The following is a 228667-nucleotide window of genomic DNA, read 5'->3' on the forward strand; positions in this document are numbered from 1 at the left end:
CAGGCCGGGGAGCCGGAAGGGCGGGCCGCAGCCGAGGTGCCTGGGACGGACCGCGACCCCCGCACGGGGCATGGCATCGGAAACCAGGGCGGCAGACAGTCGCGTGGTTCAGCCGCCGGGGTCGGGGCGGACCGGGCGCGCTCGATCAGGTCTTCCCCGCGTGTCGGAAGTTGTGGCCCCAACTTGCGGGTGGCGCAACTCCCGTGCCCATGGTGATCTGCGGGTGATCTTGTCTGCTTCGGCGTGACCATACCACCGGATGGCCGGATTCAAAGAGCTCGCCGGTGCCGGTTTCTGATGCCCACTCGGATTCAACTCGCAGCTGCCACGGGTGAATACGTGTCCCGACCTCTGCATACGTCCCAGCCAGGAGATGTCCGCGGCGGCAAGGGGCAGTTCGGCCTGCCCGTCCGGACAGAACGGCCTGCCCTTGTGCACGCCCCGACCGGGAGATGCCCGCAGAGGCAGATCGTTCTGCCCGGACGGGCAGAACGTCCTTCCCCCGAGCGCAATGAATGACGCACCGTCAATCATTCTCCTGAGATCAGGCGTTACTGTGCTGTCTTCTCCCAGGACCGCGGTTGCTCCATCGGCATGCCCGATCTCGTTGGCGTGGCGCCGCATTCGCATCGACGACGGGAATGTCCGCTGTGATTCTTCTGACCGGTGTCACCGGGACGGTGGGCCGTGAGGTGGCTCGGCTGCTGGCGTCGACCCGACCGGTGCGGGTGCTCGCCAGGGACCCCACCCGACTGACCCTGTCGGGTCGCGACATCGAGGTCGCCACGGCCGCGTACGCGGACCATGACGCGCTGCTCCGGGCTCTCGAAGGCGTCCGGACGGCGTTCCTGGTGACCAACGACCCCACCCAGCCCGACGACCTCCGGTTCATCGCGGCGGCGATCGCCGCCGGCGTGCGCCATGTGGTGAAGCTGTCCGCCTACGCCGTCAGCGAGGAGGACGCGGAGGACCTGATCACCCGTTGGCAGCGGGCCAACGAGGAGCTGATCCGCCGGTCCGGCCTGGACTGGACCTTCCTTCGCCCACGCGCCTTCATGTCCAACACCCTCGCCTGGGCGACCTCCATCCGCGCCGAGGGCGTCGTCCGGTCCCTGAACCCCTACTCGGGCAACGCGTGCGTGGATCCGCGCGACATCGCCGAGATCGCGGCGCTGACCTTGACCGAGCCCGGCCACGCCGGCCGGATCTACCCCCTGACCGGGCCGGAGGCCGTTACCCCGGCCGAGCAGACGGCCCGACTCTCCGCCGTCCTCCGACGCCCGCTCCAGATCGAGGAACTGACACTCGATCAGGCCGCCTCCCAGTGGTCACGGCGCTACCCGGCCCCGGTCGTGGAGGCACTGCTGCAGAGTGCCGGCCGCCAGGCCCGGGACCTCAAGGCGACGGTCGACCCGACCTTCGAGCAGGCAACAGGTCTGCGACCGCGGCCGTTTCGGACCTGGGCGGCCGACCACGCCTCGGTCTTCGGCTTGTGAGCGGAACGGCGGGCAGCGCAGCGGGGGCCGCGTGACGGTGGTCGACGCCGGCTCGGACGTCGCGGCGGTCGAGCGGACTCTCCTGGACACCCGGTGGGCTCCGGCCGACAACGCGGACTTCGCCACCTACCGCCCCAGCCCACCGGAGATCGCTGCGGCAACCGCCGATCTCGACTGCAAGAGGTCAGCCAACCAGGTTGAGCGCGCCGCGCCTCCTCGTCCGGCTCCGCAAGAACCCTCGGCAAGCCGCTGCAGGACGATGGCCGCCCACCCAACCCGCCCGCCTGTTAGTGCCGTGTGGCGGCCGTCTCCCGGGACCGAGCGGATGGTACGACGCCGCAGTCACTTCTCGGTCGGGCAGTCCTTGGCGGGCGGCGAGCCTCCGGCCCAGGTCAGGACGTCGAATTTGATCGCCTTGGCCTCAGGATCGAGTTCGACCACCGCCAGGGCCTTGTGGTCGGGGTTGCCCAGGTTGTCCCGGCAGATCCAGCCGCTGGTGCCCCGGACGCGGTCGGTGTTGTGCAGCCGGAGCAGGCTGTTGCTCGTGTCCTGCAGGCTGGGCACCGGGGCGCTCTGCGCGGCCAGGTGGATCGCGGCAACCGCCGTCCGGACCGAGTCGTGGGCGATCATCGTCCGTGATCCTCGAAAGTCGACCGGACCGAAGTCTTTGAGGGGGCCTTTGAGGTACTCGGTCAGGGCGGTGAGTTCGGCCTTCGAGCCACCGTCCGCGCCGGCTTCGTAGGTGTCCCACATGGCCGAGTTGGCCACAGCGACGTACTGGAGGATGATGCGGCCGTTCTCGGTGTTCTTCTTCAGGATGTCCCAGTTGAATCCGGGATCCGACGCCAGGGTGTCGGCGGCGTCGCCGGTGACCACGGTGAACGTCGTGCCCCCACAGCCCCTGCTGCCGAGCTCGTTGAGGAACTGCCGGAGCTGGGTGTAGCGCCCGGCGAAGTAGATCGTCTTGACGTTCGAGACGCAGAGGCCGGACACGATCTGCTGGAAATCGTTGGACAGGTTGCCTGTCGCGTGAATGTCGTCCGGTGAGCGGTACTGCTCCGGTGGCAGGGACGAGTACTTGTCGAAGGCCGCTCTCAGGGTCTTGATGTAGTTGTCGTCCTCGCGGAGGTCCTCCACGACGAAAAATCTCAGCCGCCTGCTTGCCGATGTACGCGGCCAGCGCATCGGCCACCTGCGTATTGGTCGGCACGACCCGGGCGAAGCCGGGGAAGGTGGTGTGCTCTTTGGTGTTGGCGATGTCGTCGGCGGTGATCAGCCCACCGATCACCGGGATGTGCAGGGTGTTGGTGAGGTAGGTGATGGCTTCCTTGGTGGTGTTCACGCTGGAGTCGAAGCCGGTGACCGCCCGCAGGTTGTCGGTTGCCGAGTGCACCATTCCGCCCAGTTGGTCGGCGACCGGCCGCCACTGGGCACCGCCCGAGCCAGGGTTGGCGAGGACCAACCGGACCGCCGGGGACTTGTCGTTGGTCCGGTTCGCCTGGTACTGGGCGAGGTAGGCACCCTGGACCTCCCGGAGGATCTGCTGCTGGTCGACGTCGCTGGCGGCGATCATCGACACCATGAACGCGACGGTGACGTGCGGCTGGCCCGCGATCCGGTCGTTCTCGGTCTTGATCCGGCTGGAGACCTGGTCGAGGGCCGGTGCGAAGCTGAACCCGCCGTCACTGACCCCGGTGCACTCCTGGTGGGGGCCGCGCTTCTGCACACCGGGTGCGCAGGCCAGAGTGGGCTGGAGGAGTGAGTAGCCCGTCCAACCCCCTGCCACCAGCAGCAGTACGGCCGTTGCGCCGGCCACCCATCTGGTCAGGGTGCCCCAGGTGCGCGGGTTGAGGATGCTCATGAGCCGGGCCCTTCCGAAATCGGCAGATCAGGGGCTTGAACACCCTCTCGCAGGCGCTTGGGCCACTCCCGATGGGCCCGTTGGAGGGTGGAGTTCTCAACGACGTGCTCGTACAGCGTGCTCAGTGCCGACTCGACGCGCTCGACGCACTCGTCCTGAGGGACGGTCAGCGGATCGGACTGCCGCCAGAGCGCGCGGACCAGCCGGTTGATCGCCAGGTGGACGTGCTCGGCGGTGGGGTCGGTGCAGCTGGGACAGCGGGCGAGCTCCAAGGGTTGCACCACGGTGGTCGGCACCTGCGGGACGGAAGCCTCGGGTGCGAGCGGGGCGGCGCAGACGTGGTTCACCGTCGCCAGCCACTCGTGTAGTCCGTCCTGGCCGAACCGCTGGTGCAGGAACCGGACGACCAGGTTCGCCTCACCGAGGGCGAGGCTGTGGTGCAGGTAGTCGGCCTGCTGACGGCTCGGTGGCAGGGCGGGGTCGGGTGGCTCGTAGCTGGACCGCAGGCGTCGTTGGGCCTGACTCCAGTCCTCCGGGGCGAGAGCGGCGCGAAGCCGGAGCAGCAGGAGCGCTCGCAACGCCCGGTCGGCCACGAAGGGGGTCGGATGGCCTGCGGTCGGCCAGGGCCGGAGATCCCACCGGGTCGTGTCCAGATGCTCGGCTGCTTCGCGTACACACCTGAACGCGTCGTCGTCGGGACGCCTCAAGCTCCAGAGGCGGCGGGCCGCCGTGCTGTCCAGGGCCGCCGACAGGAGGGTCAGTCGCTCCCGCATGTGCGGAACTGGCAGCAACTGCCGCAGCAGCCGGGCGGTGAGGTCACCGCTTGCCGTCCCGTCGAGGAGCGCGACGAAGTCCGCCATCTGCAGGCCGCCCCCGGCCGCCGGTGCCAGCTGGGCTGCGGCATCCGCCAGTAGGCGGGCCGTGGACGGGCGGCCGCCGCTGAGCCGCTCGACGAGCAACGGCAGGTGGCGCGGGCAGTCCAGCGGGCTCAGCATCCCCAGGATCTCCTCGTGCCGAACGGGCGGCAGGCCCAGTCTCAGTACCTGCGGTCCGCCCGCGTGGCCGCCGGGCGGGCGGACGGTAGCGGCCGTGGCGTCGGGCAGCGCGGTGACGGAGTCGGCTCCGATGTCACCCAGCGAACTCGCCACGATCACCGGCCTGGTGACGTGACGGGTGGTCCGGGGCAGCTGCTGGTACGCGAGCAGCAGCACCGTCAGAAGCCGCGCGCCCTGCGGGGTGTGCAGGTTGTCCAGCAGGACCAGTGGGTAGGGGGCGTCGTTGTGGCGCCTGCGCCAGCCGTAGTTCTCGTCGATGTCCGCGAGGAAGGCGGCGACGAGCAGAGCCTCGGCCTTCTGCCGCCAGTCGGCCATTCCGCGGAAGCCGCGGACGAAGGGGAGCAGCCGCTGGAGGCCATCGCCGGTGAACATCGGCAGCTGGTCGCGCCACCACCGCAGCGCTCCGGAGTCCGGGCGGGCCGCGAGCAGCAGCTCGCGGGCCGTCCTGGCGACGGCCTGGAACATCGGGTCCAGACCGATGGGTACACCGACGGCGCCGCTGACGGCAGGCAGCAGCGCGTCCAGCCACTGTTCCACGACCTCCTTGCGCCGTTGCTGGTCAATGCTGTCGGCCCGGAGGATCTCGAACAGCCGCCGCTCGGCCGCCCGGAGGCCTTCGGGACGGCCCGGGGCTTCCTCGGTGATCCCGACAGGTTGCCAGGCGCTGACCACCAGCAAGCCGACCGAAAGCCGACGGAACTGCAGGCCGTGGCCGAACCTGTCCACCTTCAGGCCGAGTTGGTCGGAGAGGAGATAGAGCAGACTGGTGACAGGCGAGGAGTTCGGGGTTTCGTTCTCCGAGAGACCGGCCAGTGAGTCGTGGCCGAAGCCTGGTGCGGCCAGATCGGCATGGGCGAGCGGCAGCCGGTTGTGATAGGCCTCGTACAGCGCGTTCAGCAGGGCGCTCTTCCCCGCGCCCCTTCCGCCGATCACCTGCACAACGGGCCCGCTGTCGCGGCCCTTGGACCGGATCAGGCCCTGCCCGTTCCGCTCCAGGCCAACCCAGTGCGGGACCAGTCCGTCCAGAAGCACGCTCTGACCATGGAGGTTCTCACTCATGGTTCTCCTGACCACCGAGCAGTCTCGTCGGGCGGACTGTGGTGGGGCCGATACGGATGTGTACGGCTCGCGAGTGGAACTTCCGCCGAGCCGCAGGAGCCGAGGACGCGGCAGGCTGATGCATCGCCAAGTGAGTTCTCCTGCTGACTTGTTGGTCAATTTCGAGACAACTGGGGCGGGATCTTCCGGTACGTCAGCGGTGCGCCCCGGTGAGTGAACGCCGACTTCGGTGGAGCGACGGCGATCACCCGAAACGGCTCAGCCGATCTTGGCCCCAGCACCTACGACGCCCCGCCCGGGGGCTGCTCCCGCCCGAGGGCGAGTGACGCCAACCTGCTTTCCCGAAGCGGACGATAAGGGGCTGAGGGGTCACGCTGTCGGTGCTGGTGACGGATCCTCCGCAGCTGTCAAGGCGATGAGCTCCGGGTCGAAGAACGGATAAGTTTCTCGGTTCAAGGTCGAGCGTGCGCCTTTCGGCGATGACGGGAGGGCGTGTCGACGAGTCGGCCGGCGGTACTGAACGTGGCATTTCCTCTGTTCAGCGAACAGGACATGGCACCGGCCATCAATGACCGGTGCCACGTAGGGGCCTGCACAGCGCCCGCCGGCCAGACCGGGCCGAGCCACCCAGCCCGGCTCCGAGGAGTCGGTCAGCCCGACGGGTCCAAGGTGTCGGTGTGCAGACCCGACCCTGTCGCCGGCCGACGACGTTCCGGCGACGCTGCGAGATCGGCGCCTGGGGTGGCAGCAAGATCCCGATCGTCCTCCAGCCGGCCTGGGGAGCGGGGGTCAGGGACGGTTGCGGTGGCTGCGCCGAGCCCGCGTGAGGCCCTCGGTGATGAGGCGCGGTGCCAGACCGATCGCCGGCGCGAGGAGCAGGGTGCACCAGGTGCGGGCGCGCGGGCGTCTCACGTCTCAGAAGTCGTCGAAGTCGCTGTCCTCGTTCTGGCGGCGCTCCTCCGCCGCGTCGTGCGGGGCGTGGTACTCCCGTTCGCTGTCGCTGAGTTCCGTCTCCCGCGAGGCGAAGAACTCGCCGGCCGCCACGTCGTCACCACCGTGGCGACGCCAGTCGGCGAGGATCCGCTGCGGGCTGGCCGTCACCGTCGGGTTCCCGGCGCCGGGCAGGACGGTCAGCTGGTACGCCTCGCTGGTGGTGGCGGGCGAACGGTAGGTGAAGGTGTGGTACTTGAGGTTCCCGGCCGTCACGTTGTTGCCGACCAGCCGCTGGTAGGCGTGCACCAGCCCGGGGTTGGCGAAGTTGCAGAGCAGCACGGTGACGCCCTCCTCGACCAGCTCCCGCGCCACGTCGACGATGACCTTCTGGAACTCCGCGCCGTCGTCGCCTGTGCCGTAGGTGTTCGCGGTCGCCGAACCGACCGTCTCGGGGGCCAGGTGGTTGCCCGCCACCAGACCGTTGTTGAACACCGGGAACGGGCAGTCCATGAAGACGATGTCCGTCCGGTCGGCCAACTCACAGGTGCGGCGGAAGTCACGGCACTCGAAGTCGATCGCGACCTCCTGCACCTTGTCCCGGACCGCCGCCAGTCGGGTCTGCTCCTGGGTGCGCAGCGCGGTGAGCTCGTCGGCCGTGCGGTCCTTGCAGGTCGCGACCACGGCGCCGGTACTGTTCAACTTGGTGCCGTGCACACAGCGGTTGACCAGCCAGATGTACTTCAGGCAGGTCAGCATCGCCGTGGCCGGGTCGTTCCCGGCATTGAGCAGCGCCTGCCGCCCGGTCTGCAGGTCGGCCAGCAACTGGGCGAAGTTGCCGAGCAGTTGGGTGTCCCAGACCTTCGCCAGCTTCAGGTACTCGGTGACGAATCGATCGCCCATCCGGCGCATGGTCCAGTACGAACCGATGACGTAGTGGTTCAGGTCGCCCGCGACCACCGAGCCGAACAGCGGCACGCCGTCGGTGAAGGCGGTCCCCCAGCAGGCCGAGTTCAGGAAGATCTGCCCCGAGCCCAGGAACGGCTCGATCAGCCGCGGTAGTCTGCCCCGGTTGTCGGCGAACTTGGCCTGGGCGACCCGGGCGAGCGCCAGCTGGGTGAAATGCGTCCGGTTGTGCTTGTTCCCGGTGTACGGGGTCAGCCAGGCGAACTGCTCCGAGGACGGCACCAGGATGTTGGTGAACTTACCGACATAGGAGGTGTGTTGCTGGACGAACTGCTGATACGCACCTCCCACGACGTTCGCGAAGTAGTTGAACCCGCTCGGCGTCCCCATCGAGCCGACCCGGGTCGGCTGGTACGCCGGCACCAGCAGGTTGCGCGGCACCGCCCGGAAGTCGGCGCCGACCGTGAAGCCGCGCGGCGGACGGCCGTTGCGCATGTGACCGATCCCGCAGACGGCACAGAGCACGCCGTTCTGGTCCATCGCACCGCTGTAGTCACGTTCGAAGCCACAACGATCACAGTAGATGTGCACGGTTCCCCTCGGAGTCGTCCGCCACTTGCCGCCGCTCACGACTGTAGGGCGCGCGGACCGGGCACGGGGGCGGAACGACGGATGGGTGCACGGGGACTCCGCGCGGTCCGGGGCTTGGCCGACCGGCCGGGCCGGGCCCTCGGCGGCCTCCTGACCGACACCGCCGACAGCAACCTGTACATGCGACAGATCGACGACAGCCTCGGCTACACGCCGACGCACACGACACACCAGTACCAACTCGACCTGGACCGGCGGACGGACGGGCCGGACCTGGACGTCACCTGGTCCGGCCCGGCAGACGACCCGGGTCGAAAGGGGGCTTCACCAGTCCGAGTTGGTCGCCCCCAGACTCAGCAGGACCTGGTCGAAGGTGTTGCCGTCGCTGTCATCGGTGTACGACATCGCGAGAGTGCCGAACGGGGAGGAAGCCACCGCGACCTGCTCCTGCCGACCGGCCGTGACCTGGCTGACGGACTGGGCCGGCAGTAGGCCGGCGAAGGTGCCGTCGGGGTTGAGGCCCCGGGCCCAGACTGCCGGATCGGTGCCCGCGACGCTCCAGCCGACCACGGCGTCGCGCTGGTCGTCGATGCCGACGGTGGGGTTGCCTGCTCCGGTGGCGCCGGAGATCTCGACCTCGGCCGACCCGGCGGTGCCGGTCGCGGTGAACGACCGGGCCCAGACGCCACGGGTGCCGGTGTGGTCGGACTCCCAGGCCACCGCGAAGTCGCCGTTGAAGTCGGCGGCCACGGCTGGGCGTTGCTGCTGGCCGCCGCCGAGGCTGTTGGCGCTGCGGCGGGTGAGGGCGACGGCCCCGTTCGACTTGGCCAGCTTCACCAGGCCGATCTGGTAGTAGCCGTTGCCGTCGGTGTCCTCGTCCCAGACGACGACGGCGTCGCCCGAGGCGGAGGTCGCGACGTCTGGGTTGTGGTGCGCGCCGCCGGCCGCGTTGACCGTCACCTCGTAGGCCTTCGTCGTGGTCCCGGTGAACCCGGCTGCCTTCACCGTCGCCGCCGCGGTGCCCTGGATGTCCTCCCACACCACGGAGAACGCGACCGCGGTGGTGCTGCCCGGCGCGCCGTCCGGATCGACCGCGACGCGCGGATGGATCTGCTGGCCGTCGGCGCTCGCGTTGGCCTGACCGGAGCCGAGCACCGCACCGGCCGGCGAGAGCACCCGGTAGGTGATGTTGTAGAGCCCGTTGCCGTCCGGGTCCTCCGCCCACACGACGACGGCGTTGCCCCGGTCGTCGAGTCCCACGTCGGGCTGGAGGTGCCGCCAGGCCGCGCCCGCGGTCCCACCGGCCGAGAGCTTCGTCTCGTAGGCCGAGACACCGTTGTGGTACGTCCGCACCCACACGTCGCTGTGCGTGGTGTCGCCCGGGTTGGTCGAGTCGCGGTCGTCCTCCCAGACCACCGCGACGTCGCCGAGGCGGTTGGCCGCGACCGAGGCGGAGTCCTGGTCACCGGTGGAGTCGCTGTTCGCGGTCGCCCAGGACGAGGGCCCCGCGGCCGAGGCCGGGGCGACCATGACGAGGGCCGCGGTGAGGGCGGCGACGGCTGCGCCGAGTACGGAGAGCTTACGCATCGGCCAACCCCGGCTGTCCGTCGTGGATGACAAAGGTCCGGGCGGTGGTCGCCGCCGCGCCGTGCTCGGTCACCGTCGCCACCGACCGGAAGTCGGCGGTGAGTTGGGACGGCGTGATGCGCGTGCGGACGTAGCCGCGCTGGTTGGAGTAGAAGCGCAGGTGCGGGTTGAGCGATCCGTTCGGGATCGTCGTGCCGGTGCTTCCGTTGCCGCCGCTGGTGATCGAGGTGCAGACCAGCTCGGAGCCGATCGTCGCCGACGACGGATTTGCGTAGTCGGCCTTGAGGTCGTTGCCCCAGGACGCGTGCACGTCACCGGTGAGGACGACCGGGTTGCGTACGGACCGGTCGGTGATGCCCTGCTGGATCCGCGCCCGGCTGGCCCGGTAGCCGTCCCAGGCGTCCATGTTCATCGCGCCGGACGCGTTCACGTTGCGGGCGAAGAAGACCTGCTGGCCGATCAGGTCCCAGGTGCTCAGGTGCCGGCCGAGTCCGTCGAGCAGCCAGGCCTCCTGGGCCGCGCCGGTGAGCGAACGGTTCGTCAGATCGGCGTCGGCGCAGACCTTCGTCCCGTCGCCGCAGGCCTGGTCGTCGCGGAACTGGCGGGTGTCGAGCATGTGGAACGTGGCGAGGGTGCCCCAGCGGACCCGGCGGTAGAGCTGGATGCTGTTGCCGGCGGGCGTCGCGGCCGCTCGCAGCGGCATGTTCTCGAAGTACGCCTGGTACGCAGCGGTGCGTCGCGCGGTCCACTGGGCCGCCGTCAGCGAAGGGCTGCTGTCGGCGCGGACCATGTCGGCGTAGTTGTTCTCCACCTCGTGGTCGTCCGGCACCACCAGCCACGGCGCGATCGCGTGCGCGGCCTGCAGGTCCGGGTCGGTGCGGTAGAGCGCGTAGCGGCGGCGGTAGTCGGCCAGCGACACGATCTCGCTGCCGAGGTGCTGGCGCACGCCGCCGGAGCCGGCGCCGCCCTCGTAGATGTAGTCGCCCAGGTGCAGGATCAGGTCGGGGCGGTCGTCGGCCATCCGCCGGTAGGCGGTGTAGTAGCCGCTCTCGTAATGGGCGCACGAGGCGAAGGCCATCGTGAAGTCGCGCCCGACCGTGGCCGGCGCGGGTGCGGTACGGGTCCGGCCCACCGGGGAGATGAATCCCTGGGCCCGGAAGCGGTAGTAGTACTCGGCGTCCGGGGCGAGTCCGCCGGCCAGCACGTGCACCGAGTGGGCCTGGGCGTAGCGGGCGGTGACCGTCCCCGAGCTGACCAGGGTGGTGAAGTTCTGGCTGGTCGACACCTGCCAGTCGACGGCGACGTCGGCGTTGGGCATGCCGCCCTGGCCGTCCGCGTTGGTCGGCGTGGGAGCCAGCCGGGTCCAGAGCACCACGCTGCTGTCGTCCGGTTCCCCGGAGGCGACGCCGAGCGTGAAGGGGAAGGGGGTGGAGGCGGCGGCCGACGGCTGGGCCATCGCCCCGAGTTGGAGCGTGGCGGCGCCCGCGGTGGTGAGCCCGCCTAGGATGAATATGCGGCGACTGAGGTTGCTCATAGCCGCCGATGCTCGCGGACGCGAGTGAACTTCCGCCCCTGCGCGGGGGGCGGTCAAGTGACCTGGCAGCGAAGCGAGTTGGCGGGTGTCCCCACGGCCACCGGGAGACTCCCCTCGTCCCACGGAAACCGCGACCGGGAAGGGTGTCGTCCCGGCGCGGCTCACGGACGCCCTCGGGTACGCCACCGAGGGCACCGTCCGCCGGCTGCACCGGGACTGGGCCCGCTCACCCGCTGACCTGGTGTCACGGCGCGTTGTCAGTGGTCGGCGTCGGCGGCGTGGAGGACTTCGCGGAGCAGCAGGTCGAGGTCGGCGGTGGTGGTGCGGTAGTTGCACAGGCAGGCGCGCAGCGCGGTGCTGCCCCGGACGGCGACGGTGGCGAGGTAGGCGCGTCCGTTCTCCTGGACGCGGCGGGCGACGCGGGTCTGGAGGGCGTCGGGGTCGCTGCTCCGGGTGTCGGTGACGCGGAAGCACGCGACCGGCCACGGGCCGCCTGCCAGGAGCTCCAGTCGTGGTTCGGCGGTGATCCGGTCGCGCAGTTCTTCGGCGAGGCGCAGGTAGTGCTCGATCAGGTCGGTGACGCCGTCCCGGCCCAGGTGCTGCAGGGTGGCCCAGAGGGCGAGGGCCCGGGTGCCGGGGCGGGTCAGCTCGATGGTGGAGTGGGAGAGCCACGGCAGCGCGTCGGGTTCGGCGGCGGCGAGGTAGGAGGCCTGGTGCGCGAAGGCGGTGTGCAGGTGCTCGGGGTCCGGGACCAGCAGCGCCCCGCAGCCCACCGGCACGCTGAGGGTCTTGTGTGGGTCCACGGTCATCGAGTCGAGGTCGCCGACGCCCTGGTAGCGGGGGGCCAGCGCCGGAACGGCGGCTCCCAGCCCTCCCCAGGCTCCGTCGGCGTGGTGCCACATGCCGACGCTCCGGCACAGCCGCGTGACCGGTTCGAGCGGGTCGACGGCGCCGGTCGCGGTGGTGCCCAGCGTGCTGACGGTGCAGAACGGCAGCAGGCCCGCGTCCAGGTCGGCGGCGACTGCGGCGTGCAGTGCGGCGGGGTCCAGGCGGTCGTGCGCATCCGTGGTGACCGGGCGCAGCCGGTGGGCGGGCAGACCGATGCAGGAGGCGGCCTTGGCGACGGACATGTGCGCCTGGGCGCTGTAGTAGACGGTGAGTCGGGCGTGGTCGCGGTCGTAGGCGGGGCCGTCCGCGGAGCCTCGGCGGGTGAGGTACCAGGTGCGGGCGGTGGCCAGGGCCAGCAGGTTGGCCATGCTGCCACCGCTGGTCAGGACCCCGCCCGTGCGGTCCGGAAGCCCGGCCAGGCCGGCCAGCATCCGCACGGTGCCGCGCTCCAGGTCCATCAGGGCGTTCTCGCCCATGCCGCAGGTCGCGTTGACGGCGGACGCCAGCAGTTCCGCGACGACTCCGGCCGGTGCGGGCGGTGAGTTGATCCAGGCGAAGAACGCGGGATGCCCGTTGCCGGTCGGATAGGGGGCGATCTGGTCCCGCACGAAGTCCAGCACCCGACCCAGATCCCCGGGCTCTCGGCCGAGCCGCCCCTCCCGCAGCCGCGCCCGTTGCCGCGCGGGCATCGGCCGGCCCACCGGATTGGCCGGCAGCTCGTTCAGGTACCGGGCGGCCCATTCGGCCGCTGCGACGAATTCGTCCTGCAGCACCTTCGGGTGCACCCGGGGTGGCTGCTGGTCCGGCAGGAAGGTTTCGCCGAACCGGGCCGGGTCGGGCTCACTGAGGCGGTGGGTCATGGCGCGGGTGGGCCTTTCGTCGTCACAGGCCCGCTGGTCAGCTCAGTTGGGGCCATGATCGTAACGAGCGACCGTGGCCGACCGACACGCGAACCGGCCGGGTCGAATTTCTCGGTCCGCCACCTGCACGAGTCCGGGGACGCCACCGACGCCCTCTCGCACCGAGCAGGCCTCGCCCGGTGCCACGCCTCGTCGTGCAGGACCAGTCCCCGGGACGGCTCGTCGGGCTGCCTCGCCCGGTCCTCTGAGGACCGGAACGCGGCCGCGCCGGGTCCCGGCGGGCGGCCGGTTCCTTGGCATAGTGGGTCCATGACAGAGCCAGGCTCCATGGGCCGCGAGCGTGTGCGTGCCGGGCGGCGCAGACTGTGGGTCGCCTCGTTGATCTCCCTGGGTGCCGTAGGCCTCGCAGCCGTGCACCTGGCCCGTCCGAACCTGAAGATCGACACGGCCACGCTGGTCCTGGCAGTGGTGGCCGTGATCCCGTGGCTGGGCGACCTCTTCGACAGCATCGAACTTCCCGGCGGCACCAAACTCCAGTACCGGCAACTGCAGGAACGCGTCGAGGCCGTTGAACAGCGGACGGTCGAGGCCCGGCTTGCGGTCGACGACGCGAGCCGCCAAGCCCGTGTCGCCAGCAGTGGCCAACCGCGAGAGCGCCCTGAGCGGCGACGCCGACCAGGACGTCGCCCGCCTGGTCGGCGAGTTCACCGACCTGCGGCGCGGACAGCCTTCCGGCGCCGCACGGACCTACCGTCAGGAGCTGATCTTCGCCGAACTGGCCAGACTGACACCGAGGTTGCCCGACTTCGACGTCACCGCCTCCCTCGCCTCCACCGAAGGCGGCGTCCGGCTGGCCGCCTACTCCCGCCTGTACGCCCTCCCGGAGGAAGGGTTCCTCCCTGCACTTGTCGACGCGGCGACCGCCGAAACCCTGCACTTCAACCAGTACTGGGCCCTGCAGGCGATCAGTGCCGTGATCGACGCCACCGGTCCGGGAAACGTGCGGCTCGAGACCGTGCGGCGGCTGCGCACCTACCTCCCGCAGCTTCCCCATGACAGTGACCGAAGCGCAGTCCTACGAGCGATCCTGGGGCGACTGGAGACCCGGACCTGACCGTTGCGGCCGCCGCGCAAGACACCGGGCTCCGGCGACGGCTGTACGGACCCGTACTTGTGCCGTGGGCTACTCGGTGCGCAGGCCGTCGGGACGCATCATGCGCCACAGCGGCGGCAGGCTGAGCAGGGTGACCAGCAGGACGACACCGCCGCCGATGCCGGTCATCCACGCGATGCCCGCCCAGTCCAGGGCCAGGGGCAGCACCGCCATTTTCAGCAGGATCACGCCGAGGCCCAGGCCGCCGACGACAGCCAGCGCCAGGCCGAGCGTCACCGGCAGCGCGGTCTGCCACAGCACCGACAGCCCGAGCGTCGAGCGCCGGGTGCCGAAGGCGACCAGCACCGACAGCAGCTTCTTCCGCTCGCGGAGCTGCTCCAGCATGGTGACGAGCATGCTCGCGCCGATCAGCAGCAGTGTGACTGTCGTGCCGATGAACAGGCCGCGCTTGATGTTCGTGAACTTCGGGGCCGTGACGGTCTCCGTGCCGTGCTGGACCGACAGCAACGGGTCCATCCGCGCCGCCGTGTTACGGACCCGCTCGGCCGCGTCGCGGTCGGCGGGGTCCAGCTTCGCCAGCAGTTCGGTGCGGGCCTCGCCCAGGTCACCGACATTGATCGCCTCGGGGGTGGCGAAGATCCCGGTGCCGAAGGACCCTGCCGGGTGCGGCACCAACGGGGCGAGGCGGGCGGTGACCGGAACGGTCCACAGCTTGGGCGCGCCCGGCTGCCCCGACTCCTTGTCCTCCGTCGAGAGGTCGACCTGCGCGCCGGGTGCGGGGAGGTACACGCCGCCGGTCAGCGGGTTCTGATTCGCCGGGTCCTTCGGCCAGGTAGACGCTGCCGGGCGGCAGTCGGAGGCCTCGACGACCTGGCCCAGGGCCGCGCAGTCCCCAACGATCACGAAGGCGCCGGGGTCAGTGGGCGGGCCGGTCCTGTGCGCGTGGCCGAGTATGTAGGTCAGGGTCGATGCCACGCCCGGGGTGGCGCCGAGCGCGGCCGTGTCCTCCTTCTGCTGGGCCGCACCGGTGTAGTCCCTGCTGATCCGCATCTCCCCGCGGAGCGGACTGAAGCCGGTGTGCTGGGTGTACCTGCTCTCCAGCCCCGAGAACAGCATCTGCACGGCGATCGCGCCGGCCACCGCGACCGTGATGCCGTTGACCATCCGGGCCGACGCGCCACTGTCCAACTGGATGCGGCGGGTGGCGAGCTGGAGCGGCAGCGGGCCACCGCGGATCCGGCCGACGACGGTCTCCATCGCCCAGGGCAGCAGCGCCGTCACCCCCACGAGCAGCAGCACGGCGCCCGCCGCGATCTTCGGCTCGTTGACCGGGCTGTCCGGCGAGAGGCCCCCGATCATCGGGGACAGCAGGGCCACCCCGACGAGCGGAAGCGTCAGCCGCCACCACAGACGCCGCCGGGCCGTCCCGGTGTGCCGTACGACGCCGAGCGGTTCGATGGCGACCGTACGCAGCGCGAACAGGGTGACGGCGACGGCCGTGACCGGCACGCCGACCACGATCAGCGCCACCAGCAGCGGACTCGGGGACACGTCGGACGCGAAGACGCTGATCCGCCACAGCTCGACCGTGTCGACGAGCTGCCGTCCACCGGCGAAGAGGCCCAGCCCCACGGCGAGCCCGACCAGCGCGCCGAACAGGGCCTCCCCGGCCGCGATCCGCCGCGTCATGTGCGCGTCCGCGCCGACCAGCCGGCGCGGCCAGCCGTCGGTCGCGGCGTTCGCCGCCGAAGCGGACGGCGGTGGCGATGAGGATCGCCACCGGCACCAGCAGCACCACGAAGGTGATGATGACCAACAGTGTCAGGAACGGGCCGAGGGCCTCGGAGAGATTCGGGCTGCCGATCTCGTCGGTCCTGGTCGGGTTCATGCCGTCGGGGACGAGGTTGTCGGCCCCCGCGTAGTAGGCGAGCTCGTGTGGGCCGAGGAGTCCCGCCTCCCCGATGGTGCCGCTGACCTTGTGGCCGAGGCGCTCCTTGAGCAGGGCCCCTTCGGGCGACGCGAGCAGCTTCCCGAGTTCGGGGGAGACGAACATCTCGCCGGGGGCGGGCAGTTCGTCCAGGCCGGGCGGGAGCAGCGGACGGTCGCCGTCCGGCTGCACCAGCCGCCCGTAGACCTCCTGGCCCCGGTACGTGGTGTCGGTCCGGCCGGTGACGATCGTCTCGGCGGTGGGCTGTACGGCCACGCTGTAGGAGGAGGGGGAGACGTCGCGGGCCGCGCCGCGGTCGCCGCGGGCGTTGAGGATGGCCGGGACGGCGGCGGCGACGAGCAGCAGGGCCACGCCGAGGCCGACTCCGACGGCGGTCAGGAGCGTACGGGTCCAGCCCTCGCGTCCGCCGCCCACCGCGAACCGGACGCCGAAGGCGAGGTCCCGTGCCCAGTCGGCCGGGGTGACCGGGGTCTCCCCGCGCGCCGCCGCACGGCGGTTGTCGAGTTGGCGGTGCTGGGTGCGGATGCGTCGCAGAATGCTGTTCTTCACGCGGCGTGCCCCATGTCTCGCGACTTTCCGTCGCGTACGACGATCTCGCGGTCGGAGTACGCGGCGACGCGTGCTTCGTGGGTGACCAGGACGACGGCCGTGCCGGTGTCGCGGGCGGCCTCGGTCAGCAGTCGCATGACGCGTTCGCCGTTGAGGGAGTCCAGGGCGCCGGTCGGTTCGTCGGCGAAGAGCACGCGCGGGCTCCCGATCAGGGCCCGGGCGACGGCGACCCGCTGGCCCTGGCCGCCGGAGACCTGGCCGGGACGTTTACGGGCGAGGTCGGCGACCTCCAGGCGTTCCATCCAGTCGACGGCCCGGCGCTCGGCCTCCTTGCGCCGGACGCGGTTCAGCCGCAGCGGCAGTGCCACGTTCTCCAGGCAGGTCAGCTCGGGCACCAGCTGGCCGAACTGGAACACGAAGCCGAACTCACCCCGGCGCAGCCGGCTGCGCCCGGCGTCCGAGAGTGTCGACATGGCCCGGCCGTTGTACGTCACCTGGCCGGCGTCGGGCGTGACGATGCCGGCCAGGCAGTGCAGGAGGGTGGACTTGCCGGAGCCCGAGGGGCCCATCACGGCGACGACCTCGCCGGAGCGGATGCCGAAGTCGGCGCCGTCCAGCGCGGGGGTCGGGCCGTAGGACTTCCGCAGGCGGGTCGCGGACAGTATGGGGTCGGTCATGTGCGGATCTCCGTGGCGAGCTGGTCGAGCCGGGCGGCGGTGAGCTCCAGCCACCGCAGGTCCGCCTCCAGGTGGAACAGGGCATGGTCGCATATCAGCTGGTCGGCGAGGTCGCCGCCGGCCTTGCGGCGGGTCAGCTCGCGCATCAGGCGCAGGTGCTCGGCCCGCTGGGTGTCGAGCAGCCCCTCGGCACTGCGGCCGGTCAGCAGGGCCAGTACGACCTTGGTGTACAGGGTGGTCTGGAGGTACGGCTCGGGCTTCTCGGGCTGGGCGAGCCAGCTCTCGACGTCGGTCACCCCGGCGTCGGTGATGGCGTACCGCTTACGCTCCGGGCCTCCGCCCGCCTCCAGGCCGTCGACCTCCACCAGGCCGTGCTTCAGCAGCCGCGCCATGGTCGAGTAGACCTGACCGTAGTGCAGGGGGCGGTCCTGGCCGAACCGGTCGTCGAAGGCGCGCTTGAGGTCGTACCCGTGGCGGGGCCCCGACTCCAGGAGCCCGAGCAGGGTGTGACTGATTGACATGCGGCGCACTCTACACCGCGTGTATACCTCGTGTGTATAGCTCTCCGTGGCGCCGGCCCGGCCGGCCACCGCCGGGGTGTGGCCGGGATCTCGGCCTGGGCGGGCCGCGGTTCATTTCTCCGGGCGGGACTGGTCGGGTGCGCGGTCTCCCGCTGCTTCCGGCACCGGGTCGGTGATCGTCCTCAGCTGCTCGGCGGAGAACTCGACCGTGCGGGATCTTCTGGCCCTGCGCCAGGACCCAGGCGAGTGCCGACTGCGCCGCTGTGCAGTCGGCCTCGTTCGCGAGCGCCCGCAGGCGTTCGACGAGGGCGAGGTTGCCGAGACAGGGGTGTCCTCCCGGCGCAACGCGTGCTGCGCCACGCCTACAGGTAGGCCAGCGGCGGGACGCCGGCCACCTCCCGGATGCGCTGGGCGAAGCTGGTCCGGGACATGGCGGCGCGGACGAGTTGGGCCCGGGTCCAGGGGTGGGCCGGGCTCTGGTGCGTCAGACGCAGGGCGGGGACGATGCGTTCGTCCGCAAGCACGCAGCCAGCCGTCCGGGTAGTCCTCGCCGGAGGGTTCTACGAACGCATGGGACTACGGACCTTCCTGACCTGGACCACCCACGTCCTGCCACTGACGCCGCCACCTTCCCCGGACGGCGACCGGGGAGCGCGGGGCTCCCTGTTGTGACCGTGCCGACGGGCCGGACCAGGTGATGCCCAGGTCCGGCCCGTCCGCTCGCCTCTACAGGTCGAGCTGGTACTGCACTGTCGTGTGCGTGGGCACGTAGCCGAGGCTGTCGCTGATGTGTCTCATGTGCGTGTTGCTGTCGGCGGTGTCGGTCAGGAGGCCGCCGAGGTCCGGATAGCGCCCGTGGGCCTGTCGGATCGACTCGGCCTTCATCCATCGGCCGAGACCGTGTCCGCGGTGCTCGGGCAGCACGCCGGTGCCGTAGTGCTGGCCGTCGCCCGTGCCGCTGCCCGGGACGACGAGTTCGGTGAACCCGGCGATCGAGTCGTCGGCAGTGTCGATGGCGACGACCGTGTGCAACTGGTCGCCGCGCTGTTCGACGGCCTTCGCCGCAGCCCGGACCCGGTCCACGTCCCAGGCCACGATGCCGAAGTCGGTGTCTTCCATGGGCATGTCGTCCATGGCCCGGCGTGAGTCGGCGAACGTCTGGGCGAGGTCGTCGGGGACGGTTCCCTGCCATGACGTCAGCCGGTAGCCGGGATGCGGACGCTCGACAATCTCGGTGAGGGCGCTGGCGTCCACGTCGGCCAGCGGCAAACGGGCGTACCTCAAGGTGAGGACCTTGCGGAAGCCGTGGGCCGGCAGGAAGTGACTGCCGGGCGATCCGGCCTCGGCCTGCGCGCTGACGCAGCGGCGGGCGTTGTCCCGGGCGGCGGCCACGGCCGCGTCGAGAAGCCGGGAGCCGACGCCCTTGCTGCGCTCCACGGGATGGACGTGGAGGGTCAGTTCGGCCAGGTGCTCCTGTCCGCCGTCGAACAGGCGCAGAAAGGCCGTCCCGACGGGGATGGAATCAGCGTCGGACGCCAGCCACACGAGGCGGCGGCTCTGTGCGCCGCGGGCAGGGTCGGTCAGTGGAGTGATACGAAACGACAAGGTGTCTCCGTCGTGAGCAGGTGGCAAAGGGCAGTACGCGGGCTCACCTGCTGGGCACTCGTGCGCATGTGCTCCACACCTCCTCGTCGACGGTGCCGGTCCGGATGAACATATGGACGGCGGGGAGAACGTAGCTGACCTATCGATTCCGCGGCAAAGGATTAACTGAAGACTGGTACGACGGTGGGGTCATGGCCCCTCTTTGATCGCCACGATCCGTACGGTTGCCTCACAGCCGTACCTCGTGGCCACCGCCCGGTGGCGCTTGAGGGGATCGATCCCGCACCCGAGCCGCACACCTTGTCGGCACGCACGCTGTCCGACTGTCAGAGCACCCGCGAGCGGATCATCGCGGTCAGCCGGGGCGAGTCGGGCGTGGGCGGTTGGGCGTTGAACGCCTGGTAGCCCCAGGTCTCGTAGAGCTGCCGAACTCTGCCGTCGCCGGCGAGCGGGTTGACCATCAGGGTGACGCGATCCTCGGTCCGGTCGGCGAGCAGGTCGTCGTGGATGCGGCGGGCCGTTCCGGTGCCGCGCCACGGGGTGCGGACGCCGATCTCCTTGACGGCCAGCGCCGGGGTGTCCGTGAAGCCGTCGGGCAGGGGCTCGGCCATGCGGTTCCAGTACCGGTCGCGAGCGTCGACGGTGTTGCCGTAGGCGTACCCGACCGGCACCAAGCCGTCGTAGCCGAGGACGAGTTCGAAGCCGGGTTCGGTGGCGTGCCGGTCGAGGCGTTCGGCGAACGCCTCGACGCGGTAGTTCGCCAGGTGCAGCAGCGGTGCCCGCACGTCCGCGTACACCTCCATCAGGTCCTGCCGGGCCTCGGGGGTCAGGTCGCGGTGGTGGCGGAGCTCGATGGTCACGCGGTGGTCCTCCAGGTGTCGTGCGCGTACTCGGCCCAGGTCAGGTCCGGGCCCCTGCCGGCGGCCAGACCGTGGAGCCCGGTGCCGGATGCGGTCAGCATGCCACTGACCCGGGGGTGGGCGGAGACGGGGCTCCCGTTATATGAGGACACGTCATATGTGTTTTCGGTGAGTGCAGTTGATCTCGTGGTGGGGGCGCCGCGCTGCGTTCAGGCGGTCGTGGCCGTCACGATGACGGGCCCGCGGTCGTACGCGCCGCGGTACGGCGTGCACAGGTCCGTCTCGGTGAGTTCGACCGACGTGAAGCCTGCGAGTCGGAGCAGGGCAAGGACCTCGTGCGCGTGGTACCAGTGCAGTGTCGCCGGGCGGACTTGCGGGCCTGCCAGCACGGTCTCGCCACGCAGCAGCGTGTACCGGCGCTCCTCCGTCCAGCTCTGTTCCACCGCGTCCTCGGCGAGCACCCGCCGCTCGACGCGCAGCGTTCGGCCGGCCTCCAGATCGAGTCGAACGTGCGGTTGCCAGTCCTCGGCCATGGCAGCAGTGCTCTTGTAGTCGTGGTCGACCGGTTCGAGGTTGAACGCCAGTACACCACCGGGCTCCAGATGCTCCCGGCAGCGCCGGAACGCCTCGGTCAGGGCCTGCCGGTCCGGCAGGCAGGCGATGCTGCCGCAGGGGATGTAGATGGTCCGGTAGCGGTTCGGCAGGTCCAACTCCTGGACGTGCTGGGCGTGCAGAACCGGCGCGAGTCCCTGTTCCGCCGCCCGCTCGCGGCAGACCGCCAGCATCTCCTCCGACGCGTCCAGCCCCTCCACCGGCAGTCCGGCGGCCAGATAGCGGCGTTGCAGCCGACCGGCTCCCACCCCGATCTCCAGCGCCGGCGTTCCCGAGGTGCGGATGATCCGCTCGAAGACCGGGTGGTCCCAACCGGGTTCGTCGTACGCCGCCCAGTGGATGACCGCCAACCCCCGGTACTGAGCGGTCTGGTCCGGGGCGCTTCTGTCGTCGGTGACGTTCATTCCGCGCATGCTTGCCCGGTCCGGCAGCGCGCCGCAAGCGAATTCCGACCTACCCCGGCAGGGGCCTGACTGTGCTGCCCGCCCCGGCTCCGCGCGAGCTGCGGGGCCGCCCGGGTCTCTCAGTTCCGCTTCGATCGCCGTACCCGCGTCAGCCGAGCTGCCCGGTCGGCCGCATGGTGATCTGGTTGATGTCCACGCCCGCAGGCTGGTTGAGCACGAAGGCGATCGTGGCCGCGATCTGTTCGGGGGTCATCGCCTCCTCGGGGGTGCCGCCGCGCTCGGCCCAGAACGCGGTGTCCACCACTCCGGGGGCGACGACGGTCACGCCGACCCGGTCCTTGCCGACCAGCAGCCGGGTGTTCTCGGCCAGCGCGTGCACAGCCCACTTGGTGACCGAGTACAGGTTGCCGGGCGTGTTGCGCACTCCGGCGACGGAACCGATGAACACGATCCTGCCCTTGGACGCCCTCAACTGCGGCAGCGTCTCGCGTACCAGCAGGGCCGGGCCCAGCACGTTGGTGAGGACCATGGCGCGCATGTCCTCGGGGGCGTGGTCCTCCAGGTTGCCGGGCAGCGAGAAACCGGCGTTGGCGATGACGTTGTCCAGTCGGCCCCACACCTCGACCACGCGGCGCACGGCGGCGGCGACGTCCGCCGCCTCGGCGGCGTCACCGGTGATCGTCAGCAGCCGCTCACCCGCTCCGGCCGAAGCGGCGAAGGCGGCCAGCTTGCCCGCGTCACGTCCGGTGACCGCCACCCGGTGGCCCTGGTCGAGGAGGGTACGGGCGGTGGCGGCACCGATCCCGGTCGATCCACCAGTGATCAGCGTGACGGGCTCCATGCAACAGCCTCCTCGGCGACGGGTCATCAGTTCCCCAAAACGCCTGCACTATACGTGGGGTGAGCTGCTGCCAGGGTTGGCACGCCGTACCGGCTCCGCCCCAGGCCCGCTTACGAAACCGGCGCCGCTTCGACGAGTAGGCGTACCGCCGGGGCCCGGAGGCCGCCACCCCGGTCGGGTGGCGGCCTCCGGGCCCGGTCCTGCTGCGGTGCCTCCGGCCGGACCACAGGCTCGGCCCCGCAAGGCTCAGCGTTCGCGGGGCGACGGTCAGACGGCGTCGTAGATCAGGCTGGAGCAACGGTCTTGGGCGAAGGAGATGTCCACGCACACCTTCCACTGGAGCGAGTGGCCCTCGCCGGTGGTGACGACGAAGTCGCGCCACGTGCCGTTCCCGTTGTAGTTGACGATGCGGCTCTGCTTGACGCCGTCGATCCAGTACTCGATGAAGACGCCGTTGCCGTCGGCCTTGTTGTCCTGCAGCCCGAAGTTGTTGCGGCTCGGGTCGTAGTAGGCATAGGCGCCGGTGACGGAGGTGGCCGACGCGGCGGCGGGGCCGACGGCGGCGAACAGTGCCGCTCCCGTCAGTACGGTGGCGAGGACGAGCTTCCCGGTCGTGCGCATGGTGGGTCTCCTTCTGGTGGTGGAGGATCTCGTTGGCAGGCGGCGGGACAGGGCTGGTGGCCTCCCCTGCGGGCCACGGACGTGCTCGGCCGCCTGCGAACGACCTTCGCTCGGCGGTGGCACGGGAGTCTTGTAGGAATGCGCACCACCGCTTACCTCAACTCGGCTGCCGGAGAACGGCACTGGTCACGAGGTCGGGTACCCGGTCGGCCGGCTCGGCGGTGGGTTCGGCGGCTGTGCGGTGGCCGATGAACTCGGCGGGCGAGCAGCCCGTCGTCGCCCGGAAGGTGTTGCTCAGGTGTGCCTGGTCGTAGAAGCCGCTGACGGCCGCAGCCTCCGCCCAACTGCCGGTGGCGCGCTGGTGGTAGGACAGGGCCCGTTGGAGCCGGAGGACCTGACCGGTCTGCTTGGGTGCGAGCCCGACGGCTTCGCGGAACCTGGTCTCGAGCCGGCGCCGGCTCCAACCGGTCCCGTGGACGAGGTCGCGGACCGGGGCGGTGCCGCCGCTGCGGCGCAGTTCGGCGAAGGCCCAGGAGACCTCGGCCGGCCATCGGGGCCCCTGGGCGATGCGGGCGGTCAGGAAATTGTCGAGCAGGCGGAACCGTTGGGCCCAGTCCGGCTGTTCGGCAATCTGCTCGGCCAACTGCCGTGCGGGGCGGCCGAGGAGGTCGGGCAGGTCTGCCCAGTTGTGTTCCGCTTCGCTCAGGACCGGGCCGAAGAGCCGGTGCGCCTCGGCCGGGTGCAGCGAGACGGACACCCCTTCCATTCGGCCTTGGTGTTCCGCGACGGTGGCCGTGCGCCGCAGCCCGCCGACGGGAGAGGCAGCGTGGAGCACCGCCCGGTCGTCGATCGCATCGGTGAGCCGTAACGGCTCGGAGAGGCCGATCACCAGGGTGACCACGTCGGTCGGCACCTCCAACCGTCGCCGTCCTTGACGCAGGTCGAGCCGGTACCCGCGGTACCGGAGGACGTGTGCCGTCTGCCACGATCCTCCGTCGGGCAGGACTCCCCGCGTAATTGTCAGGCTTCCGTCAAATATGGTCATGGTGCCCATCGCACCCCGAATCCGAAATCTCCGCAAGCTCCACCCAACTGACCGATCCGGTGGGCAGTACCCGGTCGTTCGAGCACGTCCTCGGGTTGGAGCCGTCAGCGTTGCGTTAGGGTGAGCCACCCGCGCGCCCCGGGGAGCGGCGTCGGTCAGGTGGTCCGGTCCGCAGCGGCCGGGCCGATGAGCTGGGGGTGGGCATGCCGGGTGCGTCCGGGTACACGGTCAAGCACGAGGGTGTGGAAGCGCAGGCCAAGCGCCTGGACGACGCCGCCGACGAGGTCGGGCGGATCCGGTCGGCGGTCGCAGACGGGAGCTGCCAGGCCACCGACGTCTTCGGCGGCGACGACTCCGGCGCGGCGTACACCAACTTCGCCGCCGCATGGCAGGCCGAGACCCAGAACCTCCAGAGCGCCCTGCACGAACTCGCGGGCCGGATCCGCGTGTCGAACGCGAGCTACCGCGTGGGCGAGCACGGGGTGGTCACCGACCTGTCCACCGTGGGCAGCGGCGACTACCGGCCCTTCGGCTGAACCGAACCACCCCGGCAACAGGAGCACAGTCATGGCAGGCGGTTCCACCACCCAGCGGCGCGTGGCCCTTCACGAGCGCTTGCGCGACATCGACGGCGCGGGCGACAAGAACGGGCTGATATCCGCGATCAGGAGCACCCTCGCGGTGCCCGCCCCGGCCGGCGACCCGGGCACCATCGAGGCGACGGGGAACCGCTACCGGCGGGCCACGGCCGACTCCGAGGAGGTGCACACCAACGTCGAGCGGGTCGCCAGGGACGGGCTGCCCGACGTCTGGACCGGCACCACCGGTGCCAAGGCGGGCGAGGTGGTCGGCGCGGCCGCCCGTGCCGCCGACCAGATGACCACCGCCTTCCACCAGGGCGGCCTGATACTGCTGACGCTCGCCGACGAGCTGCACCGCGCGCAGCACCTCGACCGGCAGGGCCGCCCGGAGCTGGAGCAGGTGCTGAACCTCCTCGGGGACGAGGACGGCTGGTTCGACAACCTGATCGAGAAGGACGCCGAGGAGGCCGAGCGCAAGCGGGCCCAGGAGATGGCCCGGAACGCGACGCGCGTCATGATCCAGGGCGCCGAGATCGCCGACGACGCCGCCCGCGCCGCGGCCCGGGATCTCAACAAGCTGGCGTCCGAGGCACGGGCCGGGCGGATGGACACGGACGAGGTCTCGGCCGCCGACAAGCTGGTGCTCGCCGACGCCTCCGGGGCCGACGGCCCGGCGGAGTTCAACGAGCTGCTGTCGGCCAACGACCTCAAGCGCTCGGGCGAGTTCCTGGAGAAGCTGAGCGACAAGGACCAGGCGGACTTCCAGAAACTGCTCGCCGAGTCCAAGTCCCCGCAGGAGCGTGCCTACCTGATGAAGGCTCTGGCGTCAGGTCACGACATGGGCCAGATCCGGGACTTCCAGGCGAAGATCCACGGCAAGGACCCGCACTGGCTGCGGGAGCACCTCACGCCCGTCCGCACCGAGGACGAGGACACCGGCAGCGGCGGCAGCAACGACAACGGCTCCAACAAGAACACCGACGACGTCCGGTACGGGAAGCGGCCGTGGGCCCAGGCCGGCGGTGAGGGCACCTGCGTGGCCTCGTCCACCATCACCGCCCGGGCCATGGTCGACCCGGTCTACGCCCTGGAGCTCACCGGCGGCCCGACCGGCACCGACGACGACCCCGACGCGTTCCGCCGGCGCCTGCTGGACGAGCAGCACCGGGTGCACACCGAGGGCGACGGCGGAGCCAACTGGGGTGGGATGGGCGAGGACGGGCAGAAGAAGATCGCCGGGGCGGAGATCAGCCCGCACACCGGTGCGCAGTACGAGTACAAGCACCTGGAGAACCCGGACGACCGACGGGCGATCCTGCCCGGCATCGAGAAGGCCGTCGCCGAGGGCAAGCCGGTGCCCATCGTCGTCAACGGGAAGGACGCCGCCCACCAGATGATGATCATCGGTCAGGAGGGCGGCATGCTGCAGATCTACAATCCCTGGGGCACCACCACGTGGGTCAGCGAGGACGACTTCGTCAACAGCCACATGGGCGCGGCCTCCGACAACCGTCTGCCCAACGCCTACGGCGTCCAACTCCCGAACTGAGGCCCCGTCATGGCACCCCGCCCCCTGCACGCCGTCCCGGCCCTGACGGCGGTGCTCCTGCTCGCCAGCGGCTGCGGGGACGCCGAGCCCGCCGAGCCCGACCGGGGCAAGGTCTTCGCCGCCGACCGGCCGGCGATCGAGGTCGCCGCCGGGGCAGAGTTCTCCATCCGGGTCGAGGACAACCCCTCAACCGGGATGACCTGGATCGTGGAGGACCCGCAGCCCGACCCGGCCGTCGCCCGCTTCCAGGACAGTCGCTATCAGCCCTCGGCCAGCGGCGAGGGCAAGGCCGGCGCCGGCGGCACCCGCGATCTCACCTTCCGCGCCGAGGCCGCCGGGCAGACCAGGATCGCGCTCCGCCGCTGCCTTCCGACCAGCTGCACGAACGGCGAGATCCGCCCCGGGCAGGAGCAGGACGTCCAGCACCTCAGCTACACCCTCACCGTCCGGTGAGCTCCGCCACCACCCTCCTGAGAGCGAGGTGCTCATGAACACGCACCGGCAACGGACCGACGACGACCTGGCCGAGCTCGACATCCCCGCGCTGCTCCGCTACGGCCTCTCGGCGGGCGGCGCACGACGGGCCGCCCTGTTCGGCGAAGGAGCCGTCGCGGCCGCCGTCGCCGCCGACCGGCTCCAGGTCGTGCCGCGCTCCCTCGGCTACCTCGCCGAGGTGGTCCGGGCCGGCGGCACCCGCTACGCCGCCGACCTCCCCGAGCCCCTCCCCGGCCCCGAGCCCACCCGCCTGGTCCAGGAGTGGCTCGACACCGCCGCGACCGTCACCGGTGGCGTCGACGACGACGAGGTGCTCGCCCGCTGGCTGGACGCCGTCGCCGAACTCCTCGCCATGCGCCGGCGAACCGCCTGACCCCGGACAGGCGACCTGGTCAAGGGGCACCGGCAACGTCCGGTGACACCTGGTAGCAGGCCGGTGGTCGAGGGGAATCCAGTTGTGGCCGGTACCAGGGCAGATGCGAAAATCGGCAGATGAAGCACACCATCAGGTCCGTACGGCAGGAAGACTGGGCCCTGGTCCGGGCGTTGCGTCTGGACGCCCTGCGGGATCCGGTCGCGCATCTCGCGTTCCTCGACACCTACGAGCAGGCCGCCGCCCTTCCCGACGAGTTCTGGCAGGGCCGTGCCGCCGGCGCCGCCGAAGGGAAGACCGCCCGGCAGTTCGTCGCGGAGGCCGCGGACGGACACTGGCTCGGCACCGTCACCGTGCTCGTCGAACGGCCCGGCGTCGAGACCTTCTTCGGCGATGTCCCCGGGGTCCCGCAGACCCACGTTGTGGGCGTCTTCGTCCGACCCGAGGCGCGCGGCACCGGGCTGGCGGAAGAACTCTTCCAGGCCGCCTTGGGCTGGTCCTGGTCACTGACCGAGCCGCCGGTCGAGCGCGTCCGGCTCTTCGTGCACGAGGACAACACCCGAGCGGAAGCGCTGTACGGCAAGGTCGGATTCAAGCGCACCGGCCACTCGGTCCCCGTCGCCGGGCAGCCCACGCGCAACGACAACGAGCTTGCCCTCCTCCGCGGCTGAAGGCGCGGCGGTGTCCAGGCCGACTCATGAACGAGCGCGTTGACGGCCTGGGCGAAGGCAGGCGAAGCCAGGACGGTACGCGGTGACAGGATCGGACTGCTCCTCCCCCGCACCACTGCCCGCGACGACGCGCGCCCAGGGCCGAGCCGCGGGCATACCGCTCCGCCAAGCCGGTCACACCGGCCTGCCGGCGTCCTCCGCCGGCAGGCCCGGGGAGCGTGGCGGGGGCCCGGTCCGCGGGCGCGGCCGGCGGGCAGGTCCCCAGCGAGGCGAGCATGTAGCGGCCCACCACCCGGCCGCGCAGCGCGGGGGCGACGGCGAGCTGCAGCCGGGCCTCGGCCGCCGTCATGAAGAGCAGCAGCGCCGCTCCGGTCGGTACCGGCAGCAGGGCGAATACCCCTTGGGGCTTCGCCCTGCTGGGTGGACACGCTGATACTGGATCTGCTTGATCGGAGGAAGCGAGAACCTCGGTGCCCGACTACCGGGGCACCGGCGAACGGTCCTTCCTCTGAGCGGGTTAGGCTGCCACCGTGAGCAAGAACATCAACAACCCCGTGGGCATGGGCGGTGGCCAGCGGAAGCGGCTGTCCCGCACCGAACGGCAGAACAACGGTCCGCACCGCAACCTCGACCGCCAGGGTGCGGCCGACCAGAAGGCGGAGCTGGTACGCAAGATGCGCGAGAAGGAAGGCGCAGCTGAGGGCGCCGGGCAGGCGGGCGACGACACCGCACAGACCTGACGCGCTGCCGCTCGCAGGGCGCGGGCACCGCACGGGGACGGGCTTTGCTGCCGTCCCCGGTGCGGTCGGCCCCGTTCGGCCCTTGGCGTGTGCACTCTTCGGTCTGTACGTGCAGACCCGGCACCCGAAGGCGCTGGTGCCCGCGCCGGGCGCGCCTTGCCCGGTGTGGCCCCGGCCCTGGTCGCCCACCCGACTCCAAGAACCGCCGCCCCGCGACCCGCTACGACGTGGGCCTGCTCCTGAGCCCTACCGTCCGCCGACCCGTCACCAGGCCGGCGCCGAACCACGCCGTACCGGATTGAACACAAGCTGAGCGGGTGGCGGGCAGGCGGCCCGCCTCGGAGCGGGACTGTCCGGGGACAGGACTCCGAAGCGGGGCCGCGGTGCGCACGCCAGGGGCGGTGGTGCGCTCGTGTGGAGAGATGTGCGGGGTCGGGCTCAGGTCAGGGCGTTGGCCAGCCAGTGGGTGAGCAGGGCGGTCTCGCCGGTGACCGTGATGGCCGGGTCGGTGGCGGGGAGGCGGCGCTTGAGGAGCAGGACCAGGTCCGCGCAGCCGCCGGTGACGACGACGTCGGCGGATCCGGCGGTGGCGACCGGGTCGGTCTCGGCCCGCGGCCCGTCCGGGGTGCGGGTGACGAGCCAGGCCGACGGCGCATCCGGCGGCGCGTCGGTGACGCGGAAGAGCAGCGTCTCGCCTGTGCCGCGCAGGTTGGTCACCTTGGGGTCGTAGAACGGGACGGTTGCCGGGTCGCTCAACGCCGCGAGCCAGAAGTCGACGGAGTCGTAGGAGAGGTCGGCGGACAGCCGGAACTCCCGTCCGGCGAGCAGCTCGACGTCCGCCCGGTGGACGGCGACCTCCATCGCGCCCCACCGGGCCCAGAAGGCGGTCTCGTGCGGGCCGAACGTGGTCCAGACCGGCGCGTGCGGGCCGCTGTCGCGCAGCGCGGCGACGAACCGTTCGGCCCCGTCTACCAGCCAGGCGGTGAGCTTGTCCCGGCCGTCCTCGTCGCCGAACTGCGCGGGCGAGCCCAGGGCCAGGTCGTTGACGGCGTCCGTCCAGTCCGTCTCGCCCTGACCGGCGCCCTCCGCCGCGCCGGTCGGCGGGATGAACTGCGGTGCACGGACCTCCACCAGCATGGCGCCCCAGGCCAACGCCTGGTGGAGGTGCTCGGCGAGGTGGCCCGCGGTCCACCCGGGACAGGTCGGGGACGGACGGTCCAGCTCGACGGTCTCCAGGGCCCGCACGAGGAGGTTGGCCTCCTCGGCGATCCCGTCGGACAGCCGTCGGTAATCGGGTCGTGATGCTGGCACGGGGGGGTTCCCTTCGGAAGGGGGTGGGGGCAATCGCTTCGTGCGGCTGCTTCGTTAGTCTGCGATGCGTCGTTGACACGGCGTTGATACCGCGCTGACACGGGCGCACGCCCCCGCTGATGGTGCTCTCTGCATCTACCGAACTGGAGGTGCCCGGCGGCAGGGCCGAACTGGAGAAGGGGACCACCCAGCTCGCTCGGCGCACCGTCACCGGCTCCGGGTTGTGGGTCATGTATCACAGAGGGCTCGGACCGGGCCCCCAACCCCGGGACGACCGTCGCGCGGGTACCAGCCCGCGAAGTCCTTGTCGCACCACAGCCCGTCCAGCCGGTCTCTGGCCCACATCGCCGTCGCACCACCTGGGTTGGTCGCCGCGCGATCTGCGCGGTCAGAGACGGGACTTGCTCACTGAGTGGACGTCAACGTCCACTCAGTAGTCCTTCATCGCCATCGGCGGTGTCTCGCCTCCCTCGGATCAAGCGCGATCCGGTATCAGCGTGTCCACCAGGCAGGGGGAGGCCCAGCCCGTCGCCTCACCCACAAGACCGGCAATGCCGTGAACCGGGAGCAGTGCTTCTCGAGCGGACCTGGAGCCGGGCGCCTGGCAAGGCACGTGCCGAAGCGGCCTTCGGCTTCGGGCCCGAGGGCCGCACATCACTGCTCACCGACCGGGCGACTGCTCTCGGCACGGGTTTCGGCCGGCAACCGGCCGCCATCCTCCCGGGGTACCCGGATAGGACATCTGGCCCTGCCACGGCCAACCAGGCTCCAATCCTCTGTGAAATTGGGGACATGGACGATCAATCGACAGTCGACGAAACGGCGCCGGTCACCCGCAAGCGGACCGCAGAGGGCCGACCGTGGTGATCGTGCTGGTGCTGACGGCGGCCGCCTTCGGGACGGGCGCCAGTTGGCTGGGCCACCGGCTGGTCCACCAGGGCAAGGCGCCGGACCCCGGTCCGGCAGTCGGCACGGCGGTCGGCGCGGTGGCCTCCTTCTTCATCTTCACCGTCGCTTTCCTCACCGTCACCGCCACCAACAGCATCAACGCAGCCCGCCATGACGCCTACGTCGAGGCCGGCGCGCTCACCGACCTCTACCTCGCCGCCGGCACCCTCCCCGACCCCGCCCGCACCGACCTGCAGCGGATGACCCGGGACTACACCGAGGGCGTGATCGTGCGGGAGTGGCCGAACCTGCGTGAGGGCCACACGGAGCCCCGCACCCGGGAGGCGGCATACGCCCTCGGCGCCAGGGTCGACCAGGAGCTCGCCGGGGCACCCGCCCACACGGCGACGGACCTGCACGACGCGATGCGCGCGGTTCTCGCCGGGCGCCGCGCCCGGAATGCCGCCGCCAGCGAGGGCGTGCCCCGCATTCTCATCCTGACCCTGGTCGGCACCGCCTTCCTCACCGTCCTCTTCCTGGTCCTGATGGGCTGGCCGAAGGGGCGCCGGGGGTCGGTCGGGATCGGCGTGGTCTCGGGACTGTTCGCCTTCGGGATCTGGCTGGTGATGCAGCTGAACCACCCCTTCGGCTCCGGCGTCCACGTAGATCCCACTCCCATTCGGGAGGCGCTCGCCCACATGAACGGCGCCGCCCCACTGCGCTGACACGGCGTCGGCGCGGCCATCACCCGCCCGCTGCCCGGCGCGACAGCACCGCACGACGGTCCGAGACCGACTTCGGCACCCCCGCAATCGCCCGCCGTCCGGCGGCAACCGCTCTCCCACGTACTCCGCACGAAGGAGACTGATGTCCCGTCAGCGATTCCCGTACCTGCTGGCCGCCTGCCTGCTGGCCCCCGCTCTTGCCTTCCCGGTCCCGGCCCTCGCCGTCGCCTTGCACGACCACCAAGGTGGCCCGTCCGGAGAAGAGCCGCAGCGCGCCCTCGACCTGCCCGCCGTCACCCCCGAGCAGGTCCGGGCCGAGGTCAGCCCCGAGGAGGTGAAGGCTCTCGGGCAGGAACACGCCGATGAGCACGCCCGGACCCGACTCGGCCTGCGCGCGGCCGGGGAGTACCCGCAGTCCACCCGCACCGCCCGGCTCAAGGCACTCACCGACTCCCAGACGCAGCTCAACTCCGCCCTGGACCCGGCGACCGTCGGCGTGTTCAAGGAGTACTTCCCCTCCCCGGACTTCGCCGCCCACATCGCCATGCTGCCCACCGGCAAGGTACTGCTCTTCTCCTTCGAACGGATCGAGACCAACCCGCAGAAGGAGCCCGCCCCGACCGACGTGATCGGCGCCGAGAACGCCGGCCGCGCCTTCCTCTGGGACCCGAACAAGGGCACCGGCCCGGAGGCGTTCAAGAAGGTCACCCCGCCCACCGTCGTGATGCCCGACGGGCTCAACCAGCCCCGGCCCGCACCCTTCTTCTGCTCCGGCCACTCCTTCCTGCCCAACGGCATGCTCGGCATCTACGGCGGCAACCTGGGCGGCAACGGCGGCAGCGGCGCCAAGCTTGCCCTGCTCTTCGACCCCTGGTCGGAAACCTGGACGCAGAACCAGGACATGGCCACCGGCCGCTGGTACCCCTCGGTGGTCACCGGGCCGGACGGACGGCAGCTCATCATGTCCGGGCAGTCCGAACTCGGCTGGGGCACCCCGACCCCGATCGTCGAGCGGTTCCCGGCACTGAACCGGCCGGTACCGTTCGCCAAGACCGACCGCCCCGCCAACCAGCCGCTGGACCGCTTCAAGGCCGACGCCCCCTTCACCCGGGACTACCCGCAGCTCTTCGCCCTGCGCGACGGCCAGATCTACGCCTTCGGACGCCAGCCTGCCGAGCAGTGGGTCTTCGACCCCGTCGCCGAGACCCGCAGCGACCTGCCGCCCCGCCCGGACGGCACCACCCGCAACTACGGCTCGGCGGTTCCCCTGCCCGGCGGCTGGGAGGGCCCGGACTCGGCGCTGATCCTCGGCGGCGACCGGGACAACCCCCGCACCTACAAGTTCGCCGGCGGCAAGTGGACCACGGAGCAGCCGCGCGCCATCGGCCGCACCCAGGACAACACCCTGGTCCTGCCCGACGGCACCCTGTTCACCGTCAACGGCGCCTACGACATTCGCGACTACGGCAACGGCCCGTACAACCCCAACGCCGACCTCAAGTACCGCCGCACCGAGCTGCGTGACGCCCAGGGCAGCTGGCAGCCCGGGCCGGTCCAGCGGCTGCCCCGCGGCTACCACTCCAACGCCGTGGTACTGCCGGACGGCCGCGTCCTGGTTACCGGCGACGAACTCCAGCAACTCGCCAACAACCCCGACATCACCAGCGACATGAACGGCACCATCGAGATCTACGAGCCCGCCTACCTGCACCAGGGGCCCAGGCCGGCCCTCGATCAGGTTCCGCAGCGACCGCTGCCGTACGACTCCAGGTTCACCGTCACCACCTCCACCTCCGACCAGGTCCGGCGGGCCGTGCTGCTCTCCCCCACCACCGCCACCCACTCCGTCAACACCAGCCAGCGCCACCTCGAACTGCGGATCAAGGCCAGGGAGGGGAACACCCTCACCCTGCAGGCCCCGCCCAGCGCGGCGGCCGCGATCCCGGGCTGGTACATGCTCTTCCTCCTCGACGCCAACGGGGTCCCCAGCACCGCCCAGTGGGTCCAACTCGGCCCAGCCGCCCCCAACGACGGGACCGTCCTGCACTGACAGGGCACCGGGTGCGCCACCGGCTCTCTCTTCCCCCCGCCCCGCCCACGCCTGGAGGTTCGGCCACCTCGTGAACCCGCCCACTCCCGCGTTGCGCCGCCGCACCCTACTGGCCGGAGCGGCGGCTGCCGTCGCCGCTCCGGCCCTCGGTGCCCCGGCAGCGGCCCTCGCTCCACAGGCGCTCCCACTGCGCACGGACGACCGCATCCAGGGCGACATCCTCGCCGACTTCGACTGCCGGCAGCGCCACCTGCTCCTGCTGACCTTCGGCCGGCGCGACGCCGCCCTCGCCTGGCTCGACCGCCTTCTCCCCCAGCTGGCGACCACCCGCCAGGTCACGTCCAGTTCCCCGGGCGACTCCCCGAACGCGATGAGCCTGCTGTGGACCGGACTCTCCCTCACCCACCCCGGCCTCGCCCTACTGGCCGACCGCGACCCGCTGCCCGCCGCCCCCGCCGACAGCTGCGCCACCGCCTTCCGCCAGGGCGCGGCGGCCCGCGCCGCGCTGCTCGGCGACACCGGCCCGGCCGCACCCGAGAGCTGGCGGTTCGGCGGCCCGGCCGAACCGCCCGTGCATGCCGTGCTCACCCTCGCCGCCAACCACCCCGGCCGGCTCGCCGCAGCCGTGGACGAGCAGCGGGCAACCGCCACCCGCGCGGGCATCACGGTCAGCGGCGAACAGGCGGCGGCCGCCCTCCCCGGCGCACACGCCGGCACCGAGCACTTCGGCTTCCGCGACGGGATCAGCCAGCCCGCCGTGGCCGGCTTCGACCCGCCCGACCCGAAGCACCCCGACCGGCGGCCACTGCCGGCCGGCGAGTTCGTCGTCGGCCACGGGAGGGCACGCGACCGACCGACCGGGCTGCCCGCCTGGGCCCGGGACGGTGCCTTCCTGGTGGTCCGCCGCCTTGCCCAGGACGTGCCGGGCTGGCAAGCCCAGCTCGACGCCCAACTCGCCGCGCTGCACAAGGCCGGCGCGGTCCCGCCCGGCGCAGACCGCAACTGGCTCGGCGCCCGACTGATCGGCCGCTGGCCCTCCGGTGCCCCGCTCACCGCCTCACCCGACGCCGACCCGGGCCCTGGCGCACCGTCGACCGAACCGATCAGCTTCGCCGACGACCCCGACGGGATCATCACTCCGCTCTGGTCCCACCTGCGCAAAACCAATCCGCGCGACGGCCTGGTCCTGTGCCCGGGCACCCGCCCGCTGCCGGCCGACCAGCTCGACGGTCACCGCATGCTGCGCCGCGGCCTGCCCTACGGGCCCCGGTACGAGCCGGCGTCCGCCGCAGCCGAGCGCGGCATGCTCTTCCTCAGCTACCAGGCCGACCTGGTCGACCAGTTCGAGTTCGTCCAGCGCGCCTGGACCGGGACCCCCGACTTCCCACCCGGCCGCACCCCACGCCCCGGCACCGACCCACTGCTCGGACCGGCCGCCGACATCGCCTTCGAGACCCCTCCCCCGACCCCCGGCGGCACACCCCGCCCGCACCGCCTCTACTTCACCCCCTTCGTCCGCACCGAGGGCGCCCTCTACGCCTTCACCCCGTCCCTCCCCACCCTGCGCGCTCTCGCCACCGGCACCCTGGACCGCACCCCGATCGAACCGTGAGGGCCACGATCGCCCCACCCCCTGGACCAGGGCGGTATCCGCCCGCGAAACGCAACAAGCAGCCCGGCCCGCCCCCACCCCCACCGCCGGGCCGCATGGAGAAACCCTCCGTGCGGCCCGGCGCCGCCTGCCTGGGCTTGGTCACCCGGGCATCTACGAGCAATCCGGACAGCCCACAGCCGGTGACGTTCGTAGTCGGTTTTCCACAGGCCGAACCGTTCGTGCTGGTCACGACAGCAGGGGTGCCCTACTCCAGCGGCTTGACATCGCGGAAGCGCCGCAGCACGTTGCCGACTGGTGAAGAGGCGGTGTTTACACGGGGCGGTGGACGGCTTTGCCGGCACTGCCGTCGAAAGTATTGACACTCTAATTGTGAGCGTTAACACTCTTGCAACGAGCGGGCGTCGCACCGAGACCTCGGGGGCGACGCTCGGCCACGCGAAGGACTACGGCTCCACCGTCAGCAGGACCGACCGGCACCTGGAGATCCCCCGACCACGTCGAACTCGGCAAGCTGTAGCGCCACTCCTGCGGTAGCCGGTTCGAGCCGAACAGCCTTTGTGCGCGGATCCCTTGGCCGCTGTGCTCCCCGTTTTCTTCTCTTACGCACCATGGAGTTCGCCATGTCGGCTCACCCGTTCAACCGCCGTGCCATGTTCAAGGCGACCGGCGTCGTGGCCGTGGCTGCGGCTGCCGGCCCCGTCCTCAGCACCGTCTCCGCCGCGGCGGAGACGCCCCCGGTCAGGTCCGACGTCGGCGTGACGACGGTTCCGTTCGAGCTGGGTCAGGTCCGGCTCACCAGCAGCCGGTGGCTCGACAACCAGAACCGCACCCTGGCGTACCTCCGCTTCGTCGACGTCGACCGCCTGCTGTACAACTTCCGCGCCAATCACCGGCTCTCCACCAACGCCGCTGCTGTGAACGGGGGTTGGGACGACCCGGGGTTCCCCTTCCGCACCCACGTGCAGGGTCACTTCCTCTCGGCGTGGGCCCAGGCCGCCGTCGCGCTCGGGGACACCACCTGCCGCGACAAGGCCAACCAGATGGTGGCCGAACTCGCCAAGTGCCAGGCCAACAACGCCGCTGCGGGCTTCTCCGCCGGCTACCTCTCGGGTTTTCCCGAGGCCGACTTCGCCAACCTCGAAGCGGGCAGGCTGAGCAACGGCAACGTCCCGTACTACTGCGTCCACAAGACCATGGCCGGCCTGCTCGACGTGTGGCGCCTGCTGGGCAACACCCAGGCCCGCGACGTGCTCCTCGCGCTCGCCGGCTGGGTCGACCGGCGTACCGCCGCGCTCAGCTACGGCACGATGCAGTCGATGCTGGGCACCGAGTTCGGCGGCATGAACGAGGTGCTGGCCGACCTCTACCAGCAGACCGGTGACGCCCGCTGGCTGACCACCGCCCAGCGGTTCGACCACGCCGCGGTCCTCGACCCGCTCGCCGCGAACCTGGACCAGCTCAACGGCAGCCACGCCAACACGCAGGTGCCCAAGTGGATCGGCGCCGTCCGCGAGTACAAGGCCACCGGGACGACCCGATACCGCGACATCGCTGCCAACGCCTGGGCGATCACCACCGGCTCGCACACCTACGCCATCGGCGGCAACAGCCAGGCCGAGCACTTCCGGGCCGCGAACGCCATCTCCGGCTACCTCACCGACGACACCTGCGAGCTCTGCAACTCCTACAACATGCTCAAACTGACCCGGGAGCTGTGGCAGCTGAGCCCCGACCGGGCCTCGTACTTCGACTTCTACGAGAAGGCGCTGCTCAACCACGTCATCGGCGCCCAGAACCCGGCCGACCCGCACGGCCACATCACGTACTTCAGCTCGCTCAACCCGGGCGGCCGCCGGGGCAAGGGGCCGGCCTGGGGCGGTGGCACCTGGAGCACCGACTACGGCACGTTCTGGTGCTGCCAGGGAACGGGCGTCGAGTCCAACACCAAGCTGATGGACTCCATCTACTTCCACGACGGCACCACCCTCACGGTGAACCTGTTCCTCCCGTCCGTCCTGGACTGGACCCAGCGGGGCATCACGGTCACCCAGACCACCGCGTTCCCGGCCGAGGACACCACGACGCTCAAGGTCACCGGGAGCGCGAGCGGGACGTGGTCCCTGCGTGTCCGCATCCCCGGCTGGACCTCGGGCGCCACGATCAGCGTCAACGGCGTCGCGCAGAGCGTCGCGGTCACCCCGGGCACGTACGCGACCGTGACTCGGTCATGGTCCACCGGTGACACCGTCACCGTGAAGCTCCCGATGCGGGTGGCCCTCCAGGCCGCCAACGACAGCCCCGGTGTCGCGGCGATCACCTACGGCCCCGCCGTGCTGGCCGGCAACTACGGCAGCACCGCGCTGTCCGCCCTGCCGGCCCTGGACGCCGCCACGATCACCCGGACCAGCAGCACCGCCCTCGCCTTCACGGCCACCGCCGACGGGGCGACGGTCAACCTCGGCCCGTTCTACGACGCTCAGGGCTTCAACTACACCGCCTACTGGCGGACCGACAGTTCGAGCGTCCGGCTGGTCAACGCGGGCAGCGGTCTCGTCCTCGGCATCCAGAACATGTCCACCGCCGACGGCGGCCTGGCCCTGCAGTGGCCCGACACCGGCACCGCCGACCACAACTGGGTCCTCGTCGTCGACGGCACCGCACTGCGGCTGCGCAACGTCAACAGCGGCAAGGTCCTCGGCGTGAAGGACATGTCCACCGCCGACAACGCCGCGATCCTCCAGTGGAGTGACACCGGCACCGCGGACCACCGGTGGACCGTCGTCGACGCGGGCAACGGTTACCACAAGTTCCAGAACGTCCACACCGGCAAGCTGCTCGGCATCGAAGGCGGCTCCACCGCCCAGGGAGCCGCAGCCGTACAGCTACCCGACAGCGGCACCGCCGCCGGCCAGTGGCAGTTCCTCCCCGTCGGTGCCAGGCGGATCCAGAACGTCGCCAGCGGACTCGTCCTCGGCATCCAGAACATGTCGACCGCCGACGGGGGAACCGCCCTGCAGTGGGCCGACAACGGCACCGCCGACCACCTCTGGACGGCCGCCCTCGACACCGGCGGCTACCTGCGCCTGCGCAACTCCAACAGCGGCAAGGTCCTCGCCGTGGAGAACGGCGGCAGCGCCAATGGCGCCCGGATCGTCCAGTGGGCGGACAACGGCGCGGCCGAGCACCGCTGGCGCCTGCGCCACGGCGGCGGCGACACCTTCAGGATCCAGTGCGCCAACAGCGGCCGCGTCCTCGGCATCTCCGGCGCCTCCACCGCCCAGGGAGCGCAGGCCGTGCTCTGGGACGACAACGGCACCGGCGACCACCTGTGGCGGTTCATCTGATCCGGCGTCGGGTGCCGCGGCCGCCGCAGGGCGGTCGCGGCACCACGTAGGAAGCCGCTCCATCGCGTCTGTCACTGCGTCCGAGGGGGAGGTGGGGAGGAGTCACGGCTGGTGCCCTGTTCAGGCGGTCTTGAGCTTGTCCTGGAAGGCCGAGTAGTCGATGACGGTGTCGGCCGGGGGTGCCTGGACGGTGACGGGCTTGTCGAAGTCGCTCAGGTCCATGTGGTCGGTCTGGGGGCTGTCGGTGCGCTCGACCCTGACCAGGTAGGGTTTGCCCTCGGTGGCGATGTACATGGTGCTGCGCACGCCGTCGGCGTCGGTGGCGACGAGGCTGAGGGTCTTGACGCCGTTGGTGGTTCCGGCGCTGCCCTTGGTGTAGGTGCTCGGGGTACCGTCGTCGTCCTTGGCGATGCTGTCGACCAGGTCGCACATCGAAGCCGTCTGCGTGACGGTCGCGTCGTTCTGGCCGCCGGTGAGGTAGCGGCCCTTGAACAGTTCGGCGGCCATGGCGCCGGCCCGCGGGCCGCCCTTCTGCGTGGCGAGCTGCTTCCAGAAGACGGCGTCCGGCTTGAGCCACACCTGGGCGCTGGTGCGCAGGATGTCGACCCGGCCCGTGGCGGGGACGCTGACGGTGCCCGCGCAGTTGCCCTTCCTGTCCGCGGCCAGTTGCAGCGTGGTGCTGCTGCCGTCGTTGGTGACGCTTCCGTCGATCTTGACGGAGGTCAACGCGGCCGTGGCGGCCTGCGCCTGCTTGGCGATCTCCGCGCCACTGAGGGTGTCGACGGCCAGGCCCTGCACCGCCGGGCTGCTCGCGGGAGCCGACGCGGAGCCGCTCGGCGTCGAGGGGGTCACCGTCGCCGCAGCGGTCGTCTTCGTGTCGTCGCTGCACGCGGTGGCCATCGCTGCCAGGGACAGGCAGAGGACAGCGATGGACGCAAGGCGCTTGGAGGGCATTGACTGGTCCTGGTCTCTTGGGGCGGGTCGAGCCCGCGGTGAGGTCACAGCCCGCGAGAGTGGCGGGCCGCGTGGTCGGTGCGGGTGCGGTCAGTGCTCGGGTCGGCCGAGCAGGGGGTCGAGGACGTCGGCGCGGGCGGGTACGGTGACGTCGACGGGTACGCCGAGGCGGGCGTAGCGGATCGTGGTGGTGCCGCCCTGGGCTGCGGGGTCGGGGGCGTGGGCCTGCTGGATGAGCTGGTCGCGGTCGTTGACCCAGTAGTCGACGGTCGCCTGGCCCGGGCTGGTGTCCTCGAAGTAGTAGTCGGCCCGCATCACGGCCCGGTAGTGGGTGGTGTTCTCCTCGCCGAGGCGTTCGCGGCCGACCTTGGCCACCGCTTCGAGCGAGGACTTCTCCAGCCCGCGCGTGGGGTCCAGCCGGCGGCCGAACGCCACCACCGGGGCGAGGCCGAGCCCGGCCTCCCTGCCGACCACGGGATCGGCCGGGTCCAGCCGCTTCCAGTGCCGCCCGCCCAGATAGGCCGAGTACTCCGTGTTTCCGCCGACATACACGCCCCGGTCGACCACGCGCACCTGGACGCCGTCCGTCCGGGCCGAAGTCCCGAGTTCGGCCCGGGCCTGCGGCCGCCACGACGCGAAACCCTCCCAGCCGCCGTCGAGCGTCACCTCGGCGCTTCCGGCATCGGCCATGACCGTCATCACCGCTTTGAGTACCTGCTGCGGCGAGCGCGGCACCACGTGCGGCTCAGGAACGCTGCACCCGACCGCCAGAACGGGGACGGCAAGGACAGGGGCGATGAACCGGATGGTGCGCACGATGGAGTTCGGGCTTTCTGCGAGCGGGGACGGCGCGACGGCGGCAGCGCTCCGACCATCCTCACCGAAGGATTCGCATACGGCTCTCCGGAGAGGGGGCATCGTGACGAACACCGCACCCAGCGAGCACTGTCAGCACTGATCAGAGCGCCGGCTCCCTCGGGCCGGCCGGCGAGTGCTCGCGCGGCTTCGCTCCACCCTGTTCAGCGAGCGTGATTCCGGTGGCCCTGGGCGCTGGTGGCGCCGGCAGAGTGTCACCGAAGCCCAGTACCAGGCCGAGCCGACCGAGCACGATCTCACCGAAGCGCAACGCCGGGGACACCAGGCCGAGCAGGACCTGAGCGTGCGCGCGCCGCTTCAGGCCACTGCCGAAGGCGCTCTTGCCGGCCGAAGTTGCTCGGTGAGCACCGGCCGGCCCGCCATGGACCGGTACTCCGCTCGCAGGATGCCCTCGGTCCGGCGGCGGGCGAGCGCCCACAGGAGGTGTCCGTCGCGGCAGGCAGTCCAGGCTCCCCAGCCGGGATCCCTGAAACCGCCTGCACAGAGGATGAGGAACCCCAGCCGATGTGCGGCTGGGGTTCCTCGGTGCGGTGAGTGTCGGTCAGCAGGTGGAGTTGCCCACGCCGTGGACAGCTCGTCCACGCGTCGGCGGACCGCATCACATCGCGATCACCGTGGATCAGGCGGGTCAGCGCTGCAGGGTGAGCAGACCCGGCCGGTACGGAAGGCTGGTGTAGTCGGTGCCCGCCGGTATGTTTTTGGGGAGCCCCTGGTAGAGGAACTGCAGGTTGCAGGGATCGATGGTCTTGGTCTGGTCGGGGTTGTTGCGGACCAGGTCACCGTGGCTGACGCCCTGGGCCCAGGTGGAACCGCTGTTGGCCTGGCCCGCGAAGGGGCTGCTCTCGCTGCCGGCCTGGACGGTCCACGGACCGTTCAGGCTGGAGGCCGTGAACGAGCGGAAGTAGCGGTTCGTACCCTGCGCCTCAACGATCATGAGGTACTGGTTCTGGCCCTGGACCTTGTAGACCTCCGGCGCCTCGAACAGGAGGTCCGTGGTGTCGCTCATGACCGTCGTGTACGAGGTGCCGAAGTTGCCGGGGAAGTTCCCGATCGGCATGCTCGCCCGGTAGATCTTGCCGTTGTCGGCGGCGAAGAACAGGTACATGTTCTGGTCGTCGGCGATCATGGTCGGGTCGATCGGGGCGTCCTTCTGGCCCTGGGCGTTCACGGGGAGGCTGCCGGTGAACAGCGGCTGCGAGGCGGACCAGCCGTTGGGGTTGGTGGGGTCGCTGGACGTGCGGTAGTAGAGCGGCCACTGGCTCCACTGGGACACCATCACCCAGACGTTCTTGGGTGCGAAGTAGAACACCTCGGGCGCGACTGCGGGATCGGTCATCCGGGTCTGGGTAGCCGTCGCCATGTCCGACCAGTTCGTGAAGGGACTGAAGCCCGTTGAGCCCCACGACGTTCCGTTGGAGGTGGTCCCGTAGACCAGGTGCTTGCCGTTGTACGTGGTGGTGCTGAAGTCCTTCAGCGCGACCTGCCCGTTCGCCGGCTCCGCCAGCGGGCCGCTCGAGGTCCAGCGGTAGGTCGACGGAAGAGCGCACGCGCCGGTGCCGGCGTCGGCGACGGGGACGAGCTGCCACTGCTGGTTGCCGCCGCCCCAGTCGGCGTACTGGACGATCTTGCCGCCGTCGGCGGTGGAGGCGCCCTGGACCTCAAGTGCCTTGCTGCTGTGGCGGTTCAGCAGGCGGACATAGCCGTCGGCGGAGTCGGCGAGGCGGAACTGCTGGTTGGTCGCGTTGAGGTCACTCCACTGGACGACGTCGGTGCCGTCGGCCGAAGACCAGTTGTAGTCGTCCAGGACCTTGCCGGAGTTGCGGTTCTGCAGGCGGTAGTAGCCGCTGCCGGAGTCCAGGAAGCGCCACTGCTGGGCTTCGTTGCTGCTGCGGGTCCACTGGACGACGGGCGAACCGTCGGCGGTGGCGAAGTTGTAGTCGTCGAGGGCTTTGCCGCTGTTGCGGTTGACCAGCACGTACCACTTGCCGGTGTCGACCGAAGCCGCCGAGGCCGACGACGGGTTCACCATCGCCAGGAAGCCGGCCACGAAGACCATCGACAGCAGGGCGGCCATCCGCAGCCGCCATCCGCGCCGCGTCGAGGTTCGTGGAGCTGTACCGAGAGCGTTCATCTGCACCCTCCTGGGGGCGACTTGGGCAGGGGCCGGTCCTTGTCGGTACGTGCGGATCGGGCACGGCACGTCCGAGGCGGCGGCAAGACGTGACCCCTGAGGGGGTGGGGGCACCGGGTCTCCGACAGATTGTTAGCGCTAACAACTTGAAAGTCGAACATCCGGCGTGTTGTAGGGAGAAAACCACGCGGCATGAGAGGTCGTCAAGTGCCGTGCCGCAACCTGTCCGTTACTGAGGCGTCATCAGAATCTCATCCTGTCAAAGCTGTTGACCGGACGGATGTGAGCGCTCACCCTCTTCGGTGCGGGTGTCAGTTGGCCTGACCCTGTCGGTGAGCTTGATAGTCGCGGTCAGGCGCCACGGGTTCGCCAGGACCGCGACCGGAGGATCCCTTGCTCCTCCGGGAACGGGACTGTACGGTCATCGACTCTGTCCCGTCATCGGTGGTAATGCTCTGTGGTGGTCACTGAGGATGCGGTGTCGGAGCAGAGGAATCCGGCTCGGCCGTGCAGCCGTCTCGTGATCTTCCTTGGTTCGTGTGTTGACGCCCTCGGTACGGCCGTTGTGGTGCAGGATGGTGAGTCCGGCGTCGACGGCGGCACGGTCGTGAAGGAGCGCAGGTGGGGGCAGGGCGACCGAGCGAGCTGACGCGATCCAGGCGGTGAGCTTGGCGTCATTGCCCTCCGTCGGCGTCAGTAGTTGCGCGAACTCGTTTGCCAAGCAGGCGAGTTCGGCCATCCCGGTCTGCTGCGGAATCGGCGCACTCGTCGGCTGCGGTTCGGTGGCCCCCCGTTCATGGGCCGCTGCCACGGCAGCAGCAGGCCACCGGCGGAGTCGGATCAGGCGACCTGGTCAAGGGGCACCGGCCAAAGCCCCGAGGTGGTTTGCCGGGTACTCCCCCGCCCGTATCGCCCTTGCCCCCCGGAGGCGATGGTGCTTCATCGAGGATGCCCACACGGCCATCGGCGCCGGCACCCACCCCGGACCCCGCGCCGGCGCGCCCGTCAGAGATCCCGCGCCCGGGCCGGACCCGGGCGCGCGAGTCTCCGCACCTCTGAGTGCCTTTCAGTAGTGGGTGGTGCGGCCCGAGGTGGCGTTGCCGCACCGGACCGGGGTGTGTCAGGAGGAGGAGGAGAAGAAGCTCATGGTGATGCAGGCGATCTCGTTGTTGGTCTGGTCGGTGAACGTCAGGGTCCCCGTGTATTTGCCCTTGGGCGCCTCGATGGGGATGTGGAACGTGACCTGCGGGCCATAGGGGCCCGCCGCAGCCGCGGAGAGACCCGACGCCTCGTTCACCAGGGCCACCATCCCGAACTTGATCACGGTCTGGACCGAGCCGCCGGTAATGGGACCGGTAAGGGTGCCGGTCGGCGTCACGGTCAGGCCCTGTCCTCGCGCTGGTGCCTGCGGGTCGAACGACACATGAAACCGGACGGCGCCTGGCGGCCCCGGCCGGGTCCGTGCACGGCAGGCTCAGAGCGTTACCCGTTCTCGATACCTCCTGGGAAAGCTCACAAGAGACGTCGAACTGCAACCTCGCAAGGTCCCGTTGCTCTTTCGACGCCATGAGGAACAGGTGCCCGAAACGCCAACTCTCATGTCAGCCTCAGACCCAGGGGTGTTGCAAAGTCCGATGAGCTCGTGAGTGCGCCGGTCAGGCGATGCCCAGGAGGTCAAGCGGGCGGGTGAAGGGCTCGTAGGAGGCGTGCCGGAGGCCAGCGGCGATGTTGTGGTGCCCTGCAGCGCGGAGGGCGTTGATCGTCAGGTTGCGCAGGGTCGCCATGTTCTCGGGGCCATGCCCGGTGCGGACCCTGGACGCGTCCTCGCGGAAGGTGGTGTCGCGGACCAAGTGGAGACGGTTCTCGATGGTCCACTGCGACCTGGCGAGTTGGCCGAGCCGCTGGGGCGAGGCCTGTTGTGAGGTCAGGTTCGTGATCGCGTAGACGGTCTGGCGGCTGACGGTGCCGGTCGCGAGGTCGGTGCGGTAGCGCAGAATGCGTGCGGCCTGGACCGCGTGGGGGAAGGCCATGCCCAGGTCCGTGACGGTGAGGGCCCTGGTCACCCGGGTCTCTCGGCGCCCGTGGCCGACCTGGCGGTCGTAGCGGCGCGCGGTGACGTCCTTCCACGGCAACGACCGCAGCCTGCGGTGCAGTTCGGGCTGGTTGGCCTTGACCACCAGCAGGTAGTGGGCGTTCTTCTGCTCCACCAGGAAGCGCACGTGGCCGCGCTGGGTGTGCAGAGCGTCAGCCGTGACCGTGACCCCGGTCAGGTCGTAGGGCGCCAGCAGCGCGGTGAAGCAGGTGATCTCGTTGGTCTTGTCGGGCACTCGCAGCTGGGTGACGGTCCGGCCGTCGCCGGTCATCGCGGCCAGGAGGTGGGCGGCGGGCGAGGTGCCGTGTCGGGAGCCGCGGGCGGCCTTGCCGTCCACGGCTACCGAGTCCGAGCCGACCGGATCAGCGCCGGTCAGGTCGGCCAGGCCGCCGGGGCAGGCCAGAGCGATGACCCGCCGGATCGTGGCGGCGCTCGGGGCGACGCGCACGCCCAGTGCTCCCGCGAACCGGGCGCCGAGGCGGGCCAGGGTGTGCTGCGGAGCGTTCCCGGCCCACTGGCCGATGGCCGCGTAAGAACGCGCGCTGGCGACCACCGCCGAGGCGGCGACCAGGAGCACCGCCACGAACGGGTGACGCACCCCTCGCCGTCGACGCGGATCGGGCAGCAGCCGCAACCGCTCCACCAGCGACAGTCCCGCCACGCCGTCCATAGCGGGCGACTTGATCAGGCAGACGGTGGCAGACTGGCGGCACATCGAAGCTCCGGCGGTTCAGGGCGACTTGAGAAGGTCACCCGTTCAACCGGAGGTTCGTTGCGTCCGTGACGGGCCGACTCAGACCTCTCACACCATCGTGACCTGCGGACTCAGGGGCTCACCAAAACGTTGAAACGACCCTGACCTGCATCATCTTCTGAACCGACGGGGTGCCGGGTACGTGGAGAGCCCGTGCGGCAGCGGCCCTCTCCTGTGTCCATGACGCGGCGGGGCGGTCGCGCGGAACCTCGCGCCGCTCGCTGCCATCCGGCGCCAGTCAAGAACGCATAGGCTGGCACACCCCGTCGCGCGCAGGGCACAACTGGCCGCCGAGCCGCGAGCCCTGGAAGGGGACTGCGAAGCGACTCACCGCGAAGGTGACCACCCGGCCCGGGCCGAGGGCAACAGTCCGTGAGCGTGCTGGGTGGAAGGTGTGGGGCGTATCCCCTGTCAGCACGATTTCGCTGTCGATTCCGGGGAACACGGCGAAGATGGCTGGGTCGAACTGGGGCATGCCGATCAGGCTCGTCTGGTTCGCAAGCTCGTCGATCGGCCCGAACATGATCGTCCGCCCGCGGTCTCGGGTGAGGGCAGCGACGCAGACGTTCACGTCGTCCGCCAGCCACACGACGTAGGCCCAATCGCGCCCGTACGAATCAAGCACCAGCATGTTCGATAGCTCCGGCCGGGGACAACGCTCCGGCGGGTCCTCGAGCCTGCCCAGGATCCAGTGGTCGTCCGCACTCGCATGTCCGGTCAGCACAACGGGGTGCCCGACTGGAGCTGTCGTGGGTGGTGCCGGCGCCGCAGCCTGAGTGCTCCTAGCCGAAGAGGTCGGTTGGGCTGATGACGCGCTCGCCTCGGGCCGTCCCTCCACTGGCCCGCACCCGACCACCATCAACCACAGCAACAGCGCCCCGGTCGTACGGCGCGCCGCGTTCCTCACATCCATCGCATCCCCCCGAGCGCGAATCATGGCTTTCTGGCGATCATCGCATGGGTGCGGCGCCAAACAGACCACGCTTTGACAGTTCGGCATGGTGCTCCGTCGGACCAGCCCAGGCGACGGTTACAGCCACCCGACGATCAACGCCCTCCGCGCTGCAGGGCACCACAACATCGCCGCTGGCCTCCGGCACGCCTCCTACGAGCCCTTCACCCGCCCGCTTGACCTCCTGGGCATCGCCTGACCGGCGCACTCACGAGCTCATCGGACTTTGCAACACCCCTGGCCTCAGACCGCGTTTGAGATCTGACGGAGGGCCAGGTGGACTGTGCCGATAGCCTCCTGTCCATGAACACCGTGCTAGGTTTGATGATCTCTTTCGCGGCCACCGGCGAGATCGGCGCGTTCAGACTCGGCATGTCCGGTGAGGAGGCGGATCTCTTGCTGGGTGGTGGGACCGATCTGGCCGCGCCAGCACTGTCGGGCTCCGGTGGAGCAGTCGGGTTCAAGGACGGGAGCCTGGAGGTGTGGGTTGATCCTGGCCTGACGGTGGGCCTGCTCGGATTCGACGCGGTGGACGCCGAGGGCCGCTTTGAAGCCCCCTCTCGCACCGGTGCGGCCGGCCGGGCGGCAATCGAGGCCCCGAGTCGTGAGGCAGTCATCGACGGGCTCGAGCAACTCGGCTGCGCATGGCGCCGCGACGAGGCCCTGACGTTCGACGACCAGCTCGCCATACGAACGGAAGCCGACGTCTCCGTGCTCTTCAGGCGGCCCGAGCCTCCGGCGAACGAGTGGGTACTTGCCAACCTCTACAGGTCAGCAAGCCGTCAATGACGCGGTGATGTGGGCGTGGGGCGCCAAGGACCGGGGCGGGTAGCAGGTCGGCCTCGGGTGAGGCGGCGGACCATGATGCCGATCATCGCCCAGCGGATCATGGTCTCGGACCGGGCCGGGCTGGTCTCGTAGTCCCGGGCCAGACGTCGGTGGGCGGTGAGCCACGAGAAGGTGCGTTCAACCGCCCAACGCTTTGGCTGGACCTGGAAGCCACGCTGCCCAGGGGCCTTGCGCACGATCACCAGCTCACGGCAGAGGATCGAGGCGGTCCAGTCGACCAGGCGGCCGGCGAAGCCCTGGTCCGCCCAGACCTTCTGAACGCCGGGGTGGTCGAGACGGGTCCACAGCAGCGGGCGGCGGGCGCCGTCACGGTCCTGGACGTTAGCCGCGACGACGTGTACCGCCAGCAGGAGACCGAGGGTGTCGGTGACGATGAACCGCTTGCGGCCCTTGACCTTCTTGCCCGCGTCGAAGCCCCTGGTGGTGACCGGGACCGTGTCGGCAGTGCGCACGGACTGCGAGTCGATCAGCCCCGCGCTCGGTTCGACGTCACGGCCGTCGGCGACCCGGACCTGGCCGCGCAGGGCGTCGTGGATCCGCTCGACGGTGCCGTCGTCGTGCCACCACGTGAAGTACCAGTACGTCGTCTGCCACGGCGGGAAGTCCTTCGGCAGCTGACATCAGGCACACCCGGTCCGGACCACGTAGAAGATCGCGTCCACGATCCGCCGCCGCGGGTGCTTCTCCCGTCGCCCGCCCCTCGGACCCACCCGTGCTGGAGGCAGTAACGGCTCCACCAGCGCCCACTGGTCGTCCGTCAGATCCGACGGATACCCACCCCAAGAACCACTCACACAGAGCTCAACACCCCGCCAGCCCCAGGGGACGGCAGATCTCAAACGCGGTCTCAGACCGCGTTTGAGATCTCACGGGTTGGTGCGTGAAAGCGGTCGACCAGCCAAATATTCACATAAGCGAATATCCGAACTTTTTCCGGCGGCGAGTCCTGGACCAACCTGGCGATTTCGCGCAGTAGATGTGGAATTATCGTCCGACGCTCTGCATGTGTTTAACCAAAGGGAGAAAAGTGCGCGCGATCAGGTCCAAAATGGCGGCTGTCATTTGCGGTGCCGCTACAGTCTTCTCGCTGGTCGGGGGAACCGGAACCGCCAGCGCCGAGGAAGGCACCTTCATCATGATGGGCAGCGGCCTGGCCGACTGTCCGTCCGGCTCGCTCTGCCTCTACCAGAACCTTGACTATAATGCTGGAGCCGATGCGATGATTCTGGTAACGAACCAGCATGTCCCGGACTTTCGCCAGTTCGATTTCAACGACAGAATGAGCTCGTACTACAATAATGCGGACACTGTTGGGCACCTCTATTCGGATGCCGAGTACAGTGGGTACTCATACGCGCTCAGCCCGCGTCACTCTTGTCCGGACATGTCTGAGGTCGGCAACGACGTCGGCAACGATGCCGCGTCGTCAGTGGCAATCCGTCCGGATCCGACGCTGAACTAGCCTATTTTTATGGGGCAGTGAGATTGAACTTGTGAGCCCCGCCCTCGCACGCGGAAATGAGTGCGTTGTGGCAAACCGGGCCTTGTTCAAGCGGCAGCGGGTGATCATCTGGACGGAGGTTCGGGTGCGGTCGCGGGCACGAGAGAACGGGCCCCTTGGTAGTGACGCGGTTACGACACCAGCACGACCGAGGAAGCCCGTTGCCTGATCAGTTGAGCAGTATCTCTGTGCATGCGTCCACCGCGGTCACCCCTGAGTGTCGGGTGCGACCAAGGGCACCAGCGCTTAAGGCGCCAGAGGGGTACTCGTCATGGCCGCAAAATGCCGAGCCTGGCAGCGGTGCGCATGACTACGCGTACTCATGCGCACCGCATTTCGATCGAAACGAAGCAATGAGAGCGTTGTGGCCAACCGAGTGTTCGAGCGGGCGGCTGGGCGCCGGTTCGGTCGCTCGGGCGGTGCAGGTGGTGGGCATGAAAGAACGGGCCCCTCGGTAGGGGCAGGGTTGAGTCGACCAAGCCCTCTGAGGAGACCCATTGCCGATCCAGCGGACCACCACCGTGCCCTCGGCGTCCAACCCGGTCACTCCGGAATGCGACTGCTACGTCCATGAGTTCGGGTCGATTGCTCCAGGACGGCGGGAGGCGTACTGCGACACCGACATGAGCGATGCGGAGTGGGCTGCGGTGAGGGCGTCGATGCCGATGCCAGCCTGGATGGAGTCCAAGGGCGGCCGCCCGGAGGCACATTGCCACCGCGAGATGATCGACGCGGTGCGCTACGTGGTGGACAACGGCGCGAAATGGTCTTCCGTGCCCCGGGACTTTCCCTGGTGGCGGGCGGTGTACGACTTCTTCCGCCGGTGGCGTGCGTACGGCTATGTCCGTGAGTTGTATCAGCGGCTGCGACGCGGCGACCGGGTGGCGCGGGGCCGGAATGCGGAGCCGACAGCCGGGGTCATCGACGCGCAGTCCGTGGACGGCGCGGACACCGTTGTGGAGTCACGTGGCTATGACGGGAACAAAAAGCGCGATGGCCGCAAGCGCTCGATCCTGACCGACACCTGCGGTGACCTGCTGGAGGTCATCGTGTCCCCGGCCGACGTGCACGGCTCCAAGCCCGCGCCCGCGCTCTTGGACCGCTACATGACCGAGCCCGGACGGCTGCTGAAACTCACCTGGGCCGACAGCGCCTGTCAGGGACAGCCCCTCGCCGACGCCTTCGCACGGCACGGCGTCACCGTCGAGGTCGTCCAACGTCCCGACGGAACACGCGGCTTCACCGTCCTGGCCCGCCGCTGGGTCGTGGAGCGCACTCTGGGTCAGCTCTCACTGGCCCGCCGTCTCAACCGCGACCACGAGCGCCGCCCGGACCATCACGAGCAGATGCTCTGGTGGGCCGGCCTGATCACGCTGACCCGTCCGATCGCCGGCGAGCGTCGGCACTGGCCCGATCGCCGCCCGGGCCGCCACCCGCTCCCGCAACCGCCTGAACAGGCCCTTCTCCCGCTCCAGCCAGCCTTCGCATGCAGGGCATAAGCGCGGTGACGCACCCGTTCCACGGCGAGTCTCTCCCGCCCCAGCCCCAGCGTGTCCGAGACCGTGGCCACGTCCACCAGGCCCCCGGCGGCCATGACCGTCTCGAACACCTGCCGGTACATGCCGCACAACACCTGCCGCCCCAGGCCCTCGTGCCACTGCAGCGGCCGCTCGTCAGACCTCTCCCGTCCCGTGCGCGCGGTTCCAGCGGTCTCACCGCCCGTCTCCGGCGGCCCATCAGTCGCCGCCTCGCCATCGCTGTCGACCCACGTCGCCTGCGCACCTGCCGAGGCCAGCTCATCCATCAGCTCCTGGCGCCCGATCCGGGCGAACTCCCACCGCTGACGGGCCTTGGCAGCCTGCTCCTCGGCCTCGCGCAACCGGTGCTTCCGCCCCGTCCAGCACCTCACGGGCCCTCACCTCACGCCGCTCCATCAACGCGATCACCGACGACACCGACCACCTCCGCGACGAGAAAACCAGCCGCCCCGGAGCTGCCCGAACCCACCGACGAGAACACATCGATCATGAAAGAACCGCAGCTCTTCGAGCTGCGGTTCGGTTGGCCACAACGCTCTCAGAAGACGGACCAGCCGGTGTGGGTGGTGAGGGTGTCGAGCGCGGTGATACCGGCGATCGAGTTGCCGTGGCTGTCGAGGGCCGGTCCCCAGGTGCAGAGCGTTCCGCGCCCCGGGATGACGGCCAGTATGCCGCCGCCGATGCCGCTCTTGGCGGGTAGGCCGACGCGGTGGGCGAACTCGCCCGCGGCGTCGTAGGTGCCGCCGATCAGCATGACGGCGTTGATGCGCTTGGCGTCGCTGCGGGAGAGCAGGCGGGTGCCGTCGGCCCGTAGGCCGTGCCGGGCCAGGAACCCTGCGGCGAGGGCGAGGTCGCGGCAGCTCATCGTGAGAGCACACTGCCAGAAATAGTGGTCGAGGACGTCCGGGACGGGGTTGTCGAGGCGGCCGTGGTCGGCGAGCAGGTGGGCGAGCGCGGCGTTGCGGTGTCCGTGCTGGCTCTCGCTCCAGGCGACCTGGGCGTCGAAGTCGATGCGGGGGTTGCCGCTCTCGGTGCGGAGGAACTCGCGCAGGGTGCCCCGGGAGTCCCCGGTGAGGGTGAGCAGCCGGTCGGTGGTCACCAGCGCGCCGGCGTTGACGAACGGGTTGCGCGGGATCGCGTTCTCCCGTTCCAGCTGGGCGAGGGAGTTGAAGGGCGAACCGGACGGTTCCTTCCCCACCCGGGTCCACAGCGAGTCGCCGTCGGCGGCCAGGACCAGGGCGAGGGTGAACACCTTGGAGATGGACTGGATGGAGAACGGAACCTGCCAGTCCCCGGTGCCGCGTGGCGGTCTGCGGGTGTGGGTGTCCGCGATCGCGAGGCCGAACCGGTGGGGGTCGACGGCGGCGAGGGCCGGGATGTACTGGGCGACGGTTCCCCCGACCAGGACGGGGCGGACTGCGTCGTTGATGCGTTCGAACAGGTTCTCGTAGTCCATGCCGGTCCCCCTCCGCGGGCAGGACGCCGTTGTCCGGCCCGGCATCAGCATGCGCCGGGGCGCTCGCCGGGGGAAGAGCGCCCGAAGCGGAGAGGAGGTGTCCGAATTCCGGCCATGGTGACGTTCGGGTACATCGCATGACCGGAAACTGACGGACATCGGATGGCGGATCACCTCGCCCCGACCAGCTCGGCACCGCCCTGCCCGACGGCACGCCGCGCCGCACCGCGCAGGTGCCGCACAGGCGTGAGCGCGAACCGGCGGGACACCGCGCATCCGGTTCCCCGAACCCCGCAGTGAGTTCGTCACCAGCCGACGAGCCTCACTACTTCGCGCACAGCCGGTTCAGGTCGCTGACGTCGATCTTGATGACGTCGGTGGCCGGGCTGCTCCAGGGGTGGTTGTTGAGGAAGTTCTGCGCGGCGTTGCGTACTCCCTGCCAAGTGGTGGCAGTGGTCGGGGAGCCGGCCTGTCGGAGGTCGTTCTGGGTGTTGCGGACCGCCTGGCCGCAGGTCGTCGCCCTGGAAGGCGACGGGGCGGCCACGGCGTCGGCGACCGCGACGGTGCTGAGCGCGACGGCGCTCAGCACGAGCGGGAGGACGGCCTGTCGGATCTTCACGTGCTGGACCTCATCACTGCCGAGGGGGCCTGTTCGGCCCCCGAAGGGCGCTGGGGCCAACGAGTCTGGGCCGGCAGCGAGCCGCCTGCGGTCAGGCGCGACCGTGAGTACCCGAACGAGGTACGCAGCCGAGGTTGGCTGCACGGGCGCCGGGCTCGGACCCGAGCGGCACCGCGTCAGGCGGCCGGGCGGCCCCGATCCCCCATGTCCGGCAACGGGATCTCGAAGTGCACGGTGGACACGCCCGGACCGTGCTCCCCGCTGGGGCGCGCGTCGAAGACCTCGGTGGTCGTCTCCTGCCAGAAGGGCTCGGCGCCCGGGATGGCGGCGTTGGTGTGGAGGTAGATCCGCTCGTAGCCGCCTACCCGCGCGGCGAACGCACAGGCGAGGCCGACCATCTGCCGTGCCGGCCCGTTGCGTCATGAGCCGCTTGCTCCCGAAGGCCCGCCCGCACTCCTTCGACCTGGTCATCGCCTCCGATATACTGGCCGGCGCCCCCGATCCCGACCTTGCCGCCCGCCGCCTCACCGGCCTGCTCGCTCCCGGCGGCCTGCTCCTGCTCCTGCTCCTGCTCCTGCTCCTGCTCACCGAACCGACCCGCACGCACCACGAGTTCCTGATCTCGCACGCCCTGCTGACCGAGAGCTCGCACGACGCCAGAGCCATGCCGCAGCGCAGCTCGTCCTCCCGCCGCCGCCCGCTCGACACGCTGAGCGCCGCCGGGGCCGGCACCGTCCTGACCCTGCCCGCCGACGGCCACCCGCTGGCACTGCTCGGCCGTCAACTCCTGGCGGCGAGAGTCCCGTAGTCCGTGCGGAGTACCGCACCCGAGCGAGTCGGTACGAGCAGGGGCCAGTTGAGCTCGGTGTGCGGCCACACCGCGTGCACGCGCAGCCACTTGGTGGACCTTCTCCTGCGACGGCGACGGCGTACTCGACCTGGTGGGCGAGCGCCTCGGCGTAGGTGTGGCAGTCGTCCTGCGAGGTGTGCTCGGCGAGGTCGTCGGAGACCGAGAGCTCGCCGAGCAGCCGGTCCGGGTCGACCGCGACGACCACACCGGCGAGTTCGACGATGTCCTCCATCGGACGGCCGTCCACCTCTCCGCCGGCGATCACCTCGACCGCCGGGTGCGGGTCACTGCCACCCCACAGCTCGACGATCGCCAGCCCGTACGCACCGGCACTGAAGGCGTACATCGACCGCACCCTGGCCTCGTTCGGCAACGCTCAGAGCGCCGCGGACGCGGTCGCCCCGATCATCGAGGCACCGACCGCGGCGCAGCCGCCGTTCCGACTGCAGACCTCCGCGTGGGCGCGCGACTTCGCCGGCACCAAGCTGGCCGATGCCGACGGGTCTGCGGTGCAGAACCTGATGGCGACCTGGGTGGGCCTGTCCTGACGCACCGTCAAACCTCCCGCAGCGGCGCCGACCGGTTTCAGCGGAACGCGGCGATATTGCGGGCCGCCCAGTCGGCGAACGGGCGCGGGGCGCGGCCGAGGACCCGCTGAACGTCCGGGCTGACGCGCAGTTCGGCCGGGTTCGGGGAACCGAGGATGGTCAGGGTGTCCTCGGCGAGCTCCGCCGGCATGCTCTGGGCCATGGCGGCCTTGGCCTCGTCGCGGGTGAGGTCGTGGAACCGCACCGGTGAGCCCAGTGCGGCGGCGATGGCCGCTGCCTGCCGGCGCGGCGTGATCACCCCCGGGCCGGTCAGCTCGTACACGCCGCCGGTGTGGCGGTCCTCCAGCAGGCAGGCCGCCGCGACCTCGGCGATGTCCAACGGGTCGACGATCGGTACCCCGACGTCGCCGAAGGGAGCGGCGACGACCCGCCGCGCACGGATGGACCCGGCCCACCACAGGGCGTTGGAGGCGAAGCCACCCGGCCGCAGGATGACCCACTCCAGGCCGGAGTCGCACAGCACCTCCTCCAGCGCGCGCATCGCGATCCGCGTTGCGCCGAAGGGCCTGGTCGCCACGCCTTGCGTGGAGAGCAGGACGACCCGGCGTACCCCGCCGGCCGCCGCCTGGCCGATGAGGTCGGCCGGGCCGGCCCCGGCCGCGTGCAGGTCGCCGGACAGCAGCAGGAACAGTGCTTCCGCCCCGGTCAGCGCGGGCTGAAGGCCGGCCGGATCAGCCAGGTCGGCCACCACGTGGCGAACGCCGTCCGGCACCGCCGCCGCGTGCCGTGACACCGCCGTCACCTGCTGGCCCGCCTCGGCCAACGCCCGCGTCAGCGGCCGGCCCACATTCCCGGTAGCCCCGGTTACCACGATCATTTGCAGCTCCTTGTCGGATGTCCTCGGTGACCTCACACGCTAGGGACCGGGCTAACTCCTGGTAAGGACGTACCTCTGGGTAAGCTCATGACGTGACGGAAGGCGTGCAGTCCAGAAGGGCCCAGGCGGACGAGCGGTATGAGGTGTTTCACACCGACTGCCCCGCGCGTGATGTGGTCGACCACGTGACCAGCAGGTGGGGTGTCTGGGTGTTGATCTCCTTGCAGGGCAGCGACCTCCGGTTCTACGAGCTGCGCGAGAGCATCCGGGGCATCAGCGAGAAGATGCTCGCCCAGACCCTGCGCGCACTGGTCCAGGACGGCCTGATCTGGCGGGAGGTGGAGCCGACGACCCCGCCCAAGGTCACCTACGGGCTGACCGCGTTCGGCCGGGACGTCGGCGAGCCGCTGGCGGAACTGTTCGACCGGATCACCCGGCGGCTGTCACCGCGCGACGTGGAACAGCGAGGCAGCGGATGACCACGGGGTTTCAGTGCGTCCGGGAACCGTGGGCAGTGAGCTCCTGGTCGCGCAGCGACTCCCGCTTCCGCCAGGCTCCGGGTGGTTCGCCGTGATGGCGGCGGGAGGCGGCGGCGAACGCGTAGGGCGAGCTGTAGCCGATCGTTCGGGCGAGGGTCGGCCAGCGCCCCTACCAGCGGGGAGCGGTGAGGCTCGGCCGGGTGCCGTCACCATGCCTTGCGGCGGCATCCGGCGAGGAGGGTGGCGACCATGTGCTTGGCCTCGGCCCGGTCGTAGTCGGGACCGGTGATACAGAGGTTTCCGATGGCGCGCATGAGCGTGTAGGCGGTGATGCCGGGGCTGATTTCGTCGGCGGCGGCGCAGGCGTCGAGCAGTGTTGCGCAGGCCGGGACCAGGGTGTCGAGCATGAGGGTGTGGAGGTTCTCCAGCCCCGGATCGCCGGACCCCAGGGCGGCACCGAGTCCGTGCTTGGTCACCAGGAATTCGACGAACGCGTCCGCCCAGCGGGTCAGGGCGGTGAACGGGGAGGCTGCCTCCTCCAGCAGATGGGGCGCGAGTGCGGCGCAGGTGTCGATCTGGTGCCGGTAGACGGCGGTGACGAGGTCCGCCCGGGTCGGGAAGTTTCGGTAGATCGTGCCGACGCCGACGCCGGCGCGTTCGGCGATGTCGCGGATGGGGGCCTGGACGCCCTGGTCCACGAAGACCGCCGCTGCGGCCGCCAGTACGCCGCTGCGGGTGCGCTGTGCCTGTGCTTGGCGTACTCCGACCGGTTCCGGCACGGGATCCTCCTTTGCTCGCGGAACAATGTTCCGCTAATTTGGCGGAACGCTGCTCCGCCAAAGTATGGCAGAGCCATCCCATGGAGAAAGCGCAGGTCCCCCATGCCTTCCCACCACCCCGACCAGCGGATCGTCTCGGTCAAGCCCATCACCGTTCCCGCGCCCGGCCGCAGCGCCGACCTACCGGTGAAGGTCACCGCCCCGCTCGCGGACCAGAACCTGCCCGTCATCGTGTTCTCCCACGGCAACGCCTGGTCGCTGGACGGATACCAGCCCCTCGTCGACCGGTGGGCCGCAGCCGGATTCGTCGTGGTACAGCCCACCCACCTGGACTCCCGCCGCAACGGCATCGGGTGGGACGATCCGCGTTTTGCCACCATCTGGCGCGTCCGGATCGCCGACCTCCACGCGGTCCTCGACGGCCTCGGCGACGTCCTTCTCCAGGCCGGCGGCCTGGAGACCCGCGTCGACCGTGAGCGCATCGCGATCGTCGGCCACTCCTGGGGCGCCCAGACCGCCGGCGCGCTCCTCGGCGCGCGCGTGCTCGACGCCGACGGCACTCCCGGAGAGGACTTCTCCCACCCCGCGGTCTCGGCCGGCGCGCTGATCGCCGCGACCGGGACCGGCGACACCCTCACCCCGTTCGCCGCCGAGCACCTTCCGTTCATGAGGCCGGACTACTCCACCATGACAACCCCTGCCCTGGTCATCGCGGGTGGCAGGGACCAGTCGCAGCTCTCCACCCGGGGGCCGGACTGGTTCACCGACGCCTACCACCTCAGCCCGTCCCCGAAGAGCCTGCTCGCCATCGCCGAGGGCGAGCACACCCTGGGCGGCATCGCCGGCGAGAGGGCCGCCGAGACCACCGACGAGGACCCCGCCCCGCGTCGCCCTCGTCGCCGACGCGATCTCCGCCTACCTCCTCGACGCCTTCGAGCTCGACGACGCCGCGTGGACCGCCTTCGACAACGCCGCCGCAGCCGGCGACGGCATGTGGAGCATCTCCAGCAAGTGAACCCGGCCGGGACCGCGATGTTCCGGTTGGCGTCGGCGGCGACCTCGGTGGTCAGGACCGGGTTGGGGCCAGTCTCGATGAAGTGCAGCAGGTCCCGGGAGAGGGCCGTCGTCTACGTACGCCTGCACTTCTGGGTCGTGACACCGGGACGCGCCAAAGAGGCAACGAGATGATCCTGAAGCCCTGAGCGCTCGGGCCCTTGTATTTCAGAGGGACCCGCGCACTGTTCTGCCGGCGGCAGAACACCGGCCGGACCGGGCTCGACGATCACTACAGTCCAGTCTCATGACGACGATTACCACGCGCACGGTCGAGTACCCGGCGGACGGTTTGACGATGGTCGGGCACCTCGCGCTCCCGGCCGGCATCGACCGCCGCCCTGCGGTGCTGCTCGGACCGGAGGGCATGGGGCTCAGCGACGTCGAGCGCCGCCGGGCCGATGCTCTCGCCGAGCTGGGATACGTGGCGCTGGCCTTCGACCTTCACGGCGGGCGCTACTTGGGCGACCCCGAGGAGATGCTGGCCCGTTGCCTGCCACTGCTCGCTGATCCCGACCGGATGCGAGGCATCGGCCATGCGGCGCTCGACGTGCTGCGCACCGAATCGCGGGTCGACCCCGACCGGATCGCCGTCATCGGCTACGGCACCGGAGGCGCCGTCGGGCTGGAACTCGGGCGCGACGGCGTCAACCTGCGCGCGATCGGGACAGTCAACGCGCTGACCACGGGCCGGCCGGGCGAGGCGGCGCGCATCCGCTGCCCGGTGTGGGCCGGCGTCGGGTCGGAGGACCCGATCATGCCGCCCGCACAACGGAACGCGTTCACCGCCGAGATGCAGGCCGCGGGCGTCGACTGGCGCCTCACGGTCTACGGCGGCGCCTTGCACGCCTTCCACCACCCGCCGGTCGACCACCCCACGGTCCCCGGCGTCGGCTACCACCCACAGCACGCGCAACGAGCCTGGCGCGACGTCGTCGACCTGCTCACCGAGTGCCTGCCCGTGACGGAGGACCTGGAGGTATGACCCGGGCAGACAGCCGCCTGCCCTCGTCATCATCGATCTCGCGGACCTGTACGCGTTCAGCCACCAGGCCAGCTTGACGGAGACCCGCACATCCCAGGTAGCCAACCGGACGCCGAGTCGCCAACCATGCGGTGCGGGAAGGAGATCCGTTGCGTCGGCCTACAGCTGATCGAACGTCCAGGTGAGTACCACCTGTCCCGTTTCCGGGACGCCGCCGGCGCGGCGGTACGTCGCCAGTGCCGCCGCATTCTCCTCGTCCGTGATCGTCCACACGCCGTAGCAGCCCCGTTCACGTGACAGGTCCGCAAGCGCCGACACCAGAGCCCGGCCGACGCCACGCCCACGGAACGGCTCGTCCACGCCCAGCTCGTACAGGAACATCTCGGTTCCCTTGTCCGGATGGGTCATCTCGACACCGGTGACCATCCCCGCCGGGACGTCGTCCACATAGGCGATCAGGAGGTGATGGCGCTCGTCCGTCAGGAACCGTTCACTGGCCTCCCGCCCTGGGACGGTGTCGAAGAGATGTCCGGCGGCGTCGACCGCCTCGACCTGGGTGACACGACGGATCTCCATTCGAGGAGCCTGACACGTTCCGGCATCGGGGGCGGCCATTTTGCCGCAGCGCGATCCCGACGCCGAACCCAGCTCTACGGCCTTCGGAACCCCACCCCTCTGACCTCTGTCGGTTTCTCAGCAGGGCGAACGGTGCCTGATGCAGCACCAGATGATTGATGCGAAGGATTCGCTGGCGTGCATGACAGGAAGCGAGGGAGTCCAGAGATCGCTTGTGTCGGATCCGGTGAGATCTCACGCCGGCCCGGCCCGGAATCAACCCGGGTGGGCCGATCCCCCCGCCCGGCAGTCCCCTGACCGGCCGTCAGTCACAGTGGGCGACGCTGTCGTCGGAGGGTGTGAGGTCCGTCGGCACCGACTCGGTGACCTCCATCGACCCGCGCTGCACGTGCACGGTCAGCGAGCCGGTCATGAGATCGGGGAACTCCGCCGCGTACACGGCCCGCCGGCCGCCGGCCATCGTGCCGACCCTGCGCACCGGCACCTCCGTACCCTCGCAGGTGACGGACCGGAGCTCCTCGTTGTCGGTGGCGAACACGACGTGCCAGGCCGTGACGAACTGGGCGGTCAGCCGCACGACCGCCGGCTCGTCGCCGACCGGCGGCCGGGGTGCACCTCGCACGTGGTGGTTCCGCGACTATGACCACTGCATCCGAGCGACCGCCCGGGCCCGGGCCGCCCGACACGCTGGTGGCGCATGATGCCCGCGCAGTGACGGTCTCCGCCGCTCCGGGCGGAAACGGCGGGGTCAGGCCGGGGTGGTGAGATCGGCGGCGCCGAAGCCGACCGAGAAGCGCTTGCACCAGATCACGGCGCTGCGGAAGCTGGTGAGATCGGTGCCGGCCGGAACGGCGTAGTTCTGGTTGCCCAAGTTGCCCTTCAGGCTTCCGAGTTCGACGGCGTCGGGGCCGAGACTGTCGAGCTTCGACTCGGCGGCCGGGCGGGTGGAGAGGTAGACCCGGACATCCGGGCCCTCGGAGGTAGCCAGGTTCTCCAGGCGTAGCACCGTGCTGCCGTCGGCGAGCCGGATCAGGCGGGCGTCACCGGTGGTGGCGTGCTCGCCGGAGACGAAGCCGCCGCGCCTCAGGTCAGCCGGCCCCCGGTCCGGGAGCGGCGTGGAACTCGATCCTGCGGTGGGGGGTGCTGCGGGCGCGGAGATCACGACCGTCGGCAGGGCCTCGTCGACGGCGGTGTCGGTGAAGGCCTTCCACGGCTCGAAGACGTAGAGCCCCGCCCCGGCGGTCAGCAGGAACACCAGGGCGGCAACGGCCAGAACCGGCCGGGAAATTCGGCGGCGCATCGGGATCTCCGGACAGCAGTGGATGGGTGGTCGGGCATCGACTACAACACTCCGCAGGTGGCAGGCACCACCCTTGCGGGAGTTACGAAACTCTGACGAACACCCGGACGCCAGAGGAGTCGTGCCCGGGCCGCAGTCCGGCGGCAACCAGCGGACCTGACCGCCCAGCCGAACCCGGCCCGACGAGGACGGGCCGGGTTCGACTGGACGGTCGAGTGTGGATGCGGCCCAGTAGGCGGCATCAGGTGCCGCCACCGCCCGGCGGCCCCTGGTCGGGCGGTCAGCCCCGGCCGAGCAGGGCGCCGCCGTTGATCTGGAGGATCTGGCCGGTGACGAAGCCCGCTTCGGGTGAGGCGAGGTAGCCGGTCATCGCCGCGATCTCGGCGGCCCGGCCCGCCTTGCCGACCAGGGTCTGGGACACCCGGGCGGCGTGGCCCGCGGGCGTCATCCGGTCGCCGAAGAACTCGGTGGCCTCGATGTAGCCCGGCGCGATGATGTTGGCCGTGATGCCCTCCGGGCCCAGGGCGGTGGCCTGTTCGGCGTTCCACGGGTGCAACGCCGCCTTCGCGCCGCCGTAGGTGCCGGGGCCGCGCAGGGCGGCGATCGAGGACAGCGTGACGATCCGGCCGCCCGGCCGGGTGAGCCGCGGGAGCAGCGCCTCGGTGAGCAGCACGGTCGGCAGCACGTTGCCCTCGAAGTTGGCCCGCCACTGCGCGGCGTAGCCGGCCAGCGTGTCCGGCTGGTCCAGCCCGTAGAAGCCACCCGCGTTGTTCACCAGGACGTCCACGGTGCCGCCGAGTCCACTTACGTGCTCGGCGACGCCCTCGACCTCCCGCACGTCGCTCAGGTCCGCCGCGAGGTACGTGACCCGCTTCGTGTCCAGTTCGGCGTTGACGGCGTCGGCGGCCTCGGCCAGGGTCGCGGCCCTGCGCCCCAGGATCAGTACGTCGTCACCGACGGCGGCGAAGTGCTCGGCGATCGCTCGGCCGATCCCACTGCCGCCACCGGACACCACCACGAGACGAGACATCCGAACTCCCCTTTCTAGCAAGGACCGAGCGACGGGCAGCCGGTCGCGGGCTGCGCCGCGTGGCCGGGCTTCCCGGCCGGGCCGGTCGAGCCGGGCTGCGAGGCGATGGCGAGCACGGCCACCAGCGCGGCGACGAACAGCGCGATCCTGGTCGGTTTCACTGGGTTTCCTTCCCCTTGGGTCTGCGGTCTTCACTCCGCGGTCGGTCCGCCCCTGCACGAGCCGCACTCGACCTGCCCTCAGTCTGGGCCCCGGTTACATCGGTTGTGCATCGGCGCAGGCCACGCGGTGTGGATTCACCCTTTCCGGTGCCCGCGCAGGCGAGCAGCACCAGCGCGATCATGGTCAGCCCGAAGCCGAACAGGCCCATCAGCACGATGATCCCGCCGTGCAGCAGGACGGCGCCGGGCACGGCGGCCCGCCGGAACCGGGCCGGGGCCGGCATGCAGGCGGCGAGCGCGAGTTCGAGTCCGACCACCGACCAGCCGAGCGCCCGCACCGACCAGCCGTGCTCCAGGATCGGGTCGACCCAGGGGCGGAGCCCCGCCGCGGCTCCCCAGTAGTGGCCGTGCAGCCAGTAGTACATCGCGGTCCCGTCCCGCCAGGCCGGGGCGGCCAGCTTGGAGAGGGCCGCGTGCAGGTAGACGACCGATACCTGGAGCCGGAGCAGGAGTTGGGCGGCGTGTCCGGCACCGCGCCAGAGCGGGGGCAAGGCGTCGGCCCGGCTCCGCCAGTGCCAGCGCCGGGTGTCGCCGAGCAGGATCGGCACCAGCAGCAGGGTGGCGATCCTGGCCGCCGCGTCGCCGGCGTCGGCCAGGCCGGTCGCGGTGGTGAGGGCGAAGGTCAGGTACCAGTGCAGCAGGCAGGTCCAGCGGGGCAGGAAGCCCGACGCGACCAGCACCAGGCCGGCGGCCGCGAGCAGCCGACGCGCCGTCAGGGTGCCGTCCGGCGGGCCCAGACACCACAGCCCGAGTGCCCGCAGACCGTCGCACCGGGGGGCGACCGCGCCGAGACCGCCGGCCGCGAACAGCGCCGCGTCGGGTGTGCAGAGCAGGGTGACCAGTTGGGTGAGGGCCAGCAGCGAGCGGCCGGCCGCGATCCCCCGGCCCGGGGTGTAGCCGACGGCCCCGGCGGTGAGTCGGCGGTACCCGGTCACGGGCAGGTCACCCGCAGCAGCACGGCCGCCTCGATCCGCCACTGTCCGGCCGGTTCGGTCCCCCATCGGCCCAGCGTCTCCCGGGTCAGCGCCACCTCACCGCACAGGGTCGGCAGCGCCGACGGGCTGGTCATCGGCCGTGGTTCGGGCGGTGCGGGCCAGTGGCAGTCCGCGAGGGTGGCGGCCGCGCAGTCGATCCAGGCGTCGGGCGGGACGAGGTCGGCCAGGGCCGCGATCTCCCGGATCTGGGTGCGCGCGCTCCGGTCCGCGCCCCAGAGCGTGCCCGGTCTGCCGTGCGGGGTGACCATCGCGCTGCGCCAGCCGTCGGGGCCGGCCCGGTAGCCGACCAGTTCCGGGCCGTACTGGCCGTCGTCGAACAGGTTCCAGCCCTGTGGCCAGAGCAGCTGCGCGACGTCCCGGGCGCGCGAGTCGACGGCCGATCCGCCCTGACCGGGTGGGAGTTGGACCACCAGGGCGAGCAGCAGCAGCGCTCCCAGCGGCCACGCCGTCCACCGGAACCCCCGGTGTGCTTCGGTGATGTCCTGATGTTCCGTCAACTGTCCGCCGCACCTTCCCCCGCCGCTGACCGAACCGTGGCCACGCGCGCCGACTGCCACGGATTCCAAGGTTCGCAGAGCAATTTTCTTTACTGCTGATATACATGGCTCCACTGCCCACCGCTACTCGAAAGACTGTGCGATCGTGACGGACGAGGAGTGGGGCATCGAGGTGCTCGGGCCACTGCGGGTCCATCTCGGCGGGCGCCGACTGGATCTGAACGGGCCTCGGCAGGAGCGGCTGCTCGCCGTCCTGGTGCTGGACGCCGACCGGGTCGTCCCGTTCGACACCCTGGTCGACGCCCTGTGGGACGACGACCCGCCGGACACCGCGCGACGCCAGGTGCACAACGCGATCGCGGCGCTGCGCCGCTGCCTCGGGCCGCTGCGCCGGCTGATCCGGACCGAAAGCCGGGGCTACCGGGCCGAGTTGAGCAGCGTCCCGGACGGCCACGAACGGGTGGACGCCCACCGCTTCCGCGCCCTGGTGCGGTCGGCCGAGACCGCACGCGCCACCGGCCGCCGGGCCGAGGCCGTCGCGACGCTGACCGAGGCGCTGGCCCTGTGGGAGGGCCCGGCGCTGGCCGGACTGGACGGCCGGGCGGTCCGGATCGCCGCCGACAAGCTCGACGAGAAGCGACTCACCGCCATGGAGCGGCTGTTCGACCTCCGGCTGGACGGCGACGACGCCGGTGCCCTGGTGCCCGGCCTCTCCGAACTGGTCGCCACCCACCCGCTCCGGGACCCGTTCCGCCGCCAGCTGATGCTCGCCCTGCACCGCTCCGGACGACAGGCCGACGCGCTGGAGGTCTATGCCCAGGGCCGGGACCTGCTGGCCGCCGACCTCGGCCTGGACACCAGGGCCGAACTCCGCCTGCTGCACGAGCAGATCCTGCGCTGCGACCCCGCCCTGGACCGGCCGGCCGCGGTCGAGCAGACCACTCCCGCCGAGCCCGGCCGGGTCGGCGACAGCGTCTTCCGGGCCCATCAGCGCCGCTTCCTGCCGTACGACGTCACCGACTTCACCGGACGCGGGGACGAGCTGGACCGACTGGTCCGGCTGGCCGGGCGGGACCGGAACGCGACCCTGGTGGTCACCGCCGTGGACGGCATGGCCGGGATCGGCAAGACCACCCTGGTCGTCCGGGTCGCGCACGCGCTGGCCGACCGCTACCCGGACGGCCAGCTCTTCATCGACCTGCACGGCCACACCCCCGGCCAGGAGCCGATCACCCCGGCCGCCGCGCTCGACCGCCTGCTGCGCTACCTCGGGGTCAGCCCCGAGGGCATCCCCGACGGGCTCGACCAGCGCGCCGCGGCCTGGCGCGCGGCGCTGGCCGACCAGCGGGTCCTGGTGGTGCTGGACAACGCGCTGGACGCCGGGCACGTCCGCCCACTACTCCCCGGCACCGGCCACGCGCTGGTCCTGATCACCAGTCGGCGAAGACTCGCGGCGCTGGACAGCGCCGTCAACCTGTCCCTGGAAGTCCTGGCCCCCGAGGACGCCGTCGACCTGTTCGTCCGCATCGTCGGTGCGGACCGCACGGCCGACCAGGCCGCCGCCGTGGCCGACGTGGTCGAGCTCTGCGGCTGCCTGCCCCTGGCGATCCGGATCGCCGCCTCCCGACTGCGTCACCGCTCCGCCTGGAGTGTGGCCCACCTCGCCCACCGGCTGCGCGACCGGCAGCGGCGGCTGGCCGAGCTGGTGGCCGGCGACCTCAGCGTGGCCGCCGCCTTCGAGGTCAGCTACGTCCAACTCGGCGCACCGCAGCAGCGGTTGTTCCGGCTGCTCGGGCTGCACCCGGGCCGCGACTTCGACGCGGTCAGCGCCGCCGTGCTGACCGGTTCCACGGTGGCCGAGGCCGAAGTGCTGCTGGAGGAGCTCTTCGACACCCATCTGCTCAGTCAGCACACCGTCGGCCGCTACTACTTCCACGACCTGATCCGGCAGTACGCCCTCACCAAGGCCGAGCACCAGGAGCAGCAGGCCGGCCGCGAGCAGGCGCTGCGCCGCCTGCGGCAGCACTACCTCAACCTCGCGCGCAGCGTCGCGGACCTCTCCGACCCCGGGCGCCCGCCCGACCCGGCCGACCCGGCCAGGGAGGCGCCGAGCGCGATACCGGGGCTGCGGACGGTGGCCGACGCCGCGGACATGCTGGCGGCCGAGCGGGCCAACATCGTCGCCCTGCTGGCCGGCACCCCGGCCGGCCACGACCTGGAGCAGACCTGGCGGCTGGCCGTCGCGGTGGGCCCGCTGCTGGTCCGCAACGGCTACCCCGAGGACGCCCTGACGGGCTATCAGCACGCCCTGGCCGCCGCCAGGGCCGCCGCCGACCTGCGCGGCCAGGCCGAGGTGCAGACCAACCTGGGTCTGGCCCACCGGGCGCTCGGCCACTACGAGTTGGCCGGGCGGGCGCTGCGCAGCGCACTGGAGCTGTGCCGGACCACCGCCGACCGCTACGGCGAGGCCCGGACGTTGTGGACGCTCGGCCACGTCGGTCTGCTGCGCGGGGACTACCCGGAGGTGCTGGCGCAGTACCGGGAGGCGCTGGCGATCTTCGAGCAGCTGGGCGCGGTCCGCGACCAGGCGGCGGTGCTGGGCAACATCGGGGTGGTGTACGGCTATCTGGCCGACTACCGACAGGCGTTGGAGTACCACGGGAGGGCGCTGGAGCTGAGCCGCAGTCTCGACAACCCGTTCCGCGAGGCGGTCGACCTGCTGAACGTCGGCTGGGTGCACTCCCGGCTGGACCACGTCGACCAGGCGTGGACCTGCCTGGAGCAGGCGCTCGCCCGCACCAGGGAGTTGGGCGCCCGCGAGGTGGAGGCCAGGACCCGCTGGGCGTTCGGCGACTTCCTGCACCGCACCGGCGACCAGGCCGCCGCACTCGGCTGGGCCAGGGAGGCCCTGGTGCTGGCCCGCGAGATCGGCAGCCGGGACCTGGAGAGCCAGACGCTCAACCTGATCGGCTCGATCCATCGCGGTCAGGGCTCCCCCGAGGTCGCCCGGGACTGCCACGAACGCGCCCTGCGGCTGGCCACCGAGCTGGAGCTGCGGTTCGACCAGGGTGTCGCGTACGAGGGCCTGGCCAAGCTGGCCCAGGACGTCGGCGACCTGCGGACGGCGCTGGAGCACACCGACCGGGGACTGGCGCTGTTCGCCCGGATGCACCCCGGCCGCGCGGCCGAACTACGGCTGCTGCACGCACAGTTGACCGCAGGCCAGTGGTCGTCCGGCGACGGCGTCCGGCCGGTCGGCTGCCAGTGAGGAGCACTGCCGGTCGGCACGCTAGCGGGGCCGGCCGAGCACGCCGACGGTGCGGCCGACCTCGCGGGCCAGGCCGATCAGCATGCCCTCGGTGCCCGGCCGCCCGACCAGTTGCATCGCCAGCGGCGCCTCGCCGCCGGCCGAGAGCCCGACCGGGAAGGTGAGCGCGGGCAGCCCGGCGAAGCTGGCCACCGGGGTGTAGCCGATCTCCCGGTCGTAGTCGCGGTGCCCCGGGGTGACCAGCGAGGAGGCCGCCCGGGCGGCGCCGCGCGGGCGCGGGACGTCGGGGTCCAGCGGCAGCAGCCAGACGTCCACGCCCGGAGCGGCGAAGAGTTCGGGCACCCCGGCCCTGGTCCGCGCCAGTTGGGCGGCGATCTCGCGGTGGCGGTGGGCGTCGACCGCCGCGCCGGAGTCCACCGCCCTGCGGGTGGACGGGGACAGCTCGTCGGCGATCCGCCCGTCCCAGGCCAGGCTGCCCTCCCAGGCCTCCCGGGCGCACAACTCCCAGGCGGCGCCCCGCAGATCCCACGGGCCGCCGAGCCTGGTGGTGCGCACCCGGTGCCCGGCCGCGGCCAGCAGCTCCCCCGCCGTCCTCAGCGCGTCCAGGATCTCCGGCTCCGCGCCGCCCTCGGCCACCTCCGCGACCACCCCGATCCGCAGGCCCCGGTGCCGCTCGGCGCGCGGGATCGGCAGGCCGGACAGCTCGGCGAGCAGGGCCAGGTCCTCGGCGGTCCTGGCCACCCAGCCGGGGGCGTCCATCGACGGGCTGAGCGGGAGCATCCCCCGGACGGCGGCCGGGTCGTGGGTCATCCGCAGCCCGACCACCCCGCAGCGGCCGGCCGGCCAGCGCACCGAGCCGAGCACGTCGGTGCCCAGGGCCAGGTCGCAGATCCCGGCGGCCACCGCGACCCCGCAACCGGTGCTGGAGCCGGCCGGGTCGATCGCCGGGAACCACGGGTTCCCGCAGCCGGAGCCGATCCCGACGTTCAGCTCGGTGGTGACCACCTTGGCCACCGTGGCCAGCCGGTGGCCGCCGGCCAGCACGGCCGCGCTGCGGGCCGGGTGGTGCCGGTAGTGGCGCAGGCCGAGGCGGGTGGCGAAGCCCGCCACGTCGACGGTGTCCTTCACCCCGAGCCGCAGCGGGGCCGCGTCCGGGCCGCCCGACCGGAGTTCGGCGCAGGCGCGGTAGCGGCCGTCCGCCTCCCGGCCCCAGGCGTCGGCCAGTTCGTTCCACTCGGCGAGCGCCAGCGCACCCGAGTGCAGCAGGGCCAGCCGCTCGCGCAGCGGCAGGCCGAGCAGCTCCGGCTGCTCGGGCCGGCCCGCCGGGCCGGCCTCGGTGAAGTACTCGGTGGCTGCGTGCAGCACCTCAGACATGGCTCTCCTCCGCGATCCCGCTCGGTACGAATCCCTCGAACTCGACCGCGCCGGCTCGCAACGCGCCTGCCAGTGAGGCGACTTCGACGTCCAGTCGGCGGTCGGCGGCCAGGAAGCCGACATGGCGGCGGACCAGCCGGTGCACCGCCGCCGTGCCCGGCGCGAGCAGTCCGGCGCCGCGCAGGTCGGCCGCCTGACAGAGCGCCGCGAGCTGGATCGCGGCCGCCTCGAAGACCAGCCCGGTCACCACCCGGGTGCTGCGGGCGCCGATGGTGGCCATGCTGACCTTGTCCTGGTTGTGCGCCTCGGTGGAGCGGGAGAACGCGGTGGCCGGCATGCCCAGCGAGAGCGCCTCCGCGACCAGCGCGGAGCAGGCGATCTGGGCGCCCTTGAAGCCGTGGTGCAGGCCCGCCTGCGGGTCGCCGTCGGCCGTCGGCACGGTCAGCCCAGCGGTCAGCCCGTTGCTGAACTTCTCGTCCACCACACAGGCGAGTTGACGGTCCAGCAGATCGCCGACGCTGGCCACCGCCACCCGCAGGGAGTCCATCGCGAGCCCGACGTGGCCGCCGTAGAAGTTCCCGCCGTTGTGGATCAGGCCGGTGTCGGCGTCCAGCAGCGGGTTGTCGTTGGTGGAGTTGATCTCGGTGTCGAGCCAGGGGTCCACCCAGTCCAGGGTGTCGTGCAGCACCCCGATCACGTGCGGGGCGCAGCGCACCGAGTAGCGGTCCTGGATCGGGTGCTCCAGCCGACGGTAACCGGCCTCTCCGACCTCGCCGTTGGCGCCCACCACCTGGGTCTGGTCCCGGGCCAGCATCGACCCGTCCAGCAGCTCCCGGATCCGGGCGGCGGACCTGACCTGGCCCGGGTGCGGCTTCTGCCGGTGGATCACCGGGTGGTAGTGGTCCCGGTTGCCGAGCAGTACCTCGACCGCCAGCGCGGTGCACGCCTCGGCGACGGCGGCCAGCCGGCGCGCCTCGGCGGCCGCCAGCACCGCGAAGCCGGACATGAAGGAGGTGCCGTTGATCAGGGCCAGTGCCTCCTTGGGCTGGAGCACCAGCGGACGCAGCCCGGCGGCGGCCAGCGCGTCGGCGGCCGGCAGCCGCTCGCCCCGGTGGGTGGCGGTGCCCTCGCCGATCAGCAGGGCGGCCAGGTAGCAGAGCGGCACCAGGTCGCCGCTGGCGCCGACCGAGCCGCGTTCCGGCACGATCGGCAGCACGTCGTGCCGCAGGCAGTCCAGCAGCAGCCCGATCACCTCGCGACGGGCCCCGGAGTAGCCCCGGGCCAGGCAGTTGGCCCGGATCAGCATGGTGGCCCTGACCACCTCGTCGGCGGCGGTCGGACCGCTGCCCACCAGGTGGTAGCGGACCAGGTTGTGCTGGAGCTCGGCGGCCTTGGCGGCGGAGATCTGGCCGACGTTGCGGTCACCGAAGCCGGTGGTCACCCCGTACAGCGGCTGCCCGGAGGCCACCAGCCGGTCCCGCAGCCCGACCGCGCGGTCGATCCGGTCCGCCGTCGCGGTGTCCAGGCCGACCGGCTCGCGGAGCGGTCCGGCCGACAGCCGGGCCACCGTCGCCGGGGTCAACTCCCCCGTTCCGAGGGCGATCACGCCGCCTCCTCGGCGAACGTGGCGACCGCCAGCCTGGCCTGACCGGGATTCAGCCGGGGGTCGCAGGCGGTCCAGTAGCGGGGCTGCTCGGCGGCGTCGTGGTGGTCGGAGACGCACTCGGTCACGTCGTCCGGCGTGAGCTCCAGGTGGATGCCGCCGGGGTGTTCGCCGAGACTGCGGAGCACCCGGGTGAAGGCCCGGATCTCGGCGAGCACGTTGGTCATCCGTCTGATCTTCCGTCCGGCGGGCGAGCGTTCGGTGTTGCCGTGCATCGGGTCGCAGATCCAGGCCGGCCGCAGACCGGCCTCGGCGGCCGCCCTGACCAGGCCGGGCAGCACCGACTCGACCCGGTCGGCGCCGAACCGCAGCACGAAGGAGAGCCGGCCCGGGATGCGCTCCGGGTCGAGCACGGCCGCCAGTTCGGCGAGGTCCTCGGCGGTGCTGGTGGGGCCGAGCTTGACGGCCACCGGGTTGGCGGTGTCGGCCAGCGCCGCGACGTGCCGTCCGGCCGGCTGCCTGGTCCGCTCGCCGATCCACAGCAGGTGGGCGGAGGCGTTGTGCCGCAGGGCGCCCAGGCCCCGGGTGAGCGGGAGTTCGTAGTCCAGCAGCAGCGCCTCGTGGCTGGTGAACACCCGGCGGCCGGCCGCCGCCTCGGCGTCCAGCTGACGGTTGATCTCGGCGGAGAGCCGGTGCGCGGTGAGCAGCCGCCCCGGGTCGGGCATCCGTGCCTCGGCCGTCGCCGGCGGGCTGTTGACGGCGTCGCCGCGGTAGACCGGCAGGCGCTCGCCGAGCGGCCCGGGCTCGAACGGCTCGGACCTGGGCTTGGCGAACTGCCCGGCGATCCGGCCGACCGGTACGGTCGGCCGACCGGTGCCGACCGCCACCAGGTCGGCGAGCTCGCCGAGTTGGGCGGCCTTGCGGCGGACGGTGTGGGTGGACACCTCGGCGAAGAGTTCGGCGCAGTCGCCGCCCTGCACCAGGTGCGCCCGGCCGGCCGCCACCTCGGCCAGCCGTCGGCGCAGCTCCAGGCAGTCCTCCAGGCCCACCAGCGGCGGCAGTTCGCGCAGCCGGGCGGTGACCTGCTCCACGGCCCGGGTCTCCGGCCATCCCGCTTCCGGGGCGGGTGCCGTCTCGGCGGTGAACAGTGCTGACATAGTCGGGTGCCGTCCGTTCAGTCTCTGGTCCGGAGCGCGATCGCCGCGAGGCAGCGCTCCTCGATCCGGTCGAGGGCCTGCGGGGTCGCCGCGTCCACCACGAACATCGCGGCCCGGTCGCCCGACTGCCGGATGGGGTGCAGGGTGGTACCGGCCGGTTTGAGCGCCACCACACAGCGCAGCGCCGACAGGTCGCCAGGGGCCGCGCAGTCGGCCACCTGGGCCCGGACCACCGCCGGGTCGAACCACTGCGGCTCGGTCTCCAGCCCCGGATCGACCGTCAGGTCGGCCAGCACGCCGGGCCGGTGAGGCAGGTAGACCTGGCGCGCGTACCGGCTCGGCCGCACCGGGTCCGGACGCTCGCCGACCGCCACCGCCACCACCGCGTCCTCCAACGGCCGCCCGGTGGCCAGCCAGTGCAGCGCCATGATGCTGTCGCCCGGCGGCCGGGCGGCGATCTCGATCAGCACGATCCGCCCGTCCGGGCCGATCCGGTACTCGGCGTGCGCCATCCCGGTGTCGAACCCGAGCCGGGCCAGCACCGCGCGGTGCACGGCGTACAGCCGCTCCCGGGCCGGGCCGTCCAGACCGGGGGCCGGGGTGGTGTGGCCCATCTCGACGAAGTAGTCGCCGACCGTCTCGGTGGTGCGCTTCTCGGTGGTGCCCAGGTAGTGCACCTCGCCGTGCAGGCTGAGCGACTCCACCGAGTACTCGGGGCCTTCGGCCCGCTGCTCGAACAGCAGCGTCTCGTCCGGTTCGTACCCGGCCAGGCCGGCCAGCAGCTCGGCCCGGTCCGCCACCAGGCGGACACCCGAACTGGCCAGTCTGCCCACGGGTTTGACCACCACCGGGAAGCCGTCCCAGGCCGCCGCCAGCTCGGTCCGCCCGGCCGCCGGGACCAGGGCGGAGGCCGGGCTCCAGTCGGCCAGGTAGCGCCGCTGGAGCAGCTTGTTGCGACACACCCGGGCGGCCCGCAGTCCGGGCGAGCGCACGCCGAGCAGGTCCGCGACCAGCGCGCTGCCCTCGACGTACTCCTCGCGCAGACAGCAGACCCCGCGGATGTCGTGCTCCAGCGCCCAGGCCGACGCCCGGTCGGCCAGCCCGGCCAGGTCGTCGGCCGGGACCAGGGCCGCTTCGACCACGTCGGCCAGCGGGTGGCCTGGGGTGTCCCGGCCCGCGAGCAGGGTCTCGGTGTGCGGCCCCGGTGCGTCCAGCACCAGCAGCTCCAGGCCCCTGGCCCGGGCGGCGGCCAGCCAGCGCTGGTTCCAGGCCACGGCCAGTCCGCCCACCAGCAGCAGAGCGGGGCGTCGATTCGGCATGGTCGGGTTACCTTCCGGACTCGGCCTGGGCGAGTTCGGGCTCGCTCTCCGGCGCTCTGGTTTCGACCCGCCGCACGATCGTGCTGGTGGTCATGACGATGCCGAGCACCAGCACCGTGATGCCGCAGAACAGGTAGATCAGCCGCAGGGTGAGGGTGGAGACGAAGGCGGCGAGCACGATGTACACGCCCATCCGGCAGATCCCGACGGTGGTGATCAGCAGCGCCATCACCCGGCCCTGGATGTCGACCGGCACCTGCTCCTGGACCCGGGTGCGGAAGATGTAGAACGCCTGGAAGTTGATGCCGGCCAGCGCGTAGAACACCATCGGCTCGGCCAGGCCGTCGGCCTGCCAGAGCAGGATCAGGGTCAGCCCCATGCCGATCAGCCCGTAGCAGGCCAGCCGGTCCCGGTTGAAGCGGGCGGTCAGCAGCGGCAGCGCCAGCCCGCCGAGGATCGCCCCGACCGCGAACATCGCGTCGATGAAGCCGAGGCCGCTGGCCCCGACGTCGAGCACGGTCTCGGCGTACGGCGCCACCAGGGTGTTCATCATGTAGAGCACCGCGAACAGCACCAGCAGCATGGTGTACGAGGGCAGCGTGGCCGGGTGGGTGCGCAGGTAGGTGAACCCGGCGGCGGCGTCCTTGACCTGCGCCCGCCAGCCCTCGCCGGTCGACTTGCTGATGACCCGTCGGCTCTTCACTCCGGCGACGAACAGCGCCGAGGCGCTGAACGAGACCAGGTTGATCGCCAGCACCCAGGTGACCGAGGAGGCGGCGATCAGGAAGCCGCCCACGGCGGTGCCGATCACGTTGCCGATCTGCACCGCGACACCCGTGGTGGCGTTCGCCGCCAGCAGCTTCTGCACCGGCACGATCTCGCGCACCATGGTGGTCCCGGTGGGCACCGCGGTGGACTCGGTGAGACCGAGCACGAAGACCATCACGAACACGTGCCAGGTCTCCAGGTGCCCGGTGGCCTGGAGGGTCACGGTGACCGCCAGCGTGGCGACCGAGACCAGGTCCGCGCAGACGAACACCCAGCGGCGTTCGAACCGGTCGATCGCCACCCCGATCAGCGGTCCGAAGAACACGCCGGGGATCGCCGCGGTGAGCAGCACCAGGGCCACCGCCCGGGGGCTGTCGGTCATCTGGAGCACCAGCAGGCAGTTGGCGATGAACTGCATGCCGTTGCCGACGTTGGTGACCAGCATGGCGGCGGCGATCCGCCGGTAGCCGGGCGGGCGCAGCGGATCGAGCCGCTCGCGGACCAGACTGCGCAGGGACTCAGCCACGGGGTTCGACCTCCACGGTCAGTGCCGCGTCCACCCGGGCCTGCAGGGCGTCGAGTTCGGCGGGGGTGGGGGCGTCGATGACGTACATCGCCGAGCGGTCCGAGGAGGCCCGGATCGCGGTGAGCTCGTCGCCCCGGGAGCGGCCGGCCACGATCATGTGGACGGTGGCCGGGTCGTGGGCGCCCAACGGTTTGACGGCGGGCCACATCCAGCGCTCGCCGAGCCAGCTGACCTCGGTGCCGAGGCCGGGCGCGGTCACGTCCCGCAGCACGCCGGGGGTGTGCTCGGGGTAGACCTGCCGGACGAACCGGCGCGGCTGCGGGTACTCGGTGGGCTCGCCGAGGGCGACGGTGAGCACCGCCTCCTCCAGCGGGGCGCCGGTGGCCAGGTGGTAGAGGGTCAGGATGTTGTCGCCGCCGGCCCGGGCCGCGATCTCCATCAGCCGGACGGTGCCGTCGGGCGCCACCCGGTACTCGGCGTGCGCGATGCCGTCCTGGAAGTCGAGTCGGTGCAGCACGGCGGCGTTGACGGCCAGCACGGCCGCCCGGTCCGCCTCGGTGAGCTCCGGGTCGGGGACGGTGTGGCCGAGCTCGACGAACCAGCGGGTCGCACCGTCGGCGCCCTCGTTGGTGCGCTTGCCGGTGACGGCGGCGAAGACCGGCTCGCCGTACTGCACCAGGGACTCGACCGAGACCTCGTGCCCGTGCGCGAGCTCCTCGACCAGCAGCGCCTCCGCCGGGTCCCGTTCGGCCAGCGCGGCGCTCAGTGCGGCCGCGTCGTCCACCCGCTCGACTCCCCAACTGGCCTGCCCGTCCAGCGGCTTGAGCACGGCGGGGAAGTGCGTCCAGCCCTCGGCCCGGTCGGTGTGCCCGGCGGGTGGCAGCAGCACCGAGCGCGGGCTCCAGTCGGCCAGGTAGCGGCGCTGGAGCAGCTTGTTGCGGCAGACCCGGCCGGCCCGCAGGCCGGGTGCCGGGAGGCCGAGCAGGTCGGCCACCAGCGCGGTCGCCTCGACGTAGTCCTCGCCGAACGGGACCACCGCGGCGATCCGGCGGCCCTCGGCCCACCGCAGCACCTGCTGGACGATCTCCTCGTGCCGGTCGCCGGGCAGCCAGGCGAGCTCGGCGATGCCCGCCAGCGGGTGGTCGGGCCGCTCCCGGCGGGCCTGGTCGAACCGGCGGGCCCGCGGGGTGTCGGCGTCGACGCCCAGCACGGTCAGGCCGCGGCGCAGCGCCGCCGGGACCAGCTCCGGGTAGCGGCCGCCCAGCATCGCGCCGAGCAGCACCACCGCGTCGGGCTCGGTCTGTGAAGTCGTCATGCGTTAGCCGTCCGTCTCATCGTGTGGGTGATCGACCCAGCCAGCTGCTCAAGGGTTTCGGCGGCGGCGACCAGCAGGTCGTCGGCGCCGGGTGCGGCCAGCACCTGGACGCCCAGCGGGGAGCCCTGCTCGCTCAGGGCCAGCGGGATCGCCAGCACCGGCAGCCGGGCGTAGTTGGCGATCAGGGTCAGCTCGCCGCCACCGCCCGGGGCGGGCGGGGCCGGTACGCCGACCAGATCCGGCAGGCCGGCCTCCAGCGGCAGGACCAGCACGTCGAGCTGCTCGCCCAGCAGCGCCGTGAGCAGCGCCTGTGCGCGGTCCTGACCCTCCCTCAGCTCCGCGTGCCGGGCGTCGTCGGTGCCGGCGCCGCGCCGGATCGCGGCCAGGGTGTCGGGACCGACCGTCACACCGGGCTCGTCCAGCACCGGGGCGTAGCTGTCGTGGGCCTCCCGGGCCAGCAGTTCGCCGGCCGGCGCCCGTAGTGCCCAGACCTGGTCGAGCCGGGCCGCGACCGGCCGGTGGCCGTGCTCGGCGAGCACCGTGCCGACCGCCGCCAGCAGCGCCCCGACCTGTGGGTGCAGCGGCTCCCCGGGCGGCGCGGCGACGGCGTACCGAAGCTGCCGGGGCGGCGGCGTGACCGTCCCGCCGAGGCACTCCGCCAGCCCGTGGCGCCGCCAGAGCCAGCCGAGGTCGGCGGCCGTCCTGGTGACCAGGCCGACCGACTCCATGCTCGGCGAGACGGCGTGCACCCCGGCCAGCAGCGCCGGGCGCGGGGTCAGCCGCAGCGCCGTGACCCCGCAGTAGACCGCGGGCCAGCGCAGCGAACCGCCGGAGTCGCTGCCCACCGAGAGGTCGCAGAACCCGGCCGCCACCGCCACCGCGGAACCGCAGGAGGAGCCCGCTGTCGACACGTGCGGGTACCGCGGGTTGCGGCTCGGCTTGGCGGTGCCGAGGGCGCACTCCGTGGTGGTCACCTTGCCGACGCAGTGCAGGCCCCTGCGCTCCAGCCGGGCGGCCACCTCGGCCGACTCGACGGGGTAGTCCCGGTACCCGCTGCGGATCCCCAGCCGGGTCGGCCGGCCGGCCACGTGGATGGTGTCCTTGTAGCTGACCGAGATCCGGTCGGGGACCGGCGCCAGATCGGCCGGGCGCCAGTCGGTGAAGGCCCGCACGTGGGGGTCCGCCCGGCGGATGTGGTCCAGCAGTTCGGCGCGGTGGGCGGCGGGGTCGAGCCCGCCGGTGTCGAGCTGCTGCTGCCGCTCGGCCAGCGGCAGCAGCAGCGCGGGCGGGATCGCCGGCGGCCGGTCCTGGGCGAGCATCAGGCGTCCGCCCAGAGCAGGTCCGGAGTCTTGCCGGTGCGCGGGTTGGCCGACAGGGCGTCGACCCGGGTGACCCGGAACTCCTCCTCGTCGCCCCGCAGGGCGAAACCGAGGTCGATCTGCGAGGCCAGCAGGTGCGTGCGGACGGTCTGCTCGGCCACCGCGCCGTCGGCGACCACCCGGACCTCCATCCGTTCGGCCATCCCGGCCGCGCCGGTCAGCACCACCTGGGCCGCCAGTACCCCCGGCAACTCCTTGGCGATCTGCACCAGTTGCTGCGGACTGACCAGCGTCCCGGCGAACTTGACCAGCGAGCTCTCCCGGCCCGCGATCCGCAGCGCGGCGCCGGCCCGGCCGCACGGGCACGCCACCCGCTCGGCCCGGTCGCCGATCCGGTAGCGGATCACCGGGGCCACCGCGCCCGGGTGCAGGGTGCTCACCAGCACCGCTCCGTCCACCAACTCCACGTGCTGATAGGGCAGTTGATGGAAGGTGTCGGTCGGGCAGTCCGGCCCGTTGTGCCCGATCACCCAGGTCTCGGTGGAGCCGTAATTGCCCCAGAGGCCGAAGCCGGGTGCCACCTTGTCGCGCAGTTCCGGCAGCTGCGGGTCGCAGGGCTCGCCGAACCAGATCCCGGCCCGCAGCGTCGAGGCGAACCGGTGGCCGGTCAGCTCGCAGAACCGCAGGATCCGCAGCAGTTGCGAGGGGGTGCCGGCCACCGCGGTGGTGCCGTGCCGGGTCAGGAAGTCCAGCCACTGGCCGAGTTCCTCGTCGGCCACGTAGCCGAGCCCGATCACGTCCGCACCGGCGAGCTCGGCCAACCGGTTGTAGCAGTAGTGCGCCGACCAGAGCCGGCCCGGACTGGCCAGGTTGGCCAGCACGTCGGTGGGGCCGAGCGGCTGCCAGTGGCCGGTCAGCTCGCCCAGGTGCATCTCGGTCGGGATCCAGGCCAGCTTCGGCTCGGCGGTGCTGCCGCCGCTGGTGAACAGGTAGGCCGAACCGGCCCTGGGGCGCACCGCGGCCGCCTGCTCGGCGGCGGCGGTGACGTCCCCCCTGGTCATCTCGGGGAGCGTGCCGAAGTCGAAGTCGCCGGACAGGTCGACCTCGCGGTACTTGTGCTGGAAGTGCGGGAACCTGGTGGCCTCGCGGGCCAGCGTACGCAGGACCGCGGCGGTGTCAGTCATCGGACCTTCCGGTGGGTGGGAACAGCAGGAGCGCGCGCGGCTGCTCGGCGGCGGGCAACGCACGGACGGCGGCGGCCAGTTCGGCCCGCAGCCGGGGGTCTTCGGTCTCGGCGTGCACGGTGAACCACTCGCCGCGCAGCGGGTCGGGCTCGGCCCGGCAGCTGATCGCCACCCCGGGGACGGCCTCGGCCAGCCGGGCGGCCACCCGGTCGAGCCCGACCCGGACCCCGTTGACCTTGACCAGCCGGTTGCTCCGGCCGTGCCAGCGGAAGGTCCGCTCGTCCAGCACCGTCACCAGGTCGCCGGTGGCGGCGACGGACGGCGGCGGGAGGTCCGGGCGGTGGGCCAGCCGGGGGCTCTCGACGCACAGTTCGCCCGCGCCCTGGCCGCTCGCGAAACGGGTGTCCTCGGCCAGCGTCCAGTCACCCGTACCACCGGTCCGGCTGGCGATCAGGCCGGTCTCGGTGGAGCCGAACAGCTCGATCAGAGCGGCCCGTTCGCCCAGCTCGGCGAGCAGCCGCAGCCCGGCGGGCGGCAGCACCGCGCTGCTGTGCACCAGCACGATCCGTTCGGCGGCGGCCAGTTCGGGCAGGCAGCGGCTCAGCACCGCGAACGCGGCGGGCACCACGGCGATCAGCGGCCGACGCCAGCGGGCCACCGTCCGGGCCAGCGGTGCGGTCAGCCCGGCCTGCAGGCACGGCACTTCGAGCCGTCGCGGCAGTGCGAGGCTCATCAAGTGCCCGTACAGGTGGCGGGGCGGGGCGAACGAGAGCACGCCGTCCACGCCGTCGGCCGCGCAGAGCCGGATCAGCAGCTCGGCCTCCGCCTCGACCTGGGCGGCGCCGCGCAGCCAGCGCTGCGGTTCGCCGGTCGAGCCCGAGGTGGCGAACTCCAGCTCCGCAGGGTCCTGGCGGACCGTCACGACAGCATCCCGAGGACGGCCTCGTCCCGCCGCTTGCGCTCCACCAGGGCCGCGATCGAGGCCACGCTGAAGAAGGTCGAGCGGAGGTCGTCCACGACCAGGTCGACCGAGACGCCGAAGTCCCGCTCCACCAGGCCCACCGCGTCCAGCACCCCGAGGCTGTCGTAGCGGTCGGCCACCAGGTCCGCGAGCGAGACCTCGTCGTCGGCCGGCGTCAACGGGTGGTCGAGCTGGCCGGCCAGGGCGGCCCGGAGCAGGTCGCGCAGGGTGGCGGCGTCGGTGGTGGGGGTGGTGTTCACTGGTTCTCCTCGGAGGGCTCGGCCCAGGCGGTGCCCGGCGTGAAGTGGTCGGCGGGATCGACCGGATCGAACGAGACGAAGATCCGCTCCACCGGGATGCGGGTGGCCAGCACGGCCCGTACCGCGAGCGCGTACCGGCGGCGGAAGGCCCGGTCGCGGTCGCGCGAGACCAGGCAGCTGACGATGGCGAACGGGTCGGCCCCGGGGCCGCCGAGCGGGAACGGGCCGCTGTACACCCGGTGGCCCGGCAGTTCGGCGAACCGGGTCAGCACATGGTTGGGACCCACCCCCTCCTGGCGCCACCAGAAGCTCAGCTGCTTGGCGACCTCCCGCTCGAACGCCGGATCGGTCAACGGGGTCTCGATCTTGGTGGTCGGCACGGCGGTACTCCCCTAGAGATTGAGTCGCAGCAGGCGCGCGGGGGCGGCGGCGCTGGCGGCCAGTGCGGCGAGCTGCTCACCGAGACAGCCCGCCAGCAGACCGGCCGGCAGCCGGCTCAGCGGGCTCCAGGCGAAGCCCGAGCCGACCCGCACCTTGGCCAGGAACCGGCGCAGCCCGTCCAGGTCGACGGGCAGGCCCAGCACGGACTGGGTGAGCACCACCTGGTAGGTCGTCAGCAGGTCGGGCAGGCCGCGCGAGGTCGGGCCGAAGCCGCCGAGCGGTCCGGCCTGGGCGGCGAGCGTCGCACCGAGTGCGGCCGCCTCCTCGGCGCTGCCCAGCAGGGCGAGCACCCGGGCCGCCTGGGCGGTGGCGGCCAGGGTCGGCTCGGCGCCCGGCACCGGGCGGAACCGGTCACCGGCGCGGCAGTCGGCCAGGAAGCGGAGTGCTCCGGCCGGGTCGATCCGGTCCGCCGGCACCAGCCCGGCGGCGGCCAGCGCCTCGACGGCGCTGACCGTGGAGACCAGGTCGGACCCCCGGCCGAGCCAGTAGCCGAAGCCGCCGTCGGCGTTCTGCAGCCCGCGCACCCAGCGACCGATCCGCCTGGTGTCCACCCGCTCGCCGACCGCGCCCAGGGCTTCGATCGCCCAGAGCGTGCAGCGCACCTCCGCACCCCGGCCCGGCATGTACATCACGCCGTCCTCGTACGGGAGATGGGCCTGCTGGAGCCAGCGCACCAGTGGTCCGGTGACGGCCGGGCCCGGGGCCGGGCGCAGCGCGGTGAGCACCGTGGCCGCCGCGGTGGCCAGACTGTCGCCGGCCCGGCCGGGGTCGGTGTAGGTGAAGCCGGAGTCGGGCAGCTGGCAGGACCTGACCAGCTCGGCGATCCGGGCCCGGTCGGCCGGCTCGGGCCGGTCGCCCAGGGTCTGGTAGGCGCCGACCACGCTGAAGCAGGCCCAGACGTCCGAACTCCCGTAGCCGGCCCAGCGCTCGTAGCCGCCGTCGGGCAGCCTCCGGGCGGCCAGCCAGCCGCGCAGCCGGTCGGGCTCGCGCGGCGCGGCGTCCAGCGCGTCCAGCGCCCGCACCGCCCGGAACGCCGCCCAGGCGCAGGGGTGCGAACCCGGCGCGAACCGGAAGCCGCCCTCCGGGCCCTGCTGGTCCCGGAGCCACTCGACCAGGGCCTCGGCCCGCCACGGCACCGGTGCGTCCCCGGCGGCCGCGCGCCAGGCGAGCGCGCCGTAGTAGCCGGCCCGGACGTCGGCGCCGCGACCGCCCGGGCTCCAGCTCAGCCCACCGCACGGCTGCTGGGCCGCCGCCAGCCAGCCGCCGAGCTCCTCGACCGCCGGCACCGGAAGCCGCAGCACCTCGCGGTACAGCCGGGTGGCGTAGTAGGCGGCCCAGATGTCGGCGCCCTGACCCGGCGTCATGGCGAAGCCGCCGTCCCGGGTGCGGGTCTGCGCCAGCCAGTCGGCCAACAGCCCGGCGTGCGGCACCTGGTGGCCGAGGTCGCCCAGCGACTGGGTGCAGTAGTACGTCGCCCAGACGTCCGAGGGCAGCCCGCGCTGCCAGGCGAAGCCACCGTCCGCGTTCTGCCGGGAGAGCAGGAAGTCGACCACCTGGCCCGCCCGGGCCGGCTTCTCGCCGAGCCAGTGCAGCGTGCGCACGGCGGCGTAGCTGCACCAGAGGTCGGCCTCGCCCTGTCGGACCCCGCCGTCGGCGAGCAGGGTGAACGGGTTCATCGGGCGACCACCACGTTGGTGCGCTTCCAGTTCTTCTGACTGCCACCGGCCTTGGTGACGGCGGGCAGCTGACTGACCACCAGCACGTCGTCCCACCGGATTCCGGTGCCCTCGAAGCGCTCCCGGGCGTCGGCGGCGAGCACGTCGTCGCTCTCCTCGACGTCCACGTCACGCTCCAGCACCAGCCGGGTGGCCGCCGCCTGGACCTGGATCAGGTAGCCGGTGACCCGGTGGTCCTGGTAGACGATCGAGCCGATCAGGCGCTCGTCGACCACCGTGCCGCCGATCTCCACCCGGTCCGACTGCCGGCCGTGGATGTGCACGGTCGGCAGGGCCAGGCCGCACGGGCAGGGCTCGGCGGCGACGTCGGCGATGTCGCCGGTGGCCAGCCGCAGCAGCGGGCGGGCGAAGTTGTTCAGCGGGGTGTCCACCAACTCACCGGTGGCGCCCGGCGCGGCGGGCACCAGCTTGTCGCCGTCGCGCAGTTCGAGGATGTGGCCGTGCGGCAGCAGGTGCAGGCGGTCCCGCTCGCAGGTCGCGGCGATGGTGCCGGTCTCGGTGCTGCCGTAGGAGGCGTCGAAGACGTCGGCCTGCCAGTCGGCGGCCAGCTTGGCGCGCTGGGCGGGCAGCGAGACCTCGCCGAGCAGCATCACCGTCCGCACCCGGGACCGGACGTCGTCGAGTGCACCCCGGCTCTTCAGCACCCGGGTCCACTGGGTCAGCACCCCGGGCGCGGCGAACAGCACCTCGGGGCGGTAGCCCCCGAACAGCCGCTCCAGCCGGTCGAAGTCGCACATCCCGGTGGTGAACGGGTAGCAGCGCAGCGCGGCGTGCCCGAGGTACTCGCAGACCCCGGCCACGAAGTCGGCCACCGGCACCACGTCCGAGGGCAGCAGCACCGCGACCCGGCGCGGGTCGGCGCCCAGCGCCCGGCGCCAGAGCGGGGCCACCCCGATGACGTTGTGGATCACGTCCTCGGCGAGCCGGGGCGTCGGCGTGGGGATGCCCGAGGAGCCGGAGCTCTCGTAGTACTTGACGACCCGTTCGAGACCGGCCCGGGCGAAGTCGGCCGGCCCGGCCTTCAGCCGGTCCTTCGCGGTCGGCTCCACCGCGCCCAGGTCCCGGTCCGCGACGCCGGGCGCGTCCCGGTAGAAGGGTGCCTCGGCCGCCCGGTCCCAGAGCAGGGCCAGCTTCTCCTGCTGGATCTCCCGGACCAGTTCGGGCGCGAAGCCCGCCGCTTCCAGCTGCTGGAGGCGGCGGTGCGCCTCGGCGAAGGCCGCGAGCGCGGCCGGGTCGTTGAACAGCATCATCGGCTGCGCTCCAGAAGGGAGAGGGCGGGCTCGTCGCGCCGGCTGCGCCAGTACTCCAGGCCCGATTCCGGCAGGCTGTGCATCGGGTCGTGGTACTCGTAGACCCGCTCCAGCGCCTGCGGGTCGTCGGTGTCCAGCAGGGTCAGGAAGTGCTTGGTCCAGTACGAGATCCCCAACTCCCGGTCGTAGCGCGAGACCTGGTGCACCCAGCGCTTGCCGGCGTACGGCACGTCGCAGACCAGCCGGGGCGTGGCGAAGCCGGGCAGGTAGCCCATGATGGCGTCCTGGAGCCGCTGCGCCTCGGCCAGCGGCAGCCGCCAGTGCTCGCTGTTGGGGATGATGTCGCAGAGGTAGAAGTAGTACGGCGTGATGCCGCCGCCGTCCAGCAGGGCGAAGCACAGGTCCAGCAGCGCCTTGGGGCTGTCGTTGACCCCGCGCAGCAGGACGCCCTGGTTGCGGACGTCGCGCACACCGGCCTCCAGCATCGCCCGGGCCGCCTCCTCCACCAGCGGGGTGACCTGCTGGGCCGCGTTGGCGTGGGTGTGCACCGCGATGCTGACGCCCCGGCTGAAGGCGAGCGCGGCGACCCGGGCCATGCCGGCCCTGACCTCGTCGGCCAGCCAGTGCTGCGGGAGGCCGACCAGGGCCTTGGTGGCGATCCGGATGTCACGGATGTTCTCGATGTCGAGCAGCCGCAGCAGGAACGCCTCCAGGCGCGGCCAGGGCAGGTTGGCGGTGTCCCCGCCGGAGACCACCACGTCGCGTACGGCCGGGGTGGCCCGCAGGTACTCGACGATCCGGTCCAGCCGGTCCACCGGCTTGAGCGCGAAACGGTACTTCGGGGTCGCCGGGGTGGCCGGGCCGACCAGGTCCATCCGGGTGCAGTGCCCGCAGTACTGCGGGCAGGTGGCGACCACCTCGGCCAGCACCTTGGTCGGGTAACGGTGGGTCAGCCCCTCGGCCACCCACATGTCGGCCTCGTGCAGCGAATCCCGGCTGGCCACCGGGTGGCTGGGCCACTCGGGGTCACGGTCCGAGGCGGCCGGCAGCATGTAGCGGCGCACCGGGTCGGCGTACAGCGAGTCGGCCGTCGGCGGCCGGTCCGGGGACATCGTGTTGAGGACGTGCGGGGGCAGCAGAAGCGACATGGTCGCCAACTCCGCCTGGTCCCGGGCGACATCCTCGTAGAAGGTCTCCCCCGGGCCGGGGCCCAGCGCCTCGCGCAGCTGGCGCAGGTTCTTCACACAGTGCGCGCGCTGCCACTGCGGGTCCCGCCACTCCTCGGCGGTGACCTCGCTCCACAGCGGGAAGCGCCGCCAGTCCGGCTCGATCAGCTCTGTGCGCCGGTACTCGTAGAGCACGGTTCCGGTCCCGGCGTGGGTCGTCGTCGTCACGCCCATCAGCCTCGACGGCTCGAACATCGGTGCTACATCGCTCCACCATCACCGGACCATCGGTCGTGCCCGGCCGAACCGAACCGGTCACAGGCCGGGGACGAACTGGACGACCAGGTCGATGAGTTTGATACCGAGGAAGGGCAGGACCAGCCCGCCGAGACCGTAGCGCCGCAGGTTGCGGCCCAGCAGCTCGGAGGCCGAGGCGGGCCGGTAGCGCACCCCGCGCAGCGCGAGCGGGATCAGCGCGACGATGATCAGCGCGTTGAAGATGATCGCCGAGGTGATCGCGGACTGCGGGCTGTGCAGGCCCATCACGTTGAGCCGGTCCAGGCCCGGGTAGGCGGCCGCGAACATCGCCGGGATGATCGCGAAATACTTGGCGACGTCGTTGGCGATCGAGAAGGTGGTCAACGCTCCTCGGGTGATGAGGAGTTGCTTGCCGATCGTGACGATCTCGATCAGCTTGGTGGGGTTGGAGTCGAGGTCCACCATGTTGCCGGCCTCCTTCGCGGCGGAGGTGCCGGTGTTCATCGCCACGCCGACGTCGGCCTGCGCCAGGGCGGGGGCGTCGTTGGTGCCGTCGCCGGTCATCGCGACCAGCTTCCCGCCCTCCTGCTCCGCCTTGATCAGCGCCAGCTTGTCCTCGGGGGTGGCCTCGGCGAGGAAGTCGTCCACCCCGGCCTCGTCGGCGATCGCCCGGGCGGTCAGCGGGTTGTCCCCGGTGACCATGACGGTGCGGATGCCCATCCGGCGCAGCTCCTCGAACCGCTGCCGGATGCCGTCCTTGACGATGTCCTTGAGCTGGACGACCCCCAACACCCGTGCGCCGTAACGGTCGTGGACGGCGACCAGCAGCGGTGTGCCGCCGCCGGAGGCGATCACCCGGACGGCGTCGAACGCCTGCTGCGGCACCTGGCCGCCCCGCTCGTGCACCCAGGTCGCCACCGCGGCCGCCGCGCCCTTGCGCACCAGGATGACGGTGCCGTCCGGCTGGTTCAGGTCGACGCCGCTCATCCGGGTCTGCGCACTGAACGGGACGAACTCCATCCGCCCGAGCTCACCCGGCGCCCGCTCGCGCAGCCCGTACCGCTCCTTGGCCAGCACCACCACCGAGCGGCCCTCCGGCGTCTCGTCGGCGAGGCTGGACAGCTGGGCCGCCTCCGCGAGTTGAGCGCCCGCCACGCCGGCCAGTGCCACGAAGCGCACCGCCTGGCGGTTGCCGAAGGTGATGGTGCCGGTCTTGTCCAGCAGCAGGACGTCCACGTCCCCGGCCGCCTCCACCGCCCGGCCCGACATCGCCAGCACGTTGCGCTGCACCAGCCGGTCCATGCCCGCGATGCCGATCGCCGACAGCAGCGCGCCGATCGTGGTCGGGATCAGGGCCACCAGCAGGGCCACCAGCACGGTCGTGCTCTGCTCGGCCCCGGCGAACACGGCCATCGGCTGCAGGGTGACGACACAGAGCACGAAGACGACGGTGAGCGAGGCGAGCAGCAGGTTGAGGGCGATCTCGTTCGGGGTCTTCTTCCGCTCGGCGCCCTCGACCAGGGCGATCATCCGGTCGATGAAGGTCAGCCCCGGCCTGGAGGTGATCCGCACGACGATCCGGTCGGACAGCACCTTGGTACCACCCGTGACGGCGCAGCGGTCCCCGCCCGCCTCACGGATCACCGGGGCCGACTCGCCGGTGATGGCCGACTCGTCGACCGCGGCGACGCCGTCCACCACGTCGCCGTCGCCGGGAACCGTCTCCCCCGCCTCGACCACCACGAAGTCGTGCAGCAGCAGCTGCTCGGCCGGCACCCGCTCCTCCCGGAACTCCTCCAGCCCGACCCGCCACCGCTCGATCCGGCGAGCCACCGTCCCGGTCCTGGCCTGGCGCAGCGACTCCGCCTGCGCCTTGCCCCGCCCCTCGGCGACCGCCTCCGCCAGGTTGGCGAACACCACGGTCAGCCAGAGCCAGAGACTGATCAGCCAGGCGAAGACACTGGGCGACAGCACCGCCGACAGCGTGGTCAGGGCCGAGCCGACCTCGACCACGAACATCACCGGGTTCTTCACCATCACCCGGGGATGCAGTTTGCGCAGTGCCTCCGGGAAGGCGGACACCAGCTGCTTCGGATCGAACAACCCGCTCGGGGCCCGGTGGTGACGGGCCGTCGACAGGGACTGCGACGGTACGGTGACGGGGTCCTTCTCAGGAGCCAGGGGAGGCATGCGGCGAACCTTCTGCAGGCGGACCGGCAACGGGAGACCGGCATGGGACGACCTCACCAGCCAACCGCCCCACCGAACGCCGACGCTCCCTCACTGACACCTTCTTGACGGATCACCAGGAGGGATTGACGCAACCCTGGCGCCGGAACCGGCCGGTTTGCGGCGGGATCCGCGGCCGTGGTTGGTCTTCTTCCTGCGGCGGGCCCTCTCCTTACGTGCGCGCTTGGACATGCCGGTCTCTCCTGGTGCGACGGACGGTCTCAGGTGCGGGTGACGAGCTGGTCGGCGAGCTTGCCCAGGCGGCGCAGCGACCGCTCCTCGTGCACCACCTGGGCGCTCGGGGCGATGTCGCCGCCGTCGTAGTACTCGCCGTTGGTGAGGCGGAAGTCGGGCAGGCAGAGCGCGACCACGGCCGCCGCGCCTTCGGCGGCGGGTGCGCCGACCCGGCCGTACAGCGGGAGCAGCGCGGTGTCGCACAGCCCGGGGTTGACGCTCACCGAGGTGATGCCGGAGCCCTCGGGGGCCATGTCGCGGGCCGCCATGGTGAGCGCCAGCTGCGACTGCGCGTACGCCGCGACCCGGGAGTACTTCTTCGCCCGGTGCGGGTCGTTCCAGTTCATCGACGCGGTGCGGTGCAGCGAGGAGGACACGTTGACGATCCGCGCGCTGCCGCCGGCCGCCGAGAGCGGCGCCCGCAGCAGTTTCGCGAGCAGGTGGGCGGCCAGGAAGTTGACCTGGAGCGAGACCTCGTTGCCGTCGTCGGTGAGGGTGCAGCGCTCGGGGGCCAGCACAGCCGCGTTGTTGACCAGCAGGTCCAGGGTCGGGAAGGCCGTCGCGACGGTCGCCGCCAGCACGGCCACCTCGCCGAGGCGGGTGAAGTCCGCGGCGAACATGTGGAGTTGGTCGCGGGAGGCACCTGCGGCGACCAGCCGGTCGACGGCGTGCTCACCCTCGTTCACGGTACGGGCGTGCACGATCACGGTGGCGCCGAGGGCGGCGAGCCGGCCGGCGGTCTCCCAGCCGATGCCGGAGGAGGCGCCGGTGACCAGGGCGGTACGGGAGGACAGAACTGCTGACATGACCCATCCAAGGGTGGCGGGCACCCCGGGGTGCCGGGGCGCGGCATGCGCGTACCGGGTGCCGGAGATGCGAGGGAGTGAGGCGGAATCCTGCCGGGCTGGTGCGTGTCGCTCCCGCCCGGGCGGAGGAAGAACGGTGCGGGCGGGCCGTGGCGGCCCCGCCCGCGATACGTCCGGGAACTGGTTCGGGGAGGAATCGCTACCGGACGGCGGTGACCGCGACAACAGCCGGCGCCCGCAGCTGCGGCGGGCGGTCGTGATGGCGTGTCGAGCGGTTCATGACGCTCATTCAAATACACCCGGATCACCGGGGCAACGGCTCCCCGGCGGCTCTGACGATTCCTTGATGCCGTGCCGTCCCGGGGCGCACGAAGCCCACTTCGCCGCCCTGCGGCTCAGCACCACCCAGCCCCGCCTCCGTCAACCTCGCCTCCACGGGCGGCCAGCCCGTCGCCCACCGCCTGGACTTCGGCGTCGGCCTCCGGCACCGAACTCGCCACCCGGCAGCATCAGCGGACCTCCCCGACAAATGAGCGGCGCTTGCGGCCGCCGACCAGCCGCCGGGTCCCCGGTACTGGGCCGCGCCGCACCAGACCCGGGCTGCCAGCCCTCGCCACGACATCTGGAGCCCACTCGGCCAGCCGACCACCTGCCGCTGCACCCGCCTCGGGCAGCGTCTACTGCTGGATCGCCTGAGGGCGCAGCGGTAGTTGGCGGATGTGATCCAGACGTCTGCGGTGCTCTTCGACCCAACCGTCCGGCAGGTCCACGGGTACGGCCATGGCCGTCGTGGAGCCCTGGACGTCTTCGACGGTGATCAGGGGGATCGCGAACTGGGTGTTGAACTCGATGTTGATCTCGGGGTTGCGCATGTCGGTCATCCAGCAGACGGACAGGCCGCGGGCGAGGTCGTCCAGGGCGGTGGCCCAGTCGTCAAGGTCCTTGGGCGCAAGGCTGAGGCCCAGCCGACCGTTGCAGAACGTGCTCGTGATGACCACCTCGGCCTCGACGTCGCCTCCGTCATGGTGACCGAGCACTCTGATCACGACGCTGTTCTGACGGTCGGCCAGGTGGATCAGGTCCACCGCTGTCTCGGCATCGCTCATGCCTTCAGGATCCTGCGCGTCGTGCCGACGAGTCGGGAGGTGAGCGTCCACCGGGGTGCCGGCAGGCCCGCACAGGTCGCCCACCCGCACAGCAGTTCGGTGCGGAGATCGGTCCGCAGGCCGGGCTGCCGGGCGGCGGACCGATCTCCGCACTGGTTTCGCTGCCGCGCTTGGGCCTCGCGTTCGATCGGCAGGCCTCGTGATCTGTACGAAAGGGGCTACCTATGTCCACCGGTCGGCGGACGAGGCCGGGATCCGCCTGTGGTCAGGTTCCCCGGCCAGCGGCAGCCGGTCCCCTTCCTGGACAGGTCGGGACCTGGACCGCCCCGTTCGGCTCAGCGGTACTCGCGCAGGCGCGGGCGGACGCCGAGCACGGTCAGGGCCAGGGCGGCGGCGAGCGCCAGGCCGGCGACGGCCGTGATGCCCTGGCCGAGCTCCTCGTCGGCGTCCTCGACCGCTTGGTCCATCGCTCGCTGATTGATCGCCATGACATCGGCGAGGGCGGTGCCGAGCAGCTCGAAGTCGGCGTTGGACTGGCCGGGTGCGGTGCCGGTGTTGAAGGTGACGGCGTCCTTCAGCCGTCCCTGGTCCCGCAGTTGGCGCATCGTCCGGTCGTCCCGCTGGTACGCCTCGAAGGCCGTCAGGACCCGTTCCGCCGCATCCTGCTCGCCCGCGAAGGTGACGTTGCGCAGCTCCGTACCGAGGAACCCGTCGAACGGGACGACGGAACGGTCGGCGCGGTGGGCACCGCCCGCTGCCGCCAGGCGGGTGTCGTACGTACTCAGCGAGGTGCCGTCGAGCCGGGCGAACGCCTGGGTCTTGTCGAAGAAGCTCTGTTCGTAGGCCCCGGCCCGGGCCGGATCGGTCAGGTACCGGCTCTCGTCGGCGTTCATGGCGTAGGCGACCGCGCGGGCCCGGCTCAGCGCGATCACCGAGTCGTACGCGTTGCTCTTCGCGACCACCAGATGCTGCTCGGCCCGGGCCACCAGGCTCAGACCGGTCGCCAGCGCGAGGACGGTCAGCAGGGTGACCGCCGCCAGGGGCGGGTTGACGAGGCGTCGGAAGCGCACGGCGAGGATCCGCTGCAAGGCGGCGAGCGCACACAGCGCCGACAGGCCGGTGGCCGGCAGCCACCACCGGCCGGCGGCCAGGCCGTCGCGCTGCTCGGCGTGGATCCGTTCGACCGTGGCCGCGTTCGCGGCGGTCACCTGGTCCGCGGCGGGCAGCAGCTTCTGCCGGAGCAGGTCGGTCGCCTGACGGTAGGCGTCGAGCGCCTCGGGCGCGGGCTTGCCCGCCGGGGACCCGGCTTGGTCCGCCAGCAGCTGGGACCGCGCCACCAGGGCCTCGTACCGGCCGAGCTCACCCAGCACGGTCTGCACCGCCAGTTGTCCCGCCGGGTCCCCGACGGCGGCTTCGGCGGCACGTTGGAGATCCGCGCCGGCCTGGGCGCGCCGCTGCTCGTAGGTGTCGAGGGTCTGCCTGCGCAGGGCGGTGTACCCGGGGTCGGCACCGATCAGCAGGATGTTGGCGGTCTGGGCGTCCATGTCGCTGAGCGCGAAGGAGAGGTCGGTGGCACGGATCGACTGTGGGGCGGCCCGGTGCCCGATGGTGTCGATGCCGTTCCGGCCGCCGACGAGCACCACGGCGGCCGTGGCCGCGAAGGCCAACAGACCTGCCAGGCACACTGCGGTCAGCACCCGGACCAGCCGGGGCGTGCTCAACCGGGTACCAGCCGGCACGAAGCTCCACCGCGACGCCCGCACCCGGCGACCCGGTACGACAGCGCCCGGGCCGGGTGGCCCGGGATCCACCGTTTCGGTCCGCTTCGGTACGGCCGATCTGACCGGAACCCCCACTGACATGACTGCGCGTCCTCTCCCCCGCCGACGGATCGCCGACCGTCCCCCGGTGGGATCCATGGCGCGGAAGCACCACGAACCGAGTTCGGCCGCCCGCTGACGCTAGGACCGGCGTGATCGACCGCAGCGCGTCCCTGACGCGTTCTTGACGCCTTGCGGCGAGTTCCTGACGCATCGTTGGCGCCACGCGCGGCCGGAGACGACCGAAGGCGCGGAACGGGCCTTGCTGTACTCGATGCCGCCACCCCTGGCGGCCTCGCCCCCGTACAGCCGATACAGCCCGTTACCGCGCCCCCTCATCACCTGGCCGCCGACGGTGTCTCGGTGAAGTTCTCCACCGGCGTGGAACGGATCCACCCCAAGCGAGGCGGCCCCGGTTCCCTGAGGACGACACTGGATTCCGAAAGAAGGGCCTCCGGTTTCCCTGACGCTCTCTTGGCAGCGCTCCGGCCGATCTTGACGGCCCGTTGGCACTCGCCCGTCCGGCAGCTCACGACCTCGCGGCCTGCGGGACAACCAAGCGTCCGTGCGTCACCAGCACTCAGGCCACGGCGCGGAAGACGTACGCCGTCATCGGGGCGGTGACCGGCCCCGGACCCAGACGGGCCGTCATCTCCTCGATGACGGTGGCCCGGACGGCCGGTCCGTCGCCGCGCTCCTCGACCGCCGCGCGGACCGGCGTCCCGGTGAGGTACCCGGTGGCGAGGTCGGCGGTCGACGCGGCCGTGCCCTGCAGCGTCAGCTCCTGCGCGTCCTCGACGGCGAACCCGGCGGCCGCCAGGTCGGCGGCCACCACGGCAGGGTCGGCGTACCCGTGCGGGACCGTGGGGAAGAACCTCGGCGGGTCGACCGGAAACGCCCGCTCGAGCCCCGCCTGCAGCGCGACCTCGAAGGCGTGCGTCCCGAGCGGGCCCCAGGTGTTGAACAGGAACCTGCCACCCGGGGCCAGCACCCGGCGGACCTCGGAGAACGCCTCGACGTGGTCGGGAAAGAACATCACGCCGAACTGGCAGACCACCAGGTCGAATCCTGCGTCCGGGAAGGGCAGCCGCTGGGCATCGGCCTGCCGCCACACCGCGCCCGGGGCCCGGGCCGACCCGAGAGCGACCATGGCCTCGTTCAGGTCGGTGGCCGTCACCTCGGCCGAAGGTGTCGCTGCGAGCAATCCCACCGTCAACACACCCGTCCCCGCCGCCAGTTCGAGGACCCGCCGAGGGTGGAGCGCCGCCGCCCGGCCAGCCAGATCCTCGGCGAAGGGCCGGAAGACCACCGGCACGAGGTACTGCTCGTAGGCCGCCGACATGGACTCGGACCACCGCCGGTCAGCATTGATTCCCGTCACCCTCACGACGGTAACGCCGCGTCAGGACACTTCTCCCCCGCCGCGCCGCCACCCACCCCGGGACCGGACCGGCGTGTGGGCGACTGCCACGGGGCCGTGGTCCTTCGGGCTTCGCAGGCATGGTGAGGCGCTTTCCTGGCCGAACTCCCGATAGAAGTGCGTCAGCCACTGCTCCCCTTCCTGCCACGGAGGTTGGAACATGTCCGCCGAGATCCGGCACCCCTACGATGCGGAGTTGCGGGCCAACGGGAAGGCGTCCGGTTGTTCGGCGATTTCCAGCAGGAACGGGGTGGAGGCGACCGCTGCGGGGAAGACGGCGGCCATGTGCCCGTGCAGGACGCTGGTGTTCTCCAACCGGGATACGGCGTTGGCAACCAGGACTTGACTGCGGGCAGTGGCCAGCGCCTGCAGCGGCGCAACCGGATCCGGTAGCTGCCCGTCATGCGGAACGTGCACGGTGGCCCACGACGGGACCCGAAGGGCCGGCGTAGGGATCGCGGCCCAGTCCACCGCCGCTATCCGTTCGGTCAGCATTCCCGGATCTTCGCACACCAGCGGGCCAGCCGGCCGACGGTGGGCGCGTGAGTGCCAAGCCTTCTCCTACTGCAGTCCGACTCGGCCCGCCGACCTACATGACCCGCATTCGGGAAGCGATCACTCGTCGCTCGGGGAGCGATCTTCGGCTGCCCTCCCCGGACCCTGGTCAGCCCTACTCGTGAACACCCGTGGCCGTTGCGCCCCAGGAGCTGGCACCCAGCCATACGGACAATCAGCTCACCCTCCCCTCGCCAGCTGCAAGACTCGTGCCATGGCTGAGCAGCTGACGAGGTGGTCCGTGACCGACGGAACCGTGATCAAACACATGCACTACGGGCTCAGGGTCCAGATCCCGTCCGGGGAGATCGGCGTGGTCGACACCCTCGAAATCGGCGACAACTACGTCAACCCAGCAGACTGGCCGGCGATCGGCTCAGTGATCACAGTCGTCGGGGCCGGCTATGCAGGCCCTCAACTTCGGCTGAGCACCCGCCCGAGCCACCTTGACGAGGCCAGGGCCCGCATGGCGAGCAACGGTCAGTGACAACTAGCCCGAAAAATCGGAGCAGGTGACAACTACATCGGCCAACTGGTGACAGGTGTCTCGACCAGTCACACGAGTGGCGCCTGCCGACACCCCGGCGGCGCGGAGTGGCTGGAGAGGTTATCCCCCCAGCTCGTATCGGTCAGCCCTGGACGCTGTCCCGCCGCACTGCGTCCCACCCGGAGTCCGGTACCGAGCCCCAGATGCTGTCCCGGCGTCGTCTGGACCAGGTCCTCCAGCTCCCACCCGCGCTGAACGGTACGCACCAGGCGGCGGGCGGACTGGGACTCGTCCGGCTGCTGAGCCGCCCCGGCGACGGGGCTACCCGGCGGCGGGCGGGACGACCGCGTTGGCGAGCTTGAGGACGTAGCGGATGTCGGCACCCCGGGTCGTGGTCGGGTTGAACGAGTAGACCATCCGGCGCTGGAGGTCACGGGTGGCGAAGGCGCCGCTGGTCCAGCCGGGGCGGGAGCCGGTCTTGCCCCAGAGGGTCACCCCGTTGATCTCGGTGCGGACCAGGCCCTTGCTCATGCAGGCCTGCTGCTGGCCCGGGAAGCACTGGGAGTTGTCCACGTTGGGGACCTCGGGCACGGTGAACAGCTGCTCCTCCTGGGCCGGGGGCAGCAGCCGGCCCTGGAACAGCGCGGTGAGGAAGTGGTCCAGGTCGGGGGCGCTGGAGATCAGGCCGCCCTCCGCCCACGGCCAGGGGCTCTGCTCGGTGACGTCGACCTGGCGGTCGGCGCCGTCCGGACCGGGCGCGGTCAGGTAGGCGTGCGCCGCCGGGCGGGCGAGCCGGGGGTCGCGGCGGTCCGGGACGGCGGTGTCGTGCAGGTGCAGCGGCTCGATGATCCGGCGCTGGACCTCGTGGGCGTAGGAGCGGCCGGTGATCTTCTCGATCAGCAGGCCGGCGACGAAGGTGTTGAGACCGTTGTACTGCTGGCCGGTGCCGGGCGCGAAGACCATCGGCTGGCCGGCCAGGGTGGCGACCACCTGCTCGGGGGTCCAGCTGTCGAAGCGGTGATCGACGAACCAGGTGGCGGTGCCGTCGCCCCAGGCGTCGCCGGAGCCGTGCGGCAGGCCCGAGGTGTGGTCGAGGAGTTGACCGACCTTCACCGGCGGCAGGTCGGCCGGGAGCAGGCCCGGCAGGTATCGCTGGACGGTGCCGTCGAGGTCCAGCCGGTGCTCGGCCGCGAGTTGGAGCACCACGGTGGCGGTGAAGACCTTGGAGATCGACCCGATCCGGAACCGGCCCTGCGGGTCGGGTGCCTCACCGGTGGTTCGGTCGCCGACGCCCGCCGAGGTCTCGAACCGGCCGGCGCTGCCGGTGACGCGCACCAGGACGCCGTTCACGTCCGCGGTCGGGAATCCGGCGACCGCCTGGCGGATCGCGGCCCGGTCGAGCGGCGGCAGCGGGACCGCTGCGGTCGCTTCAGCGTCCCGGGGCGCGGCCACCGCCGCCCCTCCGGCCCCCACGACCACGGCGGCCAGCATCGCTCCAGCCATCACGAGACGGGGCCAACGACGGTGGTGCACAAGGGTGTTCACGCTTCGGTACTCCAGAGTTGGTAGTCAGTTGCTTCCTGCTCGACCCAGTCTGGCCGACCGGACCCCCGCTGCCATCCGGGTCCGACCCTGACCGCACCCGAGCCCTGACCCCTGAGTCGCCGTCAGGGTGGGGACCACGCATCGGGGTTCCGGCGCTGAGATCGGCGGTCATCTCGGTGCCGGTTGGTCAGCGGCTCCGGCGAGGCTGTGCTGCGCGGACAGACGAGGCCCCGAAGGCCCGACAGCGAACGCCACGCCCGTGCCGAGGCGTCGCGAGCGAGCTCGGACGGCGCAGTGGCGCCACCATGTTCGTCAACGGCCTCGCGCACCTGAAGGCTGGGAACAACCAGCCACGCGGCGGCTACCTGAACACCGCGTCCCACCCGGAGTCCGCGACCGTGCCCCACCTGCTGTCCCGCCGTCGTGTGCCTGCCACCTGGCTGCGTCAGTGACAACTGGTAGCAGTGGTAGGTCAGTTCTGGCTCCGCTCAGGGGCGTCAGGGGCACGGGCTGAATGCGGGAAATGACTCCACCTTGGTGCGGTTTCGCCTGGCGCTCGGGGTGGGACGGTCCCGAAGGTCTACCACGGCCGCAACTGCGACAGCGTCGTGGTCCGGGCGCCGATGCGGCTTCCGCCGGTGCCGCCGCTCAAGGAAGGTACGTCAACGGACGATGTATCAGGTGGCCGTCACGTGCGGGGCTGTCCCTGCCCCGGGGACGGCCCTCTCGTGAACGGAGTACCCATGCGACTGTCCGCGCGCTGCGCGTCCGCAGCCCTCCTGCTGCTCATCCCTCTGGCCACCGCGCAGGGCGCGGCGGCCGGAGGAGCCGCCGAACAGGCCGGCGCAGCCGCTGCCCCGCTTCAGCGGGCTGTGCAGGTCGTGCCCGGCCAGTACATCGTCACGGTCCGCGAGGGCCTGGACCCGGCCGCGACCGCGGCCAAGGTCCACGGTGTGGAGCCGCTGCACACCTACCGCACCGTCCTGAACGGGTTCTCCGCCCGTCTGGACGCCGGCCAGCTGGAGCGGGTGCGGGCCCTGCCCGGTGTGGAGGCCGTCGAGGAGGACGGCTTCACCAGCATCCCGAAGGCCGTTGCGGCGTCCGCGTCCGCGATGCGGGAGGCGGCGTCGAGCTGGGGCCTGGACCGCATCGACCAGAAGGAACTGCCGCTGGACGAGTCCTTCACCGTCACGGGCGACGGTGCCGGTGTCACCGCCTACGTCATCGGCACCGGCATCGAGTACGCCCACGAGGAGTTCGAGGGCCGCGCCACTTCCGGCACCGACGTGGTCGGCGACGGGCAGGAAGGCGCCGACTGCAACGGCCACGGCACCCACATTGCCGGCACCATCGGCGGCAAGACCTACGGGGTGGCCCGCAAGGTGAACCTCGTCGGTGTCCGCGTCCTGAGCTGCGACGGCACCGGCACCACCGAGCGGCTCATCGCCGGCCTGGACTGGGTGGCCGCCAACGCCAAGAAGCCCGCCGTCGCCAACATCTCCCTGGGCGGCGACGAGAGCGAGGCGGTCAACAAGGCCGCCACTGCTCTCTCCGACACCGGGGTCCTGCCCGTCCTCGCCGCGGGCAACGACTCCAAGGACGCCTGCTACGTCTCCCCCGCCTCCGCCGAGCGGGTCCTCACCGTCGCCGCGTCCAGCAAGTTCGACGAGGAGACGTCCTTCAGCAACTACGGCACCTGCGTGGACCTCTACGCGCCGGGTGCGGACATCGTCTCCGCCAAGCTCGGCGGCGGCAGCATCGCCCAGAGCGGCACCTCCATGGCCGCCCCGCACGTCGTCGGCGTCGTCGCGCTCTACCTCGCCGCACACCCCGACGCCACCCCCGAAGGCATCGCCGAATGGATCGGCGACAACACCACCAAGGACGTCCTGACGAAGGTCTCCAAGAGCACCCCCAACGCGCTGCTGTACACCAACGGCCTCTAACCGGCCCCGCCCACCCCCGCTGCCCCGCCACACACCGGCGGGGCAGCGGCACGTCCAGACCCGGCAGGGCAGCCCCGAAACCGCCACCACCGACGTCGCTGACGACGTGACCTGCGCGGCGGCGGCTGCTGCTTGCGCGGAACGGGCAACGCCGACTCCAGCGCGGCCGCGACCGTGCGCCGGCCCACCGAGTACTTCAACGCCGGCGCGCGACAGGACAGCCCCTCGTCACGTGCGTCCCTGCGGATCGCGGCATACAACTCGACGTTGGAGCCGGGCACTTGCCCCGCGCTCTTGGTAGCACGGCCGTCCTCGCGCTACCGCCCCATCACTGGAGTCAAAACTCGGCGATACATATTCCACGCCGACCCACTGGAGTCAGAACTCACCTTCAGGGTGGAGTCACCGGTACCAGTCACTGTCAAAGCCCGCCATCGGCAGGCCTCCCCGCTCTCGCTGATCGTGTACAGCACACGGTGGATCGGCCCCACCCGCATGTCAGCGCCTCTGACCTGCCCAATCCCGGTCGCCGACGCGGGAGGCGGGCCCGTGGTGGTGTGACGGCGAGGTTATCGGGCTGATACGCGCCCTTCGTAGGTTCGTCCCGGACGTGGGCGGCCCCAGCGGGACCGCACGGGGGACCACGTCCCTCCGCTCGAACCGAAGGAAGTCTCATGGGAATCAGCCAGCTCGGCGGCTCGTGGCTGCGCAAGGCCGCCGTCCGCACGGCCCTGGTCTGCACGGCGGCGGTCACCGCGGTCACCGCGTCCGGCACCGAAGCGATGGCCCTGGCCGGCGGCAGCACGGCGGCCCGCTTCACCCTCGCACAGGCCGACTGGTACCCCGGTGCCTCCGTCAGCGCGAGCTACTACACCCGGCTGACCTTTCAGTCCGACGGCAACCTCGTGCTCTACGCCCTCAGTGACACCCAGGACTGGCCGCTGTGGGCCAGCGGGACGAACGGGATGGGTGTGACCCGGGTGGTCTGGTCGCAGTCCGGCTACGTCCGGTTGCTCAACTCCTCCGGCGGCACGGTCTGCACCCTCGGTGCGCTGAGCCCCGCCCCCGGTGGAACGGCCCGGGTGCAGAACGACGGCAACTTCGTCTTCTACGACACCGACGGCGACCCGACCTGGGCCAGCAGCACCGCCGGCTTCGCCACGGGCAACCGGAACTACTGCAACACCTGACCACCCCTCAGCACCCGCCCACCAGCCCAGCCCCGCGCCGGTCCGGCGCGGGGCTGGTCCGACAGCCGTGGCACCCGAACAGGTGGGGCTGCATGTCGGGATGCGGAGCCGCGTCTGCATTGCTCTACTGACCTGGTGGAGCGGCAGGCTCGGACCGGAATCGGCCGAGGACGGGACCGCACCAGAGGAGCAGTCCGGCCCGACGGAGGATGTGATCCAAGGTGCACGACGGTCATGCGAAGCGAGCGCTGAGCGTAGCCGAGGCGGCGGAGCTCGCTCAGGAGGCTTTCGTCTTCGGTATGCCGCTCGTCTACATCGCGCTGCAGATCCAGACGACGTCCCAGGTGACACGGCCGGACAAGGGACGCGCGCCGGTCAACCAGTTCGCGCACTTCCGCGAGCTGCCCGACGCCTCCGACCAGGTCGTGGTGGGCCTGAACGTGGACACCCTGTACTCCATCGCGGATCTGGACCTGTCCGGCGGGCCGCTGGTGCTCTCCGTCCCCCCGATGGGTGAGCGCTACTGGCTGATGCAGCTCATCGACGCCTGGAACAACGTGCCCCACGTCCCGGGTACCCGCACGATCGGCGCCGGCGGCGGACACTTCGCGATCACCGGCCCGGATTGGAGCGGAGAGCTGCCCGAAGGCGTCGAGGAACTGCGCATGCCCACGAACCTCGCCCTGCTCGGCGGCCGCACCTACGTCTCCGGGCCCCAGGACTACGCCGCCGCCCACCGACTCCAGGACCAGTACCGCCTGGTGCCGCTGGCAGCCTGGGGAAGTGACTGGACGCCGCCCGCCGAGGTACCCCTGCAACCGGGCGTCGACGCCCGCACGCCGGTCACCACCCAGGTCTTCGCCATGCCGCCCGACCGGTTCTTCTCACGGCTCAACGACCTGCTCGCCACCAACCCGGTCTACCCCGAGGACGCCCCGCAGATGGAACGCCTGGCCGCGCTGGGCATCGGACCCGGCGCGGTGTTCCCCTGGGACGACTTCACCCCCGAAGTCCAGGGGGCCATCACCCGCAGCGTCGAGGACGCCAAAGAGACCGTCCGGTCCGCGCAGGCCCACTTGGGCGAGAACGTCAACGGCTGGATGGTCACCCTCGACATGGGCCGCTACGGCACCCGCTACCCCTACCGGGCGGCCTGGACCTTCTTCGGCGTCGGCGGCAACCTCATCGAGGACGCCTGCTACCCCCTGGCCCTGACCGACGGCCAGGGCCGCCCCCTGGACGCCTCACACCACTACCGGCTGCACTTCGACAAGGAACAACTCCCGCCGGTGGACGCGTTCTGGTCACTCACCCTCTACGACCCCGACAGCTACCTCGTCGCGAACCCGGCCAACCGCTACGCCCTGGGCGACCGCACCGGCCTGGACTACGGCGACGACGGATCACTGACCCTCACCATCCAGGCACACGAACCCACCGGCGGCAGCGCGAACTGGCTGCCCACCCCGACCGAAGGGGCATTCAAGGTGGCGCTGCGCCTGTACTCCCCGAAGCCCGAGGTGGCGCAGGGAACATGGGAGCCCCCCGCGATCGAACGCCTGGACTGACCGCACCGCCCCATCGGCTCGCAGGCAGCCCGAAGATGTCGTCTATGGCAGTGCGTAGCGCGATGGCTCCTGCCAAAGCCCTTCAACACGCGGACGGTACAGGGAACATCCGCCGCTTGTAGTGCTCCTCCCCCGAGGACAGCAGTGCCTGACAGCGTGCCAGTCCCCACTTCCGGGTGGGCTGGTGACACCACAGCACCGCAGACGGCGCGGCGTCAGGCCCGGCGGTGAGCAGCCCGGCTCTTGCGGCAGTCAGTCGGGGCGACGCAACGTCAGGAAGCTGCGCACAGGTGACGGGAAGCGATGGCGACGGCTTTCTGGTGTTCGTCGCGGGTCAGGGTGGAGCGGTGGGCGATGTCGAGGTCGGTGGCGCGCTTGTACAGTTCGGCCTTGGTGAGAGCGCCCAGGTCCTCCTTCGCCCGGCCGGCCGCCGCAGTGCGGCGTTCGCCGGTGGCGCTGGTGGCCGGCTTCGACGCCGTCGCCTTCGTGGAGGTGCTCTTCTTACCCCCGACCGCCTTCGGCGCCTGACGCGATGGGGAGAAGGTGGTGCGGTCGGCGGACTTCGGCTTCTCCCCGCCGGCGCCGCCCGCGGTGGCCAAGGTGCTCTTGGGTACGGTGCCGGCGCTCTCCAGACTGCGGTTGAGGTCCGGGGATTGTCGGTGCTGGGTGCGAGGATCGCGCTGCTCTCCGGCACTCCAATGCCCGCTGGACGAGTCCGGCCTGGCCGGTCGCCGCCTGCTTGCACCAGGCCCAGCGGCCGGTCAGCCCCGGGGTATTCGGTGGGCGGAGAGGGCAGGATTCGAACCTGCGCGGACCCCGAGAGGTCCTGCTCGACCGTTACCGGCCAGGCACCCGATCAGCCACTCCGGGCACCTCTCCCAAGCCTCCGGGGCGGCGCTTGCCCCTTCGGCGTGACACCACTCTGCCCGCCCCGCCTGACCGGGGCCTGACCGGGTGCTGACGGACCTTGGTGGGCGACACCCGGCCATCCCAGGGACACGGCCGCCCTCACCCGTAAGACCGGCTGCGCCCTGCTGGCCGTCCGCCGATCCCCCGCCCCTGGGCACGGTCGTTGGTCTCCGGGTGGGCGTAGTTGTCGGGCACCCTTCTGATGGATCGTGCGGACGCCATCGGGCGGGCGGCCTCTGGGCGGGAACGGACTCGGGGAGCGGCGGAGAGACGGGTACCGCCTTCGCACTCGCCCTGTCACTGCGGGGGTCAGCCATCGCCTCCGACCCGGCCACCCGCCATTTCGACGTCACCTACAAGGACGCCAACGGCGCCAGGGCCGTTGCAAAGTCCCGCGATCTTGTGAGTGTGCTGGTCAGGTGATGCCCAGGAGGTCGAGCGGGCGGCAGAAGGGTTCGTAGGAGCATGCAGGAGGCCGGAAGCGATGTTCCGGTGCCCGTGCTGCCGCAGCGTGGTGATCGCCGGGTTGCGTAGGGTCGCCGTGTTCTCGGGGCCGTGGCCGGTGCGGATCTTTGAGGCGTCTTCGGCGAAGGTGGTGTCGCGGACGAAGTGCAGCCGGTTCTCGATGGTCCACTGCGATCTGGCGAGCCGGCCGAGCCTTTGGGGCGAGGCCTGTTGCGAGGTCAGGTCGGTGATCGCGTAGCCGGTTTGGCGGCTGACCGTGCCGGTCTTCAGGTCGGTGCGGTAGCGCAGGATGCGTGCCGGGGTCGGCGGAAGCGGCCTGTGCCTCGTTGACGGTCGCTCGCGGGACTTCGTTGCTGGGTGTCGGCGGCCCTGAGGTTGCCCGAGGGGGGCGGCTCGGCACGAGATGACGAGCCGTCGATGTCACTGAGTGTGAGTTGACGTCTGGTGGATCGGACAGGCTCGCGGCGGGTGTGGGCGGGCAGTCGGAGTCCTGCGGTTCCGGGGTTCGGTGGCCGTCGCCGGGATCAGGCGTTGGCGCGACAGGTTCTGGCATGGACTTGACGGGCCCTGCCGGGTGCCGGAAGGCTCGGTGATCAAGACACTTGATGCAGCGTCAGGTCGTCCGGCCCGCCGCGGCGGGGTCCGGCCGGGCCGCTGCCCACTTGGGGGGAAAGAATGATCATCCACCGATCGGTCCGTACGGCGATACCGGCCGTGACCGCTGCCCTGGGGATCGCCTTGACCGCGGCGACTCCGGCCGGCGCGGTCGTCGGCGGCTCGGATGCCACCGCCGGCGCCGCGCCCTTCCAGGTCAGCATCAAGACCACCTCCCACGCTTGCGGAGGGGTCATCCTGGACCGCGACACCGTGCTCACCTCGGCCGAGTGCGTGGCCGGCATGTCGGCGGCCAGTTTCAGGGTCCGCTCCGGCAGCCTGCGGCACGCCTCCGGCGGCACGCTGACCGCGGTCCGGTCCGTGCGGACCCATCCGCAGTGGAACGGCCTCTCGCTCAGCAACGACATCGCGATCCTCAAACTCGCCACCGACATCCCGCTGAACGGCGCCACCACCGCCGCGGCCCAACTGCCCACCTCGAACCAGACACCGGCCGCCGGTACCGAACTGACCGTCACCGGCTGGGGAACCACCACACAAGGCGGCTCGACACCGGCGACGCTGAAGACCGTCAAGGTCGCGGTGACCAGCCAGCAGACGTGCCAGAACGCCTACGGCGGACTCGGCCTCGGACTCCTGAACCGCTGGGACCGCGGCGCACCGAGCCTCCTGGGCTCGCTGGTCGAGACACCCGTCTACGACAGCGCGACGATGTTCTGCGCCGGGCCGCCCGCAGGCGGCAAGGACGCCTGCCAAGGCGACGGCGGCGGCCCCGCACAGGCCGACGGCGTCCTTCGCGGCCTGGTCTCCTGGGGCAGGGGCTGCGCCCAGGCGGGCTCCCCGGGCGTCTACACCGACGTTGCCCGCTACCTGGACTGGATCACCGCCAACCGGGGCTGAGACCCCGCGACCCTGTCGGCCCGAGGACCGGACGTGCGGTTCGGAGTTCGGGCCGGTCAGGTGGCCCCGGCAGCTGACCGGCTGCCGGGGCCGTGGTGCGGGCGGACAATCGTCGCCGGTTCGTCAGAAATCACGAAGAGTGATGGCTCGAGTGGTCACCTGCGGTAGAGCTCGCGCCGCCCGATGGCACGAGAGCTGGACATCATCACGACTTCGAGGAAGGCCCAGTGCAGCCGAACTGGAGTCGGCTCCCGTCCAGAAGCTGCGATCCGGAATCGCCCGCTGCAGTCAGAACCGACCTTCCGGTGGAGTCGGGACTCACCGACAGAGCCACCTTCGTCGTCTTCTGAATACCGTTGCCGTGCCGGCCCGGTGCACGGGGGTCTCTGCGGGTCTGCGCAACGACGCCGGCCGAGTTCCCCAGCGCGCCGACGGTTCCCAGGGAGGCGTGGTTCAGCCGCACAGGGCTGCGTCGATGGCATCCTCGGCCGGCTGTATGTCCGCTTGGCTGGTCGGGTCGGCGGTCATGATGACGCTGGCGGCGCGTCCGTCGTCGGTGGCGGCGCTCCAGGTTCCGTAGCCGGGGATGCTGCCGTTGTGCCACCAGACGGTCTTGTGGCACGACAGCTGTGTCCTCATGATCCCCAGTCCGTAGCCGTAGCCGGGCATGCCCGTGAAAACAGTGGTGCGCATCTGCTTGAGCTCGGGGCCGCTGAGGAGGTGGCCTTCCTTCACGAGCTCGGAGAAGAACCGGGTGAGGTCGGAGCTGGTGGAGACCATCGCGCCCGCCGCCCCGGCCGAGGAGGGGTCGATCTCGGTGACGTCGCGCAGCGATCCGTCCGGGCTGTCCTTGTGGTAGCCGTGGGGGTGGGGCCCCCGGAGGGTGGTCTCGGCGCGGGCTGGGAGGTAGGTGTGGCGCAGCCCGATCCTCTTGATGATGCGCTTGTCGAACTCCTTCGCAAGGGGCTGTCCGGTGACCTTTTCCACGATCATTCCGGCTACCACGTAGTTCGTGTTGCTGTATCCCCAACTCGTTCCCGGGGCGAAGACGGCGTTGTGCCGCAGCGCGATGTCCAGGGTGTCGCGGGGGGAGAGGTAGCGGCGCTGGATGATGTCGTCGGTGACGTCGTCCTCGTAGTCGGGAAGTCCGCTGGTGTGCTGCAGGAGCTGACGGACCGTGATGTGGTGCCCGTCGATCCCTTGGCCGCGCAGGAGGCCGGGCAGGTAGGTCTCGACCGGGGCGTCGAGGTGGATCTTGCCCTCGCCGACCAGTTGCAGCACGACCACCGAGGTGAACGTCTTGGTGACGCTGCCGATCCGTACCTCGCCGTTCCGGGGCACCTTCGTACCGGTGGCCAGGTCCCCGACGCCCGCGGCGTAGGTACGGGTGTGGCCGGCCTGGTCACGGACGGCGGCCAGAGCGCCAGGCGCGTGATCGGGGCTCACCATTGCGTTCAGACGCTGCTGGATGGCGTCCGGCCTGGCGGCGCTTGGGGCGGCGACGGCGGACGGGGCGAGCGCACCGAGGGCGAGGGCCCCGATGGCCACGGCGACGGCGGTGTGAGTCGTCCTGCGACGCAGGACGTGGAACCGAAGCGGCGTATGTGAGTTCATGGAATGTCACCTCTGCTGGTGTGTGCGGTCTTGGTGTTCGCCGGGGTTCCCGGCGCGGTCAGTGCCCGGAGAGGTTGCGGCGGACGCACTCGACGTACTGGTGGATGCCGTCGGGGCGGTAGCACTCCTGCGTGTGGTTCGCGTACCAGGCGATGAAGGCGGCGGCCAGGACGGACACCGCGATCGCGGCGAGCGAGAGCAGCAGGCCGACGAGCGCGCGGCCCCGGCCGGTGCCGGTGCGTCCGCACGCTCGCAGGGCGACGGTGCCCGTGACCAGGCCGGCGGCGCCGAGCAGGCCGCCGACGACCGCGAACGAGGTGAACAGGCCGAGCGTGCCCAGCACCACGGCCGCCGACGCCGGGATGTTGCGTGCTGCCGCGAGCCGGGAGGCCGTCGTTCCAGGGGCGTGCATCCGCTGTCCTTCCGTGATCGGCCCGGTCGCTCCGGGCCTGACCGATCCTGGAACACGGCGCCCCGTACGCGCCTCCCCGGCGGGAGCGAAACCGCGCTCCCCCGATCGGGGGAGGAGGCCGGGAGTGCGGGACGTCATACTCGGCGTCCGTGACCTGGGGAATCCGGCCGTTGCTACGCGGCTCCACATCCACGGGTGTGCCGTCCGTGTTCCTCGGCGCGGCGGCGAGCACGGTGCTGCTGCCGTTCGCCGTGCTGCCCGCGCTGCTGTGGGAGTCCGGCCCGTACGGAGGGCCGCGCTGGTGCCAGTGGTGTGGGCGGGGCTGATCGCGGGGCCGGGCCGGCCCACACCACCCGGCGGGTGCTGGTCGCGGGGCCCGCCGCCTGCTGGACACGCCGCTGCCGGAGCCGGCCGGGCCGCTCGGCGCCGACCGGCTGCGGACCCCGCTGTGGCTGCTGCTGCACGTCGCCGTGGGCTGGACCGCGACGCTGACGGCCATGCGCCGGCCCCACCGCTACCACCGCCGCCTATTGCGGGTCTTCTATCTCTCCGCCCAGGTCGCGGCCCAGGGTGTTTCGAAGTCCCGGCGATCATATGAGTCTGCAGGCCATAGCGGTGCGAGGGGTCGGGGCTGGCCCGCCACGGACGCAACGGAACTCCGGTTGTACAGGGTGGCCTTCGGCGCTCTTGTCGCACCTGGTGGCGATGCCACGCCGCTGTTTCAAACGGTTGAAGCAGCGTTCGACGACGTAGCGGCGCTTGTCGAATGCGGGCGGGCGGCCGCCGGCTCGGTTCCCGGCACCCGCTGCACGGTCGACGGTGCCTCAGTGCCCCGCGAGCATCGTGGCCAGCAGCGAGTCGACGTACGCCGCACGGTCCGCCCCGTTCGGCACCAGGTCCGGGTCGGTGCGCTGGAGTTGCAGGAAGCCGAGGTAGGTCGCGTACCCGGAGAGAGCGGTCCGTTCGGCGGCCTCGCCGGCCAGGCCGACGTCGGTGAGGAGGCCGCGCAGGATCGCCAGGCGTCGGCGGTCCGCCTCGGCCAGGACGCTGCGGACCTCGGGTGAGTCCACGTCCGCCTGCAACGCCACCTCCAGGCCGCGTCCGGGTCGCTCGGCGAACACCGTGCCGAGCAGTGCGCGCAACCGGTCCGTGGGGTCCGGCAGTTCGGCGAGGGTCTCGGCCACGCCTTCGGTGGTCTCCCGGAGCCAGTGCTGGAGCGCTGCCGTCACCAGGGCCTCGCGGTTGGCGAAGTACCAGTAGAAGCTGCCCTTGGTGGCGCCCAGTTCGGCGGCGATCGGCTCGACCCGGACCGCTCCGACCCCGCCACGGGCCATCGCGGCGAGTGCGGAGTGCAGCCAGTCCTCGGCCGTGAATCGTGCGTTTCCGGTGCGCGCCATGCTCCATACGCTACCGTACGGAGCATGGCCATCACCCGCGTCGTGCCCGTCCCCGCCGACTCCGTCCTGCCGGCGCAGCTCCCCCGGATCGACTACCGGGACGCCTACGCCGTCACCCTGCCGCCCGGCAGCAGCGCCGACCCCGAGGAGTGGATCCGCAGGCTCTTCACCGGCGCTCCGAGCTGGATCGGCCGACTGATGCGCCTGCGCGACGCGCTGGTCCGCCCGTTCGGCCTGCGTACCGGGGACCGACGGTCGGCCGCCCCGTTCCCGACGCTGCTGGTCACCGATCGGGAGGTCGTCTTCGGCACGGACGACCGCCACCTCGACTTCCGTGCCTCCGTCCACACCGACGGCTCCGACCTGACGGTCTCCACCGTGGTCCAGTTCCACAACGCCCTCGGCCGGGCCTACTTCCGCCCGGTCCGTCCCTTCCACCACGCCCTCATCCGCTCACTGCTCCGACACGCGGCGAGCTGACCGGACCTCGCACCGTCCGCCACGGTTGCGATGCGCCTCGGCGAAGGTCGCGTTCTGTCGGTGCGTCAGACCGGCGCCGGAGCGCGGCTCGCCGTCGGCTGAGCAGGGAGCCGGGCATCCCGAGGGTGTCCCGCAGCCACTGCTCGACCTCTGCCACGTGCACCGTCGCCCGGGCGTGCGCGAGTTCGGGGCTGCGGCCCGCGAGCAGAGCACCGTGCTGCCCGAGCCGGCCACGATCCTGGACGGTCGGTCCTACCGCTCCTCCCTACGGCTCGGCCCCCGCGTCGGGCAGCCGGAGCCGGTAGGCGCAGACCGCGTTGTCCCGGAAGACGGCGTCGCTCCCCGGGGCTCAGGCACTCCGTCAACCGGCCGGCGGTCCGCGTGACCTCGCCGTAGTCGGAGTCGGCGGGCTCAACTGCGGCCCGCTACCGAGCCTGTGGCCCAGTGTTACGTCCGTGATACCAGGGCTCGCCACGATGGCGTCAGGGGGTGCCGCGGCCGGCAGTCATGCCGTTGGAGGCTGCGGATCCTCAGTTCGTCTGGTGAGTAACGGGAATGGAGTGGGACAGATCATGAGGAAGCTCTTCAAGCGCATCGCCATGAGCACGGCGGTCACCGCGATGGCGGCGGGCGGCGTCGCGGTCATGCCGAGCGTGGCCGAGGCTGCCAGCTACAACGGCGCGTGCGGCAGCGGGTACTCCGTTGTCGACTCGCTGCCGTTGGCGGAGGGGACCGTATTCCTCACCTACAACAGCTCCAACGGCTACAACTGCGTGGTGACCGTCCGCACCAGCTCGAGCTCGTACCTGAAGTCGATGGACGCGGGCATCCGGCTCTCCGGCGGCACCTGGGTATCGGACGGCGGCTTCTACACGACCTACGCCGGCCCGGTGCGCATCTACGCGGCGCACTCGTGCATCGACTGGCAGGGCACCATCGACGGCGAGGTCATCCACCAGTACAACTCGCACTGCGGCTGACCAGGCCCGTCGCCGCTTGCGGTAGGTGTCCAGGACGTCCTGCCGGAGCAGGTGGCCGAAGCCTGCCGATTCCAGCCGCATGCCGAACTGCTGATCACTGAGCCCTTTCAGAGCGGCCCCTGATCGGGTGACGCACGCAGGTGTACGCCACGTTGAGCCTGCCGTCGGCGAACCACTTCGCGAACGGCGGGTTCGACCAGCCCAGCGTCTCGGTGGGCTCGACCGCCCAGCTGAGGCGGCGGGCCTGCTCGGCCCGGAAACCGAGCCGGTCCTCGGGCGCCTGCGCGTACGCGGCCGCGGTGACGTTGGCGTCGGCCGCCGGCTCCGCCGGGGGAGCGAAAACGACGCTCCTCCTTCCTGGCCATGGTCAGGCCCCGTTCAGGACCCGCAGGAGCCGGGCCACCTCGGCCGTGACGGCAGCACGGGCGGGACCGAGGTACTTGCGGGGGTCGGCCACCCCCGCGTGGCCGTCCAGGTGGTCGCGGACGGCCTGGGTGAAGATCTTGTTGAGGTGGGTGGAGATGTTGACCTTCGTCATGCCCGCCTGGACGGCCTGGGCGAGGTCTGCGTCGCTGACGCCGGAGGAGCCGTGCAGGACGAGCGGGACCGGCACCGCTTCGCTCAGCTGGGCGATGAGCGCGAAGTCGAGGACGGCGTCGCGGGTGAGCATGGTGTGGGAGCTGCCCACCGCGACCGCGAGAGCGTCCACCCCCGTCGCGGCGACGAATTCCCGGGCCTCACCGGGATCGGTGCGCACCCCCGGGGCGTGGGCGCCGTCCTTGCCGCCGACCTCGCCGAGTTCGGCTTCCACCCGGACACCACTGCCGTGGCAGAACGAGGTGATCTCGCGGGTGGTGGCGAGGTTCTCGTCGTAGGGAAGCTTCGCGGCGTCGAACATGACCGAGGTGAAGCCGAGTTCAACGGCCTCGCGGACCAGGTCGGTCGACTCGGCGTGGTCCAGGTGGACGGCCACCGGTACGCCGGCCGCCCTGGCCATGGCGAGTGAGGCGAGTCCGATCGGCTCCAGCGCGCCGTGGTAGCGGGCGGTGTTCTCGCTGATCTGCAGGATCACCGGCAGCCCGGCCGCCTCGGCGCCGGCCACGATCGCTTCGGCGTGCTCGATCTGCACGACGTTGAACGCGCCGACGCCGCTCCGCCTCCGCTGCGCGGCCCGGACCATCTCATCGGTGGGTGCCAGGGGCATGGGTCTCCTCCACGGGGACGCTGGTGCGCAGGCGGTGGTAGATCGCGGCGTCGAAGTCACCGGCGACCGGGCAGGGGACGGCTGCGGCCGACAGGGCCACCGCCTCCCGCAGGACCTCGGGCCACGGCGCGCCGAGGGCGAGCCCAGCGGCGAGCGCGGCGACACAGGCGTCGCCCGCGCCGGTGGGGTTGCCGCTGAGCTGGGCGGGCGGCGTGGCCTGCCAGCTGCCGTCCGGGGTGATCGCGCGCAGCCCGTCCGGACCGCTGGAGGCCACCACCGCGCGGGCGCCCAGCGCGAGCAGTGCGGCTGCCGCCAGGGCCGGGTCGGGCTGTCCGGTGACGGCTGCGAGCTCTGCGGCGTTGGGCTTGACCACGTCCGGCCCCGCTGCGAGCGCGGCCAGCAGCGGTGGGCCGCTGGTGTCCAGCACCGTGACGGCACCGGCGGCCGCGGCCACCGTGACGAGCTGCGCGTACGCGTCCTCGGGCAGGCCCGGGGGCAGGCTGCCGGCCAGCACGACGACGTCGGCGTCGCGCACCAGCAGCGCGTACCGGTCGGTGAAGGCGCGCCACTCCTCCGGCTGCACGACCGGCCCGGTCTCGTTGAACACGGTGGCGTCGCCGTCCCGGCGGGAGACCACGGTGACGGTGCGCCGCGAGTCGCCCGTGATCGGCACCAGGCAGTCGTGCAGACCGGCCGTGCCCAGTTCCCGGCGGAGCAGCGCGCCGGTGGCACCGCCCACCAGGCCGGTCACGGTGACCGGATGCCCGAGTGCCGCGAGCACCCGGGCGACGTTGATGCCCTTGCCACCGGCGCGCTCGTGCACCTCGTCGACACGGTGCGAGGCGAGCGGGACCAGGGCGTCGACGAAGTAGGTGACGTCCAGCGCGGCGTTGAGCGTGACGGTGAGGATCATCGCCGACCCGCCGCCTGCCACGCGTACCGGCCGGTGCCGGGGCAACCGGCCGCGTCGCCGGTCCGGCCGGCGCCCAACGCGATCACGCAGGCACCGCGGTCGAGGTCGTCACGCACCGGTGCTCTCCGGTGCCAGGCGATTTCGACCGTGGTGCGGGACGGGTCGGCGGTAGCCATGCGGAGGCTCCTTCTGGGGATCTGGCCCGTACTGGTGCTCAATAATGCTTGATTAGTAGCACTTTCAAGCAGGAGCAAGCAAGACTTACTGCGGTTCTGCGCAGCAGAGGGGCCGCAGGAGCGTCCGTCGTCACCGCAGGACGGCGGGCTGTGCGCCGGCTTCGTTCGAGCGGGCGCACGGCACGCGCGGGCTGCGCGGAGGAGGTCAGTGCCTCCGGTGCCTGGCCCGGCGCTTGCCCATCGGCACAGCGGACGGTGGTGGTCGTCCGAGGTGCGGTGACCTGTTGGTTCGTCAGCCACTTCTGCGCCAGGAGCCCTGGTGCGGACAGGCCCTTCTGCGAACCGCCCGCACCCCGGGGCATGCGCGCGCCCGTCCTCGCCGTCGGTGACGGCGCGCTGGGCTACTGGAACGAGCTCAACCGACCCACCGGATTTGACAGTTGCTCTCACTTTCGGCGGAACGCCGATCAGCAGATCAGTGGCCGGCCGAATCAGGTGCGTCGTCTGAGCTCACGGCCGACACCCAGCCGGGCACCAGTCGTCGTGCATGCCCGTCAGGTTCGGTTCAGTCCCCCACCCGGCCGGTGTCGTACGCCCACATCGCGATCTCAACCCTGTTTCGGGCGCCGATTTTGGTCAGCAGGCTGGCGACGTGGGTCTTCGCGGTCGTCAAGCCGATGAACAGCTCGGCGGCGATCTCGGCGTTCGTACGGCCGCGGGCGACCAGCGTCAGCACCTCCTCCTCGCGTTCGGTGAGCGGCTCGATCGGTTGGGTCCGTCGGCTCGACGGTTCCCTGGCGGCGAGGGTGGCCAGCAGCCGCCGGGTGATGTTCGGCGCGATCAGGGCATCGCCGACGGCGGCGGCGTGGACGGCCTGGACGAGCAGCGCCGGCCCGGCGTCCTTGAGCAGAAAGCCTCGGGCGCCGGCCCGGAGCGCGCCGTGGACGTACTCGTCGAGGTCGAATGTCGTGATCGCCACCACCGCGATCGGGTCCGGGACACCCCGCCCTGCGAGGAGCTCGGTCACCGCGATGCCGTCCAGCCCGGGCATCTGGATGTCGACCAGGCACACGTCGGGGCGGAGCCGATGTGCCAGCTCGACGGCGGCGTGGCCGTCGGCGGCCTGGCCGACGACCTCGATGTCGGGCTGCGCCTCAAGGATCATCGACAGGCCGGTGCGCACCAGGTCCTGGTCGTCGGCCACCAGCACGCGCACCGTCATCGGCGTACCTTCGTCGGCAGTTCGGCGTCGACCGTCCAGCCGCCCTCGGGCGCCGGCCCGGCACGCAGCGTGCCGCCGAGCAGCTGCACGCGCTCGGTCATCCCCAGCAGCCCGAAGCCGTGGTTCACCGACCGTGCCGGGTCGATCTGTCCGTCGTCGGTCACGCGTAGTCGCAGCCCTCCCGCGCCCCCGACGACCCGGATCTCCACCCGCGAGGCGTTGCGGGCGTGCCGCAGGGCGTTGGTCAGCGCCTCTTGCGCCAGCCGGTAGACCGCCGCGTCGACCTGGGGCGGAAGGTCGTCCAGGTCATCCGGCAACTCCACGTCGACGACCGGGACAGGGGCGCGTCGGGCGAGGGCCACCAGGTCGGCGACGCCGGGCTGGGGGGCGTACTCCGCCGGCGCTCCGTCGCGCAGCACCCGGACCATGGCCCGCATCTCCGCGAGCGTCCGCGACGCCTCCCCTTCGATGACCGCCAGCGCCTCGAGCGCCGCTTCAGGTCGCTGCCCGGCCATCGCCCGGCCCGCCTGCGCCTGCACAGCGATCGCCGAGACGTGGTGGGCGACCATGTCGTGCAGCTCGCGCGCGAGGCCGATCCGCTCCTCGCTGCGGCTCTGGTCCAACGCCCGGCGCCAGCTCTCGGCGCGGTAGCGGAACGCCGCTCCGTCCGCCGCCGCCGCGAGGATGGCGAACCCGCCGATGACGTCGGCCGGCCCGGTGTAGTCGGCGACCGTACCGATTCCCGCGGCGACCGCCACCACCGCCAGGCCGATCACGATCTCGCGCCCTGAGCCCCAGCGGACCAGCGCGTAGACGAGCACCAGGACGTAGATCATCGTGTCGAGGCCCACGCTCGGCGCCCCGCCCAGCAGGCTCGCCAGTCCCAACGCCATCACGGTGCCGAAGGCCACCACGACACAGGCCAACGGGTGGGTACGCCGCCAGAGCAGCACCGGCGCCAGTCCGACCGCCACGACCGTCGCGAACGGCCGCCAGGCGACGTCGTCCCGGAGGACCCCCTCGAGCAGCGCCGTCACCGTCAACACCCCGACCAGCACCCAGTCGCGCGGCACCCGTTCGGGGGCGTCCGTGGCGCGGGGCTCGGCCCACAGCGAGCTCAGGGCGTTGGTGGTCACACACCCAGCCTAGGGACTGCCGAGGCGTCGGGGACCGACCGAAAGAACGAGACGCCGCTCCTCCCAACGGCCGAGGCGGGTCCGGCCTCGACGCCGATGTACCCGCCGCCGGGCTCGGCGACCGTGGACCTACCGATCCTCACCACGACAACGGAGCCTGCGATGACAACACGTCAACCCAGCACCACCGCACTGGAAGACCCGCGGATCCCGGTGAGAGCCAAGCTCGCCGCAGCGTGGACAAGCTTCCTGTTCCTGTACGTCTACGTGGACATTCTCGCCTTCTTCAAGCCCGGCGTCATCGACGACATCGAGGGCGGCGTCGTCTGGAAGTTCGACATCAGCCAGACGTTGTTGACCACCTTCCTCGCCCTCATGGCGATCCCGATCCTCATGGTCGTGCTGTCCATGACGCTGCCCGCCCGGGCGAACCGCATCACGAACCTCATCGTGGCCTCGGTGCAGGTCCTCTTCGCGGCGTTCAACGCGGTGGGCGAGTCCTGGACGTACTTCTACGGCCTCGGCGTCGCACTGGAAGTGCTCGTTCTCGCCCTCATCCTGCGGTACGCCTGGACCTGGCCCCGCACCACACCGTCGGCGACCGTGGCGACCAGCCCGGACCACGAAACCGGTCCCGCCCAGCAGCAGGCGTGAACCCAGGAGCAGTCCCCGTCTCGGCGACGGATTCGGCGGCTCCGCGCGAGACCGGACGCCGACCGTCAGCACCCACGCGCGAGCCGATCTGGCACCTCGCCGCGGACGGCCTCGCGATCGTCCTGATCGCCAGCGACCTGCCCCAGCCATCGCCCCAACCCAGCCTTCGAAACGACCCAACGATTGGCTCTTTGATCTCCATGTGATCAAATGGTAAGACTTGATCAGGCGGATCAGACTTTGCCCATCGGAGGGGACCACATGGCCATCGCAGCGGAGGTCCGTCACGCGTGGATCCTCAACGCGGTACGAGAGCTCGGCACCGTGCGCGTGGTGGACCTGGCCGCACACCTTCACATCCCTGCGGTCACCGTCCGGCGCGACATCGCCGTCCTGGCGGAGCACGGACGGCTGCGTCGCTCCCACGGAGCGGTCTCCCTGCCGGAGGAGGTCACGACCGATCCGTCCGACGGCCGTGAGCGAGCGATCGGCATGCTGGTGCCCACCGTCGGGTCGTACTTCGACGAGGTGATCGCCGGAGCGCGCGCCGCCGCAGCGGCGGCGGGCGCCCGGCTGGTCCTGGGCATCGCCCCCTACCAGGCCCGCAACGACCGCCTCCAGGCCGAGCGGCTGCTGGAGTCCGGTGTCGACGCGCTGATGCTGGCCCCGAACTGGCTCCCCGGCGGGCAGCACGAGGAGTTCGACTGGCTCGACGAACTGCCGGTCCCCGCCGTCCTGGTCGAACGCTGGGCCTCGCCGGTCGGGCCCGGCGCCGCGCTCGACGCCGTCGGCTCCGACCACCACCACGGCGTCCTGCTCGCCCTGCGCCACCTCGCCTCGCTCGGCCACCGCGCGGTGACCCTGGCAGCCCGCGACGACACCTGGACCTCGCACCAGGTACGGACCGGCTACACCGAAGCCGTCCGGCTGCTCGGCCTCCCACCCCAACCGGTCATCGGCTTGCGGACCTCGGACCAGGGCTCCGGCCACGGCAGCATCGAGACCCTCGCCGACCAGGTGGCCGACGCCGCCGCCTCGGGCGTACGGGCGGTGCTCGTGCACAACGACCACGACGCCATCCAACTGCCCGCACTGCTGCGCACCCGCGGCCTGCGGGTTCCCGCCGACCTCGCCCTGGTCTCCTACGACGACGTGTACGCCGCACTCGCGGCACCCGCGCTGACGGCCGTGGCCCCGCCGAAGCGAGCCGTCGGCGCCGCGGCGGCCGAACTGCTGCTGCGGCGCCTCGACCACGGGCCGCCCTGGCCGGCCCGCCGGATCGTCATGCTGCCGGACCTGAAGATCCGCAGTTCGTGCGGAGGCCGGGGCTGAGAGCTCTGGGAGACGAGTGAGGTGGTGCCGATCAAACGATCTGCACCACCTCAGCTCTCAGCCCGCCTCGCGGGCCAGCACCGCCCCTGCCGCGTGCAGCCAGCGCGGCGCATCCTGACGCGCCGTCACGGAGCTTCCGGCGAGCCGGGTCAGCGTCACCGCCACGTCCTCGTCGGACTCCCCCGCGACGATGCGGGCGCCGACCCCGGCCCGCTCCGCCCGGCCCACCACCTCGCCGACCACCTTGCCGAGCAGACTGGTGGCGTCGTACCGGCCCTCGCCGGTGATCACCAGGTCCGCGTCCGCGAGAGCCTCGTCCAGACGGAGCAGTTCGGCGACCGCTGCCGCCCCCGGCGTGACGACGGCACCCCAGGCGGCGGTCAACCCGTACGCGGTGCCCCCGGCGGCGCCGGCGCCCGGCTGGTCCGGGTCACCCCCGAGCAGTTCGACGAGGCGGGTGAGCCCCCGCTCGAGCCGCTCGACGTCGGCCGGGCCGGCACCCTTCTGCGGGCCGTACACGGCGGCGGCCCCGTCGGGGCCGAGCAGCGGATTGCCGACGTCGGTGAGCAGGTCGACGCCGTCGCGGGGGGCGGCCCGGAACCGGCCGCGGTCGATCCGGTGGGCCCGGCGGAGTGCGCCGCCGCCGTCGGGGAGCGGGACACCGTCGGCGTCGAGCACCGACAGGCCCAGGCCGGCCAGCAGGCCGGTTCCACCGTCGGTGGAGGCCGAGCCGCCGAGGGCGACCACCAGGCGCCGGGCGCCCTGGTCGAGTGCGGCGGCGACCAGCTCACCGGTGCCTCGGGTGGTGGCGGTGAGCGGGGCGGGCTCCGCCATCAGCGGCAGGCCGCTGACGGTGGCGAGTTCGACCACGGCGGTGCCGTCCGGGAGGAGCGCGTACTCGCCGTCGACGGGCCGGCCGTCGGGGCCGGTGCAGCCGCCCACCCGGATCAGGACGGCTCCCGGGTGGGCGGCCGCGACGGCGGCGAGGGTGCCCTCGCCGCCGTCGGCCATCGGACGGAGCACCAGCCGGTCGTCCGGTCTGACGGAGCGCCAGCCGTCGGCCAGCGCCCGGGCCGCGCCACCGGCCGTGACGGTGCCCTTGAAGGAGTCGGGGGCGATGACCACCCTCACCGGGCGACCACATGGGCGAGATGACGCTCGATCACGGTCTTCAGGGTCTGCTCGCCGGGCGTCCGCCAGACGTCCTCGTTGAAGATCTCGACCTCGACCCAGCCGGTGTAACCGGCGGCGGTGACCTGGTCGGTCATGGCGCGGAAGTCGATGTGGCCGTCGCCGACGTGGCCCCGCCCGAGCAGGGCGTCGGCGGGCAGCGGCAGCGTCCAGTCGCAGACCTGGTACGAGGCGATCCGGCCGCCCGCGCCGGCCCGGGCGATCTGGTCGGCCAACTGCGGGTCCCACCAGACGTGGTAGCTGTCGACCACCACGCCGACCTGGTCGGCGGGGAACTGCTCGGCGAGGTCGAGGGCCTGGCCCAGCGTGGACACCACGGCCCGGTCGGCGCAGAACATCGGGTGCAGCGGCTCGATGGCCATCCGGACACCGAAGTCGCCCGCGTGCGGGGCGAGTTCGGCCACCAGGTCGGCCACCCGGGACCGCGCACCCGCCAGGTCGCGATCACCGTCGGGCAGACCGCCGACCACCATCACCAGGGTGTCGGTGCCGAGTTCGGCGGCCTCCTCCAGGGCGCGGAGGTTCTCGGCCAGCGCGGCCCGGCGGTCCGCCGGGTCGGTGGGGGTGAGGAACCCGCCCCGGCACAGGCTGCTCACCGCGAGCCCCGCGTCGCGCACCAGGGTCGCGGCCGTGGCGACCCCGACCTCGGCGACCTTGTCGCGCCACAGCCCGATCGCCGGGATCCCCGCTGCCACGCAGCCCCGGACGGCCTCCGGCAGGCTCCAGCCCTTGGTGGTGATCTGGTTCAGCGACAGACCCTTCACGACTCCACCCCCGCGACGGCGCGGAAGCGGGCCATCCGCCGGGCGGCGAGATCCGGGTCCGGCAGGATGCCGGCCGCCTCCGCCAGGCGGGACAGCTCGATCAGGTGCGGGACGGAGCGCCCGCTCTGGGCGCCGGCCACCATGGTGAAGTGCCCCTGGTGCCCGGCGAGCCAGGCCAGGAAGACGATGCCCGTCTTGTAGTGGTACGTCGGTGCGGCGAACAGGTGCCGGGCCAGCGGCAGCGTCGGTGCCAGCAACCTGTCGTAGCCGTCGAGGTCCCCGGCGTCGAGGGCACGCAGGGCGGCGGCCGCGACCCGGGCGATCGGGTCGAAGATCCCCAACAGGGCGTGACTGTGGCCGAGTTCGTCACCGCGGATCAGCTGCGGATAGTTGAAGTCGTCACCGGTGTAGAGGCGGACGCCCTCGGGCAGCGCCCGGCGCAGGGCGATCTCGTGGTCGGCGTCCAGCAGGGAGACCTTGATGCCGTCGATCCGGTCGGCGTGCTCGCGGATCAGGGCCAGCACGGTGCCGGTGGCCCGGTCGAGGTCGGCCGAGCCCCAGTACCCCGACAGCGCCGGATCGAACATCTCGCCGAGCCAGTGCAGGATGACGGGCTCGCGCGACTGGGAGAGCAGCCGGCCGTAGACGTGCAGGTAGTCCTCGGGCCCGTCGGCGGCGGCGGCGAGCGCGCGGCTGGCCATCAGGATCGGCTGGGCGCCGGCTTCCTCCACGACGGCGAACTGCTCCTCGTACGCGGCCAGGATCTGTGACAACGACGTTTCGGGCGAGGGTAGTTGGTCAGTGCCGACGCCACAGGCGAGGCGGCCGCCGACGGTCCGGGCCTCGGCACCGGAGCGGGTGATCAGCTCCTTGGTGGCGGCCCAGTCCAGGCCCATGCCGCGCTGCGCGGTGTCCATCGCGTCGGCCACGCCGAGGCCGAGCGACCACAGGTGGTGGCGGAAGGCGAGCGTGGCGTCCCAGTCGACGGCCGCGGGTGCCCCCGGGGCGTTCTCACCGCGGGGGTCGGCCACCACGTGGGCGGCGGCGAACGCGATCCGGCTCAGCGGGGCCCTGCCGGGCTGCGGGGGCGGGCAGTCGTCGGCCGTGAGGCTGCTGGTGACCATGGGTCAGATCTCCAGCTCGGGCACGTCGAGGCGGCGGCCCTCGCGGGCGGAGCGCAGCCCCAGTTCGGCGAGCTGGACGCCCTTGGCGCCCTCCAGCAGGTCCCAGCGGTACTCCGACCCGGTCGCCACGTGCCGCAGGAACAGTTCCCACTGGATCTTGAAGCCGTTGTCGAACTCGGCGTTGTCGGGCACCTGCTGCCACTGGTCGCGGAACGACTCGGTGACCGGCAGATCCGGGTTCCAGACCGGCTTGGGGGTCGAAGCCCGGTGCTGGAAACGGCAGTTGCGCAGGCCCGCCACCGCGCTGCCCTCGGTGCCGTCGACCTGGAACTCGACCAGCTCGTCCCGGTCGACGCGCACCGCCCAGGAGGAGTTGATCTGCGCGGTGATGCCGCCGTCGAGCTCGAAGATGCCGTACGCGGCGTCGTCGGCCGTGGCGGCGTAGGGCCGGCCCTGCTCGTCGACCCGCTGCGGGATGTGGGTGGCGGTGTGGGCGTAGACCGATCGGATCGGGGCGACGATGCCCTCCAGCACGTACTGCCAGTGCGGGAACATGTCCAGGACCATCCCGCCGCCGTCCTCGGCACGGTAGTTCCAGGACGGGCGCTGGGCGCTCTGCCAGTCGCCCTCGAACACCCAGTAGCCGAACTCGCCGCGCACCGACAGGATCCGGCCGAAGAAGCCGCCGTCCACGAGTCGCCTGAGCTTGAGCAGCCCGGGCAGGAACAGCTTGTCCTGCACCGCGCCGTTGCACACCCCGGCCGCCCGCGCCAGCCGCGCCAACTCCAGTGCCGCGTCCAGCGATTCGGCGGTCGGCTTCTCGGTGTAGATGTGCTTGCCGGCCGCGATGGCCCGCCGGATCGCCGGATCGCGGGCCGGGGTCACCTGGGCGTCGAAGTAGACCTCGGCGAGCGGGTGGGCGAGCGCCTCGTCGAGGGAGGTGGTCCAGTGCGCCAGCCCGTGCCGGTCGGCGAGCTCCTTGAGCTTGGACGCGCTGCGGCCGACCAGGATCGGCTCGGGCCACAGGACCTCGCCGTCCGCCAGGGCGAGGCCGCCCTGTTCGCGGATGGCGAGGATCGAACGGACCAGGTGCTGGCGGTAGCCCATCCGGCCGGTGACACCGTTCATCACGATGCCGATCACTGTGCGGGGCATGGGACTGGTACTCCTCTTGTCGTGGTGGGTGGGCGCCTGCCCGGGCGGCGGGGCGTCCCGTCCGGGCTGCCGCCGAGGGTGACGGCCCGTCAGGCGCTGCGGTGGATGTCCCCCGGCAGGACCGGGTGGGCGAAGGGCAGCCCGGCGGCGTAGCGGGCGAGTTCGTCCGCGGCGGCGCCCGCCATCCGGTGCAGTTCGCTGCCCAGGGAGCCGGCCGCGTGCGGGGTGAGCAGCACGTTGGGCAGGTCGTAGAGCGGTGAGTCGGCCGGCAGCACGTCGGGGGTGGTGACGTCGAGGACGGCGTTGAGGCGGTCGGCCGCCAGCTCCTCGATCAGGGCGTCCTGGTCGATCAGGGAGCCTCGCGAGGTGTTGATCAGGGTGGCGCCGTCCTTCATCAGGGCGAGCCGGCGGCGGTCGATCAGGTGCCGGGTGGCGGGGAGTTCGGGTGCGTGGACGCTGACCACGTCGCTCTGCCCGCAGAGTTCGTCGAGGCCGACGGGCCGGGTGCCGAGGGCGGCTGCCTGTTCGGCGTCCACGTAGGGGTCGTGCAGCAGCAGGTCGAGGTCGTAGGGCCGCAGCAGTTCGATGACGCGGCGGCCGATCCGGGAGGCGCCCACGATGCCGACGGTGCGGCGGTAGTTGCCGATGGTGGGGTAGCTCTGGCTCCAGTCGCCGGGGGTGCGGTGCTGGCGGTACTCGGCGGCCAGCCGGAGGATCTGCTTGTTGGCGAACAGGACGGCCGCGACGGTGTACTCGGCGACCGGGAGGGCGTTGGCCCAGGCGGCCGAGGTGACCTGGAGGCCCCGCTCCCAGCAGGCGTCGGTGACGTGGTGCTTGACGGAGCCTGCGGCGTGGATGACGGCCCGCAGCCGCGGGGCCGCCGCGAGGACTCCTGCGTCGATCGGCGGGCAGCCCCAGCTCGAGAGGATCACCTCGGTGTCGGCGAGCGCGGCGACGGCCTCGGGGGTGCTGAAGTCGTCGACGACCACGGCCGGATCGAAGCTGGCCAGACCGGTGAGCCGGCCCAGGGTGAGGGGGTCGAGCAGTTGGGGGGCGAGCGTCGGGTGCATCGCGAGCAGGGCCCGGGGCCGCCGGCCGACCGCTTGCTCCGGGCTGGCGGAGCCGGTGGACACGGTCTGCTGGTGGGGCACTCGGGTCTCCAGTCGTTCTTCGGGATGGGCCGGTCGCGTGGTCATTTGACGCTGCCCGCGGTCAGTCCGGCCTTCCAGTGCCGTTGCAGGGCGACGAAGGCGACGACCAGCGGGAGGACGGCGAGCAGCGAGCCGGTGACGACCAGCGGGTAGTACTCGGGGAAGGCGTGCGTCTCGGTGTTCCACGTGTAGAGGCCGAGGCTGACCGGGAAGAGGTCGTTGTCGGAGAGCATCACCAACGGCAGGAAGAAGTTGTTCCAGATCGCGGTGAACTGGAACAGGAACACCGTCACGAAGCCGGGCATCACCATCTTCAGACCGATCGACCAGAAGATGCGCAGCTCGCCGGCCCCGTCCATCCGGGCGGCCTCCAGCACCTCGCCCGGGATGTAGCCGCCGCAGAAGACGCGGGAGAGGTACACGCCGAAGGGGAAGACCAGGGAGGGCAGGAAGACCGCCCAGAAGGTGTTCACGATGCCGATCTTGGAGGCGATCAGGTACATCGGCAGGGCGGTGGCGGTGGTGGGGACGAGGACGCCGACCAGCACCAGGCCGAAGAGCTTCTCCTTGCCCCGGAAGGCGTAGACCTCGAAGGCATACCCGGCGCAGACGCAGACGAACGCGCAGAGCAGGGCCCCGAGTCCGGCGTACAGCAGGGAGTTGAGGTACCAGCGGAAGTAGATGCCGTCGTCGGCGGTGACCAGGTGCCGGAGGTTCTCGCCGAGGTGCCAGCGGGCGGGGGTGAGGGTGTTGCCGACCAGCAGGTCGCCGGTGTTCTTGGCGGCGGCGGTGAGCAGCCAGGCCAGTGGCAGCAGGGTGTAGAGGGTGGCCAGGAGCAGGGCGCCGTTGACCGCGGCCTTGGAGAGGGTCCACGGGCGGCGGCCGGTCGGTCGCTGCGGTACGGGCCGGGCGGGTCGGGCGGGTCGGGCGGGTCGGGTGCGGGAGATCATCGGGTGGCCTCCGTACGTCGGTCGGACCGGCTGCGGCTGATCCGGGTGACGATGAGGGAGAGGGCTGCGGCGGTGACGGCGAGCAGGACGGAGGACGCGGCGGCCAGTCCGTAGTCACCGCGTTCGAAGGCGGCGGTGTAGGCGTACATGTTGGGGGTCCAGGCGCTGGTCACGCCCGGGGAGGTGCCGTGCAGGATCATCGGTTCGGTGAAGAGCTGGAGCGAGCCGATCACGGTGAAGAGTCCGACCATCGTGAGCGAGGCCCGGATCAGCGGGATCTTGACGCTGAACGCGGTGCGCAGCGGCCCCGCGCCGTCCACCACGGCGGCCTCCAGCACCTCGCGGGGGATGGCCTGCAGCGCGGCGTAGAAGATCACCATGTTGTAGCCGGTCCACTCCCAGGCCGCGATGTTGACCACGGCGGCGAGCGGGTGGCCGAGGATGTCGCCCTCGGCTCCCGCGGCGTTCAGCGCGTCGATCACCGGGCTGATGCCGGGGGTGTAGAGGTACATCCAGATCAGCGCGGCGATGATGCCGGGCACCGCGTGCGGCAGGAACAGCGCCAGTTGGAAGAACCGGCGGGCCCGGGCGAGCGTGGAGTCGAGCAGCAGGGCCAGCAGCAGCGAGAAGCCGACCATCACCGGGATGTAGACCAGGCAGTACTGGGCGGTGTTCGCGAAGCCGTCCAGGAAGGCGTGGTCGGTGAGCGCCCGGGTGTAGTTGCCGATCCCGGTGAAGACGCTCTCGCTGCCGCCGAACCCCAGGCCGGAACGGCGTTCGCTGAACAGGCTCAGGTAGATCGCGTAGCCGATCGGGATCAGCGTGCACCCGGTGAACAGCACGAAGAACGGGGCCAGCAGGAGCGCGGGGGCCCCGCTCCTCCCGCGCCGCCGCACGGTGGCGGCGCGGGAGGGCGTGGTGGTGGTGTGGCTGGTCACTGGGCGACCTTGAGTCCGCGGTTCTTCATCTCGGCGACGGTGGCCTGCTGGCCGGCGTCGACGCCGGCCTGGACGGTGCCGCCCTGGGTCAGCTTGCCGAACGCGTCCTTGATCGAGCCGTTGGTGGCGGCCATGGCGGGGCCCCACTGCCAGTTCGGCTTGATGGACTCGGCTGCGGCGCTGAAGACGGAGTAGATGTCCTGGCCGCCGTAGAAGTCGGTGTTGAAGGCGGCCTTGGCCGCCGGCACCAGCGCGGGTGCGGCGGGGAACATCGAGGAGGTGCCGGAGGCGATCCGGGCCTGGATGCCCTCGGGCGTGGTGGTGGCCCAGGTGGCGAACTCCAGGGCGGCCTTGGCCTTCTTGCTCTCCTTGGAGACCGCGAAGGTGGTGCCGCCGAGCATGCCGCTGGCGGGTTTGCCGTCCCAGCTCGGGACCGGGGCGACCGCCCACTTGCCGGAGGCGTCGGGCACCGTGCCCTTGAGGACGCCGCCGCCCCAGGCCGCACCGACGTAGGCGGCGGTCTCGCCCTTCTGCAGCGAGGCGGTCCACTGCTGGCTGAAGGACGGCTGGACGCGGACCAGGTCGTCCGAGATCAGCTTCTGCCAGTAGTCGGTGACGCGGTTGGTCTCGCCCCCGTTGAGCTCCACCCGCCAGGCGTCGCCGACTCCGGTGAACCAGTGCGCCCCGTTCTGCCAGGCCAGTGCCTCGAGGGTGCTCGGGTCGTCGGGGAAGAAGGTGCCGATCCGGCTGTCGGGGACGGCCTTCTTGAGCATCTCCGCGTCGGCGCGGTACTCGTCCCAGGTCTTCGGCGGGGCGGTGATGCCGGCCTTCTCGAACAGGTCCTTGCGGTAGAAGAAGGCCTGCGGGGCGGCGTCCAGCGGCAGCGCCCAGCTCCTGCCGCCGAGCGTGGTGAGCTCCACCGACTGCGGCAGGTACCTGCCCTTGAGGTCGCTGGACACCAGCTTGGAGATGTCCTGCACCGCGCCCTGGCTGACGAAGTCCGGCAGCTGCCCGTACTCGGTGTTGAACAGGTCCGGGGCGTTGCCCGCCTTCACGGCGTTGGCGATCTTCGCGTAGCCGCCCGCGACGCCGGAGGGGATCGCCTCGAAGGCGACCTGGACGTCCTTGTGCGAGGCGTTGAACGCGTTCACGACCTCCTGGGTACCCTTGGCCCAGCCCCAGAAGGTGATGGTCACAGGCTGCCCGTCGCCGGCGGGGGCGGCGCTGTCACCGCTGCTGCCGCAGCCCGCGACGAGTGCGACGGAGACCGCGGAGGCGGCGAGGGCGACGGCGATGCGGCGGGTTCTGTGGCCGCGGGCGGGGGAAGGGCTGCTGGTCATGGCTCGGCTCCTGTGGAGGGGGCGGTGTGCCGGATCTGCCGGTCCTCGAATGACTGGCCGGCGAGTGGGATCATCCTGCGACCGATCTCCGATCGGAGTCAAGAGCATTGGATCACTTGATCTGAAGTGATCGGATTGAGACCGACGGAAAATGCTCCCCCTACGCCTGAACTGCGGCCAGGTCACAGAGAGATGTAGAGCGGTGATCATTTGGTCAATATGGCTTGACGGTTGATCCGACTCTTCCTAGATTCGATCGACAGCCCCGACCTAGGAGCCGGCCATGCCCTCGATCGAGCTTCCCCCCGAGGACCGAACCCTCAGCCCGTACACCGGATGGACCAGGGCCCACTGGGAGGCGGTCGCGGACGCCCTGCTGGCCGCGGTCCGGCCGCACGCCGGCCCCGACCACGCCCTGCTCGACCTCCCCGGCGGCCGCCCGAGCCTGTCCGGACGGCGCTCGGACGCCCTGGAGGGCTACGCCAGGACGTTCCTGCTCGCGGCCTTCCGGGTGGCCGGAGCCGGTGGCGAGGACCCCGCCGGCCTGCTCCGCGACTACGCCCGGGGACTGGGCGCCGGCACCCGGACCCCGACCGCCGAACGCGATCTCGCCGACGGCGACCAGGTGTCCTGGCCGGACATTGCCAGCTGCCCCCAGGCCCTGGTGGAGGCCGCCTCGATCGCCGTCGCGCTGCGCCTCACCCGGCCGTGGCTCTGGGACACCCTGGACGAGCCGACCCGCGAACAGGTCCGCACCTGGCTGGCCCCGGGCCTGCGGCCCTCACCGGTGGACAACAACTGGTGGCTCTTCCCCGCCATGGTGGGCGCCTTCCTGGCCGAGGTCGGACTCGACCACGACGGCAGCGCACAGCGTGCGGCCGACCGGGGACTCGAGCGGATCGAGCAGTGGTACCTCGGCGACGGCTGGTACACCGACGGACGCCCGCGCGCCTTCGACCACTACAACGGCTGGGCCCTCCACCTCTACCCCCTCCTGCATGCCCACCTGAGCGGCGACAAGCACCTGCTCGACACCTACGGGCCCCGCCTGGCCGCACACCTGGAGGGCTACACCCGCACCTTCGGCGCCGACGGCGCACCCATCCACCAGGGCCGCTCCCTCGTCTACCGCTTCGCCGCCACGGCGCCACTGTGGGCCGGAGCCCTCACCGGACACACCCCGCTCACCCCCGGCGCCACCCGCCGGATCGCCTCCGGCGCGCTGCGGTACTTCCTCGACGGCGGCGCCGTGGACGCGGACGGACTGCTCCCGCTCGGCTGGTTCGGCCCCTTCGACCCCATGGTCCAGACGTACTCCGGGCCGGCCTCCCCCTACTGGGCGAGCAAGGGCTTCCTCGGTCTGCTCCTGCCCGACCGCCACCCCGTCTGGACGGCCACCGAGGAACCGGGACCGACCGAGGCGGCAGACGCCGTCCTCGCACTGCCGCAGCCCGGCTGGCTGGTCCAGTCCACCGCCGACGGCCTGGTCCGCCTGCACAACCACGGCAGCGACGACCAACCCGCCGACCAGGTCCTGCCCGACAACCCGCTCTACGCCCGGCTCGCCCACTCCACCGCCACCGGCCCGGTCTTCGAGGGCCCTCCCGACAACCACTTCGGCCTGGTGATCGGCGGACGGACCAGCGAACGCGGCCGGATCCACCCCCTCGGCACCGGCGACGGCTGGGCCGCCTCCCTGCACCACCCCCGCGTCGAGGGCCGTGAACTGCCCGGTGTCACCGTCACCTCGGTGGTCCTCGTCTCGGGGTCCGACGAGATCCATGCCCATCTGGTCACCGGTGCCGAACCCGGCACCGAGGTGCGGCACAGCGGCTGGGCCGTCGCCGGAGCCGGAGCCGAGACCCGGACGGACGGACCGCTCGCCCACTGCTGCGCCACCGACCGGCGGGGAGGACGCCTGACCTCCGCCCTGCAGAACATCGACGGCTTCACCGCCGTCGCCACCCACCGGCTGCCGAACGGCACCGCCCTCGGCCCGGTCGGCGCGGTACCGGTCCTGACCGGCAGTACGGGCGGCGCGGCCAGACTGTTCGTCAGCGTCTCCCGACTCGACCGGACCGCACCCCGGACCTTCCCCGGCCTCGACGTGCACACCGACGGATCCCGGCTGCGCGTGCGCCGGCCCGACGGCAGCCGGTACGAGGCCGTGCTCACCCCGGGCCAGGTCACCGTCACCCTCCACCCCGGGACGTGAGCACCGTGCCACTCGCCTTCTCCACCCTGGGCCTGCCCGCCCGCCCGCTCACCGAACACCTCCGGGCGGCCGACGCCCACGGCTACACCGGCCTGGAACTGCGCTGCTCCCCCGGCGAGCCCGTTCACCTCGGGATGTCCGCCGACCAGCGGGCGGCCACCGCATCGGCCCTCACCGCCGCAGGCGTCACCGCGCTGAGCGTCGCCGGCTACCTGGGCATCGCGGCCCCCGGCGACGACGCCCGGCTGATCGACGACCTGCTCGACCAGCTCCGCCTCGCGGCCGACCTCGGCGCCCGTCACCTCCGGGTCTTCCCGCGCGGCGGCGACGGCCCCGCAGCCGAGGCCGACGCCCGGGCGGCCCGCCGGCTGACGGCGGTGGCCGACGCCGCCGGGGACCTGGGTGTACGGATCCTGGTGGAGACGCACGACTCGCACCGCGGCGGGCGGGACCTGGCCAGGATGCTCGAAGCGGTGGACCACCCCTTCGTCGGCGCACTCTGGGACCTGATGCACACTCACCTCGCGGGCGAGTCACCCACCGAGTCGTACGCCGCACTCGCCCCCCGCCTCGGCTACGTCCAGGTCAAGGACATCGCCGGAGCGCACGACCTCACCCCGCTGCCGCTCGGTGCCGGCGTGCTGCCCGTCGCCGAGTGCCTCGCCCTGCTCCCCCGCGACTGCTGGGTCTCCTGGGAGTACGAGGCACCCTGGTACCCCGCCGCCGCCCCGCTGGACCAACTGCTCGGCCCCGGCGCGCACTTCCTGCGCCGACTGACCGCCTGACCGGCCGGCCCGCTGCGCCGACCGCTCAGCGGGCCCCGCCCTCCGGCACGCCACCGCACGACGTACGGACCTTCAACTCCGGCAGCAGCCGGACGTGGTGGACGGGCAGCTCGGCCCCGCCCTCGATCCGCCGCAGCATCAGTTCGACCGCCTCGGCACCCACCGCCCGCTTGGGCGGGGCGACGGCGGTCAGCGCCGGCGCCGCCAACGCGGCGAACACGTCGTCGTACGAGATCAGCGCCAGGTCGTCGGGGGCCCGCAGCCCCCGGGCCCGCAGCAGCGGCGCCAACTGGATCGCCTCCTGGTCGTTGTGGACCAGCACGGCCCGCACACCCTCGGCGACCGCCTCGGCGACCCGCCCGGCGATGACCTCCGAGTCGAGCCCGGGACGGCGGATGTCGATCACCGGCTGCGGTGCGAGTCCGAGCAGCCGCACCCCCTCCTGGTAACCCGCCCGCACCTGGTACGCGGTCCAGGTGTCCTCGCGCGCGGCGAGCAGCACCGACGTGTGCCCCAGCCGCTGCAGGTGCCGCAGGGCGAGCAGGACACCGTGCTGGTGGTCCGACCCGACCGCGTCCAACTCGGCCGCGACGCTGTCCGGCGGGGCGAGCCGCTCGACCAGGACGGCCGGGACCGGCAGGTCCCGGACCCACGCCGTGTCACCGGCACCGGTACCCGGGCGCCAGTTCGGCGTCAGCAGCAGACCGTCCAGCCCCGAGTCCAGCAACTGGTCCACCTGGGCCCGGTCGTCCGTGGACTCGTACGAGGCGATGCCGAGCAGCAGCCGGGCCCCCGCCGCGGCGGCCGCCGCACGCGCTCCGTCGATCACCTCGTCGAAATAGGAACCGACGCTCGGCACCAGCATCCCGATCACCCGCTCACGGCCCTCCGCACCCGGCGCGAGCGCCTCACGGGGAAGCGAGACGGCCCCGTGGGAACGGCGCAGCAGACCGCTCTCGGCGAGAGCCGCCACATCCCGCCGCACGGTGACCGGCGCGGTACCGATCCGGGCCGCCAGATCCATCACCCGGACCGAACCCAGCTCACGGACGACCTCGAGAATGCGCGCCCTGCGCTCCTCGGCAGTGTTGGTCATGGCAACCCTTCTCCCCGCCCGGAGCACCACGGCAGACTGCGCGCTCCCCGGGCAATTAGTATCACTCGCTCATGTCCTGATCGAGCGAACGCGGCCCGGCCGGCGCAGGGTCGCGTTCGGCAGAATCAGTACGGCTCCGAGGGACGATTACTCACCGCGCCAAGGAGAGGACCAGCCGATGACCACCACCGCTGCCAGGCCCGCCGTGCCCGAGGACGCCGACGAGTTGCTGCGCCTGCGCGTGGCCGTCCTCGACGGCGGCCCGCTCACCGACGAGTGGCGCACCACCTTCCGTGACGACATGCGGGACCGCCTGGGCACCGACCCGAACCTGCTCGCCTACGTCGTCCCCGCCCCCGACGGCAGCCTCGCCGCGTGTGCCATCGGCATCGTCTACCGCGGCTACCTCGGCCCCGCCTTCCCCACCGGCCGGTGGGGCCGCATCCACACCGTCGCCACCGACCCCGCCCACCGACGGCTCGGCCACGGCCGCGCCGTCACCACCGCACTCGTCGAGGCGCTCAAGGACCGCGGCTGCGGGTCCGTCGAACTGCGGGCCACCGCCGCCGGGGCGAGCCTGTACCGCACCCTCGGCTTCGAGCCCCTGGACGGCTTCATGGCACTCCGCCCCGGCCCCGGCGGCTGGATCCGGTGACCGCCTGGGTGCGGCCGCGAGGGCGTGACCCGTGGTCGTTGTGATCGTTGCACCGGTCGACGGTGTCCGTGTCCCGTGCGGTGCCGCCCTCCGGACCGACCCGGACTGCTCGGGGCGCCGGGGTCACCGCCGCAGAGATGAGAGCAACAGTGATGGCGTCCACGATTTCCGATGCTGCCGACCTCGACAACCCGGAGGTTGTCGAGGTGTCCCTGATGATCGTCGGGGATTCGATCAGCCATGGCAGCAGCGGTGACTGGACCTGGCGGTACCGGTTCTGGAAGCACCTCACCGCCCAGGGTCTGGACGTGGACTTCGTCGGCCCGCACAAGACGCTGGACAACATCCGCACCGAGGAGAGCGGCGACGGCGACAACACCTACGCCGACCCCGGGTTCGACCGCGATCACGCCGCGAAGTGGGGGCAGCCCTACCTCGTGGCGAAGACCACCATCCGGGAGTACGTGCAGACGCACCGGCCGGACTTCGTGCTGGTGCTGCTCGGGATCAACGACCTGGTCTGGTACGGCACGACCCCTGACGAGTTCGAGGCGAATCTGCGCGAGTTCATCGCCAACGCCCGGGCCGGGCACCACTCGGTGCGGCTGATTCTGGGCACGATCCTGGAGACCGCGCGAGCCACCGAGGACTTCGTCTTCGCCAAGCTGGTCAGCAAGTGCAACGACCGGATCCGCGCGGTCGCCGCCGAGCTGCGCCGTCCGATCTCGCCGATCGAAGTCGCCGACACCGCGGTCGAGTTCGTGGCCGCCGAGCACACCTGGGACGACACCCATCCCAACCCGAACGGCGAGGTCCGCATCGCCGCCGCGTTCGCCGACGTACTGGCCCAGCGCTTCCAGATCGGCGCGATGTACCCGCGCCCGTACCCGGTGCTCGACAGCATCCGCCCCGAAGCGAAGGCCCCGATCCACATCGACACCGCCCAGGACGCAGGGCTGGCCGTGTGACCAGCGGTCCGGGCAGCCTCGGCCGACGTCGTGGACCGGCAGAGCGGCACTCGGGCGGTGGAAGTCCCCGAGCGCGGTTGACTCCGGCGCCGGGCGCTGGGCATGATGCTGATCATCCAGGTTAGCCGTGGTCGAGAGCTCCCTCACTCCAGACGCACGTTGCAGGAATTCCGCAACTGACGCCAAGGATTGGGGGGGCATGGTGTGGAACATCCACCCGGCTCCGAAGGAGCCGGACGTCCGTCGACACCGGTCGGCAGTTCACGAACCGCGCACCGTGGCACCGGTCATGACGGGGCCCCGGATGAACGTCTGCCTGATCGGCGCGGGTCCCCGAGGGCTCTCGGTGCTGGAACGGCTCTGTGCCAACGAGCGGGCCGATCCCTTCCCGCGCCCCCTGACCGTGCACCTGATCGACCCCAGCCCGCCCGGTGCGGGCGGGGTCTGGCGCACCGACCAGTCGCGGCACCTGCTGATGAACACCGTGGCCTCCCAGGTCACCGTCTTCACCGACGACAGCGTGCGGATCGACGGCCCGGTCGAGCCCGGACCGAGCCTGTACGAGTGGGCCCGCTCGCCGTCCGGAGCCCCGGCCGATGTGCTCGCGGAGGCAGCGGAGCTGGGCCCGGACTCCTACCCCACCCGGGCGTTCTACGGCGCCTACCTGCGGGCCATGTTCGAGCGGCTGGTCGAGCGCGCGCCGGGCCACCTCACGATCCGGGTGCACCGCTCCCGGGCGGTCCACCTCACCGGGGAGCGGTCGCAACGGGTCCAGCTGGCGGACGGCAGCACGATCGGCGAGCTGGACGCCGTGGTACTGGCCCAGGGGCACGTACCGGCCGTCCTCGGCCCGGAGGAGCGGCAACTGGCCGACACGGCCGCGAGACTGGGGCTCGGATACCTGCCGCCGGGCAACCCGGCCGACGCCGAGCTGAGCGCCATCCGGCCGGGGGAACACGTCCTGGTGCGCGGCCTCGGGCTGAACTTCTTCGACCAGCTGGCGCTGCTGACCGAGGGCCGCGGCGGCACGTTCACCCGCGAGGGCGGCCGACTGGTCTACCACGCGTCCGGCAAGGAACCCGTGCTGTACGCGAGTTCACGGCGCGGGGTGCCCTACCAGGCACGTGGCGAGAACCAGAAGGGTGCCTACGGGCGGTACTTCCCCAAACTGCTCTCGGCCGAGCTCGTCACCAGGCTGCGGCAGCGCGACACCCGGCTCGACTTCCGCCGGGACCTCTGGCCGCTGATCGCCCGCGAGGTGGAGAGCGTGTACTACGGCGCGCTGCTGGACGCCCGCGACCGCCCGGCCGACCGGGAGCCGTTCACCGAGCTCTACCTGACGGCCGAGCGGGCCGGGCAGCGGGCCGAACTGCTGCACGCCTACGGCATCGACCGGGCGGACCACTGGGACTGGGACCGCCTCACCCGGCCGTGTGCGGACCGGGAGTTCGGCGACCGGACCGAGTTCCGGAGCTGGCTGCTGGGGTACCTGGCCCAGGACGTCCGGGAGGCGCGGGCCGGCAACCTCAGGGGCCCGCTGAAGGCGGCGCTGGACGTGCTGCGCGACCTGCGCAACGAGATACGACTCGCGGTGGACCACGGCGGCCTGACCGGCGGCTCGCACCGCGAGGACCTGGAGCGCTGGTACACCCCGCTCAACGCGTTCCTGTCGATCGGTCCGCCGGCCGCCCGGATCGAGCAGATGATCGCGCTGATCGAGGCGGGCATCCTCGAACTCACCGGCCCCGAAACCACGGTGACCGTCGACACCGACCGTCGGGTCTTCCTCGCCCGGTCCGGCCGGGTGCCGGGGCCGCCGGTCCTGGCCACCGTGCTGATCGAGGCCCGGCTGCCCGAACCCGACCTGCGCCGAACCGCCGACCCGCTGCTGCGGCAGCTGCTGGCTGCCGGTCAGATCACCCCCTACCGGACGCCGGGCACCGACGGCCACGAGACCGGCGGGCTGCACGTGACCGGTCGTCCGTACCGGGTGGTCGACGCCGCAGGGCGGGCGCACCCGCGCCGGTTCGCCTACGGGGTCCCCACCGAGGGCGTGCACTGGGTCACGGCGGCCGGTATCCGCCCCGGGGTGGACTCCGTGACCCTGGGCGACTCGGACGCGATCGCTCGCGTCATACTTTCGCTCCGGCCCGTGGAGCACCAGGAAGCCGACAGGATAGGAGCCAGCGCATGACACCCGAGACCATGCCGTCCGAGGCGGAGGCGGACACCGGTCTGCTCTCGCCGGTCCGGGCCGGCACCCCGATCGAATCGGCGGTCGGCGACCGGGCCTGGCTCCAGGCCATGCTGGACGCCGAAGCGGCGCTGGCCCGGACCCAGGCGGGGCTGGGGGTGGTGCCGAAACCCGCAGCCGAGGCCATCACGGCCCTCGCCCGGGTCGAGAACTTCGACGTACGGGCACTCGCACTCGCTTCCCGGGAGACCGCCAATCCGGTGGTCGGCCTGGTCCGGGCCCTGACCGAGCTGGTGGCCACCGAGCACCCCGAGGCGGCGGAGTACGTCCACTCCGGCTCGACCAGCCAGGACATCCTGGACACCGGGGCGATGCTGGTCGCGGCCCGCGCCCTGCGGATCATCCGGGCGGACCTGGACCGGGTGGCCGAGGCGCTCGCCGGGCTGGCCGCCGCCCACCGGTCCACCCCCATGGCGGGACGCACCCTCGCCCTCCAGGCAGTGCCGACCACCTTCGGCCTGAAGGCGGCCGGCTGGCGGCAGTTGGTGCTGGACGCGAACCGCCGGCTGGCGCAGCTTGAGCAGAGCGGGCTGCCGGTCTCCCTGGGCGGCGCGGCCGGCACGCTGGCCGGATACCTCGAGTACGCCCGGGCCGCCGACCCCTCGACCGACGAGGACCCGGGTGGCTACCTGGACCGCCTGGTCGACGGCTTCGCCGCCGAGACCGGCCTGGCCCGGCCGGTCCTGCCCTGGCACGCACTGCGGACCCCGATCGCCGACCTGGCCGCCGGGCTCGCGTTCACGGCCGGGGCGCTCGGGAAGCTGGCGGTCGACGTACAGGTCCTGACCCGGACCGAGATCGGCGAGGTCGGCGAGCAGCCGGTGGCCGGACGCGGCGCCTCCTCCGCGATGCCGCACAAGCAGAACCCGGTGCTCTCCACCCTGATCCGCAGCGCCGCGCTCCAGGTGCCGGTCATCGCCGCCGGTCTGACGCAGTGCCTGATCACCGAGGACGAGCGCTCCGGCGGCGTCTGGCACGCCGAGTGGCAGCTGCTCCGCGAGGCACTCCGGCTGGCCGGCGGCGCCGCGCACACCGCGGTGGAGCTCACCGCCGGCCTGCAGGTACGGCCCGACCGGATGGCGGCCAACCTCGCGCTGACCGGCAGTCAGATCGTCTCGGAGCGGATCTCCGCCCTCCTCACCCCCCGGCTCGGCCGGGCGGCGGCCCGCGCACTGTCCTCCCGGGCGGCCGGAACCGCCGCGGCCACCGGCCGGGAGCTCGCCGACGTGCTCGCCGAACTCCCGGAACTGGAAGGCGTGTTCACCCCGGAGGCGCTGGCCGGGCTGTGCCGTCCCGAGGACTACCTCGGGGTGGCGGGGCCACTGGTCGACCGGGCGCTACGGACCGACACCCCGCACCACGACCGTGGGGAGGGCCCGGCGGCACGGTCCTGACCACCCCACGACGACGGCCGGCGACGCCCGATCCCACCGGGGGCCGAGCGGATGAATCGGCGAGAGCAATACCGGGGATCGGCACGTCAGCGTGTTGTTCTACATGACATGCGATCACATGGTGGCCTGAGGCGATCGGTGGCAGGACCCGGTCTGCTGGCTCTGGCGGTGGTGGCCCTGACGGCCACCACCGTGCCGTCGGTGGCCTCGCCGGGCCGACAGGCAGGGGTTGCGCCGACGGCGGGCCGCCTCGCCGGCGCGCCGGACCCGGTGCTGCGGACGGCGGACATCTCCTGGGATCTCGCCCGCGCCCGGCCCCTGCTCTGCGACCCGGCCCAGGACGCGGACACGAGCCCGGAGACCACGCTGAGGCTGTTCCCGGACGTGACCGTCGAGGTGACCGGTGGTCAGGTGCGACCGGGACCCACGGGCGAGGTCGACTGGGCGGCGCAGGTCGAGGGGGACCCGGAGGGGTCCGCCGACTTCCACTTCGACGCCCTGTGCTCGGGCCCTGACGCTTCCTCGGCCCAGGTGGCCGGGCAGATCTCCACCAACGGTCACACCTACACGTTGACCTCGACCACGCCCGGCAAGGTACGCGTCCAGGAGCTCCACCCCGCGCTGAGCGAGGGCACACCGGGCCGCCCGGACGACGCGGTGGACCCGCCGGACGAACCGAAGGTGGCCACGCCCTCGCCGGCGAAGCCGTCCCTGCGCGCTGACGACCCGTCCGACTGCCAGGGCGCCAAGGACCTCAACACCATCGACATGGCCGTCTTCTACACCAAGGAGGCCGCCGACAAGGCCGGCGGCGAGGACAAGGTCAAGGCCCAGGCCAAGCTCGGCGTCGACCTGGTGAACCGGGGCTTCACCAACAGCAAGCTCGCGGTACGCGCCCGACTCGTCCACATCGGCCCGGCCGCCGACGAACCCGGACTCCCGGCCGAGAATCCCAGCGAGACCGCGCCGTACCGGAAATGGGCGTCGGACAACGAGCTGTGGACCAAGTACGCGGCGGACGACATCGCGCTCTTCCAGAGCGTGGGGACGGGCACCGCGTCCTTCGTCCAGGACCCCAAGCCCACCAGTGGCAAACGCATGTTCCTGATGATGAACGTCGCCTACGTCTCCAACCTCACCCTCGGGCACGAACTGGGCCACAACCTCGGACTCGACCACGACTGGGTGACCGAGCCGGAGCCGGGCGACTACCCCTACGCCCACGGTTGGATCCCGCCGAGCAAGAAGTGGCGCACCATCATGGCCTACGACGGCGGCTGCGCCGGCTGTGAGCGGATCAACTACTACTCCGACGCCGAGGCCACCTACGAAGGCGAACCCCTGGGCGCGCCGGACACCGCAGCCCAGCCCTCCGACGCGGTGCGGATGATCCGCAGGAACGCGCCGGTCGTGGCGGCGATGCAGCCGGAGAAGAGCCCGGCCGTCTACTGCCGTCTGACGGTGAAGTCCACGCCCGACACCGGCGGCAGCGCGACGGTCGACGTGCCCGGCCCGTACACCAGGGGCTCCCTGGTCCACGCCACCGCGACCGCCAAGCCGAACCACCGGCTGGTCGGCTGGTCGCTCAACGGCAAGCCACTGGCGGACACCGACACCTCGGTGAGCGTCCCCGTCGACGCCGACTCGGTCCTGGAGGCCCGGTACGCACAGATCGACTGCGCGCTGACCCTGCAGACCCAGCCGACCGACGGCGGAACGGTGACGGTCGACCGCCCGGCGCCGTACCGATGCGGCTCCACCGTGACCCTGACCGCCACCCCGGCACCGGGCTGGACCTTCGCCGGCTGGAACCGCGAGAACGACCCCACCAAGCGGGACATCGTCGCGACCACGCCGGTACACGAGTTCACGCTCGATCAGGACACGGCGATGGCCGCGACCTTCGTGAAGTCCGACGTGATCCCGCCCACGCCCCCCACGCCGCCCACGCCGCCTGTCCCGAACCCCCCGGTCCCCGACCAGCAGTCCGCCCCGAATCCGCCCGCTCCCCCAGCCCCGCCCCAGCCCGTGGCTCTGCAGTCCACGACTCCGAGCCCGAAGCCCGAGCTGGCGTCCACCGGTACGCCCGCCCCACTCGTCGGAATCGCCCTCACCGCAGCCCTGACCATGACGGTCGGCGGCATCGTGCTGGCCCGACTGCGCCGCAAGGCCCGCGGATAGGGACCGGCCTTGGGCCGGTGAGATCACTCGGAGGGGCCCCGGAAGACCGGGGCCCCTCCTCTTGTCCGTACCGGCCCACCGCCGTCAGGTCGGCTCGGTGCGGCTGATCAGCATGACGACGGCGTCGTCGTTCCTCGCCTTGCCGTGGGCGTGTCCGAGCAGGTCGGCGCCGATCCGGTCGGCGGCCCGGTCCAGGTTGCCCTGGCTCCACGGGTGATCGGGGGCGGACGGGTCCATGAGCACGCCGAGCCGGTCGTGGAGCGGGTAGAAGGTGCCGTTCGCGTCCCGGGCCTCCAGGACGCCGTCGGTGACCAGGACCAGGACCTCGCCGGGGTGGAAGGGCATCGTCCACGGGGTGTCGGTCTCCGGTCCCAGCAGGCCGAGTCCGAGCGGCAGTCCGGGTGCGGGCGGGTCGAGGTCGCGTACGCCGGACGGGCCGACCAGGATCGGCGCGACATGCCCCCGGTGCAGCAGCGTCAGGTGGGTGGGGTGCACCTCCACCAGGAGGGCGGTGACGAAGTCGCCGTCGTCGCTGAACCGGCTGACGTTCGTGTCGGCCCGCTGGGCCACCGTCGCGAGGTCGGGGTCGTCCAGTGCGGCTTCGCGGAAGGCACTCAGCACGAGGGACGCGGTCCGCACCGCACCGAGTCCTTTGCCGCAGACGTCGGCGATGAGGATGCGGGTGCCGAACGGGGTGTCGACGGCCGCGTACAGGTCTCCGCCGATCCGCGCCTCGGCCGCGGCGGCGAAGTACCGCGTGCTGATCCGTACCCCGCCCACGGTGCTCGGCAGGGTCGGCAGCAGCACCTCCTGGGCGGCCAGGGCGACGGAGGTCACGTCCGCGAGCGTGGTCTCCCGGCGGATGCGCAGCTGGGCCTGGTACGCGCACAGGACGATCGCGACCAGGAACACCGCACTGTTGGCCAGGAAGACCGACGAGCTGAGCGGCTCGGACGGGTGGTCGTAGCGCGAGAGCAGGTAACGCACCGGGAAACAGACCAGACCGACCACCACCACCGCCCTGGGCGTCGCGGTGAGTGCGGCAAGCGCCGGACAGAGGATCAGGAAGGGATAGAAGACCGTGTCCTGCCCCGTGACCACGTCGGCCACCGCGATGACGAGCAGGATGAGCAGGGGCAGCCGCACGGACGTCACCGCTTGGGCCAGCCGAGTGCGGTGGGCAGCGCCCCAGCTCACGAAACGCCCGTCGGGAGGCCCGGCGCCGTGGTGGCCTCCGCACGGAGGCTGGCATCGGGCCGGCCCGATGAGCTGGTCGGCGAGTCGGCGGACCGCTCCCGCACGAACGGGCGGTGCCTGCCGACTGATCCTTCACGGGCTCCGGGGGTTTCTCCGACCATAGGCAATTGGTCTCACGGACCCGTAGGACTCCGCGAGCCGGACACGCTCACGGAGTGACCGCCGTTGGTGCCGGTCGGCACCCCGATCCCGCACGGAGTCGACCGTCGTGCCCTGGGGAACCGCGTCGCCGAGGTTCTCGGTCACCGCTGCGGCACCGCCTTCGGGTCCGTGGGGAGCGGCGTCTTGGCCGGATCGGCCAGCACCACCGAACCGGTCATCGCGGTGCCGCCGAAGCCGACGGGCGCAGCGGCCTGCGGCCCCGGTGCCGGCACGTCGTGGAAGGAGATGCCCGGCGGAGCCGTGGCCGGCCCGACGCTTCCGGCGGTCGCCAGCGGACAGGTGCCCACCAGGGCGTCGGCCGGGGCGCTCGTTCCCGCGGTGTTGCCCGTGAAGCAGTTGCCGGTCGCACCCGCCTCCGGGTGGCCGGTGAAGGCGAGGTCGACCCCGTTGCCCGTCACGGTGTTTCCGCTCAGCCGGTTGTCGGCCGGGGCGAACCCGTTCGCGGTCGTGACGATGACACCCGCGGTCGGGTTGCCCGTCACCAGGTTGTTGGTCACCGTGTTGGCGACACCGCCGCCGATGCCGAGGCCGATACCGAAGCCGCCGTCCGCCTGCTCCGGCGTGCCCGCGTCGGCGTTGTCGGTGACCACGTTCCCGGCGAAGACGGCGCCGTGCTGCGGTGCCAGCGCCTCCAGGGTGTCGGAGCCCATCGACACGCCCACCCGATTGGCGGAGAACCTGTTGCCCACCACCTGGAGACCGGCCGAGGAGTTCGTGAACTCGGCGCCGATGGCGTTGTGTTCGGCCAGGTTGCCGCGGACCAGGGTGTCACACGGATCGCACTGGCCCACGTAGAAGCCGGAGTCGGCATGGCCGGAGGCGTAGGAGTGCTCGATCAGCCCGTCCCGGGTGTCGAACGCGTAGATGCCGTAAAGGCCGTTGTTGTGGGCGGTGACGTAGGAGGCACGGAACCCGCGCATCGCCGGGAACTTCGTGGTGTCCATGGCCTGGTACTCACCGCTGCTGCCACCCCTGCCCTGGAAGTTCGGATCGGTGATCCCGGTGAACAGCACACCGTTGAACAGGTTGTTGCGGACCGTCAGGTTCTCCACCACCGACCCGGCGCCGGTGACGACGACCCCGTCGCCACGCCTGAACTCACCGTCGATGATTACCGTGTTGCGATCGGCGCCCTGCAGCACGACCCGCTCGTGGGTGATCCGAACGCTCTCCCGGTAGACGCCCGGCGCGACCAGCACCCGGTCGTCGGGCCGGGCCCGGTCGACCGCCTTCTGGATGGTCGGCACGTCCTCCGGCACCCGGATGACGGCCGGCGGCGGCGGCGCGGCCCGCTCGCCACTGCCGCAACCACTGGCGCCGGCCAGCGAGATGAGGACCGTCGCGGCGAGCAGCACCGGCTTCCACCGGCGCCTCGGCGACCGGGGAACAACTTGTGGTGTTTCGGACATGTCGTCAGATATACCAGTCTGACGCGGGCCGGATCGACCGGCCCCGACGGCCCCCGCCACCCCGAATCAACCCTCTGCTCGAATGATTCCAACCGAGCTACGGCACAGCGCAGTTCGCGCCCGCGCCCGACCCCGAGGTCATCCCCGAGCGAACAGGCTCTCCCCCAGCGACGCCCCCGCCGGTGCACCGGGCGGCACGAAGAGCACGGCCGAGGCGCGGTGCTCGACGAAGGGGGTGAGGGCGTCGCTCTCGGCCATCCGTCGCTGCACCCGGACGAAGAGCGCCGGGTCCGTCATATAGGCACAGAACAGAAGCCCCTCGTCGTCCGGCCCGTCCGAGTACGTGTAACCCCGCCGCAGCATCCGGGCGCCGCCGTCGAGACGCGGGTTGGCGGCGCGGATGTGCGCCGTGGCGGGGATGACGTAGCGGCCGTTCGGGGTCTTGGCACCGAAGTCCGGCTCGTCGTGCTCGTGCGCGCCGCCGAGCGGCCGCCCGTCGTCGCGACGGCGTCCGATGACCGCCTCCTGCTCCTCGCCGGACAGTCCGGCGAAGGCGGCGGTGCGCATGGCGATCCGGCGGTACACCAGGAACGTCCCGCCCGCGTACGGCCCGTCCGGCAGCCAGACCCACCGCTCCCCCGAGGCACCGGGGTTGGCGGTGCCGTCCTTGAAGGCGAACAGGTTCCGGGGCGTCTCACCGGGCGGCGTGGGCGGCAGGTGGCCCGCCTGGCGCCAGCGCGGCGCCAGCAGACCGCCCGCCTGCCGGTCCAGCAGGTCCGCCGTCGCACCGAGGACCTCCGGGTCGTCACCGCACAACTGCAGCAGGACGTCCGCTCCGCTGCGCGCCGGGTCCAGCCGGTCACCGGGCAGCGCGGGCAGTTCGCCGAACGCTTCGGGGACGCGCAGCGGGACCCGCCGGGGCAGTCCGGGCCCGACACCCAGCACGGCGGTGACCGCCGCCGTGCGGGTGGTACCGGTCCACCCGCCGAGCAGCGCGCTCAACGCGCTCGCCGCCCGGCTGCCCGAGGCGTCGGGAAGGTCGTACGCCAGCAGCAGCGCATGGGGCAACTGCGGTGTGTCGAGGCCGGGTTGGCGCAGCGCCGGGACCGCCCGCGGCGGCGGGGCCGGGACCTGCGGCGAGCGGGGCAGCACCCGCTCGGCACCCCACGCCGCCGCAGTGGCGGCCAAGGCGGCCGCACCGCCCAGGAGCAGGCGTCGGGACGTGACAGGGCGGTTCGGCAGAGATGGGTGCACGGCGGCGATTGAACCCGGCCGACGGGGGTCCACGCGAGTCGCCGTTCACGCCCGGGGGTCGGCTCCGCTCGGACGGCTGCGGATTCCACTCCCCCGGGTGATGCCGTACTGGTCCATCCGCGCACTCGCCGCCACGGCGGTCGAATGGGCCCAGCGGCGCGGGCATTCGTCCGCCACTGAACCAGTGATCTTCCACCGGCAGGTGTGAGCTCGACCGGGATCGCGGATATGACTTTCCTGTCATCAACCCTGGTACCCAGGAGGCCGATCGTGTCCGCGCCCATCGAACCCACCCCAATGCCCACCCCGTCACCGCGCCCACCCCGGAGACGGATCCGTCGACTGGTGACCGTCCTGCTGTGCGTCACGCTGGGGTCGGCCGTGGCGGCCGGACCTGCCGAAGCCTCGAACGCCCCGATGCGCATCGGCACCTTCGACGGCGAGACGGTGACGGGGGTCGCCGTCGACTGGGGCTCGGTGCGGCCGTCCACCCTCGAGGAGACCCCGACGTTCCGCGGCGGGACCGCCGACAACGGCTGGGCAGCAGTGGTCGCCACGTCCCCCGGGGGCCCGTCGCAGCGCTACTGGAGTGACCGGTTCGCCCGCCACGCCGGCCCGCTCGCCGTCTCGCCCCAGCTCTCGGGCAGCGCCCTGATCCTCCCTCAGGGCACTGGCTACCGGATGACCGTGACGCTGACGAAGCCGGTCCGGCTGCGCTTCGCCGTGGCGGGCCTCGACCAGTCACAGGGCTCGGTCTCCTTCATGGTGTCCAACGGCTCCGCTCCGGCGCCCCTGATGAGTCGTGGGATGCCGTTGACCGCCGTGGTCCACGACCAGAACGCGGTGAGCGTCGGCGGGCAGGGCAGGTCCGCCGCTCCCGGCTCCGGTGACTCCGACACGGGTGCGGCGGAGCTGTGGACGGGGACGGCCGTGGACACCCTCATCGTCGACGTGCAGCCCCGGGGACGCGGGTCGTTCGCCCTCTCCCGGCTGCTCGGCCCGGACTCACCGACCCCGACCACCTGACGAACTCCCGGCCCCGGCCGACCGTCAGTGGGCGTCGGTGAGGTGGGCGAAGAGGACGACGTTGTCCGTGTACTCGTGATGGTGGTGGTCGTACGTGCCGCCGCAGGTGATGATGCGGAGTTCGGCGGCCGGGGTCGGGGCGTAGACGAGACTCGCGGGAAAGGCGGCGCGGGGAAACGTGCGGACCTGATCGACCGTGAAGGTGGCGGTGCTGCCGTCGAGTCGGCTGATCTCGACGGCGGCACCGGCGGGGACGGCGGACAGCGACCAGAACACCGCGCGGCCGCTGGGGGTGTCGACATGGCCGGCCAGCACGGCGGCCCCCGGCGCACCGGGCGTGGGGGTGTCGCGCAGCCAGGCCGCGGCGTCCGGCATGGCGTAGGGCGGCAGCTCCGGCCGACCCTTGCTGTCGGTGCCCAGCGCCAGCAGCGGCGCGGTGAGCTTGATGGCGGCGATGGAGATCCGCAGGGGCGTGGAGGGCGACAACGGCGCGTGCGCGCCGGGAGACGGGTGCGCGGGAGCGGGCGGGTCGGCGCGCGGGCTCGGCGGCCGGGAGGCGGGCTGCGCCGGAGCGGGCGGTGCCGGCTCGGGAGCGATGACGGCGTTTCGGACCGCCCCGACCAGGGCGACGAACAGCAGCGCACCGGACAGCACTTCCAAGGCGCGCCGGACCCGGCGCCGCCTGCGTTCAGGCACCGGCCACGGCTCCGCCGAGCTTGCGACGGACCAGTCGTAGCGCTGCGGCGGTGCCGGCCCCGCCGGTCAGCATCAGCGCGCCGTAGCCGGCCAGGACCAGGGCGGCGTCGGCGGGGCCGGCACCCGCTCCCCAGCCGCCCCCGGCGGCCGGAGCGGCCGGGTCCGCGATCACGATGCTGCCGGTGGCGACCGGGTCGCCGGCACAGGTGGCGGTGACCGGGTAGGTGCCCGGCGTCGCGTTCGCCGGGACGGTCGCCAGGCCGCCCGGACTGTCGGGTCCGAGCGGCACCGGCGCCGCGAAAGCCGGGGAGGACGCGGTCTCCGTCCCGCCCGGGCAGGGGGCTCCGGTGTGGATGTGCACCGTGCCTCCCGGTCGCGCGACACCCGGGTCCACCGTGATCAGGGCGAGCGGGGCCGGCACGGCAGCCGGTACGGCCCCTGGATCGGCGGGGCAGGCGGCGGATCCGGCCGGATTCCCGGCCGGCACGGGGCAGTCGACGACCGCCGGATCGGCGGGCCGACCGCTTCCCGGAGCCGGGTCGGGGGTAACTTCCTTGGCCGGCTTGGGCGGAGGAGTCATGCCGCATCGGGAGGGGTGATCGGCACACCACGCCGGGGGCATCCCGTCCGTGGGCGCCGCGAAGGCCGACCCCCCGGCACCCAGGAACGCTACAGCCGCCGCGGCGCCGGCCACTCGCATCGCGAGTCTGGGCATCTACTGGTTCCCCTCATTGGTGGGGCGGGCGGGCCTCGCCTGCGCAGCCCCACAGCTGTGGCAAATAGTTATGGAATGGTTGCAGGATTCCTCTTGACTCAAACCGCCGGATCCGCCGTCGGGCTGATGATCACACCCACCTGGCGTGACCGCTCAACCCGGTCAGCCCACTCCGCGCGCGCCGCCCAGGGCCGAATGCTCTGCTCCGCCACCAACAGCCCTGCCCGGCAGGGCCGTTCGTGACGGTGCGACCGAATGGCGGATCATCCTCGAACCCGTTCGGACGGCCTTGCACGGAGCAGGCGAGGGTGCCGTTCAGGCGGTTCTGGCGCCTTCCAAGGACGCCAGGACGACCCGTTGCTGCTCGGGAATCAGCAGCCCCGTCTCGCGGACCGCGCGCAACGTCTGCCCGCTCACGCAGATCCGGCACAGGCCGACCAGCGGGAACGCACCCCCGACCAGCACACCGGTGGTGGCCTCCTTCCCGTACACGGGGCGTCGGCACCCGGGACAGGCCAGGACGTCCTCCTGGTCCCACCGCTCGGACGGCACGCCGGTGTCCAGTACGGCGAGGATCGGAACCATCGCGAAACCGGCCTCCGCCCACAGCGGCAGTGGCAGATCGGCGCGGCGCACGAGCTCGCCGGATCCCTCGTCCTCCGGGTCGACCGGACGGGTACGGACCAGCGACCCCACCCCCGGCTGCCCCGGGTCGGGGAAGAACGTCACCGGGCCCGACGCACCGCCCTGATCACCCAGCACGTACGCGGTACCCCGGCGGAACGCGGCCGCGAGCTCCCGCAGGTCCCGGCCACCGTTGTCGTTGCGCAGCCGCAGCCGCCACATACCCGGGGCCCCGTCCACCTCGACCGGGGAGCTGGTGATCAGCAGTCCGTCGCCGGCGACGCGCACATCGAGGTGCATCAGGCCCTGCGCGCCGTGCACACCACTGCCGAACCACTCTCCCGAGCTGTTCCGCGCCGCGGCGTGCCTCCTGCTCTCCCTGCTCACCCTGGCCTTGCCGGCCTTGCTGTCCCTGCGGGGCTTGGAGCCTGCCCTGATCATCCTCAGGTCTCGGGCGGCGGACCGGCCGACGGGCCACTCCCGCTGACGGCCCGCCGACGTCCTGACCGGAACAACGGCCCCGGAGCACCACAGGACACGACACGGCCTGACTGTTCGTCGCCCCACCGCCGTGCACCGGGGCTTGAGGTGGCCCGCTCACCCGGACGCCCCGCCGACTACGCGCTGTGTCCGGACGGAGCGCAGGGTGAGGGGGTCCCGGCGGGGACGGCGACGACACCTGCCGCACAGCAGGCGGCGGCGCAACCTGCACCAGCTGCGAAACCTTCGCCAACCAGGACTCCGTGCACCGCCGACCGTCCGCCGACCGTCGCAGCCCCGGCGGTGCCATGCGGTGAGCTCGGTCGGACCGGCTTCACCCGCGGGCCGGATCGCCTCCTCCGACCAGGACTCGACGGGGGCGGCGTCCGCCGGCACGCGCACCTTCACGTCCCTGGGTTTGATCATCGGCGTGCAGACATCCGCTTCCTCAACAGAAACAGTCGCCGCGGGCCACGGGCGGCATCATCTTCGGGCATCGTGCGTGCGCCCCCGGAGCGTACCCGGGCCAGGTCCAAGGTCCCACCCCCGCAAGCCTCTTACGTGGCACCGGCCGCCGCCCCAGGCTTGGCGGGAACAGTGCGCACACCGGCACACGGCAGTGGGAGAACAGCATGGACCCCTACGCCCGCCTCAGCACCCCTCCGCCTCCCGTCGAGAAGAACACCCGCCGAGCCCACCGCGTCGAAGCGGCGCTGGAGAAATGGGCCCTCGAGGTCGGGATCGCCGACTACCTGGGCGAGATCAACCTCAGCGGCTTCGGCCGCATGATGTGCCTGGCCAATCCGCATGCGGCGAGTGACAACCACCTGCTCGTGCTGGCCAAGTGCTTCGTCGCCGAGTACATCACCGACGACACCTGCGAGGACAACGAACACGGCGTCGTCCCGGCACAGTTGTACCCACAGCTGATGATGGGGACGTTCACCATCGAGTCGACCGCGCCGATCGCCGCCTGCGCGAAGGAGTGGGACGCCCAGACCCGGACGAGCATCCTCTGCCAGGCCTGGCAGGGCGCCATCGCGAGTGTCCACGAGATCGCCACCCCGGCTCAGGCCGGTCGGCTCAAGCACGCCCTGGCCACCCTGTTCATCGGCTTCGGCGGCGAGTCCGGGTGGCGCCTGGCCCGGCGGGTCCCACCGTCCTGGGAGTACCTGATGGAGCGTCAACTCAACTCCTTCTTCTGCTCGATGATCCTGCCGGACGTGGCCGCCGGCTACGTGGCTCACCTGTGCGCGCTTCACCTTCCCCGTGCTCGACGCGTTCGGCGCCGGGGCCCGGGCGGCCCTGCGGTGGGAGATGCACGGCACCATCCTGCGGGAGATGCCCGGCCTGGTGACGCCGGACCACGTCGGCAGCACCTTCGTGATCGTCGGCGTGACCACCGCCCGGTTCAACGAGGACCGGCTCATCGACCGGTGCGGCTGCTACTGGGACCTGGGCTCGTTCTCCGCGCAGTTCCGGTAGCCCACCGGACCTCACCGTCCGGTCCTGCGGAGCCGCTTGATCCAGCGGCGGGCCCGACGGCGGGCCCAGCCGTCCACGGCGAGAACGGTTTCGAGGTCGATGGCGAGGCCGGCCCTGGGGGCGGAGTGGCTCGCGAGCACCTCGGCCACCACGTCGATGATCTGGGTGAACGTCAGATCACCCGCGAGGAAGGCTTCGACGCACTCCTCGTTCGCGGCGTTGAGTGCGGCCGGAGCGGTGCCTGCGAGGCTTCCGGCGAGGCCGGCCAGCCTGACGGCGGGGAAGGCGTCGTGGTCCAGCGGCTCGAACTGCCAGTTGTGCGGCCCCTCCCAGTCCACCGGAGGGGTGACCGCCGGCAGGCGGTCGGGCCAGCTGAGGCCGAGGGCGATGGGGATGCGCATGTCGGGGGGTCCGGCCTGGACGAGGGTCGAGCCGTCGGTGAACTCGACCATCGCGTGCGCGTAGGACTGCGGGTGGACCACCACGTGGATGCGGTCGTAGGGAATCCCGAACAGCAGGTGGGCCTCGATGACCTCCAGCCCCTTGTTCATCAAGGTCGCGGAGTTGACGGTGACGACCGGGCCCATGGTCCAGGTGGGGTGGGCGAGCGCCTGATCCGGTGTCACCTTGTCCAGCTCCCGGCGGCTGCGGCCCCGGAAGGGGCCGCCGGAGGCGGTGAGGACCAGCCGCCGGACCTGGCCGTGGGTGGCGCCGGCCAGGCACTGGAAGATGGCGGAGTGTTCGGAGTCCACCGGGATGAGCTGCCCCGGTCGGGCGAGCTCCGCCACCAGCGGGCCGCCGGCGACGAGGGACTCCTTGTTGGCCAGTGCCAGGATCCGGCCGGCTCTGAGTGCCGCCAGGGTCGGGCCCAGGCCGATGGAGCCGGTGATGCCGTTGAGGACCCGGTCACACGGTGCCGAGGCCAGCTCCGCCGCGGCACCGGGTCCGGCGATGATCTCCGGCAGGAAGCGTCCCGGTCCGTACCGGGAGCGCAGGGCCGCCCGCAGCGCGGGAACCGTCGCGGGCCGCGCGACGGCGACGGTGGCCACGTCGAGGCGGTGGGCCTGTTCGGCGAGCAGGTCCGGGTTGCGCCCGGTGGCGGCGAGGCCGGCCACCCGGAGCCGGTCGGGGTAGTGCAGGGCGAGGTCGACGGCCTGGGTTCCGATCGAGCCGGTGGAACCCAGGATCACGACGGACGAGACCGGGCCGCTGTGACGGTCGGGACGGGCCTGGGGATCACAGAGCGAGGAGGTCGCGGGACGGCCGGTGCCGGTCACTCGGTGGGCTCGCCCGGTCCGGCCTCCTCGGCGAGACGCATGGCCTCCTCCAGCAGGGCTTCGACGATCTGCGATTCGGGCACCGTGCGGATGATCTCGCCCTTGACGTAGATCTGGCCCTTCCCGTTGCCGGAGGAGACCCCGAGGTCGGCCTCGCGGGATTCGCCGGGGCCGTTCACCACGCATCCCATCACTGCCACCCGGAGCGGGATCGGGAAACCCTCGAAGGCCGCCTCCACCTCCCGGCTGAGCCGGTGGATGTCGACCTGCAGCCGCCCGCAGCCCGGGCAGGAGACGATCTCCAACTTCCTGGGCCGCAGGCCCAGGGACTGGAGGATGTGACTGCCGGCCTTGACCTGGTCGACGGGTGGGGCGGAGGTGGACACCCGGATGGTGTCACCGATCCCCTGGTTGAGCAGGATCCCGAAGGCGACGGCGGATTTGACGGCGCCCTGGAGTTCCGGGCCCGCCTCGGTGACACCGAGGTGCAGGGGGTAGTCGCAGGATTCGGCGAGGAGTTGGTAGGCGGCGATCATGGTGCGGGGGTCGTGGTGCTTGACGGCGATCTTGAGGTCACGGAAGCCGTGCTCCTCGAACAGCGAGCACTCCCAGAGGGCCGACTCGACCAAGGCCTCGGGGGTGGCCTTGCCGTACTTGACGAGCAGTCGGTTGTCGAGGGAGCCGGCGTTGACGCCGATCCGGATCGGGATGTTCGCGGCGGCGGCCGCCTGGGCGATCTCCTTGACCTTGTCGTCGAACGCCTTGATGTTGCCGGGGTTCACCCGCACCGCCGCACACCCGGCGTCGATCGCGGCGAACACGTAGCGCGGCTGGAAGTGGATGTCGGCGATCACCGGGATCGGCGACTTGCGGACGATCTCCGGCAGCGCCCGGGCGTCGTCCTGGGACGGAACCGCGACCCGGACGATGTCGCACCCGGCGGCGGTGATCGCGGCGATCTGCTGCAGGGTGGCGTCGACGTCGGCGGTCAGCGTGGTGGTCATGGTCTGCACCGAGATCGGGGCGTCACCACCCACCGCGACCGAACCGACCTGGATCCGGCGGGAGTGACGGCGTGGCACCTGCGACGGCGGCATCAGGACTCCTTCGACTGCTCAGGTACGGGGGTGGGGCCGGTCGGCCCTGGCGCACAGCACGGTGTGCACGATGCCCTTGGCGGTCAGTCCGGCGGCGGCCAGCAGGTCGGCGCGCGGTCCGTGTTCCAGGAAGCGGGCCGGCAGGCCCATGGTGGTGACGGGCACGTGCACCCCGGCGTCGGCCAGCGCCCGGGCGACGGCCGCACCGACGCCGCCGTTGCGGATGTTGTCCTCGACGGTGACGACCAGGCGGTGCTGCCGGGCGAGGGTGACGAGCTCGGCGGGTACGGGGAGCACCCAGCGCGGGTCGACCACCGTCGCCCCGATACCGGTGTCGGCCAGATACCGACCCGCCTTCACACACTCGTCCGCCAACGGCCCGACCGCGACGATCAGGACTTCGTGGACGGTGGAGCGGAACAGGACGTCGACGGGGCCCAGTTGGTGCAGGGCCGCGATGTCGGAGCCCGCGACGGCCTTGGGGAACCGGACGGCGGTGGGGTGTTCCTGTTCGTCGACGGCCTCGGCGAGCAGGGTCCGCAGGCCGGCCGGGTCACGGGGGACGGCGACCCGCATGCCGGGGACGGAGGCGAGCAGGGGGATGTCCCACATCCCGTGGTGGCTGGGCCCGTCGGGGCCGGTGACGCCCGCCCGGTCCAGCACGAAGGTGACGGGCAGCCGGTGCAGGGCCACGTCCATCAGCACCTGGTCGTAGGCCCGGTTGAGGAAGGTCGAGTAGACCGCCACCAGGGCCCGCGCGCCGGCGGTGGCGAGGCCGGCCGCGCTGGCCACCGCGTGCTGCTCGGCGATCCCGACGTCGAAGAACCGGTCGGGGAAGCGGTCGGCGAAGCGGGACAGTCCGGTCGGCCCCGGCATGGCGGCGGTGATGGTGACCAGGTCGGAGTAGTGCGCGCCCAACTCGGTGACGTGCTCGGCGAACACGTCGGTCCAGGTGGGCTGCGCGGCCGCCGAACGGGGCAGGCCGGTGAGCGGGTCCAGCACACCGACGGCGTGCATCTTCTCGGCCCGGTCGGCCAGCGCCGGCAGGTAGCCGTGGCCCTTGTCGGTGACCACATGGACGACCACCGGTCTCTCCAGGGACCGGGCTTGACGCAGTATCAGCTCCAGCGCGGCCGTGTCGTGTCCGTCGACCGGACCGAGGTAGGCCAGGCCCAGCTGCTCGAACAGGTTGCCCGCCGCCGCGCCGCCGCGCAGTGCGGCCAGGTGGGTGGCGAGCGCGCCCGCGGTGGGGGCGTAGGAGCGTCCGTTGTCGTTGAGTACCACGACCACCGGACGGCCCGGGGCGGCGCCGAGGTTGTTGAGTGCCTCCAGGGCGAGCCCGCCGGTCAGCGCGCCGTCGCCGATCACGGCGACCACCGCCCGGTCGCCCTCGCCGCTGAGGGCGCGGGCTTTGGCGATGCCGTCGGCGTAGGACAGCACCGTGGAGGCGTGGCTGTTCTCGATCACGTCGTGCACCGACTCGGCCCGGCTCGGGTAGCCGGACAGGCCGCCGGCCTGCCGCAGGCCGTCGAAGTCGTGCTGACGGCCGGTCAGCATCTTGTGCACGTAGCACTGGTGGCCCGTGTCGAACAGCAGGGTGTCGTGCGGCGAGCGGAACACCCGGTGCAGCGCGAGGGTCAGCTCCACCACCCCGAGGTTGGGGCCCAGGTGTCCGCCCACCGCGCTGACCTTGTCGATCAGCAGGGCCCGGATCTGCTCCGCCAGCTCGGGCAGGCCGTCGGCGGGCAGCTTCCTGAGGTCCTCGGGGCCGTCCAGGCCGGCGAGCAGGTCGGGTTGCCGCAGCTCCGGCGCGGTACCGACGGTGGTGGGTACGGTCATGGGTGGTCCCTCACTGGTGCGGGCGGTCCGAAGGTGATGTCTTCCACGGTGGTGATGTGCTCCTCGACCGTCAGCGGACCGAACCGGCCCAGGAACTCGATCACCTCGCCGACCAGGGCGGGCGGCGCGGAGGCCCCGGCGGACAGGCCGATGGTGTCCGCCGCCTCGATCCAGGCGGGGTCGATGCCGCCGGCGTCCTCGATCAGGTGCGCGGGGGTGCCGCGGCGGCGGACCACCTCGACCATCCGCACCGAGTTGGAGGAGTTCGCTGAGCCGACCACCAGCACCAGGTCGGACCGCTCCGCCACTGCCTCGACGGCGAGTTGACGGTTCGTCGTCGCGTAGCAGATGTCGTCCCCGGGTGGGGCCTGGAGCAGCGGGAAGCGGGTGCGCAGCGCCTGGACCACCTCGGCGGTCTCGTCCAGGGCCAACGTGGTCTGGGTGAGGTAGGAGACCCGGGAGTCGTCCGCCACCGCCAGCCCGGCGGCCTGTTCCGGTGTCTCGATCAGGACGGTGGACGCCGGTGCCTCGCCGAGGGTGCCCTCCACCTCCTCGTGGCCGGCGTGCCCGATCAGCACGACGGTGTCGCCCCGGGCGGCGAAGCGCCGCGCCTCGGAGTGCACCTTGGCCACCAGCGGACAGGTCGCGTCCACCACCGTCAGCCGCCGCTCCACCGCCTCGTCCCGGACCTGCGGCGAGACGCCGTGGGCGGAGAAGACCACGGTGGCACCCTCGGGTACGGCGTCGAGTTCCTCGACGAAGACCGCGCCGCGCCCGGCCAGGTCGGCCACCACGTGGGTGTTGTGCACGATCTGCTTACGGACGTACACCGGCTCGGACCGGCCGGGGGCGTCCAGCAGGCGTTCCACCGCGTCGATGGCCCGCTCCACCCCGGCGCAGAACGACCGGGGTGCGGCCAGCAGTACGGTACGGGACCGGTGTCGGCCCGGCTCAGCGGTCACAGCTTCCTCCGGGTGATCATGGCGGCCAGCGCCCGCAGCGCGGTGCCGTCACCGCCGGGCAGCAGGGCGCGGTCGAGGGTCTCCAGTGCCGAGACCGTGTACAGCCGGGCCTGTTCCTCGGCCCAGGCCCGGCCGCCGGCCTGGTCCACCAGTTCGGCGGCCCGGGTCACCTCGGCCGGGTTGAGCGGGCGGCGCAGGGTGTAGAGGGCGCGCAGCCGACGGGCGGGCTCGGTCCCGCCGGCCAGGGCCGCGACGACGGGCAGGGACTTCTTCCGGACCTGCAGGTCGGCACCGACGGGCTTGCCGGTGACGGCGGGGTCGCCCCAGATCCCGAGCAGGTCGTCGACCAGTTGGAACGCCAGGCCCAGCTGGCGGCCGAAGGCGTCCAGCGCCGTCACCGTCCCGGCGGGTGCCCCGACGGCGAGCGCGCCGAGCGCGCAGGAGAGTCCGAGCAGTGAGCCGGTCTTCCCCGCCACCATCTCCAGGCACTCGGGGAGGCTGACCTCGACGCGCTGCTCGAAGGCGCAGTCCAGGTGCTGGCCCTCGCACAGCTCGGCGACGCAGACCCCGAGGCGGCGCACCGACTCGGCCAGTGCCGGGTGGTCGTGGTGGGCCAGCACCTGCGGGGCGAGCACGGACATCGCGTCCCCGGCCATGATCGCGTCGGTGGTGCCGAACGCCTTCCAGGCGGTGGGCCGGTGACGGCGCGTCTCGTCCCGGTCCAGCACGTCGTCGTGCAGCAGCGAGAAGTTGTGCACCAGCTCGACGGCGGCCGCCGCCGGCACCGCGTCGGCGCCTACCCCGCCGGCCGCCCGGGCCGCGGCGAGGGCCAGCGCGGGGCGCAGCGCCTTGCCCGCTGCCCCGGTTCGAGCGCGGCCGTCGGCCTCCCACCAGCCGAGCTGGTAGCCGCAGACCAGCCGCATCCTGGGGGGCATCTCCTGGACCGAGGTACGCAACAGGGCATCGACGAGCCCGCGCGCCCGGTCCAGGAGAGGCCCGCTCTGGTGTTCACCGTTCTCGGCAGTGACGGCGGTCATCACCGGTCCCCTTCCCGTCCTCCTGGACAGCGATCAGGACTTCACCGGGCGTACTTGCCACGGGGCCGGTCGGCGTCCACAGTAGCCAGTACGCTCCATTTCCCGGCGGCGCGGAACCCGTGGGGGCGCGCGGGATGTTGAAATCCCGTCAGCTGTTGAACATCTGATTTTCCGTCAGCCATCGGCCCGCGATCAGGGGGTTGGCTTGAATCTCCGCCGAACGCCGAATCTGAAACTTCGATCGCTGCTCGACGAGACCGGTTGGACCGGCCATAAATTGGCACAATCGGTCAACGCCGAAGGTGTCCGCTGTGCACTGACCATTCATTACGACCGGACGGCCGTGGCCCACTGGCTGGCCGGCACCCGGCCCCGCGACCAGGTGTGCGCCCTGATCTGCCAGGTCCTCACCCGGGAACTCGGCCGCGGCATCGGACTCCAGGAGGCGGGGCTCGCCCCCCGGGCCGGCCCGTCCGACCCCCTGCCGGTCCTCCCGGCCCCGCACGACCGGCTGCGCGAGCTCACCGAGGACACCCCGATCGGGCTGCGGACCCTGCGCCGGCTACCGTACCTGCTCGATCCCGACCTGCCGGAGGTCGCCAGGCGCCCCCGCCCGGAAGCCGCCCGCGGACGGATCGGAACGGCGCACATCCAGGCCGCCGAGCTGATGGTGGCCCTGTTCGCCGACGCGGACGAGGTGTTCGGCGGAGCCCACCTGCGCCCGGCCCTGACCGCCTACCTCTCCACCGACATCGCCGCCCATCTGGCCGCACCGGCCGCACCGTCGGTCAGCCGGAAATTCCGTCAGGCCAGCGTCGACCTCGCCTACCTCGCCGGTTTCACGGCCTTCGACGCCAACCTTCACGGCGCGGCCCAGGCGTATTTCCGAATCGCCGCCCAGCTCGCCTCCGAGGTGAGCGACCGCCCCCGTTACGCCATGACCCTGCGCCAGATGAGCGTGCAGGCGCACTACTTGGGAAATGTGCAGCAGTCGCTCCAATTCGCCCAGGCCGCGGCCCGGGAGACCGGCGGCCTGCCGCCACGGTCGGCGGCCTTCGTCACCGGGCAGGAGGCGCTCGCCCTGGCGGCCACCGGCGACCGGCAACTGGCCCTGATCCGGCTCGGCCAGGCCGAGCGGCTGCTGGGACAGAGCGAAGGGAGCGGCGCGGCCCTGGGTGGCTACCACCTGGCGGCGTTCGCGCACCAGGAGGCGGAGGTACTGGCCGCAGCAGGTGACATCCGCGGGGCCTGCGGGGCGCTGGCCACCTCACTGCGCCATCGCCCGCGGCAGGAGCGCCGGGCCCGGATGCTCACCACCGCCCGCCTGGCCGGACTCCAGCTCGGCCAGGGGCACCTCGAACTCGCCTGCTCCATCTGGGACAGGTTCCTCGACGACTACCCCCAGGTCTCGTCGGCCCGGGGCGACAAGGCCCTGCGCGAGCTGCGCACCGGGCTGCGCCCCTACCAGCGGGAGCCGGCCGCCCGCCGAGTGCTGCTGCGCGCCGGACAGCTCCCCGCGCCACGCGCCGGGAGGCCGTCCACCTCGCCCAGGCGGGGCTGACGGGGCGCTCCCGAGGTCCTGCCGCTCTTTCAGGTCCAGTAGTCGGGAAGGGTGCAGCGATCGGTGTTGGTCTGGTGCCAGCGGTGCTTGCCGGCCACCCGGGCCGCCAGGCCGTCCAGGAACCGGTCCAGAGGTCGTTGACGAGGGTGGTGGCGTTGGACGTCGGCGCGAGCGTGGAGCTCGGCGGGGAGTTCGTAGCCGGCCACCGAGTCGGTGATCGTCAGGCAGGGCCGGAAGTTGTCGAGCTGGCGCATCGTCAGGTACTCCCAGACCGCGGGGAGCCGGGCGCCGAGCCCTTCGGTGGTGGCTCCTTCGGCTGAGTGGGCGCCGGGCGCGGGCGCCTCCGTCCTACCGGAGGCGCCCGCCCGAACCGGCGCACTCAGCCAACGCGGTGCGCGTCCCCTCCTGACCGCGGCCGAGGTGGGCTACCTGCCGAAACGTGCTGGCGCGTTGAAATCGCCCGGCACCTCCGGCACCAGGGCGAGCGGCTCACCGCCGGGAACCAGCGCCCGATCCGCATCCGCCCACGGCCGGGTGGTCACCTCGTGCACGTCCGTGCTGCTCGGCCCGAGCCCCTCCAGTACGGACAGCAGGCCCGCCGCCGTCCCCGGGTGCGCCCCCGAACTCGGGGCCAGCCCGAGCACCGCCACTCCCTCGAGCCAGTGCGGTTCGATGTCCGACGCCCGCTCCACATGCCGGACCACCGCCCGGCCCGCCCGGGCCACCGCGAGTGTGCGCGCCACGTCCGGATCGCCCGACGGCCCGACGGCCAGCAGGAGGTCGCACCGCTCGGCCAGCGAGCGCAGCGCCGCCCTGCGGTCGCTGACGGCATGGCAGTAGGTGGCGGGGTCCTGGGGAATGACGTGGCCGAACCTGGCGCGAATCCGCTCCGCCAGGCGCTCCGCCTCCTCCAGCGGCAGACCCGGCTGGATCACCACCCCGACCTTGCCCGGATCCGCCACCGGCACCCCGTCCGCCTGGGCCGCCACCTCGACCAGCGCGGTGACCTGCGGCGCCTGCCCGAGCATCGGCCCGGCGGCCGGACCCTTCGCATGCCCGACGACCAGGACGGTCTCCCCCTGCCCGGCCATCCGTCGGACTTCCCGATGCGCGGCGCCCACCAGCGGGCAGGTCGCGTCGACCACCTCCAACCCACGCCCCACCGCCTCCGACCTGGCGGCCGCCGCCACCCCGGCTGCGGCTATCACCACCGTCGCGCCGTCGGGGACGGCCGCCAGGTCCCGGACCACCTGCACCTCAGGACGTCCCGCACCGTGCAGCCGCCCCCACGCGGGAGTACCGAGCACGAACAGCCTCGACCGGCCGGCCGCCGCCAACCGCCGGATCGTCTCGGCCTCCGCCCGCTCACCCGGACAGAGCGGGTCCGCACCGGCCACCATCATCCGCCGGGTACGCAGCACCGTCGCCCACTCCTCGACCGCTGCTCTGGCCGCCTCCTCCCCCGCGCCGGCCCCGGCGGCAGCCAGCCCGAGCACCCGGCCGTCGCCCAGGCGGAAGGAGAGTGCCGACATCACGGTCCCGCCCGCCCGTTCGCGGTCGCCTTCGTCCCATCGGTGCTCGTCGAAAGCCAGGAAGCGGACCTCGAATCCGCGCCTCGCCAGGACCCCGCCCACCAACTCGGCCGCCGGGCAGTCGACCGGCCCCCGCAGCGGGTGACGGAAGGCCGTCGCCACCAGTACCTGTGTCGCTGCTGTCGGGTGACTCACGCTCCACTGATCGAACCTGCAGGTTCTCTTCACGTCACAACCCTTCCGAAACGTCAGCACGGCCTGGAGTGATCACCTCGCTCACATCGTCGAACGCACGCGAACAGACAGCAACACCTGGCACCCAGGCAGGCAGGGAGTCGGCCTCAGGCGCCCTCCCGCCGGCGAGTTCAACAACTCGGTGAGATCCGGAGAGTGACGCTCCGTCACTACAGGGCAGAGAATCTAGCCCCACTCGTCGGCGTCGGTGCCCCTCATGACGCGACTTCACCTCACCTCACACCAGCCACTACGGCGAACTGCCCGGCGAAAGTCACCCCCCTGCGCCACCAGGGCGGCCCACCCCCGACCTTGCCCCGGGCCGGGCCGCGCCGGTCACCACAGCCGGACGCCGCCGGTCCGTACCGGTCACCTGCGGAGACTGCGGCCGACTGCACGCCTGGTACGCACACCGGCCCCCCGGCCATCGAACCCGGCCGCGACGTAGCGTCCAGCCGCCGTTCAACACCGGCCGTCTTTCAACAGCCCGAGGCCCCACAGCCCTTGCGGACCGCGCCCGATCATATGGCACGTATACATACCACCGAGGTTTCACCCACCCTGACCTGCACACGAGGCAGCCCGACTGCGCGTACGGCCCGGCCGCCGTCGAACGTCGCCCGGCGTCCGGAGCATAACTTTTGCGTCTCCGTCCGCGCGGAGAACACCCGCTGCGGTCCGACGTTCGACGGGTGCGCGCACCCCGCCGCCCAGCGGGGACGTAACGGGCAAAACAGGACAGGCCGACCTCTGACAGGGCGTCACTGTTGCAAGCCGGACAAGCTTCGACCACGGGCCACCGGAAGAGCCCGTCCGGCGGCGCTCAGCGGATGGCCGAGCATGGTGGAGCTGGCGCCGGACACGGCCCGGCGGGGCGCCGGCCCCGCCCGGACCTGCCCTGACCCAGCGCCGTCCCGGCCGGCGGAGAGCGCCACCGGCCGCCTCGGGGGTGCCGCCAGCGGTGCCGCTGCCGGCCGGGACGAACCGACCACGTGCGATGGCGCCGACTGCCGACCGGAACGGTCACTCCGAGGCCCACGAAGGCAAGCCCGGACACCGACCCGGCCGAGCCACCAAAGCACCTGCTGGTACCGGCCGTTGAAGATGTCGAGCGCGCCGAATCGGCTGACGGTCGGGTCAGCGCAGGTGATGGGACGGCCAGTGGAACCCGCGCAGCAGCGAGACCGCGTGCAGCAGGTCCCGGGCCGGGGCGAGGTCCCTTCCGCCGACGCTCCGGACCTCCCAGGCACCGGTGCCGTCCGGCAGGGCGTCGCCCAGCGGCACGGGGCAGGTGATGTCGGTGATGTCGGTGACGGCCACCGCGCCTTGGGCGGGGGCGGTCCCGTAGGTGCGGCCCATGCACTTGACCACTGCGGGGGGAAGGGTCACCTCGTCCGCTCCCGAAACCATCGGCGGGCCCGACGACAGGGCACAGGCGGCATGGTCATCCGGGTTGACCTGGTCCATCATCCCACTATCACTCTCAGTTGCATCGCACACTCTCAGAGTAACCATAGCGCGCCCGAAACCTCTACCCCGACCCCTTCCGGCATCCGACAGTCCGCCAGAAGCCGGAGGCACGCAGTGACGACCGCGTCACACTCCGGGAGCCATGGACCACCGAGTGCTGTTCGAGGAAATCACCCACGCGGCCGCACCGGGCAGTGCCGACCGCGCGCTCCGCACAGAGTCCGGCGAGGCGACCGGCCGGCGGAGGCGGACCCCACCTTCGGGAGTCCGGCCTCACGCCGGCCCGGGGCCCGTGGGACGGGTGGGTCAGTCGCAGTCGTTGCAGATCGGCTGGTTGTTCTTGAGGCGGGCGAGCCTGCTGCGGTGGTGGACGAGGAAGCAGTTGGCGCAGGTGAACTCGTCGTTCAGCATGGGCTGGACGGCGACGGTGAGTTCCTCGCCGGAGAGGTCGGCGCCGGGCAGCTCCGATCCGTCGGCGGCTTCCAGGGCGTCGACGGCGTCGATGGCGGAGGCCGCCTTGTCGCTGCGATGGGCCTTCAGCTCCTCGATGCTGTCCGTCGAACTGTCGTCGTCGGTCTTGCGCGGAGCGTCGTAATCGGTTGCCACAGATGGTCCTGTCGTTGTGATCGAGCCGGTCGCCGCCGAAGCCGACCACCAGCACCGGGTGCCTCGTCCTGGTCCGGGGTGCGGTACCCCGCTGACGTCATGTCCGCAGTGATGTGCGGAGTGTAGTTGACCTGGCGGCCGTGGAGACCAGGGTGCGGCATGAGCTCCGACCACGGCCAGTTCCCGCGCCGCACCTGAGAGGCGGGCGGAGCCTCCAACGCGGCTAGGATCCGCAAGGTTGAGACGGTTGAGCGAACGGGGGCGCGACGGTGGCAGAGGGCAATGACGATCGGGAGTCGGCCCGATCGGGGCGCCTGCGCGGGCTCCCGTTCGGCCTGATGATCGGGGCCGGCGCGCTGGTTCTGGCGGGTATCGGCGGGTTTGGGCTCCGAGGTGGTCACACTCCGGCCGCCGCACCCGTGCGGGAGCCTGCCGGCCTCACCCCCACAGTCGGCCCGTTCCCCAGCGTGAGCCCGACCCCGAGCTCCGAACCGAGCCTCTCCCCCAGTGCCTCACCGGAGCCGGTCCGGTCACCGACCCCTCCGCAGCCGGCGCGGGCGACAACCCGTACGCCTGCGCCTGCGGCGACCCCGAAGCCGTCCACGACTCGCCGTGCGGGCACCGACCCGGGGCCCCGGCCGACGATCAGCTACGTCCCGGCACGTCCCACCACGTGCCCACCCGGTCAGGTCGCGCCGCCCGGCAGCGGTACGTACTGCGTCACCGTGCAGACCGGCACGCCGATCCCCCGGACGTCCCCGCCCGGACCCCCTGCCGGCTGAGGTCGCCCGCCGGCCCGTCCGTCCGGCTGCCTGTCCCGGCCGCTGGCAGTGGCGGGCCGTCCGGGCGATCGGCGTGCCGGTCTGCACGGAGTCCGCTGTCGCCGTGCCCGACCTGCTCGCCGTGGCCGGCGTCAGCGGCCGAGCATCGCGAGTACCGCGCGGCGCGGCAGCAGGCGGGCCGCCAGGGCGAAGAGGGAGTTCGCCGTGCCGGGGACGACGGTCGGACGGGTCCTGCGGTGCAGCGCGCGCAGGGCAGTGGCGACCACTGCCTCGGGGGTCTGGAGCAGGGCCTTCGGGACGTCCCGGTTGCGCGCGGCGGCCGACTCGGTGGCGGTCGGTCCTGGGCAGACGGCCATCACATGGACGCCGTACGGCCGTTGCTCGTGCCAGAGGGCTTCGGAGAGGGCGGTGACGAGGGCCTTTCCCGCGCTGTAGACCGCGAGGCCCGGGGTCGGGGCGTACCCGAGTGTGGACGAGACGTTGACCAAGGCGTCCCCCCGGCGGGCGCCGGCGAGGAAGGCGTGCGCCAGGGTGACGACGGCCTCGCAGTTGAGTCGCAGGGCGGCCACCGCCGCCGGCGCGGCGGTGTGGACGAAGGGGCCGTGGTGGGCGACGCCGGCGTTGTTGACCAGAAGGTCGACGTGACGGCGGGTCAGTTCGCCGGCGACCAGGGCCAGTCCGTCGGCGGTGGTGAGGTCGGCGACCAGATGACGGTGGCCGGGGCCGAGTTCGTCGAGGAGGGCGAGCAGCCGGTCCTCGCGCCGGGCCACGGCGGTGACGGTCCAGCCTTCGGCGGCCAGTCGACGGGCGAAGGCGCGGCCGATCCCGGTGCCGGCCCCGGTGACCAGGGCGTGGCGCGCGCTCACCTCTCGGCCTGCGGCACGGTGCCGGGGGCCAGCAGGAAGGAGCCCTTCTCCATGACGGCCTGGCGCTGGGTGTTCTGGAAGGCGGCGATCCGCCACCGGCCGTCGGCCTCGCGGACCAGGGTGTACGTCTGGACCTTGGTCAGCTCCCCGGGCCTTGCGCCCGTGTAGGTGTCGCCCCGGCTGGTGACCAGGGCCGCGTCGTCGCCGAGGAACCGGATGCCGAGGACGGAGTCGGCCAGCCGGGTGCCCTTGAGGAAGCCGCCGAACAGGGCGCGGTGCGCCCCGGTGATGTCGGCGCGGCCCTGGTAGTGGGTGCCGATGTAGGTGGTGTACGTGGCGTCCTGGGTGAAGAGCCGGCCGTAGGCGTCGGCGTCCGCGTCGCCCCAGGCCCGGCTCAGGTCGGACAGCACCGCGCAGACCGCGTCGCGGTCACCCGCCCCGGCGGCTTGGACCTCGGCGCAGGTGGCCGTGCCGGTGACCTTGACGTCGGAGGCGGCGGACAGCCAGAGGTAGCCGCCGCCGGCGGTCAGGCCAAGGGTGAGCGCGGTGGCGACGAGGACCCGCTTGACGGTTCGCCGGCGGGACCTGCCGGGACGCGGTGGGGTGGTGTCGGTGCTGGCGGGCGCGGTGAGCTGGGCGGTGGGCATCGGAGGTCTCCGTAAGTTCGGGGCGGAAAGGGTGCCAGGGGCGGTGCAGGTGGCGCGGGCGGTGCGGGTCACCGGCGCTCGGCCACCGGGACCAGCCCCGGGGCGAGCCGGTGGGACACGGCCTCCGTCAGTGGCCTGCGCCTGGTGTTCTGGAAGGCCGCAATCCGCCACTCGCCGTCGGCCCCGAGCACGAGCGTGTACGTCTGGATCTTGCTGAGCTTCGCGGGCCGGCTGCCCTTGTAGGTGTCGCCGCGGCCGCTCACCACCGCCACGCCGGGGGCGGGGAAGCGGATCGCCAGGGTCTCGTCGGCCAGTCTGGTGCCCTTGGCGAAGCCGTCGAACAGGGCGCGGTGGCTGGCCACGATGTCGTGGCGCCCCTGGTAGAAGGTGCCGACGTACGTGACGTAGGTGGCGTCCTCGGTGAACAACTCGCCGTACATCTCGGCGTCCTGGCGCCCCCAGGCGTCGACCAACCGGTTCAGCACAGCCTGGACGGCGACGGACTCGCTGGTGGACTGCATGACGGACCACTCCCCTTTGGTTAGACTGAAGCAGATGCTGTTCACATGCAGTATCTGCATGCGTGCAGATATTAAAGTAGAGGGAGATCCGGGCAATGGCAACAGGCGACGGCGCGGGAGCGCACACGGTCTTCCGGCAGTACCTGGACGCGGTCGGACTCCAGGGGCTCGCCAGCGCGGAGGCAGCCGGCCTGCACACCTCGGAGTGGTACGCCCTCAGCCTCATCACCCTGGAGGGGGGCCTGTCCTCCGGTGAGCTCTCCGCCCGCACCGGGCTGACCACCGGGGCGACCACCCGGTTGATCGACCGGCTCGAACGGGCAGGCTACGCCCGGCGCACTGCCGACCCGGCGGACCGGCGCCGCGTCATCGTGGAGCCCGTGCCGGACGCGTTGGACCGGGTCGAGGACGTGGTCGGCCCGGCCCGCCGGCACATCGCGGCGCTGATCGGCAGCTACCCGCCGGAGCAGCAGGCGGTGCTCTTCGACTACTTCGCCCGCGCCGCACCCGCATTCCGGGCAGCCACCGAGGAGATCCGCGGCAAGGCTGCGCCCCGGCGCGGCAAGTCCCGCGCCGGGGCCGAGGACTGACGGTTGATCAGCCGGAGGTCACCCCGGTCCAGGCGGCCGGGACGTGGCCGAGGCGGACCCGCTGGGGGTGATCGCCGACCGCGACGGTCGCCGACCGCAGGCCGGTGGCGAAGTCGATCGCGGTGACCTGGTCGGCGCCGCTCTCGGAGATCACGCAGGACCGCCCGTCGCCGCTCACGGTCGCCCAGTACGGCTTCGCGGCGGGCACCAGCGGCCCTTCCTGCAGGGTGGCCCGGTCGATCACGGTCGCGTAGTCGTCCATGGTGCCCGCCACGCACAGCTTGTCGCCGGCCGGGCTGACCGAAAGCCCGTGGTGCCGCGAGTCGTTGACCCAGGTGGTGCGGTCCTCGCTGGTGGCGGGGTTCTTCGGCAGCGTCTTCACCCGGGTGATCCGGTCGGCTGCGACGTCGTACTCGACCAGGCCGTTGAAGAAGGAGACCTGGAAGTAGAGCGCCGACCCGTCGGGGGTGAAGACGGCGGGCCGGACGGCGTCGGAGAGATCGGAGCGGCCGAAGGCATCCAGCCGTTCGCGCATGTCGATCACCTTGACCGGGGCGAGGGTGTCGGCGTCGACCACGGTGATCCGGCGGTCGCCCTTCGTCCAGTCCAGCCACGGGGCGTCCAGCGCGGTGTTGACCTCGCCGATCGACATGTTCCAGATCCGTCGGCCACCCTCGGCGAAGAGGTTCTCGTGCGGCTTGTCGCCGGTGCGGAAGGAGCCGAGCTCCGTACCCGTCCGGATGTCCAGGACGTGCACGGTGTTCGAGGTGGAGGCGGAGACCGCGACCCGGGTGCCGTCGGGGGAGACCGCCATGTGATCGGAGCGGTAACCCGACACGGGGAAGCGCCAGTTGATCCGGCCGCTGCCGAGGTCGATGGACACCACGTCGGCGAAGCTCGGACGCGAGACCACCACCGACGAGCCGTCCGGCGTGGAGTACATGTCGTCGACGAACTGGTCGTGGCCCTCGCCGGGGCCCAGCCGGATGCCGAGGAAGTAGGCGAGCTTCACCGGGTTGAGGTAGATCTCGGTGAGGCGCTGGTCCCGGTCCGGGACGACGTTCACCCGGCCGATCCTGGCCAGGTCGCCGCCGGAGCGGATCACGTCGGCGGTGCCGTCCCAGTTGTTGCCGACGAACATCACCTCCCGCAGTGGCGGCGCCGTGCCCTGCGGGCCGCCGGTGCCCGCAGCGGCGCCGGTGCCGGTGACCAGCAGGCCGAGCGCGGCGGCGAGGGCGCCGAGGGTTCGGACGTGCCGGGAACGCCTGGAACGGATGGGGGACATCGCGGCTCCTTCGCCGATGCACACAGAAGTCTGAAAAGACTGATAGTCAGATTGGCGCTACTCGACGGTAGGGAGCCCGCGGCGCCCCTGGCAAGACCCCGGTAGGCGACAATCGGCAGGGGACGGCGGAGGGTTGGGGCAGTGGGACTGGCCACGGGTACGTATGGCGGCAGGTCGGCACAGGAGCGGCGGACCGAGCGGCGGGAGCGCTTCCTGGCCGCCGGGCTGCAACAGTTCGGCGACCGGCCCGGCTACCGGGCGGCCTCGGTGACGGGGCTGTGCGAGGCGGCCGGGCTGTCGACCCGTCAGTTCTACGAGGAGTTCCGCAATCTGGAGGACGTGCTCGCGCAGCTGCACCTGCTGGTCAACGACCGGACCGAGCTGGCCGTGCTCCGGGCGCTCGGCGACGCGGCCGGTCGCACCTTCGAGCAGCGCATCGGCGCCGTGCTGCGGGCCTACGTCACCGCGGCCACCGAGGACCGGCGGCGGCTGCGGATCGCGTTCGTCGAGATCATCGGCGTCAGCGAGGAGCTGGAGCGCCAGCGGCTGCTCCGGCGCTCGCGCTGGGTGCAGCTGATCGTGGCCGAGGCGGAGGCGGCCGTCGCCCGGGGCGAGGCCGCGCCGCGGAACTTCAGGATCGCCGCGACGGCGTTCATCGGCGCGGTCAACGGGCTGCTGCACGACTGGACGGCCGGTCAGTTCGAGGCCACCCTCGACCAGGTGATCGAGGAGCTGGTCACCCTGCTGCTCGGCGCCGTCCGCCCGCCGGTTCGGCCGGACAGCTCCCGGTAGTCCTCCGGCCCGCCCGCACCGGGACGGCCAGTGGCCGTCCGCCTGACAGCGGGTCAGGCGATGGCGACCGCTGGGACCGCTACCACTACGCCCGCGTCGTCGTCCTGGTCACCGTCTTCACCCTGCCGGCCACCGCCCTCGCCTGAACCCGCGAGCCGCCGCCCGCCGGTCAGGCGTTCAGCACGCCGGTCCCGAGCAGGCCGAAGAGGAGCAGGCCGATGACGATCCGGTAGATCACGAAGACGTTGAACGAGTGCTTGGCGACGTACTTCAGCAGCCAGGCGATCGAGGCGTACGCGACCACGAAGGAGACCGCGGTGCCGACCACCAGCGGCAGGGTGCCGGTCCCGCTGCCCAGGGCGTCCTTCAGCTCGTACAGGCCGGCGCCGGTGAGGGCGGGGATGCCGAGGAAGAAGGAGAGCCGGGTGGCGGCCACCCGGTCGAGGTCGAGCATCAGACCGGCGGACATCGTCGCACCCGAGCGCGAGAAGCCGGGGAAGAGCAGCGCCAGGATCTGCGCCGAGCCGACGATCATCGCGTCCTTGAACGAGGTGTCGTCCTCGCCGCGCTTGTGACGACCCATCTGGTCGGCCGCCCACATCACGCCGCTGCCGACGATCAGGGAACCGGCGACCACCCAGAGCGAGGCCAGCGGACCCTTGATCAGCGACTTGGCCCCCAGGCCGACCACGACGATCGGGATCGTGGCGTAGATGACCCACCAGGCGAACTTGTAGTCGTGGTGGTACCGCTCCTCGCGGTTCACCAGGCCGCGCCCCCAGGCGGAGACGATCCGCACGATGTCCTTGAGGAAGTAGAGCAGCACGGCGGCGATCGCCCCGACCTGGATGACGGCGGTGAAACCGACCACGGAGGTGTCGTCCACCGGGATGCCCATCAGCCCCTCGGTGATCTTCAGGTGGCCGGTCGAGGAGACCGGCAGGAACTCGGTCACCCCCTCCACGATGCCCAGGACAACCGCCTGTCCGACAGTGATCGCGCTCACGTGCACCCTTCCCAAGGACATCGGGCAAACAGGCAGGAGACCGACATGTCGGCACTCCGCCCCTCACATGCGTCTACAGGAATGTAGACGTGCGCGGCGCCGCCGTCCAATCGCCCCGGGCGGCCGGGTTGCTCCGGAACGTACGCGCCCGTGGGTACCGTGAGAGCCCGGTCACCACGCATCCGTGACGCCCCCTCAGGACCCGAGGACGCCCATGCCCGCACCGACCCCACCCCGACCCGGCGGCCCCTCCCCCAGGATCGAACCGGTCCCGCCCGACACCTGGCAGGAGATCGCCCGAACGCTCCCGCTCACCGTCCCCGGCCCGGCGGACGCCCCGCTGAACGTCTTCACGGTGCTGGCGCGCCACCCCGAACTGTTCCGCACCTGGGTGGGGTTCGCGGGCACCCTGCTGCTCACCGGTCAACTCCCGGCCCGCGCACGCGAACTCGCGATCCTCCGCACCGCCCACCGGTCCGCCTGCACGTACGAGTGGGCGCACCACGTCCCCCTCGCCCGCGCGGCCGGCCTCAGCGAGGAGGCCATCGCCTCCCTCAACTCCCCAGCCCCGGACGGCCGCTGGGACGGCGAGGACCTGCTCGTCCTGCGCGCAACGGACGAGATCCACGACCTGGGCGAGCTCACCGACCACACCTGGGACGCCCTGCGCCGGCTGTACGACGACCGGCAACTCATCGAACTCGTCATCCTCGTCGGCCAGTACCGGATGCTCGCCGCCACCCTCCGCACCCTCCGAGTCCCCCTGGAGGACTGACAGTGATGATGTTCACGAGCGTCTTCTGGGCGGGGTCTGACTCAAGGACTGACTGACCCCGGGTCCTCAACAGGATCTGTCGGCGAGGAGCTGGCACCCGGCGGCCGCCCGGTGCAACCTCATCCCTGCCCGGCCGAGGCGCCCCACCCGGGTTCGGGGCGGCGGCCGCCGGGCGGCAGGGCGAACACCGCCAGGCCACGCCACACCAGTTCTATGGCGGCGCCCGTGGTTACCGGCGGGTCAGCAGGCACACGCGTACTCGTGGTCGGCGTCGCAGTCGCAGCAGTGGAAGCCCTCGACCACGTACCCGCACGCCTCGCAGCCGAAGTCGAAGTCCGCCAGGTGCTCGTCGTGCTCGTCCGTGTCCGCGCTGTCGGCGGCGCTGCGCCGCTGCGCGAGGAGGTCGACGGCGGCCTTGTAAGTGGTGATGTCCTCGTTACCCTCGAAGATGTCGCGCAGGAGGATGCGCTCGCCCTTGTCCGGGTGGTCGAGCAGCGCGATCGCGTCGGTGTGCGTGAGCTTGTAGGTGCTCTTGATCGCGGCGAGTGCGCTCTTGCGGGCGTGGTCCTTCGGCATGACAGGTCCCTTCCAGGGCTGCGGCGATCCCGTGACCCGCCTCGCAGGAAGGCGTCGGCCGGAAGAGCGAAGGGTGAAACTGGCGGCTCAGCGCGGGGCACCTTCGGCCGCGTGCACGGGCCGGACGGTCGCCGGGCCTGGCGAGCCGGGCCCACGGTCACTGACCGCACGTACACGGTAGCGGACAGAGCCGACGGCGTTCAGCGGAACGCGGCCCCCGACCCGTGACGGCCCGGCGGAGCAGGGGCTGGAGTCCCGGCATGACCGACACCACCGCCTACGAACAGGCGCAGCAGAGCGTCCGGGTGCCGAGCCGGTGCTCGGTGCCGTGGGTGGGTGTGCCCGGAGCACGGTGCCACTCTGGCCTCCAGCGCCGAGCGGACCTGGTGCGCGGCCCCGTCCTGCCTGGAGACCTGGCCCTACGACCGGATGGAAGCGGCCTGCGTGGAGCCGGCCACCCACACCGTCGAGGCCGGGGACCGCGGCCGGTACATCGTCTGTGACGGCCACGCCCGCGCCGCCCGGATTCACATCGTCGGCGGCCAGGTCGTCCCCGGCGTGGCGTAGGCCGACCGATCCGGTGTGAGCGTCCAATAGCCTGGGGCAGGATTTCGGCGGCCCCTCAGGGTCGGCGTCCGCTCACCACCTCCGGCTGCCAGGCGTGTCCGCCGTGGACTTTTGCTTCCCTCGACGGTTCGGTACGGCCCCGGCATGGCGAACCATCAGCAACAGGCCTCGCCCTACGTGCCGATCCCCGGAACGGACCAACTCACCCGAGCCCTCACGGAGTTCGGGGAGGCCCCGGACGCGGCGGCCGGCCTGTCTGCGGTCCAGCTGGCGGGCAGGCTCGCGGGCTCGGCGGACGTCGCGGTGCTGGTGCTCGCGGTCGATCCGCAGACCCGGGAGGACCATATGCCTGACTGGATCCGCGGCTACGGCCAGGCGGTCTGCGGTCGTACGGAGACCTTCTCGGAGGAGAAGGATCGCTACCTGCTGGTCCTCGCGCTGAGGATCGGCATGTCGAGCGCGTTGCTCGGCACGGAGGCCCGCCATGGTGAGGGATCGGGCCGAGGGGGCAACTCTTGCGGGGTCGGCGGGTGCCGACCGGGACAGGCGCTGTGCCTCGGCGTCGACCTCGCCCGATGGGCGTTGGCGGCGTTGTCAGCTGCGGCGGCCAGCCCTGATTCCGCAGCGGGTGGACCAGTCGCCGGCGGGCAACAGCCGCTCTCCGCTCGCCTGCAAGACGACAAGCCGGCCGTCCTCGAAGCTGATCCGATCACCGACGGCCAGGAAGAGCGGTCCAGCTGGCTCGAAGGCGTAGCCGTTGTCGGCCTCAAGGTCCTCGACCAGCACCAACCGCGAGGTCGGTGTGGCCCCATCAGCAATCAGGCGCATGCCGAGATGCTCCCACGCGGCGCGGCGCCACGACAGGCCAATCCAGAAGGCCGACAAGCCGGAGGTCAAGGAACAAGCTCGGCACCTGTTCCTGATGCAGCCATGAAATGAGGATGATTGTGATGGTCTGGCGCACTGAGATTCCAGACCGAATAGCCCTTTTGGCCGTAGCGATCACTCGAACTCGATCACTCCTGAGGGGCACTTCGGGTGCTGGAGCAGGCCGGTCTCCGGTTTCCGGTGTAGATCTTGGTTGTGCGTTCCGATCTCGGCGTGTGCCGAGGATGTGAGACGCCGCGGGATTCAAAGTTCAAAGGATAAGGTTGTGAGGGCACTCAGATATCTGATCGCTCCGCTCGCCCTGGGCATGGCACTGATGGGGGTCGCTTCCTCTGCTGCGGTACCGGCGGATGTCACCAAGCTCGGGAACGCGGACAACGGAAGGACCGTCAATCTGACCGTCGACCAATACGCTGCCGTGCAACTCGGCGACGAAGCCGGGGATGGATATACGATCACGTATGGCGCCCCGACTTCCTCCGAGAAAGCTGTCGTCGCACTGGACGGTGAACAGGCGGGGAATTTTAAAGCCGCAGCGAAAGGCACCACCAACATCACCGCTGAGGCCACGTGCACGGAGTCGGACGAGGCGGCCGATCCGAAAAAGTGCCCGGATCCAGTCCCGGCATGGAACGTCACGATCACCGTGACTGATGTTGTGGCCCCCGAGTAAGTCGGGTAGCCGCTTGGGGAAAGCCGCCTCTGGCCATGCCTACGCCGTCGAGTGGATCCCTGGCCGGCCGGACCGGGTGCGGCGCCGATGCTGAGTTAGGTGTGGACCTGCCACCGTCGGCCTGCCTCAGCGCGAGCCAGCTCGGTCTCGTACTCGTCGGCGTCGAAGTGAAGCTCCAGCGGCCGCGTCGTCTCCATGTACGGAAGCTCCCAGTCCGACCACTGCACGACGTCCCCGGACCGCTGCACAACCACGGACAGGAAACCACAGCAGTCGCCTGTGCACTCGGGCTCCCCCAGCTCCACGCGTCGCGGCTCGCCGGTCGCATGCAGGGGACCGCAGCCATCGGGAAACAGCACATCAACTGCGTACGGGCCACGGCCTCCCGCCCCGACGGCGGCCTCCACGACGTCCTCGCCGTTGACCCAGAACCGCACCTGGGCGGCGAACCGGTGCCCGGGCGGTATCACCCTGATCTCAAGCTGATCGAGCATCAGGCCACCCTACGCCAGGACCGACACCGGCTTGCCGAGTCTCCTGCCGGCGCAGATCAGGTGTCAGGTGTAGTAGGGCGAGTCCAGGTCCACACTCGCGTCCTTGACGATGTCACCGTCGAACAGTCGCGTCGTTGCCGGGGCTCCGGCGCGGCGGGCTTCCTCGGCGAAGGGGCCCTGGGCGAAGGCGAGGGCGTTCTCGGCGCTGTCGAACTCGTAGAAGCCACCGATGGTGTGGGTGCCGATCCCGGACAGCCACGTCTTGCGGATCAGACCCGGCGCGGCCTTCAGCGCCACGTTGACCTGGTGCCAGTCGAACTGCTCGAACGGCACTGCCACCTGGATCTCGGTGTAGAGAAACGTCTTGCCCATCGCGAACCTCCGGTTTCGGGGCCTGTACGGCCCACGCCACTAGTACGTGCGTCCTAGCAAGGTGAGCATGGAGTAGGATGCTCGTACTAGTCAAGGGAGTGCGATGGCCGCGGACACGAAGTCCCGCATGATCAGCGCAGCGATCGGGCTGCTGCAACGCCATGGCCTGGCCGCGATGTCCTTCACCGACGTCCTGGCCGAGAGCGGGGCCGCACGCGGGGCGATCTACCACCACTTCCCCGGCGGCAAGCAGCAACTCGCGCTCGAAGCCGCCCGCCGCAACGGGGAGGACGTCCGAGGCCACCTGCACGCACTGCCCGCCCGCACACCACGCGAAGTCGTGGAGGCGTTCCTCGGCAGCGTCCGCCCCGTGGTGCAGGCATCCGCCGGGGGCGGCGGCTGCGCAGTAGCGGCGGTCACCGTCGACGGTGGTGCAGCCATTGCCGACCAGGGCAGCCTGCGCGCGGTCGCCGCCGAATCGTTCAGCGGCTGGGTCGGCGAGCTCACCGGAAAACTCACCCAGGCCGGCCTGGGCTCGTCCCAGGCCGCCGACCTCGCCACCCTCATGATCGTCACGCTCGAAGGCGCCCACATCCTCTGTCGCGCAGCGGGCAGCATCGCGCCGTTCGACAGCGCCGCCGCAGCCCTGCTCTCCGCCCTCCCGGGCTCGGGTTGACCCGGTGTCAGAGGTGAGCACCCGTCAGACCGACCTGCCCCGACCCCGTGCCCACACGGGGCCGTAAGCTGCGCCGATGACCGAGACCTTCTCCGACGCCTTCCTGCACGCCGCCGAGTACCACGCGGCCTGGGGCGTACAGCAGCTGGACATGATCGGCCAGGCGTTCCCCGCAGCGCCGTGGACGGCAGATCTAGACCAGTGCCGCTACGAGTCCGGCGGCCGAACCCTTCGGGTGGGGCTGCTGGGCAGCTACGACCTGGCCGAGCAGACTTGGCTGTGGGGCTGGGCCAACCCGGGGCTGCAAGGCAGTGAAGTGACCGCCGCCGCGGCGCGAATCCTCGAGTTCGGCCGGCGTCACGGCATCGAGGAGCTGCGGGAGGAGGGCGTGTCGCTGGCCCGTTTCGCCGATCCACGCCGCGCCGCAGAGGCGCTGGCCTTCCTCGGTATGGCGGTGCTCGGCGCGCCCGGCTACATCGGCCAGGAGGCCGGGCCGGAGACCCGGGTCTACTTCGTGCCGCAGGACCCGGAACTCCAGCCCGCGCGCCTGGACCCGGTCACCATGCCGCGCCATCTGCTCACCGGCGCACAGCTCTTCGCACGCTCGCCGCGACTGGTGGTCAGCGGCTGGTTCGCCCTGCACGGCGTCCCGGTGCAGGAGGCCGCCGACCGGATCACCGCGCAACTGCCCGGCGGGGGCGCCACGGTGGTCTCCTTCGACTCCGCCGGCCGGATCGCGGGCATCAACGCCGGACCGGTCTCCGCCCAGGCTTGATGCAGGCGTCGCCGGTGTGGCCGGCTCGGACGGTGGGCGAGGCCGTGGACGGGGATCTTCTGATGTCGCAGGAGCCGGAACCATGGGAGAGACGAACGCGAGGGACAGGTCGAGTTGACGCACGAGGACTTGCACGCCGGTGAACGCCCTACTCGGGCACGGTGCCTGCCCGAGCCGTGGATGTGCGGTGTCTTCCACGTCGACGGCAGCCTGAGGGACATCCGGGTCCTCGACACGACCCGCGTCGAGTGGATCGCGGTCCTCGAACACCTGCGCGCGGTAGCCGACGAGACCGAGGTGGAACACCCCTACCTCCAGCTCGATCCCGCGCGTCCCGCCATCGCCGACCTCTTCCGCGTCTGGGCGGACGAGCCGGAGGGCGAGGGATCGAGCTTTGCCTTCCGGGCCCGCTTCGGCGCCGTGTGGTTCTTCGCCCTGCCCTACGACGAGGAGGAGATCGAGTTCTCCGTCTGGCCCGACCACGTCCTCGACGGGGCGGGGGTGACCGCTGTCCTGCGGTTCCTGGCCGAGGTCGCGACGGCCAGTCAGCGACGGTCCTTGCTGACCGCCGAGGTCGTCCGGTACGACCCTCGGCTGCCGACGCTGATCTCCCACGACCCGGTCACCGGGCTCACTTCCCACCTCTGACAGGGGTGTCGGGGAACCGGCCCGGCCTCGACCGAGCCCCCGTCAGCCAGGGGTCACGGAGGTCCGGTCGGTACGGTAGCCGAGGTGGCTGGTGACCGCGATCACGCCGTCCACTCCGCGGCACAGCCGCTCGACGACCGGCAGCAGGCTCCGGTACTCGACGGTGCCGCGGAGGGTCACCTCGCCCTCGTGCACCAGGACCTCGATCGCGCCGGCGGGGATGCCCATGGTGCGGGCCAGGACCTCGCCCTGGATCTCCTCGCGGATCGCGCGGTCGTGCCGCAGGAAGACCCGTAGCAGGTCGCTCCGGCTGACGATCCCGATCAGGCGACCCGCCTCGTCGGTCACCGGAAGTCGCTTGAGGTGGTTGCGGTGCATCAGGCGGGCGGCCTCCACCACGGTCCACTCGGGCCTCGCGCACACGGCCGGGCTGGTCATGAGCCCGTCGGCCGTGGTGGCCCGGCTCGTGGTCCGGTCGGCGGGCGAGAGGCATGGGGTGAGCAACAGCCCGGCGGAATCCTCCTCGGCGGCTTCGTTGAGCAGCAGGTCCGCCTCCGAGACCAGGCCGACCGGGCGGTCCTGCTCGTCGACGACGGGCACGGAGGTGATGTCGTGTGCGGCCAGGAGCGCGGCGATCTCCTTGAAGCCGGTGTCGGGCCGCACATGGACGACGGCGGAGGTCATCAGTTCTCCCACGATCCGGTGTCGCATCGCCGGTCTCCTCTCATGAGCACCGGCCGGCCTCGGGTGTCGGGCCGTCCGGTGCGGATTCGGTACGCAGGGTGGTGGTTCGCCCCGGCGCGGTCGCGAGGCAGGTGCCCTGTCGGGTGTCTCCACCATCCGGCCCGCGGTCGCGCCGGCGAAGGGCCGAGCGGGCCAAGGTCCCGGGACCCTCGTACCGCCGCAAGGGACCAACGGCCCGCAGACCCGCACCCCCGGCCGGCCCGAGACTTCCGGTGGCGGCCTCGACGAAGTCCGTTCCCTGCAAGACAGTTGACCAAGGAGAGCAAGCCATGGCCGTTCACCACGCACCCACCTCACGCTTCACCCGGCTCGGGGCGACGCTCCGGCACGGCGTCGCCCACCGGCCCCGGGTCTCGGCGGACACCGCCACGGTCGCCGTCGCCGCGACCCGCGCCCTCGCCGTCGCACGGGTCGGCCTGGGCTTCGTCTTCCTCTGGGCCTTCCTCGACAAGGCCTTCGGCTGGGGATACGCCACCCCGGACGCGCGGTCCTGGGTCAACGGCGGCTCACCCACCAAGGGCTTCCTCAGCCGGGTCTCCGCCGGTCCGCTCCAGTCCGTCTTCCACGACCTGGCCGGCCAGGCCTGGGCCGACTGGCTGTTCATGCTCGGCCTGCTCGGCATCGGTCTCGCCCTCACCGCCGGCGTCGCACTGCGCGTCACCGCCGTCGGCGGCACCCTGCTGATGGCCCTGATGTGGGCGGCCGAGTGGCCGCCCACCCGTCACCTGGCCGACGGTACGGCCAGCGGGTCCACCAACCCGGTCACCGACTACCACCTGATGTACGCCCTGCTCCTGATCGTCCTGGCCGCGACCGGCGCGGGCGCGACCTGGGGCGCGGGCCGCCGTTGGGCCGACCTGCCGGTCGTCCGGGGCCACGCGTGGCTCCGCTGACCACGGCTCACCCGAGGTGGCGGGCACCGGCCCTGACGGTCGGTGCCCGCCACCTCGTCCGTGGACGTCGACCGGTCCCTCAGTCGAGTGCCAGGGTGAACCAGACCGTCTTCCCCGTCGCGGTCGGGCGGGCCCCCCAACCGGAGGCGAGCGACTCGACCAGGGACAGGCCCCGACCGTCCTCGCTGCCACAGTCGGCCGGCCGGGGAACCGGCAGCGAGGGGCTGGTGTCCGAGACCTCCATCGTCAGCTCCCGGGCCGTGCGGTGCAGCCGTAGTCCGATCGGTCCGCGCGCGTGCCGGACCGCGTTGGCGATCAGCTCGGAGCCGAGCAGGCAGGTGGTGTCCTCGACCTCGGGGCAGGCCCACTCCTGGAGGGTCGCCCGCAGGAACCGGCGCCCGAGGGACGCCGACGAGGGGAGCGCGGGCAGGTCCACGGAGGCGGTCGCCAGCGGCGGGGCCGGCAACTGGGCCAGCAACAGGGTCACGTCGTCCGAGTACCGGTCCGTCCCGGGCAGCATCGCCCGGAGCACCCGGTCGGCGACCACCTCCAGATCGGGGGTACGGACGAAGGCACGCCCCAACTCGTCCGCCAGCGCGGAGATCTGGACACCGAGGTCGCTCTCGGGGGTCTCCACCAGACCGTCCGTGTAGAGGACCAGGGTGGAGCCGGGCGGGACGGTCAGAGTCGCCTGCTGGTGCGGGACGTCGCCCACTCCGAGCGGGACGCTGACCGGCGCGACGAGTTCGCGCACCGTGTTGTCCGGCGAGACCAGCAGGGCCGGCAGGTGGCCGGCCGAGCAGATCGCCACCTCGCCGGCGTGCGGGTCGATCACCAGGTAGCAACAGGTGACCAGTTGGTCCGGCAGGTCGGCGACCACCGCGTCCAGCGCCTGCATCAGCTGTCGCGGCGGCATGCCCGTCTTGGCCAACGCGTGGGCGGCCGAGCGGAGTTGCCCCATCACCGCGGCGGCCTCCAGCCCTCGGCCCATCACGTCGCCGACGATGACGCCGATCCGCCCCGCCCCGAGCGGCACCAGGTCGAACCAGTCGCCGCCGACACCGGCCCCCTCGGTCGAGGCCAGGTACCGGCTCGCGGTGCGCATCCCGGGGATGTCCGGCGGTGAACCCATCAGGCTGCGCTGCAGAGTGAGCGCGATGTGCCGCTGCTGCTGGTAGAGCCGGGTCAGCTCCAGTTCGGCCCGCTTGCGGTCCGCGACGTCGCGGACGATCGCCGAGGCACCGCAGATCGCGCCGTACTGGTCGCGGGTCGGCCACAGGGTGACGTCCACGTCGAGCAGTTGGCCGGCCGCGGCGAGCCGGAGCGACTCGTGGTTCTCCACCCGCTCGCCCCGCGCGAGCCGCTCCAGCAGGGCGGTCACCTCGTCCTTGAGATCGGGCGGGGCCAGTGTCCCGATGTGACGCCCGATCACCTCCTCCGGGCTGTAGCCGTACAGGCGGTGGGCGGCGGCGTTCCAGTAGGTGATCCGGCCGTCCAGGGTGTGGGTGATGATCGCGTCCTGCGAGGACTCGACCAGCGTCGCCAGCTCGCTGATCCGCACCTCCGCCGCCTTGCGATCGCTCACGTCCCGGATCGCGGCCGAGACCAGCAGGCCGTCGCCGGTCTCCAGCGGGCTCAGGCTGATCTCGACCGGGAACTCGGTACCGTCCCGACGCAGCCCGTACAGATCGAGCCCGGAACCCATCGGCCGGGTCCGCCGGGTGACGGTGTATCCGCTGCGGTGCTGCGGGTGGTGAGCGCGGAAGCGTTCGGGCAGCAGGGCTTCCACCGGCCTGCCGAGCAACTCCTCCCGGCGGTACCCGAACAGCGCCTCGGTCTGTGCGTTGACCAGCCTGATCACGCCGCGGTCGTCCACGATCACCATCGCGTCCGGCGCGGACTCCAGCAGCCCCCTGAACCGCCGCTCGGCGGCGCGCAGTTCGTCCATGTCCCGGTCCGACGCGCTCTGCCGGGGAACCGCCGTCTCCGCCCCTCCTCGATCCATGGAACCGTCCACCTGGTGGTTGCGAGGGGTGACCATGGCATATGACCGTACTGAGGACGCGAGCCGGGGGGCCGGGAAAGCGAGAATCCGCGCAGATCAGACCGTATCGGCTCGCTCCTGATCGTTCCCGATCGTCTGGATGTCAGATGGCGTTCAGGCCGTGGCCGGTGAAGACGGCGCGGGCGGTGGTGACCTGTTCGGGGGTCGGTGTGGGGGTGTCGGCGAGCGCGAAGTCCTGGCCGAGGGCTTCGTACTTGGCGGTGCCGAGCTTGTGGAACGGCAGCACGTCGACGCGGGAGACGTTGCCGAGCGAGGCGGCGAAGCCGGCTACGCCCTCGACGTTCTCCACCGGGTCGGTCAGTCCCGGCACCAGCACGAACCGCACCCAGACCTCCTTGCCGAGGTCGGCGAGCCGCCGGGCGAAGTCCAGGGTCGGGTCCAACTGCCGCCCGGTGACTCGGCGGTAGAGCTCGCGGTCCCAGGACTTGATGTCCAGCAGCACCAAGTCGACGTCGGCGAGGAGGGCGTCGGTGGCGCGGGTGCCGAGGAAGCCGGAGGTGTCCAGTGCGGTGTGCAGGCCGAGTTCGTGCTTGAAGCGGTGGAACAGCTCGCCGGCGAAGACCGGCTGGAGCAGGGGTTCGCCGCCGCTGATGGTGGCGCCGCCGCCGGAGGCGCGGATGAAGGTGGTGTACTTCGCGGCCTCGGCCACCACCTCGTCGGCGCTGGTGCGTTTGCCGTTGCGCATTTTCATGGTGTCGGGGTTGTGGCAGTAGAGGCAGTTCAGGGGGCAGCCGGCGAGGAAGGTGACGAAGCGGGTGCCGGGTCCGTCCACCCCGGTGGAGAGGTCCCAGGAGTGCACCGAACCCGTGACGGTCCGGGGCGGCCCGAGCGGGATGGTGATACCGAGATCGACGGCCATGGCGAATCCTCCTGACGCCGGCTACAGCGAGCTGTGGAAGGTGCGGTTGAGGACGTCGAGTTGTTGTTCGCGGGTGAGGCGGACGAAGTTGACGGCGTAGCCGCTGACGCGGATGGTCAGCTGGGGGTAGTTCTCGGGGTGTTCCATGGCGTCGAGGAGGGTGTCGCGGTTGAGGACGTTGACGTTCATGTGGAAGCCGTTGGAAGCGATGTAGCCGTCGAGTACGCCGGCGAGGTTGGTGATGCGTTCGGCGGGGGTGCGGCCGAGGGCGTCGGGGGTGACGGTGTTGGTGAGTGAGATGCCGTCCTCGGCGTCCTGGTAGGGCAGTTTGGCGACGGAGAGGGCGCTGGCGATGTAGCCGTGGCTGTCGCGGCCGTTCATGGGGTTGGCGCCGGGGGAGAAGGGTTCGCCGGTGCGGCGGCCGTCGGGGGTGTTGCCGGTCTTCTTGCCGTAGACGACGTTGGAGGTGATGGTGAGCACGGACTGGGTGTGTTCGGCGCCGCGGTAGGTGGGGTGTTTGCGGATCTTGCGCATGAACTCCTCGACCAGCCAGACGGCGATCTCGTCGGCGCGGTCGTCGTTGTTGCCGTAGGCGGGGTAGTCGCCTTCGATGAGGTAGTCGGTGACCAGGCCGGTGTCGTCGCGGACGGGGGTGACCTTGGCGTACTTGATGGCGGCGAGGGAGTCGGCGGCGACGGAGAGGCCGGCGATGCCGCAGGCCATGGTGCGGCGGATGTCGCGGTCGTGCAGGGCCATCTCGATGCGTTCGTAGGCGTACTTGTCGTGCATGAAGTGGATGACGTTCAGTGCGTGCACGTACGTCTGGGCGAGCCATTCCATCTGCTGGTCGAAGCGGGCCAGCACCTCGTCGTAGTCCAGCACGTCGGAGGTGATCGGGCCGGATGCGGGGCCGACCTGGGCGCCGGACTTCTCGTCGCGGCCGCCGTTGACCGCGTAGAGGAGGGTCTTGGCGAGGTTGACGCGGGCGCCGAAGAACTGCATCTGCTTGCCGACGGCCATCGCGGAGACGCAGCAGGCGATGGCGGTGTCGTCGCCGAAGCGCGGGCGCATCAGTTCGTCCGACTCGTACTGCACGCTGGAGGTGTCGATCGACACCTGGGCGCAGAACTCCTTGAATCCCTGGGGTAGTTGCGGGGACCAGAAGACGGTCATGTTCGGTTCGGGGGCGGGGCCGAGGTTGTAGAGGGTCTGGAGGTAGCGGAAGGAGCTGCGGGTGACCAGTGGGCGGCCGTCCTGGCCGATGCCGCCGATGGACTCGGTCACCCAGGTCGGGTCGCCGGAGAACAGTTCGTCGTATTCGGGGGTGCGCAGGAAGCGTACGATCCGCAGTTTGATGATGAAGTCGTCGACCAGTTCCTGGGCCGTCTGCTCGGTCAGCAGTCCGCTGTCGATGTCGCGTTGGAGGTAGACGTCGATGAAGGTGGAGGTCCGGCCCAGTGACATCGCGGCGCCGTTCTGCTCCTTGACCGCTGCCAGGTAGGCGAAGTACAGCCACTGGATCGCCTGGCGGCCGGTGCCGGCCGGGCCGGAGATGTCGTGGCCGTAGGAGGCGGCCATCTGCTTGAGTTCGCCCAGCGAGCGGATCTGCTCGGCGAGTTCCTCCCGCTCCCGGATGGTCTCCTCCAGCAGGGCCGGGTCGCCGGGCATCGCGTCCAGCCCGGCCTTCTCCGCCAGTTTGGCCTCGATCAGCCGGTCCACCCCGTAGAGGGCGACCCGGCGGTAGTCGCCGATGATCCGCCCCCGCCCGTACGCGTCGGGCAGGCCGGTGACGATGCCGGCCTTGCGGGCGGCCCGGATGTCGGGGGTGTAGGCGTCGAACACGCCCGCGTTGTGGGTCTTGCGGTACTGCGTGAACACCTTCTCCAGCTCCGCCGACACCGGGTAGCCGTACGTCTCCAGCGCGCCGGCCACCATCCGCCAGCCGCCGTAGGGCATGATCGCCCGCTTCAACGGCGCGTCCGTCTGCAGACCCACGATCAGGTCCAGCTCCCGGTCGATCCACCCCGGCGCGTGCGCCGTGATCGTCGACGGGACGTCGTACGCCACGTCCAGGACGCCCTTGGCTCGCTCCTGCGGGAACAGGTCGGTGATCTTCTCCCACACCGCCGTGGTCCGCCCGGTCGGGCCCGCCAGGAAGGAACTGTCACCCAGGTAGGGGGTGTAGTTCTGCTGGATGAAGTCCCGGACGTCGATGGCATCCCGCCACAACCCGCCCTTGAAACCCTCCCAGGCCCCGCCCCGCGTCTTCTCGATGTGCTGGGTGCTCATGGTGTGCTGCTCCCGCTCTTCGTGGTTCCGAGCCCTACGCCTACATTGTGAAACGATTCACAAAGTCACATGGGCTCGGAAAGTCCTGATTCGAATGGACCTTCGTCCCGGCTCAGATGTGGTCCCCGTAGTAGGCCTGGCGCATGAGTTGCTGCATGTCGGCGAGCATCGGCATCCGGGGGTTGGCCGGGGCGCACTGGTCCTCGTAGGCGTACATCGCCTGCTGCGGGAGGGCGTCCAGGAAGGCGCTCTCGTCGACGCCGGCGTTCTTGAAGGACTGCGGGATGCCGACCCTGTCGCGCAGCTGCTCCACCGCGTGGGCCAGTGATTCGACGCCCTGCTCGGGGGTGTCGGCGGGCAGGCCGAGCATCCTGGCGATCTGCTGGAAGCGCTCGGGGGCGACGTAGCTCTGGTACTTGGGCCAGCTGGTCACCTTGGAGGGGGCGGCGCCGTTGTAGCGGATCACGTGCGGCAGCAGGATGGCGTTGGTGCGGCCGTGCGCGACGTGGAAGGTGGCGCCCAGGGTGTGTGCCATGGCGTGGACGATGCCCAGGAACGCGGAGCCGAAGGCCATTCCGGCGATGGTGCCAGCGTTGTGCATCTTCTCCCGCGCCACCGGGTTGTCCGGCCCGTTGGCCACGGCCTCCTCGAGGTTGTCGAAGACCAGCCGGATGCCCTGCAGGGCCAGGCCGTCGGTGAAGTCGTTGGCGTAGACCGACACGTAGGTCTCGATGCAGTGGGTGAGGGCGTCGAAGCCGGAGTCGGCGGTCACCGCCTTCGGCAGGTGCGTGGTCAGTGCCGGGTCGCAGATCGCCACGCTGGGGGTGAGCGCGTAGTCCGCCAGCGGGTACTTCTGGCCGGTCTCCGAGTCGGTGATCACCGCGAACGGGGTGACCTCCGAGCCGGTGCCCGAGGTGGTCGGGATGCACACCAGCTTGGCCTTCTCCCCCAGGTCGGGGAAGGTGAAGGCGCGCTTGCGGATGTCGAAGAACTTCTCCTTCAGGTCCGCGAACACCGTCTCGGGGTGCTCGTACATCAGCCACATCACCTTGGCCGCGTCCATCGGCGACCCGCCGCCCAGCGCGATGATGGTGTCCGGCCGGAAGCCGCGCATCAGCTCCGCGCCCTTGTCCACCGTGTCGATGCTCGGGTTCGGCTCCACGAAGTCGATCACCCGGATCTCCACCGGCTCGGACCGCCGGTTCAGCACCGACCGGACCCGCTCCAGGTGCCCGATCTCCACCATCGTCCTGTCGGTCACGATCACCACCCTGCGCGCACCGCGCATGTCCGCCAGGTACTTGATGGAGTTGCGCTCGAAGAACACCTTCGGCGGGATCTTGAACCACTGCATGTTCGTGTTGCGCCGCCCGATCCGCTTGATGTTCACCAGGTTCAGCGCGGTGACGTTCCCCGACACCGAGTTCGCCCCGTAACTGCCGCACCCCAGCGTCAACGACGGCATGAACGCGTTGTAGACGTCCCCGATCCCGCCCTGCGAACTCGGCGCGTTCCAGATGATCCGGCACGCCTTCACCGCATGCCCGAACTCCTCCGCGAACGCCTCGTCCTCCGTGTGCACCGCCGCCGAGTGCCCCAGACCGTTGAACTCCACCATCTCGGTGGCCAGCCTCAGCCCCTGCTTGCGGGTGTCCGCCTTCAGCACCGCGAGCACCGGGCAGAGCTTCTCCCGCGTCAACGGCTCCTCGGGCCCCACGAAGTCCACCTCCGCCAGGATGATCGAGGTGTCGGCGGGAACCGTGAACCCGGCGCCCTCGGCGATCTGCGCGGCGGACCGGCCCACCACTGCGGAGTTGAGCCGTCCTCGGTCGCCGACCGTGCCGAACAGGTGTCGTTCCAGCAGGACCTTCTCCTCGCCGGTGGCAAGGTGCGCCTTGAGCTTGCGGAACTCGCCGAGCGCCGGGCCGTAGATCTCCTGGTCCAGGATCACGGCCTGCTCGGAGGCGCAGATCATCCCGTTGTCGAAGGACTTGGAGACCACCACGTCGTTGACCGCGCGCTTGAGGTTCGCGCTCTTCTCGATGTACGCGGGCACGTTGCCCGCACCCACCCCCAGGGCCGGCTTCCCGCAGCTGTACGCCGCCTTCACCATCGCGTTCCCACCCGTGGCCAGGATGGTCGCCACCCCCGGATGGTTCATCAACGCACCCGTCGCCTCCATCGACGGCACCTCGATCCACTGCACGCAGTGCGCCGGAGCACCCGCCGCCACCGCCGCGTCCCGCACGATCCGCGCCGCCTCCGCCGAACACCGCTGCGCGGCCGGATGGAAACCGAACACGATCGGATTGCGGGTCTTCAACGCCACCAACGCCTTGAAAATCGTCGTCGAGGTCGGATTGGTCACCGGAGTCACCCCCGCCACCACACCCACCGGCTCCGCGATCTCCACGATCCCGTCGATGTCGTCCCGCCGGATCACCCCCACCGTCTTCATGTCCGCCATCGAGTGCGTGACATGCTCGCAGGCGAAGACGTTCTTGACGGCCTTGTCCTCGAACACCCCCCGCCCGGTCTCCTCCACCGCCAGCACCGCCAACCGGGTGTGCGCGGCCAACGCCGCCAACGACGCCTTCTTGACGATGTGGTCGACCTTCTCCTGCGTGAACCCCGCGTACTCCCCCAGGGCCTTCAGGCCGTTGCCGACCAGAACGTCCACGGCCATCACCGCCTCGGAGGGCGCAGGAGTCTCGGTTGCTTCGGGCCGAACGGGTTCCGGGGTGCTCGCGGTCTGCGGGCGACGGGACATGGTGGACCACCTTTCAGGTTGTCGTCCGGGGCCGGGCGCATCCGGTTGTCGTCGGCGCCCCGGCACACAGCGTCCCGCCGCCGGGGGCGGCGGCGAGCCTGCCGGTCGGGGCAGGACCTCGGGCCGAAGGTCCCGCCTCGGCAAGGCGGTTGGTCCCGGGCCGGGCGACGGGCCGGCCAACAGGCCGGGCGACGGCCGGGACCACCCTCGGCCGGTCTCAGTCGTGCGGGATCACGGCGACCGGGCTGTGGGCGTGGTGCAGGACGACGTGCGCCACCGTCCCCAAGTGGGGTGCGGCCATGGGCTGTCCGGGCGCCCGCCGTCCCACCACGACCAGGGAAGCCCCGCGCGAGGCCACCCGCAACGCGTCGGCCGCGCCGCCGCCCACCACCTCCGCCTCGCTGGGGACGCCGGGGAACTTCTCCCGCCAGCGGCCCAACGCGTCCTGGAGGTGCACCAGCCGGGCGGTCGCCAGCGACTCCCTGATCGCCTGCTGCCCCAGCGGAGCCTCCGTCACATACGGTCCGGTGGGCGGCGTCCAGGCCTCCACCGCCCGCAACGCGACCCCGCGTCGGGCCGCCTGCTCGAAGGCGAACGCGAGCACCGCGTCGCAGGGCCGGTCACTCTGGATCCCCACGACGACCTCGCCCCTCCCGTCGGCCGGACCGTCCGCACGTTCGGTGACCAGAACGACGGGGCACCGGCTGTGAGCCGCCGTACGGAGCCCGACCGAACCGACCAACCGGCCGACGACGGCGCCGAGCCCCCGGGAACCGAGCACGAGCAGGCCGGCCCGCTCGCCGGCGGCCGCCAAGGCGTAGTACGGGCTCCCGGTGACCTGCTCGCAACTGATAGTCAGCTCCGGCCAGCCGGCGGCGACCCGGTCCCGGATCTCGGCCACCGGGGCCGGCAAGCGGTCCGTCGGTTCGTCCGCCGGGGCGAGTCCCCCGCCGTCCGCCGCGACGTGCAGCATGCGCAGCACCCGTCCGCTGCGCCGGGCCTCCTCCGCTGCCCACCGGGCGGCGGCCTCACTCTGCGCCGATCCGTCGACTCCCACCACAACAGCGCGCTTCATGGCTGTGACCTCCACCGTTCCGACCGGCCGCGGCGCGGATGCGCTCGACCACCCTGCTTGGACACGGACACTGTGCCGCCGCCCCCGCGACCCGGCCCAGAGGCCGAACAGCCTCCCGGTGGCCCGAAGGTCCCGGTGTCCGGCTCAACTGCCAGGCACCACGGCGACCGGGCAGGCGGCATGGTGCAGGACGGCGTGGGCGACGGGGCCCAACCGTCCGGCCGTGCCGTCGGGACGCCGCCCGACCACCAGCAGCCGGGACTTGGCCGAGGCTTCGACCAACAGCAGCCCCGCGCCTGCGGGTTCCGCCTCCTCGATCACCTCGACCTCCGGGTGGGCGTCCTTCCACGGTTCCAGGACCGCGGCGAGCAGAGCCGCCTCCCGCTCCCGCCCGTCGGCCCGGCCCGCCGTCCGCACCACCGGGAAGGCGTGCAGGACGCGCAGCGGCGAGCCGTGTCTGCGGGCGGCCTCGAAGGCGAAGTCGAGCGCCGCACCGTGCGGACGGCGGGCGTCGACGGCGACCGCGATGAAGTCCCTTACCCCCGCGTCCACTTCGTCCACCGGCACCAGCACGGTCGGGCAGCCGGCCCTCGCCGCGACGTGCAGGGCGGTCGATCCGACCCGCAGCCCGGGGAAGCCGCCGTCGCCACGGACCGCCAGGACCAGGAGTTCGGCGGTCTCGGCAGCCGCCACCAGCGCGGCGGTGGCGACGTCGTGGACCTCCTCGGTGCGGGTGTGCACCTGCGGGTGCCGCACCGCGAGAAGGTGCCGGACCTCGTGCAGCAGGGCGCAGCCGTCGAGCGGCGACCGGGCCGTCCCGCCCGGCAGCAGGTGCGGCATCAGCGGCAGCGCGTGCAGGACGCGCAGCGGACGATCGCGCAGGGCGGCCTCCCCCGCCGCCCAGTCGGCGGCCGCCAGGCTTGCCGTGGAGGTGTCCACTCCTACGGCGACGGGCAGGTCCATGGCACTCAGCTCCTCGTTGTCGGCCGGTCCGGCGAGGCGCGCCTGGTGTTCCGTCAGCTCGTGGACGGTCGTGCGGCACCCGCCTCCTGACGCATCGTCGTGCCGCGGACAGCAGCCCGCACAGGGCCGACCGGGGTACGCGACGCCGGGGCGACCCGGGACCCTCGGCCCCGTTCCCGAGGCTGTCCGGCCCATGCCCGCCACCGCCCGGCCGGACGATGCTGACGGGGTCGTGACGATGCCGTACGTCACCGGCCGGTTCGCCGGACGGACGGCCGTCCACCCCATCGACCCGAGGACGGTTTCCCATGACCCAGTACCTGCTCGCCGGTATCGACGGTTCCCCGCAGAGCACCGCGGCCGCCCGGTGGGCCGCCGACGAAGCCGCCCGCCGGGGGCTCGCCCTGCGGCTGGTCCACGCGCAGACCTGGATCGACGGCATCAACGCCGACCGGACCCAGCCCACCGACGTCCGCGGCCTCACCGTACGGATGCTCGCGGACGCCGAGCAGGAGGCCCGGCGCTCGCACCCCGGCCTGGAGGTGCAGACCGAACTGATCGGCGGTGGCGGCGAGCCGACCGACCTGCTGGTCGAGGCCGCGGCCTCCGCCGACCTGCTGGTCCTCGGCTCGCGCGGCCGGGGCGGGTTCACCGGGCTGGTGGTCGGCTCGGTCGGGCTCGCCGTGGTGGCCCGCTGCGAGGTGCCCACCGTCCTGGTCCGGGCCGCGGGCACCGACCGCCCGGGCGGTCCCGGCCGGGGCGAGATCGTCCTGGGGGTCGACACCCGTGCCCCGGCCGACGAGTTGATCGACTTCGCGTTCCAGCAGGCCGTCCGGCTCGGCGCCGTGCTCCGGGCCGTCCACGGCTGGACGCCGCCGGCGTCCTGGGGCTACGCCGGCTGGGTGCCCCCGCAGGTCGAGTCCGAGCAGTTCCAGGCGATCGAGTCCGAGCTGCTCACGGAGGCGCTGGCCGGCCGGCGCCAGAAGTACCCGGAGGTGCTGGTGATCGAGGAGTGCCGGATCGGCACCGGAGGGGCGGCCCTGGTGGACCGGTCCACCGAGGCCGCCCTCGTGGTGATCGGACGGCGCCACCGCCCGCACCACGCGGGCATGCGGCTCGGGCCGGTCGCCCACGCCGTCCTGCAGCACGCGAAGGCCCCGGTCGCCGTCGTCCCGCACGACTGACGCCGCCGGACGCGAAGGCGGTGGGTCCCCGGACCCACCGCCCGGACCCGCTCGGCCCGTCACCTCGAAGGAGCAACCGCCATGTCCAGCACCCGCCGCCCCACCGTCCGCCTACCGCACCGTCATCTGCGCCGGGCCCTCGGCTTCGAGCGGAACGGGCTGAGCCGGCCACTGGACCGGGCCCGCAGCCGTGCCCTGCTGCTCGGTGCGCTCGGCCTCGCCCTGGCCACCCTGGTGGGCACGGCGGCGGCGCTGGTCGAGCTGGGCTCCGGGCAACGCCGGGCCACGGCGGCGGCGGTCGGGCTGCACCAGGTCGACGCGGTCGTCCGTACCCCGGCCCGCCGGGCCGACGCCGGCGCCACGTTGAGCCGGACCGGCTACCGGGCCGAGGCCGCCTGGACCTCCCCCGCCGGCCAGGACCGCAGCGGGACGATCGTGCTCACCCGGCCCGCCGCACCGGGCGCCACCACCCGGATCTGGGTCGGCGACACCGGTGCGCTCGCCACCGCTCCCCCGAGCGCCACCGATGTCGCGGTCGGGGCGGGCGTGGCCGGCCTGTTCACCCTCGGCGGCCTGTCCGTCCTGGTCGCCGCAGGTCTGGGCCTGCGGCTGCGCTCCCTGGACCGCGCGGCGACGGACGACTGGCAGCAGGACTGGGCCCGGCTGGAGCCGATCTGGACCGGCCGCTCCTCCGACCTGCCCGGTACCCCCGACCCCAGGCTCGGCTGACCCGTCGTCAGCGGACACCACGTACCGGCCACTCCCGGCCGCTCCGTAGGAAGGCTGGACCTCCATGGCTCCGTCGCTCACCGTCCGCAGCATCGAGGACGTCCTCGTCGCCGCGGCTGCCGCGGCCCCGTCCGTCCACAACTCCCAGCCGTGGTACTTCAGTCGTGGCCCCGAGCCGGGCACGCTCGCGGTCCACGCGTCGCCGCGGCACGCCCTGCCGCTCACCGATCCCGACACCAGGGCACTGCACATCTCGGTCGGCGCCGCGCTGGGCAATCTCAAGGCGGCCGCGATCCAGCTGGGCCGCGAACCGGTCATCAGACTGCTGCCCTGCCCGGACCGGCCCGGGCTGCTGGCCACGGTGCGGCTGGCCGGCCGGCCCCGCGCGGGCCTGCTACGCCACCCCGACCTCCATCAGGCGATCTGGCGGCGCCGCAGCAGCCGCCTGCCGTTCTCGCCGGCGCCGGTCCCCGAGGCCCTCCTGGGCGAACTCGCCGAGGCCGCACGGCTGGACGGTGCCGAACTCCACCGTCCCGGCCCCGCCGAGAGCACCCGTCTGCTCGGCCTCACCACGGTGGCCGACTCCCGCAACGCCCTCGACCCCGGCCGCCGGCGCGAGTGCCTGGCCCGGACCACCGGCCCCGGCGACGCCCGGGCGCTGCCCGTCCACGCGTTCGGACCACGGGATGCCACCGGCCGTCTCCCGGTGCGCTCCTTCGGCGGACTGGACGAGCCGCCCCGGGACCGCACCGCGCCCGGGTCCGGCCCCCGGCTGCTCCTGCTGACCACCCGGCACGACCGGCGCGCGGACTGGCTGCGGGCCGGTCAGGCCCTGCAGCACGTCCTGCTGCTGCTCACCCTCCGCGGCCTGCGCGCCTCGATGCTCCACCAGGCCCTGGAGTGGCCCGACCTGCGGGCCCGGCTGGCCACCGCCGACGCGGACCGCTGCGCGCCGCAGATGCTGCTGCGCATCGGCTACGGCTCGCCGGTCGTCCCCACCCCCCGTCTCCCGGTGCCCGCGCTGTTCGACCGTCAGGACGCCTCCGCCACCGGCGATTAGGGCCGTCCGGCCCTACCGTCCGCAGACGCCCGAGCGTCAGACTCTCCCTCGGTTCTCATTCGGCCCGTCGTTCCGGCGGGTCCCCGAGTACGGAGACGTGATGACGGACAACGGGGCAGCACGGGCCGGCACCACCGTGCGGGTGTTCCTGCTCGACGACCACGAGGTCGTCCGCCGGGGGGTGCACGATCTGCTGGACGCCGAGCCCGACCTGCTGGTGGTCGGCGAGGCGGCCACCGCCGAGCAGGCGATCGCCCGGGTACCGGCGCTGCGCCCGGACGTCGCCGTGCTGGACATGCGGCTGCCCGACGGCGACGGTGTGACGGTCTGCCGGGAGTTGCGGGCCCGGATGCCCGACCTGGCCTGTCTGATGCTGACCTCCTTCGACGAGGAGGAGGCCCTGCTCGACTCGATCATGGCGGGTGCCGCCGGGTACGTCCTCAAGCAGATCAGCGGTACCGACCTGGTGTCCGCCGTCCGCACCGTCGCCTCCGGGCAGTCCATGCTCGATCCCGGGGCGGCCACCCGGCTGATGGCGCGGATGCGCGGCGACGCCACCCCGCCCACCCCGGCGTTCCCCGAACTCACCGGCCGGGAGGGCGAGATCCTCGCCCTGATCGGCGAGGGGCTGACCAACCGTCAGATCGGGGAACGGCTCTACCTGGCGGAGAAGACCGTCAAGAACCACATCTCCCGCCTGCTCGCCAAGCTCGGGGTGGAACGACGCGTGCAGGCGGCCGTGATCGCCGCACAGGCCCCCGGCACCGGCCGGCCGCCGGTCGGCCGCAACCACCCCTGAGCCCCGTCGATGTCCCCCGCACGAACCGCTCCGGGACCATCCGACCGGCTCCGGGGACCAACGGCCCCTCACCCGACGCTCCGCCCCGGGCAAGCATCGACGACATGAGTCCCGATCAGATCCCCTCGGCCGTTCCCGTACCACTCGACGAACGGCAGTGCCTGCGGCTGCTGACCTCGGCGTCGGTCGGCCGGGTCGTGTACACGGTCGGCGCCCTGCCCGCCGTGCTGCCGACCCGCTACCGCTTCGGCAGCGGCGGCGTGCTGCTGCGCGCCCCGGCCGGGTCCGAGCTGGTCCGCGCCGTGGCCGGCTCCCTGGTGGCGTTCGAGACGGGCGAGGTCCACCAGTCGGACGGCAGCGGTTGGACCGTCACCGTCCTCGGCCGGGCGGAGGTCGCCGAGGACCCGGCCGCAGCTGGCTCCGCCCCGGCCGGGCAGGTCACCCTGCTGATCCGGGCGGAGCTGGTCACCGGGCACCTGCTGCCCTCCTCGCACTGAGCGAGGAGCGGCTCGGCCGGCCCGGCCACCGAGGGCGGTGACGGTCCGTCAGTTGCCGAGCGGCGCCGACCAGACCAGTCGCGCGCCGCCGCCCGGCGGGGCCGTGAGCTCCAGCGCACCGCCCAGCCCCTCGGCCCGCTCCGCGAGGTTGCGCAGGCCGCTGCGCCGGCCCTGCTCGGGGATGCCCACGCCGTCGTCCTGCACGGTCAGCACCACCTGCGTGCCCGTCGCCTGCAGCACCACCTCGACCCGCCCGGCGCACGCGTGCCGTACCGCGTTGCTCAGCGCCTCGCCCAGGACCGCCACCACGTGGTCGGCCACCTCCGTGGGCACGTCGGTGTCGAGCAGGCCCTCCATGCTCAGCCGGGGCGCGAACCCCAACGCCGCCTGCGCCTCCTCGACCACCTTCACCGCCCTGGCCCGCAGGCCGTACCCCGCCGCGTCCTCCCGGACCCGGAGCCCGAAGATCGTCGACCGGATGATCTTGATCGTCTCGTCCAGGTCCGCCACCGCCCGCAGGACCCGGTCGGACGCCCCGGGATGCTCGATGAACCGGGCCGCGCTCTGCAGCGTCATCCCGGTGGCGAACAGCCGCTGGATCGCCAGGTCGTGCAGGTCCCGGGCGATCCGGTCGCGGTCCTCCAGCATCGCCAGCTGTTCGGCGTCCCGGCGCCGGGACGCCAGTTCCAGCCCCAGCGCGGCCTGGCCCGCGAAGCCCAGCAGCGGTCCGGTCTCCCGCTCGGTGAACGCCGCCTCCCCCGCCCGGCGGACCAGCAGCAGGACTCCGTCGACGTGCCCTTCGGTCCGCCCCAGCGGCACGGCGACGGCCGGGCCCAGCCGCTCCGCCCGCCGCGGATCGGCCGTCAGCCGCGGATCGGTGGCCAGGTCGAGGGTGGTGACCGGGGCCCCCTCGGTGAACGCCGCGCCCGAGAGCGTGCCCTCCCGCGGCACCACCAGGCCCGCCCGCTTCGCGGCGTCCCCGCCGAGCGCCAACTCCACCCGCAGCGTCTCGCCGTCGGCCGCCGGCACCACCACGTCCGCCAGCTCCGCACCGGTGATCTCCCGGGCCCGCTGCGCGATCAGCTCCACCACCTGCCCGCGCGGGCTGCCCGACAACAGACTGCGGGTGATCTCCCCGCTCGCGCTCAGCCAGCGCTGCTGGCTCTGCGCCTCCTCGTACAGCCGCGCGTTGTCGATCGCCACCCCCGCCGCCACGGCCAGCGTCGCGATCACCGACTCGTCGTCGGCGTCGAACTCCTCCCCGCCCCGCTTGTCGGTCAGGTAGAGATTGCCGAACACCTTGTCCCGCACCCGGACCGGCACACCGAGGAAGGTCCGCATCGGCGGGTGGTTGTCCGGGAACCCGTACGAGGACCGATGCTGCGACAAGTCCCCCAGCCGCAGCGCCTCCGGATGGTTGATCAGCTCGCCGAGCAGCCCCTTGCCGGTCGGGTAGGGGCCGATCCCGGCCACCTCCTCGTCCGTCATCCCCACCGTCAGGAACTCCGACAGCCGCTCCCCGTCCGGACTGATGATCCCCAGGGCCGCGTACCGGGCGTCCACCAGCACCGCGGCGGCCTCCACGATCCGCCGCAGCGCCTGGGTCAGGTCCAGCTCCCGCCCGACCGACAGCACCGCCTCCAGCAGACTGTGCACCCGGTCCCTGGTCCCCCGGGCCGCGTCGATCCGCGCCTGCAGCTCCTCCAGCAGCTCGTCCAACCGCAGCTGCGGAATCCGTGACCGCATCTCGTCCCCCACCGGAGCCTCCTCCTCACCGACCGGACCGTTCACCCGCAGCGGCCCGGCAGGCGAACAGCCGGACGCCCAACTCAGTTCTACAGCAAGGCAAGGCGTGCCCCACCGACGTCCGCGGGCGTCACCCGGCCCCCGGCCGGGGCTGGCGCGCGGTCGAGCGGATGAGCTGCCGGGCGGCGGCGGACCGGCCGGTCCGTGCGTGGCGGGCGAGACGGCGGAGTTCGGCCCGGGCCTCCTCGGGGGTTCGTCCTCGGTCGACGAGGATGCCGATCGCCTGATCAGGCCCCGGGTCGGCGGCCGGTCCGCCGAGGCCCGGGGGGCCGGCCGGCGGGGTGCGGTGCCGGTCGAGCGCGACGTCCGCCGGCTCCAGCCCGAGGGCGAAGACCAGGTCGGCGGCGAAGTCGACGAAGGCTCCCGGCGCGTCGGCGTAGAACACCACCGCGTCCCCCGGCCCGGCGGCACCGGGCCCGGTCAGCGGCACCCGGACGGAGCTGGCGACCGGGCCGGGCGGCACACCGTCGTCCAGCACGGTGAGCGTCAGCGGGAGGCCGTCCGGGACGAGGGTCATCGTGAGGCCGAGCCAGGACGGCACCGTGAGCCGCAGGCTGTCGGCGAGCTCGCGCACGGAGCGCGCCAGGTCGGCGCCGGGGTGTCCGAGGGCCTCGGTGAGGGTGCCGAGCCGGTGCGCGAGTGAGCCGGAGATGTCCACGGTGGGTGCTCCGGGCGCCCCGAGCACCCGGCCGAACCGCCCGGTCCGCCCGCGGCGGGACGCGGCGCGCGGTGGGCGGAGACCGACGGCGGTCGGGGTCCGCCGTCCGGCGGCCTCCGTACCCCTGACGCTACGCCGGATCGGCGGCGGGCGGGGCTCAGCCCGCGCCGTGCCGGGCCCTGGCCCGCGCCACGGCCTCGTCGAGGAGCTGCTGGGCGACCACGGAGACCTTCCGGTTCTGACGCTGGCTCAGCACCCGCAGCTTGTCGAAAGCCTCGGCGGGGGTACAGCCACTTCGGCTCATCAGGATCCCCAACGCCTGGTCGATCGCGGCGCGGTGGGTTAGCGCGGACTGCAGCTGGGCGGCCAGCCGCTGGGCCCGGGCGAGGGCCTGGGCGTTCTGGACGGAGATCGCGGCCGGCACGGCGAACAGCTCCCCGAGCTCCACGGCCCGCTCGTCGAAGGCGTGCTCGGCGCGGGCGTAGACGTTCATCGCCCCCAGCACCCCCTCACCGGCCAGCAACGGCAACGACACCACGCTGTGCACGCCCAACCGGCTGACCTGCGGCCCGAACCGCGGCCACGCGGGATCCCGGCCCAGCGAGTGGGACCGCACCGTACGCCGTTCGGCCGCCGCGGTGATGCACGGTCCCTCGTCGAGGCCGTACTGGATCGCGTCCACCTCCCGGACGAACCCGGCGCTCGCCACCATCGTGTCGGCCCGGTCGTCCTCCAGCAGCGTCAGGCCCGCGCCGTCCGCGCCCGGGATGGCCCGCACGGCGAACTCGGCGACGTGCGTCAGCAGGACGCGCAGGTCCAACCGGGCGGTGGCCAGCCGGGACAGACCCGTCAGGCTCTCCCGCAGGTCCTCGTCGTCGGCGACCTGACCGGTGGAGCGGGCCGCCACCGGTGCGTCCCCGGCCGCCGGAGAGCCCGGCCCCGTCTGCGTCATGGCGCGCTCCGTCCTGCTCGTCCGCAGCCAGCCGTGCGTGGTCGCATCGGCGGTTCACGTGGCCATTGTCCGCCCGAACCGGCCGCCGACAGGCAGCATCGACAACAGGCGTGGTACGCGAGTACCGTCGAAGGTGGTTGAGCCAGCAGCCAGCCCGGAGACGACGGTCGGCCTCACGCCCACCTCGGGAGCGATCAGCTCACAACCGGGCACCTCCGGTGACCTCCTCCTGCCGAGGATCACCATGCCCCTGCAGCTGCCCGCCGCCCCACCTGCCCCGACGGCCCGGACGACGAACGGACCGTCACTTCGTGCTGCCCGCTCGGCCTCCCGCCGGCCCGACCACAACTGAACAGAGGCACACCATGAAAACCCTGATCGTCGTCCTCGTCGTCGTCGCGCTGGTCCTCCTGCTCCTGTTCGCACTGTCCGTGAAGATCGTCCGGCAGTACGAGGAGGGCGTGCTGTTCCGGCTCGGCCGGATCCGCGCGTCGAGGAAGCCCGGCTTCACCCTGATCATCCCGATCGTGGACGTGCTGCACCGGATCTCGCTGCGGATCGTCACCATGCCCATCCAGTCGCAGGGCATCATCACCCGCGACAACGTCAGCGTCGACGTCTCCGCCGTCGCCTACTTCCGGGTGGTCGACGCGGTGAAGTCGGTCGTCGCGATCGAGAACGTGGACGCGGCGATCAACCAGATCGCCCAGACCACGCTGCGCAAGGTGGTCGGTCAGCACACCCTGGACGAGACGCTCTCCGAGACCGACACCATCAACCTGGACATCCGCGAGATCCTCGACGTCACCACCGTCGAGTGGGGCGTGCAGGTGACCCTGGTCGAGCTCAAGGACATCCAGCTGCCGGAGAGCATGAAGCGCGCGATGGCCCGCCAGGCCGAGGCCGAGCGGGAGAAGAGGGCGAAGATCATCAACGCCGAGGGCGAATCCCTCGCCGCCGCCGCCCTGGGCGACGCGTCCGACACCATGATGGCCCACCCGCTCGCCCTGCAACTGCGCAACCTGCAGAGCCTGGTGGAGATCGGCGTGGACAAGAACACCACCGTCGTCTTCCCCGCACCGCTGATGAGCACCATCGGCGAACTCGGTTCCTTCCTCGCCCGCGAGACCGCCGCCGCAACCCGGCAGACCCCGCCGACCACCGGGCCGACCATCGCACCGGACGGCACCCCCGCGCTCCCTCTCGTCCCGCAGCCGACCCACCCCCGGCCCGTCCCGGAGGCGGTGGTCAACGGCGGCCGGGCCATTCCGCAGCGGTGACCGACGTGACCGTCCCCGACGGGGCGCCGGCCACGGCCACCGAGCGGTGACGGCCCGTCAGCGGGTGAAGGTTCGCTGCTCGCCCGGCCGGACGCTTGCGGCGGTGCCCCGGATGTGGAGTTCGACCGGTTGACGGTTGTTCTCCGGCAGCGCGATCGTCACGGTCTTTCGGTCCACCGTGACCGTCACCCCCTGGTGGCCCCGGTAGCGCAGGTCGAGTTCGAGGTGACCGAGGGCCGCGGGCAGCCGGGGGTCCAGCCAGAGGGCGTCCTGGCGGATCTCCAGGCCGGTGTAGCCGCGTTGCAGGAGGTCGACGGTGCCGGCCATGGCACCGAGGTGGAGGCCCTCGGCCGTGGTGCCGCCCTGGAGGTCCTGACGGTCGGCGGCCACGGCGTCGCGGAAGAACCGCCAGGACGCCCGGGGGTCGGAGCGGGCCAGCACCCAGGCGTGCACCACGGCGCTGAGGGTCGAGCCGTGCACGGTGCGGGGCAGGTAGTAGTCGACGGTGCGGCGCATCAGTTCGTGTCCGGCCGGGTAGCCGAGCCGGCGCAGCAGGTCGCGGACCTCGCGGGCGGAGAACAGGTAGAAGAGCATCAGGGCGTCGGCCTGTTTGGACGCCTTGTAGCGGTTCACGCTGTCGCCCTCGGCTTCCAGGATCCGGTCCAGCCGCCGCAGGTCCGGGTAGCGGCTCCGGTAGAGAGCCCAGTTCAGTTCGTCCAGCCGGTCGTAGCCTTCGAACTGGCTGAGCACGCCTTCGTGGAAGGGGACGTGCAGGTGCCGCCCGACCTCCTGCCACCGGTCGCGTTCGCCGGGGTCGAGTCCCAGACGATCCGTCAGCTCCTCGCGCCGACGGGCGGGCAGGACGTCGAGCGCGTCCTGGGCGCGGGCCAGCACCCAGGAGGCGAGCACGTTGGTGTAGGCGTTGTCGTCCAGCCCGGGCCGATCCGTCCACGGGTACCCGTCGTGGTACTCGTCCGGGCCGACCACGCCGCGGATCGACCAGCGCTCACGCGCGGGGTCGTACGCCGCGAGGTCGACCCAGAACCGGGCGACCTCCGCCAGCATCTCGGCGCCCGTGGTGGCCAGGAAGTCCACGTCACCGGTGGCCTGGTAGTGCTGCCAGACGTTGTAGGCGACGGCCGAACCGACATGCCGTTGCAGGTGGCTGTGATCGGGCAGCCACCGTCCGGAGAGCGGGTTGAGGTGCAGCTGCTGGGACTCCTCCCGGCCGTCGCTCCCGCTCTGCCACGGGTACATCGCCCCGCGCAGGCCCGCTTCGCGAGCCGCCCGGCGGGCCGCGTCCAGGCGGCGGTGCCGGTAGTCCAGCACGGCCCGGGCGAGCTCGGGAAAGCGCAGGTTGAGAACCTGCAGGACGAACAGCTCGTCCCAGAACACGTGCCCGCGGTAGGCCTCGCCGTGCAGGCCCCGGGCGGGGATGCCGACGTCAAGGCCCACCGAGTGCTCGGAGTAGGTCTGCAGCAGGTGGAACAGATGCAGACGGATCGTCCCGACCCCCTCGAAGTCCGCCTCGCACCGGAACCGGAGCCACAACCGGGCCCAGCGGAGCGAGTGTTCACGCACGAGCTCGTCGAAGCCGGCCGCCCGCTGCACGAGCGACCGGGCGGCCCGCAGCGGCGACCCGGCGACCTGGTCGCGGGAGGTGTACACCGCCACCGTCTTCTCCACCGTCACCGGCACACCCTCGGCCACGTCCATGACCAGGGTCTGCGCCACCCAGCCGTCCCGGACCTCCTCGGTCCGCACCGTCGCCACCGGCACGCCCGACCGGTGGGCGCGGGTGCGGGCGGCGAGCGCGAGACGGAGCGCCGATCCGCGGGTGGCGACCTCCAGGTGCAACTGGCCGTCCCGGTCCACGCCCTGGCCCACGGACTCCCAGTGACGGCTGGTCAAACCGCGATATCGGGCGACGCCGGTATTGGCGACCGTACCGTCCAGGGCGGAGCGCACCTCCAGCCCGCCCGACCAGTTCTCCGGCAGCAGTTCGGTCTCCAGCGCGAGCAGGTGCGGCTGCGCCTGGCTCGCGATCCGGCGCTGCACCAGTCTGGTCCGGCGGCCGAGTGCGTCCACCACCAGAGCGGTCCTGGTCAGCACACCCGTACGCAGGTCCAGTTCCAGGTGCTGGCTCGCCGGGGGTCCGGAGAACCACTCGCCCTCGGAGGAACGGAAGGTGAAGGGCAGCCAGTTCGGGCAGTTCAGCAGGTCCTCGTTCTCCACCTCCCGGCCCCCGACCACCGAGACGGTCCGGTCATAGCAGCCGGCCAGGTAGGTGCCCGGGTAGTGCACCCCGTCCGCCTCCGCCTCCGGAGCGGCCGCGCGGCTGACCAGATACCCGTTGCCGACCGCGCACAGGACTTCGCGCACGCCTTCCGACGACGGCTCGTACCCCTCGTACCTCAGGCGCCAGGTTTCGTCCGCCAGGCCGCCTCGGAGCGGCTGCGTCGTCACTCCCGCTCCTCGGCGGTCCCGACCGCAGAGCTTCCGTCCAGGTGTCCCATTGCCGTCTCCTGCCTCAGGGCCTCCGGTGGTCCGGCCGGCCGGGCAGGCGCTCCGTACCGCGCCTGCCGTACCTCGGTTGGCCTCTGCCGGCCCGTCACACCAGCTGCCTGCCCCACTCCCGGGCCAGGGCGAGCTCGCCCTCGCGCAGCGGGCCCGCGACGTCCCGCACCACGAAACCCCGGGGCTCGGTCACCAGGTCGAAGTGGTGGCGCGCCAGGCGGCGGGCGATCCCGTCGGCCGCGCCGCCACTGCCCCGGGACTCCCCTCTGGTGTCGAAGGCGGCGGCGCGGGCGCCGGCGCGGGCGGCAGGGAGTGTGTGGAACCAGGTGCGGAGCCCGGTTCCGGCCACCTTCGGCTCCGGTCCGGAGCTCCTCCGTTCGACCTTGTCGTCGTCCTTGTCGTCCTTGTCGATCTTGGAGCTCGCTGCGAGTCTCCGGCTGAGGCGAGTGGACAGGCCCCGCAGGTGGGTCGGGCCACCGACCACCAGGAGATCTGCGGAACGGGTCATGCCACCGTCCGTCGCGGAGGCCTCCAGGCACTGGACGTCCGCCTCCGGAGCCGCGTCGTGGACGCCCTCGGCGACCGCCTCGGCGATCCGGCGGGTGTTGCCGTACGTGCTCTCGTAGACGATCACCGCATGCATGGAGTCTCACGCCTTCCGTGTGTGGTCCGGTCCTCGTCGTGATGGCTCGTCAGCCGATCAGCCGTCCGATACCACTGCGACCGGGCAGGGTACGTGGTGAAACGGCGGACCGGACCGCGCAGCACCGTCGCAGCGCTCTCGATGCCCATGGTGTCCTTCATCGTCCGCTGCACGAGCGCCCGCCGGAAGGGCCGATCGGCCCAAGCCGTCGTTCGGAGAACGGCGGACAGTGGGTGGTGAGAGCACCCGCCCTCGCCCCGCCCGACCCTGGAGCCCACGGTGACGTACGCGGCCCGCGCGGCCCGTCCGCCGACCCACCGCAGACCTGAGGTGCCGTCATGTCCGTCCTGACTCTGGACGCGATCGTCCTGGAGAAGCTGCTCTCCGCAGCCGTCGCCGCGCCGTCCGTGCACAACACCCAGCCCTGGCGCTTCCGCCTGCGGCCCGAGACGTCGACGCTGGAGGTGCGGGCCCGCCCCGAGCACCTGCTGACCGCCGCCGACCCGCAGGGGCGGGCCCTGCACATCTCCGTCGGTGCCGCAATCCTCAACCTGCGGATCGCCGCCCGCCATCTCGGCTGGGCCCCGGAGATCCGCCTGCTGCCCGACCCGGGCGAGGCCGACCTGCTGGCCACCGTCGGCCTGGACCGCCCGGTCCGGACCGAACCCCTGCGCGTCGCCGAGTTGTTCGAGGCGATCTGGCACCGGCACACCATCCGCACACCGTTCACCGGCGAGCCGGTGCCGCCGGCCGTCCTCGACGAGTTGACCCGGGCGGCACGGGCCGAAGGCGCGGTGCTCCACCTGCCGGACCGGACGGAGACCCACCGGTTGCTCGGGCTCACCGCCGAGGCCGAACGCCGCAACACCACCGACCCGGCGCGCAGTGCGGAGAGCCGCTCCTGGCTCCGGGAACCAGGAGCCCCGGCTCTGGGGATCCCGGACGCGGCGCTCGGCCCCCAGGACGCGACCGGCCGCCTCCCGGTACGGGACTTCGCCGCGATCCGCCCCGCCGACCACCTGCCACCCGCCGCCTTCGAGGCCGAGCCGCGCATCGCGGTGCTGACCACCGCGAACGACCGGCCGATCGACTGGCTGCGCGCAGGCCTCGCCCTGGAACACCTCCTGCTCACCGCGACCGTGCACCAGGTCCGCGCGTCCCTGCTGCACCAGGTCATGGAATGGCCCCAACTGCGCTGGGAAGCACGCGACTCCGAGCAGGGGCCGGAGCACGTGCAGATGCTGGTCCGGCTCGGCTACGGACCCGAGGGCGCTCCGACGCCCCGACTGACGGTGGCAGAGGTACTGGACAGCGACGGCGGCCTGCGGGGACTACCTCCCGGGTAGCCGGGCCGCCCCTGGATCGCCGGAGCGCGCCAGGGCCGGACGGCCCGTTTCCCGACCCGTCCGGCCCTGGGCGCGCGTCGGCACCCGCGCGACGCTGGGAGAAGGCAGGGCCGGTCACCCGGCTGGGCCCGCCGTCCGGAAACGCCACGAGGAGCGCACAGGACCATGAAGGCACTGACCTGTCACGGACCGGGCCGCCGAACCTGGGGCGAGGCACCGGACCCGGTTGTCCACGTCCCCGGGGTCGCCGAGGGCCGGGTGCTCGGACACGTCTCGGCCCGCGGCCGAGCGGCGCCCTCACGATCACCCTCTTCCGGACCTGAGCCGAACCCTGCGAGGAGCACACCGTGAACGACCCGGACACCGGCACCGCACCCGCCGCGACCCTGTCGGACCAAGGCGTCATCGCCCGCCGGATCGCCGACCGACAGCACCGCCTCGGCCTCACCGACGAAGTACTCTCCCAGCGGGCGAACATGACACCGGCCTACCTTCGGCTCCTCATGACGGCAGGAGCCGGTTTCGACCCCGCGAGCCTGCTACGGCTCGGCGCCGCCATGGATCTGACCTACCGCGAGCTGACCGACGGCCCCGCCGACCCACCCCCGGGCCAGGGCCCGCCCGCCGTACACCCCGCCCTGATCCGCCTCACCACCCAGGAGTGCTGGGACCGCCTGGGAAGCGGAGGAGTCGGCCGGATCGCCCTGGCGACGAAGCCAGGGCCGACCGTACTGCCCGTCAACTACACCGTCCGCGTCGGCACCGTCGTGTACCGCACCGACCCGCACGGCGCTGCCGCACCGACTCCCGGCACCGTGGTGTCCTTCCAGGTCGACCGGATCGACGACCGGGTGGGCACCGGATGGAGCGTGCTGCTCACCGGACCCGCCGAGGCCGTCGACGACCCGACGGAGATCCAGGACCTGGAGGCACAGCCCGGTGGCGAGCCGTGGGCCGGGGGCAACCGGCCGATCTGGGTGCGCGTCCGCCCGGACGGCATCACCGGCCGACGTATCGGCACCATCGCACCCGACGACCACCTGCACTGACCCGGCCACGCATCCGACCGACACCGACCGCCGGGCCGATCACCATGTCCCGGACCCGTCCCCCGCCCCGCCCTGCGCCGGGGGCGACCGGTCGTCCGTCCCGTCCGCGCCGTCCGCGCCCTGCGCCGCCCGGGTGGCTTCCTCGCTCGGCCTCCCCCGGAGGACCCAGGCGAGCGGAACCGCGAGCCCCGCTCCGACCAGCGGACCGACGAGGTAGATCCACAGCGGCCCGCCGTGCCCGCCCGCCACCACCGGGGCCAGGCTCCGGGCCGGGTTCATCGACGCCCCGCACGCCGGCCCCGCCCACAGCCCTGCCAGCGCGATGTACCCGCCGATGGCGATCGCCGCGTTGTGACCGATGTTCCGCGCCCCCGACGAGGTACCGAGGATGACCGTCATCAGCCCCAGGCTCAGCAGGACCTCCAACGCCAGCCCGGTGCCCCAGCCGACACCCGGCCCGAGCCGGCTGGCCCCCACCTCCCCCGTCCCGCCGAACAGCCCCCGCAGCACACCGGCGGCGGCCAGCGCCCCGGCCAGTTGCGCCACGAGGTACGCCGGGACATGACGCCACGGGAAGTGACCCCGGGCCGCGAACGCGAGTGTCACCGCCGGGTTGAGATGCGCCCCCGAGGTCTCACCGAGCGTGTAGATCAGCGCGAGCACCGTCAGACCGGCCGCCACGGCGTGGGCGGACGGCCCGACACCGCCCCCGGTGACGGCACCGACCACACCCGCGCCGGCGGCCACCAGGACGAGGAAGAACGTCCCCACTCCCTCGGCTGCCCACCGCCGCCACTGCCGGGTGGTCGCCATCGCTCACCTCCACGCACCGCTCCCTCATCCTGTCACCGGCCCGGCCGACAAGCCCGGTGTGACACTGCGGCGGGCGGCGGGCGCGCCCAGAATCGGAGCAGCGGTTCCCTTCGGCCCCAGGAGTGCAGCGATGGACGTCACCGAGCCCCGCGACTCCGACCTGCCCGTGCGGGTCTTCCTGCTCGACGACCACGAGGTGGTCCGGCGCGGGGTCCGGGACCTGCTGGAGGCCGAGCCGGACATCGAGGTGGTCGGGGAGGCCGGGACCTGTGCCCAGGCGCTGGCCCGGGTGCCCGCGCTGCGGCCGGACGTGGCGATCCTGGATGTCCGGCTGCCGGACGGCGACGGGGTGACGGTCTGCCGGGAGCTGCGGGACCGGATGCCGGGGCTGCTCTGCCTGATGCTCACCTCCTTCGACGACGACGACGCGCTGCTGGACGCGATCATGGCCGGGGCCGCCGGGTACGTCCTCAAGCAGGTCAAAGGCGCCGACCTGGTGCAGGCGGTGCGGACGGTCGCCTCCGGGCAGTCGATGCTCGACCCGGCCACCACCCGCAAGCTCATGGAGAGCCTGCGCCACCACGAGGCGAGCGAACCCGACGCCGCACTGGCCCAACTGACGCCGCGTGAGCGCGAGATCCTCGCCCTGGTCGGCGAGGGGATGACCAACCGGGAGATCGGCAGAGAGCTCTACCTCGCCGAGAAGACCGTCAAGAACCACGTCTCCCGACTGCTCGCCAAACTCGGCGTGGAGCGCCGCCTCCAGGCTGCTGTCCTCGCCGCTCACGCCGACCCCGACCAGCACCCGGGGCGCCCGCACTGACCCCTTCCCCTCGGGCCCGGGGATCGGGGCCGACCGGCCCGTGCCGCGGGCAGGACACCGGACGGCCGTGGGCGGTGCGAGCACCGGCACCGCCGTGCTGGAGCCCGCCGACTGACAGCGCCTCACTCCGGCAGCGGCACCCGCCAGCACAGCTCGGTCCCGCCCTCGGCGGGCGCCCGGGCCTCGAAGCTCCCCCCGTGCGCGGCGGCCCGGTCGGCCAGGTTGGCCAGCCCGCTGCGCCGCCCGCCGGCAGGCAGCCCGCGGCCGTTGTCGGTCACGGTGAGGACCAGCTCCGTCCCGGCCGCCACCGACACCCCTACGACCGTCGGCGCCGCGTGCCGCGCGGCGTTCGACAGGGCCTCCTGGAGGACGGCCGGCACCTCGTCCGCCACCTCGGGCGGCACCGTCACGTCCAGCAGGCCGGTCATCCGCAGCCCCGGCATGAAACCGAGCACGTCCGCCGCCCGTTCGACCACCTCGACCACCTTCGCCCGCAGTCCCCCGGCGGCCGGCCCGGACTCCCTGGCCCGCAGCCCGAAGATGGTGGCCCGGATGGTCTTCGACGTCTCGTCCAGATCGTCGATCGCCCGAAGCACCCGCTCGGTGGCCTCCGGATGCTCGATGAACCGGGTGGCCCCCTGCAGGGTCATCCCGGTGGCGAACAGCCGTTGGACGGCCAGGTCGTGCAGGTCCCGGGCGATCCGGTCCCGTTCCTGGAGCAGGGCCATCTGCTCGGAGTTGCGGCGCCGCTCGGCGAGCTCCATCACCACCGCCGCCTGCCCGGCGAAACCCACGAGCGGGCCCGACTCGTCCGCCCCGAAGAGCGGTCGGCCCGCCGCCCGGGCCAGCATCAGCACGCCCCGCAGCCCGTGCTCGGGGGTGCCGACGGGCACCGCGACGGCCGGCCCGAGCCCTTCCCACCGGGACGGTCCGGCCGTGATCCGCGGGTCGTTGCGGACATCGGCGCTCACCACCAGCCCGCCGGTCCGGGCCGCTTCCCCGACGAACGACCCCTCCAGCGGGACCACCAGGCCCCGGTGCCGACGCTCCCCCAGCCCGACCGCGATCCGCACCTCCAGCTCCTGCGAGCCCGGCACCGGCAGGGCCACCACCGCCAGATCCGCACCCGCCACGTCGCCCGCGCGGGCCACCAGCAGGCCCAGCACCTGCTGCTCGGAACTACCCGAGAGCAGGCTGCTGGTCACCTCGGCGCCGGCGGTCAACCACCGTTCCCGCAACCGCGCCTGTGCGTACAACCGCGCGTTGTCGATCGCCACCCCGGCCGCGACCGCGAGCGTGGCCAGCACCGACTCGTCCTCGGCGTCGAACTCGCCGCCGCCCCGCTTCTCGGTCAGGTACAGGTTGCCGAAGACCTTGTCCCGGATCCGGATCGGCACCCCGACGAAGCTGCGCATCGGCGGGTGGTGGTCCGGGAACCCGTACGAGGCCGGATGCCCGGCGATGTTCCCGGTCCGCAGCGGGACCGGATGCCGGATCAGCTCACCCAGCAGGCCGTGACCCGACGGCAGCGGACCGATCCGCTCGATCTGCTGCTCCGTCACCCCGACCGGGACGAACTGCGAGAGTCGCTGGTCGTCCCCGATCACCCCCAGCGCGCCGTACTCGGCGTCCACCAGGGTCACCGCCGCCTCGACGACGTGCCGCAGCGCCTGGCCGAGCTCCAGGTCGCGACCCACCGCGAGGACGGCCTCCAGCAGGCTGTGCACCCGGTCCCTGGTCCCCCGCGCCACGTCCAACCGGGTCTGCAGTTCGTCCAGCAGAGCGTCCAGGCGCAGCTGCGTCACCGGCACCTGTCCCGCCCCGGCTGCGTCGCTCACCGGCTCCTCCAGGACGCTCGCAACGGTCTGCGGACACTGTCTCCCACCCTAGATGATTGAGTCCAAGGGCTCGTAGCCGTAGCCCACCGGCGAGCGGTGCCGCATGTCGCTGCCCTCGCTCGCCCAGCGCGTGCAAGGCGTGCCCGTTTCATCCTGGCGGTCAGCGGAGAGCACGCGACGCATGCTTCAGTACCTCGGAGGAGGTCTCGGTCGGGGCCCGGCTGGGGAATGGCCTTGAGTCTCCAGTGACTGGAGACAGCAGAGTGGGGGACATGGACGTTACGACCCTCTACTCGATCGGGGAGCTTTCCCGGCGGACCGGCTTGTCTGTGAGGACCATCCGGTTCTACTCCGATTCGGGGGTGGTAGCGCCGACCACCCGTAGTGCGGCTGCGCGCCGCGTTCTCACCTGCTCACCAGCATGATCCGGATCGTGGCCCGCGACACCTCGCTGTGGAGCGACGATGTGTGGCCGGTCGACTCCACACCCGGTTTGAACAGGTGTGACCCGGCGGCCGGCTCGGCTTCCCCCTTGCGGGCCGGTCGCAGCAACTTCAGGTGACGCTCGGCAAGGCCGTGCCCCTTGGACTCATTCAGCTAGGCTGCCCGGCCGGGACCCGCCCGGGGCAAGGCCGCAGGGCCGACCGGCCCAGGAGCCGGACCACCCGGCCCTGGCTCCCGCCCCGTCCACCGACGACGCTGGTGGGCACAGGGCAGCAGCCCGACCGGAACTCCACGAGGGGTGAACGGGACCATGAACGCACTCACCGACCACGGACCGGCCCGCCGCACCTGGGACGAGGCCCCGGACCCGACCGGGCTCGCACACCGCATCGCCGAACGGCAGCTCGACCTCGGCCTCACCGACGAAGCGCTCTGCCGACGGGCCGGACTGACCGCGGCCTATCTCCGTCAACTCCTCGGCACGGGGCTGGAGTTCGACCCCCAGGCGCTGCAACGCCTCGCCATCGCACTGAAACTGACCTCCCCCGAACTCCTCGAAGGCACGGTGCGCCCGCCCTGGGCCAGGGCATCGACGGCCGACGTGATCCGGCCACGAGCGCTCCGCAGTCCGTGACCCGCCCTCAGCCCACCTCGTAGACCAGGTGCGTCGCGGTCGACGTCGCCGTCACGCTCCGCTGCACCAGCATGCGCGGCGCTCCGCCGGTGAACAGCGGCGTGCCCGCGCCGTCGCGCCGCCGCCCGTGCGGACGGGCACTCCTGGGCCGGCTGCTCCAGGCTCTGTTCGAAATCAGTGTGAGCGCATCACGGAGACAGTCGGCGTGTCGGCCCAACTGCCCGAAGTCTCGGGCAAAGCGAGGAAGTTGGGGAGATAATGCAGCGTGCTGGATTCAGCGGACGACGCAACGAGCGAGCTGCGAGGGACGGACGAGCGACTCGCGGCCATGGCCGAGGCGCTGCTCGCACGGGGCTTCAGCCTGGTGCGCAAGCGGGTCTACCGGGACGAGACCGCTGACGGGACGGGCGACCTGGGGTGGCTCTGGCTCCGTGCCGATCCGCCGCTCCACCCGCAGGAGCCGCACGACTGCGTCGTCAGCTACAGCGCGGCCGACGACAACTGGCAGGCTTCGTCCCCGGGAAGAGAAGGCCCGCCGATCCCCGGGAGCACTGACCCCGCCACGGTCGCCGCTCTGATCGCCGACGGAACGGCCCGGCTGCCGGAGGCCATCGCCCACAACGGGGCCGTCGAGGCCCCGGTCGTACGCGACGTGCCCGAATGGGCGGCGCTGATCCTCGGCGGCGTCGCCACGTCGGTGGTGCTTCCCTTCGTACAGGCCCTCGTGGGAAAGTCCGCCGAGGACGCCTACGCCAGTCTGCGCACCCGGTTCCGTGGCTCGCGAAGCGCGGAGCCCGCCCCCGCCCCCGTGGCCACGCCTCCGACCACCGGCCCTACCGAGTACCTCAGCGTGCTCGATCCGGAGACCGATCTGCATCTCGTGATGCCGGATCCCGTCCCGGCGAGTGCACTGCGCCAACTGGCCGCGATGGACCGCACCGAACTCCGGGGCCGCACACTGGTCTGGGACGAGGGCCGAGGGGAGTGGCTCCCGTGCCGGCGGACCTGAACCGCGAAGGCCCCGCGACGCATCGGCTGTCGCGACGGCTCGCGGTGTACTCCGACCGCCAGGACATCGGTGTCCTGTTGGAGCCCGAGACGGAGCAGGAAGCGGCCCAATCCCTGGAATCCGCCGTACGCGCCGTGCTGCAGGACCTGCAGCTCGACGTGCAGCCGCATCTGCGTCTCCTCCGGCTGGTCGGCTGGGTCTTCTGGCTGCGCAGCGGAGCGGACGCCCAGCGCAACCCCCGGCACGAACGAGACCTGACCCTCTCGCTCACGCTGCTCGCCCCGCTGCGGGACGCCGAACCGGAGTCCACCCCGGAAGCCGTACGCCATGCCCTTCCGGCACCTCCACGGCCGGGTGTGCCCCAGGTCCACAGCTGGGGTGACCTCGCGGGTCACCTCCTCCAGGAAGCCGGACCGCACGACCGGACGGCCCTGCTCGCCGCTGCCGCCGTGCTGCAACTGTGCGTGGCCATGTCCGAGGCCGAAGCGGACCGCGCCCGGTCCACCGGCAACCTGGCGCACGTTCTGACGCTGCTTCACGAGCACCACGCCGTCCCGGAGACCATGACAGCCGCACTCGGCCTCGCCCGGCGGCTCTTCGAGGGGTCCTCGTCCGGCACACCCGAGCGGGCCACCCACCTGGCGCGCCTGTGCGAGGTGCTGCTCGTGGCCTACAACTCCCGGCACGCCCCCGACGCGCTCGCCGAACTCATCGGCTTGAACCGCAAGGCGCTGGAGCTGCTGCCGGGTAATCATCCCAACCAGCCGGACCACCGGACCAATCTCGCCGGCCTGCTGCACATCAGGTACCAGGAGACCGGCGACACCGGTTCCCTGCGCGAAGCGGTGGCCCTGAGCAGATCACTGGCCGTGGCACTTCCGCCCGGGCATCCGGCCCTCCCCCGGGCACTCAACAACCTCGCCTTCCACCTCGAAAGACTGGCCGGCGACCACAGCGAGCTGATCGACGCCGCCACCCTGAACGAGATGATCAGCCTCGGCCGCACCGCGCTCGCCGCGCCGACCGGCCCAGGGCCGACGCCGGACCTGCGGATCGCGCTGACGGCCAACCTCAGCCGCTGGCTGCGGCTACGGGCCCGGCTCTCCCAGCCCGGGGAGGCGGCAGCCCACGACACCGACGAGGCGCTGCTCCTGGCCCGACAGGCGTACGGCAGTTCCGCCGGCCATCCGACAGGCGTCGTCCTGGAAGCACTGACCACCGCCCTGTCGGACCGGTACGCCCGCACCGGGGACCACGCGGCTCTCGACGAGGGCGTCGCCCTCCTGCGGACAGCCTGCGACGCGGCGGACACCCCGAACCGCCAGGCGGAGCGGCGCTTCGTACTCGGAGTCACCCTCAACAACCGCTACCTGGATCTCGGCAATCCGGCGGACGCGGTCGAAGCGGCACGGCTGCTGCGCGAGGTGGCCGGCTCCTCCGCCGCGTCCCTGCGCCGCCGCCTGGAAGGCGCGTGGGCGGCGGGCAAGCTCGCTCTCGCCCTCGGCACCCCTGCCGCCGCTGCGAAGGACCTGACCCTCGCTGTCCGTCTCCTCTCGGAACTCGTCGGACAGGTGTGGCAGGACCCGGATCGGGCCCGCGCCCTCGCCGAGTTCGCACCGCTTCCGGCGGTGGCCGCCGGGTGCCTGATATCCCTCGGCGATCCGGCGGGGGCACTGGAACTCCTGGAGCAGGGACGCGGGTTGATCCACGGGGAGTCGGCGGCCGTCTCGGCGAGCCTGGAACGGCTGCGCTCCCGGGCCCCCGACCTGGCGGCCGCGCTGGAGACCTTCCCGGGCGAATGGCGGGCGGCACCGGACGCCGACCGCCGGCAGCAACTGTCCGAGCAGCGCCGGCGGTTGACCGCCGAGATCCGGCGGGTGCCAGGGTTCGAGGAGTTCCTCCGTCCGCCACGGCTCACGGAGATCCTCGCCGCGTGCCATGCCGGTCCGGTGGTGGTGACCATCGCCGGCCGCGACGGCGACGGATCCCACGCACTGATCGTGACGGCGGACGGGGTGCGCTCGCTCTCGCTGCCCCGGCTCGGCCGGAGCACCCTCGGAACGCTCGGCACCAGTATCGTCACCGGATCGGAACTCGCGCTGGACGCCGGCCGCTCCGTACGCGACCGGCTGCTCGCCGAGGACGAGGTGCGGTCCGGTCTGACACTCCTCTGGGACGCCGTCGTCGGCCCGGTGCTCGACGCCGTACGGGACCTTCCGCGCAGCGGCACGGCCGACCCGACCGGCAGGCCACGACTGTGGTGGTGCCCCACCGGCTTCCTCTCCTACTTTCCCCTCCACATGGCGGAGCACCCCGCCGAAGGATCCGCCTTCGACCTGGTGACCTCCTCGTACACCGGCACGGTGCGCGCGCTCGGCCAGGCGCGGCCGTGGCGGATGAGCGCCGGGAGCCGGCCGTTGATCGTCGCCGTACCGCACGCCCCCGGAGTTCCCGATCTCCCCGGCGCCGACGAGGAAGCCGCCGTACTCCTCGACCTGCTGCCGGGTGCCCGCCTCCTGCGCGGACCGGCGGCCACCCGCGAGCGTCTGTTGGCGGAGCTCCGGCACCACGACATCGTCCACATCGCCAGTCACGCCGGGTCCGACGCCGACCGCCACCACGAAGGCCACCTCGTCCTGCACGACGGCCGGCTGCACTTCGGGCACCTCGCGACCGCGCGCGCCGGACAGGGCGGTCTGGCCTTCCTGTCCGCCTGCGGAACCATGCGCAGCCGCCTCGACGTCCCCGACGAGTCGCTGAACCTGCTCTCCGCCTTCCAACTGGCAGGCTTCAGCGACCTGGTGGGAAGTCTCTGGCCGGTGGCCGACCACGCCAGCGTTCGCCTGGCAGAGTCCTTCTACCAACACCTGACCACCCACCGGACCACGGGCGCCGCCCACGCCCTGCACCACGCGGTCTCCGAACTCCGAGCACGCCACCCCGACCGCCCCTCCCTCTGGGCCTCCCCCGTACACGTCGGCCCGTGACCCTGGGCACCTGGCTGGTCCGGCACCGCTGCCGCGCCCGGCGGCCCTCCCGAGTCCGTGCCACCACCGACTGGTAGCCCACACCAACTCGCCTACGGCTACCGGATGTCGGAGGGTGCCGACACGCTCGCGGCCGGCACCGCGAGCGCGAGACGTAACCTGTCACCGTGAGCTTCAACAACTTCGCTCGTAAGGTCCGCAACCCAGCCCTCCCGTTGGGGCTGCGGGTGTCGATGTTGCGTTCGTGTGTGCAGCTCTACCGGCCGATCGGCTTCAATGCCACCTTGAGCCTCCTCGCCTCCGAGGCCGGTGACTTCAGCCGGGACGAAGCCGCCCTCCTGGGTGCCCTTGACGTGCTGTCAGCCAGCCGAGACGCGCGGACGGAGGAACTACGGATCTACGGTGCGATGCGCCGGCAGGAAAAGCTCCTCGGGCGGCGCACACCGCGGATGCGTGACCCGAACCCCAACCCCAACCTCGGCCCAGGCCGGTGGCACGGGGCACCCAGAGCGGGCGCGCTGCACGCCGTCGGTTTCTGGAGCAGCAAGCCCGGCCTGCTGTCGCCGGACGACCTGATCGCTGTTCGAGTTGGCCAGTGCGTCACTGCTTGCCTGGCCAGTGGCGGTCCGCTACAGCCGGCACAGCTGGAAACCCTGGCAGAGTGCATCACCGCACTCAGGGACCGTCGAACTGCCGATGCCTATCGGGACGACCCCGTGCGGTACTTCCAAGACGGCGGCCTGCTGGCCCTTGCGCTCCACGTTCGAACCGCGGCTGTCCCCCACGATGCCGGTGCCGTGGTCCCGGCCGGCACCCCCGCTGCCTCACCTGGCAGGTAGGCGGACGATGCCACTGCACGGGACCGTGAACGACAACCAGCGGGTGTAGCCGTCGCCCTTCGCTGAGGATCACTCAGTGCGCCCGGGCAAGGTCCAGCAGCCGGTGCATGACCGCCACCGGCAATGCCGGATTGCCTGCGGCAGCCGAGGCCTGCGCCGGCAGGACGAGCCGCCGGAGCAGTTCGTCGGCAGGCAACCTGGGGTCGCGGACCGCCCAGTCACCCACGGAATCCGGGTCCGCTGACCCTCCGACAGATCCTCCCGCATCAACACCGCGAGCCGCACGTCGTTCTCGGGATCCTCCGCCAGCCGCAGAGCCAACGCGGTCGGCACCTCGGGATCAGCGGCAGCCTCCCGCCGGACCGCCGGGTCCGGGTGCGCCACCCGCTGCTCCGCCGTCAGCACCAACGGCGGCTCCGGCACCGCGACCGGCTGCCGCCCCCTGTCACTGACGATCCGCCGGATCTTCGGTTCCGGGTCCTGCGCCAGGATCTCCAGCACTCCGGCAGGGACACGACGCTTGTCCTCGACGAGCGTCACCGCATACACGAACCGGACCCGGGGCTCCGGATCCTGCGCAAGCCGGGCCAGAACGCCGACGTCCGCCGCCGCGTTCTCCGCGACGTCCAACCGGTGCTGGACCCGCGGCGACCCCACCAGCAGCTCCGTCGCGGCGGCGTCCAACTGCTGTGGTGCGACCCGCATCCCATCCCCAGGGACCAGGGCTTCGGCAAAGTCGGGGTGAGGGGTCGTCTGGGTGGGTTGGAGGTTGTGCTGGTGCCCCAACGCTGACCGCTCGGGTAGCGGGGCGCGTGGGCCGCGGCCATCGGCGGGTGTTCGGGCTGCAGCCATGTCGGCACCGCCGGCCCGGATCTGGGTACGGTCACAGGCATGTCCACCTCTGCGCTGTCCTTTGGTTCCGCTGCCCGCCTGTACGACTCGATCCGGCCCACCTATCCGGTGCCGGCGGTCGCTTGGGCCATCGGCGCCAAGCCGGTGCGCGTTCTGGATCTGGGGGCTGGTACCGGGCTACTGGCCGGTGTACTGCGCGCCGTCGGCCACGAGGTGATCGCGGTCGAGCCCGACGAGAAGATGCGCGCCGTGGCCGCCGAACGCCACCCAGGCACGCAGGTGCTCGCCGGCAGCGCCGAGGACATCCCGTTGCCGGATGAGTCCGTTGACGCCGTCGTGGTCGGGCAGGCATACCACTGGTTCGCTCCGCAGGACGCGCTGCCGCAGATTCACCGGGTGCTCCGCAAGGACGGCGTCTTCGCTGCGATATGGAACATCCGTGACGATCGGACCCCGTGGGTGGCCGCACTTTCCGGCATCGCCGGCAGCGAGGGATACGGCCTCGAGAGCGCCTGGCAGTACGGACCGGTGACGCCATGGTTCACCGAGCCCGAACGTGGCTTGGTCGAGCACACCGTGACCGTCCCGACAGACCGGCTGATCGACCTGGTGCGGTCCCGCTCCTCCTACCTGACCGCCGACGCCGCCGAGCAGGCCCGCCTGGACCGGGAGATCGGCGAGTTGGCCGCCACCGACCCGGCCCTGGCCGGCCGCGACAGCGTCAAGATGCCCTACCGGACCTGCGTCTACCGGATGCGGCGGGCCTGATTCCTTCGACGGGGTTGAGGTCTGGTGCGCACGAGGGAAGTTGGAAGACGGTGAGCCAGTCGTGCTCGGCCGCGTACCGCTTCACGCCGACGGCCAGGTGCGTGTTCAGATTGTCCCAGACCAGTACGAGAGGTCGCGGTAGTCGGTTCACGCGAAGCACCTGCGGGCACCCTTGAGCGGCATGTGGAAGCGGGGCCTACCCACTGCCCAACTCCTGCTCCAACGAGGCGAACTGCTCCCCCGACAGCTTCGGGAGACTCGCCGGACCCGCCGAGCGCAAGGCATCCTTGCCGCCCTACCGCCAGGCCCGACGCCAACGCTCTACCGACCACTCGCTGACCCGAAGGTCCCGGGCGATCACCGAAGTCCTCTCACCGGCCTCGAACCGGACACCGGCCTGAAGCCGCACCTGCTCACGAAACGCCCGCCGCTCAGCGGTCAGGCCCCCACCCTGCGCATACCGCATACCAACGGCATACCGCAGGGATCACGACCTGTCACCACCGACAACACGACGAAAACCTCCGTAACGTCGCCGCCTCCTTCCGCTACATCGCCCGCGACGCCAGCAGACCGCTCGCCCTTCTCGGCCTCGGGTAATCGCCGAGCCCCCGATTTCTACGAGCCGAGCGATGAGGACGACTGCACAACCCTTGGATACGCGTGCCAGTCTCACGACGGCCCGCACCGAGGTGACGCATGCCAGGGTGAACCGTCACACCGCATCGCCCTCGACTGCGCGGAGCACGGACTTGAGAACATGTGGCCGGACGACCGTATGCTGCTCTCTCCAGGCAGATTCACCCCACCGTTGAGCGACGAGCAGTTGGTCTGGATTCGTTCGGAGAGCGACGCTCTGTGAGTGAAAAGACGTCAGCTCCTTCCGAGCACCACGTTAAGGTGCCCCGAGGACGGTTCCGCCGATGGGGACTACATGGATTTCGAGCGTTTCGACGCGCCGCAAGCGACCGATGATCAGTGGCGCGAGGTCCACGCCCACGAGGTCCAGTCGATGGAGTACGACTGGCCTGAGCTGGCCTCGCCGACGCTCGATGCCATGGTGAACAGGCTGCGTGAGAGCACGACGACAGACTGCACCAATACACTGTGGCTGGCGCGAGAACACGGAAAAATCGTGGCTTCCGCGTCCTACACGGTCCACCACGACGACGCTGACCACACCGTACGCATTGCGTTCATCACAGTCCACGTTCACCCCGAGCGGCGGCGGCTGGGCATCGGAACAGCATTCCTACGCCTGCTGTTGGCGGAAGCCCGCCGGCACGGCAAGGACCGAATTTCCGTGTCCGGGGTGCGCCGCGGTACGTCGGCGGAGGCGTGGACGGTGCGTCTCGGCTTCGAGCCATCAAGTCGGACGCTGCTCCAGCGGCTCGTCATGGCCGACGCGGACCTGGCGCTCTGGGATCTGCCGACGCCTGCCGGGTACCGTGTGGTGTCCTGGGGCGTTGCGGTGCCCGAGGAGTTCTTGTCGCGCTACTGCCGGTACCTCGCAACTTGCTGGGGCTCACCGCATGACTGGTTCGCACCGCAGGCAGTCCGGGAACGCGAAGCGCAGGGGCTGGCAGAGGGCTGTGACAGGCTGGTGGTGGCGGTCGTCCACGAGGCCGACGGGGAGATCGTCGCGACGAAGGCTGCGGAAATCAAGCACGGGGCCGACATCGTGGCGCGCCCGGGCCCCACCAGCTTGGTCCTGGGCCACCGTGACCAAGGTCTGGAGCGGATGCTCGAAGCGGAGGTCCTGCGTCGGCTGGCGGCTGAACGTCCGGATGTAGCCGAGGTGGTGGAGAAGGATCAAGCTTTCTACCTGCCTGAAGAACTCGCCGCCTACAGGTGCATGACGCAGGTCATCGCCGACCTCGGCTATCGCACAGAGGAATACCTACGTGTCGAGGCGGGGGTCGAGCAGTTGAGTACAGCCTTGGGATCCAGCCGGCCCGATTGACACTCCCGGGGGCCGACTGCCCGGTGTGTCGCAGGCGGGAGGGCCCGCGGCTGTCGCACCATCTTCAGCAGTCGACACAACCTCTGATGGTCACGCGGTGGCCGCCTCCGTATCGACCCCTGCCGCCAACTGGTGCCAGGCGTGGGTGCATCCGTCGGCGCAGAACCGCTCCCGGCGGCGCTTGTCCGCCACCCCCAGTAGCGCGACCAGCAGCCGAAACGCCTTCACTCGCTCGTCCTGCGGCAGGTTGATGATCTTTGTCAGCTGCCCGGCCAACTGCCCACGCGTGATCAGGACCGCCGGGGTGTGCGTCGGCCGGATACCGGCGAGCCGTACGCTCTCGGGTCCGTCCTCCACCGTCGCCCGCGCCTGGATGCAGTGCCCGCCCAGATCCCGAAGGACCTCCAACTGGCCCTCGGAGGGCAGGGCTTCGAACCATTCGACACCCTGCCCGAGCGGGCGCAGACCCTGCGCCAGTTCGTTCAACATGACCGTGCGCTCGTCCATCCGCCCGCCTCCGCGATTCAGCCGAGGCCAGTGGCCCCCGAAGGCCATCGAACCAGATCGCGACGTGTGACTGGAGCGCCAGTACTCCGACCGTAGATCGTGATCATGGATGCGGGGCCACTCCTCGGTAGCCTGTGTGTGTGGCTGGGACCTGGGACGAAGTGCAGCTGATCGCGGACGGCTTCGAGCGCGTGTACGTCGAGTTGGAGTGGTACGACGGGCCGCGTGCTGGCCTGGCCGATGTCGACGGTAGGCCCCACTACTTCCAGGGCAACGATTGGGATGACGCCGACGAGGCCGACGAGTACAGCGTCTGGCCCGCTGGCGACGCAGCGGTGGAACTGGAACACGAACAGTGGGCGATCTTCGCCAGGTGGAATGAGCGCCATGAGGCGGGGACGGTGGGGCCGGAGACCCATCCGGGCCGGAGCGGGATCGATGACCGCTACGACGAGCTGACCCTTCTGCTGGCGCCGTACCGTCAGGCGCCGGACGGCGCGAGGCGACTGGTGGGTGAGGTGCGCTTTGATGCGGGGCCCCGCTACCGGGTCGAGGGGCCGGACTACTGGTTCCGGTGGCGTCCGAGCAGGTGAGGCCGCCCGTGATCATCAGGTGTCGGTTGGACAACCACTGATCACGCGGCGACCTCGGACGCCAGCCGCTCCCCTTGACGGCGCCGTCCGGGTCGTCCGCGTAGCGGGTGGTCAGCCGTGGCCCCACTTCGTCCAGACGTGCCCCTGACGCAGACTCACCTCGTTCGCACCGAGGACCAGCACCACCTCGTCCGCGCCATGGAACGCGGCACCGGCCTCTGGGTCCGAGACCACAAGACACACTGCAGGCCGGAGCAGCGCGGATACGTCCCCGCCGATGAGAAGGCCGCCTCGACCTGGCCACGCCGCTGGTCCGGTGCGGTCAGCGAGGGAACATGTCAGCGTACGGGTCGGGTTCTCCGGTGTCGGGATCCAGCCCGGCCTTCCAGCGAAGCTGCTGTTCGCGCCAGTGGACGAACTTCGGGGCGTGGCCTCGCAGGTCGATGCTGAGGGGGTACACGTCGAAGTCGTCGAGGAGAAGCCTGCGCAGGAACTCGACCATGCCGCAGGGGTGGAGCGTGAAGTCCTCGCGGGTGTGGCGGCCGCAGACGAGTACGGGCCACTGTTCGGGGTCCGGGTCGGTGGTCAGCCAGCACAGGATGTCCGCCCCGGACGTCACACCCCAGGCCAGGATGTCGACCGGGTCGAGATCGAGGCCGGCCTGGCCGCCCACCATCTCCCAGGTGGAGCGGGCGTTTCCGGTCTCCCCCTCGAAGGACCCGGGATCCCACTGGATGCCTTCCTTGGGCAGGGGCAGAAGGACATCCACTTCGCCGGCGATCGTGCCACCGCCGTAGCAGGACATGAAGGCGCGGTAGTCGCTCGGAAAGCGGGTACTCCAGGCGGCTTCGGCCGCGGTCCAGTCGACCTGCTCGTCGCTGCCGAACTCGGGCGACATGATCTGAACCAGCGCGGCTGTGCCGGGGTGCTCGTGCAAGACGGTGACTCTCGTTCAGGGTTGGTGCCGGGCGATGGGAATCGCGTTTCCGGAGTCCGGTGCGCTAATCGTCGTCGTGGAAGATCTCGTACTCGTCATTCATGAGGTCCCAGAAGGACCGGTAGCGCCTCGCCCCGGGGAGCCAGTGGGCGTGGTACCACGCTTCCCACTCCCCGTCAGGAGTGACGACGAGCGGGTTGAGCAGGTAGACATCCGTAGCGCCTGGAGTGTGGCTGATCTTGAGCATGTGGGGCAGGTACTCGTCCCGCATCAGGAAGGAGTCCTGCTCCTCCCCGTAGACGTAGTACAGCTCGTCGGAGACCTCGAACGTCTCCGCCGCCTCGACCCGGGGGCCGAACGACTCCGGATCGAGGTCCCTGGCCCAGCCGACTTCCCGCGTCGGCAGGAGCCGCTCGATCCAGCTGGTCGTGTCGAGCCACCCGTTGCTGGTCTGCAGGAACTGGCGGTAACTGGACGGGAGCGCGACGCCGAGCCGCTTCTCCAACTGCGCGATCTCTTCAGCACGGGCGCCCTCGCCGCCGAGCCAGCGGGCAGCGCGCACGGCGGACGAGAAGGGTTCGGATCGCTCCTGTTCGTGCAGGATCGGGTCCAGCCATTCGTCGCTCCAGCGTTGCAGCAGCTCACGCCAGGGATAGGCGCGTTCGGGTGTTTGACTTTCCGGGTTCGACACGGCGGAAGACTACGACGGCGGACTGACAATCTTCCCAGAGCCATCGGGGACGGGCGGACCGGCGTTCGGGGCGGGTGATGGGACGTACTTCATGGCGGTCTCGTCGGCGGTGCCGAACACGCGCATGAAGAGGACAGGATCGGCGATGTGGCGGACCTCATCGAAGATGCAGTCCTGACGGAGCGTTGAGGGGCCGAGTCCGAGCGGCCGGAAAGTTCGTCGAGGTAGGACCACATCGCCCTTGGCAGCTGCCCGGCACGGTTGCTCCACCGCCGAGGAACAGCACTCCGACGACGAGCCCACCATGCCAACAGCGCAGTCGCGCCTGCCCAGGCCGCTCGCCGCAGAACTTGAACGCGTTCAAATGACATGCCATCATAGGGCTTGTGCGCGGCGATCCGACTGCGCGAAGGGGGATGGCACCATGCGTCACAGCCACTTGAAGCCGCAATTGTGATATTTCTTCTGATTTTTGCTGCGGGGTACCTGGCACCCCTCATCACGGCGGGCTGGCTCTCCACTGTGATGAGCCGTCGACTGCCGTGGCACCTGCGGGTGCTGACGATCATCGCCGGCTGCTGTGTCGGCGGGACGCCGTCGATAGTGCTGTTGAATGTCGCAGGACGCGATGCGGCAGGCATTGCCGTACAGGCCAGTATCGCCGTTGTCGTTGGGGGGCTCACAGCGCTGCTGGCTCTTCACCGGGAGCAGCGGCGACGCTTGGCGGGTTGACGCCGGCCAGCTGTCTGTCCGGAATGCAGGGGCTCAGCAGTCCAATTCGCTGCCGGACTTCCGCAGTGCCGACGCGATCTGACTGCACATCAATTCATGCACCACCGAGGGGCCGGCATCGTGTCGGCCCTTTTGCGTTCCCGAACCCAGGAGAGAACACCGGTCACGCCCCGACTCGGCTCCCGGCGGTCTCCTCGTCACCGTCCGGCTGCCGACCGCCACCCCCGAGCGGCACCCGCTAGGAAGCCGGCCCCCCGCTCAGCCAGGCGCCGATCCTCGGCAGCGCCTCGGGCCCGCTCTCGTCCCGCACCGACGCCGCCAGGTCCGCGACGGTGACGGCGGCCAGGGACGCCCGCCACGCCGCGTCGGCCGCTCCCATCGCGCGGGCGATCGGGCACTGCCGCGTGCACTGCTCGGGCGGCGTCCCCAACGGGCCGCGCCGGCGGATCTCGGTGCAGACGAACGCCGGGTCGGCTCCGTCCACAGCCTGCACCACGTCGAGCAGGGTGACCTCCTGGGCGGGCCTGGCGAGGACGTACCCGCCGGTCTTGCCCTGCACCGAGTGCACCAGCCCCGCCCGGGACAGCGCCTGCAGCTGCTTGGCGAGGTAGCTCGGCGACACGTCGTGCAGCGCGGCCAGCCGGGCCGCCGGCACCGGTTCGCCGGCCGTGGTCAGCACCACGCAGCAGTGCAGCGCCCACTCCACGCCACCGGACAGCTTCATCCCGCCTCCATTTGACTCGGACCCAGACTATCCGAGTATCATCTCGGACATAACCTGTCCGAGTTTCCGTCGCGGATGCTCGGCCCACGAAGGAGGCACGTCATGAGGATCACCGTCATCGGCACCGGCCTGATCGGCTCCCAGCTCGCCGCCGAACTGACCGCGCGCGGCCACCGGGTGACCACCGCGTCGCTGTCCTCCGGGGTCGACCTGCTCACGGGGGCGGGTGTCGACAAGGCACTCACCGACGCCGACACCGTCGTCAACGTGACCAACTCCCCCACCTTCGACGCCCGGTCCGTCGACTTCTTCCGCACCACCATGGGCAACCTGCTCGCCGCGGGCGAGCGGGCCGGGGTGCGCCACCAGGTCGTGCTCTCCATCGTCGGCGTCGACCAGGTCACCGAGCTGGACTACTACCGCGCCAAGGTCCTCCAGGAGCAGCTGCTGCGCGGCGGCCCGACGCCGTACTCGATCGTGCGCGCCACCCAGTTCTTCGAGTTCATGGAGCCGACCATGTCCTGGAGCTCGGACGAGACCGCGGTCCGGCTGCCCGCGACCCCGCTCCAGCCGATCGCCAGCGCCGACGTCGTCACGGCGCTCGCCGACGTGGCCACCGCGGCCCCGCTCGACGGGATCCTGGACGTCGCGGGCCCCGACCGGTTCACGCTCGACGAGATCGGCCGCCTGACCCTCGCCGCGCGCGGCGACCGGCGCCCCGTCCTCCTCGACGACCAGGCGGGCCTGTTCGCCGCCGTCCGCGGCGACGCCCTCACCCCCGGCCCCGACGCCCGCCTGGCGTCCACCCACTACCGGGACTGGCTCGACAGCTGACCACCCCCCGCATCGGACCTGCGGGTCCGTCACTCCCCGGTGGCGGCCGGGGACTTCCGGCGACGGCTCGTCGGTCACAGCACGAAGGCCCGGCTCCGCCGTCGGCGGGCCGGGCCTTCGTCACCCGCCGTCAGTGGGCGATGCGGTACTTGGTGGACGGCACACCGCTGGTGAGGCTGCAGTCGAAGGTGCTGGTGGTCGCGGTGTAGGTCCAGCCGGCCGGGGCCCAGCAGGCCCACAGGCCGTTGACCGGGACGCGGTTGCGGTAGGTCGTGGCCGGGACACCGGAGGTGGTGCTGCACGCGGTGGTGTACGTGATCAGGTCGTAGGTCCAGCCGGGCTTCACGCCACAGGCGGTCAGGCCGTCGACCGGGGTCCGCAGCCGGTAACCGGGGGCCTGCGGGCCGGTCTGGGCGCAGGCGCTGCCGAGCGTGACGTTGTCGTACACGAAGCCGTCGACCGGGGTGCACGACAGCACGCCCTCGGCGGGGGTGCGCAGGCGGAAGACGGTGGACGTCCAGCCGGCGCCGCCGCTGCACTGACGAGTCTGCTGGACCTGGTCGTAGGTGTAGCCGGCCGGGACGCTGCAGGCCCAGGTGCCGTCGAGGCCGGCGGCGTGCGCCGAGCCTGCGGGCGCGACGGTGAAGCCGGCGAGGAGCAGTGCGGTCACCGCCGCCAGGGCGAACGTCGTGCGTGCGACGAGACTGCTGATCCGGTGCAGTGGGCTCAGGACGGACATGGGTCTCCCAAAGGACGCGATCGGTGTGGTGGCGACCGCGAGGAATGATCATGCGGTCACATGATCGCCGTTTTTATAGCACGATTCCCACACACTCTGACGGATCGTCAGCAAGCCGGACTCGCACTCCTGTCCGGATCTGACCCCCGCCGTCCACCCCGCCGCCGAGTCACCCCACAGCGGCGCCCACGAACTGACCCACTTTCAGATTGGCCGAAACGCAGCCGCCACGACCGCTCAACGGCCGAGGGCGTGTTCGAGCTGCCTCTTGTTCATCCTCGAACGGCCGTGGATGTTGCGCTGCCTGGCCTCGTTGTACAGCTGGTCATAGGTCAGGCCCTGCGCCCCGGAGTGCGAACGCCTGCCGCCCCGGTGACCGGAGGACACGTCGTGCAACGACGAGCGGCTGGCGGTCTTCGACTCGCCGTGTCGGGCCCGCTCCTTGTTCACCGTCCGGGCCGCGATCTCCTCCGCCCGCTGCTCGCTCTCGCCGCGCTCCAGCGCGCTCGCCTTGATGTGCTCGTACTGACGTTCCCGCTTGGGGCTCGATCCACGGGGCACGACGCCCTCCTCTCCATCGGCGGCCGCCTCAGTGGTGCGGCACGGCCGGTCCGTCGGGAAGCCGCTCCGCCACCATCGGCGTACGCGGTATCTGGTGTCCCCCGCTGGCGAGCATCCGCACCTCGCCACGATCGCTGATCTCGGCGCGGACGATCCCCGACCGGTCCGCGTACACCGGGTGGCCACCCGGCCCGAGCACGCCGATCCGCTCGACGACCACGACGTCCTGGACCCCGTGGGAGCCCGGATCGCCCGGGAACGCAAGGGCGAATCGCTGCACGCCCATGACGCACACCCTCTTCCGTCACCTGCTGGTCGTACCGCCTGGGAGGGCGCCTGCCCGAGCTGCGCGCGGCCAAACAACGCCCCGCGACGACGGTTCGCGCGGCACCTGGGCAGCCGCCCGGAAGCCGGCACGGCCGTCAGGGCAGCGGCTGCCCCCGGTCGCGTTGACCACCTCGCCGGTGACGTAACTCGCCTCCGGCGAGGCCAGGGAGACGTAGAGCGGGGCCATCTCGGCGGGGGCCACCGCGTTGACCCGCACACCGTCCGGGCGAGCTGCCGGGCCAGACCCTTCGTGAAGTTCACCACCGCGCCCTTGGTGGCCGCGTGGTCCAGCAGGTGCGGCGTGGGTTGGTACGCCTGCACCGAGGCGCTGTTGATGGTAGGTGGCCTCGCCGTGGTCGGGCTCCGGGTCCATCTCCCCGCTCGCCCCCGGGTAGGTCTGGCTCTGCTCGGCGAAGGGCGGCTTCGGGTACCGCTCGGCCGGGTGCTGCGGGCTCGGCTGGTCACTGCTGATGGCTTCCTCGGTGCTCACCGGGCCGGCTCGCCTCGCACCTGCCCAGCCGTCCGGAATCCATCCCTCGGACAGCCGGACGGACGGACACCCGCACGGAGCGATGTCCCGGTGCCCCGATTGAGCGCGCGCGGGCGGGGCAGGCGCGGCGACGGGATCGGAGGACCCGGTTGCCGACACCTGCGAGGAGGAGAAACGATGAGCATGGTCAAGGAGTCGATCGACGTCGACGTCCCGCTGCACACCGCCTACAACCAGTGGACGCAGTTCGAGGAGTTCCCGAAGTTCATGGCGGGGGTCCGGGAGGTCAGGCAGCTCGACGACCGGCGCACCCACTGGCGGACCAGCATCGCCGGTGCGGAGCGGGAGTTCGACGCCGAGATCGTGGACCAGCGGCCCGACGAGCGCGTCGCCTGGCGCACCGTCGACGGCGACGTCCGGCAGATGGGCCTGGTGACCTTCCAACCCATCGACGCCGACCGCACCAAGGTCAGCCTGGCGATGAACTTCCAGCCCGAGGGCATCACGGAGCAGGCGGGCGACCTGCTCGGCGTCCTCGACCGCCGGGTGAAGGGCGACCTCGCGCGGTTCAAGGACTTCATCGAGGGACGCGGCCGGGAGACCGGCGGCTGGCGGGGCCGGATCACCCCGGCCTGACCGTCATGCACCGGCGTGGCTCCGGGAGTTCACCCTCCCGGAGCCACGCGCTCCGTCAGCGGGAAGCAGCACGGCGGGGATCTCACTGCTCATCCGCCACCGGTTCCCCCCGCTCCGTCCCCGTCGGGGAGCTCCGGACGGTGAACGTCCCACGGGTGCCCGTCAGTTGCAGCAGTCGCTCGACCTGGGCGCTGGGGGCGTCGAGGACGAAGGTCCGGCCGGTCTCCCGGGCGAGGGTGTGCAGCCTCAGCAGGGTGTTGAGGGCGGCGCAGTCCGCGAAGGTCACCGCCGCCAGGTCGACGGCCAGTTCCGTCTCGGAGGTGTGCAGCGCTGCGGCGAGCGCCCACTCCAGCTGTCGGGCGGAGTCCAGGTCGACGTCACCCGCGACGCGCGCCCGGTACCGTCCGCCGCCGACGGACGTGACCCGCACGTCCAGCTGCGGGCCGCTGTCGTGCACGGGTCCGCCGGACCCGGCGGAGTCGGCGGGGACCCGGAGGTCGGCGGCGTCGGGACGGAAGCGGAACCGGGGATCACGAAATGGGCTGCTGGAGGTCATGGCGGTCACCGGAGAGTGCTGGGGCCGGGGCGGGAGAGTCGCCGGGAAGGTCCGCGAACAGGGCGAGCAGCCCGGCGATCTCGTGGTGACTCTCGGCCGGGTGGCGGAAGTGGGTGCCGCGGGTGACCTGGTAACGGTTACGGCGGCCGTGTCGGGTCCGGGTGAGGTAGCCCGCTCCCTCCAGGTCGGTGACGATGGCCTGCACGGCCCGCTCCGTCAGGCCGCACGCCTGCGCCAGATCCCGCAGGCGCACCTCCTCGTCCTGCGAGACCAGCAGCAGGATCCGCGCGTGGTTCGTCAGGAACGTCCACGCCGTACGGGGCTCGTGTGCGTCGTCCATGCCTTCAAGTATGAACCCTGGTTCCGGTATGGCAAGACCTGCTTCCCATTTCCGGAACGCGAGGACAGCCGGTCCCGACGGGTGTCAGGCGCCGGTGGCGGAGATACCGATCCCGTTCGGCACCGGCCGCTCCTGCCCCTGGTCCAGGCGGTTGCGAACGGCCACCCCGCCCGCACCCCGGGTGACCAGGGTGGCCGATCCGCCCCCGTCCAGGTACGCCGCCTGCTCGCAGCCCAGCGAGCGCAGGACGTCCGCCAGTTCGGCGACGGTCAGCCCGCCGGAGGAACCTCCCCGGCCGTCGGTGGACAGCAGGTGCAGGACCCGGCCGTCCTCCGCGATGCCGACCGCCGCCCGGGGCTCGGCGGTGACGGTGTCCAGGCCGGGCAGCGGCCGGCGGTCCGTCACCAGCGGGTGCGCGCCCAGGGCGAACGCGAACGGCACCGTCGGGCCGGCGTCGAGGTCGTACGCGACGTCGACCGGTGCACCCACCGTCAGCTCACGCAGGCGCCGGGCTCCCGCCTCCCGGCCGAGCAGTACGGTGGTGCCGAGCGGGATCGCCCCGGCCCCCGGCGTGTCCGCGACCGCCACCACCGATCCCTGGCGGATCGTCACCTCCCAGGTGTCCCCGGTGCAGGGATCGGCCCGGCGCTGGTCGCTGCCGCACGCCGCGCGGGCCCGGGAGGCCGCACCCCACTCCGGGGTGAACGCCCCGATGCCGCCGACCGGCAGCGCGTACTGGTTGAGGCCCCCGAGTTCCGCCACTCCGTCCGGTGTCCGGATCGACCCGTGCAGCGTCAGCCGGCCCAGCCGCGCCCTGCCGTCCACACCCACCCCGAAGACGTCCTCCACACTGCCACCGGGCGGCATCGCCCAGCCGAACCGCTGCGCCCTGGGGACCGCGCCCTTCAGCGGCAGCCCGTCCAGCACCGCGGGGCCCGACGGTGCTCCCGTGGCCGGCACCCCGGGGTGCTGGTCCTCGGTCAGGTGGAAGAAGTCGCCGTTGACCGCGGCGACGGCCCCCAGGTCCCGCGCCATCGCCGAGACCGGTCTGCGGGCCGAGACCGCACCGGCGTGCAGCAGGCCCGCCCGCACCCCGGCCCGGTCCAGCCGGGCGGTCACCACGTGCACCCCGGCTGCCCCGTGCGAGGTCGGGAAGGTGAACGCCCGGTACTCCACGCCGGGAACCACCTGCTCGCGGAGCTGTCCTGACGCGGCGTCGGCCCGGGACACGACGGTCGCCGCTCCCACGACGACCGCAACCAGGGTGAGCAGGGTGGTGACACGGGTGGCACGCCTCATGCGGACACTGTGCGGCGCCGGGTCGGAGTCGCCGGACCGCCACGCCGTCCGCCACCGCGATCCGCGGGTTCAGCCGGCCGGCAGCCGGGCCTCGATCCGGGCCAGCAGGGCGCGCAGCGCGGCCACGTCGTCCTTGTCCGCCACCTGGTCGCCGGGCCGGAGTTCGACCAGCAGCGTGCCGCCCGGCTCCAGCACCACCAGGGCCGCCTCCTCGATGCCGTCACCGCCCTGGTGGTGCACGGCGACGTCCAGGTCGGCGGTCCGCAGCCCCTGACGACGGATCATCTGCAAGTCGTACCGGCCGTCCCGGGCCAGCACCGTCGCGGTGCCCTGGAACAGCCGGTTGAACTTCGGCCAGCGGGCGGCCTGCCGGACCAGCACCGAGTCGGCGAACAGCAGCACCACCGCGCCGAACAGTCCGCCGCTGAGCGAGTTGTCGTCACCGATGACCGCGTTCTGCACCACGTTGGAGAGCAGCAGCATGACCACCAGGTCGAAGGTGTTGAGCTGGGCCAGCCCGCGTTTGCCGACCAGGCGCAGCAGCACCAGCAGCGCGAGGTAGACCGCGACCGTACGGATCGCCTTCTCGGCGTAGGGGACACCCGCGTGGAACATGTCCTGCCACATTGGGCCGACCCTAGGCAGCACCGTCCGCCGCCCCCGGCAGGCGCACCGCCGGGTCCACCATCCGGGTACGTGGGCTCGCTGCCCCCTCGCACCGGTGCCTGCCGGTCAGCCGCGCGGACGAGCCCCGCCGGGTCAGCCGCGCTCCGCCCTGGCCGCCCGGATCCAGCCGTCCATCGTCACCCACTGCAGATCCAGCCAGCGGGCGAACTCGTCCTTGCTCCTGGGGACTTCGCTGCGCTCGACGCTCCAGCAGGCGACCCGGAAACGGCCCCGGCCGGACGACGGGTACCCCGCGCCGAGCCGCCAGGGCAGCAGGTCCTCCAGGCCGGTGTGCCCCACGAACAGGATCTGGGCCTCCGGGGCGGCGGTGAGCACCGCACGGGCCCCGCCCGACATCGCCGGGAGCACGCAGCCCCCGGCCACCGCGCCCGCCGGACCGGCGGCGGCCCGGCGCTGTCGGCGGCGGCTGAAGTTCGTGCCCTCCGGGAAGACCACGGCGACGTCGCCGGCGCCGAGCTCCCGTCCGATGCCCATCAGGTGACGCAGCGCCCGGAACCGCCCCGCCGTGTCCCAGCGGATGGGGTACAGGGCGAGCGGACGGATCAGCGCCGCCAGCGCGGGGTCGGCGGTCACCGCGCGCTTGCAGATCGCGTGCGGCACCCGCTCCAGCCGGTTGACCATGAAGTGCAGGGCCAGCTGGGTGTTCAGCACACCGGCATGACGCATCAACAGCACCACCGGCCGGCTCGGGTCCAGCACCGGCTGCTCCACCTGCGGCCGGAGGCCGACCGCGGTCAGCCCCGGCCCGAAGAAGCGGGCGCTCGCCCGGCGCAGGACCGGCAGGTGGGTCTGGTACCGCCCCTGCCCGGCGGGCGGCGGGGTGGCCCGCAGCCGCAGCACCGCCCAGAGCACGGGCAGCTCGAAGACCACCAGGTACACGCCGTACAGCAGGACCAGCCGGGCCACCGCCCGGACCGGCCCGGGCAGCACCGGCAGCAGGAGCCGCAGCAGGACCAGGCCGGGGGCCGCCGACAGCGCGAGGACGACTCCCCCGACCAGCACCGCGATCTCGGCCAGCACACCCGCCGCGCGGCCCGCCGCCTTGCGGGTGCCCGCGTACGGTACGGCCGGGACCAGCGTCGGCGCAGCCTCGTTCGTCATCCGTCCAGCACCCTTTCCGACCGGCCGTACGTCCCCGGCCCGCCCGGGCCGCTTCGAGGTGGAGCAGCCGTCCGTCACGCCCGGACGGTCGAGTGGGTGGCTTCCAGGTAGGCCCGGGCCGAGTCGTAGCCGACCGTGATCCGCCGGCGGATGTCCTGGAGCTCCTGGCGGACCGAGGTCCAGGGGGCGGCCGCCTTGCGCACCACGCCGTCCTCGCCGCTCGGCAGCACGTGGACGGTGACGCCGGGACGGGTGCGGGCGAGTTCGGAGAGCACCTGGTTGCGCCGGCTGGCCTCGAACGCGACCTGGACCAGCTGCCAGGGCATGGTGGGCACCGTGAGCGCGGTGTCGGTCTGCCGCAGCTGCAGGACGTAGACCGTGGTCGCCCCGAGGCTCGTCGCCCGGCCGACCGGCAGGCTGTCCACCAGCCCGCCGTCGAGGTAGTGCCGCCCTTCGATCCGTACCGGCGGCCACAGCCCGGGCACGGTGGTCGAGGCGAGCAGCGCGGGCTGCAGCGGTCCGCGCTCGAAGTACCGGACACAGGCGTCCTCGATCGAGGTCGCCGCGCACTGGAACGGGACCTGCAGGTCCTCGAACCGGGTGCCCGCCCCGAAGTGCCGGGTGATGAGTCCGACCACCGGATCGTTGGTGGTGAGCCCCGCGCGGACGTGCCGGGCGTTGCTCAGGAAGCCCCGCAGGCGCGGTCGCATCACCCGCATGGTGACGAAGTCCTCCCAGAACTCGTCCAGCTGGATGCAGGAGGAGAGCGTCGGGTTCGCCGCGACGATCGCGCCCTGCAGGCTGCCGATCGAGGTCCCGACGATCAGGTCGGGTTTGATCCCGCGCTCGAACAGGGCTCGGAGCATGCCGGCCTGGAACCCGCCCAGGCCGCCGCCACCCCCGAGCACGAACGCGGTGGTGGGCTGCGTCGGGTCCGGGCCCGGGTCGTTCATGGTGCCTCCAGGGATGCGGGCGTCGAAGACCCGCGTCCGCCCATCGTCGGCCGGGCGGGCGGCGCTGTCGCGACGTGGCCGCCGATCGGGCGATCGACCCGTCCCGGGACCACGGGGCCGGACGGTTGACGGACCGTCGGCAGTACACCCGGGGCGCCGTGCTGGCAGGATGGCCGGATGGAACGAGTGCTTGGCATCGGTGGACACTTCCTGCGCGCCGCCGACCCGGTCGCCCTGAGCGCCTGGTACCGCGACTGCCTGGGCCTGGACGCCGACGGGAACGGTCTCTGGCGGCAGGAGGCCGGGCCGACGGTGTTCGCGGCCTTCGAGTCCGACACCGACTACTTCGGCTCCCCCGCTCAGCAGACCATGCTCAACTTCCGGGTCCGCGACCTGGCGGCGATGCTCGCGCAGCTGCGCGCCAAGGGGGCCGACGTCGCGGCGGAGACCCAGGAGATGGCGGGCGTCGGCAGCTTCGGCTGGGTCACCGACCCCGAGGGCAACCGGATCGAACTCTGGCAGCCTGCCTGATGGTGCCTCCGTGGAGGCACCGGCCTGCCGGGACGTCAGCCCCGGCCGGGTCCCGCGGAGTCGGGTCCTGAGGGCGGGTCAGGGCCGCCGGTCCACAGGGTTCATGCCTCCGACATCTGGGGATCACCCTGCGGCCACCGGTTGAGCCGCGGGTGATGGGTGGATGTGCGCCAGCAGCGATTGCTTTCAGCCGCCGATCCGCAGGAGAACCCATGAGCACCGGCCCCGCCCCCGCGCCGTCCCCGCAGCACCGCCGCCCGGGTCGCGGCGTGCTCGCCGCCGCTGCCGCGGGTGCGCTCGCGCTGGGCGGTCTGACCTGCCTGGCCGCCCCTGCGGGCGCCGCCACCGCGCCGACACCGGGTGCGGCGCTGCAGGCCCAGCCCGGTGACCTGCTGGACGTGACGCTCGATCAGCTCCGCCCGACCCAGTCGGCGGTCGGCTACGACGAGGTGTACTACAAGCTCGGCCGCTACACCTCCGCCAAGGACGAGCTGAACGGCAACGTCAACAAGCGTTTCGACGACTGGTGCGAGACCAACGGCCAGGGCGTGGCCGCCACCGTCCAGCCGGGCGCGCGGCTCGCCGACCCGGCCACCTTCACCTGCACCGTCGCGCTGGGCCAGGAGACCGCCGCCGGCCGGGCCGAGATGAAGACCGTCGTGGTGGGCCCGGGCGGCGCGCTCTACCTGACGGACGGTCACCACACCCTGACCTCCTTCCTGGAAGCCCCGGACGGCGGGCCCGGCCTGCACATCCGCCTGATCGTCCAGGCCAACTACGGCAAGCTCTCGCAGGCCGCCTTCTGGCAGGCCATGCAGGAGCACCACTGGGTCCGCCTGCTCGACGAGAAGAACCAGCCGGTCACCGTCGAGCAGCTGCCGCCGCACCTGGGCCTGGCGTACTTCCACGACGACCCGTACCGCAGCCTGGTCTACTTCACCCGCGACATCGGCTACACGGTGCCCTCCGACGCCGCCGAGTACCTCGAGTTCACCTGGGGCGACTGGCTGCGCGGCCAGGGCATCGGCCTGCCCGGCTCGTACGACACCACCGACTCCGCCTCCTACCTGGCGGCCGTCCGCACCGCCTCGCAGGCGATGTCCGCCCTCCCGGGGGACACCGTGGTCACCGCCGACGGCCGGACCGCCGCCGAGCTCGGACGTCTCAACCCCTGGAACGCCGGCAAGAAGCCGACCGGCGGCGAGTTCGGCAAGCTCAGCGCCCCGATCACCGAGGCCAAGCCCGGCAAGCTGGCGTACGCCCTGGACTTCCGCGCGAAGGTCCCCACCGGCCCGGCCTGCACCACCACCGTCACCGGCCGCCGCACCGGCCCGCTGGTGGTCTCGAACGGCACCACCTGCCTGACCAACGCCCGGCAGACCGGCCCGATCGTGGTCCGCGCCGGGGCGAGCCTGGTCGTCAAGGGCTCCTCGGTCACCGGGCCCGTCCAGGCGGTCGGCGCGGCCACCGTCCAGCTCTGCGGCACCGTCCTCACCGGCCCGATGAGCATCGTGAACACCCGCGACCACCTCACCCTCACCGGCCCCGGCTGCACGCCGAACACCCTGAACGGCCCGCTCCAGCTGGTCGGCAACCCGACCTCCTGAATCCGCACCACCTGATGGCCGCCCCTTCGGAAGGGGGCGGCCATCGGCCGTTCCCGACCGGCGATCAGCCCGTGCCGCCCCGGGGGCCGGGGGCCTGGCGGCCGCCCGTCCGCGAGGGGCCGGCGGCGGGTGTCCCGCGCAGCTTCTCGACGTGCTGCTGCTGGATGTCGCGGGTGAACGTGAGGAAGTCGGTGACCAGCTCCAGCTGTTCGGGGGTGTAGCGGTCGCCCACCTGCCGGGTCGCGTCGTCGACGAACGGCCCGATCAGGCCGTAGCAGCGCCGGGCGGCCTCCGGCGTGATCCGGACCAGGGTCCTGCGCCGGTCCGTGGGGTGTGGGGTGCGGGTGAGGTAGGCCAGCTTCTCCAGCCGGTCGAGCATGGTGGTGACGCTCCCGGTGGTCAGGCCCAGCAGGCGGCTCAGCTCGCGGGGGGCGGTCTCCTCGACCGTGAGGAGGATCTCCAGGCAGCGCAGATCGGTCTCGTTGACGCCCAGCAGGCGGGCCAGCTCGCGGTCGAAGTCGTCGACCGCCCCCTGGTAGCTCTGCACCGCCGCCCCGAGCCGCGCGGTGACCGGATCCATTCCGCTTGACATTCGAGATATCTCCCCGCATCGTGTTCATTACCTTGATAACCAAGATACATGAGCATCAAGACGAATGAGGGAGTCGACACCATGTCGTCCAGCACGACCGACACCGAGGGCACCGCCCTCACCGCCGACCCGGCGGCGCCCTACCCGAAGCGTTGGGCCGCCGCGCTCGTGATGATCCTCGCGGTGCTCCTGGACATGATCGACGGATCGATCGTGAACACCGCGCTGCCGTCCATCGGCACGGGCCTCGGCGCCGGCCCGGCCGAGCTGCAGTGGACGGTGTCGGCCTACATGCTGGGCTTCGCCGCCACCCTGATCGTCGCCGGCCACCTCGGGGACCGGTACGGCCGCAAGAACCTGTTCCTGACCGGTGTCGGCGCGTTCGCGCTGGCCAGTCTGGCCAGCGCGGTCGCCGGCAGCGCCGGGATGCTGATCGCCTCGCGCGGTGTCCAGGGCGTGGCCGCCGCCGTCATCATGCCCCAGGTCCTCGCCTCGTTCCGGACCATGTTCGACGGCGAGGAGCGCGGCCGGGCCTTCGCCCTGTACGGGGCGATTGCCGGGCTCTCCACCGCCGTCGGCGTGCTGCTCGGCGGCGTGCTGACGGACTGGGACCTGTTCGGCTGGGGCTGGCGCACCATCTTCGCCATCAACCTTCCGCTGGCCGTCCTGGTCCTGGCGCTGGGCGCGAAGTGGATCCCCGACTCCAGGGACCGCCGGTTCAGCGGCCGGATCGACCTGCCGGGCAACCTGGTGCTGGCCGCGGGCCTGGTGGCGATCGTGCTGCCACTGGTGCAGGGCCGCTCCAACGGCTGGCCGCTGTGGGGCTGGCTCTGCCTGGCCGCCGGAATCCTCGCGATCGCCGCCCTGACCGGGTGGGAGAAGAGGCGCGGCGTCGAGCACCCCCTGCTGCCCACCGGCCTGTTCCGGAAGCCCGCCTTCAGCGCCGGGCTGCTCATCCAACTCCTGTTCTACGGCGGCATGTCCGGCTTCATGCTGGTCCTCACCGTCTGGCTGCAGACCGGCCAGGGCTACACCCCGACCGAGGCCGGTCTGCTGATGGTGGCCTTCAGCGCGGGCTCCGTCCTCGCCGCCCCCGCCGTCGACCCGCTGGCCGCCAGGCTGGGCCACACCGTCCTGATCGCCGGCGCCCTGGTGATGGCCGGCGGACTGTTCTGGGTCAGCCGGGCCGCCGAGGACGCGGCCGCCGTCCACACCGGCGCCTGGCCACTGGTGCCCGGACTGTTCCTGGCGGGTGTCGGCCTGATCCTGCTGGTCATCCCGCTGGTCAACACCATCCTGGGCACCGTGCCCGGCCCGCTGGCCGGCGGCGCCGCCGGAATCCTGTCCACCGCCCAGCAGTTCGGCGGAGCGCTGGGGGTCGCCGTGATCGGCAACGTCTTCTTCTCGCACGCCGACCAGGGCCTCACCGGCGCCCTCACCCAGGCCGGCCCCTGGGCCGTCGGTGCCTACCTGCTGTGCGCGGTGCTCTGCCTGGCCCTGCCCCGCAAGGCCGTCGGCCACCAGGCCGAACCGGACGCCTGAACCCCCGTCAGCCCCGCAGCGTACGGATCGCCGGGACGGCCAGCAGCACCGCACACCCCACCACGCAGGCGGCCGCCGACACCAGCAACAGCCGCTCCGGGGAGGCGAGTCCGGTGGCCGGCCCGGCCAGGATCTGGCCCAGCGCGATCCCGGACACCGAACCGGCCAGCTCGTACGCGGTGACCCGGTTGAGCACTGCGGGCGGCGTGTGCGTCTGCACGCTGGTCGCCCACATCACCGACCAGAACGCCAGGCCGCCGCCGCCCAGCGCGTGGCCCGCCAGCAGCCAGGGCAGGTCGGAGCCCAGTGCCACGGCGAGCGGCAGCGCGGCGTAGAGCACCAGCGCCACCGCCCCGGCGGCCAGCGGCCGGGGCGGGCGCAGCCGGACCGCCAGCAGGCCGCCGAGCACCGTGCCGACGCCGAGGCAGGAGACCGCCAGGCCGTAGGCGTTCGGGCCGAGCCGGGCGTTGACCACCGCCGAGCCGAGCGGGACCAGCGGGCCGAAGACCAGCACTCCGAAGGCCAGCCAGGTCACGATCACCGCCCACATCCAGGTCCGCGCCCGGAACTCCTGCCAGCCCTGGCGCAGCTCACGGAGCAGCGAACTCCCGTTACGCGCAGCCGGGTTGGCCTCCACGGTGGGGGCCGGCCGGATCAGCCCCAGGCACAGGGCGCTGAGCGCGAAGGTGCCGGCGTCGATCGCGTACACCGTCACCGCGCCGGTCCAGGTGACCAGCACCCCGGCCAGGGCGGGGCCGAGCAGGTGGGCGAGTGCGTCGGCCACCTTCAGCGTCCCGTTGGCCCGCTGCGGCTCGCTCGCGACCAGCGGGACCATCCCGTTCACCCCGGGCAGGAACATCGCGACGGCCGCACCGGCCAGCGCCGCCATCGTCACCAGCAGCCAGAACGGCGGCGGCCCGACGAAGAACGCGACCGCCAGCACCCCTTGGGTGAGCACCCGGGCGAGGTCGGCGCCGACCATCATCCGCCGCGCGCCGAACCGGTCGGCGAACACCCCGCCGAACAGCACCAGCAGCACGAACGTCCCGGTCCAGGTGCCGAGTACGAAGCCGACGCCGGAGATCCCGTACAGCGTGCCGACCGCGAGCGCGGCGGCCACCGGCAGCATCGCGTCGCCGACCAGCGAGACCGTGCGGGCGGTGAAGTAGAGCGTGAAGCGCCGGTCCCACAACGGGGGCCGGGCGGGCGGTGGTTGGGTAGGGGTGTGCGGCTGCGCGGTGATGGTCACGCGTCGATCCTGGTGCGCGGCAGGCGGCCACCCCAGTGTCCGGAACGACATGATGGGGTACTTTCCCGCCATGACACCTCCGCATCTGGCCCCGTCCCCGCCGCCGCACCGGGTGGTGGCCCTGCTGCAGCCCCCGCAGTCGACCTTCCCGCTGGCCTGTGCGACCGAGGTGTTCGCCGACCACGGCCAGGCGGTCCCCGCCCGCTACAGCTTCGAGGTCTGCACCGAACACCCGGGCCCGGTCCGCACCCTGGCCGGCTACGAGCTGCTGGTCACGGCGGGCCTGGACGCGCTGGAGCGCGCGGACACCGTGCTGATCCCCGGCTGGCAGCAGCCGGCCGGCACCGAGGTGCCCCCGGCGTGGTCGCGGCGGTGCTCCGCGCGCACGGGCGTGGCGCACGGATCGTCAGCCTCTGCTCGGGCTCCTTCGTGCTCGCCTCCGCCGGGCTGCTGGACGGCCGCCGGGCCGCCACCCACTGGGCCCAGGCCGCCGAGCTGGCCGCCCGCTTCCCCCGGGTCCTGGTCGACCCGGCGGTGATCTACCTGGACCACGGCGACGTCGCCACCAGCGCCGGTTCGGCGGCCGGCGTGGACCTCTGCCTGCACCTGGTGCGCACCGACCACGGCGCCGCGTACGCGATGCGGATCGCCCGGCAGCTGGTGATGCCACCGCACCGCGAGGGCTGCCAGCTGCAGTACGCCGAACTGCCCACCACCGGCCCGGTCGCCGACTCACTGGCCCCGCTGCTCGACTGGCTGGCCGGCCGACTGCACCAGCCGGTCAGCGTCGCCGAGATGGCGGCCCACTCCCAGGTCTCGGCCCGCACCCTGACCCGGCGCTTCACCGAGCAGCTGGGCATCAGCCCCGGCCGCTGGCTGATGGACCGTCGGATCGCCGCCACCCGGGCCCTGCTGGAGGAGACCGACCTCCCGGTGGAGACCATCGCCCACCGGGTCGGCCTCTCCTCGGCCGTCAACCTGCGCCGACGCTTCCACGAGGCGCTGCGCACCACGCCCGCCGCCTACCGGCGCGCCTTCCGCGCCAACCAGGCCGCGTAGGCCCTGGAGCGAGCGGAGCGACGCCGCGCCCCCGATCGGTCCAATCAGCTGATGAACAGTCCGGTCAGTGGTCCCGTAAAGGAGTCCGTATACGCACCAGCCGGGAGGCAAAGTTGTCCCACCGTCACCTCCGCCGCTCCTCGCCCCGCACGCTCGCCCTCGCGGTGGCCGTCACCGCCGCGGCCTGCACGCTCGCCGCGCCCGCCGCCCAGTCCCGGGCCGCCGACGACGTCCAGGCGTCCTCGATCACCCTCGCCGAGAACCGGCTGCCGTTCGAAACCCGTTTCGAGGGGAACTTCCACGGTTCCGTCACCCACATCAGCAACTCCCTGATGACCTGTGACGAGACCAAACCCCCCGTCGACCCCGCCCAGCCTCCGTGCGAGCAGGCCCGCACCGGCGCCGGCAGCCGGCCGATCAACAACAACTACGAGATGAAGTACGTCAACATCGACCCCGGCAGCATCGGCCCGTTCGGCGACGCCGTCTACTCGGCAAGCTCGGCCGACCTCGCCCTCCCCGAAGGCTCCGCGGTCAGGTACGCCCGCCTCTACTGGGGCGGCACCCGCGGCATCGACGGCGTGGTCCTGCCCGAGAGCCAGATCGACGAGATCTACCTCAAGCTCCCGGGCGACGCCCAGTACACCAACATCCCGAACGACCAGCCCTCCATCGGCTACATCACCACCGACGACGAGAGCAGCTACCAGGCCTCCGCCGACGTCACCGAACTCGTCCGGCAGCACGGCCCCGGCACCTACACCGGCGCCAACATGGACTCCGTCGTCAAGCCGCACAGCTGGGGCGGCTGGACCCTCGTCGTCGCCTACGAGGACCCCTGCGAGCCGCTGCGCCACGTCCACGTCTGGGACGGCTTCCAGCCCGAGCTCCCCAACTCCCCCGCCCTGAGCGGCACCCTGACCGGCATCAAGGCCCCCGCCACCGGCCCGGTCTCCGGCCACCTCGGCTGGGTGGTCTACGACGGCGACCACAAGTGGAACGGCGACACCATGTCCCTGAAGTCCACCAACGGCCCGCTCACCCCGTTCAGTGACGCCAACCACCCCGCCGACGACGCCTTCAACTCCACCGTCGACATCCCCGGCGCCGGCATCACCGCCGCCCGCAACCCCGCTCCCCGGAACAACTTCGGCCACGACGCCACCCGCTGGGACGTCTCGCCCTACCTCCGCAACGGCGACACCGACGTCACCATCACGGTCGACACCGACGGCGACGGCTACAACCTCGGCGTGTTCTACGCCGACATCAACCTCGACACCACCCAGTTCGCCCCCACCACCACCCCGCAGACCAAGTCGGCCTGGAGCACCGGGAAGTAGCCCTCCCACCCCGGGGGCAGGGCCGAGCACCGGCGCTGCCCCCGTCACCCTGCCGCATCCGGCCCGCGCGGCTCCCGGCCGCGCCGGTGCCCAGACAGGTGCGCGTGGTGCAGTGCTTCACCCGCCAGGGCGCCCGCGTAGACGCAGTACCCGACCCCGATCAGCCAGGACTGCACCACGAAGACGGTGCCGATCACGCCGTAGGTGATCGCGTTGGACGCGATCAGCGGCGCGAAGACCAGCCGGGAGAACACCCGCAGGCCCGCCAGCGCCGCGACCGTGGCGACCGCGCCGGGCAGCAGGGTGCGCCAGCCGACCCGGGAGCCGAGCAGCAGGTGCTGCAACCACCAGAACAGCAGCACCCCGCCGACCAGGGTGGCCGTGGCCCGGAGCGCGGGCTGCGCGGCGGTGTCGTGCCAGGGCACCCCGCTCCAGGCGGCGACCAGGATGTACCCGATCAGGCCGGCCAGCGCGATCACCTGCCGCCACGCGGCGTGCCAGGCGGCGGACTCCAGCCGCCAGATCCGCTCGTAGGCGTTCTGGACGGCGGTCATCAGCGAGATCCCGAAGACCGAGAGGCCCGCCAGTCCGAGCGCGGTGGTGGTGCTCAGCACGTCGCGCCGGGACGAGAACAGCTCGTCCACCGCCTGCGCCGAAGTCCCCGACAGCCCAAGCCCGTCGATGATCCAGTCGGCGATCCCGATGCCCCGGGTCGGCGAGGCGGCCGCGATCACGATGAGCAGCGGCACCAGGGTGACGAAACACAGCCCGGCGAAGGCCACCGCCCGGTGCAGCAGCTCGATCTCCCGGCCGCGCTGCCACACCGCCTTGGCGAGGTGCTCGACGTACGGCCCGATCGATGCCGGTCTCACGCTCTCACCCGGCCTGCCGTCCGCGCGGTGCCGAACGCACCTCGCACCGGCCCCGACCGCCGACCGCAGGACCGCTCACCCGAACGGGCATCAGCTGACTCTTGGCAACGCACCGGTGACACGATGCCACATCGGCCGCGCGATCCGGCGGCGACAGCGCCCGGGTGCCCCGGTCCCCGGTGCCGCCGCCCGGCACCCTGTACGTCAACTACGCGACCGGCACCGACGACCTGACCGGCGTCTGGCGGCTCCGCCCCGGCGGCTCACCCGAACGGATCGCCACCCTCCCGGCGAACGGCCTGCCCAACGGCCTGACCCTCGATCAGCACCACGACGCCCTCTACGTCGCCGACTCGGTGCTCGGCACCGTCTGGCGCGTCTCGCTCCAGGACGGCACCCGTACCGCCTGGGCCTCCGGCACCGAACTCGGGCCGACCGCCTTCCTCGGCGCCAACGGCATCCGCGAGCACGACGGCGCCGTCTGGGTCTCCAACACCGACCGGGGCACCGTCCTGCGCATCCCGATCTGCCCCGACGGTACCGCCGGCCCGATCGAGACCCGCCTGACCGGCATCGACGGCATCGACGACTTCGCCTTCACCGGCCACGGCGACACCCTGCTCGCCGCCCGCAACGCCGCCGACGAGGTCGTCCACGCCACCCCCGGCGCCGGCGCCCCGACCGTGGTGCTCACCCACCAGGACGGCCTCTCCAGCCCGACCTCCGTGGCGGTCTGCGGCAGCACCGCCTACGTCACCAGCGCCGCCTTCGCCACCCTCCAGGACCCGAACCTCCTGCTGGCCCGGATCGACACCTGACCCATCCCCGGACCGACTGTCGGCGGCCGCACCCGGCCGAGCTGTTCGCCGACGCGGCCTCGATCGTCAGTCGAGGCCCTCGATGATGCGGAAGTCGCGCTCGACGCCGTCGGCGAGTACGGCCAGCGCCTCCTGGTAGGCCGCACTCGCATGGGCGGCGACCGCCTGTTCGAAGCTGTCGAACTCGATCAGGATGGTGCGCCCGGCGACTCCGGCGTCGTGTGCGACGACCCGGCCGTCGCGGGCGAGTACCCGCCCGCCCCCGGCCTTGACGGCCGGGCCGGCCAGCTCGTTGTAGGCAGCCGACTTCTCGGGGTCCGCGATGGTGCGGTAGGCGCTGACCCAGTAACCCTTGGCCACGGTGCCTCCTCTGTTCGGAATTGACGGACGGAAACCTGCTCGGCCGACGGAGCCGGCGTCGAAGTCGGACTGCTTCGGTCCTCAGCCTCCGACCCGACCCGACCGGCCCGACCCCGGCACCCCGCCCGGGGCGGTGGTCGGATCGGTCCCGGGTGAGCGCCGGCGGGCGAGGGCGAGGCCGGCCGTCGTCGTGACCGCCATCGCGGCGACGCCGACCAGCGCCGCGGTCGTGTAGGCGTCCTCGTCCGGGAAAAGCCGGCCCGTGGCGGTGCCGGCGGCCAGCACCAGACCGCCGATGGCGCTGCCCAGGGAGTACCCGACGCTGCGGACGACGTAGTTGAAGCTCATGGCGCTCGACGTCTCGCTCCTGGGGGTGACGGCCAGGATGACGCCGGGCATGGCGGCCGAGAAGCTGCCGACGCCGAAGCCCAGCACGCCCATGGCGGCGAACAGTTCGGCCAGGTTGGACCGGGCGGTGGCGAACAGGACGAACCCGCCGCCGACGACGGCGGCGCTGCCGGCCAGCAGCAGCGGGCCGTCGACCCGCATCCGGACCAGCGGCGTGAGCTTGCCTGCGACGAACCCCAGCACGGAGAACGGGATGAGGACCAGCCCCGCCACAAAGGTGGTCAGCCCGAAGCCGTAGCCGGCGCTGTGCGGCGTCTGCGCGTAGCGGGTGATGAGCGTGAGCAGGAGGTACATGCCGCTCCCGCCGACGAACATGGCGATGTTGGCCCCGGCGACCGCCGGGTGCCGTACCGCCCGGACGTCGACCAGCGGCGTCCTGGTGCGCAGTTCGGAAACGGTCCAGAGGCAGAGCAGGAGTACGGCGACGACGGCCAGCGTCACCGCCACGGCGAGGTGCCGGTTCCACAGGCTCCGCTCGCCGGCCAGGAACAGGACCAGGAGCAGTCCGGCCGCCAGGACCAGCGCACCGGCCACGTTCACGTGAGCGGAGCGGCCTTCGGGAGCTGCGGGCATGGAGCGCCACGCGGTCACGAAGGCGACGGCGGTGACGAGCAGGCCGAGGCCGTACGCGGCCCGCAGTCCGCCGAACTCGGCGAGCAGCGCGGCCAGCGGGTAGCCGACGCCGGCTCCGATGACGGAGACCACCGAGATCAGGGCGATCGTGGCCGTGCTGCGCTCCTCGGGAAGATGGTCGCGGGCCACGCCCATCATCAGCGCCGTGAGACCGAGCCCGACGCCTTGGGCCGCCCGGCCCACGAGCAGCCAGGCGAACGGCAGCGGCAGCACGGTGAGCGCGCTGCCGACGACGACGATCGCCAGCGTGGCGAGAATCGTGGCCCGCCGGTGCGGACCGGCTCCGAGCCGGCCGAGGACGGGGGTGGCGACGGCGCCGCTGAGCAGGGCGATGGTCAGCGTCCACTGCGCGCTGTCGAGGGAGACGTGGAACGTGGTCGCCACGCTGGTGACGAGCGGCGTCCCCAGGCTGGCGACCGCCGCCACGACCAGGGCGATGAACACCACGGCGGGGACCAGCAGACGTACCTCGGAACGTATCGGGGCAGAGCTCGTGGGCTGGTCATGGGCCTGGGCCGCGTTCACCGGTCCGCCCCCTCTCGGGCGTGGCCTTCGAGCTCCGCCAGATGCAGCAGCGCCGGAAGGGCTGCTGCCAGGGCCTCGACCTCGTCACCGGTGAGTTCGTCGATCAACCGCGCGTACGCGTCGACGCCCGCCTGACGTCGCGTCCGGACGTACGACGCGCCGGACTCGGTCAGGCACACCAGCGTGACCCGCCGGTCGGACGGATCGCCCTTCCGCTCGACCAGCCCGGATTCCTCCATCACCCGGACCAGCACGGTCATCGCGGGCTGGGTCACCCCCTCGGCCAAGGCCAGATCGGTGATCCGTCGCGGGCCGGTCTTGTCCAGCGTGGCCAAGGTGGCGGCGGACGTCAGGCTCATGTCGCGGGGAAGGCGTCTCACCGCCCTGGTGGCCAGGCCGTAGAGGGCTGACCCGATGG

At 71.9% G+C, this 228667-nt stretch carries 207 protein-coding genes, 1 tRNA gene and 11 pseudogenes (1 of these 219 cut by a window edge); 78 read left to right on the forward strand and 141 right to left on the reverse strand.

Annotated elements, in window-relative coordinates; all coding sequences use genetic code 11:
- The first annotated feature begins 650 nt into the window (after positions 1-650).
- The gene (locus OHV05_RS00005) at positions 651-1496 is read left to right on the forward strand and encodes an SDR family oxidoreductase (RefSeq protein ID WP_405015644.1); all 846 of its coding nucleotides are present in this window, start codon (positions 651-653) and stop codon (positions 1494-1496) included.
- Between the two features lie 342 nt (positions 1497-1838).
- Here the strand turns inward: OHV05_RS00005 and OHV05_RS00010 are convergent, their stop codons facing one another.
- The gene (locus OHV05_RS00010; RefSeq protein WP_405015645.1) at positions 1839-2633 is read right to left on the reverse strand and encodes a hypothetical protein; all 795 of its coding nucleotides are present in this window, start codon (positions 2631-2633) and stop codon (positions 1839-1841) included.
- On the opposite strand from OHV05_RS00010, the gene OHV05_RS00015 reads away from it, so the two are divergent.
- The gene (locus OHV05_RS00015; RefSeq protein WP_405015646.1) at positions 2608-3258 is read left to right on the forward strand and encodes a hypothetical protein; all 651 of its coding nucleotides are present in this window, start codon (positions 2608-2610) and stop codon (positions 3256-3258) included. The genes OHV05_RS00010 and OHV05_RS00015 overlap by 26 nt on opposite strands.
- Before the next feature lie 95 nt (positions 3259-3353).
- On the opposite strand, the gene OHV05_RS00020 is transcribed toward OHV05_RS00015, so the two are convergent.
- The 5 genes from OHV05_RS00020 to OHV05_RS00040 all read right to left on the reverse strand — a co-directional run bounded on the left by OHV05_RS00020 (position 3354) and on the right by OHV05_RS00040 (position 12767).
- Positions 3354-5471, reverse strand: coding sequence for a hypothetical protein (locus tag OHV05_RS00020; protein WP_405015647.1), 2118 nt, complete (start codon positions 5469-5471; stop codon positions 3354-3356).
- Positions 5472-6386: 915 nt separating this feature from the next.
- Positions 6387-7847, reverse strand: coding sequence for a hypothetical protein (locus OHV05_RS00025; RefSeq protein ID WP_405015648.1), 1461 nt, complete (start codon positions 7845-7847; stop codon positions 6387-6389).
- 375 nt (positions 7848-8222) lie between these two features.
- Positions 8223-9485 carry a hypothetical protein gene (locus tag OHV05_RS00030; protein ID WP_405015649.1) on the reverse strand — a complete coding sequence of 421 codons (1263 nt, stop codon included), beginning with the start codon at positions 9483-9485 and terminating at the stop codon, positions 8223-8225.
- The gene (locus OHV05_RS00035; RefSeq protein WP_405015650.1) at positions 9478-11019 is read right to left on the reverse strand and encodes an alkaline phosphatase D family protein; all 1542 of its coding nucleotides are present in this window, start codon (positions 11017-11019) and stop codon (positions 9478-9480) included. The genes OHV05_RS00030 and OHV05_RS00035 overlap by 8 nt, the downstream gene beginning before the upstream one ends.
- A gap of 257 nt (positions 11020-11276) precedes the next feature.
- Positions 11277-12767, reverse strand: coding sequence for a pyridoxal phosphate-dependent decarboxylase family protein (locus OHV05_RS00040; RefSeq protein WP_405015651.1), 1491 nt, complete (start codon positions 12765-12767; stop codon positions 11277-11279).
- A 625-nt stretch (positions 12768-13392) separates the two neighbouring features.
- Here OHV05_RS00040 and OHV05_RS00045 point away from each other — a divergent pair.
- Complete coding sequence (locus tag OHV05_RS00045; protein ID WP_405015652.1) at positions 13393-13881, forward strand: hypothetical protein; 489 nt, start codon at positions 13393-13395, stop codon at positions 13879-13881.
- Between the two features lie 69 nt (positions 13882-13950).
- Here OHV05_RS00045 and OHV05_RS00050 read toward each other — a convergent pair whose 3' ends face one another.
- The 10 genes from OHV05_RS00050 to OHV05_RS00095 form a co-directional block, all read right to left on the reverse strand.
- A complete protein-coding gene (locus OHV05_RS00050; RefSeq protein ID WP_405015653.1) occupies positions 13951-15570 on the reverse strand; it encodes an FtsX-like permease family protein in 1620 nt (539 codons plus the stop codon).
- Between the two features lie 804 nt (positions 15571-16374).
- Entirely contained in the window at positions 16375-17055 is a 681-nt protein-coding gene (locus OHV05_RS00055) for an ABC transporter ATP-binding protein (protein WP_405015654.1), read from the reverse strand.
- Positions 17052-17576, reverse strand: a complete 525-nt coding sequence (locus OHV05_RS00060; protein ID WP_405015655.1) for a PadR family transcriptional regulator — start codon at positions 17574-17576, stop codon at positions 17052-17054. The genes OHV05_RS00055 and OHV05_RS00060 overlap by 4 nt, the downstream gene beginning before the upstream one ends.
- Positions 17577-17938: 362 nt before the next feature.
- Positions 17939-18100, reverse strand: a complete 162-nt coding sequence (locus OHV05_RS00065; protein ID WP_405015656.1) for a hypothetical protein — start codon at positions 18098-18100, stop codon at positions 17939-17941.
- 202 nt (positions 18101-18302) lie between these two features.
- Positions 18303-19181, reverse strand: coding sequence for a GNAT family N-acetyltransferase (locus OHV05_RS00070; RefSeq protein WP_405015657.1), 879 nt, complete (start codon positions 19179-19181; stop codon positions 18303-18305).
- 326 nt (positions 19182-19507) lie between these two features.
- The gene (locus OHV05_RS00075; protein WP_405021362.1) at positions 19508-19984 is read right to left on the reverse strand and encodes a GNAT family N-acetyltransferase; all 477 of its coding nucleotides are present in this window, start codon (positions 19982-19984) and stop codon (positions 19508-19510) included.
- A 266-nt stretch (positions 19985-20250) separates the two neighbouring features.
- Positions 20251-21057 (reverse strand): class I SAM-dependent DNA methyltransferase, encoded by an 807-nt coding sequence (locus OHV05_RS00080; RefSeq protein ID WP_405015658.1) that lies wholly within the window; start codon positions 21055-21057, stop codon positions 20251-20253.
- A gap of 148 nt (positions 21058-21205) precedes the next feature.
- Positions 21206-21898 (reverse strand): SDR family oxidoreductase, encoded by a 693-nt coding sequence (locus OHV05_RS00085; RefSeq protein ID WP_405015659.1) that lies wholly within the window; start codon positions 21896-21898, stop codon positions 21206-21208.
- Between the two features lie 267 nt (positions 21899-22165).
- Positions 22166-22519 (reverse strand): hypothetical protein, encoded by a 354-nt coding sequence (locus OHV05_RS00090; protein ID WP_405015660.1) that lies wholly within the window; start codon positions 22517-22519, stop codon positions 22166-22168.
- 157 nt (positions 22520-22676) lie between these two features.
- Positions 22677-23564: a helix-turn-helix domain-containing protein gene (locus OHV05_RS00095; RefSeq protein ID WP_405015661.1), complete on the reverse strand. Its 888-nt coding sequence runs from the start codon at positions 23562-23564 to the stop codon at positions 22677-22679.
- A 203-nt stretch (positions 23565-23767) separates the two neighbouring features.
- Between OHV05_RS00095 and OHV05_RS00100 the strand changes: the two genes are divergently transcribed.
- The 6 genes from OHV05_RS00100 to OHV05_RS00125 all read left to right on the forward strand — a co-directional run bounded on the left by OHV05_RS00100 (position 23768) and on the right by OHV05_RS00125 (position 27973).
- Entirely contained in the window at positions 23768-24100 is a 333-nt protein-coding gene (locus OHV05_RS00100; RefSeq protein ID WP_405015662.1) for a hypothetical protein, read from the forward strand.
- A gap of 31 nt (positions 24101-24131) precedes the next feature.
- Entirely contained in the window at positions 24132-25694 is a 1563-nt protein-coding gene (locus OHV05_RS00105; RefSeq protein ID WP_405015663.1) for a peptidoglycan-binding protein, read from the forward strand.
- Between the two features lie 9 nt (positions 25695-25703).
- Positions 25704-26147, forward strand: a complete 444-nt coding sequence (locus OHV05_RS00110) for a protease inhibitor I42 family protein (protein ID WP_405015664.1) — start codon at positions 25704-25706, stop codon at positions 26145-26147.
- Between the two features lie 34 nt (positions 26148-26181).
- The gene (locus OHV05_RS00115) at positions 26182-26562 is read left to right on the forward strand and encodes a hypothetical protein (protein ID WP_405015665.1); all 381 of its coding nucleotides are present in this window, start codon (positions 26182-26184) and stop codon (positions 26560-26562) included.
- A gap of 119 nt (positions 26563-26681) precedes the next feature.
- Complete coding sequence (locus OHV05_RS00120; RefSeq protein WP_405015666.1) at positions 26682-27233, forward strand: GNAT family N-acetyltransferase; 552 nt, start codon at positions 26682-26684, stop codon at positions 27231-27233.
- A 530-nt stretch (positions 27234-27763) separates the two neighbouring features.
- Positions 27764-27973, forward strand: a complete 210-nt coding sequence (locus tag OHV05_RS00125; protein WP_405015667.1) for a DUF6243 family protein — start codon at positions 27764-27766, stop codon at positions 27971-27973.
- Between the two features lie 438 nt (positions 27974-28411).
- Here the strand turns inward: OHV05_RS00125 and OHV05_RS00130 are convergent, their stop codons facing one another.
- Complete coding sequence (locus OHV05_RS00130) at positions 28412-29284, reverse strand: maleylpyruvate isomerase N-terminal domain-containing protein (protein WP_405015668.1); 873 nt, start codon at positions 29282-29284, stop codon at positions 28412-28414.
- A gap of 860 nt (positions 29285-30144) precedes the next feature.
- Between OHV05_RS00130 and OHV05_RS00135 the strand changes: the two genes are divergently transcribed.
- From OHV05_RS00135 to OHV05_RS00150, 4 genes are all read left to right on the forward strand, one after another.
- A complete protein-coding gene (locus OHV05_RS00135) occupies positions 30145-30897 on the forward strand; it encodes a hypothetical protein (RefSeq protein ID WP_405015669.1) in 753 nt (250 codons plus the stop codon).
- Between the two features lie 142 nt (positions 30898-31039).
- Positions 31040-32947, forward strand: a complete 1908-nt coding sequence (locus tag OHV05_RS00140; protein WP_405015670.1) for a galactose oxidase-like domain-containing protein — start codon at positions 31040-31042, stop codon at positions 32945-32947.
- A gap of 70 nt (positions 32948-33017) precedes the next feature.
- Positions 33018-34559 carry a Dyp-type peroxidase gene (locus tag OHV05_RS00145; RefSeq protein ID WP_405015671.1) on the forward strand — a complete coding sequence of 514 codons (1542 nt, stop codon included), beginning with the start codon at positions 33018-33020 and terminating at the stop codon, positions 34557-34559.
- Positions 34560-35182: 623 nt separating this feature from the next.
- Positions 35183-37906, forward strand: a complete 2724-nt coding sequence (locus tag OHV05_RS00150) for a beta-L-arabinofuranosidase domain-containing protein (protein WP_405015672.1) — start codon at positions 35183-35185, stop codon at positions 37904-37906.
- A gap of 120 nt (positions 37907-38026) precedes the next feature.
- Here OHV05_RS00150 and OHV05_RS00155 read toward each other — a convergent pair whose 3' ends face one another.
- From OHV05_RS00155 to OHV05_RS00185, 7 genes and pseudogenes are all read right to left on the reverse strand, one after another.
- The gene (locus OHV05_RS00155) at positions 38027-38860 is read right to left on the reverse strand and encodes a hypothetical protein (RefSeq protein ID WP_405015673.1); all 834 of its coding nucleotides are present in this window, start codon (positions 38858-38860) and stop codon (positions 38027-38029) included.
- A 90-nt stretch (positions 38861-38950) separates the two neighbouring features.
- Positions 38951-39550, reverse strand: coding sequence for a hypothetical protein (locus tag OHV05_RS00160; protein ID WP_405015674.1), 600 nt, complete (start codon positions 39548-39550; stop codon positions 38951-38953).
- An 814-nt stretch (positions 39551-40364) separates the two neighbouring features.
- Positions 40365-41867 (reverse strand): non-reducing end alpha-L-arabinofuranosidase family hydrolase, encoded by a 1503-nt coding sequence (locus OHV05_RS00165; RefSeq protein WP_405015675.1) that lies wholly within the window; start codon positions 41865-41867, stop codon positions 40365-40367.
- Between the two features lie 421 nt (positions 41868-42288).
- Positions 42289-42603, reverse strand: a pseudogene (locus OHV05_RS00170) (hypothetical protein); the annotation flags it as partial.
- Positions 42604-42987: 384 nt separating this feature from the next.
- On the reverse strand, positions 42988-43290 hold the full coding sequence (locus OHV05_RS00175; RefSeq protein WP_405015676.1) for an ML domain-containing protein: 303 nt from the start codon (positions 43288-43290) through the stop codon (positions 42988-42990).
- Positions 43291-43522: 232 nt separating this feature from the next.
- Entirely contained in the window at positions 43523-44674 is a 1152-nt protein-coding gene (locus OHV05_RS00180) for an ISAs1 family transposase (RefSeq protein ID WP_405015677.1), read from the reverse strand.
- A gap of 277 nt (positions 44675-44951) precedes the next feature.
- Positions 44952-45344 carry a hypothetical protein gene (locus OHV05_RS00185; protein WP_405015678.1) on the reverse strand — a complete coding sequence of 131 codons (393 nt, stop codon included), beginning with the start codon at positions 45342-45344 and terminating at the stop codon, positions 44952-44954.
- Between the two features lie 624 nt (positions 45345-45968).
- Here OHV05_RS00185 and OHV05_RS00190 point away from each other — a divergent pair.
- Positions 45969-46454, forward strand: coding sequence for a hypothetical protein (locus tag OHV05_RS00190; RefSeq protein WP_405015679.1), 486 nt, complete (start codon positions 45969-45971; stop codon positions 46452-46454).
- Here the strand turns inward: OHV05_RS00190 and OHV05_RS00195 are convergent.
- Positions 46448-47308 (reverse strand): annotated as a pseudogene (locus OHV05_RS00195) (IS5 family transposase). The gene OHV05_RS00190 and the pseudogene OHV05_RS00195 overlap by 7 nt on opposite strands.
- A 233-nt stretch (positions 47309-47541) precedes the next feature.
- Between OHV05_RS00195 and OHV05_RS00200 the strand changes: the two are divergent.
- The gene (locus tag OHV05_RS00200; RefSeq protein ID WP_405015680.1) at positions 47542-47976 is read left to right on the forward strand and encodes a peptidase inhibitor family I36 protein; all 435 of its coding nucleotides are present in this window, start codon (positions 47542-47544) and stop codon (positions 47974-47976) included.
- 536 nt (positions 47977-48512) lie between these two features.
- Positions 48513-49514, forward strand: coding sequence for an IS5 family transposase (locus tag OHV05_RS00205; protein WP_405015681.1), 1002 nt, complete (start codon positions 48513-48515; stop codon positions 49512-49514).
- Positions 49515-50091: 577 nt separating this feature from the next.
- On the opposite strand, the gene OHV05_RS00210 is transcribed toward OHV05_RS00205, so the two are convergent.
- The 3 genes from OHV05_RS00210 to OHV05_RS00220 all read right to left on the reverse strand — a co-directional run bounded on the left by OHV05_RS00210 (position 50092) and on the right by OHV05_RS00220 (position 52026).
- Complete coding sequence (locus tag OHV05_RS00210; protein WP_405015682.1) at positions 50092-51009, reverse strand: glutaminase; 918 nt, start codon at positions 51007-51009, stop codon at positions 50092-50094.
- Positions 51010-51334: 325 nt separating this feature from the next.
- The gene (locus tag OHV05_RS00215) at positions 51335-51628 is read right to left on the reverse strand and encodes a hypothetical protein (protein ID WP_405015683.1); all 294 of its coding nucleotides are present in this window, start codon (positions 51626-51628) and stop codon (positions 51335-51337) included.
- Between the two features lie 176 nt (positions 51629-51804).
- Positions 51805-52026 carry a hypothetical protein gene (locus tag OHV05_RS00220; protein WP_405015684.1) on the reverse strand — a complete coding sequence of 74 codons (222 nt, stop codon included), beginning with the start codon at positions 52024-52026 and terminating at the stop codon, positions 51805-51807.
- A 23-nt stretch (positions 52027-52049) separates the two neighbouring features.
- Here OHV05_RS00220 and OHV05_RS00225 point away from each other — a divergent pair, with 23 nt between their 5' ends.
- Together OHV05_RS00225 and OHV05_RS00230 are read left to right on the forward strand one after the other, a co-directional pair.
- Entirely contained in the window at positions 52050-52436 is a 387-nt protein-coding gene (locus OHV05_RS00225) for a hypothetical protein (protein ID WP_405015685.1), read from the forward strand.
- 263 nt (positions 52437-52699) lie between these two features.
- Entirely contained in the window at positions 52700-53026 is a 327-nt protein-coding gene (locus OHV05_RS00230) for a hypothetical protein (protein WP_405015686.1), read from the forward strand.
- 37 nt (positions 53027-53063) lie between these two features.
- On the opposite strand, the gene OHV05_RS00235 is transcribed toward OHV05_RS00230, so the two are convergent.
- The gene (locus tag OHV05_RS00235) at positions 53064-53903 is read right to left on the reverse strand and encodes an SDR family oxidoreductase (protein ID WP_405015687.1); all 840 of its coding nucleotides are present in this window, start codon (positions 53901-53903) and stop codon (positions 53064-53066) included.
- A gap of 92 nt (positions 53904-53995) precedes the next feature.
- Between OHV05_RS00235 and OHV05_RS00240 the strand changes: the two genes are divergently transcribed.
- Positions 53996-54382, forward strand: a complete 387-nt coding sequence (locus tag OHV05_RS00240; RefSeq protein ID WP_405015688.1) for a winged helix-turn-helix transcriptional regulator — start codon at positions 53996-53998, stop codon at positions 54380-54382.
- A 206-nt stretch (positions 54383-54588) separates the two neighbouring features.
- Here OHV05_RS00240 and OHV05_RS00245 read toward each other — a convergent pair whose 3' ends face one another.
- On the reverse strand, positions 54589-55161 hold the full coding sequence (locus OHV05_RS00245) for a TetR/AcrR family transcriptional regulator (RefSeq protein WP_405015689.1): 573 nt from the start codon (positions 55159-55161) through the stop codon (positions 54589-54591).
- Positions 55162-55263: 102 nt separating this feature from the next.
- Between OHV05_RS00245 and OHV05_RS00250 the strand changes: the two are divergent.
- Positions 55264-56176: pseudogene (locus tag OHV05_RS00250) on the forward strand (alpha/beta hydrolase family protein).
- 285 nt (positions 56177-56461) lie between these two features.
- The gene (locus OHV05_RS00255) at positions 56462-57199 is read left to right on the forward strand and encodes a dienelactone hydrolase family protein (RefSeq protein WP_405015690.1); all 738 of its coding nucleotides are present in this window, start codon (positions 56462-56464) and stop codon (positions 57197-57199) included.
- Between the two features lie 159 nt (positions 57200-57358).
- Here OHV05_RS00255 and OHV05_RS00260 read toward each other — a convergent pair whose 3' ends face one another.
- The 7 genes from OHV05_RS00260 to OHV05_RS00290 all read right to left on the reverse strand — a co-directional run bounded on the left by OHV05_RS00260 (position 57359) and on the right by OHV05_RS00290 (position 61818).
- Entirely contained in the window at positions 57359-57775 is a 417-nt protein-coding gene (locus OHV05_RS00260) for a GNAT family N-acetyltransferase (RefSeq protein WP_405015691.1), read from the reverse strand.
- 304 nt (positions 57776-58079) lie between these two features.
- Positions 58080-58397 (reverse strand): hypothetical protein, encoded by a 318-nt coding sequence (locus OHV05_RS00265; protein ID WP_405015692.1) that lies wholly within the window; start codon positions 58395-58397, stop codon positions 58080-58082.
- A gap of 126 nt (positions 58398-58523) precedes the next feature.
- Entirely contained in the window at positions 58524-59075 is a 552-nt protein-coding gene (locus OHV05_RS00270) for a DM13 domain-containing protein (RefSeq protein ID WP_405015693.1), read from the reverse strand.
- 280 nt (positions 59076-59355) lie between these two features.
- A complete protein-coding gene (locus tag OHV05_RS00275) occupies positions 59356-60105 on the reverse strand; it encodes an SDR family NAD(P)-dependent oxidoreductase (RefSeq protein ID WP_405015694.1) in 750 nt (249 codons plus the stop codon).
- A 14-nt stretch (positions 60106-60119) separates the two neighbouring features.
- A complete protein-coding gene (locus OHV05_RS00280) occupies positions 60120-60266 on the reverse strand; it encodes a hypothetical protein (protein WP_405015695.1) in 147 nt (48 codons plus the stop codon).
- Positions 60263-61261 carry a sporulation-delaying protein SdpB family protein gene (locus tag OHV05_RS00285; RefSeq protein WP_405015696.1) on the reverse strand — a complete coding sequence of 333 codons (999 nt, stop codon included), beginning with the start codon at positions 61259-61261 and terminating at the stop codon, positions 60263-60265. The genes OHV05_RS00280 and OHV05_RS00285 overlap by 4 nt, the downstream gene beginning before the upstream one ends.
- Positions 61258-61818, reverse strand: a complete 561-nt coding sequence (locus tag OHV05_RS00290; RefSeq protein WP_405015697.1) for a hypothetical protein — start codon at positions 61816-61818, stop codon at positions 61258-61260. The genes OHV05_RS00285 and OHV05_RS00290 overlap by 4 nt, the downstream gene beginning before the upstream one ends.
- 145 nt (positions 61819-61963) lie before the next feature.
- On the opposite strand from OHV05_RS00290, the gene OHV05_RS00295 reads away from it, so the two are divergent.
- On the forward strand, positions 61964-65086 hold the full coding sequence (locus OHV05_RS00295; RefSeq protein ID WP_405015698.1) for an AfsR/SARP family transcriptional regulator: 3123 nt from the start codon (positions 61964-61966) through the stop codon (positions 65084-65086).
- 21 nt (positions 65087-65107) lie between these two features.
- Here OHV05_RS00295 and OHV05_RS00300 read toward each other — a convergent pair whose 3' ends face one another.
- The 20 genes from OHV05_RS00300 to OHV05_RS00395 all read right to left on the reverse strand — a co-directional run bounded on the left by OHV05_RS00300 (position 65108) and on the right by OHV05_RS00395 (position 89833).
- Entirely contained in the window at positions 65108-66460 is a 1353-nt protein-coding gene (locus tag OHV05_RS00300) for an amidase (RefSeq protein ID WP_405015699.1), read from the reverse strand.
- On the reverse strand, positions 66453-68066 hold the full coding sequence (locus OHV05_RS00305) for an aromatic amino acid lyase (RefSeq protein ID WP_405015700.1): 1614 nt from the start codon (positions 68064-68066) through the stop codon (positions 66453-66455). Before OHV05_RS00305 ends, OHV05_RS00300 begins: the two co-directional genes overlap by 8 nt.
- Positions 68063-69220 carry a 3-deoxy-7-phosphoheptulonate synthase gene (locus tag OHV05_RS00310; RefSeq protein ID WP_405015701.1) on the reverse strand — a complete coding sequence of 386 codons (1158 nt, stop codon included), beginning with the start codon at positions 69218-69220 and terminating at the stop codon, positions 68063-68065. Before OHV05_RS00310 ends, OHV05_RS00305 begins: the two co-directional genes overlap by 4 nt.
- Positions 69221-69237: 17 nt before the next feature.
- Positions 69238-70539 carry an acetyl-CoA carboxylase biotin carboxylase subunit family protein gene (locus OHV05_RS00315; protein WP_405015702.1) on the reverse strand — a complete coding sequence of 434 codons (1302 nt, stop codon included), beginning with the start codon at positions 70537-70539 and terminating at the stop codon, positions 69238-69240.
- 7 nt (positions 70540-70546) lie between these two features.
- Positions 70547-71833 carry an MFS transporter gene (locus tag OHV05_RS00320; protein WP_405015703.1) on the reverse strand — a complete coding sequence of 429 codons (1287 nt, stop codon included), beginning with the start codon at positions 71831-71833 and terminating at the stop codon, positions 70547-70549.
- Positions 71826-73148, reverse strand: a complete 1323-nt coding sequence (locus OHV05_RS00325; RefSeq protein ID WP_405015704.1) for an acetyl-CoA carboxylase biotin carboxylase subunit family protein — start codon at positions 73146-73148, stop codon at positions 71826-71828. Before OHV05_RS00325 ends, OHV05_RS00320 begins: the two co-directional genes overlap by 8 nt.
- Positions 73145-74467 (reverse strand): amidase, encoded by a 1323-nt coding sequence (locus OHV05_RS00330; RefSeq protein WP_405015705.1) that lies wholly within the window; start codon positions 74465-74467, stop codon positions 73145-73147. Before OHV05_RS00330 ends, OHV05_RS00325 begins: the two co-directional genes overlap by 4 nt.
- On the reverse strand, positions 74467-75651 hold the full coding sequence (locus tag OHV05_RS00335) for a phenylacetate--CoA ligase family protein (RefSeq protein WP_405015706.1): 1185 nt from the start codon (positions 75649-75651) through the stop codon (positions 74467-74469). Before OHV05_RS00335 ends, OHV05_RS00330 begins: the two co-directional genes overlap by 1 nt.
- A complete protein-coding gene (locus tag OHV05_RS00340) occupies positions 75644-76573 on the reverse strand; it encodes an AMP-binding protein (protein WP_405015707.1) in 930 nt (309 codons plus the stop codon). Before OHV05_RS00340 ends, OHV05_RS00335 begins: the two co-directional genes overlap by 8 nt.
- The gene (locus OHV05_RS00345; protein ID WP_405015708.1) at positions 76570-76872 is read right to left on the reverse strand and encodes a hypothetical protein; all 303 of its coding nucleotides are present in this window, start codon (positions 76870-76872) and stop codon (positions 76570-76572) included. Before OHV05_RS00345 ends, OHV05_RS00340 begins: the two co-directional genes overlap by 4 nt.
- Positions 76869-77252 carry a hypothetical protein gene (locus tag OHV05_RS00350; protein ID WP_405015709.1) on the reverse strand — a complete coding sequence of 128 codons (384 nt, stop codon included), beginning with the start codon at positions 77250-77252 and terminating at the stop codon, positions 76869-76871. The genes OHV05_RS00345 and OHV05_RS00350 overlap by 4 nt, the downstream gene beginning before the upstream one ends.
- A 12-nt stretch (positions 77253-77264) precedes the next feature.
- On the reverse strand, positions 77265-78989 hold the full coding sequence (locus OHV05_RS00355) for a prenyltransferase/squalene oxidase repeat-containing protein (protein WP_405015710.1): 1725 nt from the start codon (positions 78987-78989) through the stop codon (positions 77265-77267).
- Positions 78986-80299, reverse strand: coding sequence for a phenylacetate--CoA ligase family protein (locus OHV05_RS00360; protein ID WP_405015711.1), 1314 nt, complete (start codon positions 80297-80299; stop codon positions 78986-78988). The genes OHV05_RS00355 and OHV05_RS00360 overlap by 4 nt, the downstream gene beginning before the upstream one ends.
- A complete protein-coding gene (locus tag OHV05_RS00365; RefSeq protein WP_405015712.1) occupies positions 80296-81693 on the reverse strand; it encodes a KamA family radical SAM protein in 1398 nt (465 codons plus the stop codon). Before OHV05_RS00365 ends, OHV05_RS00360 begins: the two co-directional genes overlap by 4 nt.
- Positions 81694-81780: 87 nt before the next feature.
- Positions 81781-83913, reverse strand: a complete 2133-nt coding sequence (gene kdpB, locus OHV05_RS00370) for a potassium-transporting ATPase subunit KdpB (protein ID WP_405015713.1) — start codon at positions 83911-83913, stop codon at positions 81781-81783.
- 260 nt (positions 83914-84173) lie between these two features.
- Complete coding sequence (locus tag OHV05_RS00375) at positions 84174-84992, reverse strand: SDR family NAD(P)-dependent oxidoreductase (RefSeq protein ID WP_405015714.1); 819 nt, start codon at positions 84990-84992, stop codon at positions 84174-84176.
- Positions 84993-85669: 677 nt separating this feature from the next.
- Positions 85670-86098, reverse strand: coding sequence for a DUF5959 family protein (locus OHV05_RS00380; RefSeq protein ID WP_405015715.1), 429 nt, complete (start codon positions 86096-86098; stop codon positions 85670-85672).
- A 335-nt stretch (positions 86099-86433) separates the two neighbouring features.
- Positions 86434-87837 carry a hypothetical protein gene (locus OHV05_RS00385; RefSeq protein WP_405015716.1) on the reverse strand — a complete coding sequence of 468 codons (1404 nt, stop codon included), beginning with the start codon at positions 87835-87837 and terminating at the stop codon, positions 86434-86436.
- A 661-nt stretch (positions 87838-88498) separates the two neighbouring features.
- Complete coding sequence (locus OHV05_RS00390; protein ID WP_405021363.1) at positions 88499-89260, reverse strand: class I SAM-dependent methyltransferase; 762 nt, start codon at positions 89258-89260, stop codon at positions 88499-88501.
- Between the two features lie 261 nt (positions 89261-89521).
- Positions 89522-89833 carry a hypothetical protein gene (locus tag OHV05_RS00395; protein ID WP_405015717.1) on the reverse strand — a complete coding sequence of 104 codons (312 nt, stop codon included), beginning with the start codon at positions 89831-89833 and terminating at the stop codon, positions 89522-89524.
- Between the two features lie 274 nt (positions 89834-90107).
- Between OHV05_RS00395 and OHV05_RS00400 the strand changes: the two genes are divergently transcribed.
- On the forward strand, positions 90108-90380 hold the full coding sequence (locus OHV05_RS00400; RefSeq protein WP_405015718.1) for a hypothetical protein: 273 nt from the start codon (positions 90108-90110) through the stop codon (positions 90378-90380).
- Positions 90381-90701: 321 nt separating this feature from the next.
- On the opposite strand, the gene OHV05_RS00405 is transcribed toward OHV05_RS00400, so the two are convergent.
- The gene (locus OHV05_RS00405) at positions 90702-91883 is read right to left on the reverse strand and encodes a serine hydrolase domain-containing protein (RefSeq protein WP_405015719.1); all 1182 of its coding nucleotides are present in this window, start codon (positions 91881-91883) and stop codon (positions 90702-90704) included.
- A 347-nt stretch (positions 91884-92230) separates the two neighbouring features.
- Between OHV05_RS00405 and OHV05_RS00410 the strand changes: the two genes are divergently transcribed.
- The 4 genes from OHV05_RS00410 to OHV05_RS00425 all read left to right on the forward strand — a co-directional run bounded on the left by OHV05_RS00410 (position 92231) and on the right by OHV05_RS00425 (position 96629).
- Positions 92231-92377, forward strand: a complete 147-nt coding sequence (locus OHV05_RS00410) for a hypothetical protein (RefSeq protein ID WP_405015720.1) — start codon at positions 92231-92233, stop codon at positions 92375-92377.
- A gap of 291 nt (positions 92378-92668) precedes the next feature.
- A complete protein-coding gene (locus OHV05_RS00415) occupies positions 92669-93871 on the forward strand; it encodes a S8 family peptidase (protein WP_405015721.1) in 1203 nt (400 codons plus the stop codon).
- Between the two features lie 674 nt (positions 93872-94545).
- Entirely contained in the window at positions 94546-95061 is a 516-nt protein-coding gene (locus OHV05_RS00420) for a hypothetical protein (RefSeq protein WP_405015722.1), read from the forward strand.
- Between the two features lie 299 nt (positions 95062-95360).
- Complete coding sequence (locus OHV05_RS00425) at positions 95361-96629, forward strand: DUF1254 domain-containing protein (RefSeq protein WP_405015723.1); 1269 nt, start codon at positions 95361-95363, stop codon at positions 96627-96629.
- 272 nt (positions 96630-96901) lie between these two features.
- Here the strand turns inward: OHV05_RS00425 and OHV05_RS00430 are convergent, their stop codons facing one another.
- Both OHV05_RS00430 and OHV05_RS00435 read right to left on the reverse strand, forming a co-directional pair.
- A complete protein-coding gene (locus OHV05_RS00430) occupies positions 96902-97228 on the reverse strand; it encodes a hypothetical protein (RefSeq protein ID WP_405015724.1) in 327 nt (108 codons plus the stop codon).
- Between the two features lie 185 nt (positions 97229-97413).
- A tRNA-Tyr gene (locus tag OHV05_RS00435) sits at positions 97414-97508 on the reverse strand.
- Between the two features lie 1209 nt (positions 97509-98717).
- Between OHV05_RS00435 and OHV05_RS00440 the strand changes: the two genes are divergently transcribed.
- Entirely contained in the window at positions 98718-99518 is an 801-nt protein-coding gene (locus OHV05_RS00440) for a serine protease (RefSeq protein WP_405015725.1), read from the forward strand.
- Positions 99519-99971: 453 nt separating this feature from the next.
- Here the strand turns inward: OHV05_RS00440 and OHV05_RS00445 are convergent, their stop codons facing one another.
- The gene (locus tag OHV05_RS00445; RefSeq protein ID WP_405015726.1) at positions 99972-101132 is read right to left on the reverse strand and encodes a serine hydrolase domain-containing protein; all 1161 of its coding nucleotides are present in this window, start codon (positions 101130-101132) and stop codon (positions 99972-99974) included.
- A 58-nt stretch (positions 101133-101190) separates the two neighbouring features.
- Positions 101191-101544, reverse strand: a complete 354-nt coding sequence (locus tag OHV05_RS00450) for a DUF4190 domain-containing protein (RefSeq protein WP_405015727.1) — start codon at positions 101542-101544, stop codon at positions 101191-101193.
- Positions 101545-101741: 197 nt separating this feature from the next.
- Here OHV05_RS00450 and OHV05_RS00455 point away from each other — a divergent pair, with 197 nt between their 5' ends.
- Entirely contained in the window at positions 101742-101870 is a 129-nt protein-coding gene (locus OHV05_RS00455; RefSeq protein ID WP_405015728.1) for a hypothetical protein, read from the forward strand.
- A 264-nt stretch (positions 101871-102134) separates the two neighbouring features.
- Here the strand turns inward: OHV05_RS00455 and OHV05_RS00460 are convergent.
- Both OHV05_RS00460 and OHV05_RS00465 read right to left on the reverse strand, forming a co-directional pair.
- Positions 102135-102314: pseudogene (locus tag OHV05_RS00460) on the reverse strand (hypothetical protein); the annotation flags it as partial.
- A 54-nt stretch (positions 102315-102368) separates the two neighbouring features.
- Positions 102369-102899 (reverse strand): TetR/AcrR family transcriptional regulator, encoded by a 531-nt coding sequence (locus tag OHV05_RS00465; protein ID WP_405021364.1) that lies wholly within the window; start codon positions 102897-102899, stop codon positions 102369-102371.
- 66 nt (positions 102900-102965) lie between these two features.
- On the opposite strand from OHV05_RS00465, the gene OHV05_RS00470 reads away from it, so the two are divergent.
- Entirely contained in the window at positions 102966-103421 is a 456-nt protein-coding gene (locus OHV05_RS00470) for a DUF2867 domain-containing protein (protein ID WP_405015729.1), read from the forward strand.
- Positions 103422-103993: 572 nt separating this feature from the next.
- On the forward strand, positions 103994-104401 hold the full coding sequence (locus tag OHV05_RS00475) for a spore-associated protein A (RefSeq protein WP_405015730.1): 408 nt from the start codon (positions 103994-103996) through the stop codon (positions 104399-104401).
- Positions 104402-104504: 103 nt separating this feature from the next.
- Here OHV05_RS00475 and OHV05_RS00480 read toward each other — a convergent pair.
- From OHV05_RS00480 to OHV05_RS00505, 6 genes and pseudogenes are all read right to left on the reverse strand, one after another.
- Positions 104505-104766, reverse strand: a pseudogene (locus OHV05_RS00480) (acetyl-coenzyme A synthetase N-terminal domain-containing protein); the annotation flags it as partial.
- A gap of 2 nt (positions 104767-104768) precedes the next feature.
- Complete coding sequence (locus OHV05_RS00485) at positions 104769-105605, reverse strand: ketose-bisphosphate aldolase (RefSeq protein WP_405015731.1); 837 nt, start codon at positions 105603-105605, stop codon at positions 104769-104771.
- Positions 105583-106518: a 1-phosphofructokinase family hexose kinase gene (locus OHV05_RS00490; protein ID WP_405015732.1), complete on the reverse strand. Its 936-nt coding sequence runs from the start codon at positions 106516-106518 to the stop codon at positions 105583-105585. The genes OHV05_RS00485 and OHV05_RS00490 overlap by 23 nt, the downstream gene beginning before the upstream one ends.
- Positions 106515-106694, reverse strand: a complete 180-nt coding sequence (locus OHV05_RS00495; RefSeq protein ID WP_405015733.1) for a hypothetical protein — start codon at positions 106692-106694, stop codon at positions 106515-106517. Before OHV05_RS00495 ends, OHV05_RS00490 begins: the two co-directional genes overlap by 4 nt.
- Positions 106695-107259: 565 nt before the next feature.
- On the reverse strand, positions 107260-107916 hold the full coding sequence (locus OHV05_RS00500) for a response regulator (protein WP_405015734.1): 657 nt from the start codon (positions 107914-107916) through the stop codon (positions 107260-107262).
- Positions 107913-109052 (reverse strand): sensor histidine kinase, encoded by a 1140-nt coding sequence (locus OHV05_RS00505; RefSeq protein WP_405015735.1) that lies wholly within the window; start codon positions 109050-109052, stop codon positions 107913-107915. The genes OHV05_RS00500 and OHV05_RS00505 overlap by 4 nt, the downstream gene beginning before the upstream one ends.
- Before the next feature lie 123 nt (positions 109053-109175).
- Between OHV05_RS00505 and OHV05_RS00510 the strand changes: the two genes are divergently transcribed.
- Positions 109176-109706 carry a DUF6326 family protein gene (locus OHV05_RS00510; RefSeq protein ID WP_405015736.1) on the forward strand — a complete coding sequence of 177 codons (531 nt, stop codon included), beginning with the start codon at positions 109176-109178 and terminating at the stop codon, positions 109704-109706.
- 261 nt (positions 109707-109967) lie between these two features.
- A complete protein-coding gene (locus OHV05_RS00515; RefSeq protein WP_405015737.1) occupies positions 109968-111038 on the forward strand; it encodes a substrate-binding domain-containing protein in 1071 nt (356 codons plus the stop codon).
- Positions 111039-111095: 57 nt separating this feature from the next.
- Here the strand turns inward: OHV05_RS00515 and OHV05_RS00520 are convergent, their stop codons facing one another.
- The 8 genes from OHV05_RS00520 to OHV05_RS00555 form a co-directional block, all read right to left on the reverse strand.
- Positions 111096-112169, reverse strand: coding sequence for a glycerate kinase (locus OHV05_RS00520; RefSeq protein WP_405015738.1), 1074 nt, complete (start codon positions 112167-112169; stop codon positions 111096-111098).
- Complete coding sequence (locus OHV05_RS00525; protein WP_405015739.1) at positions 112166-112993, reverse strand: sugar phosphate isomerase/epimerase family protein; 828 nt, start codon at positions 112991-112993, stop codon at positions 112166-112168. Before OHV05_RS00525 ends, OHV05_RS00520 begins: the two co-directional genes overlap by 4 nt.
- The gene (locus tag OHV05_RS00530) at positions 112990-114117 is read right to left on the reverse strand and encodes a dihydrodipicolinate synthase family protein (protein WP_405015740.1); all 1128 of its coding nucleotides are present in this window, start codon (positions 114115-114117) and stop codon (positions 112990-112992) included. Before OHV05_RS00530 ends, OHV05_RS00525 begins: the two co-directional genes overlap by 4 nt.
- Positions 114118-114120: 3 nt before the next feature.
- Positions 114121-115272, reverse strand: a complete 1152-nt coding sequence (locus OHV05_RS00535) for a Gfo/Idh/MocA family protein (protein WP_405015741.1) — start codon at positions 115270-115272, stop codon at positions 114121-114123.
- Between the two features lie 89 nt (positions 115273-115361).
- Positions 115362-116342, reverse strand: a complete 981-nt coding sequence (locus OHV05_RS00540) for a hydroxyacid dehydrogenase (RefSeq protein WP_405021365.1) — start codon at positions 116340-116342, stop codon at positions 115362-115364.
- A gap of 122 nt (positions 116343-116464) precedes the next feature.
- On the reverse strand, positions 116465-117373 hold the full coding sequence (locus tag OHV05_RS00545) for a carbohydrate ABC transporter permease (protein ID WP_405015742.1): 909 nt from the start codon (positions 117371-117373) through the stop codon (positions 116465-116467).
- The gene (locus tag OHV05_RS00550) at positions 117370-118311 is read right to left on the reverse strand and encodes a carbohydrate ABC transporter permease (protein ID WP_405015743.1); all 942 of its coding nucleotides are present in this window, start codon (positions 118309-118311) and stop codon (positions 117370-117372) included. The genes OHV05_RS00545 and OHV05_RS00550 overlap by 4 nt, the downstream gene beginning before the upstream one ends.
- Positions 118308-119651, reverse strand: coding sequence for an ABC transporter substrate-binding protein (locus tag OHV05_RS00555; RefSeq protein WP_405015744.1), 1344 nt, complete (start codon positions 119649-119651; stop codon positions 118308-118310). The genes OHV05_RS00550 and OHV05_RS00555 overlap by 4 nt, the downstream gene beginning before the upstream one ends.
- Before the next feature lie 283 nt (positions 119652-119934).
- Here OHV05_RS00555 and OHV05_RS00560 point away from each other — a divergent pair, with 283 nt between their 5' ends.
- Positions 119935-121866: a DUF2264 domain-containing protein gene (locus OHV05_RS00560; RefSeq protein WP_405015745.1), complete on the forward strand. Its 1932-nt coding sequence runs from the start codon at positions 119935-119937 to the stop codon at positions 121864-121866.
- Between the two features lie 5 nt (positions 121867-121871).
- Positions 121872-122651 (forward strand): sugar phosphate isomerase/epimerase family protein, encoded by a 780-nt coding sequence (locus OHV05_RS00565; RefSeq protein ID WP_405021366.1) that lies wholly within the window; start codon positions 121872-121874, stop codon positions 122649-122651.
- 25 nt (positions 122652-122676) lie between these two features.
- Here the strand turns inward: OHV05_RS00565 and OHV05_RS00570 are convergent, their stop codons facing one another.
- The gene (locus OHV05_RS00570) at positions 122677-123747 is read right to left on the reverse strand and encodes a substrate-binding domain-containing protein (RefSeq protein ID WP_405015746.1); all 1071 of its coding nucleotides are present in this window, start codon (positions 123745-123747) and stop codon (positions 122677-122679) included.
- Between the two features lie 178 nt (positions 123748-123925).
- On the opposite strand from OHV05_RS00570, the gene OHV05_RS00575 reads away from it, so the two are divergent.
- From OHV05_RS00575 to OHV05_RS00595, 5 genes are all read left to right on the forward strand, one after another.
- Entirely contained in the window at positions 123926-124402 is a 477-nt protein-coding gene (locus OHV05_RS00575; RefSeq protein ID WP_405015747.1) for a GNAT family N-acetyltransferase, read from the forward strand.
- Positions 124403-124617: 215 nt separating this feature from the next.
- Entirely contained in the window at positions 124618-125370 is a 753-nt protein-coding gene (locus OHV05_RS00580) for a GDSL-type esterase/lipase family protein (protein WP_405015748.1), read from the forward strand.
- A gap of 289 nt (positions 125371-125659) precedes the next feature.
- On the forward strand, positions 125660-127564 hold the full coding sequence (locus OHV05_RS00585) for an FAD/NAD(P)-binding protein (protein ID WP_405015749.1): 1905 nt from the start codon (positions 125660-125662) through the stop codon (positions 127562-127564).
- Positions 127561-129018, forward strand: a complete 1458-nt coding sequence (pcaB, locus tag OHV05_RS00590; protein WP_405015750.1) for a 3-carboxy-cis,cis-muconate cycloisomerase — start codon at positions 127561-127563, stop codon at positions 129016-129018. Before OHV05_RS00585 ends, pcaB begins: the two co-directional genes overlap by 4 nt.
- A gap of 138 nt (positions 129019-129156) precedes the next feature.
- Positions 129157-131199, forward strand: a complete 2043-nt coding sequence (locus OHV05_RS00595; protein WP_405015751.1) for a M12 family metallo-peptidase — start codon at positions 129157-129159, stop codon at positions 131197-131199.
- An 84-nt stretch (positions 131200-131283) separates the two neighbouring features.
- Here OHV05_RS00595 and OHV05_RS00600 read toward each other — a convergent pair whose 3' ends face one another.
- The 3 genes from OHV05_RS00600 to OHV05_RS00610 all read right to left on the reverse strand — a co-directional run bounded on the left by OHV05_RS00600 (position 131284) and on the right by OHV05_RS00610 (position 135215).
- A complete protein-coding gene (locus OHV05_RS00600) occupies positions 131284-132345 on the reverse strand; it encodes a PP2C family protein-serine/threonine phosphatase (RefSeq protein ID WP_405015752.1) in 1062 nt (353 codons plus the stop codon).
- 353 nt (positions 132346-132698) lie between these two features.
- Complete coding sequence (locus OHV05_RS00605) at positions 132699-133973, reverse strand: nitrous oxide reductase family maturation protein NosD (protein ID WP_405015753.1); 1275 nt, start codon at positions 133971-133973, stop codon at positions 132699-132701.
- 192 nt (positions 133974-134165) lie between these two features.
- Positions 134166-135215 (reverse strand): Dyp-type peroxidase, encoded by a 1050-nt coding sequence (locus OHV05_RS00610; RefSeq protein ID WP_405015754.1) that lies wholly within the window; start codon positions 135213-135215, stop codon positions 134166-134168.
- Between the two features lie 411 nt (positions 135216-135626).
- On the opposite strand from OHV05_RS00610, the gene OHV05_RS00615 reads away from it, so the two are divergent.
- Positions 135627-136307, forward strand: coding sequence for a hypothetical protein (locus OHV05_RS00615; protein ID WP_405015755.1), 681 nt, complete (start codon positions 135627-135629; stop codon positions 136305-136307).
- Between the two features lie 24 nt (positions 136308-136331).
- Here the strand turns inward: OHV05_RS00615 and OHV05_RS00620 are convergent, their stop codons facing one another.
- From OHV05_RS00620 to OHV05_RS00630, 3 genes are all read right to left on the reverse strand, one after another.
- A complete protein-coding gene (locus tag OHV05_RS00620) occupies positions 136332-137003 on the reverse strand; it encodes a class F sortase (protein ID WP_405015756.1) in 672 nt (223 codons plus the stop codon).
- The gene (locus OHV05_RS00625) at positions 136996-137364 is read right to left on the reverse strand and encodes a hypothetical protein (RefSeq protein WP_405015757.1); all 369 of its coding nucleotides are present in this window, start codon (positions 137362-137364) and stop codon (positions 136996-136998) included. The genes OHV05_RS00620 and OHV05_RS00625 overlap by 8 nt, the downstream gene beginning before the upstream one ends.
- A 669-nt stretch (positions 137365-138033) precedes the next feature.
- Positions 138034-138663: a hypothetical protein gene (locus OHV05_RS00630; protein WP_405015758.1), complete on the reverse strand. Its 630-nt coding sequence runs from the start codon at positions 138661-138663 to the stop codon at positions 138034-138036.
- A gap of 1428 nt (positions 138664-140091) precedes the next feature.
- Between OHV05_RS00630 and OHV05_RS00635 the strand changes: the two genes are divergently transcribed.
- Entirely contained in the window at positions 140092-140307 is a 216-nt protein-coding gene (locus OHV05_RS00635) for a hypothetical protein (protein WP_405015759.1), read from the forward strand.
- Positions 140308-140318: 11 nt separating this feature from the next.
- Here the strand turns inward: OHV05_RS00635 and dxr are convergent, their stop codons facing one another.
- Genes dxr through OHV05_RS00660 form a run of 5 tightly spaced genes read right to left on the reverse strand, consistent with a single transcriptional unit; the run spans position 140319 to position 146519 of the window.
- The gene (gene dxr / locus OHV05_RS00640) at positions 140319-141584 is read right to left on the reverse strand and encodes a 1-deoxy-D-xylulose-5-phosphate reductoisomerase (protein WP_405015760.1); all 1266 of its coding nucleotides are present in this window, start codon (positions 141582-141584) and stop codon (positions 140319-140321) included.
- A complete protein-coding gene (ispG, locus tag OHV05_RS00645; RefSeq protein ID WP_405015761.1) occupies positions 141581-142681 on the reverse strand; it encodes a flavodoxin-dependent (E)-4-hydroxy-3-methylbut-2-enyl-diphosphate synthase in 1101 nt (366 codons plus the stop codon). Before ispG ends, dxr begins: the two co-directional genes overlap by 4 nt.
- Before the next feature lie 18 nt (positions 142682-142699).
- On the reverse strand, positions 142700-144520 hold the full coding sequence (locus tag OHV05_RS00650; protein WP_405015762.1) for a 1-deoxy-D-xylulose-5-phosphate synthase: 1821 nt from the start codon (positions 144518-144520) through the stop codon (positions 142700-142702).
- Positions 144517-145482, reverse strand: coding sequence for a 4-hydroxy-3-methylbut-2-enyl diphosphate reductase (gene ispH / locus OHV05_RS00655; protein WP_405015763.1), 966 nt, complete (start codon positions 145480-145482; stop codon positions 144517-144519). Before ispH ends, OHV05_RS00650 begins: the two co-directional genes overlap by 4 nt.
- A complete protein-coding gene (locus tag OHV05_RS00660) occupies positions 145479-146519 on the reverse strand; it encodes a polyprenyl synthetase family protein (protein ID WP_405015764.1) in 1041 nt (346 codons plus the stop codon). The genes ispH and OHV05_RS00660 overlap by 4 nt, the downstream gene beginning before the upstream one ends.
- A 343-nt stretch (positions 146520-146862) precedes the next feature.
- Between OHV05_RS00660 and OHV05_RS00665 the strand changes: the two genes are divergently transcribed.
- Positions 146863-148080, forward strand: a complete 1218-nt coding sequence (locus tag OHV05_RS00665; protein ID WP_405015765.1) for a hypothetical protein — start codon at positions 146863-146865, stop codon at positions 148078-148080.
- Between the two features lie 29 nt (positions 148081-148109).
- Here OHV05_RS00665 and OHV05_RS00670 read toward each other — a convergent pair.
- The 7 genes and pseudogenes from OHV05_RS00670 to OHV05_RS00700 form a co-directional block, all read right to left on the reverse strand.
- A pseudogene (locus OHV05_RS00670) lies at positions 148110-148361 on the reverse strand (hypothetical protein); the annotation flags it as partial.
- A gap of 144 nt (positions 148362-148505) precedes the next feature.
- A complete protein-coding gene (locus OHV05_RS00675; protein ID WP_405015766.1) occupies positions 148506-149774 on the reverse strand; it encodes a hypothetical protein in 1269 nt (422 codons plus the stop codon).
- Between the two features lie 1209 nt (positions 149775-150983).
- A complete protein-coding gene (locus tag OHV05_RS00680) occupies positions 150984-151235 on the reverse strand; it encodes a hypothetical protein (RefSeq protein WP_405015767.1) in 252 nt (83 codons plus the stop codon).
- Between the two features lie 387 nt (positions 151236-151622).
- Positions 151623-151922, reverse strand: a complete 300-nt coding sequence (locus tag OHV05_RS00685) for a DUF4193 domain-containing protein (protein WP_405015768.1) — start codon at positions 151920-151922, stop codon at positions 151623-151625.
- A 913-nt stretch (positions 151923-152835) separates the two neighbouring features.
- The gene (locus OHV05_RS00690; protein WP_405015769.1) at positions 152836-153570 is read right to left on the reverse strand and encodes an SDR family NAD(P)-dependent oxidoreductase; all 735 of its coding nucleotides are present in this window, start codon (positions 153568-153570) and stop codon (positions 152836-152838) included.
- Positions 153567-154217, reverse strand: a complete 651-nt coding sequence (locus OHV05_RS00695) for an SgcJ/EcaC family oxidoreductase (protein WP_405015770.1) — start codon at positions 154215-154217, stop codon at positions 153567-153569. The genes OHV05_RS00690 and OHV05_RS00695 overlap by 4 nt, the downstream gene beginning before the upstream one ends.
- 68 nt (positions 154218-154285) lie before the next feature.
- Positions 154286-154738 (reverse strand): SgcJ/EcaC family oxidoreductase, encoded by a 453-nt coding sequence (locus OHV05_RS00700; RefSeq protein ID WP_405015771.1) that lies wholly within the window; start codon positions 154736-154738, stop codon positions 154286-154288.
- Positions 154739-154833: 95 nt separating this feature from the next.
- On the opposite strand from OHV05_RS00700, the gene OHV05_RS00705 reads away from it, so the two are divergent.
- On the forward strand, positions 154834-155328 hold the full coding sequence (locus OHV05_RS00705) for a MarR family winged helix-turn-helix transcriptional regulator (protein ID WP_405015772.1): 495 nt from the start codon (positions 154834-154836) through the stop codon (positions 155326-155328).
- Between the two features lie 7 nt (positions 155329-155335).
- On the opposite strand, the gene OHV05_RS00710 is transcribed toward OHV05_RS00705, so the two are convergent.
- Positions 155336-156613 (reverse strand): YncE family protein, encoded by a 1278-nt coding sequence (locus OHV05_RS00710; RefSeq protein WP_405015773.1) that lies wholly within the window; start codon positions 156611-156613, stop codon positions 155336-155338.
- A gap of 141 nt (positions 156614-156754) precedes the next feature.
- Here OHV05_RS00710 and OHV05_RS00715 point away from each other — a divergent pair, with 141 nt between their 5' ends.
- Positions 156755-157405 carry a TetR/AcrR family transcriptional regulator gene (locus OHV05_RS00715; RefSeq protein ID WP_405015774.1) on the forward strand — a complete coding sequence of 217 codons (651 nt, stop codon included), beginning with the start codon at positions 156755-156757 and terminating at the stop codon, positions 157403-157405.
- A 169-nt stretch (positions 157406-157574) separates the two neighbouring features.
- Here OHV05_RS00715 and OHV05_RS00720 read toward each other — a convergent pair whose 3' ends face one another.
- Positions 157575-158411, reverse strand: a complete 837-nt coding sequence (locus tag OHV05_RS00720) for an undecaprenyl-diphosphate phosphatase (RefSeq protein ID WP_403037442.1) — start codon at positions 158409-158411, stop codon at positions 157575-157577.
- Between the two features lie 214 nt (positions 158412-158625).
- Between OHV05_RS00720 and OHV05_RS00725 the strand changes: the two genes are divergently transcribed.
- On the forward strand, positions 158626-159186 hold the full coding sequence (locus tag OHV05_RS00725) for a carboxymuconolactone decarboxylase family protein (protein WP_405015775.1): 561 nt from the start codon (positions 158626-158628) through the stop codon (positions 159184-159186).
- Positions 159187-159426: 240 nt separating this feature from the next.
- On the opposite strand, the gene OHV05_RS00730 is transcribed toward OHV05_RS00725, so the two are convergent.
- Complete coding sequence (locus tag OHV05_RS00730; protein ID WP_405015776.1) at positions 159427-159762, reverse strand: hypothetical protein; 336 nt, start codon at positions 159760-159762, stop codon at positions 159427-159429.
- Between the two features lie 336 nt (positions 159763-160098).
- Here OHV05_RS00730 and OHV05_RS00735 point away from each other — a divergent pair, with 336 nt between their 5' ends.
- The 3 genes from OHV05_RS00735 to OHV05_RS00745 all read left to right on the forward strand — a co-directional run bounded on the left by OHV05_RS00735 (position 160099) and on the right by OHV05_RS00745 (position 161890).
- A complete protein-coding gene (locus OHV05_RS00735; RefSeq protein WP_405015777.1) occupies positions 160099-160329 on the forward strand; it encodes a hypothetical protein in 231 nt (76 codons plus the stop codon).
- Positions 160330-160473: 144 nt separating this feature from the next.
- A complete protein-coding gene (locus OHV05_RS00740) occupies positions 160474-161268 on the forward strand; it encodes a hypothetical protein (protein WP_405015778.1) in 795 nt (264 codons plus the stop codon).
- Positions 161269-161482: 214 nt separating this feature from the next.
- Positions 161483-161890, forward strand: a complete 408-nt coding sequence (locus OHV05_RS00745) for a hypothetical protein (RefSeq protein WP_405015779.1) — start codon at positions 161483-161485, stop codon at positions 161888-161890.
- 95 nt (positions 161891-161985) lie between these two features.
- On the opposite strand, the gene OHV05_RS00750 is transcribed toward OHV05_RS00745, so the two are convergent.
- A complete protein-coding gene (locus OHV05_RS00750) occupies positions 161986-162384 on the reverse strand; it encodes a hypothetical protein (RefSeq protein ID WP_405015780.1) in 399 nt (132 codons plus the stop codon).
- 63 nt (positions 162385-162447) lie between these two features.
- Positions 162448-162756, reverse strand: a complete 309-nt coding sequence (locus tag OHV05_RS00755; RefSeq protein ID WP_405015781.1) for a hypothetical protein — start codon at positions 162754-162756, stop codon at positions 162448-162450.
- 127 nt (positions 162757-162883) lie between these two features.
- Between OHV05_RS00755 and OHV05_RS00760 the strand changes: the two genes are divergently transcribed.
- The 3 genes from OHV05_RS00760 (at position 162884) to OHV05_RS00770 (ending at position 164855) form a co-directional block, all read left to right on the forward strand.
- Complete coding sequence (locus OHV05_RS00760) at positions 162884-163432, forward strand: TetR/AcrR family transcriptional regulator (protein WP_405015782.1); 549 nt, start codon at positions 162884-162886, stop codon at positions 163430-163432.
- 76 nt (positions 163433-163508) lie between these two features.
- Complete coding sequence (locus OHV05_RS00765; protein ID WP_405015783.1) at positions 163509-164207, forward strand: DUF6882 domain-containing protein; 699 nt, start codon at positions 163509-163511, stop codon at positions 164205-164207.
- A gap of 180 nt (positions 164208-164387) precedes the next feature.
- Positions 164388-164855 carry a hypothetical protein gene (locus OHV05_RS00770; protein ID WP_405015784.1) on the forward strand — a complete coding sequence of 156 codons (468 nt, stop codon included), beginning with the start codon at positions 164388-164390 and terminating at the stop codon, positions 164853-164855.
- A 42-nt stretch (positions 164856-164897) separates the two neighbouring features.
- Here OHV05_RS00770 and OHV05_RS00775 read toward each other — a convergent pair whose 3' ends face one another.
- Positions 164898-165566, reverse strand: a complete 669-nt coding sequence (locus OHV05_RS00775) for a CBS domain-containing protein (RefSeq protein WP_405015785.1) — start codon at positions 165564-165566, stop codon at positions 164898-164900.
- A gap of 302 nt (positions 165567-165868) precedes the next feature.
- On the opposite strand from OHV05_RS00775, the gene OHV05_RS00780 reads away from it, so the two are divergent.
- Positions 165869-166492: a hypothetical protein gene (locus tag OHV05_RS00780; protein WP_405015786.1), complete on the forward strand. Its 624-nt coding sequence runs from the start codon at positions 165869-165871 to the stop codon at positions 166490-166492.
- A 79-nt stretch (positions 166493-166571) separates the two neighbouring features.
- On the opposite strand, the gene OHV05_RS00785 is transcribed toward OHV05_RS00780, so the two are convergent.
- From OHV05_RS00785 to OHV05_RS00810, 6 genes are all read right to left on the reverse strand, one after another.
- Entirely contained in the window at positions 166572-168533 is a 1962-nt protein-coding gene (locus OHV05_RS00785; protein WP_405015787.1) for a PAS domain S-box protein, read from the reverse strand.
- Between the two features lie 106 nt (positions 168534-168639).
- Positions 168640-169416 carry a pyruvate formate-lyase-activating protein gene (pflA, locus tag OHV05_RS00790; protein WP_405015788.1) on the reverse strand — a complete coding sequence of 259 codons (777 nt, stop codon included), beginning with the start codon at positions 169414-169416 and terminating at the stop codon, positions 168640-168642.
- Between the two features lie 21 nt (positions 169417-169437).
- Entirely contained in the window at positions 169438-171705 is a 2268-nt protein-coding gene (gene pflB / locus OHV05_RS00795; protein ID WP_405015789.1) for a formate C-acetyltransferase, read from the reverse strand.
- Positions 171706-171817: 112 nt separating this feature from the next.
- Positions 171818-174475, reverse strand: a complete 2658-nt coding sequence (gene adhE, locus OHV05_RS00800) for a bifunctional acetaldehyde-CoA/alcohol dehydrogenase (protein ID WP_405015790.1) — start codon at positions 174473-174475, stop codon at positions 171818-171820.
- Between the two features lie 217 nt (positions 174476-174692).
- Complete coding sequence (locus OHV05_RS00805; RefSeq protein ID WP_405015791.1) at positions 174693-175550, reverse strand: universal stress protein; 858 nt, start codon at positions 175548-175550, stop codon at positions 174693-174695.
- A gap of 144 nt (positions 175551-175694) precedes the next feature.
- Complete coding sequence (locus OHV05_RS00810; RefSeq protein ID WP_405015792.1) at positions 175695-176513, reverse strand: universal stress protein; 819 nt, start codon at positions 176511-176513, stop codon at positions 175695-175697.
- 308 nt (positions 176514-176821) lie between these two features.
- Here OHV05_RS00810 and OHV05_RS00815 point away from each other — a divergent pair, with 308 nt between their 5' ends.
- The 5 genes from OHV05_RS00815 (at position 176822) to OHV05_RS00835 (ending at position 180782) form a co-directional block, all read left to right on the forward strand.
- The gene (locus tag OHV05_RS00815; protein WP_405015793.1) at positions 176822-177697 is read left to right on the forward strand and encodes a universal stress protein; all 876 of its coding nucleotides are present in this window, start codon (positions 176822-176824) and stop codon (positions 177695-177697) included.
- An 81-nt stretch (positions 177698-177778) separates the two neighbouring features.
- Entirely contained in the window at positions 177779-178426 is a 648-nt protein-coding gene (locus OHV05_RS00820; RefSeq protein ID WP_405015794.1) for a hypothetical protein, read from the forward strand.
- Between the two features lie 64 nt (positions 178427-178490).
- A complete protein-coding gene (locus tag OHV05_RS00825; RefSeq protein ID WP_405015795.1) occupies positions 178491-179486 on the forward strand; it encodes an Acg family FMN-binding oxidoreductase in 996 nt (331 codons plus the stop codon).
- Positions 179487-179586: 100 nt separating this feature from the next.
- Positions 179587-180285, forward strand: a complete 699-nt coding sequence (locus OHV05_RS00830) for a response regulator (protein ID WP_405015796.1) — start codon at positions 179587-179589, stop codon at positions 180283-180285.
- A gap of 104 nt (positions 180286-180389) precedes the next feature.
- Complete coding sequence (locus tag OHV05_RS00835) at positions 180390-180782, forward strand: pyridoxamine 5'-phosphate oxidase family protein (protein ID WP_405015797.1); 393 nt, start codon at positions 180390-180392, stop codon at positions 180780-180782.
- A gap of 48 nt (positions 180783-180830) precedes the next feature.
- Here OHV05_RS00835 and OHV05_RS00840 read toward each other — a convergent pair whose 3' ends face one another.
- The 3 genes from OHV05_RS00840 to OHV05_RS00850 all read right to left on the reverse strand — a co-directional run bounded on the left by OHV05_RS00840 (position 180831) and on the right by OHV05_RS00850 (position 184198).
- Positions 180831-182528 carry a GAF domain-containing protein gene (locus OHV05_RS00840; protein WP_405021367.1) on the reverse strand — a complete coding sequence of 566 codons (1698 nt, stop codon included), beginning with the start codon at positions 182526-182528 and terminating at the stop codon, positions 180831-180833.
- A 130-nt stretch (positions 182529-182658) separates the two neighbouring features.
- Positions 182659-183246, reverse strand: a complete 588-nt coding sequence (locus OHV05_RS00845) for an ANTAR domain-containing protein (RefSeq protein WP_405015798.1) — start codon at positions 183244-183246, stop codon at positions 182659-182661.
- Positions 183247-183403: 157 nt separating this feature from the next.
- Entirely contained in the window at positions 183404-184198 is a 795-nt protein-coding gene (locus OHV05_RS00850; RefSeq protein WP_405015799.1) for a GAF and ANTAR domain-containing protein, read from the reverse strand.
- A gap of 365 nt (positions 184199-184563) precedes the next feature.
- Here OHV05_RS00850 and OHV05_RS00855 point away from each other — a divergent pair, with 365 nt between their 5' ends.
- Positions 184564-185478 carry a slipin family protein gene (locus tag OHV05_RS00855; protein ID WP_405015800.1) on the forward strand — a complete coding sequence of 305 codons (915 nt, stop codon included), beginning with the start codon at positions 184564-184566 and terminating at the stop codon, positions 185476-185478.
- 57 nt (positions 185479-185535) lie between these two features.
- On the opposite strand, the gene OHV05_RS00860 is transcribed toward OHV05_RS00855, so the two are convergent.
- Entirely contained in the window at positions 185536-187944 is a 2409-nt protein-coding gene (locus OHV05_RS00860; RefSeq protein WP_405015801.1) for a glycoside hydrolase family 65 protein, read from the reverse strand.
- 145 nt (positions 187945-188089) lie between these two features.
- Positions 188090-188638, reverse strand: a complete 549-nt coding sequence (locus OHV05_RS00865; protein WP_405015802.1) for a flavodoxin domain-containing protein — start codon at positions 188636-188638, stop codon at positions 188090-188092.
- 338 nt (positions 188639-188976) lie between these two features.
- Between OHV05_RS00865 and OHV05_RS00870 the strand changes: the two genes are divergently transcribed.
- Both OHV05_RS00870 and OHV05_RS00875 read left to right on the forward strand, forming a co-directional pair.
- Positions 188977-189984 (forward strand): Acg family FMN-binding oxidoreductase, encoded by a 1008-nt coding sequence (locus OHV05_RS00870; RefSeq protein ID WP_405015803.1) that lies wholly within the window; start codon positions 188977-188979, stop codon positions 189982-189984.
- Between the two features lie 347 nt (positions 189985-190331).
- A complete protein-coding gene (locus OHV05_RS00875; RefSeq protein WP_405015804.1) occupies positions 190332-191033 on the forward strand; it encodes a pyridoxamine 5'-phosphate oxidase family protein in 702 nt (233 codons plus the stop codon).
- A 39-nt stretch (positions 191034-191072) separates the two neighbouring features.
- On the opposite strand, the gene OHV05_RS00880 is transcribed toward OHV05_RS00875, so the two are convergent.
- Complete coding sequence (locus OHV05_RS00880) at positions 191073-191846, reverse strand: MIP/aquaporin family protein (RefSeq protein WP_405015805.1); 774 nt, start codon at positions 191844-191846, stop codon at positions 191073-191075.
- 130 nt (positions 191847-191976) lie between these two features.
- On the opposite strand from OHV05_RS00880, the gene OHV05_RS00885 reads away from it, so the two are divergent.
- On the forward strand, positions 191977-192669 hold the full coding sequence (locus OHV05_RS00885) for a response regulator (RefSeq protein ID WP_405015806.1): 693 nt from the start codon (positions 191977-191979) through the stop codon (positions 192667-192669).
- Positions 192670-192791: 122 nt separating this feature from the next.
- Here the strand turns inward: OHV05_RS00885 and OHV05_RS00890 are convergent, their stop codons facing one another.
- Entirely contained in the window at positions 192792-194507 is a 1716-nt protein-coding gene (locus tag OHV05_RS00890; RefSeq protein WP_405015807.1) for a GAF domain-containing protein, read from the reverse strand.
- A 245-nt stretch (positions 194508-194752) separates the two neighbouring features.
- Here OHV05_RS00890 and OHV05_RS00895 point away from each other — a divergent pair.
- Together OHV05_RS00895 and OHV05_RS00900 are read left to right on the forward strand one after the other, a co-directional pair.
- Positions 194753-194911, forward strand: a pseudogene (locus OHV05_RS00895) (MerR family DNA-binding transcriptional regulator); the annotation flags it as partial.
- Positions 194912-195261: 350 nt separating this feature from the next.
- A complete protein-coding gene (locus OHV05_RS00900) occupies positions 195262-195585 on the forward strand; it encodes a hypothetical protein (protein WP_405015808.1) in 324 nt (107 codons plus the stop codon).
- A gap of 7 nt (positions 195586-195592) precedes the next feature.
- On the opposite strand, the pseudogene OHV05_RS00905 reads toward OHV05_RS00900, so the two are convergent.
- A pseudogene (locus OHV05_RS00905) lies at positions 195593-195697 on the reverse strand (dihydrofolate reductase); the annotation flags it as partial.
- A gap of 153 nt (positions 195698-195850) precedes the next feature.
- On the opposite strand from OHV05_RS00905, the gene OHV05_RS00910 reads away from it, so the two are divergent.
- The 3 genes from OHV05_RS00910 (at position 195851) to OHV05_RS00920 (ending at position 200420) form a co-directional block, all read left to right on the forward strand.
- Positions 195851-196594 (forward strand): hypothetical protein, encoded by a 744-nt coding sequence (locus OHV05_RS00910; protein ID WP_405015809.1) that lies wholly within the window; start codon positions 195851-195853, stop codon positions 196592-196594.
- Entirely contained in the window at positions 196579-199581 is a 3003-nt protein-coding gene (locus OHV05_RS00915) for a CHAT domain-containing protein (RefSeq protein ID WP_405015810.1), read from the forward strand. The genes OHV05_RS00910 and OHV05_RS00915 overlap by 16 nt, the downstream gene beginning before the upstream one ends.
- Positions 199582-199748: 167 nt before the next feature.
- Entirely contained in the window at positions 199749-200420 is a 672-nt protein-coding gene (locus OHV05_RS00920) for a hypothetical protein (protein ID WP_405015811.1), read from the forward strand.
- 69 nt (positions 200421-200489) lie between these two features.
- Here OHV05_RS00920 and OHV05_RS00925 read toward each other — a convergent pair whose 3' ends face one another.
- Positions 200490-201125 (reverse strand): HEAT repeat domain-containing protein, encoded by a 636-nt coding sequence (locus tag OHV05_RS00925; RefSeq protein ID WP_405015812.1) that lies wholly within the window; start codon positions 201123-201125, stop codon positions 200490-200492.
- Positions 201126-201311: 186 nt separating this feature from the next.
- On the opposite strand from OHV05_RS00925, the gene OHV05_RS00930 reads away from it, so the two are divergent.
- Complete coding sequence (locus OHV05_RS00930) at positions 201312-202040, forward strand: class I SAM-dependent methyltransferase (RefSeq protein ID WP_405015813.1); 729 nt, start codon at positions 201312-201314, stop codon at positions 202038-202040.
- On the opposite strand, the pseudogene OHV05_RS00935 reads toward OHV05_RS00930, so the two are convergent.
- A pseudogene (locus OHV05_RS00935) lies at positions 202039-202185 on the reverse strand (transposase); the annotation flags it as partial. The gene OHV05_RS00930 and the pseudogene OHV05_RS00935 sit on opposite strands and share 2 nt — an antisense overlap.
- Positions 202186-202335: 150 nt before the next feature.
- On the reverse strand, positions 202336-202506 hold the full coding sequence (locus OHV05_RS00940; RefSeq protein WP_405015814.1) for a helix-turn-helix domain-containing protein: 171 nt from the start codon (positions 202504-202506) through the stop codon (positions 202336-202338).
- A gap of 468 nt (positions 202507-202974) precedes the next feature.
- On the opposite strand from OHV05_RS00940, the gene OHV05_RS00945 reads away from it, so the two are divergent.
- Positions 202975-204003 (forward strand): GNAT family N-acetyltransferase, encoded by a 1029-nt coding sequence (locus OHV05_RS00945; protein WP_405015815.1) that lies wholly within the window; start codon positions 202975-202977, stop codon positions 204001-204003.
- A gap of 90 nt (positions 204004-204093) precedes the next feature.
- On the opposite strand, the gene OHV05_RS00950 is transcribed toward OHV05_RS00945, so the two are convergent.
- Positions 204094-204510 carry a DUF5958 family protein gene (locus OHV05_RS00950; RefSeq protein ID WP_405015816.1) on the reverse strand — a complete coding sequence of 139 codons (417 nt, stop codon included), beginning with the start codon at positions 204508-204510 and terminating at the stop codon, positions 204094-204096.
- A 140-nt stretch (positions 204511-204650) separates the two neighbouring features.
- On the opposite strand from OHV05_RS00950, the gene OHV05_RS00955 reads away from it, so the two are divergent.
- Positions 204651-205103 carry a hypothetical protein gene (locus tag OHV05_RS00955; RefSeq protein ID WP_405015817.1) on the forward strand — a complete coding sequence of 151 codons (453 nt, stop codon included), beginning with the start codon at positions 204651-204653 and terminating at the stop codon, positions 205101-205103.
- Positions 205104-205425: 322 nt separating this feature from the next.
- On the opposite strand, the gene OHV05_RS00960 is transcribed toward OHV05_RS00955, so the two are convergent.
- The 4 genes from OHV05_RS00960 to OHV05_RS00975 all read right to left on the reverse strand — a co-directional run bounded on the left by OHV05_RS00960 (position 205426) and on the right by OHV05_RS00975 (position 208187).
- Positions 205426-206040 (reverse strand): SMI1/KNR4 family protein, encoded by a 615-nt coding sequence (locus OHV05_RS00960; protein ID WP_405015818.1) that lies wholly within the window; start codon positions 206038-206040, stop codon positions 205426-205428.
- A gap of 64 nt (positions 206041-206104) precedes the next feature.
- Complete coding sequence (locus tag OHV05_RS00965; RefSeq protein ID WP_405015819.1) at positions 206105-206731, reverse strand: SMI1/KNR4 family protein; 627 nt, start codon at positions 206729-206731, stop codon at positions 206105-206107.
- Positions 206732-207160: 429 nt separating this feature from the next.
- Positions 207161-207433: a hypothetical protein gene (locus OHV05_RS00970; RefSeq protein WP_405015820.1), complete on the reverse strand. Its 273-nt coding sequence runs from the start codon at positions 207431-207433 to the stop codon at positions 207161-207163.
- A gap of 268 nt (positions 207434-207701) precedes the next feature.
- On the reverse strand, positions 207702-208187 hold the full coding sequence (locus OHV05_RS00975) for an RrF2 family transcriptional regulator (protein WP_405015821.1): 486 nt from the start codon (positions 208185-208187) through the stop codon (positions 207702-207704).
- A 102-nt stretch (positions 208188-208289) separates the two neighbouring features.
- Here OHV05_RS00975 and OHV05_RS00980 point away from each other — a divergent pair, with 102 nt between their 5' ends.
- Positions 208290-209021, forward strand: a complete 732-nt coding sequence (locus OHV05_RS00980; protein ID WP_405015822.1) for an SDR family oxidoreductase — start codon at positions 208290-208292, stop codon at positions 209019-209021.
- 130 nt (positions 209022-209151) lie between these two features.
- Here OHV05_RS00980 and OHV05_RS00985 read toward each other — a convergent pair whose 3' ends face one another.
- From OHV05_RS00985 to OHV05_RS01000, 4 genes and pseudogenes are all read right to left on the reverse strand, one after another.
- Positions 209152-209760 carry a hypothetical protein gene (locus OHV05_RS00985; RefSeq protein WP_405015823.1) on the reverse strand — a complete coding sequence of 203 codons (609 nt, stop codon included), beginning with the start codon at positions 209758-209760 and terminating at the stop codon, positions 209152-209154.
- A gap of 237 nt (positions 209761-209997) precedes the next feature.
- Positions 209998-210321, reverse strand: a complete 324-nt coding sequence (locus tag OHV05_RS00990; protein WP_405015824.1) for a plasmid stabilization protein — start codon at positions 210319-210321, stop codon at positions 209998-210000.
- A gap of 28 nt (positions 210322-210349) precedes the next feature.
- The gene (locus tag OHV05_RS00995) at positions 210350-210607 is read right to left on the reverse strand and encodes a DUF6296 family protein (protein ID WP_405015825.1); all 258 of its coding nucleotides are present in this window, start codon (positions 210605-210607) and stop codon (positions 210350-210352) included.
- Between the two features lie 138 nt (positions 210608-210745).
- Positions 210746-210984, reverse strand: a pseudogene (locus OHV05_RS01000) (SDR family oxidoreductase); the annotation flags it as partial.
- 331 nt (positions 210985-211315) lie between these two features.
- On the opposite strand from OHV05_RS01000, the gene OHV05_RS01005 reads away from it, so the two are divergent.
- The gene (locus OHV05_RS01005; RefSeq protein WP_405015826.1) at positions 211316-211774 is read left to right on the forward strand and encodes an SRPBCC family protein; all 459 of its coding nucleotides are present in this window, start codon (positions 211316-211318) and stop codon (positions 211772-211774) included.
- Between the two features lie 82 nt (positions 211775-211856).
- On the opposite strand, the gene OHV05_RS01010 is transcribed toward OHV05_RS01005, so the two are convergent.
- The 6 genes from OHV05_RS01010 to OHV05_RS01035 all read right to left on the reverse strand — a co-directional run bounded on the left by OHV05_RS01010 (position 211857) and on the right by OHV05_RS01035 (position 216710).
- Positions 211857-212330: an STAS domain-containing protein gene (locus tag OHV05_RS01010; protein WP_405015827.1), complete on the reverse strand. Its 474-nt coding sequence runs from the start codon at positions 212328-212330 to the stop codon at positions 211857-211859.
- Complete coding sequence (locus OHV05_RS01015) at positions 212305-212670, reverse strand: helix-turn-helix transcriptional regulator (protein WP_405015828.1); 366 nt, start codon at positions 212668-212670, stop codon at positions 212305-212307. Before OHV05_RS01015 ends, OHV05_RS01010 begins: the two co-directional genes overlap by 26 nt.
- Positions 212671-212754: 84 nt before the next feature.
- Entirely contained in the window at positions 212755-213969 is a 1215-nt protein-coding gene (locus tag OHV05_RS01020) for a phosphodiester glycosidase family protein (protein WP_405015829.1), read from the reverse strand.
- A 69-nt stretch (positions 213970-214038) separates the two neighbouring features.
- The gene (locus OHV05_RS01025) at positions 214039-214596 is read right to left on the reverse strand and encodes a DUF421 domain-containing protein (protein ID WP_405015830.1); all 558 of its coding nucleotides are present in this window, start codon (positions 214594-214596) and stop codon (positions 214039-214041) included.
- A 132-nt stretch (positions 214597-214728) separates the two neighbouring features.
- Positions 214729-215757 (reverse strand): 1-acyl-sn-glycerol-3-phosphate acyltransferase, encoded by a 1029-nt coding sequence (locus OHV05_RS01030; RefSeq protein ID WP_405015831.1) that lies wholly within the window; start codon positions 215755-215757, stop codon positions 214729-214731.
- Positions 215758-215831: 74 nt separating this feature from the next.
- Positions 215832-216710 carry a patatin-like phospholipase family protein gene (locus OHV05_RS01035; RefSeq protein ID WP_405015832.1) on the reverse strand — a complete coding sequence of 293 codons (879 nt, stop codon included), beginning with the start codon at positions 216708-216710 and terminating at the stop codon, positions 215832-215834.
- 177 nt (positions 216711-216887) lie between these two features.
- Between OHV05_RS01035 and OHV05_RS01040 the strand changes: the two genes are divergently transcribed.
- Both OHV05_RS01040 and OHV05_RS01045 read left to right on the forward strand, forming a co-directional pair.
- On the forward strand, positions 216888-217241 hold the full coding sequence (locus tag OHV05_RS01040) for a VOC family protein (RefSeq protein WP_403046159.1): 354 nt from the start codon (positions 216888-216890) through the stop codon (positions 217239-217241).
- Positions 217242-217453: 212 nt separating this feature from the next.
- Positions 217454-218848: a ParB/Srx family N-terminal domain-containing protein gene (locus OHV05_RS01045; protein ID WP_405015833.1), complete on the forward strand. Its 1395-nt coding sequence runs from the start codon at positions 217454-217456 to the stop codon at positions 218846-218848.
- 64 nt (positions 218849-218912) lie between these two features.
- Here the strand turns inward: OHV05_RS01045 and OHV05_RS01050 are convergent, their stop codons facing one another.
- A complete protein-coding gene (locus OHV05_RS01050) occupies positions 218913-219440 on the reverse strand; it encodes a MarR family winged helix-turn-helix transcriptional regulator (RefSeq protein WP_405015834.1) in 528 nt (175 codons plus the stop codon).
- A gap of 81 nt (positions 219441-219521) precedes the next feature.
- Between OHV05_RS01050 and OHV05_RS01055 the strand changes: the two genes are divergently transcribed.
- On the forward strand, positions 219522-220982 hold the full coding sequence (locus tag OHV05_RS01055) for an MFS transporter (RefSeq protein ID WP_405015835.1): 1461 nt from the start codon (positions 219522-219524) through the stop codon (positions 220980-220982).
- Between the two features lie 7 nt (positions 220983-220989).
- Here OHV05_RS01055 and OHV05_RS01060 read toward each other — a convergent pair whose 3' ends face one another.
- Positions 220990-222231 carry an MFS transporter gene (locus OHV05_RS01060; RefSeq protein ID WP_405015836.1) on the reverse strand — a complete coding sequence of 414 codons (1242 nt, stop codon included), beginning with the start codon at positions 222229-222231 and terminating at the stop codon, positions 220990-220992.
- 70 nt (positions 222232-222301) lie between these two features.
- Here OHV05_RS01060 and OHV05_RS01065 point away from each other — a divergent pair.
- Positions 222302-223290, forward strand: a pseudogene (locus OHV05_RS01065) (GlxA family transcriptional regulator).
- 113 nt (positions 223291-223403) lie between these two features.
- A complete protein-coding gene (locus OHV05_RS01070; RefSeq protein WP_405015837.1) occupies positions 223404-224633 on the forward strand; it encodes a hypothetical protein in 1230 nt (409 codons plus the stop codon).
- Between the two features lie 44 nt (positions 224634-224677).
- Here OHV05_RS01070 and OHV05_RS01075 read toward each other — a convergent pair whose 3' ends face one another.
- Complete coding sequence (locus tag OHV05_RS01075) at positions 224678-225505, reverse strand: ribonuclease BN (RefSeq protein WP_405015838.1); 828 nt, start codon at positions 225503-225505, stop codon at positions 224678-224680.
- Between the two features lie 164 nt (positions 225506-225669).
- Between OHV05_RS01075 and OHV05_RS01080 the strand changes: the two genes are divergently transcribed.
- Positions 225670-226323, forward strand: coding sequence for a hypothetical protein (locus OHV05_RS01080; RefSeq protein ID WP_405015839.1), 654 nt, complete (start codon positions 225670-225672; stop codon positions 226321-226323).
- 66 nt (positions 226324-226389) lie between these two features.
- On the opposite strand, the gene OHV05_RS01085 is transcribed toward OHV05_RS01080, so the two are convergent.
- The 3 genes from OHV05_RS01085 to OHV05_RS01095 all read right to left on the reverse strand — a co-directional run.
- On the reverse strand, positions 226390-226683 hold the full coding sequence (locus OHV05_RS01085; protein ID WP_405015840.1) for a DUF1330 domain-containing protein: 294 nt from the start codon (positions 226681-226683) through the stop codon (positions 226390-226392).
- An 81-nt stretch (positions 226684-226764) separates the two neighbouring features.
- On the reverse strand, positions 226765-228249 hold the full coding sequence (locus tag OHV05_RS01090) for an MFS transporter (protein WP_405015841.1): 1485 nt from the start codon (positions 228247-228249) through the stop codon (positions 226765-226767).
- A protein-coding gene (locus tag OHV05_RS01095; RefSeq protein WP_405015842.1) for a MarR family winged helix-turn-helix transcriptional regulator crosses the window boundary here: on the reverse strand, positions 228246-228667 show its 3' portion. Its footprint extends 37 nt past the window's final position; the window shows 422 of its 459 coding nt (coding positions 38-459); its start codon lies off the right edge, out of view — the gene reads right to left on this strand; the stop codon is at positions 228246-228248. The genes OHV05_RS01090 and OHV05_RS01095 overlap by 4 nt, the downstream gene beginning before the upstream one ends.

The sequence above is a fragment of the Kitasatospora sp. NBC_00070 genome (assembly GCF_045041205.1).
GTDB lineage: Bacteria > Actinomycetota > Actinomycetes > Streptomycetales > Streptomycetaceae > Kitasatospora.

Bases quoted from the DNA above. Each gene is read 5' to 3' on its own strand.
- OHV05_RS00235 (WP_405015687.1), bottom strand. From the start codon at position 53,903: ATGATCGTGGTAACCGGGGCTACCGGGAATGTGGGCCGGCCGCTGACG.
- OHV05_RS00825 (WP_405015795.1), top strand. From the start codon at position 178,491: ATGGCTCCGTCGCTCACCGTCCGCAGCATCGAGGACGTCCTCGTCGCC.
- OHV05_RS00355 (WP_405015710.1), bottom strand. From the start codon at position 78,989: ATGAACCCGTTCACCCTGCTCGCCGACGGCGGGGTCCGACAGGGCGAG.
- OHV05_RS00375 (WP_405015714.1), bottom strand. From the start codon at position 84,992: ATGTCAGCAGTTCTGTCCTCCCGTACCGCCCTGGTCACCGGCGCCTCC.
- OHV05_RS00995 (WP_405015825.1), bottom strand. From the start codon at position 210,607: ATGGGCGTGCAGCGATTCGCCCTTGCGTTCCCGGGCGATCCGGGCTCC.
- OHV05_RS00210 (WP_405015682.1), bottom strand. From the start codon at position 51,009: ATGGACTACGAGAACCTGTTCGAACGCATCAACGACGCAGTCCGCCCC.
- OHV05_RS00770 (WP_405015784.1), top strand. From the start codon at position 164,388: ATGTGCGGTGTCTTCCACGTCGACGGCAGCCTGAGGGACATCCGGGTC.
- OHV05_RS00300 (WP_405015699.1), bottom strand. From the start codon at position 66,460: ATGTCTGAGGTGCTGCACGCAGCCACCGAGTACTTCACCGAGGCCGGC.
- OHV05_RS00140 (WP_405015670.1), top strand. From the start codon at position 31,040: ATGTCCCGTCAGCGATTCCCGTACCTGCTGGCCGCCTGCCTGCTGGCC.
- OHV05_RS00835 (WP_405015797.1), top strand. From the start codon at position 180,390: ATGAGTCCCGATCAGATCCCCTCGGCCGTTCCCGTACCACTCGACGAA.
- OHV05_RS00755 (WP_405015781.1), bottom strand. From the start codon at position 162,756: ATGGGCAAGACGTTTCTCTACACCGAGATCCAGGTGGCAGTGCCGTTC.
- OHV05_RS00650 (WP_405015762.1), bottom strand. From the start codon at position 144,520: ATGACCGTACCCACCACCGTCGGTACCGCGCCGGAGCTGCGGCAACCC.
- OHV05_RS00450 (WP_405015727.1), bottom strand. From the start codon at position 101,544: ATGCACGCCCCTGGAACGACGGCCTCCCGGCTCGCGGCAGCACGCAAC.
- OHV05_RS00095 (WP_405015661.1), bottom strand. From the start codon at position 23,564: ATGACCATATTTGACGGAAGCCTGACAATTACGCGGGGAGTCCTGCCC.
- OHV05_RS00150 (WP_405015672.1), top strand. From the start codon at position 35,183: ATGTCGGCTCACCCGTTCAACCGCCGTGCCATGTTCAAGGCGACCGGC.
- OHV05_RS00400 (WP_405015718.1), top strand. From the start codon at position 90,108: ATGGCTGAGCAGCTGACGAGGTGGTCCGTGACCGACGGAACCGTGATC.
- OHV05_RS00390 (WP_405021363.1), bottom strand. From the start codon at position 89,260: ATGTCGGCGGCCTACGAGCAGTACCTCGTGCCGGTGGTCTTCCGGCCC.
- OHV05_RS00360 (WP_405015711.1), bottom strand. From the start codon at position 80,299: ATGATGCTGTTCAACGACCCGGCCGCGCTCGCGGCCTTCGCCGAGGCG.
- OHV05_RS00985 (WP_405015823.1), bottom strand. From the start codon at position 209,760: ATGTCCGTCCTGAGCCCACTGCACCGGATCAGCAGTCTCGTCGCACGC.
- OHV05_RS01045 (WP_405015833.1), top strand. From the start codon at position 217,454: ATGAGCACCGGCCCCGCCCCCGCGCCGTCCCCGCAGCACCGCCGCCCG.
- OHV05_RS00900 (WP_405015808.1), top strand. From the start codon at position 195,262: ATGAACGCACTCACCGACCACGGACCGGCCCGCCGCACCTGGGACGAG.
- OHV05_RS00475 (WP_405015730.1), top strand. From the start codon at position 103,994: ATGAGGAAGCTCTTCAAGCGCATCGCCATGAGCACGGCGGTCACCGCG.
- OHV05_RS00080 (WP_405015658.1), bottom strand. From the start codon at position 21,057: ATGAACGTCACCGACGACAGAAGCGCCCCGGACCAGACCGCTCAGTAC.
- OHV05_RS01055 (WP_405015835.1), top strand. From the start codon at position 219,522: ATGTCGTCCAGCACGACCGACACCGAGGGCACCGCCCTCACCGCCGAC.
- OHV05_RS00495 (WP_405015733.1), bottom strand. From the start codon at position 106,694: ATGGCTACCGCCGACCCGTCCCGCACCACGGTCGAAATCGCCTGGCAC.
- OHV05_RS00870 (WP_405015803.1), top strand. From the start codon at position 188,977: ATGTCCGTCCTGACTCTGGACGCGATCGTCCTGGAGAAGCTGCTCTCC.
- OHV05_RS00705 (WP_405015772.1), top strand. From the start codon at position 154,834: ATGGCAACAGGCGACGGCGCGGGAGCGCACACGGTCTTCCGGCAGTAC.
- OHV05_RS00275 (WP_405015694.1), bottom strand. From the start codon at position 60,105: ATGTCTCGTCTCGTGGTGGTGTCCGGTGGCGGCAGTGGGATCGGCCGA.
- OHV05_RS00545 (WP_405015742.1), bottom strand. From the start codon at position 117,373: ATGATCTCCCGCACCCGACCCGCCCGACCCGCCCGACCCGCCCGGCCC.
- OHV05_RS00530 (WP_405015740.1), bottom strand. From the start codon at position 114,117: ATGGTCACCAGCAGCCTCACGGCCGACGACTGCCCGCCCCCGCAGCCC.
- OHV05_RS00165 (WP_405015675.1), bottom strand. From the start codon at position 41,867: ATGAACGCTCTCGGTACAGCTCCACGAACCTCGACGCGGCGCGGATGG.
- OHV05_RS00805 (WP_405015791.1), bottom strand. From the start codon at position 175,550: ATGAAGCGCGCTGTTGTGGTGGGAGTCGACGGATCGGCGCAGAGTGAG.
- OHV05_RS00115 (WP_405015665.1), top strand. From the start codon at position 26,182: ATGAACACGCACCGGCAACGGACCGACGACGACCTGGCCGAGCTCGAC.
- OHV05_RS00695 (WP_405015770.1), bottom strand. From the start codon at position 154,217: ATGCCCACCGCCCAGCTCACCGCGCCCGCCAGCACCGACACCACCCCA.
- OHV05_RS00980 (WP_405015822.1), top strand. From the start codon at position 208,290: ATGAGGATCACCGTCATCGGCACCGGCCTGATCGGCTCCCAGCTCGCC.
- OHV05_RS00085 (WP_405015659.1), bottom strand. From the start codon at position 21,898: ATGGAGCCCGTCACGCTGATCACTGGTGGATCGACCGGGATCGGTGCC.
- OHV05_RS01030 (WP_405015831.1), bottom strand. From the start codon at position 215,757: ATGACGAACGAGGCTGCGCCGACGCTGGTCCCGGCCGTACCGTACGCG.
- OHV05_RS01025 (WP_405015830.1), bottom strand. From the start codon at position 214,596: ATGTGGCAGGACATGTTCCACGCGGGTGTCCCCTACGCCGAGAAGGCG.
- OHV05_RS00950 (WP_405015816.1), bottom strand. From the start codon at position 204,510: ATGGACGAGCGCACGGTCATGTTGAACGAACTGGCGCAGGGTCTGCGC.
- OHV05_RS00925 (WP_405015812.1), bottom strand. From the start codon at position 201,125: ATGCGGGTCGCACCACAGCAGTTGGACGCCGCCGCGACGGAGCTGCTG.
- OHV05_RS00255 (WP_405015690.1), top strand. From the start codon at position 56,462: ATGACGACGATTACCACGCGCACGGTCGAGTACCCGGCGGACGGTTTG.
- OHV05_RS00220 (WP_405015684.1), bottom strand. From the start codon at position 52,026: ATGGTCGGCCTCGCCTGTGCGTTCGCCGCGCGGGTAGGCGGCTACGAG.
- OHV05_RS00470 (WP_405015729.1), top strand. From the start codon at position 102,966: ATGGCCATCACCCGCGTCGTGCCCGTCCCCGCCGACTCCGTCCTGCCG.
- kdpB (WP_405015713.1), bottom strand. From the start codon at position 83,913: ATGCCTCCCCTGGCTCCTGAGAAGGACCCCGTCACCGTACCGTCGCAG.
- pflA (WP_405015788.1), bottom strand. From the start codon at position 169,416: ATGGCCGTCGATCTCGGTATCACCATCCCGCTCGGGCCGCCCCGGACC.
- OHV05_RS00515 (WP_405015737.1), top strand. From the start codon at position 109,968: ATGGCCATCGCAGCGGAGGTCCGTCACGCGTGGATCCTCAACGCGGTA.
- OHV05_RS00760 (WP_405015782.1), top strand. From the start codon at position 162,884: ATGATCAGCGCAGCGATCGGGCTGCTGCAACGCCATGGCCTGGCCGCG.
- OHV05_RS00975 (WP_405015821.1), bottom strand. From the start codon at position 208,187: ATGAAGCTGTCCGGTGGCGTGGAGTGGGCGCTGCACTGCTGCGTGGTG.
- OHV05_RS00765 (WP_405015783.1), top strand. From the start codon at position 163,509: ATGACCGAGACCTTCTCCGACGCCTTCCTGCACGCCGCCGAGTACCAC.
- OHV05_RS00570 (WP_405015746.1), bottom strand. From the start codon at position 123,747: ATGACCAACACTGCCGAGGAGCGCAGGGCGCGCATTCTCGAGGTCGTC.
- adhE (WP_405015790.1), bottom strand. From the start codon at position 174,475: ATGTCCCGTCGCCCGCAGACCGCGAGCACCCCGGAACCCGTTCGGCCC.
- OHV05_RS00945 (WP_405015815.1), top strand. From the start codon at position 202,975: ATGGATTTCGAGCGTTTCGACGCGCCGCAAGCGACCGATGATCAGTGG.
- OHV05_RS00940 (WP_405015814.1), bottom strand. From the start codon at position 202,506: ATGCGGTATGCGCAGGGTGGGGGCCTGACCGCTGAGCGGCGGGCGTTT.
- OHV05_RS00575 (WP_405015747.1), top strand. From the start codon at position 123,926: ATGACCACCACCGCTGCCAGGCCCGCCGTGCCCGAGGACGCCGACGAG.
- OHV05_RS00420 (WP_405015722.1), top strand. From the start codon at position 94,546: ATGGGAATCAGCCAGCTCGGCGGCTCGTGGCTGCGCAAGGCCGCCGTC.
- OHV05_RS01035 (WP_405015832.1), bottom strand. From the start codon at position 216,710: ATGAACGACCCGGGCCCGGACCCGACGCAGCCCACCACCGCGTTCGTG.
- OHV05_RS00040 (WP_405015651.1), bottom strand. From the start codon at position 12,767: ATGACCCACCGCCTCAGTGAGCCCGACCCGGCCCGGTTCGGCGAAACC.
- OHV05_RS00050 (WP_405015653.1), bottom strand. From the start codon at position 15,570: ATGACGCGGCGGATCGCGGCCGGGGAGGCCCTGTTCGGCGCGCTGGTC.
- OHV05_RS00730 (WP_405015776.1), bottom strand. From the start codon at position 159,762: ATGCCGAAGGACCACGCCCGCAAGAGCGCACTCGCCGCGATCAAGAGC.
- OHV05_RS00410 (WP_405015720.1), top strand. From the start codon at position 92,231: ATGTTCGTCAACGGCCTCGCGCACCTGAAGGCTGGGAACAACCAGCCA.
- OHV05_RS00780 (WP_405015786.1), top strand. From the start codon at position 165,869: ATGGCCGTTCACCACGCACCCACCTCACGCTTCACCCGGCTCGGGGCG.
- OHV05_RS00830 (WP_405015796.1), top strand. From the start codon at position 179,587: ATGACGGACAACGGGGCAGCACGGGCCGGCACCACCGTGCGGGTGTTC.
- OHV05_RS01050 (WP_405015834.1), bottom strand. From the start codon at position 219,440: ATGTCAAGCGGAATGGATCCGGTCACCGCGCGGCTCGGGGCGGCGGTG.
- OHV05_RS00325 (WP_405015704.1), bottom strand. From the start codon at position 73,148: ATGACGACTTCACAGACCGAGCCCGACGCGGTGGTGCTGCTCGGCGCG.
- OHV05_RS01005 (WP_405015826.1), top strand. From the start codon at position 211,316: ATGAGCATGGTCAAGGAGTCGATCGACGTCGACGTCCCGCTGCACACC.
- OHV05_RS00020 (WP_405015647.1), bottom strand. From the start codon at position 5,471: ATGAGTGAGAACCTCCATGGTCAGAGCGTGCTTCTGGACGGACTGGTC.
- OHV05_RS00225 (WP_405015685.1), top strand. From the start codon at position 52,050: ATGAGCCGCTTGCTCCCGAAGGCCCGCCCGCACTCCTTCGACCTGGTC.
- OHV05_RS00395 (WP_405015717.1), bottom strand. From the start codon at position 89,833: ATGCTGACCGAACGGATAGCGGCGGTGGACTGGGCCGCGATCCCTACG.
- pcaB (WP_405015750.1), top strand. From the start codon at position 127,561: ATGACACCCGAGACCATGCCGTCCGAGGCGGAGGCGGACACCGGTCTG.
- OHV05_RS00415 (WP_405015721.1), top strand. From the start codon at position 92,669: ATGCGACTGTCCGCGCGCTGCGCGTCCGCAGCCCTCCTGCTGCTCATC.
- OHV05_RS00785 (WP_405015787.1), bottom strand. From the start codon at position 168,533: ATGGTCACCCCTCGCAACCACCAGGTGGACGGTTCCATGGATCGAGGA.
- OHV05_RS00885 (WP_405015806.1), top strand. From the start codon at position 191,977: ATGGACGTCACCGAGCCCCGCGACTCCGACCTGCCCGTGCGGGTCTTC.
- ispG (WP_405015761.1), bottom strand. From the start codon at position 142,681: ATGCCGCCGTCGCAGGTGCCACGCCGTCACTCCCGCCGGATCCAGGTC.
- OHV05_RS00335 (WP_405015706.1), bottom strand. From the start codon at position 75,651: ATGACTGACACCGCCGCGGTCCTGCGTACGCTGGCCCGCGAGGCCACC.
- OHV05_RS00185 (WP_405015678.1), bottom strand. From the start codon at position 45,344: ATGCTGGTGCTTGATTCGTACGGGCGCGATTGGGCCTACGTCGTGTGG.
- OHV05_RS00425 (WP_405015723.1), top strand. From the start codon at position 95,361: ATGCCGCTCGTCTACATCGCGCTGCAGATCCAGACGACGTCCCAGGTG.
- OHV05_RS00025 (WP_405015648.1), bottom strand. From the start codon at position 7,847: ATGGACCAGAACGGCGTGCTCTGTGCCGTCTGCGGGATCGGTCACATG.
- OHV05_RS00810 (WP_405015792.1), bottom strand. From the start codon at position 176,513: ATGGACCTGCCCGTCGCCGTAGGAGTGGACACCTCCACGGCAAGCCTG.
- OHV05_RS00580 (WP_405015748.1), top strand. From the start codon at position 124,618: ATGATCGTCGGGGATTCGATCAGCCATGGCAGCAGCGGTGACTGGACC.
- OHV05_RS00535 (WP_405015741.1), bottom strand. From the start codon at position 115,272: ATGCCCCGCACAGTGATCGGCATCGTGATGAACGGTGTCACCGGCCGG.
- OHV05_RS00585 (WP_405015749.1), top strand. From the start codon at position 125,660: ATGACGGGGCCCCGGATGAACGTCTGCCTGATCGGCGCGGGTCCCCGA.
- OHV05_RS00850 (WP_405015799.1), bottom strand. From the start codon at position 184,198: ATGACGCAGACGGGGCCGGGCTCTCCGGCGGCCGGGGACGCACCGGTG.
- OHV05_RS01015 (WP_405015828.1), bottom strand. From the start codon at position 212,670: ATGGACGACGCACACGAGCCCCGTACGGCGTGGACGTTCCTGACGAAC.
- OHV05_RS00555 (WP_405015744.1), bottom strand. From the start codon at position 119,651: ATGACCAGCAGCCCTTCCCCCGCCCGCGGCCACAGAACCCGCCGCATC.
- OHV05_RS00725 (WP_405015775.1), top strand. From the start codon at position 158,626: ATGCCCGCACCGACCCCACCCCGACCCGGCGGCCCCTCCCCCAGGATC.
- OHV05_RS00820 (WP_405015794.1), top strand. From the start codon at position 177,779: ATGTCCAGCACCCGCCGCCCCACCGTCCGCCTACCGCACCGTCATCTG.
- OHV05_RS00485 (WP_405015731.1), bottom strand. From the start codon at position 105,605: ATGCCCCTGGCACCCACCGATGAGATGGTCCGGGCCGCGCAGCGGAGG.
- OHV05_RS00560 (WP_405015745.1), top strand. From the start codon at position 119,935: ATGCCCTCGATCGAGCTTCCCCCCGAGGACCGAACCCTCAGCCCGTAC.
- OHV05_RS00155 (WP_405015673.1), bottom strand. From the start codon at position 38,860: ATGCCCTCCAAGCGCCTTGCGTCCATCGCTGTCCTCTGCCTGTCCCTG.
- OHV05_RS00445 (WP_405015726.1), bottom strand. From the start codon at position 101,132: ATGAACTCACATACGCCGCTTCGGTTCCACGTCCTGCGTCGCAGGACG.
- OHV05_RS00540 (WP_405021365.1), bottom strand. From the start codon at position 116,342: ATGCACCCGACGCTCGCCCCCCAACTGCTCGACCCCCTCACCCTGGGC.
- OHV05_RS01010 (WP_405015827.1), bottom strand. From the start codon at position 212,330: ATGACCTCCAGCAGCCCATTTCGTGATCCCCGGTTCCGCTTCCGTCCC.
- OHV05_RS00840 (WP_405021367.1), bottom strand. From the start codon at position 182,528: ATGCGGTCACGGATTCCGCAGCTGCGGTTGGACGAGCTGCTGGAGGAG.
- OHV05_RS00880 (WP_405015805.1), bottom strand. From the start codon at position 191,846: ATGGCGACCACCCGGCAGTGGCGGCGGTGGGCAGCCGAGGGAGTGGGG.
- OHV05_RS00310 (WP_405015701.1), bottom strand. From the start codon at position 69,220: ATGTCAGCACTGTTCACCGCCGAGACGGCACCCGCCCCGGAAGCGGGA.
- OHV05_RS00090 (WP_405015660.1), bottom strand. From the start codon at position 22,519: ATGCGCACGACCGGGAAGCTCGTCCTCGCCACCGTACTGACGGGAGCG.
- OHV05_RS00750 (WP_405015780.1), bottom strand. From the start codon at position 162,384: ATGCTCGATCAGCTTGAGATCAGGGTGATACCGCCCGGGCACCGGTTC.
- pflB (WP_405015789.1), bottom strand. From the start codon at position 171,705: ATGAGCACCCAGCACATCGAGAAGACGCGGGGCGGGGCCTGGGAGGGT.
- OHV05_RS00110 (WP_405015664.1), top strand. From the start codon at position 25,704: ATGGCACCCCGCCCCCTGCACGCCGTCCCGGCCCTGACGGCGGTGCTC.
- OHV05_RS00500 (WP_405015734.1), bottom strand. From the start codon at position 107,916: ATGACGGTGCGCGTGCTGGTGGCCGACGACCAGGACCTGGTGCGCACC.
- OHV05_RS00160 (WP_405015674.1), bottom strand. From the start codon at position 39,550: ATGGCCGATGCCGGAAGCGCCGAGGTGACGCTCGACGGCGGCTGGGAG.
- OHV05_RS00180 (WP_405015677.1), bottom strand. From the start codon at position 44,674: ATGTGCCGCCAGTCTGCCACCGTCTGCCTGATCAAGTCGCCCGCTATG.
- OHV05_RS00075 (WP_405021362.1), bottom strand. From the start codon at position 19,984: ATGGAGGTGTACGCGGACGTGCGGGCACCGCTGCTGCACCTGGCGAAC.
- OHV05_RS00270 (WP_405015693.1), bottom strand. From the start codon at position 59,075: ATGCGCCGCCGAATTTCCCGGCCGGTTCTGGCCGTTGCCGCCCTGGTG.
- OHV05_RS00330 (WP_405015705.1), bottom strand. From the start codon at position 74,467: ATGCTCGCCCAGGACCGGCCGCCGGCGATCCCGCCCGCGCTGCTGCTG.
- OHV05_RS00230 (WP_405015686.1), top strand. From the start codon at position 52,700: ATGTCCTCCATCGGACGGCCGTCCACCTCTCCGCCGGCGATCACCTCG.
- OHV05_RS00490 (WP_405015732.1), bottom strand. From the start codon at position 106,518: ATGATCCTCACCGTCACGCTCAACGCCGCGCTGGACGTCACCTACTTC.
- OHV05_RS00660 (WP_405015764.1), bottom strand. From the start codon at position 146,519: ATGACCGCCGTCACTGCCGAGAACGGTGAACACCAGAGCGGGCCTCTC.
- OHV05_RS00710 (WP_405015773.1), bottom strand. From the start codon at position 156,613: ATGTCCCCCATCCGTTCCAGGCGTTCCCGGCACGTCCGAACCCTCGGC.
- OHV05_RS00260 (WP_405015691.1), bottom strand. From the start codon at position 57,775: ATGGAGATCCGTCGTGTCACCCAGGTCGAGGCGGTCGACGCCGCCGGA.
- OHV05_RS00100 (WP_405015662.1), top strand. From the start codon at position 23,768: ATGCCGGGTGCGTCCGGGTACACGGTCAAGCACGAGGGTGTGGAAGCG.
- OHV05_RS00930 (WP_405015813.1), top strand. From the start codon at position 201,312: ATGTCCACCTCTGCGCTGTCCTTTGGTTCCGCTGCCCGCCTGTACGAC.
- OHV05_RS00190 (WP_405015679.1), top strand. From the start codon at position 45,969: ATGAACACCGTGCTAGGTTTGATGATCTCTTTCGCGGCCACCGGCGAG.
- OHV05_RS00105 (WP_405015663.1), top strand. From the start codon at position 24,132: ATGGCAGGCGGTTCCACCACCCAGCGGCGCGTGGCCCTTCACGAGCGC.
- OHV05_RS00405 (WP_405015719.1), bottom strand. From the start codon at position 91,883: ATGGCTGGAGCGATGCTGGCCGCCGTGGTCGTGGGGGCCGGAGGGGCG.
- OHV05_RS00855 (WP_405015800.1), top strand. From the start codon at position 184,564: ATGAAAACCCTGATCGTCGTCCTCGTCGTCGTCGCGCTGGTCCTCCTG.
- OHV05_RS00380 (WP_405015715.1), bottom strand. From the start codon at position 86,098: ATGAGCGATGCCGAGACAGCGGTGGACCTGATCCACCTGGCCGACCGT.
- OHV05_RS00060 (WP_405015655.1), bottom strand. From the start codon at position 17,576: ATGTCAATCAGTCACACCCTGCTCGGGCTCCTGGAGTCGGGGCCCCGC.
- OHV05_RS00315 (WP_405015702.1), bottom strand. From the start codon at position 70,539: ATGCCGAATCGACGCCCCGCTCTGCTGCTGGTGGGCGGACTGGCCGTG.
- OHV05_RS00700 (WP_405015771.1), bottom strand. From the start codon at position 154,738: ATGCAGTCCACCAGCGAGTCCGTCGCCGTCCAGGCTGTGCTGAACCGG.
- OHV05_RS01020 (WP_405015829.1), bottom strand. From the start codon at position 213,969: ATGAGGCGTGCCACCCGTGTCACCACCCTGCTCACCCTGGTTGCGGTC.
- OHV05_RS00815 (WP_405015793.1), top strand. From the start codon at position 176,822: ATGACCCAGTACCTGCTCGCCGGTATCGACGGTTCCCCGCAGAGCACC.
- OHV05_RS00055 (WP_405015654.1), bottom strand. From the start codon at position 17,055: ATGACCGACCCCATACTGTCCGCGACCCGCCTGCGGAAGTCCTACGGC.
- OHV05_RS00035 (WP_405015650.1), bottom strand. From the start codon at position 11,019: ATGAGCAACCTCAGTCGCCGCATATTCATCCTAGGCGGGCTCACCACC.
- OHV05_RS00775 (WP_405015785.1), bottom strand. From the start codon at position 165,566: ATGCGACACCGGATCGTGGGAGAACTGATGACCTCCGCCGTCGTCCAT.
- OHV05_RS00030 (WP_405015649.1), bottom strand. From the start codon at position 9,485: ATGCGTAAGCTCTCCGTACTCGGCGCAGCCGTCGCCGCCCTCACCGCG.
- OHV05_RS00740 (WP_405015778.1), top strand. From the start codon at position 160,474: ATGGCGAACCATCAGCAACAGGCCTCGCCCTACGTGCCGATCCCCGGA.
- OHV05_RS00120 (WP_405015666.1), top strand. From the start codon at position 26,682: ATGAAGCACACCATCAGGTCCGTACGGCAGGAAGACTGGGCCCTGGTC.
- OHV05_RS01040 (WP_403046159.1), top strand. From the start codon at position 216,888: ATGGAACGAGTGCTTGGCATCGGTGGACACTTCCTGCGCGCCGCCGAC.
- OHV05_RS00865 (WP_405015802.1), bottom strand. From the start codon at position 188,638: ATGCATGCGGTGATCGTCTACGAGAGCACGTACGGCAACACCCGCCGG.